The 229,397-nt window shown below is 72.7% G+C and carries 187 protein-coding genes, 4 tRNA genes, 1 other RNA gene and 4 pseudogenes (1 of these 196 running past the window's edge); 90 read left to right on the forward strand and 106 right to left on the reverse strand.

Annotated features, from left to right (window positions below; all coding sequences use genetic code 11):
• Positions 1–91: 91 nt before the first annotated feature.
• The 3 genes from ACZ5GP_RS02875 to ACZ5GP_RS02885 are packed head-to-tail and all read right to left on the reverse strand — an operon-like array spanning position 92 to position 3,137.
• Positions 92–952 (reverse strand): carbohydrate ABC transporter permease, encoded by an 861-nt coding sequence (locus ACZ5GP_RS02875; RefSeq protein WP_468749080.1) that lies wholly within the window; start codon positions 950–952, stop codon positions 92–94.
• Positions 949–1,887: a carbohydrate ABC transporter permease gene (locus ACZ5GP_RS02880; protein ID WP_468749081.1), complete on the reverse strand. Its 939-nt coding sequence runs from the start codon at positions 1,885–1,887 to the stop codon at positions 949–951. The genes ACZ5GP_RS02875 and ACZ5GP_RS02880 overlap by 4 nt, the downstream gene beginning before the upstream one ends.
• Positions 1,884–3,137: an ABC transporter substrate-binding protein gene (locus ACZ5GP_RS02885; protein WP_468749082.1), complete on the reverse strand. Its 1,254-nt coding sequence runs from the start codon at positions 3,135–3,137 to the stop codon at positions 1,884–1,886. The genes ACZ5GP_RS02880 and ACZ5GP_RS02885 overlap by 4 nt, the downstream gene beginning before the upstream one ends.
• Positions 3,138–3,324: 187 nt before the next feature.
• On the opposite strand from ACZ5GP_RS02885, the gene ACZ5GP_RS02890 reads away from it, so the two are divergent.
• Together ACZ5GP_RS02890 and ACZ5GP_RS02895 are read left to right on the forward strand one after the other, a co-directional pair.
• Entirely contained in the window at positions 3,325–3,888 is a 564-nt protein-coding gene (locus ACZ5GP_RS02890; RefSeq protein WP_468749083.1) for a hypothetical protein, read from the forward strand.
• 68 nt (positions 3,889–3,956) lie between these two features.
• Complete coding sequence (locus ACZ5GP_RS02895; protein WP_468749084.1) at positions 3,957–4,421, forward strand: group III truncated hemoglobin; 465 nt, start codon at positions 3,957–3,959, stop codon at positions 4,419–4,421.
• 69 nt (positions 4,422–4,490) lie between these two features.
• On the opposite strand, the gene ACZ5GP_RS02900 is transcribed toward ACZ5GP_RS02895, so the two are convergent.
• The 6 genes from ACZ5GP_RS02900 to ACZ5GP_RS02925 form a co-directional block, all read right to left on the reverse strand.
• Positions 4,491–4,718: a hypothetical protein gene (locus tag ACZ5GP_RS02900; protein ID WP_468749085.1), complete on the reverse strand. Its 228-nt coding sequence runs from the start codon at positions 4,716–4,718 to the stop codon at positions 4,491–4,493.
• A gap of 237 nt (positions 4,719–4,955) precedes the next feature.
• The gene (locus tag ACZ5GP_RS02905; protein ID WP_468749086.1) at positions 4,956–5,735 is read right to left on the reverse strand and encodes an SDR family NAD(P)-dependent oxidoreductase; all 780 of its coding nucleotides are present in this window, start codon (positions 5,733–5,735) and stop codon (positions 4,956–4,958) included.
• An 82-nt stretch (positions 5,736–5,817) separates the two neighbouring features.
• A complete protein-coding gene (locus tag ACZ5GP_RS02910; RefSeq protein ID WP_468749087.1) occupies positions 5,818–6,402 on the reverse strand; it encodes a TetR/AcrR family transcriptional regulator in 585 nt (194 codons plus the stop codon).
• Positions 6,403–6,471: 69 nt separating this feature from the next.
• Positions 6,472–6,810 carry a nitrite reductase small subunit NirD gene (nirD, locus tag ACZ5GP_RS02915; RefSeq protein WP_468749088.1) on the reverse strand — a complete coding sequence of 113 codons (339 nt, stop codon included), beginning with the start codon at positions 6,808–6,810 and terminating at the stop codon, positions 6,472–6,474.
• Positions 6,807–9,374 carry a nitrite reductase large subunit NirB gene (gene nirB, locus ACZ5GP_RS02920; RefSeq protein ID WP_468749089.1) on the reverse strand — a complete coding sequence of 856 codons (2,568 nt, stop codon included), beginning with the start codon at positions 9,372–9,374 and terminating at the stop codon, positions 6,807–6,809. Before nirB ends, nirD begins: the two co-directional genes overlap by 4 nt.
• Before the next feature lies 1 nt (position 9,375).
• Positions 9,376–10,638: an NAD(P)/FAD-dependent oxidoreductase gene (locus ACZ5GP_RS02925; RefSeq protein ID WP_468749090.1), complete on the reverse strand. Its 1,263-nt coding sequence runs from the start codon at positions 10,636–10,638 to the stop codon at positions 9,376–9,378.
• 205 nt (positions 10,639–10,843) lie between these two features.
• Here ACZ5GP_RS02925 and ACZ5GP_RS02930 point away from each other — a divergent pair, with 205 nt between their 5' ends.
• The gene (locus tag ACZ5GP_RS02930) at positions 10,844–11,626 is read left to right on the forward strand and encodes a sulfite exporter TauE/SafE family protein (RefSeq protein WP_468749091.1); all 783 of its coding nucleotides are present in this window, start codon (positions 10,844–10,846) and stop codon (positions 11,624–11,626) included.
• A gap of 85 nt (positions 11,627–11,711) precedes the next feature.
• On the opposite strand, the gene ACZ5GP_RS02935 is transcribed toward ACZ5GP_RS02930, so the two are convergent.
• From ACZ5GP_RS02935 to ACZ5GP_RS02945, 3 genes are all read right to left on the reverse strand, one after another.
• On the reverse strand, positions 11,712–12,362 hold the full coding sequence (locus ACZ5GP_RS02935) for a class F sortase (protein WP_468749092.1): 651 nt from the start codon (positions 12,360–12,362) through the stop codon (positions 11,712–11,714).
• A gap of 118 nt (positions 12,363–12,480) precedes the next feature.
• Complete coding sequence (locus tag ACZ5GP_RS02940) at positions 12,481–13,032, reverse strand: hypothetical protein (protein WP_468749093.1); 552 nt, start codon at positions 13,030–13,032, stop codon at positions 12,481–12,483.
• Positions 13,033–13,337: 305 nt separating this feature from the next.
• On the reverse strand, positions 13,338–14,135 hold the full coding sequence (locus ACZ5GP_RS02945) for an aminotransferase class IV (protein WP_468749094.1): 798 nt from the start codon (positions 14,133–14,135) through the stop codon (positions 13,338–13,340).
• A gap of 206 nt (positions 14,136–14,341) precedes the next feature.
• On the opposite strand from ACZ5GP_RS02945, the gene ACZ5GP_RS02950 reads away from it, so the two are divergent.
• From ACZ5GP_RS02950 to ACZ5GP_RS02960, 3 genes are all read left to right on the forward strand, one after another.
• A complete protein-coding gene (locus tag ACZ5GP_RS02950; RefSeq protein WP_468749095.1) occupies positions 14,342–15,016 on the forward strand; it encodes an NADPH-dependent FMN reductase in 675 nt (224 codons plus the stop codon).
• Positions 15,017–15,114: 98 nt separating this feature from the next.
• On the forward strand, positions 15,115–15,453 hold the full coding sequence (cutA, locus tag ACZ5GP_RS02955) for a divalent-cation tolerance protein CutA (protein ID WP_468749096.1): 339 nt from the start codon (positions 15,115–15,117) through the stop codon (positions 15,451–15,453).
• Positions 15,426–15,914: a gamma-glutamylcyclotransferase family protein gene (locus ACZ5GP_RS02960; RefSeq protein ID WP_468749097.1), complete on the forward strand. Its 489-nt coding sequence runs from the start codon at positions 15,426–15,428 to the stop codon at positions 15,912–15,914. Before cutA ends, ACZ5GP_RS02960 begins: the two co-directional genes overlap by 28 nt.
• A 120-nt stretch (positions 15,915–16,034) precedes the next feature.
• Here the strand turns inward: ACZ5GP_RS02960 and ACZ5GP_RS02965 are convergent, their stop codons facing one another.
• The gene (locus ACZ5GP_RS02965) at positions 16,035–18,296 is read right to left on the reverse strand and encodes a molybdopterin oxidoreductase family protein (protein WP_468749098.1); all 2,262 of its coding nucleotides are present in this window, start codon (positions 18,294–18,296) and stop codon (positions 16,035–16,037) included.
• A gap of 243 nt (positions 18,297–18,539) precedes the next feature.
• On the reverse strand, positions 18,540–19,370 hold the full coding sequence (locus tag ACZ5GP_RS02970) for a SanA/YdcF family protein (protein ID WP_468749665.1): 831 nt from the start codon (positions 19,368–19,370) through the stop codon (positions 18,540–18,542).
• Between the two features lie 495 nt (positions 19,371–19,865).
• Between ACZ5GP_RS02970 and ACZ5GP_RS02975 the strand changes: the two genes are divergently transcribed.
• From ACZ5GP_RS02975 to ACZ5GP_RS02995, 5 genes are all read left to right on the forward strand, one after another.
• Positions 19,866–20,687: a sirohydrochlorin chelatase gene (locus tag ACZ5GP_RS02975; RefSeq protein ID WP_468749099.1), complete on the forward strand. Its 822-nt coding sequence runs from the start codon at positions 19,866–19,868 to the stop codon at positions 20,685–20,687.
• A 68-nt stretch (positions 20,688–20,755) separates the two neighbouring features.
• Positions 20,756–22,096, forward strand: a complete 1,341-nt coding sequence (locus tag ACZ5GP_RS02980; RefSeq protein ID WP_468749100.1) for a deoxyguanosinetriphosphate triphosphohydrolase — start codon at positions 20,756–20,758, stop codon at positions 22,094–22,096.
• 166 nt (positions 22,097–22,262) lie between these two features.
• Positions 22,263–23,525 (forward strand): NAD(P)/FAD-dependent oxidoreductase, encoded by a 1,263-nt coding sequence (locus tag ACZ5GP_RS02985; protein ID WP_468749101.1) that lies wholly within the window; start codon positions 22,263–22,265, stop codon positions 23,523–23,525.
• Between the two features lie 55 nt (positions 23,526–23,580).
• Entirely contained in the window at positions 23,581–25,479 is a 1,899-nt protein-coding gene (gene dnaG, locus ACZ5GP_RS02990) for a DNA primase (RefSeq protein ID WP_468749102.1), read from the forward strand.
• 119 nt (positions 25,480–25,598) lie between these two features.
• Positions 25,599–26,987: an RNA polymerase sigma factor gene (locus ACZ5GP_RS02995; protein WP_468749103.1), complete on the forward strand. Its 1,389-nt coding sequence runs from the start codon at positions 25,599–25,601 to the stop codon at positions 26,985–26,987.
• Between the two features lie 107 nt (positions 26,988–27,094).
• Here the strand turns inward: ACZ5GP_RS02995 and ACZ5GP_RS03000 are convergent, their stop codons facing one another.
• The 4 genes from ACZ5GP_RS03000 to ACZ5GP_RS03015 form a co-directional block, all read right to left on the reverse strand.
• Positions 27,095–29,068 (reverse strand): ABC transporter ATP-binding protein, encoded by a 1,974-nt coding sequence (locus tag ACZ5GP_RS03000; protein WP_468749104.1) that lies wholly within the window; start codon positions 29,066–29,068, stop codon positions 27,095–27,097.
• Entirely contained in the window at positions 29,068–30,801 is a 1,734-nt protein-coding gene (locus ACZ5GP_RS03005; protein ID WP_468749105.1) for an ABC transporter ATP-binding protein, read from the reverse strand. The genes ACZ5GP_RS03000 and ACZ5GP_RS03005 overlap by 1 nt, the downstream gene beginning before the upstream one ends.
• A 162-nt stretch (positions 30,802–30,963) precedes the next feature.
• Complete coding sequence (locus ACZ5GP_RS03010; protein ID WP_468749106.1) at positions 30,964–32,391, reverse strand: xylulokinase; 1,428 nt, start codon at positions 32,389–32,391, stop codon at positions 30,964–30,966.
• Between the two features lie 75 nt (positions 32,392–32,466).
• Positions 32,467–32,769: a YtxH domain-containing protein gene (locus ACZ5GP_RS03015; protein ID WP_468749107.1), complete on the reverse strand. Its 303-nt coding sequence runs from the start codon at positions 32,767–32,769 to the stop codon at positions 32,467–32,469.
• Between the two features lie 184 nt (positions 32,770–32,953).
• Between ACZ5GP_RS03015 and ACZ5GP_RS03020 the strand changes: the two genes are divergently transcribed.
• The 3 genes from ACZ5GP_RS03020 to ACZ5GP_RS03030 all read left to right on the forward strand — a co-directional run bounded on the left by ACZ5GP_RS03020 (position 32,954) and on the right by ACZ5GP_RS03030 (position 33,367).
• Positions 32,954–33,026: transfer RNA gene (locus tag ACZ5GP_RS03020), tRNA-Asn, on the forward strand.
• Between the two features lie 5 nt (positions 33,027–33,031).
• A tRNA-Asn gene (locus ACZ5GP_RS03025) sits at positions 33,032–33,104 on the forward strand.
• A 186-nt stretch (positions 33,105–33,290) separates the two neighbouring features.
• Positions 33,291–33,367: transfer RNA gene (locus ACZ5GP_RS03030), tRNA-Ile, on the forward strand.
• Positions 33,368–34,288: 921 nt separating this feature from the next.
• Here ACZ5GP_RS03030 and ACZ5GP_RS03035 read toward each other — a convergent pair.
• The 3 genes and pseudogenes from ACZ5GP_RS03035 to ACZ5GP_RS03045 all read right to left on the reverse strand — a co-directional run bounded on the left by ACZ5GP_RS03035 (position 34,289) and on the right by ACZ5GP_RS03045 (position 36,635).
• Entirely contained in the window at positions 34,289–34,480 is a 192-nt protein-coding gene (locus ACZ5GP_RS03035) for a hypothetical protein (protein WP_468749108.1), read from the reverse strand.
• 547 nt (positions 34,481–35,027) lie between these two features.
• A pseudogene (locus ACZ5GP_RS03040) lies at positions 35,028–35,228 on the reverse strand (helix-turn-helix transcriptional regulator); the annotation flags it as partial.
• A 282-nt stretch (positions 35,229–35,510) separates the two neighbouring features.
• Entirely contained in the window at positions 35,511–36,635 is a 1,125-nt protein-coding gene (locus ACZ5GP_RS03045; protein ID WP_468749109.1) for a YihY/virulence factor BrkB family protein, read from the reverse strand.
• A 201-nt stretch (positions 36,636–36,836) separates the two neighbouring features.
• Here ACZ5GP_RS03045 and ACZ5GP_RS03050 point away from each other — a divergent pair, with 201 nt between their 5' ends.
• The 3 genes from ACZ5GP_RS03050 (at position 36,837) to ACZ5GP_RS03060 (ending at position 40,331) form a co-directional block, all read left to right on the forward strand.
• On the forward strand, positions 36,837–37,235 hold the full coding sequence (locus tag ACZ5GP_RS03050; RefSeq protein WP_358584360.1) for a TOBE domain-containing protein: 399 nt from the start codon (positions 36,837–36,839) through the stop codon (positions 37,233–37,235).
• Between the two features lie 16 nt (positions 37,236–37,251).
• Positions 37,252–38,055 carry a molybdate ABC transporter substrate-binding protein gene (gene modA / locus ACZ5GP_RS03055; protein WP_468749110.1) on the forward strand — a complete coding sequence of 268 codons (804 nt, stop codon included), beginning with the start codon at positions 37,252–37,254 and terminating at the stop codon, positions 38,053–38,055.
• A 245-nt stretch (positions 38,056–38,300) separates the two neighbouring features.
• Entirely contained in the window at positions 38,301–40,331 is a 2,031-nt protein-coding gene (locus ACZ5GP_RS03060) for an ABC transporter permease (protein ID WP_468749111.1), read from the forward strand.
• Between the two features lie 17 nt (positions 40,332–40,348).
• Here the strand turns inward: ACZ5GP_RS03060 and ACZ5GP_RS03065 are convergent, their stop codons facing one another.
• On the reverse strand, positions 40,349–42,172 hold the full coding sequence (locus ACZ5GP_RS03065; protein WP_468749666.1) for a GAF domain-containing sensor histidine kinase: 1,824 nt from the start codon (positions 42,170–42,172) through the stop codon (positions 40,349–40,351).
• A gap of 19 nt (positions 42,173–42,191) precedes the next feature.
• Positions 42,192–43,229 carry a rod shape-determining protein gene (locus tag ACZ5GP_RS03070; protein WP_468749112.1) on the reverse strand — a complete coding sequence of 346 codons (1,038 nt, stop codon included), beginning with the start codon at positions 43,227–43,229 and terminating at the stop codon, positions 42,192–42,194.
• Positions 43,230–43,822: 593 nt separating this feature from the next.
• Between ACZ5GP_RS03070 and ACZ5GP_RS03075 the strand changes: the two genes are divergently transcribed.
• Positions 43,823–47,626, forward strand: a complete 3,804-nt coding sequence (locus tag ACZ5GP_RS03075) for a S8 family serine peptidase (RefSeq protein ID WP_468749113.1) — start codon at positions 43,823–43,825, stop codon at positions 47,624–47,626.
• A gap of 140 nt (positions 47,627–47,766) precedes the next feature.
• On the opposite strand, the gene ACZ5GP_RS03080 is transcribed toward ACZ5GP_RS03075, so the two are convergent.
• Complete coding sequence (locus tag ACZ5GP_RS03080; protein ID WP_468749114.1) at positions 47,767–49,242, reverse strand: acyl-CoA synthetase; 1,476 nt, start codon at positions 49,240–49,242, stop codon at positions 47,767–47,769.
• A gap of 132 nt (positions 49,243–49,374) precedes the next feature.
• Between ACZ5GP_RS03080 and ACZ5GP_RS03085 the strand changes: the two genes are divergently transcribed.
• A complete protein-coding gene (locus ACZ5GP_RS03085) occupies positions 49,375–50,232 on the forward strand; it encodes a hypothetical protein (RefSeq protein WP_468749115.1) in 858 nt (285 codons plus the stop codon).
• Between the two features lie 57 nt (positions 50,233–50,289).
• Here ACZ5GP_RS03085 and ACZ5GP_RS03090 read toward each other — a convergent pair whose 3' ends face one another.
• The 3 genes from ACZ5GP_RS03090 to ACZ5GP_RS03100 form a co-directional block, all read right to left on the reverse strand.
• Positions 50,290–51,372 (reverse strand): YeiH family protein, encoded by a 1,083-nt coding sequence (locus ACZ5GP_RS03090; RefSeq protein ID WP_468749116.1) that lies wholly within the window; start codon positions 51,370–51,372, stop codon positions 50,290–50,292.
• Positions 51,372–51,941 carry a cysteine dioxygenase family protein gene (locus ACZ5GP_RS03095; RefSeq protein WP_468749117.1) on the reverse strand — a complete coding sequence of 190 codons (570 nt, stop codon included), beginning with the start codon at positions 51,939–51,941 and terminating at the stop codon, positions 51,372–51,374. The genes ACZ5GP_RS03090 and ACZ5GP_RS03095 overlap by 1 nt, the downstream gene beginning before the upstream one ends.
• 101 nt (positions 51,942–52,042) lie before the next feature.
• A complete protein-coding gene (locus ACZ5GP_RS03100; protein ID WP_468749118.1) occupies positions 52,043–52,948 on the reverse strand; it encodes a LysR family transcriptional regulator in 906 nt (301 codons plus the stop codon).
• A gap of 186 nt (positions 52,949–53,134) precedes the next feature.
• On the opposite strand from ACZ5GP_RS03100, the gene ACZ5GP_RS03105 reads away from it, so the two are divergent.
• Positions 53,135–54,013, forward strand: coding sequence for an ATP-grasp domain-containing protein (locus tag ACZ5GP_RS03105; RefSeq protein ID WP_468749119.1), 879 nt, complete (start codon positions 53,135–53,137; stop codon positions 54,011–54,013).
• Here the strand turns inward: ACZ5GP_RS03105 and ACZ5GP_RS03110 are convergent.
• From ACZ5GP_RS03110 to pgfA, 10 genes are all read right to left on the reverse strand, one after another.
• The gene (locus ACZ5GP_RS03110; protein ID WP_468749120.1) at positions 53,997–54,605 is read right to left on the reverse strand and encodes a hypothetical protein; all 609 of its coding nucleotides are present in this window, start codon (positions 54,603–54,605) and stop codon (positions 53,997–53,999) included. The two genes, ACZ5GP_RS03105 and ACZ5GP_RS03110, sit on opposite strands and share 17 nt — an antisense overlap.
• Positions 54,586–55,389, reverse strand: coding sequence for an FkbM family methyltransferase (locus ACZ5GP_RS03115; protein WP_468749121.1), 804 nt, complete (start codon positions 55,387–55,389; stop codon positions 54,586–54,588). The genes ACZ5GP_RS03110 and ACZ5GP_RS03115 overlap by 20 nt, the downstream gene beginning before the upstream one ends.
• Positions 55,390–55,492: 103 nt before the next feature.
• Positions 55,493–55,720 (reverse strand): Trm112 family protein, encoded by a 228-nt coding sequence (locus ACZ5GP_RS03120; protein ID WP_358588483.1) that lies wholly within the window; start codon positions 55,718–55,720, stop codon positions 55,493–55,495.
• On the reverse strand, positions 55,717–56,625 hold the full coding sequence (locus ACZ5GP_RS03125) for a hypothetical protein (RefSeq protein WP_468749667.1): 909 nt from the start codon (positions 56,623–56,625) through the stop codon (positions 55,717–55,719). Before ACZ5GP_RS03125 ends, ACZ5GP_RS03120 begins: the two co-directional genes overlap by 4 nt.
• Before the next feature lie 17 nt (positions 56,626–56,642).
• Positions 56,643–57,380, reverse strand: coding sequence for a class I SAM-dependent methyltransferase (locus ACZ5GP_RS03130; protein ID WP_468749122.1), 738 nt, complete (start codon positions 57,378–57,380; stop codon positions 56,643–56,645).
• Positions 57,377–58,834, reverse strand: coding sequence for a condensation protein (locus ACZ5GP_RS03135; RefSeq protein WP_468749123.1), 1,458 nt, complete (start codon positions 58,832–58,834; stop codon positions 57,377–57,379). Before ACZ5GP_RS03135 ends, ACZ5GP_RS03130 begins: the two co-directional genes overlap by 4 nt.
• Positions 58,831–63,246, reverse strand: a complete 4,416-nt coding sequence (locus ACZ5GP_RS03140) for an alpha-(1->3)-arabinofuranosyltransferase (protein ID WP_468749668.1) — start codon at positions 63,244–63,246, stop codon at positions 58,831–58,833. The genes ACZ5GP_RS03135 and ACZ5GP_RS03140 overlap by 4 nt, the downstream gene beginning before the upstream one ends.
• Complete coding sequence (locus ACZ5GP_RS03145; protein ID WP_361080876.1) at positions 63,243–63,971, reverse strand: class I SAM-dependent methyltransferase; 729 nt, start codon at positions 63,969–63,971, stop codon at positions 63,243–63,245. The genes ACZ5GP_RS03140 and ACZ5GP_RS03145 overlap by 4 nt, the downstream gene beginning before the upstream one ends.
• Positions 63,972–65,177: a glycosyltransferase family 4 protein gene (locus ACZ5GP_RS03150; protein ID WP_468749124.1), complete on the reverse strand. Its 1,206-nt coding sequence runs from the start codon at positions 65,175–65,177 to the stop codon at positions 63,972–63,974.
• Between the two features lie 198 nt (positions 65,178–65,375).
• On the reverse strand, positions 65,376–66,410 hold the full coding sequence (pgfA, locus tag ACZ5GP_RS03155) for a cell envelope lipid trafficking protein PgfA (RefSeq protein WP_468749125.1): 1,035 nt from the start codon (positions 66,408–66,410) through the stop codon (positions 65,376–65,378).
• 211 nt (positions 66,411–66,621) lie between these two features.
• On the opposite strand from pgfA, the gene ACZ5GP_RS03160 reads away from it, so the two are divergent.
• Together ACZ5GP_RS03160 and ACZ5GP_RS03165 are read left to right on the forward strand one after the other, a co-directional pair.
• The gene (locus tag ACZ5GP_RS03160; RefSeq protein ID WP_358590719.1) at positions 66,622–66,774 is read left to right on the forward strand and encodes a hypothetical protein; all 153 of its coding nucleotides are present in this window, start codon (positions 66,622–66,624) and stop codon (positions 66,772–66,774) included.
• A 12-nt stretch (positions 66,775–66,786) separates the two neighbouring features.
• The gene (locus tag ACZ5GP_RS03165) at positions 66,787–68,094 is read left to right on the forward strand and encodes a PucR-like N-terminal domain-containing protein (RefSeq protein ID WP_468749669.1); all 1,308 of its coding nucleotides are present in this window, start codon (positions 66,787–66,789) and stop codon (positions 68,092–68,094) included.
• 40 nt (positions 68,095–68,134) lie between these two features.
• Here the strand turns inward: ACZ5GP_RS03165 and ACZ5GP_RS03170 are convergent, their stop codons facing one another.
• The 3 genes from ACZ5GP_RS03170 to ACZ5GP_RS03180 form a co-directional block, all read right to left on the reverse strand.
• The gene (locus tag ACZ5GP_RS03170) at positions 68,135–69,001 is read right to left on the reverse strand and encodes a YwqG family protein (RefSeq protein WP_468749126.1); all 867 of its coding nucleotides are present in this window, start codon (positions 68,999–69,001) and stop codon (positions 68,135–68,137) included.
• A 79-nt stretch (positions 69,002–69,080) separates the two neighbouring features.
• A complete protein-coding gene (locus tag ACZ5GP_RS03175) occupies positions 69,081–69,650 on the reverse strand; it encodes a DUF4232 domain-containing protein (protein WP_468749127.1) in 570 nt (189 codons plus the stop codon).
• Between the two features lie 267 nt (positions 69,651–69,917).
• Positions 69,918–70,385, reverse strand: a complete 468-nt coding sequence (locus tag ACZ5GP_RS03180) for a MarR family winged helix-turn-helix transcriptional regulator (protein ID WP_468749128.1) — start codon at positions 70,383–70,385, stop codon at positions 69,918–69,920.
• 118 nt (positions 70,386–70,503) lie between these two features.
• On the opposite strand from ACZ5GP_RS03180, the gene ACZ5GP_RS03185 reads away from it, so the two are divergent.
• Positions 70,504–71,535, forward strand: a complete 1,032-nt coding sequence (locus ACZ5GP_RS03185; protein ID WP_468749129.1) for an NADP-dependent oxidoreductase — start codon at positions 70,504–70,506, stop codon at positions 71,533–71,535.
• A gap of 102 nt (positions 71,536–71,637) precedes the next feature.
• Positions 71,638–72,066, forward strand: a complete 429-nt coding sequence (locus ACZ5GP_RS03190; protein ID WP_358581829.1) for an organic hydroperoxide resistance protein — start codon at positions 71,638–71,640, stop codon at positions 72,064–72,066.
• A 71-nt stretch (positions 72,067–72,137) separates the two neighbouring features.
• On the opposite strand, the gene ACZ5GP_RS03195 is transcribed toward ACZ5GP_RS03190, so the two are convergent.
• Positions 72,138–74,702, reverse strand: coding sequence for a M14 family zinc carboxypeptidase (locus ACZ5GP_RS03195; RefSeq protein ID WP_468749130.1), 2,565 nt, complete (start codon positions 74,700–74,702; stop codon positions 72,138–72,140).
• 124 nt (positions 74,703–74,826) lie between these two features.
• Between ACZ5GP_RS03195 and ACZ5GP_RS03200 the strand changes: the two genes are divergently transcribed.
• Positions 74,827–75,684: an EI24 domain-containing protein gene (locus ACZ5GP_RS03200; protein ID WP_468749131.1), complete on the forward strand. Its 858-nt coding sequence runs from the start codon at positions 74,827–74,829 to the stop codon at positions 75,682–75,684.
• Here ACZ5GP_RS03200 and ACZ5GP_RS03205 read toward each other — a convergent pair.
• Complete coding sequence (locus ACZ5GP_RS03205) at positions 75,642–76,877, reverse strand: pyroglutamyl-peptidase I (RefSeq protein ID WP_468749670.1); 1,236 nt, start codon at positions 76,875–76,877, stop codon at positions 75,642–75,644. The genes ACZ5GP_RS03200 and ACZ5GP_RS03205 overlap by 43 nt on opposite strands.
• A gap of 271 nt (positions 76,878–77,148) precedes the next feature.
• Positions 77,149–78,384 (reverse strand): MFS transporter, encoded by a 1,236-nt coding sequence (locus ACZ5GP_RS03210; protein WP_468749132.1) that lies wholly within the window; start codon positions 78,382–78,384, stop codon positions 77,149–77,151.
• A 130-nt stretch (positions 78,385–78,514) separates the two neighbouring features.
• Between ACZ5GP_RS03210 and ACZ5GP_RS03215 the strand changes: the two genes are divergently transcribed.
• Together ACZ5GP_RS03215 and ACZ5GP_RS03220 are read left to right on the forward strand one after the other, a co-directional pair.
• Positions 78,515–79,486: a LysR family transcriptional regulator gene (locus tag ACZ5GP_RS03215; protein WP_468749133.1), complete on the forward strand. Its 972-nt coding sequence runs from the start codon at positions 78,515–78,517 to the stop codon at positions 79,484–79,486.
• Between the two features lie 117 nt (positions 79,487–79,603).
• The gene (locus tag ACZ5GP_RS03220) at positions 79,604–82,072 is read left to right on the forward strand and encodes a beta-glucosidase (protein ID WP_468749134.1); all 2,469 of its coding nucleotides are present in this window, start codon (positions 79,604–79,606) and stop codon (positions 82,070–82,072) included.
• Positions 82,073–82,088: 16 nt separating this feature from the next.
• On the opposite strand, the gene ACZ5GP_RS03225 is transcribed toward ACZ5GP_RS03220, so the two are convergent.
• Together ACZ5GP_RS03225 and ACZ5GP_RS03230 are read right to left on the reverse strand one after the other, a co-directional pair.
• On the reverse strand, positions 82,089–83,114 hold the full coding sequence (locus ACZ5GP_RS03225; RefSeq protein WP_468749135.1) for an aldose epimerase family protein: 1,026 nt from the start codon (positions 83,112–83,114) through the stop codon (positions 82,089–82,091).
• 8 nt (positions 83,115–83,122) lie between these two features.
• Positions 83,123–84,028 (reverse strand): SGNH/GDSL hydrolase family protein, encoded by a 906-nt coding sequence (locus ACZ5GP_RS03230; RefSeq protein WP_468749136.1) that lies wholly within the window; start codon positions 84,026–84,028, stop codon positions 83,123–83,125.
• A gap of 342 nt (positions 84,029–84,370) precedes the next feature.
• On the opposite strand from ACZ5GP_RS03230, the gene ACZ5GP_RS03235 reads away from it, so the two are divergent.
• Positions 84,371–84,865 carry a DUF3145 domain-containing protein gene (locus ACZ5GP_RS03235; protein ID WP_468749137.1) on the forward strand — a complete coding sequence of 165 codons (495 nt, stop codon included), beginning with the start codon at positions 84,371–84,373 and terminating at the stop codon, positions 84,863–84,865.
• Between the two features lie 72 nt (positions 84,866–84,937).
• Here ACZ5GP_RS03235 and fabF read toward each other — a convergent pair whose 3' ends face one another.
• The 5 genes from fabF to ACZ5GP_RS03260 all read right to left on the reverse strand — a co-directional run bounded on the left by fabF (position 84,938) and on the right by ACZ5GP_RS03260 (position 89,913).
• On the reverse strand, positions 84,938–86,200 hold the full coding sequence (gene fabF, locus ACZ5GP_RS03240; RefSeq protein ID WP_468749138.1) for a beta-ketoacyl-ACP synthase II: 1,263 nt from the start codon (positions 86,198–86,200) through the stop codon (positions 84,938–84,940).
• Positions 86,201–86,270: 70 nt separating this feature from the next.
• Positions 86,271–86,519 carry an acyl carrier protein gene (locus ACZ5GP_RS03245; protein WP_030777934.1) on the reverse strand — a complete coding sequence of 83 codons (249 nt, stop codon included), beginning with the start codon at positions 86,517–86,519 and terminating at the stop codon, positions 86,271–86,273.
• Positions 86,520–86,616: 97 nt separating this feature from the next.
• Positions 86,617–87,618, reverse strand: coding sequence for a beta-ketoacyl-ACP synthase 3 (locus ACZ5GP_RS03250; protein WP_468749139.1), 1,002 nt, complete (start codon positions 87,616–87,618; stop codon positions 86,617–86,619).
• A gap of 28 nt (positions 87,619–87,646) precedes the next feature.
• Entirely contained in the window at positions 87,647–88,558 is a 912-nt protein-coding gene (locus ACZ5GP_RS03255) for an ACP S-malonyltransferase (protein ID WP_468749140.1), read from the reverse strand.
• An 89-nt stretch (positions 88,559–88,647) separates the two neighbouring features.
• A complete protein-coding gene (locus tag ACZ5GP_RS03260) occupies positions 88,648–89,913 on the reverse strand; it encodes a PucR family transcriptional regulator (RefSeq protein ID WP_361080854.1) in 1,266 nt (421 codons plus the stop codon).
• A 59-nt stretch (positions 89,914–89,972) separates the two neighbouring features.
• Between ACZ5GP_RS03260 and ACZ5GP_RS03265 the strand changes: the two genes are divergently transcribed.
• Positions 89,973–90,647 (forward strand): pirin family protein, encoded by a 675-nt coding sequence (locus ACZ5GP_RS03265; RefSeq protein ID WP_468749141.1) that lies wholly within the window; start codon positions 89,973–89,975, stop codon positions 90,645–90,647.
• Between the two features lie 88 nt (positions 90,648–90,735).
• Here the strand turns inward: ACZ5GP_RS03265 and ACZ5GP_RS03270 are convergent, their stop codons facing one another.
• Positions 90,736–91,551: a serine hydrolase domain-containing protein gene (locus tag ACZ5GP_RS03270; protein WP_468749142.1), complete on the reverse strand. Its 816-nt coding sequence runs from the start codon at positions 91,549–91,551 to the stop codon at positions 90,736–90,738.
• Positions 91,552–91,705: 154 nt separating this feature from the next.
• On the opposite strand from ACZ5GP_RS03270, the gene ACZ5GP_RS03275 reads away from it, so the two are divergent.
• The gene (locus tag ACZ5GP_RS03275) at positions 91,706–92,170 is read left to right on the forward strand and encodes a MerR family transcriptional regulator (protein ID WP_468749143.1); all 465 of its coding nucleotides are present in this window, start codon (positions 91,706–91,708) and stop codon (positions 92,168–92,170) included.
• Between the two features lie 81 nt (positions 92,171–92,251).
• Positions 92,252–93,253, forward strand: a complete 1,002-nt coding sequence (locus tag ACZ5GP_RS03280) for an aldo/keto reductase (RefSeq protein ID WP_468749671.1) — start codon at positions 92,252–92,254, stop codon at positions 93,251–93,253.
• A gap of 69 nt (positions 93,254–93,322) precedes the next feature.
• Here the strand turns inward: ACZ5GP_RS03280 and ACZ5GP_RS03285 are convergent, their stop codons facing one another.
• Both ACZ5GP_RS03285 and ACZ5GP_RS03290 read right to left on the reverse strand, forming a co-directional pair.
• Positions 93,323–94,204: a DUF4429 domain-containing protein gene (locus ACZ5GP_RS03285; protein WP_468749144.1), complete on the reverse strand. Its 882-nt coding sequence runs from the start codon at positions 94,202–94,204 to the stop codon at positions 93,323–93,325.
• 75 nt (positions 94,205–94,279) lie between these two features.
• Positions 94,280–95,491 carry an alpha/beta hydrolase gene (locus ACZ5GP_RS03290; RefSeq protein WP_468749145.1) on the reverse strand — a complete coding sequence of 404 codons (1,212 nt, stop codon included), beginning with the start codon at positions 95,489–95,491 and terminating at the stop codon, positions 94,280–94,282.
• Positions 95,492–95,806: 315 nt separating this feature from the next.
• Between ACZ5GP_RS03290 and ACZ5GP_RS03295 the strand changes: the two genes are divergently transcribed.
• Positions 95,807–96,220, forward strand: a complete 414-nt coding sequence (locus tag ACZ5GP_RS03295; RefSeq protein WP_468749146.1) for a peptidase inhibitor family I36 protein — start codon at positions 95,807–95,809, stop codon at positions 96,218–96,220.
• Positions 96,221–96,553: 333 nt separating this feature from the next.
• On the opposite strand, the gene ACZ5GP_RS03300 is transcribed toward ACZ5GP_RS03295, so the two are convergent.
• Positions 96,554–97,348, reverse strand: coding sequence for a potassium channel family protein (locus ACZ5GP_RS03300; protein WP_468749672.1), 795 nt, complete (start codon positions 97,346–97,348; stop codon positions 96,554–96,556).
• A 255-nt stretch (positions 97,349–97,603) separates the two neighbouring features.
• A complete protein-coding gene (aceE, locus tag ACZ5GP_RS03305) occupies positions 97,604–100,336 on the reverse strand; it encodes a pyruvate dehydrogenase (acetyl-transferring), homodimeric type (RefSeq protein ID WP_468749147.1) in 2,733 nt (910 codons plus the stop codon).
• Positions 100,337–100,703: 367 nt separating this feature from the next.
• On the opposite strand from aceE, the gene ACZ5GP_RS03310 reads away from it, so the two are divergent.
• The 6 genes from ACZ5GP_RS03310 to ACZ5GP_RS03335 all read left to right on the forward strand — a co-directional run bounded on the left by ACZ5GP_RS03310 (position 100,704) and on the right by ACZ5GP_RS03335 (position 105,285).
• Complete coding sequence (locus tag ACZ5GP_RS03310) at positions 100,704–101,135, forward strand: DUF3052 domain-containing protein (protein ID WP_468749148.1); 432 nt, start codon at positions 100,704–100,706, stop codon at positions 101,133–101,135.
• Positions 101,136–101,317: 182 nt separating this feature from the next.
• Positions 101,318–101,785 (forward strand): peroxiredoxin, encoded by a 468-nt coding sequence (locus ACZ5GP_RS03315; RefSeq protein ID WP_468749149.1) that lies wholly within the window; start codon positions 101,318–101,320, stop codon positions 101,783–101,785.
• Positions 101,786–101,901: 116 nt separating this feature from the next.
• On the forward strand, positions 101,902–102,477 hold the full coding sequence (locus ACZ5GP_RS03320) for a TerD family protein (protein WP_468749150.1): 576 nt from the start codon (positions 101,902–101,904) through the stop codon (positions 102,475–102,477).
• Between the two features lie 125 nt (positions 102,478–102,602).
• A complete protein-coding gene (locus ACZ5GP_RS03325) occupies positions 102,603–103,178 on the forward strand; it encodes a TerD family protein (RefSeq protein WP_468749151.1) in 576 nt (191 codons plus the stop codon).
• 63 nt (positions 103,179–103,241) lie between these two features.
• Entirely contained in the window at positions 103,242–104,387 is a 1,146-nt protein-coding gene (locus tag ACZ5GP_RS03330; RefSeq protein ID WP_468749152.1) for a DUF475 domain-containing protein, read from the forward strand.
• Between the two features lie 157 nt (positions 104,388–104,544).
• Positions 104,545–105,285 (forward strand): TerD family protein, encoded by a 741-nt coding sequence (locus ACZ5GP_RS03335; protein ID WP_468749153.1) that lies wholly within the window; start codon positions 104,545–104,547, stop codon positions 105,283–105,285.
• A 42-nt stretch (positions 105,286–105,327) separates the two neighbouring features.
• Here the strand turns inward: ACZ5GP_RS03335 and ACZ5GP_RS03340 are convergent, their stop codons facing one another.
• Complete coding sequence (locus tag ACZ5GP_RS03340; protein ID WP_468749154.1) at positions 105,328–106,248, reverse strand: TerD family protein; 921 nt, start codon at positions 106,246–106,248, stop codon at positions 105,328–105,330.
• Positions 106,249–106,504: 256 nt separating this feature from the next.
• On the opposite strand from ACZ5GP_RS03340, the gene ACZ5GP_RS03345 reads away from it, so the two are divergent.
• Genes ACZ5GP_RS03345 through ACZ5GP_RS03360 form a run of 4 tightly spaced genes read left to right on the forward strand, consistent with a single transcriptional unit; the run spans position 106,505 to position 111,200 of the window.
• Positions 106,505–107,668 carry an HpcH/HpaI aldolase/citrate lyase family protein gene (locus ACZ5GP_RS03345; protein ID WP_468749155.1) on the forward strand — a complete coding sequence of 388 codons (1,164 nt, stop codon included), beginning with the start codon at positions 106,505–106,507 and terminating at the stop codon, positions 107,666–107,668.
• A gap of 14 nt (positions 107,669–107,682) precedes the next feature.
• A complete protein-coding gene (locus tag ACZ5GP_RS03350) occupies positions 107,683–110,163 on the forward strand; it encodes a phosphoribosyltransferase (protein WP_468749156.1) in 2,481 nt (826 codons plus the stop codon).
• Complete coding sequence (locus ACZ5GP_RS03355; protein WP_468749157.1) at positions 110,160–110,969, forward strand: HAD family hydrolase; 810 nt, start codon at positions 110,160–110,162, stop codon at positions 110,967–110,969. The genes ACZ5GP_RS03350 and ACZ5GP_RS03355 overlap by 4 nt, the downstream gene beginning before the upstream one ends.
• Before the next feature lie 9 nt (positions 110,970–110,978).
• Positions 110,979–111,200: an FmdB family zinc ribbon protein gene (locus ACZ5GP_RS03360; RefSeq protein WP_468749158.1), complete on the forward strand. Its 222-nt coding sequence runs from the start codon at positions 110,979–110,981 to the stop codon at positions 111,198–111,200.
• A gap of 143 nt (positions 111,201–111,343) precedes the next feature.
• Here the strand turns inward: ACZ5GP_RS03360 and ACZ5GP_RS03365 are convergent, their stop codons facing one another.
• Positions 111,344–112,834 (reverse strand): hypothetical protein, encoded by a 1,491-nt coding sequence (locus tag ACZ5GP_RS03365; RefSeq protein ID WP_468749159.1) that lies wholly within the window; start codon positions 112,832–112,834, stop codon positions 111,344–111,346.
• Between the two features lie 172 nt (positions 112,835–113,006).
• Between ACZ5GP_RS03365 and ACZ5GP_RS03370 the strand changes: the two genes are divergently transcribed.
• Positions 113,007–113,078, forward strand: a tRNA-Val gene (locus ACZ5GP_RS03370).
• 136 nt (positions 113,079–113,214) lie between these two features.
• On the opposite strand, the gene ACZ5GP_RS03375 is transcribed toward ACZ5GP_RS03370, so the two are convergent.
• The 3 genes from ACZ5GP_RS03375 to ACZ5GP_RS03385 all read right to left on the reverse strand — a co-directional run bounded on the left by ACZ5GP_RS03375 (position 113,215) and on the right by ACZ5GP_RS03385 (position 116,453).
• Positions 113,215–114,438, reverse strand: a complete 1,224-nt coding sequence (locus tag ACZ5GP_RS03375; protein WP_468749160.1) for an HTTM domain-containing protein — start codon at positions 114,436–114,438, stop codon at positions 113,215–113,217.
• Complete coding sequence (locus ACZ5GP_RS03380) at positions 114,425–115,192, reverse strand: DUF5819 family protein (RefSeq protein ID WP_468749161.1); 768 nt, start codon at positions 115,190–115,192, stop codon at positions 114,425–114,427. The genes ACZ5GP_RS03375 and ACZ5GP_RS03380 overlap by 14 nt, the downstream gene beginning before the upstream one ends.
• Positions 115,193–115,337: 145 nt before the next feature.
• The gene (locus tag ACZ5GP_RS03385; protein ID WP_468749162.1) at positions 115,338–116,453 is read right to left on the reverse strand and encodes an ice-binding family protein; all 1,116 of its coding nucleotides are present in this window, start codon (positions 116,451–116,453) and stop codon (positions 115,338–115,340) included.
• Positions 116,454–116,967: 514 nt separating this feature from the next.
• On the opposite strand from ACZ5GP_RS03385, the gene ACZ5GP_RS03390 reads away from it, so the two are divergent.
• Positions 116,968–117,333, forward strand: coding sequence for a cupin domain-containing protein (locus ACZ5GP_RS03390; protein ID WP_468749163.1), 366 nt, complete (start codon positions 116,968–116,970; stop codon positions 117,331–117,333).
• A gap of 152 nt (positions 117,334–117,485) precedes the next feature.
• Positions 117,486–117,887: a hypothetical protein gene (locus ACZ5GP_RS03395; RefSeq protein ID WP_468749164.1), complete on the forward strand. Its 402-nt coding sequence runs from the start codon at positions 117,486–117,488 to the stop codon at positions 117,885–117,887.
• A gap of 9 nt (positions 117,888–117,896) precedes the next feature.
• On the opposite strand, the gene ACZ5GP_RS03400 is transcribed toward ACZ5GP_RS03395, so the two are convergent.
• Both ACZ5GP_RS03400 and ACZ5GP_RS03405 read right to left on the reverse strand, forming a co-directional pair.
• Positions 117,897–118,190 carry a hypothetical protein gene (locus ACZ5GP_RS03400; RefSeq protein WP_468749165.1) on the reverse strand — a complete coding sequence of 98 codons (294 nt, stop codon included), beginning with the start codon at positions 118,188–118,190 and terminating at the stop codon, positions 117,897–117,899.
• Positions 118,191–118,264: 74 nt separating this feature from the next.
• Positions 118,265–118,627, reverse strand: coding sequence for a hypothetical protein (locus ACZ5GP_RS03405; protein ID WP_468749166.1), 363 nt, complete (start codon positions 118,625–118,627; stop codon positions 118,265–118,267).
• 114 nt (positions 118,628–118,741) lie between these two features.
• Between ACZ5GP_RS03405 and ACZ5GP_RS03410 the strand changes: the two genes are divergently transcribed.
• Complete coding sequence (locus tag ACZ5GP_RS03410; protein ID WP_468749167.1) at positions 118,742–118,963, forward strand: DUF2277 domain-containing protein; 222 nt, start codon at positions 118,742–118,744, stop codon at positions 118,961–118,963.
• A 590-nt stretch (positions 118,964–119,553) separates the two neighbouring features.
• On the opposite strand, the gene ACZ5GP_RS03415 is transcribed toward ACZ5GP_RS03410, so the two are convergent.
• Positions 119,554–120,168 (reverse strand): DedA family protein, encoded by a 615-nt coding sequence (locus ACZ5GP_RS03415; protein ID WP_468749168.1) that lies wholly within the window; start codon positions 120,166–120,168, stop codon positions 119,554–119,556.
• Positions 120,169–120,439: 271 nt separating this feature from the next.
• Between ACZ5GP_RS03415 and ACZ5GP_RS03420 the strand changes: the two genes are divergently transcribed.
• Entirely contained in the window at positions 120,440–120,991 is a 552-nt protein-coding gene (locus ACZ5GP_RS03420) for a superoxide dismutase family protein (protein ID WP_468749169.1), read from the forward strand.
• A 66-nt stretch (positions 120,992–121,057) separates the two neighbouring features.
• On the opposite strand, the gene ACZ5GP_RS03425 is transcribed toward ACZ5GP_RS03420, so the two are convergent.
• From ACZ5GP_RS03425 to ACZ5GP_RS03440, 4 genes are all read right to left on the reverse strand, one after another.
• On the reverse strand, positions 121,058–121,510 hold the full coding sequence (locus ACZ5GP_RS03425; protein WP_468749170.1) for a DoxX family protein: 453 nt from the start codon (positions 121,508–121,510) through the stop codon (positions 121,058–121,060).
• A gap of 50 nt (positions 121,511–121,560) precedes the next feature.
• Complete coding sequence (locus ACZ5GP_RS03430; RefSeq protein ID WP_468749171.1) at positions 121,561–123,561, reverse strand: FAD/NAD(P)-binding protein; 2,001 nt, start codon at positions 123,559–123,561, stop codon at positions 121,561–121,563.
• Between the two features lie 166 nt (positions 123,562–123,727).
• On the reverse strand, positions 123,728–125,395 hold the full coding sequence (locus ACZ5GP_RS03435) for an alkaline phosphatase D family protein (RefSeq protein ID WP_468749172.1): 1,668 nt from the start codon (positions 125,393–125,395) through the stop codon (positions 123,728–123,730).
• An 89-nt stretch (positions 125,396–125,484) separates the two neighbouring features.
• A complete protein-coding gene (locus ACZ5GP_RS03440) occupies positions 125,485–126,135 on the reverse strand; it encodes an HNH endonuclease family protein (protein WP_468749173.1) in 651 nt (216 codons plus the stop codon).
• A 496-nt stretch (positions 126,136–126,631) separates the two neighbouring features.
• Between ACZ5GP_RS03440 and ACZ5GP_RS03445 the strand changes: the two genes are divergently transcribed.
• The 3 genes from ACZ5GP_RS03445 to ACZ5GP_RS03455 all read left to right on the forward strand — a co-directional run bounded on the left by ACZ5GP_RS03445 (position 126,632) and on the right by ACZ5GP_RS03455 (position 129,085).
• A complete protein-coding gene (locus ACZ5GP_RS03445) occupies positions 126,632–127,210 on the forward strand; it encodes a TMEM165/GDT1 family protein (protein WP_468749174.1) in 579 nt (192 codons plus the stop codon).
• Between the two features lie 200 nt (positions 127,211–127,410).
• Complete coding sequence (locus ACZ5GP_RS03450) at positions 127,411–128,085, forward strand: HAD-IA family hydrolase (protein WP_468749175.1); 675 nt, start codon at positions 127,411–127,413, stop codon at positions 128,083–128,085.
• A 301-nt stretch (positions 128,086–128,386) separates the two neighbouring features.
• Positions 128,387–129,085, forward strand: coding sequence for a tectonin domain-containing protein (locus ACZ5GP_RS03455; protein ID WP_468749176.1), 699 nt, complete (start codon positions 128,387–128,389; stop codon positions 129,083–129,085).
• Between the two features lie 102 nt (positions 129,086–129,187).
• Here ACZ5GP_RS03455 and ACZ5GP_RS03460 read toward each other — a convergent pair whose 3' ends face one another.
• Both ACZ5GP_RS03460 and ACZ5GP_RS03465 read right to left on the reverse strand, forming a co-directional pair.
• Complete coding sequence (locus ACZ5GP_RS03460; RefSeq protein WP_468749177.1) at positions 129,188–130,543, reverse strand: APC family permease; 1,356 nt, start codon at positions 130,541–130,543, stop codon at positions 129,188–129,190.
• 41 nt (positions 130,544–130,584) lie between these two features.
• Positions 130,585–130,860 (reverse strand): peptidoglycan-binding domain-containing protein, encoded by a 276-nt coding sequence (locus ACZ5GP_RS03465; protein WP_468749178.1) that lies wholly within the window; start codon positions 130,858–130,860, stop codon positions 130,585–130,587.
• On the opposite strand from ACZ5GP_RS03465, the gene ACZ5GP_RS03470 reads away from it, so the two are divergent.
• Together ACZ5GP_RS03470 and ACZ5GP_RS03475 are read left to right on the forward strand one after the other, a co-directional pair.
• Complete coding sequence (locus tag ACZ5GP_RS03470; protein WP_468749179.1) at positions 130,850–131,278, forward strand: hypothetical protein; 429 nt, start codon at positions 130,850–130,852, stop codon at positions 131,276–131,278. The genes ACZ5GP_RS03465 and ACZ5GP_RS03470 overlap by 11 nt on opposite strands.
• A gap of 395 nt (positions 131,279–131,673) precedes the next feature.
• Positions 131,674–133,743: an MFS transporter gene (locus ACZ5GP_RS03475; RefSeq protein ID WP_468749180.1), complete on the forward strand. Its 2,070-nt coding sequence runs from the start codon at positions 131,674–131,676 to the stop codon at positions 133,741–133,743.
• Here ACZ5GP_RS03475 and ACZ5GP_RS03480 read toward each other — a convergent pair.
• The 4 genes from ACZ5GP_RS03480 to ACZ5GP_RS03495 form a co-directional block, all read right to left on the reverse strand.
• A complete protein-coding gene (locus ACZ5GP_RS03480; RefSeq protein ID WP_468749181.1) occupies positions 133,670–134,257 on the reverse strand; it encodes a GNAT family N-acetyltransferase in 588 nt (195 codons plus the stop codon). The two genes, ACZ5GP_RS03475 and ACZ5GP_RS03480, sit on opposite strands and share 74 nt — an antisense overlap.
• A gap of 75 nt (positions 134,258–134,332) precedes the next feature.
• The gene (locus ACZ5GP_RS03485) at positions 134,333–134,659 is read right to left on the reverse strand and encodes an antibiotic biosynthesis monooxygenase family protein (protein WP_030777828.1); all 327 of its coding nucleotides are present in this window, start codon (positions 134,657–134,659) and stop codon (positions 134,333–134,335) included.
• 31 nt (positions 134,660–134,690) lie between these two features.
• Positions 134,691–135,083, reverse strand: coding sequence for a hypothetical protein (locus ACZ5GP_RS03490; protein ID WP_468749182.1), 393 nt, complete (start codon positions 135,081–135,083; stop codon positions 134,691–134,693).
• Positions 135,076–135,714, reverse strand: coding sequence for a hypothetical protein (locus ACZ5GP_RS03495; protein WP_468749183.1), 639 nt, complete (start codon positions 135,712–135,714; stop codon positions 135,076–135,078). The genes ACZ5GP_RS03490 and ACZ5GP_RS03495 overlap by 8 nt, the downstream gene beginning before the upstream one ends.
• A 244-nt stretch (positions 135,715–135,958) precedes the next feature.
• On the opposite strand from ACZ5GP_RS03495, the gene ACZ5GP_RS03500 reads away from it, so the two are divergent.
• On the forward strand, positions 135,959–136,351 hold the full coding sequence (locus ACZ5GP_RS03500) for an FHA domain-containing protein (protein WP_468749184.1): 393 nt from the start codon (positions 135,959–135,961) through the stop codon (positions 136,349–136,351).
• Positions 136,352–136,396: 45 nt separating this feature from the next.
• Here ACZ5GP_RS03500 and ACZ5GP_RS03505 read toward each other — a convergent pair whose 3' ends face one another.
• Positions 136,397–137,083 carry an O-methyltransferase gene (locus ACZ5GP_RS03505; RefSeq protein ID WP_468749185.1) on the reverse strand — a complete coding sequence of 229 codons (687 nt, stop codon included), beginning with the start codon at positions 137,081–137,083 and terminating at the stop codon, positions 136,397–136,399.
• A 169-nt stretch (positions 137,084–137,252) separates the two neighbouring features.
• Positions 137,253–138,647, reverse strand: a complete 1,395-nt coding sequence (gene proP / locus ACZ5GP_RS03510) for a glycine betaine/L-proline transporter ProP (RefSeq protein WP_468749186.1) — start codon at positions 138,645–138,647, stop codon at positions 137,253–137,255.
• Between the two features lie 414 nt (positions 138,648–139,061).
• Between proP and ACZ5GP_RS03515 the strand changes: the two genes are divergently transcribed.
• Positions 139,062–141,119, forward strand: coding sequence for a bifunctional glycosyltransferase 87/phosphatase PAP2 family protein (locus ACZ5GP_RS03515; protein WP_468749187.1), 2,058 nt, complete (start codon positions 139,062–139,064; stop codon positions 141,117–141,119).
• On the opposite strand, the gene ACZ5GP_RS03520 is transcribed toward ACZ5GP_RS03515, so the two are convergent.
• Positions 141,073–142,695: a hypothetical protein gene (locus ACZ5GP_RS03520; RefSeq protein ID WP_468749188.1), complete on the reverse strand. Its 1,623-nt coding sequence runs from the start codon at positions 142,693–142,695 to the stop codon at positions 141,073–141,075. The two genes, ACZ5GP_RS03515 and ACZ5GP_RS03520, sit on opposite strands and share 47 nt — an antisense overlap.
• A 99-nt stretch (positions 142,696–142,794) precedes the next feature.
• Entirely contained in the window at positions 142,795–144,039 is a 1,245-nt protein-coding gene (locus ACZ5GP_RS03525) for a cytochrome P450 (protein WP_468749189.1), read from the reverse strand.
• Between the two features lie 252 nt (positions 144,040–144,291).
• On the opposite strand from ACZ5GP_RS03525, the gene ACZ5GP_RS03530 reads away from it, so the two are divergent.
• Positions 144,292–145,461: a steroid 3-ketoacyl-CoA thiolase gene (locus ACZ5GP_RS03530; protein WP_468749190.1), complete on the forward strand. Its 1,170-nt coding sequence runs from the start codon at positions 144,292–144,294 to the stop codon at positions 145,459–145,461.
• Between the two features lie 152 nt (positions 145,462–145,613).
• Here ACZ5GP_RS03530 and ACZ5GP_RS03535 read toward each other — a convergent pair whose 3' ends face one another.
• From ACZ5GP_RS03535 to ACZ5GP_RS03560, 6 genes are all read right to left on the reverse strand, one after another.
• On the reverse strand, positions 145,614–146,069 hold the full coding sequence (locus ACZ5GP_RS03535; protein WP_468749191.1) for an aggregation-promoting factor C-terminal-like domain-containing protein: 456 nt from the start codon (positions 146,067–146,069) through the stop codon (positions 145,614–145,616).
• Between the two features lie 337 nt (positions 146,070–146,406).
• On the reverse strand, positions 146,407–147,213 hold the full coding sequence (locus tag ACZ5GP_RS03540) for an ECF transporter S component (RefSeq protein ID WP_468749673.1): 807 nt from the start codon (positions 147,211–147,213) through the stop codon (positions 146,407–146,409).
• A 74-nt stretch (positions 147,214–147,287) separates the two neighbouring features.
• Positions 147,288–148,967: an ABC transporter ATP-binding protein gene (locus ACZ5GP_RS03545; protein ID WP_468749192.1), complete on the reverse strand. Its 1,680-nt coding sequence runs from the start codon at positions 148,965–148,967 to the stop codon at positions 147,288–147,290.
• On the reverse strand, positions 148,964–150,247 hold the full coding sequence (locus ACZ5GP_RS03550; protein WP_468749193.1) for an energy-coupling factor transporter transmembrane component T: 1,284 nt from the start codon (positions 150,245–150,247) through the stop codon (positions 148,964–148,966). The genes ACZ5GP_RS03545 and ACZ5GP_RS03550 overlap by 4 nt, the downstream gene beginning before the upstream one ends.
• 43 nt (positions 150,248–150,290) lie before the next feature.
• The gene (locus ACZ5GP_RS03555; protein WP_468749194.1) at positions 150,291–150,995 is read right to left on the reverse strand and encodes an SCO2322 family protein; all 705 of its coding nucleotides are present in this window, start codon (positions 150,993–150,995) and stop codon (positions 150,291–150,293) included.
• Positions 150,992–152,221, reverse strand: coding sequence for a prenyltransferase/squalene oxidase repeat-containing protein (locus tag ACZ5GP_RS03560; protein ID WP_468749195.1), 1,230 nt, complete (start codon positions 152,219–152,221; stop codon positions 150,992–150,994). Before ACZ5GP_RS03560 ends, ACZ5GP_RS03555 begins: the two co-directional genes overlap by 4 nt.
• A 385-nt stretch (positions 152,222–152,606) precedes the next feature.
• On the opposite strand from ACZ5GP_RS03560, the gene ACZ5GP_RS03565 reads away from it, so the two are divergent.
• The 3 genes from ACZ5GP_RS03565 to ACZ5GP_RS03575 are packed head-to-tail and all read left to right on the forward strand — an operon-like array spanning position 152,607 to position 155,367.
• A complete protein-coding gene (locus tag ACZ5GP_RS03565; protein ID WP_468749196.1) occupies positions 152,607–152,876 on the forward strand; it encodes a hypothetical protein in 270 nt (89 codons plus the stop codon).
• A complete protein-coding gene (locus tag ACZ5GP_RS03570; protein ID WP_468749197.1) occupies positions 152,873–153,634 on the forward strand; it encodes an RNA polymerase sigma factor in 762 nt (253 codons plus the stop codon). Before ACZ5GP_RS03565 ends, ACZ5GP_RS03570 begins: the two co-directional genes overlap by 4 nt.
• Entirely contained in the window at positions 153,631–155,367 is a 1,737-nt protein-coding gene (locus ACZ5GP_RS03575) for a M48 family metalloprotease (RefSeq protein WP_468749198.1), read from the forward strand. Before ACZ5GP_RS03570 ends, ACZ5GP_RS03575 begins: the two co-directional genes overlap by 4 nt.
• Here the strand turns inward: ACZ5GP_RS03575 and ACZ5GP_RS03580 are convergent.
• Positions 155,342–156,418 (reverse strand): MBL fold metallo-hydrolase, encoded by a 1,077-nt coding sequence (locus ACZ5GP_RS03580; RefSeq protein ID WP_468749199.1) that lies wholly within the window; start codon positions 156,416–156,418, stop codon positions 155,342–155,344. The genes ACZ5GP_RS03575 and ACZ5GP_RS03580 overlap by 26 nt on opposite strands.
• A 189-nt stretch (positions 156,419–156,607) precedes the next feature.
• On the opposite strand from ACZ5GP_RS03580, the gene ACZ5GP_RS03585 reads away from it, so the two are divergent.
• Both ACZ5GP_RS03585 and ACZ5GP_RS03590 read left to right on the forward strand, forming a co-directional pair.
• Positions 156,608–158,074, forward strand: a complete 1,467-nt coding sequence (locus tag ACZ5GP_RS03585) for an aldehyde dehydrogenase (protein WP_468749200.1) — start codon at positions 156,608–156,610, stop codon at positions 158,072–158,074.
• On the forward strand, positions 158,071–158,307 hold the full coding sequence (locus tag ACZ5GP_RS03590; RefSeq protein WP_468749201.1) for a ferredoxin: 237 nt from the start codon (positions 158,071–158,073) through the stop codon (positions 158,305–158,307). Before ACZ5GP_RS03585 ends, ACZ5GP_RS03590 begins: the two co-directional genes overlap by 4 nt.
• Positions 158,308–158,356: 49 nt before the next feature.
• Here ACZ5GP_RS03590 and ACZ5GP_RS03595 read toward each other — a convergent pair whose 3' ends face one another.
• Positions 158,357–158,977, reverse strand: a complete 621-nt coding sequence (locus ACZ5GP_RS03595) for a TetR family transcriptional regulator (protein ID WP_468749202.1) — start codon at positions 158,975–158,977, stop codon at positions 158,357–158,359.
• Between the two features lie 244 nt (positions 158,978–159,221).
• On the opposite strand from ACZ5GP_RS03595, the gene ACZ5GP_RS03600 reads away from it, so the two are divergent.
• The 3 genes from ACZ5GP_RS03600 to ACZ5GP_RS03610 are packed head-to-tail and all read left to right on the forward strand — an operon-like array spanning position 159,222 to position 162,408.
• Positions 159,222–160,586, forward strand: coding sequence for a glycosyltransferase family 4 protein (locus ACZ5GP_RS03600; protein ID WP_468749203.1), 1,365 nt, complete (start codon positions 159,222–159,224; stop codon positions 160,584–160,586).
• Positions 160,586–161,338 (forward strand): class I SAM-dependent methyltransferase, encoded by a 753-nt coding sequence (locus ACZ5GP_RS03605; protein WP_468749204.1) that lies wholly within the window; start codon positions 160,586–160,588, stop codon positions 161,336–161,338. The genes ACZ5GP_RS03600 and ACZ5GP_RS03605 overlap by 1 nt, the downstream gene beginning before the upstream one ends.
• Positions 161,335–162,408 (forward strand): prenyltransferase, encoded by a 1,074-nt coding sequence (locus ACZ5GP_RS03610; RefSeq protein WP_468749205.1) that lies wholly within the window; start codon positions 161,335–161,337, stop codon positions 162,406–162,408. The genes ACZ5GP_RS03605 and ACZ5GP_RS03610 overlap by 4 nt, the downstream gene beginning before the upstream one ends.
• A 19-nt stretch (positions 162,409–162,427) precedes the next feature.
• Here the strand turns inward: ACZ5GP_RS03610 and ACZ5GP_RS03615 are convergent, their stop codons facing one another.
• On the reverse strand, positions 162,428–162,721 hold the full coding sequence (locus ACZ5GP_RS03615; protein ID WP_358579962.1) for a hypothetical protein: 294 nt from the start codon (positions 162,719–162,721) through the stop codon (positions 162,428–162,430).
• A gap of 117 nt (positions 162,722–162,838) precedes the next feature.
• On the opposite strand from ACZ5GP_RS03615, the gene ACZ5GP_RS03620 reads away from it, so the two are divergent.
• Positions 162,839–163,387 carry a hypothetical protein gene (locus ACZ5GP_RS03620; protein WP_468749206.1) on the forward strand — a complete coding sequence of 183 codons (549 nt, stop codon included), beginning with the start codon at positions 162,839–162,841 and terminating at the stop codon, positions 163,385–163,387.
• A 7-nt stretch (positions 163,388–163,394) separates the two neighbouring features.
• Here ACZ5GP_RS03620 and ACZ5GP_RS03625 read toward each other — a convergent pair whose 3' ends face one another.
• From ACZ5GP_RS03625 to ACZ5GP_RS03645, 5 genes are all read right to left on the reverse strand, one after another.
• Entirely contained in the window at positions 163,395–164,405 is a 1,011-nt protein-coding gene (locus ACZ5GP_RS03625) for an LLM class F420-dependent oxidoreductase (RefSeq protein ID WP_468749207.1), read from the reverse strand.
• 115 nt (positions 164,406–164,520) lie between these two features.
• Positions 164,521–165,375 carry a hypothetical protein gene (locus ACZ5GP_RS03630; RefSeq protein ID WP_468749208.1) on the reverse strand — a complete coding sequence of 285 codons (855 nt, stop codon included), beginning with the start codon at positions 165,373–165,375 and terminating at the stop codon, positions 164,521–164,523.
• 182 nt (positions 165,376–165,557) lie between these two features.
• A complete protein-coding gene (locus tag ACZ5GP_RS03635; RefSeq protein WP_468749209.1) occupies positions 165,558–166,565 on the reverse strand; it encodes an N-acetylmuramoyl-L-alanine amidase in 1,008 nt (335 codons plus the stop codon).
• A gap of 22 nt (positions 166,566–166,587) precedes the next feature.
• A complete protein-coding gene (locus ACZ5GP_RS03640) occupies positions 166,588–167,244 on the reverse strand; it encodes a class I SAM-dependent methyltransferase (RefSeq protein WP_468749210.1) in 657 nt (218 codons plus the stop codon).
• A gap of 94 nt (positions 167,245–167,338) precedes the next feature.
• Positions 167,339–169,093 (reverse strand): MFS transporter, encoded by a 1,755-nt coding sequence (locus tag ACZ5GP_RS03645; RefSeq protein ID WP_468749211.1) that lies wholly within the window; start codon positions 169,091–169,093, stop codon positions 167,339–167,341.
• Positions 169,094–169,360: 267 nt separating this feature from the next.
• On the opposite strand from ACZ5GP_RS03645, the gene ACZ5GP_RS03650 reads away from it, so the two are divergent.
• Both ACZ5GP_RS03650 and ACZ5GP_RS03655 read left to right on the forward strand, forming a co-directional pair.
• Positions 169,361–170,545: a lipid-transfer protein gene (locus ACZ5GP_RS03650; RefSeq protein ID WP_468749212.1), complete on the forward strand. Its 1,185-nt coding sequence runs from the start codon at positions 169,361–169,363 to the stop codon at positions 170,543–170,545.
• A 123-nt stretch (positions 170,546–170,668) separates the two neighbouring features.
• Entirely contained in the window at positions 170,669–172,117 is a 1,449-nt protein-coding gene (locus ACZ5GP_RS03655; protein ID WP_468749213.1) for an MFS transporter, read from the forward strand.
• 13 nt (positions 172,118–172,130) lie between these two features.
• Here ACZ5GP_RS03655 and ACZ5GP_RS03660 read toward each other — a convergent pair whose 3' ends face one another.
• Entirely contained in the window at positions 172,131–172,763 is a 633-nt protein-coding gene (locus tag ACZ5GP_RS03660; protein WP_468749674.1) for a response regulator, read from the reverse strand.
• 186 nt (positions 172,764–172,949) lie between these two features.
• Here ACZ5GP_RS03660 and ACZ5GP_RS03665 point away from each other — a divergent pair, with 186 nt between their 5' ends.
• Entirely contained in the window at positions 172,950–173,168 is a 219-nt protein-coding gene (locus tag ACZ5GP_RS03665) for a hypothetical protein (protein ID WP_468749214.1), read from the forward strand.
• Here ACZ5GP_RS03665 and ACZ5GP_RS03670 read toward each other — a convergent pair.
• The gene (locus ACZ5GP_RS03670) at positions 173,135–174,412 is read right to left on the reverse strand and encodes a sensor histidine kinase (protein ID WP_468749215.1); all 1,278 of its coding nucleotides are present in this window, start codon (positions 174,410–174,412) and stop codon (positions 173,135–173,137) included. The genes ACZ5GP_RS03665 and ACZ5GP_RS03670 overlap by 34 nt on opposite strands.
• Before the next feature lie 283 nt (positions 174,413–174,695).
• Here ACZ5GP_RS03670 and ACZ5GP_RS03675 point away from each other — a divergent pair, with 283 nt between their 5' ends.
• The 3 genes from ACZ5GP_RS03675 (at position 174,696) to ACZ5GP_RS03685 (ending at position 177,729) form a co-directional block, all read left to right on the forward strand.
• Positions 174,696–175,550: a MaoC/PaaZ C-terminal domain-containing protein gene (locus ACZ5GP_RS03675; protein WP_468749216.1), complete on the forward strand. Its 855-nt coding sequence runs from the start codon at positions 174,696–174,698 to the stop codon at positions 175,548–175,550.
• A gap of 75 nt (positions 175,551–175,625) precedes the next feature.
• Complete coding sequence (locus ACZ5GP_RS03680) at positions 175,626–176,702, forward strand: Zn-dependent alcohol dehydrogenase (protein WP_468749217.1); 1,077 nt, start codon at positions 175,626–175,628, stop codon at positions 176,700–176,702.
• Positions 176,703–176,787: 85 nt separating this feature from the next.
• The gene (locus tag ACZ5GP_RS03685; protein ID WP_468749218.1) at positions 176,788–177,729 is read left to right on the forward strand and encodes a 3-oxoacyl-ACP reductase; all 942 of its coding nucleotides are present in this window, start codon (positions 176,788–176,790) and stop codon (positions 177,727–177,729) included.
• 117 nt (positions 177,730–177,846) lie between these two features.
• Here ACZ5GP_RS03685 and ACZ5GP_RS03690 read toward each other — a convergent pair whose 3' ends face one another.
• Positions 177,847–178,035 carry a hypothetical protein gene (locus ACZ5GP_RS03690; protein WP_468749219.1) on the reverse strand — a complete coding sequence of 63 codons (189 nt, stop codon included), beginning with the start codon at positions 178,033–178,035 and terminating at the stop codon, positions 177,847–177,849.
• 34 nt (positions 178,036–178,069) lie between these two features.
• Positions 178,070–179,128: a hypothetical protein gene (locus ACZ5GP_RS03695; RefSeq protein WP_468749220.1), complete on the reverse strand. Its 1,059-nt coding sequence runs from the start codon at positions 179,126–179,128 to the stop codon at positions 178,070–178,072.
• Between the two features lie 205 nt (positions 179,129–179,333).
• On the opposite strand from ACZ5GP_RS03695, the gene ACZ5GP_RS03700 reads away from it, so the two are divergent.
• From ACZ5GP_RS03700 to ACZ5GP_RS03710, 3 genes are read left to right on the forward strand one after another with little or no spacing between them, the layout of a single operon-like run.
• On the forward strand, positions 179,334–180,197 hold the full coding sequence (locus ACZ5GP_RS03700) for a Nif3-like dinuclear metal center hexameric protein (RefSeq protein WP_468749221.1): 864 nt from the start codon (positions 179,334–179,336) through the stop codon (positions 180,195–180,197).
• On the forward strand, positions 180,194–180,937 hold the full coding sequence (locus tag ACZ5GP_RS03705; RefSeq protein WP_468749675.1) for a zinc ribbon domain-containing protein: 744 nt from the start codon (positions 180,194–180,196) through the stop codon (positions 180,935–180,937). The genes ACZ5GP_RS03700 and ACZ5GP_RS03705 overlap by 4 nt, the downstream gene beginning before the upstream one ends.
• A 12-nt stretch (positions 180,938–180,949) precedes the next feature.
• Positions 180,950–182,572 (forward strand): bifunctional RNase H/acid phosphatase, encoded by a 1,623-nt coding sequence (locus ACZ5GP_RS03710; protein WP_468749222.1) that lies wholly within the window; start codon positions 180,950–180,952, stop codon positions 182,570–182,572.
• Positions 182,573–182,577: 5 nt separating this feature from the next.
• Here the strand turns inward: ACZ5GP_RS03710 and eda are convergent, their stop codons facing one another.
• Entirely contained in the window at positions 182,578–183,216 is a 639-nt protein-coding gene (gene eda / locus ACZ5GP_RS03715; RefSeq protein WP_468749223.1) for a bifunctional 4-hydroxy-2-oxoglutarate aldolase/2-dehydro-3-deoxy-phosphogluconate aldolase, read from the reverse strand.
• 103 nt (positions 183,217–183,319) lie between these two features.
• Positions 183,320–184,120, reverse strand: a complete 801-nt coding sequence (yaaA, locus tag ACZ5GP_RS03720) for a peroxide stress protein YaaA (protein WP_468749224.1) — start codon at positions 184,118–184,120, stop codon at positions 183,320–183,322.
• Positions 184,121–184,349: 229 nt separating this feature from the next.
• Here yaaA and ACZ5GP_RS03725 point away from each other — a divergent pair, with 229 nt between their 5' ends.
• The 4 genes and pseudogenes from ACZ5GP_RS03725 to rnpB all read left to right on the forward strand — a co-directional run bounded on the left by ACZ5GP_RS03725 (position 184,350) and on the right by rnpB (position 188,172).
• On the forward strand, positions 184,350–185,792 hold the full coding sequence (locus ACZ5GP_RS03725; RefSeq protein ID WP_468749225.1) for an RNB domain-containing ribonuclease: 1,443 nt from the start codon (positions 184,350–184,352) through the stop codon (positions 185,790–185,792).
• Between the two features lie 185 nt (positions 185,793–185,977).
• On the forward strand, positions 185,978–186,871 hold the full coding sequence (locus tag ACZ5GP_RS03730) for an AraC family transcriptional regulator (protein WP_468749226.1): 894 nt from the start codon (positions 185,978–185,980) through the stop codon (positions 186,869–186,871).
• A pseudogene (locus tag ACZ5GP_RS03735) lies at positions 186,868–187,650 on the forward strand (DMT family transporter); the annotation flags it as partial. The gene ACZ5GP_RS03730 and the pseudogene ACZ5GP_RS03735, both read left to right, overlap by 4 nt.
• A gap of 118 nt (positions 187,651–187,768) precedes the next feature.
• Positions 187,769–188,172: RNase P RNA component class A (gene rnpB / locus ACZ5GP_RS03740), an RNA gene on the forward strand.
• Between the two features lie 84 nt (positions 188,173–188,256).
• Here rnpB and tgmC read toward each other — a convergent pair.
• The gene (gene tgmC, locus ACZ5GP_RS03745; RefSeq protein ID WP_468749227.1) at positions 188,257–189,246 is read right to left on the reverse strand and encodes an ATP-grasp peptide maturase system methyltransferase; all 990 of its coding nucleotides are present in this window, start codon (positions 189,244–189,246) and stop codon (positions 188,257–188,259) included.
• A gap of 348 nt (positions 189,247–189,594) precedes the next feature.
• Between tgmC and ACZ5GP_RS03750 the strand changes: the two genes are divergently transcribed.
• Positions 189,595–189,951, forward strand: a complete 357-nt coding sequence (locus tag ACZ5GP_RS03750) for a hypothetical protein (RefSeq protein ID WP_358579888.1) — start codon at positions 189,595–189,597, stop codon at positions 189,949–189,951.
• A 7-nt stretch (positions 189,952–189,958) separates the two neighbouring features.
• Here ACZ5GP_RS03750 and ACZ5GP_RS03755 read toward each other — a convergent pair whose 3' ends face one another.
• Positions 189,959–191,704 (reverse strand): stealth conserved region 3 domain-containing protein, encoded by a 1,746-nt coding sequence (locus ACZ5GP_RS03755; protein WP_468749228.1) that lies wholly within the window; start codon positions 191,702–191,704, stop codon positions 189,959–189,961.
• Positions 191,705–191,800: 96 nt separating this feature from the next.
• Complete coding sequence (locus tag ACZ5GP_RS03760; protein ID WP_468749229.1) at positions 191,801–192,697, reverse strand: alpha/beta fold hydrolase; 897 nt, start codon at positions 192,695–192,697, stop codon at positions 191,801–191,803.
• 403 nt (positions 192,698–193,100) lie between these two features.
• Here ACZ5GP_RS03760 and ACZ5GP_RS03765 point away from each other — a divergent pair, with 403 nt between their 5' ends.
• The 4 genes from ACZ5GP_RS03765 to ACZ5GP_RS03780 all read left to right on the forward strand — a co-directional run bounded on the left by ACZ5GP_RS03765 (position 193,101) and on the right by ACZ5GP_RS03780 (position 206,029).
• Positions 193,101–194,675: an FG-GAP repeat protein gene (locus ACZ5GP_RS03765; RefSeq protein WP_468749230.1), complete on the forward strand. Its 1,575-nt coding sequence runs from the start codon at positions 193,101–193,103 to the stop codon at positions 194,673–194,675.
• Between the two features lie 32 nt (positions 194,676–194,707).
• A complete protein-coding gene (locus ACZ5GP_RS03770) occupies positions 194,708–198,343 on the forward strand; it encodes a LamG-like jellyroll fold domain-containing protein (RefSeq protein ID WP_468749231.1) in 3,636 nt (1,211 codons plus the stop codon).
• Between the two features lie 224 nt (positions 198,344–198,567).
• Positions 198,568–205,401, forward strand: a complete 6,834-nt coding sequence (locus ACZ5GP_RS03775; protein WP_468749232.1) for a polymorphic toxin-type HINT domain-containing protein — start codon at positions 198,568–198,570, stop codon at positions 205,399–205,401.
• Positions 205,402–205,543: 142 nt separating this feature from the next.
• On the forward strand, positions 205,544–206,029 hold the full coding sequence (locus ACZ5GP_RS03780; RefSeq protein ID WP_468749233.1) for a DUF4265 domain-containing protein: 486 nt from the start codon (positions 205,544–205,546) through the stop codon (positions 206,027–206,029).
• 161 nt (positions 206,030–206,190) lie between these two features.
• On the opposite strand, the gene ACZ5GP_RS03785 is transcribed toward ACZ5GP_RS03780, so the two are convergent.
• Entirely contained in the window at positions 206,191–206,436 is a 246-nt protein-coding gene (locus tag ACZ5GP_RS03785; protein ID WP_468749234.1) for a response regulator transcription factor, read from the reverse strand.
• Between the two features lie 305 nt (positions 206,437–206,741).
• On the opposite strand from ACZ5GP_RS03785, the gene ACZ5GP_RS03790 reads away from it, so the two are divergent.
• The 4 genes from ACZ5GP_RS03790 to ACZ5GP_RS03805 all read left to right on the forward strand — a co-directional run bounded on the left by ACZ5GP_RS03790 (position 206,742) and on the right by ACZ5GP_RS03805 (position 219,898).
• Positions 206,742–208,007, forward strand: coding sequence for an MFS transporter (locus ACZ5GP_RS03790; RefSeq protein ID WP_468749235.1), 1,266 nt, complete (start codon positions 206,742–206,744; stop codon positions 208,005–208,007).
• Positions 208,004–211,393 carry a type I polyketide synthase gene (locus ACZ5GP_RS03795; RefSeq protein ID WP_468749236.1) on the forward strand — a complete coding sequence of 1,130 codons (3,390 nt, stop codon included), beginning with the start codon at positions 208,004–208,006 and terminating at the stop codon, positions 211,391–211,393. The genes ACZ5GP_RS03790 and ACZ5GP_RS03795 overlap by 4 nt, the downstream gene beginning before the upstream one ends.
• Positions 211,390–218,805 (forward strand): MupA/Atu3671 family FMN-dependent luciferase-like monooxygenase, encoded by a 7,416-nt coding sequence (locus ACZ5GP_RS03800; protein WP_468749237.1) that lies wholly within the window; start codon positions 211,390–211,392, stop codon positions 218,803–218,805. Before ACZ5GP_RS03795 ends, ACZ5GP_RS03800 begins: the two co-directional genes overlap by 4 nt.
• A gap of 148 nt (positions 218,806–218,953) precedes the next feature.
• A complete protein-coding gene (locus tag ACZ5GP_RS03805; protein WP_468749238.1) occupies positions 218,954–219,898 on the forward strand; it encodes an aminoglycoside phosphotransferase family protein in 945 nt (314 codons plus the stop codon).
• 9 nt (positions 219,899–219,907) lie between these two features.
• Here the strand turns inward: ACZ5GP_RS03805 and ACZ5GP_RS03810 are convergent, their stop codons facing one another.
• Positions 219,908–220,450, reverse strand: coding sequence for an MOSC domain-containing protein (locus ACZ5GP_RS03810; protein WP_468749239.1), 543 nt, complete (start codon positions 220,448–220,450; stop codon positions 219,908–219,910).
• Positions 220,451–220,586: 136 nt separating this feature from the next.
• Positions 220,587–221,129: a DoxX family protein gene (locus ACZ5GP_RS03815; RefSeq protein WP_468749240.1), complete on the reverse strand. Its 543-nt coding sequence runs from the start codon at positions 221,127–221,129 to the stop codon at positions 220,587–220,589.
• A 170-nt stretch (positions 221,130–221,299) separates the two neighbouring features.
• Between ACZ5GP_RS03815 and ACZ5GP_RS03820 the strand changes: the two genes are divergently transcribed.
• Positions 221,300–221,626 (forward strand): nuclear transport factor 2 family protein, encoded by a 327-nt coding sequence (locus ACZ5GP_RS03820; RefSeq protein WP_468749241.1) that lies wholly within the window; start codon positions 221,300–221,302, stop codon positions 221,624–221,626.
• Positions 221,627–221,669: 43 nt separating this feature from the next.
• Here ACZ5GP_RS03820 and ACZ5GP_RS03825 read toward each other — a convergent pair whose 3' ends face one another.
• Both ACZ5GP_RS03825 and ACZ5GP_RS03830 read right to left on the reverse strand, forming a co-directional pair.
• Positions 221,670–222,140 (reverse strand): lamin tail domain-containing protein, encoded by a 471-nt coding sequence (locus ACZ5GP_RS03825; RefSeq protein ID WP_468749242.1) that lies wholly within the window; start codon positions 222,138–222,140, stop codon positions 221,670–221,672.
• Positions 222,141–222,257: 117 nt separating this feature from the next.
• Positions 222,258–223,196 carry an SDR family oxidoreductase gene (locus ACZ5GP_RS03830; protein ID WP_468749243.1) on the reverse strand — a complete coding sequence of 313 codons (939 nt, stop codon included), beginning with the start codon at positions 223,194–223,196 and terminating at the stop codon, positions 222,258–222,260.
• 133 nt (positions 223,197–223,329) lie between these two features.
• Between ACZ5GP_RS03830 and ACZ5GP_RS03835 the strand changes: the two genes are divergently transcribed.
• Positions 223,330–224,964: an alkaline phosphatase D family protein gene (locus ACZ5GP_RS03835; RefSeq protein WP_468749244.1), complete on the forward strand. Its 1,635-nt coding sequence runs from the start codon at positions 223,330–223,332 to the stop codon at positions 224,962–224,964.
• A 1,079-nt stretch (positions 224,965–226,043) separates the two neighbouring features.
• Here ACZ5GP_RS03835 and ACZ5GP_RS03840 read toward each other — a convergent pair.
• Positions 226,044–227,126: pseudogene (locus ACZ5GP_RS03840) on the reverse strand (glycosyltransferase family 4 protein); the annotation flags it as partial.
• Positions 227,127–227,585: 459 nt separating this feature from the next.
• Between ACZ5GP_RS03840 and ACZ5GP_RS03845 the strand changes: the two are divergent.
• Complete coding sequence (locus ACZ5GP_RS03845; protein WP_468749245.1) at positions 227,586–228,875, forward strand: multidrug effflux MFS transporter; 1,290 nt, start codon at positions 227,586–227,588, stop codon at positions 228,873–228,875.
• Positions 228,839–229,397 (forward strand): annotated as a pseudogene (locus tag ACZ5GP_RS03850) (serine hydrolase domain-containing protein) (it continues 564 nt past the right edge of the window). Before ACZ5GP_RS03845 ends, ACZ5GP_RS03850 begins: the two are co-directional and overlap by 37 nt.

The following is a 229,397-nucleotide window of genomic DNA, read 5'->3' on the forward strand; positions in this document are numbered from 1 at the left end:
CGTCGGTGAGTTCATGTCGTCGCACCATACGAAACCACTTCCCACCCGAGCAAAAGATCCACCCAGCACACCAAGAGCCATCAGAAACGGCCTAGTCGTCGATCCCCGACCGCTCCACCCCCGCCACGATCCACCGCTGGAAGAACAGGAAGACCACCAGCAGCGGCACGATCGAGACCGCCGCCGCGACGAACAGCTCGTGCAGGCGGATGACCTGGGACGTGGTGAAGGTGGCCAGGGCCACCTGGACCGTCCACGCCTCGCGGTCCTGGCCGATCACCAGCGGCCACAGGAAGGAGTTCCACGCGCCGATGAACACGATGGTGCCGACGGCCGCGAAGGCGGGCCGGGAGTTGGGGACGACCACGCGCCAGTACGTACGCCAGTACCCGAGGCCGTCTACCCGGGCCGCGTCCTCCAGCTCCCTCGGGAAGCCGAGGAAGTACTGGCGGAAGACGAAGCACGCGAAGGCCGAGAAGAGCGTCGGGACGATCAGGCCGCGCAGGGTCGACACCCAGCCGAGCGACGACACGAGCACGAAGCTCGGCACGAAGGTGATGGCCGCTGGGACCATCATCGTGCCGAGGATCGCGTAGAAGACGCGGTCGGCGTGCCGGTAGGGGATGCGGGCCAGGCCGTACCCGGCGAGCGAGGCGAGGACCAGGGTGGCGAGGGTGGTCACGACCGCGATCAGCGCCGAGTTGAGCAGGGCGCGCGCCATCGGCACCGTCGGGTCCGCGAACAGCTCCGACAGGTTCGACCAGTGCAGGGTCGCGGGGAAGAACGTCCAGTCGGGGGAGGTGATGTCGTCCTCGGCGGCGAGGCCGTTGCGCACGAGGAGGTAGAAGGGGATCAGGAACAGCAGGGCGAGCGCGATCAGCGTCACCAGCCGCAGCGCGCGGCCCGCCCGGACCAGGGCGTCGTCCGTGGGCCGTTTCACGGGAGCGGTCACCGTCGTCGGTCCTCCTTCCCGCTCAGGCCGAACCAGCGCGCCTGGCCGACCGTCACCACCGCGATGATCAACGCGAGGATCACCGCGCCCGCGCTGCCGAGCCCGAGGTTCTGCCCCTGCCCGAGCGCCGTGTAGTAGAGGTAGACGAGCGGCGGACGGGCGTAGGGCGGGTAGCCGCGGGAGTCCGAGAGCAGGTTGTAGAACTCGTCGAAGGCCTGGAAGGCGTTGATCACCAGGAGCAGCGTCACCGCCACGGAGGTGGCGCGCAGCTGCGGGAGCGTGATGTGGCGAAGGACCTGCCAGCCGGGCCGCGCCCCGTCCACCGCCGCCGCCTCGTAGAGGGCGGGCGGGATCCGCTGGAGGCCCGCCAGGAAGAGGATCATGTAGAAGCCCGCCTGGAGCCAGAGCCGCACGGTGACGATGACCAGCCAGTACCAGGGTGGCTCGGTGGTCGACAGCCAGGCGACCTGCTCGGCGCCGAACCAGCCGAGGACGGTGTTGGCGAGCCCGAACCGCACCCCGTTGAAGATCGACAGCTTCCAGATCAGCGCCGCCACGACATAACTGCACGCGGCGGGCAGGAAGAACACCGACCGGAAGAACGCCTGCGCCCGGCGCGTGCGGTGCACCATCAGGGCCAGGGCGAGCGACAGGACGAACGTCGTCGGCACGATGAACGCCGAGAAGAGCGCGAAGGTGGCGAGACTGTCGGTGAAGGCGTCGTTCCGCAGCATCGACGCGTAGTTGTCGAGGCCGACGAAGTCCGTGGGCGAGACGGTGTTGTGGGCGTCGAAGAAGCTGAGGTAGACGCTCCAGGCGAGCGGTACGTACGTGAACAGGACCAGGCCGAGGGCGAAGGGGCCGACGAACACCCAGAACCAGAGCGTGCGGTTCTGGGTGCCCAGCGGCCGGCGTGCCGGTGCCGCGCCCCTCATGACTTCTTCTTCACCCGGGCCAGCTCCGCCCGCACCTCGCGCACCACGGACCTCAGCTCGCTCTCCGGGTTCGCGCCGGACTTGATGACCCGGCTCAGCGCGTCCTGGTAGGCGGTGCGGCTCGCGGGCGTCCACAGCAGCGGCTCGGCGTAGCCGTACTCGGTGGCGTGGCGCACGGCGTCCGCCGCCGGGCCCTCCGTCAGCTTGTCGGCCTTCTTCGCCAGGGAGAGCCGGGCCGGGATGTGGAAGCCGTAGGAGAGCGCGAAGTCCTCCTGATAGCGCGTCCCGTCGATCCACAGCCACTTGAGGAAGTCCTTCGCCTCCTTCTTGTGGCCGCTGCGGGCGCTCACCGCCGCGCCGTACGCCCCGACCGGCAGCGCGGGCCTCCCGTGCGGTCCGTCGGCGGGCAGCGGGAGGACGCCGAAGTCGTCGCCCAGCTTCTCGCGCACGGCGGGCAGCGCCCACAGGCCGCACCACTGCATGGCGGTCAGCTCCTGCGTGAACGCCGAGGGGTCGGACCAGTCGGCGGGCGCGCCGAGGAGCAGCGACTTGTCGGCGTACAGCTGGCGCAGTCCGCCGAGGACGCGCGCGGCGGCCGGGTCGTCGAAGCCGACCTCGCCGTCCTCGGTGACGGAGGAAAGGCCCGCCGCGTAGAGCGGGGTCATGCCGAGGGCGCCCGCCCCGCCGTCGTTGCCGAGGAAGAGGCCCTTCACCTTCTTGGTGGTCAGTGCCTTCGCCGCGTCGACCAGCTCGTCCATGCTCCGGGGCGCTCGCACGCCCGCGTCGGCCAGCAGGCTCTTGCGGTAGTAGAGCAGGTGCGTGTCGAGGACCTGGGGGATCGCCCAGATCTTCCCGTCGTACGTCTTCGGGGCGAGCGCCACCGGGTTGAAGTCGTCCCGCACGCCGTCGAAGAGGTCCGTGAGGTCGACGACCTGGCCGCCCTGGATCTGGTCCAGGGAGGGGCCGTTGACCTCGAAGACGTCGGGGCCGGAGTCGGTGAGCAGGGCGGCGGCCGTCTGCTCGTCGTAGTTGCCGGGCCGCCACTGCACGCGCACGTCCGCCTTGCCGTACGCGGCGGCGTACCGCTTCACGGCCTGTTCGGTGCCCGGCTCGCCGTACTGGTGGTACCACTGCGCGAGGCGCGGCCCCTTGCCGCCCGAACCTCCCTCGCGCCCGGTGTTGGACCCGCACGCGGTGAGCAGTCCGAGCGCCGCGCCGGTCCCGAGCAGCGCCCTGCGGCTGATGGTCATCCTGATCGTCCCCCTGCGTGCTGTCGTGGCTCCTGTACGTGTCGGGCCCAACGATCAACCATGCGCGGGGATTACGACAGAGGTGTTGCGGCCGAGTGTCAGCGTTCCGTCAAGGCGGGCCGGGCGGGTGTATGCGCCGCGTCAAGGCGGTCGCCACGGGCCGCGCCGCCGTTCTACGGTGTCGCACATGGGGCAGGACAGGACAACGCGGGACACGGCGCCGCGAAGCGGCGCAACCAGCCGGGCGGCGCCGGACATCGCGACCGACCGGACCCGGCCGGCGCACGTGCGCACCGCCGCCCTCTGCGCGTCGGCGCTCTTCGTGCTCCTGGTCCTCCTCGACCTCCTCGACGGCACGCCCGGCATGGCCGGAACCACCCTGTGGGCGGGCCTGTCCGCCCTGCTGTACGCGGTGCTGCACCCCGTGCGGGTGACGGCGGGCCCCGGCTGGCTCGCCGTACGGGGGCTGTGGCGCGGCGGGCACGTCTGCACCGGACTGCTGACCGCCGTGCGCTACAGCGAGGGCGTCGCCGCGCGGCTGGTCCTGTGCGACTCGCTCGGCAACCGCGTCGAACTGGACCCGCGCGTCCTGGTCGACAACCCGCTGCTGCTGCACCGCCTGGAAGTCGGCGCCCGCCACGCGCGCGAGGCGGGGCTGCTCAGGACGGGCTGCGCCGAACTGCGGCGGCTCGCGGCACGCGTCGACGCGGCGGCGGCGCGGGGCGTGTTCGAGGCCTCGGACCTGCGGTAGCCGCAGGCGCCCGCGCCCGGTGACCTTCGCCCCTGGGGAACCCCGGAGGGAGAGGGGACACTGGGGGCATGGACCGCGACACCCGAGCGGGCGGTGAGGACATCACCACCCGCGCCGACCTCGACGTGCTGCTCCGCCGCTTCTACGCGGCCGCGTTCGCCGACCCGCTGATCGGCCCGTTCTTCGCCGAGATCGCCGGGACCGACCTCGACGCCCATCTGCCGCACATCACCGACTTCTGGGAGCGCGCGCTCTGGCGCACTGCCGACTACCGGCGCGACGCCTTCGCGCCGCACGCCGCACTGCACGCCGTACGCCCCCTGACCGCCGAGCACGCCGGGCGCTGGGTGCAGCTCTGGCACGCCACGGTCGACGGGCTGCACCACGGCCCGCACGCGGACCGCGCCAAGGCCCACGGGGAGCGGATCGCGCTCGCCCTGCTGCGGCGCCTGGCCGGCCAGGAGGCGCCCACCGTCGGCGAGGGCCCGGGCTTCGTCCCCCTGGCGGCGGTGCGACTGCGCGGGGCGGCGTAGGACCATACGTCCGGGCCTGGTCCGGCTGGAGGGCGTGGCCTTGAAGCCCCGTTCGAACGCAGACGGCTGTCAGGGACTGATGACCAGGCCCACCGTCGCCAAGGCGCCGGCCACGAAGGGCGCGAGCGCCATCCGCCGTATATGGCGCACCTGGCGCTCAAGGCGCTTGCACTCCCTGCGGACCGCGACCTGTGTGCCCAGGTGTGCGCGCTTCGTGTTCCGCGGGTCGAAGACGACGGCGACACCGTCCACGCCTTCACGGCCACCGACGGCGTGACCCGCCGCATCCACGGCCATGACAAGAAGGGGAGGGCCGTCCGGATCGCCTACCACCCCCGCGACCCGGCCCAGGCCACTGTCTGCCCTCCGAGGCGTGACAGGGTGCTGGAACTCTTCGTTCCGCTGGTCGCCGCCGTCATCACGGGGTTCGTGGACTACGGGACGTACCGGCTCGCCCTCCCCGCCTTCACGGGCTGACCCTCGGCGGGGCGTCTCGCCCACCTGTCCCAGGTCTTCCCAGGTGACCAGGCACTGCTAGGCGGCCGCGCCCCCGTCGACGAGCAGGTCCGCGCCGACCACGGAACCCGACTCGTCCGACGCCAGGTACAGCACGGCGGCGGCGACCTCCTCGGTGGTGGAGACCCGGCCGAGCGGGGTCTGCTCCTTCATGCGCGCCGCCCGGTCGGCCTCCCTCTCACCGGGGCGCAACGACATGGAGGTGTCGGCGGCGCCGGGGCTGACGGTGTTGATGCGGACCCCGTCCCGGATGTGCTCGGTGGCCGCCGCGCGGCTCAGCGCGGAGACGGCCGCCTTGGTCGCGCCGTAGGCTGCGGTGCCGGGGGCGCTGGTGTGGGCGCCCAGGGTCGAGCCGATGTTGACGATCGTGCCGCCCCCGGCCTGTCCGCGCATCTGCCGGACCTCGGCCTGGAGGGCGAGCAGGACACCCGTGACGTTGATGTCGAGCATCGTGCGCCAGTCCTCCTCGGGCAGTTCGGCGACCGGCTGCCCGGCGCGCAGGACGCCCGCGTTGTTGACGGCCACGTCCAAGGAGCCGAAGCGGTCCACGGCCGCGGCGACCAGGGCGGCGAGGTCGGCCGAGCGGGAGACGTCGGCGGTGACGGCGAGCGCCGTGCCGCCGGCGGCCTCGATGAGGGCCACGGTCTCCTTCAGGGGCACCTCGGTGCGCCCGGCCACCACCACGTTCGCCCCCTCGGCGGCGAAGGCGCGGGCGATGGCACGGCCGAGGCCGGAGCCGGCCCCGGTGACGAGGGCGGTGCGGCCGGTGAAACGGGTGCGGGCGGCGAGGGCCGTCATGACAGTCTCTTTTCTTGACCGATCGGTCTATTATCGGGGCAGCAAAGAACAGCGGAAGACGAGCGGTGGACAAAGGGGCGGGTCAGTCGAGCAGGGCCAGCGCCTGCTCCACCGCGTCCCGCACCCGCGCCGGGTCCGCGGACGCCTTGCCGACGACGCGCAGACCCTGCATCAGGACGAGCAGCAGGCGGGCGAGCGCCAGCGGATCGCGGTCCGCCGGCAGCTCCCCCTGGGCCTGGGCGCGTACGAGCGCGGAGTGCAGCAGGGTCTCGAGGTGCTCCCAGCTGCGCTCCACGCGGCGCAGGGCCGCCTCGTCGTGCGGGCCCAGTTCGGCCGCGGTGTTGGTGACGAAGCAGCCGCTGTGGCGGTCCTCCTCGGAGGCGGCCTCGCCGCCGAAGCGGCGTACGACCTCGCGCACCGCGGGCAGCGCCGGGCCCGGCCGGGACAGCGTGGCCAGCAGGCGCGGGTTCTGGATCTCGGCGTACCGCTCCAGGGCCTTCAGGTACAACGCGTGCTTGTTGCCGAAGGTCGCGTAGATGCTGGCGCGCCCGATGCCGAGCGCCTCGACGAGATCCGCCATCGACGTCGCCTCGTAGCCGCGCCGCCAGAACAGCTCCAGGGCCGACTGCAACGCGGCGTCCGGATCGAATTCCTTGGTCCTGGCCACGCCGGTGACCCTACGTTTTTCTGGAACGGTCGGTCAAGTACTTTGCGCGGCACGCGAGACCGGGTGAGGTCAGGCGATGCGCACGGGGTGCACGGCCACCGCCACCTCGTCGTCGTCCAGGCACCGCCCCGTCTCCAGGTCGAACCGCTGCTTCAGGAGCGGCGAGGCGACGAACGGCCGCCCGCCCTGCGAGCCGAGCAGCCCCCGGGAGAGCACCGCGGCGCCCGTGAACGGGTCGCGGTTGTCGATCGCGTACGCCCGGCCCTCGCGGTCGAGGAAGAGCGCGGCCTGACGGCCGTCGGGCAACAGGGCGGCGAGGCCCCGCCCCGGCGTCAGCCGGGCGCGCTCGCAGACCTCGAACCAGTCGTCGGACAGGCGCAGTTGGACACGGGTGGGCGTGGTGCTCATCGGGAGGCTCCTTCCAGGGGCCGGGGGCTGATGGCGAGCAGGGGCAGGTCCGGCTTGATCTGGTCGCGCTCCGGGACGAAGCCGACCGTCGGGTCCGGCACGCCCGGCGCGTTCACGAAGGACACGAAGCGCGCCAGGCGCTCCGGGTCGTCCAGGGTCTCGGCCCACTCGTCGCGGTAGTGCGTGACGTGGTCGGCCATCAGCGTCTCCAGCTCGGCGCAGATGCCCAGCGAGTCGTGGACGACCACGTCCCGCACGTGGTCCAGGCCGCCGTCGATCCGCTCCAGCCAGGCGGCGGTGCGCTCCAGACGGTCGGCGGTGCGGATGTAGAACATCAGGAACCGGTCGATGAGTTGGACCAGGCCGGCGTCGTCCAGGTCCTGCGCGAGCAGATCGGCGTGGCGCGGGGTGGCGCCGCCGTTGCCGCCGACGTACAGGTTCCAGCCGCTCGCGGTGGCGATCACGCCGAAGTCCTTCGACTGGGCCTCGGCGCACTCGCGGGCGCAGCCGGACACCGCCGACTTGAGCTTGTGCGGGGCGCGCAGCCCGCGGTAGCGCAGCTCCAGGTCGATGGCCATGCGCACGGAGTCCTGCACGCCGTAGCGGCACCAGGTCTGCCCGACGCAGGACTTCACCGTGCGCAGCGCCTTGCCATACGCGTGCCCGGACTCGAAACCGGCGTCCACCAGCCGGGTCCAGATCATCGGCAGCTGCTCGACGCGCGCCCCGAACAGGTCGATGCGCTGACCGCCGGTGATCTTCGTGTAGAGGCCGAAGTCCCTTGCCACCTCGCCGATGACGATGAGCTTGTCCGGGGTGATCTCGCCGCCGGGGATGCGGGGCACCACCGAATAGGAGCCGTTCTTCTGGAGGTTGGCGAGGAAGTGGTCGTTGGTGTCCTGCAGCGCGGCCTGTTCGCCGTCCAGGACATAGCCCTCGGCGCCGATCGTCGGGGCCAGCGAGGCGATGATGGAGCCGACCGTCGGCTTGCACACCTCGCAGCCCTCGCCGCCGCGCGCCGCCTGTCGGCCGTGCCCGTCGAGCAGCGCCCGGAAGGACGTGATCCGCAGGGCGCGCACGATCTCGTACAGCTCCTGGCGGGTCTGGGTGAAGCAGCCGCACAGCCCCTGGTCGCCGGATTGGGGCAGCAGCTGCCCGATCACCTTGACGCAACTGCCGCAGCCCGTACCGGCCTTGGTGCACTTCTTGACCTCGGGCAGCGTGGCGCAGGCCTGGATGGCGTCCTTGGTGACGTTGTGGCAGCTGCAGATCACCGCCGAGCCGGGCAGCGACTCCGGGCCGAGCGCGACGGGGGCACCCGCTCCCTCGGGCAGCACCAGCTGCTCGGGCGGCAGCGGCGGCACGCTCCCGGTGAGGGGGCGCAGCAGGCCGTACGCCTCCGCGTCACCCACCAGGATGCCGCCGAGCAGCTCACCGCCCGGGCCCATCACCAGCTTCTTGTACGTGCCCGAACGCGAGTCGGAGTAGACGACGTCGAGGCAGCCCTCCGCCGTGCCGTGCGCGTCGCCGAAGGAGGCGACGTCCACGCCGAGGAGCTTCAGCTTGGTCGACAGGTCGGCGCCGGTGAAGCTGGCCTCCCGGTCGGCGGCGATGGCGGCGGCGGCCGTCTGCGCCATCTCGTAGCCGGGCGCGACCAGGCCGTACACGCGGCCGTCCACGGCCTGCGCGCACTCGCCGATCGCGTACACGTCCGGGTCGCTGGTGCGGCACTGCGCGTCGACGGTGATGCCGCCGCGCTCGCCGACGCTCAGGCCGTGTTCGCGGGCGAGCTGGTCGCGCGGGCGGACACCGGCGGAGAACACCACCAGGTCGGTGGCGAGTTCGCTGCCGTCGGACAGCTTCATGGCGCGCACCGCGCCGTCCTCGCCCGTCACGATCTCCTGCGTACCGGTGCCCGTGTGCACGCTCAGCCCCAGGCCGGTGATGGTGCGCAGCAGGGCCGCGCCGCCGCCCTCGTCGACCTGTACGGGCATCAGGCGCGGCGCGAACTCCACGACGTGCGTGGCGAGACCGAGGCCGCGCAGCGCGCCCGCCGCCTCCAGGCCCAGCAGGCCACCGCCCACCACCGCGCCGGTCGTCGCGTGCTTCTTCGCGTACTCCTCGATCGCCAGGAGGTCCTCGATGGTGCGGTACACGAAGCAGCCCGTCGCGTCCTTGCCCGGCACGGGCGGCACGAAGGGGTACGAACCGGTGGCGAGGACCAGCGTGTCGTACGGGAAGACGCGCCCGGAGCGGGCCGTGACCGTCCGCGCCGCGCGGTCGAAGCGCTCGGCGGGCTCGTCGACGTACAGCTCGATGTCGTGCAGGTCGAGGAACTCCCGGTCCGTGAGGGAGAGTTCGTCGGGCGTGCGGCCCGAGAAGTACGAGGTCAGCTGCACCCGGTCGTAGGCGGGGCGCGGCTCCTCGCACAGCACCACGATCCGGTGGCTCGCCGCCAGACCGCGCTCGACGGCGGCCTCCAGGAAGCGCTGGCCGACCATGCCGTGGCCGACGAGCACGATGGTGGGGCGGTGCGGGGTCTGTGCGGGGTTCGGCTTCGGCATGTCAGCGGCCTCCGATGGGGGTCTGCCCTGCTCGAACGGAGTCGAGAGCTTGGGGATGGGTGAGCAGGTGGAGCAGGGGGCTGTCGTCGTCGGGCAGTGGTTCGTCCGCCTCCCAGGCGCGGGCCAGCGCGCCCACCGAGGCGAGATCGCCGACCAGGACACCGCCGACCAGGCGGTCGCCGCGGACGACGACCTTGCGGTAGGTGCCGCGGGTGGCGTCGGCGAGCTGGATGACGTCGTCGTCGGGGAGCGCCTCGGGGTCACCGAACGCGGCGAGGTCCAGGGGGCCCGGACCGGACAGGGTGAGGCGGGTGAGCATGCGGCTGCCGGCGTAGGGCGCGCGGGGCTTGCCGAGCAGGCTGTCGGCCAGCGCGTCGGCCTGTTCCAGGGACGGGGTCGCCAGGCCGTAGACCCGCCCGGCGTGCTCCGCGCAGTCCCCGACGGCCCTGATGTGCGGATCGGACGTACGCAGCCGGTCGTCCACGACGACGCCCTTGCGTACGTCGAGTCCGGCGGCCAGCGCCAGACCGGTGCGGGGGCGCACCCCGCAGGCGAGCACGGTCAGCTCGGCCTCCAGCGCGTAACCGTCGGCCAGCTCCACCTGGCGCACGGCGCCGTCGGTGACGCCGACCCCGCGCACCCGGCACTCCGTGTGCACCTCGACACCCAGGGCGCTCAGGTGCGCCCGCACGAGCTCGGAGGAGGCCGGGTCGAGCTGGCGCTCCATGAGCCGCTCGGCCTGCTGCGTCAGGACGACCTGGGCGCCCCGCCGGGCCAGGGCGCGGGCCGCCGAGACGCCGAGGAGGCCACCGCCGATGACCACGACCCGGGCGCCGGGCGTCACCGCGGCGGACAGGGCGAGGCAGTCGTCCATCGTCCGGAAGGCGTGCACACCGCGCGGCAGCTCCCGCGCGCCGGGCGCGAACAGGCCGCGCAGCGGCGGCAGGACCGGGTTGGAGCCGGTCGCGAGGACCAGGGTGCCGTACGGGACGACCGTGCCGTCCTCGCAGTGCACCAGGCGCTCCGCGCGGTCGACGCGGACCGCGCGGGTGCGCAGCACGGTGCCCGTGGGGGTTGGCAGGGTGATCACGTCCGCGCCGTACCGGCCCGCGAGGACCTCCGCCAGCAGGACGCGGTTGTACGGGGCGTGGTCCTCCTCGCCGATGAGTACGGTGTCGGTGGCCCGGGGGCCCTCGGCGCCGAGACGCTGCGCTACGCGGGTGCCGGCCAGGCCCGCGCCGATCACCACTGCCGTGGATGTCATGTTCCGCAGCCTGCGGGGTGGGTGTTTCCCGGTCGGGGCCGGGTTGTTTCCCTCGGGGAACGGTGCGCTCAGCGGGGGGCCGCGGTCGGTGTGAGGGGCACTGGGCCGCCGCTGCGCGGCGGATGCTTTGCCCACCCACCTGCCCGTCTCGCGGCGTCTGGCCCTTGCCGTAGGGGGGCGCCGTGGGGGTTATAAGGTCGCGATCATGCCTGACATATCCCTCGCCATGGTCGTCGTGCTGTGTCTCGCCGCGCTCGCGGCCGGCTGGATCGATGCCGTGGTCGGGGGCGGGGGACTGTTGCTGCTGCCCGCCCTGCTGCTCGGTCTGCCGGGCGGCACCTCCGCCCCGCACGCCCTCGGCACCAACAAGGCCGTGGCGATCGTCGGCACGGCGGGCGCGGCGGTGACGTATGCGCGCAAGGCACCCGTCGACGTGCGCACCGCCGTGCGGATCGGCCTCGCCGCGCTCGCCGGGTCGATGTGCGGCGCCTTCTTCGCGGCCGGGATGAGCACCGACGTACTGAAGCCCGTGATCATGGTGGTGCTCGTCGGCGTCGGCACCTTCGTGATCCTGCGGCCCGCCTTCGGCACCGCGCCCGCCACCGGGCCCGCCTCGCCGCGCCGGATCCTCGCCGCGATCGGCCTCGCCGGCCTCGGCATCGGCTTCTACGACGGCTTCATCGGCCCGGGCACCGGCACCTTCCTCGTGCTCGCCCTGACCGCCGTGCTCCACCTGGACCTGGTCACCGCCTCGGCCACCGCCAAGATCGTCAACTGCTGCACCAACGCGGGCGCCCTCGCGATGTTCGCCTGGCAGGGCGTGGTCCTGTGGCAACTGGCCGCGCTGATGGCCGTCTTCAACCTCGTGGGCGGCATGCTGGGCGCGCACACCGCGCTGAAGAAGGGCAGCGGATTCGTCCGGGTCGTGCTGCTGACCACCGTCTTCGGACTCGTCGTCAAGATGGCGTACGAGCAGTGGGTGGCCTGAGGCGTCGAATGGCCCGAGGCGTCGGGAGGCCCGAGGCATCGGATGGCCCGAGGCGCGGGCGGCGCCCCCCCCGCGACGACCGGGCTCAGCGCACCGCCGTCAGGTGGGCGAAGACCACCACGTTGCCCTGGTAACCGGTCTGCTTCGAGTACTTCCCGCCGCAGGTGATCACCCGCAGTTCCGGCCGGGGCGCCGGACCGTACACCTTCTCGTCGGGGAAGTCCTTGGCGTCGTACACCTCGTTCGCGTGAACCGTGAAGACGGCGACGCTGCCGTCCCTGCGCTCGACCTCGATCGTGCGGCCCTTGGCCAACGCGCCCAGCTGGTAGAAGACGGCCGGGCCCTCCTTGTTGTCGACGTGGCCCGCCACGATCGCGGTGCCGCGCTCACCCGGCGTGGTGCCCGCCTCGTACCAGCCCGCGAGGTTCTCGCGCTCGGGCGGCGGCACGTCGAGGCTGCCCTGGGGGGTGAGTTTGAGCCCCATCAGGGGCGCGTCGACGCCGATCGCGGGGATCCGCACGCGGTCCGGCGGGGACGGTGCCAGCGGCGCGGTGCCCGCATCGGGGCGCGGGTCGGGGCGCGGGGCCCGCGGGCTCTGCGCGGCCTGCGCCGCCTGCGCGGTGGAGGGCTGCGGGGGTGGATGCGCGGCGGTTCCGCTGCTCAGCAGCCAGGCGCCGGAGCACAGCGCCACGAGGCTGACGGTCGCTATGACGGCGTTGCCGGTCTTCTCGCGCATACGGCGTCCCCCTCGGGGTCGGTGGGGCCGGACCCTCGTCCCCCTCCCGGCCCACGAGGGGACACGGGCCGGGAGGGGGCGGGGGCGGCGGTACCGGTCGGACAGCGGAGGGTGTCCGTCAGATCCTGTCGCCTCTCGCCCGGCGATGCAGGAGCCAGGTACCGCCCGCGGCGGCGACGGCCAGGGCCGCCACTCCCGCCGCGGTCTGTGCGGGGTCGGGACCGAGCGCGCCGCCGACCCCCGTCTTCACGTGTCCCTTGGGGTGCGGCTGCGGCCGTTCCCCGGCGGCCGCGGTGGAGGTGATGGTCACCACCAGATCGCCCGCGACCTGCTTGTCCTTCGTCGCCCGGCCACCGGCGCCGGAACACTTCGCGACGATCTCGTAGGTACCGGGCTGCGCGGACGGCGGCACCTCGAACCGCCCGGCCGTCTCACCGGGGCCCTTGCCGGGCGCCAGGCTGAACGTGCCCGCCCCGACCGCGCTCGCGTCGCCCGTCGCGGTCCCTCCCGGGCCGCAGGCGGTGGTGTGCACGGTGACGGCGGTGCCGGGGGTGACGGTGGACGGCTGGATCTCCAGGCCGCCGGCCGGCGCGGCGGCGGCGGGAGCGGCCAGGGCGCCCGCCACCGCTACGGCGAGCGCGGTACCGGACAGCAGGCGGGTGTTGCGCATGGTGCTGGTTCCTCCGAGGCCTTCGCGGAACACGGCCCGCGGCACCCCCAAGTGCCGCTGCGTCGGTCGAGCCCCGCTCTACCGAGGTAAGTGGCACCGCGCGACCCACGCCTCCTGAGACCCCGTCGAAAAGCCGCCGAACGAGCGGCTCCACCCCGAAAGGAACCGGCGTTCCAGCAGGTCACCGCCTTTTCACCCGCCGGTCTCCGAAGAGCGGGCGGGGCGGCTGTGAATGGGTGACCAGGGGCGGCCGGGGAGCGGAAGGGGCGCCCCGGCCGTGGAGGGGCATCGGGCTGGCGGCGGCGTCAGATGGTGTCCCAGGGGATCTGTTCGTAGGCGTCCGTGACCGTCGTCATCAGCTGCTCGTCGATGGCGTACGACACGTCGTCGATCCGCCGCACCGGACAGACCCCCCAGGAGTTGGTGACGAAGGCCGCCGAGTACGACGGCAGGTCCGCGAGGGTGACGGGGGCGTGCCGGGTGGGCAGGCCAGCGGCGGGCAGGCACGCCTCTAGAAGCTGCATCGTGACGCCAACCAGATGCGGCGCGTCCGGCCACAGGATCCCGGTGCCGTCGAAGAACGCGATGTTCGTGACGGCGCCCTCGCTGATCTGCCCGCCGTCCCCGGTGAGCAGCGCGTCGTCGAAGCCGGCGGCCCGCGCCAGCTCACCGTGCCGGGCCTGCCCGAAGCCGCCCAGATGCTTGATGTGGGCGAACGGCCGCTGATACGCCACGGACATCAGGGACTGCGCGCGCGCCGCCTGGCCCGCGGGCAGCTCGACGGGCGGCCGCACGGTGACCATGAGGGACGGCTCCCCGTCGGGCGCGTGGACGTAGACACGTACGGAGGCGTCGTCGATGTCGTCCCGCAGGATGTGCCGGACCACGCCGCGCACCCGCTCCCCGTCCAGCTCCCGCCCGAACAGCTCGCGCGTGGCCGCGTCGAGCCGGGCCAGGTGCAGCCCGATGCCGCGCACCTTGCCGCCCCTGACCTGCATCGCCGTGAAGTGCCCGGTGGTGACGAGGGCCGGCCACAGCAGGCTCCCCGCGGTGGCCGGCTGTCCGTCGATCTCGATGCGCTGCACCAGCGCCGGATGTGTCATGCGACCACGCTACGAGACGGCCGCGGGAGCCCCGGCGCCCCGTCCCCTGCCCCGCGCGGGCAGGCGCTCAACTCCGGTTCAGGGAGGGGAGGCGATCCCCTCGGCCCGCGCTCACCCGGCTCGCCCCACGGTGTGCTCGCAACGCGCTCGGATTGGTCGGCAGAGCCGCTTGACCTCAACCATGGTTGAGCTACGAGGCTTCACCCATGACCGACACCACGTCTTCCTTTCCCGCCCCTGCCGCTGCCGTCGTCTCCTCCGCCGCGACCTCCCTCGCCTCGGCCTTCGGTGGCGGAGGCGACGACGCGCCGCTGCGGGTCGCCGTCATCGTGGGCAGCAACCGCGAGGGCCGCTTTGGGCCGATCATCGCCGAGTGGCTCCTGGCTCACGTCCGCGAGCGCCCCGATCTCACCGTCGACGTCGTCGACCTGGCCGAGGTGGACCTGCCGACGTCCCTCTCCTTCGCCCCTTCCGCCGCCGTCTCCGCCGAACTCGCCAAGGTCACCCCGAAGTTGGCCGCCGCCGACGCGTTCATCGTCCTCACCCCCGAGTACAACCACTCCTACCCGGCGTCCCTGAAGAGCGTCATCGACTGGCACAAGGGCGAGTGGCAGGCCAAGCCCGTCGCCTTCGTCTCGTACGGCGGGCTCTCCGGCGGTCTGCGCGCCGTCGAGCACCTGCGCCCGGTCTTCGCCGAGCTGCACACCGTGACCATCCGCGACACCGTCTCCTTCCACGACGCGGGCGCCCTCTTCGACGACGCGGGCCGCCACCGCGACCCGGCGGCCGCCGACGCCGCGGCGAAGACCATGCTCGACCAGGTGGCGTGGTGGGGCTGGGCGCTGCGCGAAGCCAAGGCGACACGCCCGTACGGGAGTTGATGGGGCGCGGGCCCCGGGCGCGGCGGTGGGCGATCCGCAGGGGCGACGCCGAGGGCGCCCCGTCCGCTCCCGCCCGCCCCGCTGTGCACAATCGGCGTATGGACGACGACCAGACAACGCCGACCGTACTGACCGTGCTGACCACCACGGACGCGGAGGACAAGGCGCGTGACCTCGCGCGCGAGGCGGTGCGGGCGCGGCTCGCGGCCTGCGCGCAGATCACCGGCCCCGTCACCTCCGTGTACCGGTGGGAGGGCGCCATCGAGACCGCCCAGGAATGGCAGGTGCTCCTGAAGACGACTGCCGCGCGCTACGCCGCCCTGGAGGCGTGGCTCACCGAGGCCCACGACTACGACACCCCCGAGATCATCGCGACACCGGTGACCCGGGGAAGTGCGGCCTATCTGGAATGGGTGGAGCGGGAGACCACCGGGTGACCGAGCGGCCCGCGCCCCGGCTGCCGTTCTTCGTGTACGGCACGCTGCGCCCGGGGGAGCGGAACCACGCCGTCCACCTCCGGGGCAACGTGGACGCGCAAGAGCCCGCCCTGCTCCCGGGCGCGGTCCTGTACGAGGGCCCCGGCTATCCGTACGCGGTGGAAGACCCGGAAGCCGGGCCCGTCCACGGCGAGTTGGTGACGGCCGCGCCCCACGCCCACGACCGGCTGCTCGCCGCCCTCGACCTCCTGGAGGAGTACGCGCCGGGCGACCCCCGCAACCTCTACGACCGCGTCAGGCGCGAGGTCACCCGCACCGCGGGCGGGGCCCCGGTACGGGCCTGGGTCTATGTGGCGGCGCCCCGCGTCACGGCACACCTGCGGGCGTCGGGCGCGGTGATCGAGGGAGGCGACTGGACGGCGTTCCGCCTCGGCTGGACGGCGTTCCGCCTCGGCCGCTGAGCCCGTTCGGTCACTTGCGCCCCACGGGGCGAAAGCCGCAGCTCAACCCCCGGCGTACTCGATCCGGCGCACTCCATCACTCCCTGGTACGTGGGACGCACCTGCTGATCCGCGCTCCTCCTACGGGCCCGGGCGCACGCCGTCCCGGGCCCCGCCCCCGCCCTCGCCGACCCCGGCCCCCTCCACCGGTTCGAGCCGTACGGCGCAGACCTTGAACTCCGGCATCCGCGACACGGGATCCAGCGCCGGATTCGTCAGTGAATTGGCCCGCCCCTCGCCCGGCCAGTGGAACGGCATGAACACCGTGTCCGAGCGGATGGACGACGTGACCCGTGCCGGGGCGACCGCCCGGCCCCGCCGTGACACCACGGCGACTGCCGCACCGTCGGCCACCCCGAGCCGCGCCGCGAGCCGCGGATGCAGCTCCACGAACGGCCCCGGCGCGGCGGCGTTCAGCTCGTCGACCCGCCGCGTCTGCGCCCCCGACTGATACTGCGCGAGCACCCGCCCGGTCGTGAGCAGCACGGGGTACTCGGCGTCCGGCTCCTCCGCGGCGGCCCGGTGCGCCACCGGCACGAACCGCGCCCGCCCGTCCTCCGTGGCGAACCGGTCCAGGAACAGCCGCGGCGACCCCGGGTGCACGAGCCCGGCCCTTGCCTCGCCCCCGTCACCGCTTCCGGCCGCGTCACCACCTTCGGCCGCGTCACCACCTTCGGCAAGGCCCTCCGGAGCGGGGCACGGCCAGAAGACGCCCTCGCCCTCGCCCTCCCCCAACCGCTCGTACGAGATCCCCGAGTAATCCGCGGGCCCGCCCGCGCTGGCCCGCCGAAGCTCCTCGAAGACCTCCTCCGGGTCGGTGGGGAAGCCCTTCCCGTGGCCGAGCCGCGCCGCGAGCCCGTGCAGCACCTCCAGGTCGCTGCGGACCCCGGCCGGCGCGGACACCGCCCGGCGGCGCAACAGCACCCGCCCCTCCAGATTCGTCACCGTCCCCGTCTCCTCGGCCCACTGCGTCACCGGCAGCACCACGTCCGCCAGTTCCGCGGTCTCGGACAACACCACGTCCGCCACCGCGAGGAAGTCCAGCGACCGCAGCCGCTCCTCCACATGCGCGGCCCGCGGCGCCGAGACGACCGGATTGGAACCCATCAGGAGCAGCGTCCGCACGTCCCCGCCGAGCGCGTCGAGCAGCTCGTACGCCGACCTGCCGGGGCCCGGCAGCGCATCGGGGTCCACCCCCCAGACCGCCGCCACATGCGCCCGCGCCGCCGGGTCCGTCAGCTTGCGGTAGCCGGGCAACTGGTCCGCCTTCTGCCCGTGTTCGCGCCCGCCCTGTCCGTTGCCCTGACCGGTCAGGCAGCCGTACCCGGACAGCGGCCGCCCGGCCCGCCCCGTCGCGAGGCACAGATTGATCCACGCCCCGACCGTGTCCGTCCCCTTGGACTGCTGCTCGGGCCCGCGCGCGGTCAGCACCATCGAGGTCCGCGCGTCGCAGAACATCCGCACCGTCTCGCGCAACTGGGGAACCGGCACGCCGGTGATCCGCTCGACGTGCTCCGGCCAGTGCGCCATGGCCGCCGCCCGCGCCTCCTGCCAGCCGCTCGTCCGCTCCTCGATGAACTCCTCGTCCGTCCGGCCCTCCGCCACGACCAGGTGCAGCAGACCCAGCGCCAGGGCGAGGTCCGTGCCGGGGCGCGGCGCCAGATGCAGGTCGGCCTGCTCGGCGGTCCGCGTGCGGCGGGGGTCCACGACGATCAGCGTGCCGCCGTTCTCCCGCAGCTCGGTGAGGTAGCGCAGGGCGGGCGGCATCGTCTCGGCGAGGTTCGACCCGACGAGGATCACGCAGCCGGTGCGCGGAATGTCCTCCAGCGGGAACGGCAGCCCCCGGTCGAGCCCGAAGGCCCGCTGCCCGGCCGCCGCCGCCGACGACATGCAGAACCGGCCGTTGTAGTCGATCTGCGACGTGCCGAGCACCACCCGAGCGAACTTGCCCAGCAGGTACGCCTTCTCGTTCGTCAGCCCGCCGCCGCCGAACACCCCGCACGCGTCCGCGCCGTGCTCCGTGCGCACACGGGTCAGCTCCCCGGCGATCCGGTCGAGGGCGTCCTCCCAGGTGGCCGGCGCGAGCTTGCCCGTGGCCCGGGAGCGGACGAGGGGCTCGGTCAGGCGCACCCGGGAGGAGAGCAGTGCGGGCGCCGTGCGGCCCTTGCCGCACAGGGCGCCCCTGTTCACGGGGAACGCCGCGCGCTCCACGACCTCCACGCCACCCCCCGGGCCCGCCGTCAGGCCCATGCCGCACTGCAACGCGCAGTACGGGCAGTGGGTCGCCGTCACGGCCCTGGCCGCGGGGGTCGCCGGTGTCGCGGGTGTCGCCGTGGAGTGCATGCCGCCCAGCGTCCGCCGTCCTTGTTACGCGGCCCGACGTGCTCGTGTTTCGCACGCGGTAAGCCGACCTCAGCCAGGGACGCACCCGGCTGTGAGGTCGGGCGCGAAGGCCCTCGCGGTGCGCACGCAGCCGGGTGGCACGCGGGGGTACGGGCAGCCCCGACATCCTTCTTGTAAGGGAGGCGCTCCGCGCAAGAGAGGCGCTCCGCGTGAGAGAGACGCTCTGAGGGCGGTCCCGCCCGGTCAGCGCGTCGAGGCCAACGCCCGTGCCACGCCCGGCTCCCGCTCGCCGAGGAACCGGGGGTCGGGACGGAGCGCCGCGTCCAGCGCCGCCTTGCCCGCCGCGAGGACCTCCCGCGCGCCCCCGTAGTACCAGGTCGAGTCGTGCACCGCGTCCACCCCGACCCCGTACGACGAGACGCCCGCCGCGTCGCACAGCGCGACCGCCCTGCGTATGTGGAAGCCCTGGCTGATCAGCACCGCCCGGTCCACGCCGAAGATCTGCTTCGCGCGGACGCAGCTGTCCCAGGTGTCGAACCCCGCGTAGTCGCTCACGATCCGCCGGTCCGGCACGCCGTGCTTCTTCAGATAGGCACGCATCGCGTCCGGCTCGTCGTACTCCTCGCGGCTGTTGTCGCCCGTGACGAGCACGACCTCTATCCGTCCCTTCCGGTACAGCTCGGCCGCCGCGTCCAGGCGGTGCGCGAGATACGGCGAGGGCTCGCCCTTCCACAGCCCGGCGCCGAAGACCACCGCGACCGGCGCGCGCGGCGCGTCCGCGACCGTGCCGATCTCATCGTCCGTCGTGACGAACAGCCAGGTCGCGGGCAGCAGCGCGAGCACGCACAGTGCCACCACTCCTCGCACGGCCCGCCGCTGTCCCTTCGGCGTACGCGGAACCCGCAGCCATTGCGGCCGCCGAAGCCGCTCGCGTTGCCGAAGCTGCTCGGGTCGCCGAAGCCGCTCCGACCGCCGCAGCCATGCCGGGACCCGGCCCCGCAGCCCCACCCGTCCCGCCCTGCCCATGCCGTCCATACGCGTCCCGCCCCCGTGCCACACCGGATCTCCCCTGATCCGATCACTGCCACAACCGTAAGCGACCGCGCCGACGACGAGCAGGTCCCGCACCCCGGAGCCGACCCCGAAAACACCCCGACCCAGCCCCGAGACCTGGCCCCGAGACCCCGCTCCCTGGACCCCGCCCGGGACCGACGCATGACCGGGCCCCGAGACCTCGGCCCCGAGCCAGCGCTTGACCGCGTCCCGGGACCAGCGCCTGACCGCACCCCGGAGCCGACCCCGAAATCACCCCGAACCGGCCCCGGGACCCCGCCGCGAGGCCCCGCCCCGGGGTCAGCGCCTGACCCCGCCCCGAGACCCGGCCCCGGGACCAGCGCCTGCCCCCACCCCAAGGCCCCGCCCCCGCCCCAAGGCCCCGCCCCCGCCCCAAGGCCCCGCCCCCGCCCCGAGATCACCCTGACCGCGCCCCACCCCCCTCGGTGAGCCCGCCGCAAACAGCCGTCACGGCCACGCAACGCCCCCGCAATCTGCTCCGGACATCCTCGGTCCATGACGCCGTCGCACCCTCGCCCTCCCGGCCTCGCCCCGCCCCACGGCAGGCGCCGCCCCGCCCCGCTCCCGACGCTCGTCCTCGTCGGCCACGGCAGTCGCGACCCCCGCGCCCTCGCCACCGTCACGGCCCTCGCCGAACGGGTCCGCGAGCAGCGGCCCGGCCTCGCCGTGCGGCTCGGGCACATCGAGCTGAACGAGCCGCTGCTCACCGACACCCTCGCCGCCCAGCGCGGCGGCGAGGCCGTGCTCGTACCGCTGCTCCTGAGCCGTGGCCAGCACGTCAAGCGCGACATCCCGGCGGCCGCCGCCGACGCACCCCACCTCCGCACCCGGGTGGCCGCGCCGCTCGGCCCGCACCCGCTGCTCGCCGAGGCCCTGCACTCCCGCCTCGTCCAGGCGGGCTGGCCCGCCCGGCCGCTGAGCGCCACAGAGCGCCGTCGGCACGCCGTGGTCCTCGCCGCCGCCGGGTCACGCGACCCGGACTCGGCCGCCGACACCGCAACCGCCGCCGCCCTGCTCGCCGACCGCCTGGGCGTCCCCGTGGTCCCCGCCTACGCGGCGCCCACCGCGGCCTGCCCCCGGACCGTCTCCGCGGCGCTGGCGGCCCTGGCCGCCGAGGGCCGCACCCGGACCGCCGTCGCCGCGTACTTCACCGCCCCGGGCCGCTTCGCCACCCAGAGCGCGGCCGCCGCCCCGTGGGTCACCGCCGCCCCCATCGGCGCCCACCCGGCGCTCGCCCGCCTCGTCCTGCACCGTTACGACCAGGCCCGCGCCGCCGCCCCCTCGGTGGCCGGACCGCGCCGCCTGACCGCGGCCTGACGAGGGGCCAGGTCCGGTTGGCCGGAGGCCAGGTCCCCTTTGTCAGTGCTTGCGTCTACTGTCGGTGCATGGAAGGCACAGCACCGAACGGCACAGCATCGAACGGCACAGCACCGCACGCGCGCCACGAGGCCTACGACACCTACGACGAAGCCGCCGTCGAGCGGTGGGCCGCCGAGCCCGACAAGAGGCCGGGGCGCACGGCCTTCCAGCGCGACCGCGCGCGCGTGCTGCACTCCGCCGCGCTGCGCCGGCTCGCAGGCAAGACGCAGGTCGTCACGCCCGGCACGCGGAGCCAGGCCTGGGACGCCAGCGCCCGCACCCGGCTGACGCACTCCCTGGAGTGCGCCCAGGTGGGCCGCGAGCTGGGCGCCGCCCTCGGCTGCGACCCCGACCTGGTCGAGACCGCCTGCCTCTCGCACGACCTGGGCCACCCGCCCTTCGGCCACAACGGCGAGCAGGCGCTGAACGAGGTGGCGGCGGACTGCGGCGGCTTCGAGGGAAACGCCCAGTCGCTGCGCCTGCTCACCCGCATCGAGCCCAAGCGCTTCGTCCCCTCCGACGCCACCGGCGACCTGGTCAGCGTAGGACTCAACCTCACCCGCGCCGCCCTGGACGCCGCCACCAAGTACCCCTGGCCGCGCGGCGGGCACCCCACCGACCCGCAGTCCTCGAAGTTCGGGGTCTACGAGGACGACCGGCCGGCCTTCGACTGGGTCCGCAAGGAGGCCCCGGGCCGGCGCGTCTGCTTCGAGGCCCAGGTGATGGACTGGTCGGACGACGTCGCGTACTCCGTCCACGACTTCGAGGACGGCCTGCACGCCGGGCACATCGACCCGAACGTGCTGCACGCCGAGCCCGAGCGGCAGGACATCTACGCCGTGGCCCTCGGGCGCTACGTGCCGAAGGACACCGACCCCGAAGAGCTGGACCAGGCCCTGGACCGCCTCCTCGACCAGGAGTGGTGGCCGCACGGGTACGACGGATCGGCCATAGCGCAGGCCCGGTTGAAGGACGCCACCAGCCAGCTCATCGGCCGCTTCTGCCTGGCCGCGGAGAGCGCCACGCGCGTGCGGTTCGGCCCGGGCCCCCTCACGCGGTACGCCGCCGAACTCGTCGTGCCCCGCGAGGCCCGCCACGAGTGCGCGGTGCTCAAGGCCGTCGCCGACCGCTACGTGATGCAGCGCCCCGCACAGGAGCGGCTCCGCGCGGACCAGCGCGTCGTGGTGGCCGAGCTGGCCCAGGCGCTCACCACCCGCGCGCCCGACGGGCTCGACCCGCAGTTCCGCGCCCTGTACGACGCGGCGCCCGACGACCGGGCCGCCCAGCGCGTCGTGGTCGATCAGATCGCGTCACTCACGGACGCGGCGGCCCGCGCCCTGCACACGCGATTGACGGCGAGACACTAGGGAAAACGGGCAAGTGACCATGGAGTGACCACGGGGCGTGACGAAAAGTGGCCTCTTGGGGCCACGCCCCCTTCCCCCATCACGCTCCGTGCGGGACGCTCGCTGTGGCGGCAAGGCCGTGTTCTTCCGGGGGACACCCCCGGTACCCCCGGCAAGGAGGCATCAAGTGGTCGACGCGCATCAGACGTTCGTCATTGTGGGAGGAGGTCTGGCCGGCGCCAAGGCGGCCGAGACCCTCCGTTCGGAGGGCTTCACCGGCCGGGTGATCCTCGTCGGCGACGAGCGTGACCACCCCTACGAGCGCCCGCCCCTGTCCAAGGGCTACCTCCTGGGCAAGGAGGAGCGCGACAGCGTCTTCGTCCACGAACCGGGGTGGTACGCGCAGGCGGACGTGGAGCTGCACCTCGGCCAGCCCGTCGTCGCCATCGACCGCGAGGCCAAGAGCGTGCGCCTGGGCGACGGCACGGCCGTCCACTACGACAAGCTGCTGCTCGCCACCGGCGCCGAGCCCCGCCGCCTCGACATCCCCGGCACGGACCTCGCGGGCGTCCACCACCTGCGCCGCCTGGCCCACGCCGACCGCCTGCGGCAGGTCCTGACGGCCCTCGGCAGGGACAACGGACACCTGGTGATCGCCGGAGCGGGCTGGATCGGCCTGGAGATCGCGGCCGCCGCCAGGGAGTACGGCGCGGAGGTCACCGTCGTCGAGCGCGAGCCGACGCCGCTGCACGCCGTCCTCGGCCCCGAGTTCGGGCAGGTCTTCACCGACCTGCACGCCGAGCACGGGGTGCGCTTCCACTTCGGCGCCTCCCTCACCGAGATCGTCGGCCAGGACGGCATGGTCCTCGCCGTCCACACCGACGACGGCGAGGAGCACCCGGCGCACGACGTGCTGGCGGCGATCGGCGCGGCCCCGCGCACCGCGCTCGCCGAGGCCGCGGGCCTGGACCTCGCGGAGCACGCGCACGGCGGCGGCATCGCGGTCGACGCCTCCTTGCGCACCTGTGACCCGGACATCTACGCGGCGGGCGACGTGGCCGTCCCGCACCACCCCCTCTTCGACACCAGGCTGCGCGTCGAACACTGGGCGAACGCCCTGAACGGCGGCCCGGCCGCGGCCCGCGCCATGCTCGGCCAGGACGTCCGCCACGACCGCGTGCCCTACTTCTTCTCCGACCAGTACGACGTGGGCCTGGAGTACTCGGGCTGGGCGCCCCCGGGCACGTACGACCAGGTGGTGGCGCGCGGCGATGTGGGCAAGCGGGAGTTCATCGCGTTCTGGCTGAGCGAGGGCCGCGTCCTTGCCGGGATGAACGTGAATGTGTGGGACGTCACGGAGACCGTGCAGCAGCTGATCCGCACCGGCGCCCGGCCCGACATCGACCGCCTCGCGGACCCGTCCGTCCCCCTGGAGTCGCTGCTGACGTGAGCGCCCGGGCGACGGTCCGGCCGGGAGTGCCACGGGCGAGCCGTAGTATTCGTACGTGGCAGGCAGGATCAATGACGAGGACGTGAAGGCGGTTCGGGACGCGGTCCCGATCGACGCCGTGGTCTCCGACTACCTCCAGCTGCGCAGCGCCGGGGGCGGGAACCTCAAGGGCCTGTGCCCCTTCCACGACGAGAAGTCCCCGTCCTTCCAGGTCAGCCCGAGCAAGGGTCTCTTCCACTGCTTCGGCTGCCAGGAAGGCGGCGACACGATCGCCTTCGTGATGAAGATCGACCACCTCACGTTCTCCGAGACGGTCGAGCGCCTCGCCGCCAAGGCGGGCATCACGCTGCGCTACGAGGAGGGCGGGTACAACCCCAGCCACCAGCGCGGTGAGCGCATCCGCCTGGTCGAGGCCCACAAGATCGCCGCCCAGTTCTATGTGGACCAGCTGGAGAGCCCCGAGGCCGAGATCGGCCGCAAGTTCCTCGCCGAGCGCGGCTTCGACCAGGCCGCCGCCGCGCACTTCGGCGTGGGCTACAGCCCCGCCGGCTGGGACCACCTCACCCGCTTCCTGCGCGGCAAGGGCTTCACCGACAAGGAGCTGACCCTCTCCGGCCTCTCCCAGGAGGGCCGCCGCGGCCCCATCGACCGCTTCCGCGGCCGCCTGATGTGGCCCATCCGCGACATCGGCGGCGAGGTCGTCGGCTTCGGCGCCCGCAAGCTGCGCGACGACGACAACGGCCCGAAGTACCTCAACACCCCCGAGACCCCGATCTACAAGAAGGGCCAGGTGCTCTACGGCGTCGACCTGGCCAAGAAAGAGATCGCCAAGACCTCCCACGCCGTCGTCGTGGAGGGGTACACGGACGTCATGGCCTGCCACCTCGCCGGTGTCACCACCGCCATCGCGACCTGCGGCACGGCCTTCGGCGGCGACCACATCAAGATCCTGCGCCGCCTCCTGATGGACAACGGCTCGGCGCGGGTGATCTTCACCTTCGACGGCGACGCGGCGGGCCAGAAGGCCGCCCTGCGCGCCTTCGAGGACGACCAGAAGTTCGCCGCCGAGACGTACATCGCCATCGCCCCCGACGGCATGGACCCCTGCGAGCTGCGGCTGGCCAAGGGCGACGAGGCGGTCGCCGACCTCGTCCGGCCCCGCACGCCGCTCTTCGAGTTCGCGCTGCGCCAGATCGTCTCGCGGTACGACCTGGAGACCCCCGCCGGCCGGGCCGCCGCCCTGGACGAGGCGGCCCCCGTCGTGGCCCGCATCAAGAACAGCGGCGCGCAGCACGAGGTGGCCGTCCAGCTCGCCGGCATGCTCGGCATCCTGGACACGCAGTTCGTGGTCAAGCGCGTCGCGCAGCTGGCCCGTTGGGCCCGCGACCGGGGCGGCAGGGGCCCCGCGCAGCCGCAGAGCAGGCCCCAGCAGACGTACGCGCAAGGGCCGGCCCCCTCCGGCGGTCCCGCGCTGACCCTGCGCAGCCCCGCCCACCGCACCGAGCGCGAGCTGCTCAAACTGGCTCTCCAGTACCCCCAGTTGGTCTCCCCGGCCTTCGACGCGTACGGGATGGACGAGTTCACCGCCCCGCCCTACGCCGCCGTGCGCCAGTGCATCGAGGAGGCGGGCGGCGCCGAGGCGGGTATCGCCGAGCCGCAGGCCTACCTCGCGCGCGTGCTCGACGCGGCGCCCGACGACACGGTGCGCCGCATGGTCACCGAGCTGGCCGTCGAGGCGATCCTGCGCAAGACCGTCGACGAGGTGTACGCGGGCATGCAGCTCGTCCAGGTCCGGCTGCGCGCCGTCGACCGCCGCATCCGCGACGTCCAGGGCAGCCTCGCCCGGCTGGGCGCGGGCGGTGACCCTCAGCAACTGATCGCGGTGCAGAACGAGTTGTGGGTCCTCCAGCAGTACGGCCAGGCGTTGCGCGACCGCGGAGCCGACGCGCTCTAGAGGCGTGGCCTTGAGGCCAAGGGTTACCCGTCGGGTCACCACGCGGTCACGGAACGGACGCAAAAAGTCACCGCACGCCCCTCGTGGCGGCCGTGTGTCGTACCCCACACTGGGTTCCGGTGCCTGAGTCCTCGGAGCGCGGCCGGCCCGCAGACAGCGGGCCCGACACCCCCGCCGTTCCACTCATCGTGTCCGGGACGGACAGCGGCGAGGCCGTGGTCCCTCTCCCGTTGCCGCACGCCTCAGCAGCGATCACCCTGGAGGTCGCCCCCGTGCAGACCCAGACCCTCACCCAGACCGACACCGCCGCGCGTACGCCGGCGGACGCGGACGTCCTGGAGGCGGTCCCGCAGCAGGGCCGCGCCCCCCGGCACCCGGAGTCGACAGCGACCGGGCAGGAGGCGGCCCCCGAGGCCGCGGAGGTCGTGGACACCACCGAGGCTCCCGAAGTCACCGACGTCACCGACGTCACCGACGTCACCGACGTCACCGAAGTCCCCGACGTCGTCGAAAGCGCCGAAGCCGCCGAGCCGCCGCCGGCCCTCGAACCGGAGACCCTCGACCTGCCCGCGCCCCGCGGCCGCCCCGACACCGGCGGCCCGTCCTCCGACCTGTTCCGCCAGTACCTGCGCGAGATCGGCCGGATTCCCCTGCTCACCGCGGCGGAGGAGGTGGAGCTGGCCCGCGGCGTGGAGGCAGGCCTGTTCGCCGAGGAGAAGCTGGGCAGCACCCCCGACCTGGACTCCCAGCTCGCCCTGGACCTCGACAAGCTGGTGGTCAGGGGCCGGATGGCCAAGCGCCGGCTGATCGAGGCGAACCTGCGCCTGGTCGTCTCCGTCGCCAAGCGCTACGTGGGCCGCGGGCTCACCATGCTCGACCTCGTCCAGGAGGGGAACCTCGGCCTGATCAGGGCGGTCGAGAAGTTCGACTACGCCCGGGGCTACAAGTTCTCCACGTACGCGACCTGGTGGATCCGGCAGGCCATGTCCCGGGCCCTCGCCGACCAGGCCCGCACCATCCGCGTGCCCGTGCACGTCGTGGAGCTGATCAACCGCGTCGTGCGCGTCCAGCGCCGCATGCTCCAGGAGCGCGGGTACGAGCCCACGCCCGAGGAAGTGGCCGCCCAGCTCGACCTGCTCCCCGAGCGGGTCAGCGAGGTGCTGCGGCTCGCGCAGGAGCCGGTCTCGCTGCACGCCCCGGTCGGCGAGGAGGACGACGTCGCGCTCGGCGACCTCATCGAGGACGGCGACGCGGCCTCGCCCGTGGAGTCCGCCGCGTTCCTGCTGCTGCGCGAGCACCTGGAAGCGGTGCTCTCCACGCTCGGCGAGCGCGAACGCAAGGTCGTCCAGCTGCGCTACGGCCTGGCGGACGGCCGCCCGCGCACGCTGGAGGAGATAGGCCGCATCTTCGGGGTGACCCGCGAACGCATCCGCCAGATCGAATCCAAGACCCTCAACAAGCTGAGGGACCACGCCTTCGCCGACCAGCTGCGGGGCTACCTCGACTGAAGCGCCCCGAAGGGGCGCGGGGAACTGCGCGCTCAGCCACACGAGACCGGCACCCGCAGAACCCCGACACCCCGACACCCCGACACCCCGACACCCCGACAGCGCCCTTAGTCGACCTCGGCGACGGCCTCCGCGAACTGCGCCGCGTACAACCGCGCGTACGCCCCGTCCGCCGCCAGCAACGCGTCGTGCGTCCCCTGCTCCACGATCGCCCCGTCCTCCATGACCAGAATCGTGTCGGCGTCGCGAATCGTGGAGAGCCGGTGCGCGATCACGAAGGAAGTGCGCCCGTGCGCGAGGCGGGCCATCGCCTTCTGGATGAGCACCTCGGTCCGGGTGTCCACCGAGCTCGTCGCCTCGTCGAGCACCAGGATCACCGGGTCGGACAGGAACGCCCGCGCGATGGTGATGAGCTGCTTCTCGCCCGCGCTCACCCCCGTGCCGTCGTCGTCGATCACCGTGTCGTACCCGTCGGGGAGCGTGCGCACGAAGCGGTCCGCGTGGGCGGCGCGCGCCGCCTCCTCGACCTCCTCGCGCGTGACGCCCACCCGTCTCCCGCCGCCGCCCTTGTCCGAGGCGCTGCGCGCCGCCCCTGTTGATTCGGCGCCGTACGCGATGTTCTCCGCGATGGTCCCGCCGAACAGCCAGGTGTCCTGGAGGACCATGCCGATCCCGGTCCGCAGCTCGTCCCGCGACATCTTGGCGATGTCCACCCCGTCCAGGGTAATGCGCCCGCCTGTCACCTCGTAGAACCGCATGAGCAGGTTCACCAGCGTCGTCTTGCCCGCGCCGGTCGGCCCCACGATGGCGACCGTGTGCCCCGGGTCCACGACCAGGGACAGGTCCTCGATGAGCGGCTTGTCCTTGGCGTAGCGGAAGGAGACGTGCTCCATCGCGACGCGCCCGCGCAGCCTCTCGGGCCGCTCGCCGGGCACGGGGTCGGCGCCCTGCTCCTCGGCGTCGAGGATCTCGAAGATCCGCTCGGCGGAGGCGACGCCCGACTGCACGAGGTTCGCCATGGAGGCGACCTGGGTGAGCGGCATCGAGAACTGCCGCGAGTACTGGATGAAGGCCTGCACGTCACCGATGGTCAGCGAGCCGGAGGCGACACGGAGGCCGCCGACGACGGCCACGAGCACGTAGTTGAGGTTGGAGATGAAGAACATCAGCGGTTGCATGACGCCGCTGTTGAACTGCGCCTTGAACCCGGCCTCGTACAGCCGCTCGTTCTGCTCGGCGAACGCCTTCGCCGACTCCTCCTGCCGGCCGAACACCTTCACCAGGGCGTGCCCGGTGTACATCTCCTCGATGTGCGCGTTCAGTTGGCCGGTGGTCTTCCACTGCTGCACGAACTGCGGCTGCGACCGCTTGCCGACCTTCTTCGCCACGAGGAACGACAGCGGCACGGTGACCAGCGCCACCAGCGCCAGCAGCGGTGACACCCAGAGCATCATCACCAGCACGCCGACGATCGTCAGGGCCGAGTTGATGAGCTGGCCCATGGTCTGCTGGAGCGTCTGGTTGATGTTGTCCAGGTCGTTGGTGGCGCGGCTGAGCACCTCGCCGCGCTGCCGCTTGTCGAAGTACGACAGCGGCAGCCGCGACAGCTTCTCCTGTACGTCGCCCCGCATCCGGAAGACGGTCCTGTTGATGGCGCGGTTCGAGAGCCGGGTGGACACCGCCATCAGCAGGCCCGCCGCGAGGAACGTGCCGAGCGCGAGCAGCAGGACCTCGCCCATCGCGCCGAAGTCGATGCCCTCGCCGGGCGTGAAGTCGACGCCGGTCAGCATGTCGGCCATGCCGCCGTCGCCCTTGTCGCGCATGCGCTCGATGACCTGTTCCTTCGTCAGGTCGCCGGGCAGGTCACGGCCGACGATGCCCGCGAAGAGCAGGTCGGTCGCCTTGCCGAGGATCTTCGGGCCGAGGACGGAGAGCGCGACGCTCAGGATCCCGGCCGCGATCATCCCGTACATCGTGGAGCGCTCCGGCTTGAACTGCGCGAGCAGCCGCTTGCCGGAACCCTTGAAGTCCATCGACCGGGAGTCGGGGCCCATCATGGGGCCACCCAGGCCAGGGGGCATTACGCGGCCTCCGCTTCCGTCAGCTGGGAGAGCACGATCTCCCGGTAGGTCTCATTGCTCTCCATCAGCTCGCCGTGGCTGCCGGTGCCCACGACCCGGCCCTCGTCCAGGACCACGATGCGGTCGGCGTCGCGGATGGTGGAGACGCGCTGGGCGACGATGACGACGGTCGCCCCGGCGGTCTCACGGGACAGGGCGCGGCGCAGGGCCGCGTCGGTGGCGTAGTCGAGCGCGGAGAACGAGTCGTCGAAGAGGTAGATCTCCGGGCGCTGCACGAGGCTGCGCGCGATGGACAGGCGCTGGCGCTGGCCACCGGAGACGTTGGTGCCGCCCTGCGAGATGGGCGCGTCGAGCCCCTCGTCCAGGCCCGCGACGAACTCCTTGGCCTGGGCGACCTCAAGGGCGTGCCACAGCTCCTCGTCCGTCGCGTCGGGGTTGCCGTACCGCAGGTTGGTGGCGACCGTGCCGGCGAAGAGGTACGGCTTCTGTGGGACGAGGCTCACCGTCTTGGCCAGCAGCGCGGGCTCGACGGTGCTCACGTCCACGCCGCCGACCAGGACCTGCCCCTCCGTCGTGTCGATCAGTCGCGGTACGAGGCTCAGCAGCGTCGATTTGCCGCTGCCGGTCGACCCGATCACGGCGGTCGTCTCGCCGGGCCGGGCGATCAGGTCGATGCCCTTGAGGACGGGCTCCTCGGCGCCGGGGTAGCGGAATCCCGCACCCCGGATCTCCAGGTGTCCGTGGCTGCGCAGCGCGCGGACCGGGTCGGCCGGCGGCACCACGCTGCTGTCGGTGTCCAGGACCTCCTCGATGCGCTCGGCGCAGACCTCCGCGCGCGGCACCATCATGAACATGAAGGTGGCCATCATCACGGACATGACGATCTGCATCAGATAGGCGAGGAACGCGGTGAGCGCGCCGATCTCCATGCCGCCGTCGTCGATGCGGTGCGCGCCGAACCACACCACCGCGACGGAGGAGATGTTCACGACGGTCATCACGATCGGGAACATCAGCGCGAGCAGCTTGCCGCTGCCGAGCGAGACGGCGGTCAGATCGGCGTTGGCCTTGCGGAAGCGCTCCTTCTCGTACGTGTCACGGACGAAGGCACGGATGACGCGGTTGCCGGTGATCTGCTCGCGCAGCACCCGGTTCACCGTGTCGAGCCGTACCTGCATGCTGCGGAACAGCGGCCGCAGCCGCCGCACGATCAGGCTCACGCTGACGGCGAGGACGGGCACGACGGCGACCAGGACACCGGAGAGCGGCACGTCCAGGCCGAGCGCCATCACGATGCCGCCGACGCACATGATGGGCGCGGTCACCATCAGCGTGAACGACATCAGGGCCAGCGTCTGGACCTGCTGGACGTCGTTGGTGGTGCGCGTGATGAGGGAGGGCGCGCCGAACTGCCCGAGTTCGCGCGCGGAGAAGGACTGCACGCGGTCGAAGACGGCGGCCCGGACGTCGCGCCCGAGGGCGGAGGCGGTGCGCGCGCCGTAGAAGACGGCACCGATGTTGCAGGCCATCTGCACGACGGTGACGGCGATCATGATGCCGCCGTAGGTGAGGATGTGGCCGGTGTCCCCCCGGACGACGCCCTCGTCGATGATGTCGGCGTTCAGGGTGGGCAGATAGAGCGAGGCGCAGGTCTGCAGGAACTGCAGGAGCACCAGCAGGGCGATGGGTTTCTTGTACGGACGCAGATACGTCCGCAGGAGTCTTATGAGCACGCTCGGTCTCTCGAGGAGTCGGGTGTCGGCAGGCGAGGTCGTCCCCTATCCTGCGACACCCGACCCCCCGGGCGGCAACCGATTAACCCATGACCGGGTCAAAAATCTTCCCCAGTACAGAACTAGCCTCGCTCAAGAAAACCGGAAGCACTCACTCCACCCTCAGGAGAACGCCCCGGGGTGCGTCTGCTCCCGCACCGTCGCGTACTGCTGCCGCACCGCCTGGCCCACCGCCAGCTCCTCACCGGGTTCGAAGACCTGCGCGGCGGCCCCCTGCCAGTACGGCAGTTGACCGGTCAGCGCCCACGCGGCCTGGCGCGCGGCGCCGATCGCGGCGTAGTCGGCGGGCTGCGGCACGACGACCTGCGTACCGAAGAGCATGGGGGCCGCCGCCTGCACGGCGGGCAGCTCGGCGGCGGCGCCCAGCAGGAACACCCGCCGCACCTCGACCCCGCGCGCCCGCAGCACGTCGAGCGCGTCCCCGAGCCCGCACAACATGCCCTCGAACGCGGCCCGCGCCAGATGCTCGGGCTTCATCGACTCGCGCCGCAGCCCGGTCAGCGTGCCCGCGGCATGCGGCAGATTGGGCGTCTTCTCGCCCTCCAGATACGGCAGGAGTACGAGGCCGTGGGCGCCCGGCGTCGACTTCACGGCGAGCGCGGACAGCTCCTCCAGGTCCGTGACGCCCAGCATCTCGGCGGTGCCGCGCAGCACCCGTACGGCGTTCATCGTGTGGACCACCGGAAGGTGCATGCCCGTGGCGTCGGCGAGCGACGTGATCATTCCGCCCGCGTCGACCAGCGCCTCGTGGTGCACCGCCATCACCGAACCCGACGCCCCGAGGGAGACCACGGCGTCGCCCTGCTGCACGCCGAGCCCGAAGGCGGCCGCCATCGTCTCGCCGGTCCCGGCGGAGATCAGCAGCCCCTCGGGGGTGGTCCCAGCCGGCTCGGCGGGCCCGATCACCTCGGGCAGCACCGCCTGGTGCCCGAGGGCCAGTTCGACCAGGTCCGGGCGGTACGCGCCGGTCGCCGCCGACCAGTAGCCGGTGCCGGAGGCCCCGCCGCGGTCGGTCGTGCGCCGGGCGGGACGGCCCAGGAGCTGCCACACGAGCCAGTCGGGGGCCTGCATGAGAGCGGTGACGTGCCGTGCCGCCTCCGGTTCGGTCCTGGCCAGCCAGCGCAGCTTCGTCACGGGCTGCGCGGACTGCGGCACGCACCCCACGGCCTGCGCCCAGGCCTCGCGGCCGCCGAGGGCGTCGATCAGGTCGACGGCGGCGACCTGCGCCCGCCGGTCGTTGCCGACGAGCGCGGGCCGCACGGTGTTGCCGTGGTTGTCGAGCGGCACCAGCGCGTTCTGCTGGGCGGACACGCCGATCGCCTGTACGCCGTCGAGCAGCCCGCCGCTCGCGGCTTCGCCGAGGGAGAGCAGCCAGGCCTGTGGATCCACGTCGGCCGGGCGGCCGCCCCCCTCGGCACTCTCCACCGGATGCGGGGCGTACCCCTGCTTGAGCACGGCGCCCGTGTCCGCGTCACAGACCACGATGCGCGTGAAATCGGGCGAACTGTCCAACCCTGCGACTATCCCCATGCCGGGAATTCTGCCGCACCGCCGGACCGGTCCGTACCTGTGTTCGCCGTCCGTGATCGCGGGGGCCCGCCGCCGCTAGGTGGTGCTGGTGCCCCAGTCGTCCTGCCCGGAGCCCTGGCCGCGCTCGCGCAGCGACCGCACCCGCTCGGAGACCGAGTCGGGCATCCGGTCGCCCATCTTCTCGGAGACGGTGTGGAAGGCCTTGCCCGCCACCTCGCGTCCCTGCTGTCCCGCCGACTCGACGGTGTTGCGCACGGCCGGGTTCTGCGCGATCTCCCTGGCCGACTTCTTCAACTTCTCGTAACGCTCGCGTCCGGCCCGGGTCCCGAGCACGTACCCGAGAGCCAGTCCTGCCACGAATGTGAGCCGGTACCGCATGGCTGTCACCCTTCCCTTGCGTCCGCGTCGCGCGTCTGTCGCTCGCCTGTCACTCGTATCCCGAATCAGCTGAGGGACACCGATTGGCGGAGCACCCCCCTGCTTGCGCTAATGTATGTGTCGCAGCGAGCGCCCGCCGCCCGGAGAGTTCCCAGGTGGATGCGTTCGATGCAAAACGAGACGATCCCCTGTAGCTCAATTGGCAGAGCAGCCGGCTGTTAACCGGCAGGTTACTGGTTCGAGTCCAGTCGGGGGAGCTCGGTCTCCTGTAGCTCAATTGGCAGAGCAGCCGGCTGTTAACCGGCAGGTTACTGGTTCGAGTCCAGTCGGGAGAGCTGTACGGAAGGACCCCGGAGACCACCTCCGGGGTCCTTTTTCGTACCGTTTGCCCCCCTGGTGGAACCGCGCGGGCGGCCCCGCTGTCCTCATGGTCGAGCGAAGCCGACCATCCGAAGCAGGAGATCGTATGAGCGGCTATGCTGCGGCAGACGGCGCGCACAAATGTGCGCGACGCGCCGTTAGGGGCGGTAGCTCAGCCGGTTAGAGCAGCGGACTCATAATCCGTCGGCCGTGGGTTCGAGTCCCACCCGCCCCACCAAGGCGCCGTTGCGCAGGAACGATTCGACCTGCGTCAACTGTGCGCCAGAGCGGGGCGCGTGCTGGGTAGTGACACACCGGTGATCGCCGGCTCGCTCCCTGCTCGCCCGAAAGCCCGAGGACCAAGAGAAGGCCCCGACCGGGCAGGTACCTGGTCGGGGCCTTCTCGTTGCGGGCAGCTGTCCTGGGAGACCTCAGAACAGCCGCCCCTTCCCTTGCCGGGTTCCCCTGTCGGGCCGTCGGTGCTGCTGCCATCCGCGCGGAGCGCCTCCGGCAGGAGCTGAACCCAGGACGACACCTGGATCGCGTCCGGTCCGAGCCGGTGGACGGTCCAGCGCGTCGAAGCGGGCCAGGACGCCACCCTCTCGCTCCGCATTGCCCATGCGCTCGGTGTCCCGCTGCGCGGTCTCGTGTGACGGCCAGCACCGTCTACGGGGTCTTGCGGCGGAGGACGCGGAGTGCGGTTGCCCGTCCTGTCAGCAGCGCCGGGCTTTCCTCCTGCCGCCGGTACCGGCAAGGGCAGGGTCCCTTTGGGATGGGGTAGAGGAGCCCGTTGTCGAGGCCGAGGGAGGTGCCCTCGGCGCAGGGGTGCGGGGCGGCCATGTCGGTGGTGATGAGCTGGTGCAGGCAGGGGCCGCACGGGACGGGGACCGGGGAGGGCACCGCAGGGCCATCTTGTGAGGAGTGGTGGTTCGGCATGAGGCCTTCCTGGGGTGCGGTGCGTACGGAGATCGAGCGGCCCGCCGCACGGGGTCTTGGTGGGCGGGCCGCCCCTTCCCACCGCCCGCCCTTCCGGCGGGGCGGGCGGCGGGGGTCGATCGCGGGATGCGGGTCACGAAGGCGGGCAGCCGCGGGCACTCGATGTGCAGCCAGATCGCGGTGATGGGTGTGTCGCAGCGCCAGCAGTACCGGACGCCCTCGCTCATCCCGGGCCTCCGTTGACCCGCTGCTCGCTGGGTGGCTTTCGGGTGGCTTCCAGGGTTCGGTGCAGCCTGTGGCCCTTGGAGCAGATGCGGTCCATGGCCTTGCACGTGGGACAGTCGTAGGTGTGCAGGACGACCGCTTGGCGGATCTCCACCGGGCCCAGCTCCGGGATCCTGGCCCGCGGGGTCACTGCTCTGTCTCCTGGGTGATGCTGAGCGCGAAGCCGATCAGGGCCTCGACGGTTTCGGGCTCGCACAGGTCGCCCGCGAACCGAGGCGGCACCACCCATTCCTGTCCCCAGGCATGGGGCGATGGCCTGGTGTGCCCACGCGCGCCCGGCGCGGGGCCGTGTGAGGGCGTAGTACATGCCGCCCATGGCTCGGTTGTCGTGGATGACGGGGCCGTTGAGGGCGCGGCCGAGCAAGACGGTGATCTGTTGCGGGTCGGTTGTGCACATCGCCGTGAGCACGAGGCGCTCGGGGATGCGGACCGCCTCGAAGCGCCGGTCGAGCGGAAGCAGCGCCACGCCGGTATCGGCCCATTCGCGCCCGGCCTGCTCGGGAGCCTGCTGGGAGTGTGCCAACCAGTCCGAGAGGGCGTTCATCGTTTGCGTATCCGCGTATCCACTATCCGGGCCCTGCCGTCGTCAGCGTCGATCAGGTCTGATGACGACGGTAGGAGGGGTGCGTCCCCACTGATGACCGGGGTCCGGTCACCTCATTTCAGGCGGACAAGAGGAGGCGAGGGTGGCCGGGGCCGATGAAGAGGTCTACGTGCCTGTCGGGATGCCCTGTCAGCTCGGCGAGGTCCCTTACTCGGAGTGCCTCGGCGATGCGCATCACCATGTCGAGACCCGGCGAGTGCTGCCGGCCGTTCTCGATCTTCCGCAGCGTGTGGGGTGAGACTCCGATGAAGTCGGCGAGCTGAGCGCGCGTCATCCCGCGCCGCTCGCGGAGAATTTGCACCCGTTGGCCGAAGCGCAATGGGTCGGCGTACGGGTCCGGGGTCGCATCAGATGGCACCGTCTCGCCCCTCTCTGAACAGCTCGGCACCGTCAGGGTATGGGCGGGGCCAGTTTCGTGTGAGGGCTGTGGTCGGTGAACGATTCGCCCGGGCACGAGGCCACCCCCCTTCCACCCGGAGGTGGAAGGGGGCCTGGGGCCACGGGGGCGTCCCGGAGGGAGTAGGTGCCCGGGGTTCGGGCGAGGGGTGGGGCGGGGTCAGGCGGTGGGGTTCGGGTCCGTGCCGTTGGGGTGGGGCCATTTGCGGGTGTCGCGGGGTTCCACGTAGGGCTCCTCCTCCGCGGGCATGCCGCCGGCGATCGCGCGCTGGCGGGCCAGTTCCGCGTCGAATTCCAGGCCGAGCAGGATGGCCAGGTTCGACAGCCACAGCCAGACCAGGAAGATCACGACACCCGCCAGCGTGCCGTACGTCTTGTTGTACGAGGCGAAGCCCGCGACGTACAGCGCGAAGCAGGCGGAGGCCACCAGCCACAGGAGCACCGCGACGACACTGCCGGGGCTCAGCCAGCGGAAACCGGGGCCGTGGACGTTCGGGGCGCGCCAGAAGAGCAGGGCGATCATCAGGATGACGATGATCAGCAGCACCGGCCACTTCGCGATGGACCAAGCGGTGAGCGCCGCGTCGCCCAGGCCGATGGCGTCACCCGCGCGCCGGGCGATCGGGCCGGTGAAGACCACGATCAGCGCGCTGGCGGCCAGCAGGATCATGAGGGCCAGGGTCAGGCCGATCCGCAGCGGCGTCAGCTTCCACACCGGGCGGCCCTCGGGCAGGTCGTACACGGCGTTGGAGGCGCGGATGAACGCGCCCACGTAACCGGACGCCGACCACACCGCCAGCAGCAGGCCCGCGATCGCCATCACACCGCTGGTGCTGCCGCTGCCCTGCAGCTGGCGTACGGCATCGCTCAGCAGGTCGCGGACCGGGCCCGGCGCTAGCTTCTCCAGGTTGTCCAGGACCGAGTCGGTGGCCTTCTTCCCGATCACGCCCAGCACCGAGACCAGGACGAGCAGCGCGGGGAAGAGCGACAGCACGCCGTAGTACGTCAGCGCGGCGGCCCGGTCGGGCAGGTCGTCGTCCATGAACTCTTTGCCGGTGCGCCGCGCCACCGCCCACCAGGAGCGGGCGGGCAGCTCGGTGGGTTCGTCGGGGGCCGCCTCCTCGACCGCCGGTCCCGGGCCGGCCGCCGGCTCCGGTTCGCCTTCGTGCGGCTGGTCGTGGGTGCGGGCGCGGTCGTCACCGCCCTGGTCGCGTCCCTGCTCGCGCCCCGGGTCGCGCCCTTGGTCGCGCTCCTGCTTGTTCTCGTGTTTGTCGAAGAGTGCCATGTGGTGGTGAGTTGGCCGACTCGGCCGACGTATGCCTGTTCACGGCGAGAAGGTTGTGTTCGGGGCCCCAAACGTTCCGGTTAGATCTCGGTAGACGTCCCGGAAGGGTCTCGGTGGTTCCTCCATGGTTCCTCGCACCTGCCGTGGATGATCCGCAGAAATGGTTACAGATGCCAGGCGTTTGGCCTTATCTTGGCGCACATGCAGTCCTACACGATCGGGCAGGCCGCGCGTCTGCTCGGGGTCAGCGCCGACACCGCCCGCCGCTGGGCCGACGCCGGGCGGGTCGCCACGCACCGCGACGAGGGCGGGCGGCGGCTCGTCGACGGCCGGGATCTCGCCGCGTTCTGCGTCGAGGTCGCCCAGAGCGCCGGCACCGGCGACGACGACATCCCGTACACCTCCGCCCGTAACGCCTTTCCCGGCATCGTCACCGCCGTGAAGCTCGGTGACGTGGCCGCCCAGGTGGAGATCCAGGCGGGCCCGCACCGCCTGGTCTCGCTGCTGACCCGCGAGGCGGTGGAGGAACTCGGCCTGGAGGTCGGGATGCAGGCCACCGCCCGGGTGAAGTCCACGAGCGTGCACATCGACCGCGTCTGAGCCAGGAGCGACCCCCATGTTTCCCGTGTCCCCGAAGTTCCGCGTCCCCGGCGCCCGCCGGGTCACCGGTGCGGTCCTCATCGCCGCGCTGCTCGTCCCGCTCGCGGCGTGCGGCAGCGACGGTGGCGAGAGCGGGAAGGACGGCGGCGGGAAGAACGTACGGCTGACCGTCCTCGCCGCCTCCTCCCTCACCGACGTCTTCGCCACGGCGAAGAAGGAGTACGAGAAGGACCACCCCGGCACGCGCCTGACCATCTCCGCGGCCGGCTCCCAGGAACTGGCCGCGCAGGTCCGGCAGGGGGCGCCCGCCGATGTGCTGGTCACCGCCGACACCAGGACCATGGACGGCCTCAAGGGCGAGACCGGCACCCCCACCGTGATCGCCAGGAACCGGCTCGTGATCGCCACCCGCGACGGCAACCCCGACCGGATCAAGGGGCTCAAGGACCTCGCGGACAACAGGCTGAAGGTCGTCCTCGCCGATGACACCGTGCCGGTCGGGCGCTACAGCAAGCAGATCCTCGACCGGCAGCACGTCACGGTGGAGCCCGTCTCCAAGGAGGCCAACGTCCGGTCCGTGCTCAGCAAGGTCGAGCTGGGCGAGGCCGACGCCGGCCTCGTCTACCGGACGGACGCCGCGACCGCGCCCGACAAGGTCGACGCCGTCGACATCCCCGACGCGCAGAACGCCGTGGCCTCCTACCCGGCCGCGACCCTCAAGGGCTCCGGGAACGGGGAGGCCGCGGCCGCGTTCGTGAAGTGGCTCAGCACCGCCGAGGCGCAGCGGATCCTGCGGGACGCGGGCTTCCAGAAGCCGTAGCGCGCGCACGCGGGACCGGCTTGTCTGCCGGGTTCGCTCGCATGCCGGCGTGGCTGCCGACACCTGCCCGGCGCGTCGACTTCCGGGCGCCCGCCGCCTCGACTTCCGGGCGCCCGCCGCCTCCCCGCCACGGGCGCCCGGTCGTACCCTCCCGTCCTGCCGCGTACGTCCGCATGCCGCGCCCCTCGCGATCGGGGTTCGTGTCAACGTCGTACGTCTCACCCCCACCGAGCCCAGGACCGCCCATGAGCCGACCCCGTCTTCGTCTCCGCGCCCCCGCCCCGGGCCGCACCCGGGCGCCCCTCGCCCTCGCGCTGCCCGCGCTCCTGGCGATCGCGTTCCTGCTCATGCCGCTGATCGGCATCCTCGCCCGCACCGAGTGGGGCGAGCTGGGCGCTCATCTGTCCGCGCCCGGGGTCACCCAGGCACTGAAGCTGTCGATGCTCGTGTCCTTCTGGGCGCTCGGGCTCTCCCTGCTGCTCGGGGTGCCGCTGGCCTGGCTGCTCGCCCGCGTGGACTTCCCCGGGAAGGCCTTCGTACGGTCCCTGGTGCTGCTGCCGATGGTGCTGCCGCCGACCGTCGGCGGTGTCGCGCTCCTGCTCGGCTTCGGGCGGCGCGGGCTGCTCGGGCCCTGGCTGGAGAGCACCTTCGGCATCGTGCTGCCCTTCCACACCTCGGGCGCGGTCGTCGCGGCGACGTTCGTGTCGATGCCGTTCCTCGTCATCAGCCTGGAAGGCGCCCTCGGCGGACTGCGGCCCGGCTTCGAGGAGACGGCGGCGTCGCTCGGGGCCTCCCCCCTACGGGTGTTCCGCACCGTCACGCTGCCGATGGTCGCCCCCGGGCTCGTCGCGGGCGCCGCGCTGACCTGGGCGCGGGCGCTGGGGGAGTTCGGCGCGACCATCACCTTCGCGGGCAACCTCCCCGGCACCACACAGACCCTGCCGCTCCAGGTCTATCTGCTGCTCCAGGAGTCCCCGCAGGCCGCGACCTCCCTCTCCCTGCTGCTGCTCGCCATCGCCATGACCGTGCTGGTGGGGCTGCGGGGGCGGTGGTCGGCCGGGGCGGGCGTGCGGGTGCGGGCGCCGGGGGCGGACAGGGGCGTGGCCCCGGAGGTTCGGGAGGCTTCGGGGGCCGCGGAGGTCCCGGGGGCCCCTGAGGTCGCGGCGGGTGGAGCGCCCGGCAAGGTGCCCGCCCCGAAGGAGGACCCGGAGAAGAACCCGGAGACGAACCCGCCGGAGAAATGGGCCCTGCACGCCGCCGTCACCGGCTCCGACGAACTGACCCTCGACGCCGAACCCGGCACCACCATCGCCGTCGTCGGACCCAACGGCGCGGGCAAGACGACCCTCCTGCGCGCCCTCCTCGGCCTGACCCCGCGTGCCCACGCCCGGCTGCGGCTCGGGGAGCACGACGTCACCGCCCTGCCGCCGCACCGGCGCAAGGTCGCCTGGGTGCCCCAGGACGGCGCGCTCTTCCCGCATCTGAGCGCCCTCGGCAACACCGCGTACGGGCTGCGCGCCCAGGGCGTGCGGCGGGCGGCGGCCCGGGGCGAGGCGCGGGTCTGGCTCGACCGGCTCGGCGTCGGTCACCTCGCGCACCGCAGACCCGGCCAGCTGTCCGGCGGCCAGGCCCAGCGGGTCGCGCTCGCGCGGGCACTCGCGGCCCGGCCCCGACTGCTGCTCCTCGACGAGCCCCTCGCCGCCCTCGACCAGACCACCCGCGCGCACGTCCGCCACCTGTTGCGGCGCCACCTCGACGGGTTCGGCGGCGTGTGCCTCGTCGTCACGCACGACCCCGTGGAGGCCGTGTCGCTGGCCGACCGCATCCTCGTACTCGATGACGGCCGTACGTTGCAGGACGCGCCGCCCGCCGAGGTCACCCGGCATCCGCGTTCGCCCTGGGTGGCGCGGATGCTCGGCCGCAACGCCTGGCCGGGCACGGGGGCGGCGGACGGCACGCTCGTCCTGGCGGGGCGAGGGCGCCTGGTCGTCGCCGATCCGCCGGCGGCGGGCGCGCGGGCCCTGGCGGTCATCGCCCCGGAGGCGGTGTCCGTGCACCGTGAGCGGCCCGGGGGAAGCCCGCGGAACGTGTGGCGGGGGACGGTGCGCGAGGTCACCGCCGCCGGGAGCAGGCTGCGCGTCCTCGTCGCCTCGGACGAGGCGCCCGACCTGGTCGCGGAGATCACTCCGCAGGCGGCGGCGGAACTGGGCCTGGCGGACGGGGCGCGGGTGTGGACGAGCGTGAAGGCCACGGAGGTGTCGGTGGTGGCGCTGTGAACGGGGGCGCGGGACGGTCACAGGGCCTGGAGCGGTGACTGCCAGGTCACCGTCGTGCCCGACTCCGCGCCCACGCCGTCCGTGGCTCCGTCGTCGTACACCGTCAGGCGTACGCCCTCGCGGCCGTCGGGCAGCGTCGCCCGCGCGTCGACGGCCACATCGACCCGGGTGACGCCGGTGCGGCGCGAGGTGGCGGCCAGGGCGCGGCGCAGGGCGGCCAGGAGATGGCTCGCCGCCGGGTCCGTGATCCGGGTGTCGACGGCGCCCCCGAAGTGCACCGACGGCTGGATGCCGAGGACCGCCGCGGCGCCCGCCGTCTCGCGCAGGACCTTGCCGCGGAAGGTCGTCGGGGCGTCGGCGGGCGGCTGCTGGAGGGCGAAGATGGCCGTGCGGACCTCCTGGATGGTGGACTCCAGCTCGTCCACGGCGTGGCCGAGCGTGGACTCCACCTGCGGGGAGTGCGCCTTGCGACGGGTCGACTCCAGCATCATGCCGGTCGCGAAGAGCCGTTGGACGACGAGGTCATGAAGGTCGCGGGCGATGCGGTCGCGGTCCTCGAAGACCGCGAGGCGCTGCCGGCTCTGCTGGGCGTCGGCGAGCACCAGCGCCAGTGCCGCCTGCGAGGCGAACTGGGTGGCGAGCAGCCGCTCGGCCGCGGTGTAGGCGGGCGCGCCGCGCCTGCGGGGCAGCGCGAGCGTTCCGATGAGCCGCCCGCCGGCCTGGAGCGGCAGCATCATGCTGGGCCCGAAACGGGCGCGTACGTGCGTCGTCATCCGGGGGTCGGTCGCGGAGTCCTCGATGAACACCGGTTCGCCGCCGAGCAGTTGCGTCAGGACGGCGCTGCCGGGCTCGATGGTGGTGCCGATGAGGTCGTCGCCGTCGCCGTCGCCCTCGCTGTCGCCGTCGGCCACCGGGTCCGGAGCGGGGGTGGCGTCGGGTGGCGTGTGCGGCGTGGGGTCGGCGGGCGTTCTGACGCCGGTGCCCGGCACGGGGGTTGCGGTCCCATCGGGGTCGGGGTCGGGGTCGGTGGTCGGGGGCGGGTCGGGTGGCCCCGCGGGGGAGGGGGTCGGGGCTTCCGCCGTCTCGTTCGCCGAGCGGGAGCCCGTCTGTCCGGGCGCCCCCGATGGGGATTTCCGGTGAGGGGACGTCAGGGCTGTGGCTGACCCGGGGGACTCCGGGGGGTACCCCTCCGTGGGGGCGGGGCGGCCCGGGGGCGGGCCGTCCGTGGAGGCGGCGACGATGCGCATGCCGCCCGACTCCGTGGGCTGGAGGATCACGCCCGCCGCCGCGCCCGCGAGGATCCTCGCCCGGTCCGCGACCGTCATCAGCGCGTCCGCCGCCGCCTCGCCCGTGAGCAGCGCCGTGGTGACGGCCGCGGCGCCCTCGATCCACCGCTCGCGCTGGCGGGCCGCCTCGAACAGGCGGGCGTTGCCGATCGCGATGCCCGCCTGGCTCGCCAACACCCTCAGGAGCTGCCGGTCCTCTTCGGTGAACGGGCCCGCCGCCTTGCCCGCGAGCAGGAGGTCGCCGAACGCCTCGTCGTGGACGTGGATCGGGACGCGTACGACGTCATCACCGTTGTCGCTGTCGTCGGTCCCGTCGCCCTTGACCTCGCCCTTGACCTCGTACTTGCCTTTGCCTTCGCCCGAGACGAACAGCTCGGCCGGGCCCTCCTGGGAGGGGGCGGTCATGCCGAGCGAGCCGTACGCCGCGCCCGTCAGCCGTCTCGCGCTGTCCACGATGTGCTGGAGCGTGGCGCGCAGGTCGAGGTCCGCGCCGACGCCGAGGACCGCGTCGAGCAGCGGCATCGACGGCAGCGGCGCGTCCACTCCGTGGGGCATCTCTCTCACGGACAGTGGGTCAGCCGGACAGTGGGTCCAGGACCAGCGGCTGGATCTTGCCCTCCAGCATCGCACCGAGGCCGAGCACGGCGCACACGTCGGGCCGTTCCGCGATCTGTACGGGCATTCCGGTCGCGTCCCGCAGCATCTGGTCGAGGCCCGGCAGCCGCGCGCTGCCGCCGACCATCATGATCCCGCGGTCCGCGAGGTCGGCCACCAGGTCCGGCGGACAGTCGCGCAGCACCTTGCCGATCCCGTCGAGCACGGCCGTGAGCGGGGTGTGGATCGCGTCGCGGACGGCGGCGGTGTCGACATGGACCGAGCGGGCCAGACCCGTCGCGACGTCCCTGCCGTGGATCTCGGTGGACTCCGGGCCGTGCGGGGTGAGGCCGTTGCCGCTCAGGGCGAGCTGGAGGGGACGTACGGACTGCGAGGGGAGCATCAGTTCGTGCTGGTGGCGCAGGTGCTGGACGATGGCGTGGTCGATGGCCTCGCCGCCCACGGGAATGCGTTCGGCCGTCACGATCGAGCCCATGGACAGGACCGCCACCTGGGTCGTGGCGGCGCCGCAGACCAGGATCATCGTCGCCTCGGGGCGCTCCACGGGGAGTCCGCAGCCGACGGCCGCCGCGATGAGGGTGTCGACCAGTTCGACCCGGCGGGCGCCGAGTCCGACCATCGTCTCCACCGCCGCGCGCTGGGCCAGCGGGTCCGCGTCGTGCGGGGTGCAGGCCGCGGCGCGCAGCCTCGGCTTGCGGCGCAGGGTGCGGCGCAGCTTCTCGCCGAGCAGGTGGCGCAGCATGCGCTGGGCCATCTCGATGTCGACGACGGTGCCGCCGGAGACCGGGCGGACCACGCGGATGTAGCCGGGGGTACGTCCCGTCATCTGCTCGGCGAAGTGGCCGACCGCGATGAGCGCGCCCGTACGGGTGTTCACTGCGGCGGCGCTCGGCTCGTCCACGACGAGGCCCGCGCCCTTCACGAAGACGCGGGTGCGTGCGGCGCCCAGATCGACGGCGACGTGGCAGCGGCGCAGCTGCTCCAGACTGACGGTCATGGCGGGGCCTCCCGAGAGCGCGGACCGTACGGACCGGCGGTCGGCGGTCCTGTTTCGCATCGTGCGGGGGGTTCGGGGGGTGCGCCTGTTGGGGTGGGCCGGGTGGGGCGGGGCCGGACGAGTGCTTTTTTCTGGCGGGGGCGCCTGGGGGGCTTTCGTGCGGGTGGTGGGGGTTGGTCGCGCAGTTCCTCGCGCCCTTGGGGTGGTGGCTCGTGGGGCTTTCGTGCGGGTGGGTGGGGGTTGGTCGCGCAGTTCCTCGCGCCCTTGGGGTGGTGGCTCGTGGGGCTTTCGTGCGGGTGGGTGGGGGGTGGTCGCGCAGTTCCTCGCGCCCCTGGGGGGTGTGCTCGTGGAGTTCCCGTGCGGGTGGGTGGGGGTTGGGCGCGCAGTTTCTCGCGCCTCTGGGGGGTTCTCGCGTCCATGAGAGGGCTTTCGGGGGGAGGGGGCTCAGGTCTTGCGGGGGGCGTGGTTTCGGGGGCGCAGGGGTGGCGGGTTTCCGCCAGGGTGGGTGGCTGCCTTGTGGGGGGTGGGCGCTGGCACTCTCTCAGTCTCGGGTCGCGGTCCCGCCCGGGGGCGGCGTAGAGAGGCGGCGGTCGATGGTCATGGGTGCCGTGTGGCTGCGAGTCGGGCTTGTGTCCGTCCTGCTTCCCGTCGGGCAGGGCGTCACCGCCGTCGGCGACGACCCCGCAGCCGCAACAGCGGCCGCCGCCCACCGCGCCCCCCGTTCCGTCGACACCGTCACCCTCGTCACCGGGGACAAGGTCACCGTCACCCGGTTACCCGGCGGGCGGCGGACCGTCGGTGTCGAGCGGCCCGCCGGGGCGGGTGGTGCCGTGCGGAGCCGGATCGCGGGCGGCCACCTCACCGTCGTACCGGACGAGGCGCGACCGTATCTGCGCTCCGGGGTGCTGGACGAGCGGTTGTTCGACGTGACGGAGTTGATCCGGCAGGGGGCCGCCGGGCGCGGCGGGACATCGGCGTCGGCGGCGCCGCTCATCGTGACGTACCGGAAGACCGTGTGGGGCGCCGGCGTCCGCCTGCCTCGCGGGGTGGAGAAGGTGCGGTCCCTGCCGAGCGTGGCGGGCGTCGCCGTGCGCGTCGAGGAGCCCGGTGCCCTGTGGCGGTCCGTGCGCGACAAGGCGTCCGGCGTCGACAAGGTGTGGCTCGACGGCCGGGTCCGGGCGGACATGGCGCGGAGCAACGAGCAGATCGGCACGCCCGCGGCCTGGGCGGCCGGGCTCACCGGCAAGGGCGTGCGGGTCGCCGTCCTCGACACCGGCGTGGACGACGGACATCCCGATATGGAGGGCCGGGTCGCCGTGAGCGAGAGCTTCGTCCCCGGCGAAGAGGTCGCCGACCGCAGCGGACACGGTACGCACGTGGCCTCCACCCTCGGCGGCAGCGGCGCCGCGTCGGAGGGGCACAAGGAGAGGGGCGTCGCGCCCGGCGTCTCGCTGGCCGTCGGCAAGGTGCTCGACGACGAGGGCTACGGCAGCGAGTCGCAGATCATCGCGGGCATGGAGTGGGCCGCCGAGGACGTCGGCGCCGAGGTGGTGTCCATGAGCCTCGGTTCACAGGAGCCGAGCGACGGCACGGACCCGATGGCCACCGCCCTGAACACACTCTCCGAACGGACCGGCGCCCTCTTCGTCGTCGCGGCGGGCAACGCCGGCGCGCCCTCCTCCATCGGCTCGCCCGGCGCCGCCGACTCCGCGCTGACCGTCGGCGCGGTCGACTCCGCTGACCGCGCCGCCCCTTTCACCGGCCGGGGCCCCCGCTTCGGCGACCACGCGCTCAAGCCCGACCTGTCGGCACCCGGCGTCGACATCCTCGCGGCCCGCTCCCGGCTCACCGGCGGGGAGGGCCCGTACACCGAGATGAGCGGTACGTCGATGGCGACACCGCACGTCGCGGGCGTGGCCGCCCTGCTCGCCGAGCAGCACCCCGACTGGACGGGCGACCGGCTCAAGGACGCCCTGATGTCCACCTCCGAACGCCTCGACGCGTCGGTGTACGAGGTGGGCGCGGGGCGGGTCGCCGTGCCCGGCGCGATCGGCGCGCGGGTCACCGCGAGCGGCAGCGTCGACCTCGGCTTCCACGCCTGGCCGTACGACACCGGCGAACCGGTCAGGAAGACGCTCACCTATCGCAACTCCGGCGACGTAGCAGTGGAGTTGAGTCTGACTGTACGAGGCGCCGCCGACGGGTCCGTCGGGCTCGCCGACACCACCCTCACCGTCCCGCCGCACGGCACCGCCTCCACCACCGTCACCGGCGACGGCACGAGGGCGCCCGTCGGGAACACCAGCGGCGCCGTGGTGGCGAGCGCCGCCGGGCGGGAGGTCGCGCACACCGCGTTCGGCCTGGTCAAGGAGGAGGAGCGGTACACCCTCACCGTCCACGTCAAGGACCGGGACGGCGCACCGGCCCCCGCGGACGTCCTGGTGCAGCGGCTCGCCGAGGGGGCCGAACCCGTTCCGGCGGCCGTGGGCGCGTCCGGGACCTTGCAGCTGCGCCTGAAGCCGGGGACGTACGCCTTGACCTCGTTCCTCGACGTGCGCGGCGCCGGGGGAGCGGACTCGCTCGGGCTCGGCTTCCTCGCCGATCCGCAGATCCGTCTCGACCGGGACCGCCATGTCACGCTCGACGGAAGGCGGTTGCGGGAGATCCGGGCCGAGGTCGGCCGGCGCACCGAGACCCGGCAGCTGCTGATGGAGTACGACAGGAAGGCCGGCGGGGCCGCGCTCCAGGGCGCCGTCCAGGTCCCCGTGAAGTACGACAGCGTCTTCGCCGCCCCCACCGAAGAGGTCACCGAGGGCACCTTCGAGTACCGCACGGTCTGGCGGCTCGGCGCGCCGCTGGTGCGGGTCAAGGGCCTGAGCGAGGCCGTCGCGCAACCCGGCGGGACCCTCGCCGAGGGGCGGCACAGGTGGGCGCTGGTGGACGCGGGCGACGGCACCCCGGACGCGTACGCGGGCAAGGACGTGCGGGGCAAGGCCGTCGTCGTGCGCCGCTCGGGCGAGGTCACCCCGGCCCGGCTGGGGCAGGCCGCGCAGGACGCCGGGGCCGCGGCGCTGTTCGTGACCGACCGTCAACCGGGCCGCCTCAACGCCTGGTTCGGTACGGACGACAACGCCGACCGGCCCTTGCAGATCGCCGCCGTCGACGCCGCCGACGGTGCCCGCCTCATCGCCGCGGCGAAGGCGGGCGCGAAGGTCGAGAGCACCGGGACGGCCGCCACGCCCTACCTCTACGACCTCTCCGCGGGGCATGAGAAGGCCGTTCCGGAGGATCTCCGCTATCGGCCGAGGAAGAGTGAACTGGCATTCCTGGACGCGAGGTTCCATGCCGTGCGGCCCGCGAAAGGCGGCGAGTTCCGTTACTCGCTCACCGACACCTTCCCGATCGGCATCGGCTTCCAGGAGAAGATCGACTTGCCGGCGACACGCACGGAGTACGTCTCGGCGGGCGCGGGGCAGCTGTGGCACGAGGCCGTCTCCGTAGGGCCGGGCGCCCTGGAGGAGCGCGGCGGTCTCGTGACCTACGAAGGGGGCACGCGGGCCGGCCTGAACTGGTTCAAGCCGGTGCTGCACCCCTGGCTCGGCACTGGCCTCGGCTGGGGCCAGACGCGCCGCGGCGACGGCCTGGAGTTCAACGTGCCCGGCTGGGGCGACTCGGGGCCCGACCACACCGGCTTCGGCGACGTGTGGAACGAACCGACGATGACGCAGGTCAGCGAGGTCCTCGTGGACGGCGTCAGCGTCGGTCGGCGCGAGGGCCCCGGCGTGTACGTCGACGGCGCCGACCCCGCCGAGCGCACGTACACGGTCGTCACCGACACGACCCTCGATCCGGCGCGGTGGCGGCTCGCCACGAAGGGCCACACGGAGTGGACCTTCCGCTCCCGGCGGACTCCGGAGGACCGCAGGACCCTCCTGCCGCTGCTCAACCTCGGCTTCGACGTCGACACCTCCCTCGCGGGCGAGGTGCCGGGCGGGCGCACGATCCCGGTGCGGATCTTCGCCGAGTACGTCAAGGGGGCGGCGGACATGGGGACCATCGGCGCCGGCGCGCTGTCCGTGTCGTACGACGAGGGGAAGTCGTGGCGGGGCGTCGCACTGGACCGGGAGGGCGGGAAGGCCCGGAAGGCCTCCTGGCAGGGGAGGTTGCAGGTGCCGCGCGGTGCCGGTTCCGTCTCCCTGCGGGCGTCGGCGAGCGATGACCTGGGCGGAAAGGTCTCCCAGGAGATCGTGCGGGCGGTGGGGGTGGGACCGCCCGGCGACACTTCGAGGGGGCAGCCTCGCGGGGTTCGGGAGGGGGCGGCACGCGAGCTTCCGCCGGGGCTACCTCGCGGGGTTCCGGCGGGGCCGGTTCTCAGCCTTCCAGGGCCCGCTTCGTGATGCTGCCCAGGTCAGTGCGGGGCGGTGAGGGGTGGGGCCGCCCTGTGACATTCCGGCGGGTCCGCCACGCGAGGTTCCGGCGGGGCGACCCCGCGAGGTTCCGCCGGGACAACCCCCCGAGGTTCCGGCGAGGCCGGATCTCAGCTCCGCAGCGCCCGTTTCATGATCTTGCCCATGTCGTTGCGCGGCAGCGCCTCCAGGTAGCGCACCACCCGCGGCCGCTTGTGCGGGGCGAGCCGGTCGGCGACATGGCCGGCCAACTCCTCGGCCGACGGCGGGGCCCCCGGGTCGGTGGGGACGATCCACGCCACGATCCGCTCGCCCAGGTCGGGGTCCGGCTCCCCGGTGACCGCGGCCTCCCGCACCCCCGCGTGTTCCAGGAGCGCGTTCTCGATCTCGCCCGCGCCGATCTTGTAACCGCCGCTCTTGATGAGGTCGGTGGCCTTGCGGCCGACGATCCGCACATAGCCGTCGGGGTCCCGCACCGCCATGTCGCCGGTGCGGAACCAGCCGCCCGGCGCGAAGGCGGCGGCGGTCGCGTCGGGGCGGTTCAGGTACGCGGTGAACAGGTTCGGGCCGCGCACCTGGATCTCGCCCACCGCCTCGGGATCGCCCACCGGGATCTCCTCGCCCGCCTCGTCGACCAGCCGCAGGTCGACGCCCGGCAGCGGCACCCCGACCGCACCCGCGCGCGGCTCGCCGTCCACGCGGACGCTGGTGTTCATGAGGGTCTCCGTCATGCCGTACCGCTCGATGACGCGGCGCCCGGTGGCGGCCGCGATGCGCTCGTGGTCGTGCACCGGCAGCGCGGCCGAGCCCGACACCAGGAGCCGCGCCCCGGCCAGCGCCTTGGCCAACTCCGGTTCCCCGGGGAGGGCTTCGGCGATCCGGTGGTACATCGTCGGCACCCCGAACAGCATGGTCGCCCCGGACCCCAGCTCGCGCGCCACGCCCTCGGTGCTGAACCGTCCGAGGTGGCGCACCGAGCCGCCGCGCCGCAGCGGGCCCAGCGTGCCGAGGATCAGGCCGTGCACGTGGAACAGCGGCAGGCCGTGCACCAGGACGTCGTCGGCGGTCCACCCCCAGGCGTCCGCCAGGGCGTCCAGCGTGGTGGCGATCGCCCGGCGCGGCAGGACGGCGCCCTTGGGCGGGCCGGTGGTGCCCGAGGTGTAGACGATCAGGGCGGCGGCCTCGGGGTCGTCCGGCTCGGCCGACGAGCCCGTGCCCTGTCCGTCCGGGCCGGCGTCCGGGGCTACGTCGACTTCGAGCCGCGGCACCTCGGCCAGCGCCGGGGGCAGTTCCGTGCCGGGTGCGGTCAGGATCAGCGACGGGGCGCTGTCCGCCACGATGTGCGCCAGCTCGCCGCCCCCCGACTTGGGGTTGAGCGGCACGGCGGGTACTCCGGCGAGCAGGGCGGCGACCACGCCCACGGCGGTCTCCAGGGAGGGCGTGGCCCAGACGGCGACGCGGCCCGCCCCGCTCAGGCGTACCGCCAACGCCTGTGCCACGGCGGAGAGTTCGCCGTGACTGAGCGCGCGGTCGCCGAAGCGCAGTGCTTCCCCGGCCGCGGAGGTACGTCCGTGCGGGGTGGCCAGGGTCGGGAAGAGGGGGTCCACGTCTTGTACTCCTCTGGGGCTGCTCGACCGGTGCGGGCACGTGCAGTCTCACACAGGGTGCCGCCGGTCCTCCTTCGGCGACCGGGCCGGGCCCCTCGCGGCGCGCGGGCGGAGGTGTCGTAGCGTGTCGGCATGTCCACGCCGCCTCAGCCCGGGGGTTTCCACCCCGCCCCGCCCTCGTACGGGCAGCCGCCGCAACCGCCCTACGGTCAGCTGGGCTTCCCTCCCCAGGCGCACCCCTACGGGCAGCCGGGCTTCCCTCCCCAGGCGCACCCCTACGGGCAGCAGGCGTACCCCGGGGGCCCCGGCCCCGCCCCGTGGGGCGCCGCGCCGCCGCCGCTGCCGCCTCGGCGCAGGACCGGCAGGATCGTCGGCATCGCCGCCGGCGCCGTCGGGGCGCTCGTGGTGATCGCCGGGGCCGTGGCGCTCGTCGGCGGCGGCGGTGGCGGGTTCCCGGAGGCGAAGTACCGCATGACGGTGCCGTCCGAACTGGGCGACGGCACCTACAAGCTGGCGCAGGACCTCTCGGACACCACCGGCCGGGCGATCGTCGAGGAGAACCGGAGCAGGGCCAACGTCCGGGACCCGAAGGCGGTGGTCGCCCAGTACGCGGGCCAGGGCGAGCGGAAGGGCGCCGTCATGGTCGTCTCCGGCATGTACGGGCGGTTCAAGGACCCCGCCGAGGCGCGGGACGACATGATGGACGGTGCCACCGAGGGGCAGGGCGCCCGCGTCGCGGTGCCCGCGCGGGACGTCACCCCCTCGGGGTCGGACGTCACGGTGCGCTGCCAGGTGCTCACCCAGGACCAGGGTGCGGGCGTTGGGCGGAGCAACGTACCGATGTGCGCCTGGGGGGACGACAACACGGCCGCGGGCGTCGGCCTGATCACCGAGGAGAACGCCGTCCAGGAACCGGAGGCCGTCGACCTGGAGGAGCTGGCCCGCACGACCCTGCGCATCCGCGAGGAGATGCGCGAGCCCATCCGATGACCCCGTGACCTGACCCGTGACGTGACTCGGGACGTAGGCCGACCGGACCGGTGGTGCTCAGTACGTCAGGAGCACGCCCACGTACGAGATGCCGGCGATCACGGTCCACGCCGCGAGGCCCAGCGCCGCGACGCGACCGCCCGTGCGGGTCAGGGACGGCAGGTCCACCGCGCTGCCGAGGCCGAACAGGGCGCCCGCCAGCAGGAGTTCCTGCGCCAGCTGCGCGGCGTCGAGGACGCCGCCCGGCAGCAGGCCGGTCGTGCGCAGGACGACCATGGCGAGGAAGCCGACGACGAACAGCGGCACGAGCGGCGGCCGCTTGGCGCCGGCGGCGCCCGCGGCCCCGCCCGCGGTGCCGGACCGCGACCGTGACCGCGCCCGCACCGACAGGGCGACGGCCGCGACGAGCGGTGCGAGCAGCGCGACCCGCATCAGCTTCACCAGGACCGCGTCCCCGAGCGCCCCGGGACCGGCCGTCTGCGCGGTCGCCACGACCTGCCCCACGTCGTGCACGCTCGCCCCGACCCAGCGCCCGAACTCCGCGTCGGTCAGCCCCAACGGATGCTGGAGCAGCGGCAGTACGGCGATGGCGAGCGTCCCGCACAGCGTCACCAGGGCCACCGAGGTGGCCGTGTCCCGCTCGTCGCTCCCGGACGCCTCGCTGACCGCGCCGATCGCGGACGCGCCGCAGATCGAGTAGCCGGTGGCGATGAGCAGCGGCTGATCGCCGCGCAGGCCCATGCGGCGGCCGAGCCACCAGGTGCCGAGGAAGGTGACGGCGACCACGCCGAACACCATCACGACCGAGGCCCAGCCGAGCCTGAGCACGTCGTCCAGACCGAGTTTCAGGCCGAGCAGTACGACGCCGACCCGCATCAGCCGCTTGGCCGCGAACGTCAGACCGGCCTTGCCGGGACCGCGTACGAAGTGCCGTGCGACGCCCGGCAGATGGGCCGCCGCGATGCCGAGGACCACGGCCGCGGTGAGCATCGGAACGCCGGGCACGAGCCGGTGCGTGCCCCAGGCGACGGCCACGCCGGTCGCGGCGAGCGCCAGCCCGGGAAGCCTCCCGGGCCGGTGCGCGGCCGGGGAAGGGGCGTGTGTCGTACGGGATGTGGGGCGTTCGCCGAGGAGTGCCATCACCGGTCGGCCGGAAGCTCGTACACCCTGCGGACGCTGCTGCCCAGGCGGGCTATGTCGGCGCCGTAGACGTGCAGGGAGATCGCGCGGGTGCCGCAGGCGTTCCACACCCGGTGGATGTCGCCGGGGGGCGCGAACCCGCAGACCGAGCCCCGCGGGTTGACGACGTCCTCCGTGGCGACGAGGCGGCCGCTCCCGCCGGGCTCGGCGGCGGGCACGAGGCGGTAGCGCCGCTCGTGCTCCTCGCCCTCGTGGACGCCGGTGACGCACCACGACACGTGGTCGTGCACGGAGGTCCGCTGGCCCGGCAGCCAGACCAGGGCCACGATCGAGAAGCTGCCGTCGCCCTCGGCGTGCAGGACGTGCTGGCGGTAGCGGTCGGGATCGCCCTCGCACTGCTCTGCGGTGAGCAGGTCGGCGGTGCCGAGGTGGGGGGCCAGCCGCTCGCCGACCAGGTACGCGGTCAGGTCGGGGGGCAGGCCCCGCCCGACGGCCTCGCGGACGTCGGCGACAAGGGCGGCGAGGCGCTCTGTGGTCCGGGCGGCCCGGTACGTGGTCGGAGTGGTCATACCGGCAGCGTCGCGCCGCGCGAACCATCACGTCCAACGACAGTTGTTTGGCATCCCTGCAACTTCCGCTTATGGAAGCGGACCTCCAGGGGGCGTCGCGCTCAGCAGCCGACGCGGTTGGCTGCCACGGTCGTCAGCTCGTCCAGGACGAGGGCGGTCGCCGGGATGCGCAGATGGTCCTTGAGGACGTACGCGGAGACCTTGCGCCGCGAGGCCGGGTCCAGGGCGCGGCCCGTCACCTTGCGGTGGCACAGGAAGTTCAGGACGAGGCCCGGCATCATCGCGATGCCGAGGCCTTCGGCGACCAGGCTCTGCACGACCAGATTGTCGTCGGTGGTGAAGGCGATGTCCGGCGCGAAGCCCTGCTCGGCGCACTCGTGCAGGAAGTTGGCCCGGCAGCGCGGGCACCCGGCTATCCAGCGCTCCTCGGCCAGCTCGGCGAGCTTGACCGAACGCCGGCGCGCCATCGCGTGCCCGGTGGGCAGCAGCACGGTCAGCTGGTCCTCCATCAGCGGGATCTCCGCCAGCTCCTCGGGCACCTCCTCGTGCAGGCCGGGGTAGGTGAAGGCGAGGGTGATGTCGCACTCGCCGCGCACCACGCGCCGCAGCGACTCCGGGGGCTCGTCCTCCAGGAGCTCCACGCGCACCCCGGGATGCCCGGCGGCCAGGCGGGCCAGGGCCTCGGGGATGAGCGTGGCGTTGGCGCTGGGGAAGGCGCAGACCCGTACGCGCCCGGACCGCAGCCGGGTGATCGCGTTCATCTGCCGCTGGGCGGCGGAGATGTCCTCCAGGATGATCCCCGCGTGCCGCGACAGGGCCTCCCCGGCCTCCGTCAGCCGCATGCGCCGACCGACGCGGGTGAACAGCGGCGTCCCGACGGACCGCTCCAGCGCCTTCATCTGCTGGGTGATCGCGGGCTGCGTATAGCCGAGGGAACGGGCGGCCGCCGAATACGAACCGGCCCGGACCACCTCGTGGAACGTCCTGATGTGCCGTGAATCGAACACCGTCGAATCATAAGCAGATTTTGGGAGGGTCGAACATGGGCGAGGGCGGCGCCTGTACGCACCCGGCCCGCTTGCACGGTCGGCCCGCAGGGCCCCCGCACGGTCGGGCCCGGGGGGCCTCTGTACGGTCGGCCCGCAGGGGCCGCGAACCGGCCCGCAGTCGCGCAAGCAGAGGAGCCCCCGCCCGTGCCCAGCCCCCGGATAGCCCTGGTGACCTGCCGCCCGCAGCCGGCCCACGACCGCGACCTGCCGCACCTGGCGCGCTCCCTCGGCGAGGCAGGGGTGGACGTCCACGTGGTCGGGTGGGACGACCCCGACGCCGACTGGGCCGCGTTCGACCTCGCGGTGATCCGCTCCACCTGGGACTACAGCCGGCGCGCGGCGGAGTACGTGGCGTGGGCCGAACGGTGCGCGCGGCTCACCCGGCTGGCCAACCCCGCGCACGTCGTGCGGTGGAACACCGACAAGCGCTACCTCGGCGACCTGGCCGCGACGGGCGTCCCCACCGTGCCGACGTACTACCGCGCGCCCGGCGAGCGCGTCGACCTCCCCGCCCACGACGGCGAGTTCGTCGTGAAGCCGGCCTCCGGGGCCGGGGCGCGGAACGCCGCCCGCTACCGCGCCGAGGAGCGCGCGGACGCCCTCGCCCACATCGGACACCTGCACGCGGAGGGGTTCACCGCCATGGTGCAGCCCTACATGGGGCGCATCGACGTCACCGGCGAACGCGCCCTGGTCTTCTTCGCCGGCCAGTTCCTGCACGCCGTCCAGAAGGGCGCGGTGCTCACCCCCGGCACGGCCTACGACGCCGACAAGACGCCGCACCCCGACCTGCGCCCCTGGCAGCCGACCGACGCCGAACTGGACGTCGCCGAGCGGGCGTTGGCGGCGGTGCCGGGATCGCCCGAGCTGCTCTACGCCCGCGTCGACCTCGTGGACGGACCCGAGGGCGCCCCGGTCCTCATGGAGCTGGAGCTGGTCGAGCCCAACCTCTTCCTCGCCGTGCACCCGCACTCCCGCTCCCTGGCCCTCGTCACGGAGCAGATCATCAAGGCGGCGGCATGACCTCGTGAGCCACCCGCTGGAGCAGCCCCCAGGTGAACTCCGCCACGCAGCGGCGCGGTGCACCGCCCGCGTCCGGCGCGGTGAAGGCCAGCCCCCACCGGGTGGGCGCCGTGCCTTCCATGGGCCGCGCGGGAGCGAAGGCGCGGGCCGCCTCGTCGACCGTGCACGACCACGGGGCGAGGTCGTCCGCGGTCCGCAGCTCGGGCCCCGGCGCCCCGGGGGCGCGCACCAGCCACTCGTTCCACACCGCCCCGCCGGGCGCCCGCAGCACCTCGAAGCGCAGGTCGGGCCAGAGCGGCACCGGCCACCGCAGCGCCTCGCACTCCAGGTCGCCGATCCGGCGGCGGGCGGTGGACTCCGGGGCGCCGAGGACCGAGCGGTAGCGCGCCGCGGCGCCCCGGGAGCGCGGGCCCCGGGACATCGCCTGCCAGCGCCGGTTGGCCTCGCGCATCTCGGCGACGGAGACGCCCAGCGCATGGCGGGCGCCCTCCACCAGGTCCGGGTTGTGGTCGGCCATGCGGCGCAGCAGGACCAGCTGGAAGTCCAGTGGGGTGAAGGGCGCGGAGGACGGGCTAGCGGGCATGCGCCCCATCGTCGCGCACCGCGCGCGCTCCCGGGCGGCGGCCGTCCGGCAGGAACAGCACGGAGTTGACGTAGCGGGGGCGCCGGGGCGTGAGCACCCGGCGCAGCAGGCCCTGCGAGACGACGTACGAGGTGGCGCGCTGGTGGGCCTCCAGGTCGAAGGAGGCCAGCGGCAGCCAGGTGTCGTCCGGCAGGACCCAGCCCCGGTAGCCGTGCCGTCGCGTGAGGAGGTCCACGATCGGGGCGATCGGCTGGATGCGGCACTCCAGCTCGATGAAGAGCGCGGGCCGGTCGCGGGCGATCAGCTCCTCGGCGCCGCGCAGCACCGGCAGTTCGTTGCCGTCCACGTCGATCTTGACGAAGTCGACGTCCCGCAGGCCGAGGCCGTCCAGCGTCAGGCACGGCACGTCGACGGCGGTGGCGTGGATGTCGCGGCGGATCAGCGACGACACGCCCCGCTCGCCATGGTCCCCGTGCGGCAGCCAGAGCCGTGCCGTGCCGGGCCGGTCACTGGCCGCGGCCTGCACCACGCGGACGTTGCCGGGCGTGCTGGAGTCGAGCAGCCGGGCCAGGTGGGGCACCGGCTCGACGGTGACCACGCGGCGGGCGCGCGAGGCCAGCCGGCGCGACCAGGGTCCGTACCAGCCGCCGACGTCCACGGCGGTGCCGCAGCCGGTGGGGCACAGGTCGCCGAGGCGGGCCAGTTCCAGCTCGAAGCGCGGGTAGACGAGCCGGGCCAGCGAGGCGATGAGCCGGTCGGGGACGTAGGGCGCGAGGCGCGCGGCGAGCGTCACGGACGGCTCCTCGGCACGGGGCCGCTCACCGATGCCGGTAAGTGGGCCACCACCGGTACACCCACCGCCACCGGGGTATCCGCCACCACCGGTACACCCCCCGTCACAGGGATATCCGCTTGAGCAGCTGCTCGTGCTCGTCCTCGGGGACCTGCTCGCCGGAGGAGGGCAGCAGCTGCGGGATGCCGTCGACCACGGGGTAGCGGCGGCGCAGGCGCGGGTTGTAGAGCGCCTCCTCCGGTACGAGGGGTTCCGCCGGGGCGAGCAGATGCAGCGGGCCCTTGTCGAGCGGACAGGCGAGGATCTTCAGCAGTGGGTCGTCGGCGTTCATCCGCCAGTCAACTCCTTGGTCGGGGGCGAGGCTTGGGGAGGAGGCCCGTCGTGCTTGGGCATGACGAGGAGCACGGACACGGCGAGCACCGTGCCCGCGATGCGCAGGGTCAGGCGCACCGGCTCGTGCGGCAGCGCCTCACCGAACGCCAGCGTGCCGAGCACCGCGGTGAACAGGGCGGTCACCGTGGTGCACACCGGGACGATCAGCGAGGCCCGGCAGCGCTGGAGTGCCGCCTGCGACATGACCAGACCGAACGCGCCGGTGAACAGCAGCAGGTACGGGTACGGCGAGCGCAGCAGGTCCACGAGCGCGCCGCCGATGTCCCGCGTCGTCAGATGGCTGGAGACACCCTTGATGGCCAGCGAGCTGACGCCGTACAGCAGACCGACCGCGACGCCGTACTCGACGCCCGCCGACGGCATGCGGTGCCGGTGCTTGGCCCGGCGCTCCGCCGCCCCGTACAGCCACAGGCCCGCGGCGAGCGAGGGCAGGCAGACGGTCAGGACCAGCGGCACGGGCGCGCCGCGGCTCACCGTGTCGTCGCCCTCGTTCAGGGAGAGCACGACCATCAGCAGCGCGAGGAGGATCGCGGCGACCGCGTACCGCTCCCGCCCCGAGGTCCGCTCGCCGAGCAGCACCGAGGACAGGAGCAGCAACAGGACGAGGCCGGAGACGAAGATGCCCTGCGCGGCGGCGATCGGCAGCGTGCGGTACACCGCGAGCTGGGCGCCGAAGCCCGCGGCGAGGGCGAGCGAGCCGCCGATCCACAAGGGGCTGCCGAGGACCTGCCGCAGCAGCCGGGCCGGGTTGCGGACGCTGACCGACGGCATCGTGGTCAGCGCCCGCTTCTCCAGGACGAACCCGGTGCTGTAGAGCAGGTTGGCGAGCAGCGCCGCGGCCACACCCCACCACATCGGGCTCAGGTCCTTCGGGCGTGCAGCAGCAGGATGGAGGAGGCGCTGGGCACGGCGCACGCGAGCCGGTCCAGGGCGCGCAGTGGCCGCGGCACGCCGTGGAAGGGCGCGCCGGACAGGCGTACGACCTCGAAACCGCTCGCCGCGACGAACTCCCGCAGCGCGCGGGCCGTGTAGAGCCGCAGGTGGCCCACGACCTCCTTGCCCGGGCGGCCGTGGATGCCGCGCAGGCTCACCTCGGAGAAGACCGGCTGCACCCCGGCGAGGAGCAGCCCGCGGTTGTACCAGGCGGCGAGGTTGGGGGTGGACAGCATGAGGTGCCCGCCCGGCCTGAGGACGCGTCGCAGCTCGTCCAGCGCGCTGTCGGGGTCCACCAGGTGCTCGATGACCTCGCTGAACAGGACGGCGTCGGCCGCTCCGGTCGCGAACGGCAGCCCGCCGTCGGTGAGTTCCCCGCGCACCACGTACGGCAGCCGGGCGTGCGCGCGCCTGAGGGCGTCCTGGGACCAGTCCACGCCGATCACGCGGTGGCCGGCCAGCAGCGGCGCCGCGGTCGCGGCGGCGGTGCCGTCGCCGCAGCCGATGTCCAGGACGGTGGCGGTGCGGGTCGTGGCGGGGCCCAGCGCGTCGGCGAGGATGCGGGCCTGGCGCAGGCTGCGGGCGTCGCCCGAGGCGACCGGCACGGCGGGGTCCTCGTAGAAGTCGCGCAGGCCGGCGCGGCGCCCGCTGGTCGTGGCGGTCACTTCGGCCCTCCGCTCTCGTCGGGCGGCGCGGGGTCGGGCCCGCCGCTCCGGGCGTGCTCGGTGTGCGCCGGCTGCTCCGTGTGCTCGGTGGCGTGCAGATAGTGCTCGAACAGGTCCCGCAGGTGCGCGCCGTCGCCGGGGCCGAGCAGCGTCTTCGACCAGCGCAGGGCGACGTGCAGCCGTCCCGCCGTGGACGCCGTGGTCACGGTGAGGCCGCGCGGCAGGCGCGCCGGCGCGGAGAACCACACGGCGTGCGCGCGCCCCGCGTCACCGAAGTCCAGGGGATACGGCACACGCCCGATGTTGCTCAAAAGCGTGGTCGATGTCCAGGGCGCGGCCGCCCGGCGCAGCCCCCGCGTGACGGCCGCCCGGAGGGTGACCGGCAGTACCGGCGCCGTCAACAGACGTGCCCCGTGGCCCAGTTGCGGCCGGGGCAGCGCCTTGAGGGCGCGGGTGCGGTCGGAGGTGCGGCGCAGCAGGTCGCGTATGGCGTCGGGGGTCCACTCCCGGTGGGCCAACTCCGCTGCGCTGAACGGCACTTCCACCAGGCGGGTGCCGTTGCCGATCGGCATGCTCGCGTCGCGGGGCCGGTCGTCCACCGGCATCGTGATGCGCAGCGGGCGGGGCCGGGCGCCGTGCTCCCGGTTCCAGTGGGAGATCATCAGCGCCGTCGCCACCATGAGCTGGTCGTTCACGGTGAACGGGGAGCCCTTCGGGCGGCGCGGCACGGGCAGCTCGTCGACCAGCAGGCCGTTGCCGGGGGAGGGCTCGGGCGTGCCCCGCAGCACCCTGGCCGGCGGTGCCCAGCCGGAGGGCGTGTCCGGCGGCGGCTGGGCGGCGGTCCCCGGGCGCTCCGGTGCGCGGGTGGGCGGGGGCGCCACCGGTGTGGGGGAGGAGCCCTCGCCCGCGTAGATCTCGGCGGCCGTCGCGAGGACCCGCATGCAGGCGGGGCCGTCCAGCGCGGTGTGGTTGACGGTCAGGAACAGCACCGAGCCTGGCCCCGCCGCCGTGTCCGGACCCGGCTCCGGCCGGGAGGCCAGGCCCGCTTCGGCCGCCACGACCTCCAGGCGGATGGGCGGGGAGGCCGCGAGGGAGGGCGCCTTGGCCAGCGCCCGCTCGCGGGCCCGCTTGAGGGCGTCCGGCTCCGGGGCCGGGAAGGTCACCACCTCGGTGTCCGGCTCGGCGGTGAGCTCCCACTCGTAGCGGCGGCGGTACCAGGGGCCCCGCGCCTCCCGCATCAGGATGCGGGGGTGGCGGCGCAGGGCCTCGGCGAACGCCGCCTTCAGCCGGGCCGGGTCGGGGGTGCCCGGCAGGTGCACCTCGATGTGCACGGTCTCCGGCTCCTCCTCCTGGAGGCAGTGCCGGGAGACCTCGTCGACGACGGGGAACGGCACGCGCGCGGGCGGCCGGCCGGGGCCGTCCGCCCGCCGTGCCGGGTGTTCCAGTGCGGTCATCGCTGCGTGCCTTCTCCTGATTCCGGGGTGGGCGGGCGCCCGAGCCGCGGGAAGCGGACCGTCGCGTCGTCCTGCGGCGCGGACGCGGGCCCGGCCGGCTCGGGTCCACGGGCCGAGACCGTGGGGCCCGACCCGGGGTGCGCCGGCGCCGGTGGGGCCGGCGGCGCCTTCGGGGTGTGCGTGCCGCCGTGCTCGCGGTGCGGCAGCGGGGGCCCGGCGGGGTGCGCGGGCCGCCCCGGGGCGGGTCCGCCGCCCGGTCCGTACACCAGCGTGTCGGCGTCGTCGGACGGCGTGTGCCGCTCCCGTACGGTCACCAGCGCCGCGAACAGCGCGATGAGGGCGAGGAGTTGGGCCACCGGGCCGAACGCCCCCGCGTCGGCGTCGGCGGGCTCGCCGGCCCCGGTCGCCGCCGCGACGCCCGCGCCCGCCATCGCCAGGAACGCGAGGGGGACGAGCAGCGTGTGCCGCCACCAGGCCAGCAGGGCCAGCGCCGGGACGAGCAGGGCGAACGGCCCCGCGATCACCGCGGCCACCAGCGTCAGCGCCACCGTGCCGAGGATCGGGCCCGGGGCGGGCGGCGCGGGCGCCACGGCGTCCGTGTTGGGCTCGCGGCGCCGCACCAGGACAAGACCGGCCAGGGCCAGCACGCCGACACCGGCCAGGATCAGCCCGATCTCGTAGACCCGCGAGGGCTCGTAGGTGAGCTTGACCGTGCCGCCCTCGCCCTTGGGCACGAGCCAGCCCTGCTGCCAGCCGTCGAGGCGCAGCGGGGTCAGCTCCTTGCCGTCGAGGGTGGCCTTCCAGCCGTCGTTCACGTTCTCGTACGTCGTCAGGTACGAGGCCGCTCCCGCGCCGACGCTCACCTCGCGGCGGTCGCCCAGCCAGTCCTTGATCTTCAGCTCGCGGGCCGTCTCGTCCACCGTGCCGGGCGTCCCCCGGGTGAGGGAGGCGTCCATGACGGTCAGCGGGCCCGCGTCACCGGTCTCGACGCTGTGCGCGCCGGCGTCGAGCCGGACCGCCGTGTCCTTCTTGCCCCGCTGGCACAGGCTGATCTCCACCGGGCGGCGCTCGGTGAGGTCACGGACCTTGCCCTGGGCGGCGGTCTCGAACAGCTCGCCGTCGACCGACACCATCGGGCCCTGGCCGCAGGGCAGCGAGAAGCGCTGCGAGGCCTTGGGCCGCGGGGTGCGGTACTGGTCGAGCGCGGGGACGTAGACCTCGGTGAGGCCCACCGGCAGCTGGAGGTTGTCGTCGGCCACCGGGTTGTGGACCGTCAGCGGAGCGGTCTCCGTGATGGTGATGTCCATCCGGTCCGTGGTGATCGGCGTGAACCGGGCGTTGCCGTTCTCGTCGACCCCCGCGGTCGCCGCGCCGTCCGGCGAGCTGATCTCGATCTTCTGCGGACGGGTGGACAGGCCGCCCGCGGCGGGCAGCACGATCTCGCCCACCGGCTGCTTGCCCGGCCACCTGAGGTGGATCACCGGGCGCTTGGTGTTGCCCGCGATCCACGCCGTGGTCAGGTCGCCGTCGGTGAGGTTGCGCGGCGTCAGGCCTTCGCCGAGCCTCGCCGTCGAGTCGGCCGTCGCGATGATCTGCTGCCGCTGCTCGGGGGCCACCTTGTAGAGCAGTTCGTCGAGTTCGGTGCCGGGCACGGCCACCGCGCTCGCCTTCATCTCGTACTCGCCGCCGCCCGTGGTGGTGAAGCGGCGGTGCAGCCCCGACTCGGCGTTGACCGGCGACAGGGCGTTCGGGTCGGACGAGCGGTGCAGCGCGTACGTGGTCGCCTCGGCGCCCGTGACCTTCTGGGCGTCGGCGGGCAGCTGGAGGAGCTTGGTGACGCGCACCTGCGGCAGGCTGATCTCCGAGAAGCCGGCGCCGGTCAGCCCGGGGCGCGCCTCCTCGGTGTCCACGATCGTGATCTTGATCCAGCTCGTGGTGCCCGGGCGGGCCTTGACGCGCTGCGCCGTGCCGTCGGGCCTGAGCGAGCTGGTGACGGAGCCCCGCTCCGTCTCCACGCGTACCCGGGTGGGCGCCGCCCGCACGCCGTCCTGCGGCAGCGGGGTGAGGCGGAACGCGGCCGGGACGGTGATCTTCGCGTTGAACTCGGCCTTGATCCACTCGCCGTCGGGCGAACCGGAGCCGCCCTCGGCCCAGGCCGTGGCCGGGTTGCCGTCGAAGGCGTTCACCGGGTCGTACTGCGGCAGGTGGAAGAGCCAGTTGCCGTAGGAGGAGGCGGTCACCGACCTGGCGCCGCGCAGCTCCGCCGTCGTCTGGTGCTCGACGCCGTCCGTCGGCAGGATCTGGTGCGGCTTCCTGCCGGGGTCCTGGGCGGCGTCGGGCGCGTTCCGCTCGTCGCGGGTGTAGGTGTACGACGTGTTGGAGTTGACCAGGCCGAAGCGGGTGTCGGCGCGGCGCAGTCCGTCACCGACGGCCAGCAGGCCCGGCGTACCCACGCCCGGGTGGTTGTCGCCGGTCAGCACGGTCGGCCGGTCCCGCATCGACGGGTCGGCGGAGAGCGGGAGCAGCGACTCGGGGCCGCCGCTGACGACCGCCGTGTTGGAGACGGGCTTCAGGCCGGCCTGCCCGGGACGCCGGGCGCTGTCGCCGGGGGCGTAGATCTCCACGGCGCGCTGGCGCGGGTAGAGGCCCTCCACCTGGAGGGGCGTGTCGGCCGGGATGGTGCCGCCGGTGGTCTGCGGGCCGAAGCCGGTGACGCGGCTGAAGCCGGACTCCTCCAGGGTGCGCTTGACCGTCGACGTCGGGACATGGCCGACCTGGTCGGGGTCGAGGTCGTTGCGCACGACGACGTAGTAGAGCCCGGCCCGGGTCAGGTAGTCGCTCAGGCCCGGCACCTTGCCGCCCGTCATCAGCGCCTGCTCGACCGCGTCCATCGCGCGGCGGTTGCCCGCCGTGCCGAACGGCACGTAGTCGCGCTGCGCCCACCGCGAGTCGGCGAGCACGTCCAGGGGCTGGTCGATGGGCGAGCCCCAGGTGTAGATGCCGTGCGCGGTCGCCGGGACGACGAGGGCACGGGAGTCGGGGGAGTACTTCTCCAGCCAGTCGGCCGTCGTCTGCCAGTACGTGGGCAGCTTCTGGAACGAACCCGGCTGCAGGATCGAGCCGTTGAGGTAGGGCCAGGCCAGCCCCGGCAGCACCAGGACCGCGGCGGCCAGCGTGGCGTACCGCCGGCCCCGCACCGGCCGGGCCCCGCGCGCCTGCGCGGCCACCCCCACCAGGTGCGTCAGGCCGAGGGCGAGGGCGAGCGCGAGGCCCGTCTGGAACTTGTAGATGTTGCGGAAGGGGACGAGCCCGCCGTTGAGCCAGGACTGGACGCTCTCGTGGAAGGGCGCGCCGAGGGCGCCGCCGTACCCGGCCAGCGTGATCAGGGCGACGGACAGGACGGTCAGGACCAGCCAGCGCCGCTCGGGCAGGTCGCGGCGGGCGAGCCCGGCCAGGCCGAGGGCCGCGGCGAGCGCCGAGCAGACGACGCTCACGACGGCCGTCGCCACCGTCCAGCCGGCCGGCAGCCAGGCCTCGCCGAAGTTCAGGTAGGCGACCCAGTTGCCGGCGCCGCGCAGCGTCTCGGTGGCCGACATGGTGCCGGTCGTGGTCGCGGAGTTCTCCACGTACGGCAGGAAGTTCTCGCCGTAGATGCCGAGCATGAGGAGCGGCACGATCCACCAGGCGGTGGCCAGGATGACGCCCGGCACCCACCAGGTGATCAGCTTCCGCTTGCGCGGCCCGCCCGGGCGCGACAGGAGGTAGAGGGCCACCGGGAGCAGGGAGGCGAGGGTCGCCGCCGCGTTCACCCCGCCCATGCAGGGGATGATCAGCGCCGAGCGGCAGGCGGCGAGGCGGGCGCTGATCCGCTCATTCGTCAGCGGCAGCAGCACCCACGGCAGGACCGCACCGGGCAGGGCGGCCGCCGACGTGGAGCCGACGACTATGGTGAACGTCGGCCACAGCGCGTACACCACCGCGCCGAGCAGCCGGCTGTGACGGCTGCCGATGCCCAGCCGCTCGGCCAGCCGCAGCGCGCCCCAGAAGGCCGCGCTCACGATCAGCGAGAGCCACAGCCGCTCGGCCAGCCAGACGGGGAGCTGGACGAGATCGGCCAGGCCGTAGAACGGCAGCATCGGGAACGCGTAGCCGACGTACTGGTCCTGGATGCCGCCGAAGCCGCCCCGGTCGTGCCAGAGCTGGCCGAGGTCGGAGAGGAACTGCCAGGGGTCGACGGTGACACCGAGCTTGGTGTCGAACGTCATCCGCCCGGGTCTCACCGCGAGGAACGCCACGAACGCCACGGCCCAGAACCCCAGCAGCCAGCGCCGCGAGCGCGGCCCCCGCGAGGGTTCAGGGGCAGCGGTCGTGGGCCGTACGGCGGCCGGGGGTGGGGCCTGGACCGTGGTCATGGACACCGCCTGAGAATGAGGAGGAGGTTCCAGGTGGCGATCTCGCGCACACCCGGCACCTTTGTGATCGCCCCGGCCAGGAACGGCCAGTAGCGCGAGCGCGCGGACACCACGGCCACGTCGGAGCGGCCCCGCACCTGGCGCAGGGTCGCTCCGACGTGATGGGCGAAGAGGTTCTCGCCCAGGGTGTGCTTCGCGGCTTTTCCGGTACGTCTTTCATAGCGGGCGCGGGCCCGCTCGGCGCCCAGGTAGTGCCAGGGCGCCCACTCGTGCCCGCCCCAGGGGGAGAGCCAGTTGGTGAACGAGACATAGATGAGCCCGCCGGGCCTGGTGACCCGGACCATCTCGCTGAGGAACGTCTGCGGGTCGTCGACGTGCTCCAGGACGTTCGAGGAGAACGTGACGTCGGCGACGGCGTCCGCCAGCGGCAGCAGATAGCCGTCGGCGAGCACCGAGCCCTCCGGGGGCTTGGTGCCGGACGCCTTCATCTCGGCGAGATCGGGCTCGAAGAGGTAGGACTGCGCGCCGCGCCGCCGGAACTCCTCGGTGAAGTAGCCGCCGCCGCCGCCGATGTCGACGACGACGCGGTCCTTCACCTTCACATGCGCCTCGACCTGGTCGGCGGCGTCCTTCGCGAGGAGGGTGTAGCAGCGCTCCGGGTCCTGCTGCTCACGCAGGAATGCACGGAACAGGGTGGCGGAACGGCGCAGGGACGGGTCTTTCACTCAGGTCCCCTGTGCGGTCGGCGGCCCGGCGGGCGCGGGTATGAGGGGCCCGGCGGGCGCGTGATGGGCGGCGACCGCCTCGGCCGCCACCGCCTGGAACTGGCGGACGGTGTTGCCCCAGCGGAACTGCGCGGCCCGCTCGCCGGCGGCCTTGCCCAGCGCCCTGCGCCGCTCGGTGCTGAGCGCCAGCGTGCACCAGGCGGCGGCGAAGGAACTCTCGCCGCGGGCGAGGAGGCCGGTGACGCCGTCCGCTATGGAGTCGCGGACCCCGGGGACGTCGAAGCCGACCGAGGGCGTCGAACGGGTCGCCGCCTCGGTGATGACCAGGCCCCAGCCCTCCACGGCCGAGGGATGCAGCAGCATCCAGGCCTCGCAGAGCAGCCGGTGCTTCTCGGCCTCGGAGACATGGCCGCGGAACTCCACGCCGGGACCGGCGAGCTGTTCCAGACGGGCCCGCTCGGGGCCGTCGCCGACGATCACGAGCCGGCCGCCGGTGACGGGCCTGACCCGCTCCCACAGCCGCAGGAGCAGATCGATCCGCTTGTACTCCACTAGGCGGCCCATGGCGAGGAACAAGGGCTCGTCGGAGCGGGCGTGCAGCGGGCCCGGCTCCTCCACGCCGTTGTGCACGACGCGGATGCGCTCGCGCTCCACGCCGATGGCCCGCAGCGCCGTGGCCGTCGACGGCGAGACGGCCACGAGCAGGTTGCCGCGCTGCGCGCCCGACAGGGCCCAGTGCTCCAGTCGCCGCCCGAGCCGGGCGGCCGGGGCGAGGGCGCCCTGGAAGCGCATCCCCCACAGATCGGTGTGGACGTGGTTGACCAGGCACAGGGTCGGTCCGCGGTGCCACAGCGGCGCCAGGTACGGCATGCCGTTGCAGACCTCCACCAGCAGGTCGCAGTCGCCGATCTGGCGGGTGAACGCGGACCGCGCCCGCAGGAAGTGACCGAGGTCGCCACCCGCGGAGACCACGCGGTAGTCGCGGTGGGCCGCGGGCCCGCCGCACAGCAGCGTGACCTGGTGGCCCAGCTTGCTGAGCCCGTCGGCCAGCCGGTCGACGAGGAGTTCGGAGCCCCCCGCGGCCGGGTTGCCGAGGTCGCGGTGGGCGAGGAAGACGATCCGGCGCGGCTGTGGGGGAGGCGCCGGGAGCCGCTGCGCGTGCCGCGGGGCGGCTGCGCGCAGCGAGGACGGTACGTGCTGGGGCATGCGTGCTCCAACTCGTCTCAGGGTGCGGAACTGTGGGGGGCCGGGCGGGCGAAACGGTCCTGCTGTGGGGCTTGCGGAGATACTGCCGAGGTGGTGCGGGGACTGTGCTGGGGTGGGGGTGGTTAGTTTTCGCCGCCCCTTACCGCGGGTCTACTCACCGGAGTGACAATTTCCGGCCTTTTCCGGGCTGACGCCTCATCACATCGTGCTGGGTTGCAGGGCGGTCTTGGACGTACCAGGATGCGGACTCCCCGGCTCCGCTGAACCGTCGTGCCCGCCGGGGCCGTCCGCGCCGTCGTCCCGGCGCCCTCGTACGACCCAGAGACCGCCCACGAGCGCGAGCACCGCCCCGAGTACCCCGGCGAGCACCGGAAGAGTCTCGCCGAGCAGCTTCAGTCGGCCGCTGTCGTCCTTGGCGAGCTTGACCTGGGCTTTCTGCGTGTCCGGCGTGAAAGCGATGCGCTCGCTGTCCAGCAGCACCGTCGCGTCCTTGTGCGAGCCGGGCGCGCGCAGCGTCTTGCGGGGCCCGACCGCGGCGTAGATGATCCGGCCGGTGCGCTTGTCCGCGACCAGCTCGATGCCGTGGTTGGCGTAGTACTCCTCCGCCATGACCTGGCTCTTCTTCGGCTGCCCGACCATCCGTCCCGGCACCTGCCGGGTACCGGTCCTGGTGGCTTCGACCGACCCCGTGAAGCGCAGGCCCTCGTACCCCTGGACCTTCTTCGTGCCCCGGTAGGTGAGCGGCACGGTCGCCCCGAGGGTGTTGTCCCACCAGCGGTAGGAGCGCTTCTCCACGTCGAAGGGGAACTTCAGGTACGCCTCGCCCTCGAAGTACGGCTTCTCGCCGCAGCAGTGCACGGGCCGGTTCGTCCTGCGATCGGTGACCCAGCGCTCGACGGTCCACTGGAGCGAGTCGTGCGGGTCGGCCGCGGGCAGCGACTTGTCCGGATCGACGGACGTGGACACGTCCCAGACGGCCCGGCCGCTCTTCTCGCTGTCGGCGACGTCGCCGCGGACCTGCCGGGTGATCGTGAGGTTCTTGTCGTGGACCGTCTTGATCTTCTCGGTGTCGAAGTAGCTTCCTTTTCCTTTGAAAACCGTGATCGTGTCGATATCGGTCGGGGTCCGTTTCGCGCGCGGCTCGACATACCAGGCCAGCAGGGGGGCCAGGACCAGAAGAAACGCGCCAAGACCGAGGATGACCAGGGAAAATGGCGAGGTGGTGCGGCGCATGGGGGCACTCCTGGGCTAAGGGCGGGAGAAGTGTTACCGAGCCGTACGTATGGGCGGGGAACCGTAGGCGCACCCTTGACTGGGTGTCAATGGATGCAGACACTGGGCACGCGCCGGACGGGGCCGGCGGGGACTGTACGACCAGGACTGTGTGACCAGGCCTGGATGATCCGGGGTGGGGACGACCTCCGAACGAGAGGCTGGCCCTCGCATGCACCGACTGCTCGCCGCATCACTCACCGTCGCCGCCGCGGCGCTCCTCGCCGTGGGCGCGGCCCTCGGCGTCGTCGCGCTCCTCGACGCCACGCCGGACCAGCCGAACACGCCGCTGGTCCACTACGACGCGCCACCGCGGAGCCAGTGAGCGACCGTGGCCGTGACCGACATCCAGCCGCCGCCCGAGGCCGCCCCCACGGGGAGCCACGGCCCCGCGCAGGCGCGCTCCGCCTGGCGGGACGTGCCGCCCCGCCAGGTGCGGCGGTTCGCCGCGCTCGCCCTGGAGGAGGTGCCCGCGCTCGCCCAGGACATCCTGCGCGAGATCCGCGCCGAGTTCCCCGGGCTGCCCGTCGTCCTCAACGACGCCGGTGAGCCCATGGCCCTGGTGGGCATCCGCCGCGCTCTGGAAGGCTTCGTCCAGCAGCTGGCGTCCCAGGAAGGGCGGCCCCGCTACCACCTGGAGGTCTTCCAGGAATTCGGCCGCGGCGAGGGCCTGCACGGCCGCAGCCTCGACTCCCTCCAGGCGATCTACCGCCTCGGCGTACGCCTCGCCTGGCGCCGCCTCGCCGAAATCGGCCAGCAGATCGAGATCCCGCCCCCGGCCATGTACGAACTGGCCGAGTCGGGCTTCGAGTACCTCGACGGACTGGTCGACCAGTCCGTACGCGGCTACGCCGAGGCCGCCGCCCGGGAAGCGGGCGAGCGGCTGCGGCTCCAGCGCAAGCTGATGGAGCTGCTGCTGTCGGAGCGGCGCGCCGAGACCACCGGCGGCGCGGTGTCCGGCCCCTCGGCGACCCCGGGCGCCCCCTTCGGCAACGCCCTCGGGGAGCGGGCCGCCCGCGTCGGCTGGCAGCTGCCCGAGCGGGTCGCGGTGGGTGTCCTGCTGCGCCCGGCGCCGGAAGCCGTGGCGCCCGCCGTCGGCGCGGGCGTCCTGCTCGACATGGAGGCGGAGCAGCCGCGCATGGTCGTGCCCGACCCGGACGCCGCCGGGCGTCCCGAGCTGCTGCGGCGCGCCATGACGGGCTGGTCGGGAGCGATCGGCCCGCCCGTGCCGCTCGCCGACGCCGCGAAGTCGCTGCGCTGGGCGGAGGCGGCGGTGCGGCTCATGGAGCGCGGTCTGCTGCCCGGCGGTGAGGTGCTGCACTGCACCGAGCACACCGAGGCGCTGGTGCTGCTCCAGCCCGAGGAGCTGATCGAGGACCTGGCCCGGCGCTGCCTGGCCCCCCTGGAGCACTGCGGCCCCGCCCACGGCCGCCGCCTCGCCGAGACCCTGCTGGCCTGGCTGGAGACCCGCGGCGGCGCCCCCGAGGTGGCGGCCCGCCTCGGCGTCCACCCCCAGACGGTCCGCTACCGCCTGCGCCAGATAAGGGAGCTGTGGGGCGACGAGGTCGACGACCCGGACCGCCGCTTCGAACTGGAACTGGTGCTGCGCGCACGGCGGTTGAGGGGACTCCTGGGCCGGAGCTAGGTCCGGCGCCAGGAGGGGGCCCGGTGGTGCCCGAGGGCGGTCAGCAGCACTGCCAGGTGAACAGCGCCCGGTCGAACCGCAGTTCCGCCAGGTCGGAGGGGCGTATGAGCCAGTACAGGCAGCCGTCGTCGCCCCACATCATGTCCGCCGTCTCGTCCGAGTCGAACTGGGCGAGCAGCACCCACTCGTCCATCTCGGCGGGGAGCCGGGGATCGTGCCAGTCCACCCCGGGGCCCAGCGCCGCCCGGGCGACCTCCGCCTCGACGGGCCCCTGCACGGACTGCGGGGTGCCGCCGAGCCGGTGGCCCGCATCGGCGTCGTACTCCCACAGGGCCTCGACGAACTCCTCGGCGCACACCGGGTGTTCGTAGTCCCGGAAAGGTGCCGCGCCCGGCGCGAAGACCCGCTGGACCAGCGGATGGGTCGGCTCCGCCACCGTCGGCTCCACCCGCGCGGCCAGCGGCACGTGGGGGTAGGCGTCCAGCTCGTCCGGCGTGTCCCGGCGGGCGGTCGGGACACCCGCCGGGACGTACACGACCCGGGCGCCCGCCCTGCTCGGGACGTCGGCCACGTCCACCACCGCCTCCCCGTCGTCCAGTTGGCCGTCGAAGTAGAAGAAGGCGAGCGTGCCCGTCGAGGGGAACGGCACGTCGAGCGCCGCCGTGGGCAGCGCGGCGCAGTCCACCGAGGCGACGAACGACAGCGGACCGTACCCCTCCCACTCCGGCCACTCCACGTCGTCCGGCAGCCGGGGCTCCCCGCCCAACTGCCCCACCACCGCCTCGTCCCCGCCCGCCGGGGCGAGCCGGATGCCGGGCCGCAGCAGCCCGAGCCACCGCTCGGCCACGTCGGAGGGAAGGTGCTCGTGCGCGAGGGCGTGCAACTCGCCCGCGGAGTTCGGCGTCATGCCCCCGATCATGCCTCCCACCACTGACAACGCGGCCACGCCGGCCTGTTCGGGGCACGGGGGTGAGGCGGCGCGCGGATCAGCCGCCGAACGGAACGGCGTCGGCCGGGTCGGCGTGCCAGTTGGTGCTCAGCGGCCTGTCGATCAGGGTCGGGCCGGGCAGCCGGACGGAGGTGGCGCTCCCCTCGTCCCCGGCGACGGCGATGATCATCCGGTCGAACTCCGCGCCGTGGTCGTGGTCGGTCGACTTCGGGTTGATGCCGGCGTACGCGGCGGTGGACCCGGAGAGCCTGATGCTGTCGGTGACGGCCTGCTCGACGGGGGCGACCTGCCGGTCGGGGTGGGAGCCGAAGGCGGCGGAGGGGATGGTGCCCTCCAGGTGGCAGGTGATGCCGGGCCGCGCCTTGGCGGTCACGAGGAGGTAGCCGCCGGCCTGCGTCCTCTCGCTGACCTTGAAGGTCAGGTCGTTGGTCCCGCAGATCTGCTCGACGGGGGCCGTGCTCTGGCCGACGGCGAGAGCGGTCCCGGCGGTGGTGGCGGCGAGGGCCGCGGCGGCCACCGCCGTGAGGGCGAGACGGGCGGAGCGTGAGGAACGGGCGGAACGTGCGGGGCGGGCGGAACCGGAACGGGCGGCGAGAGGCGAACGCATCGAGAACTCCATGGGTGCGGTGACGGTCTGGGTGAGCGGCCTCGAACGGCCGGCCGGGTGTTGACGTCCGGCGAGCCGCTGGGCCGATCCACACCCTGGCCTGCGAGCCGTCCCGCCCGCCACCACCACCCGCCGATACGGGACGCCGGAACACCTAAACGGCCCCTGACCTGCGCGGACACCAGCCCCCTGGAACGCCTGCCTGGGACGCCGGACACGCACCCGGCCCAGCCCTCCGCTCCCGAGAGAGCCCGACGCCCGCCGCCCCTACGCCTCGCCCAGCATCCTCCGCAGCAGCCCCCGCAGGGCGAGCCGCTCCTCGCGGGAGAGTTCCGCCAGCGGCTCGCGCGCGAAGTTCAGGGAGTCACGCAGACCGCGGGCCACCTCCTCGCCCTCGGCCGTGGGCGCCGCCAGCTTCACGCGCCGGTCGGCCGGGTCGGGCCGCCGCTCGACCAGGCCCCGTGCCTCCAGACGGTCGACGATGCCCGTGATGTTCGACGGCTCGCACTTCAGTTTCTGCGCGATGCGGCGCATGGGCATAGGTTCGATGAAGAGCAGCCCGAGGACGCGTGCCTGCGCGCCGGTCAGCGCGTGCTCGGCCGCGGCCTCCTCGTACTCCTCGTGGTAGCGCGCCACCACCGTGCCGATCAGCTCGACGACTTCCCGCGTCAACGGGTCGACGCGGGGCGAGGGGGTACGCGAGCTGCTCGTGGCCATGATGACCAGGTTACCCATTTACTTGACATCATGAAATATCCAAGAGCATGGTTGTTTCACAACGTGAAGCATTTTTCGGGCGCGAGACACTTCCGCCCCCGCCCACCCTCACGTACGCAACAGGAGGACGCCCCCCATGACCGTCACCCCCGAGCAGCTCCCCTCCGTCAGCCGTGAATGGCACCTCGTGCGCCGCCCCGACGGCTGGCCGGTCCCCGAGGACTTCGCGCTGCGCGAGGCCCCCGTCCTGGCCCCGGCCGAGGGCCGCGTACTGGTCCGCAACCTGCACTTCTCGGTGGACCCGTACATGCGGGGCCGGATGAACGACGTGAAGTCGTACGTCCCGCCGTTCCAGCTCGACCACCCCATGGAGGGCGGCGCGGTCGGCGAGGTCATCGCCTCCGACGCCGAGGGCTTCGCGGTGGGCGACCACGTCCTGCACTTCGCCGGCTGGCGCGAGTACGCCTCCGTGCCCGCCCAGCACGCCACCAAGGTCGACGCCCAGGCCGCGCCGCTCTCCGCCTACCTCGGCGTGCTCGGCATGACGGGCCTGACCGCCTACGCGGGTCTGCTCGAAGTGGCCTCCTTCAAGGAGGGCGACGCCGTGTTCGTCTCCGGCGCCGCCGGTGCCGTCGGCAGCCAGGTCGGCCAGATCGCCAAGCTGAAGGGCGCCTCGCGCGTCATCGGCTCGGCGGGCTCGGACGAGAAGGTGAAGCTGCTGGTCGAGGAGTACGGCTTCGACGCCGCCTTCAACTACAAGGACGACAAGCCGGTCGCCGAGCAGCTCAAGGAGGCCGCCCCCGACGGCATCGACGTCTACTTCGACAACGTCGGCGGCGAGCACCTGGAAGCCGCGATCAGCCGTCTGAACGTGCACGGCCGCGTCACCATCTGCGGCATGATCGCCGGCTACAACGACAAGGAGCCGACCCCGGCCCCGCGCAACCTCGCCCTGGTCATCGGCAAGCGCCTGCGCCTGACCGGCATGCTCGTGCAGGACCACAGCGCGCTCCAGCCCCAGTTCGTCCGCGAGGTCGGCGCCTGGGTCCGCTCCGGTGAGCTGAAGTACCGCGAGACGGTCGTCGAGGGCGTCGAGAACGGCGTGGACGCCTTCCTCGGCATGCTGCGCGGCGAGAACACCGGAAAGATGATCGTCTCCCTCGTCTGAGGCGACCACCCCTTTCCTGGTTTCCGGCATCCGATAACCTGATTCCACTTGGCCGCGGTTGTGGGCGCGCACCGCGGCCCGTCTCAGGAGGAGCCGGCACCTATGTCCATCCAGAAGATCGACGTCAAGTACACCGCGGTCGCCACCGCCGAGAACGGCCGCGACGGCCGCGTGGCCAGCGACGACGGCAAGCTCGACGTCGTCGTGAACCCGCCCAAGGAGATGGGCGGCAGCGGCGCGGGCACCAACCCCGAGCAGCTGTTCGCCGCCGGCTACAGCGCCTGCTTCCAGGGCGCCCTCGGTGTGGTCGCCCGCAAGGAGAACGCCGACATCTCCGGCTCGACCGTGACCGCCGAGGTCGGCATAGGCCAGAACGAGTCCGGCGGCTTCGGCCTGGAGGTGGCGATCACCGCCTCCATCCCGAACGTCGACGCGGACACCGCGCGGTCCCTGGTCGAGAAGGCGCACCAGGTGTGCCCCTACTCGAACGCCACGCGCGGCAACATCAAGGTCGAGCTGGCGGTCGCCTGACCACCCGCTCGCACGGCACAGGGCCGCACCCCGAACCCGGGGTGCGGCCCTGTGCCGTCTGGGGGCGCCGACTACCGGCCGACGCTCAGCAACGCCCGCCCCACCTGCGGGAACACCCCTTTCGGGTGGGCGCGGAAGAGCGGCTCGGTGCCGAACAGGACCACCTCGGCGCCCCGCGCCGACCCGCTGACCACCGCGGCGCGCCCCGCGGCGGCCGCCGGGCCCCCGCCGCCTTCCGCCAGGGCCCGCCAGTGCCCCGAGACCAGCGGGTTCCCCGTCCCGTACCGCTGCTCCACGCGCACCCCGGAGCCGAGGCCGGTGAACCACATCGGCGAGTAGACGAAGCTGTGGTCCGGGGCGCCACCGGTGAGCGTGCCGCCCCTGTTGACCACGCGCACCACACCGTTGGCATCGCCGTTGCCCTCCACGGGCCGCACGGCGAGCAGCTTCGCGCCGGTGTTCAGCGCGGCGCCCGCCGCGCCCCGGCCGACGAGACCGCCGCCCCGGGCGAGGAACCGGTCCAGGCCGGCCTTCGCCGCCGCGTTCAGCCTGTCGTGATCGAGCCCGGCCGACACGAAGAGCGCGTCCGCCCGCTTCCAGTCGAAGCCCGCGTTGAGCACGGCGGTCGACACGGGCACCACGTCGAAGTCCATCTCCCGCAGCGCGAACAGCTCACCGGGTGTGACGGCCGCCGCGACCCGCGTCCGGTGCAGCGCCGCGCCGCCCTTCGCCTTCGTGGCGTCGAACGCGACGTCGTACTTCTTCGCCGCCGCCCTCGCCGCACCGCGCGCGAAGGCCGGCACGAGCGCCGCGCCCGAACGGTCCCGGCGCACCACGATACCCTCGGCGAGCAGGTGGTTGACGGCGGCGATCTCCCGCGGGTCGTCCAGCCGCAGCCGCAGGTCGCCGCGCGGCGCCACGTACCCGACCCGCGAGGCGGCCCGCACCGCGCGCGCCCGCACGCCGTCCAGGTCGCCGCCCTCGACGGCGTCGACGCTCGCGCCCCACAGCCGCCCGAGGCTCCACCCCGAGATGTCGTACATGGTCGCCACCTTGGCGCTGATGTCCCGCCCGTCGGCCAGCATCACATTGGCCAGGCCGCGCTTGGGCTGGTGCATGTCGACGACGTACGACCCCTTCGCGTACGTCCGCCCGCCGAGCCGGAAGGCGTGGCTCGCGCGCTCGACACGTACGTCGTTGGCGAGCAGGTGGTCCACCAGCCGCACCGCCGCCGGCGCCGAACGCCCGCGCGCCGCAATGACGTACGCGCGAGGGAAGTCGGTGGTGTAGACATCCTCCGGGCCGATCCCGGGCACGCCCGGCACGGTCCGCGCCGACACCGGCACCTGCCGCGCGCCCGTCGCGCCCCGGCGGAACACCTCGATCTGGTCGGCGATCAGCGCGGCGCGGTGGCGGTCGGCGTAGCCGATGCTCGCGCGCATGGCCGCCCCCGCGATGTCCACGTTGACGCCGGCCCTGCGCCGCAGCTCCGCGACCGGCTGGTTGTCGTACTCGGCGTTGTTCACCTGCATCGGGAACTCGATGGTGTGCGCGGCGACCGCGCCGTGGAAGGGCATGTACTGCGGGGTGAAGACGGGCGGCCAGTCGTCCCAGCCCTCCTCCTGGTCGCGGAAGGGGATGACGGCGGGCCGCACCCCGTCCTTCGCCTCCGTGTAGCCGAGGCCGTTGACCGCGGCCTCCATGCCGAGCGCGTTGGCGTAGGAGTTCTTGAGGAACAGGTCGTACTCGTAGTTCTCGCCGTGCGGGGGAGTGGTCGGCTCGATCAGCGTGCCGTTCACATAGCCGTGCAGGTCGATCATCACGGCGGGCTGCTTGGCGACGGCGATCTCGCGGATCGCGCGGGCCTCGGGCTGGGAGGCGGTGATGAAGTCGCGGTTGAGGTCGAAGCCGCCCGCGTTCGCGCGCGTTCCGGCGATACGGCCGTCGGGGTTGGCGGTGATGTTGAAGTAGAGGCGGTTGTGCGCGAGCAGGGACCGGCTGTGGCCGTCCTTCGCCTTCGCCAGCTCCTCGATGAGCTTCAGGGCGGCGTCGGTGCCCTCCCACTCGTTGCCGTGGATGTTGTTGTTGATGAAGACGGGCGTCTTGTACCCGGTCTTGATCGCCTTGTCTTTCGCCGCGGCCGCGGGCGCGTTCTCGATGCGCGCGCGCATCCGCTCCTGGCGGGCCGTCTCGCGCGCGGACTCGGGGGCGGTCACCGTCACCAGGTAGAGCGGGTGGCCGCCCGCCGAGCGGCCCGCGATCTCCACGCTGACGCGGTCGCCGATCCGCTGGAGCTCGTTCAGCCGCGGGGCGATGCCGTGATACGGCACGAGCCCCAGTTTTATCGACTTGTCGGCAGGATTCACCGGAGGCCGGGCCAGTCTGCGCTCCCGGGGATAACCGCGGCCCCTGTCCCCGCCGAGCCCGGCGCCGCCCGCGTCGGCCGGCGCCCGCTCCGCCGCGCCCTTCGGGGCCGTGGCCGCCCGGCCGTCGCCGAGCGGGGAACCCTCCCGGGTGACCGGGCGCGGCGTCGGATCGGCGGTCGCGCTGCCCGGGGCGAGCGCGGTGAGGACCAGCGCACCGGCCGTGACGGCGGTGGTCAGCAGAACGGGGCTGAATGGCCGGGATATGCCCATACGTACCTCCGGGAGATCGATAGAGGGAGGTCTACCGGTTGAACTCCCCCGCAACAAGAGGGCGTTCGCCGCACACCGGGATCACCCGGCGGAGCGTCCCCGGCCTGCGGCTAAGGTGTGCCGCATGCGCGATCTGGGTGTGGGCTTCGGCTACTTGATGAAGGGGCAGCGCTGGGTCGCCCAGCACGGCAAGCAGTACGGATGGGGACTGCTGCCCGGCCTCCTCACGTTCGTCCTCTATGGGGCGGCGCTCGTCGCCCTCGCCGTGTGGGGGCAGGACGCCGTCGGCTGGGCCACGCCCTTCGCCGACGACTGGTCCACGCCGTGGCAGGGCCTCTTCCGCGGCTTCCTGACGGTCCTGCTCTTCGCCCTCGCGCTGCTGCTGTCCGTCCTCACCTTCACCGCGGTGACGCTCCTGATCGGGCAGCCCTTCTACGAGTCGCTGTCCGAGAAGGTCGACATCGCCGAGTCGGGCCACGCCCCCGCATCGGGGCTCCCGCTCTGGCGCGACCTGTGGATCTCGGGACGGGACAGCCTGCGCATCGTCGTGCGCGCCGCGCTCTGGGGCGTCCTGGTCTTCGCGCTCGGCTTCGTCCCGGTCGCCGGCCAGACCGTCGTACCGGTGATCGGCTTCTGCGTCACCGGCTTCTTCCTGACCGAGGAGCTGACGGCCGTCGCGCTCCAGCGCCGCGGCGTCGAACTGCGCGACCGGCTGGCCCTGTTGCGCTCCCGCAAGGGACTCGCCTGGGGCTTCGGGACGCCGCTCGCCGTCGCCTTCCTGGTGCCGTTCGTCGCGGTGTTCCTGATGCCGGGCGCGGTCGCCGGCGCGACGCTGATGGCACGGGACCTGATGGGCGAGAACGGCGCGGACGGCGACGACGGCGACTCCCGAGGCCGGCAGGGCGACTTCCGAGGCCGGCAGGGCGACTCCGGAGGCCGTCAGGAGGACGAGGCGGCGGCCCGCAGGATTCCCCGCACCTGATCGATGATGTCGAGCCGGTTGCGCACGAACTGCGGATCGGTGACAGTGCCCGTCGCCGGGTCGGTGTTGCCCGCGCCGAACTGGAGGACGGGCGTGTGCACATGGCCGCCGGGCAGCCGCTCGCGCAGCCCGAGCCGGTCGCGCAGCAGCGTCACCCGGTAGGCGATCTCGTTGGAGAGGTAGTCCCCGCCGCCGCCCGCACGGGCCGTCGACCCCTCGGTGGGCCCGTCGGGCCGGACCACGGGAGCGCCGCCGCCCGCCGGGATCTCGGTCACCGACGTGTTGTCGTACACGGGGAAACGGCCCGTCCCGGCCTCCACGATCTTCTTGTACGGGAGGGTCGTCGTCGTCCACTGGGGCTGCGAGGCCGGGTCGGCCACCGGCACGGTCTCCGTCCGGGAGACGTTCTCGTTGTCCGGGAACCCGCCGCGCCAGGCCCCGTTGGTCCGCTCGACGTCGAAGCGGCCGACCCGCCCCTGGCTGATGGTGGTGAAGAGGTCCACGTGCGGGAGGTACGGACGCAGCGCCCGCTCCACGGCCCCCTCGGAGAAGTCCCGCCAGCGCACGGGGAAGGTCACCGCCTCGACGCGGACGGGCCCGTCGGCGGTGCGGATCGTCGTGCCGTCCAGCGCCAGGGCGGTGGCGCCGGACGGATTGCTGATGCGGACATCGCGGTCGAGCGTGAACGGGTCGAAGCCGGTGACGAGAATCCGCTTCACCTGGCGCCCCTTGCCGCCGCGCTTGTCGCCGCCGTCCCCTGGGCCGGGGAAGCGGACGCCGTCCTGCCCCCGGGACGTCCGCTCCAGGGCCGATATGAGACGGGCCCGCCGCTGCTCGCCCAGGGCGAACCGGCCCGGCTCCCACTGCCGCAGCTCCCGCGTCATCGCGAGCCGCGCCCAGTACAGCGGCCGGTCGTCGTCGCGGCTCAGGTCCCCGCCGGCCGGGCCGCGCCCCTGCGCCCGGTCGACGGCGCGCCGCCACAGCGCCCTGCCGTCCCGTACGACGATCCGGTGGGCCTGGTCATAAGAGCGGGCCTTGCCCAGGGCCCGCGCCAACTCCGGGGCGAGGGAGTCGAATCCGCCGCGCCGCAGGATCTCCTGCGGGACGGCACGCTCCAGGCGCCGCTCCTCGACGGTGGCGGCGCCGCCACCGTCGTCCGCGGAGGCCGGCCCCGGGGCGGTGAGACCGGCCAGCAGGGCGGCGACACCGAGGGCGCCGAGCCGGGCGAGGGTACGGGGGCGAGAGGGGGTACGGGGTCGAGAGAGCACGCGAGTCCTTCCGTGACCGATGGGGTGGCGGAAGTATCGCGGGACGGACGGGGCGAACGCCATGGCGCGTGCCACGCGGGCCGACGGATCGGCGGCGGACGGCGGCGCTTTCGGGCCCGCCGGCGGATGAGTTGCCGCGGAGTGCCCCGCCCCGCCCTGCCCCGGATCGCCCGGCAGCCGCCGAGGCCCCGGTCCGTCAGCCGACGGACGCCGCGGCCGACCGCAGCTCCCGTACGGGCAGCAGCAGCGGGGTGGCGAGCAGGAGGACCCCGGAGACGGTGATCGCGGCGAGCGGGCCGGTGAGCGTGGCGAGGGCGCCCCAGAGCACCACCAGGGCGGCTTGCACGAGTCTGCTGACGGCACTCCACGTACTGAGGACGCGGGCGGCCAGGTCCGGGGGAGTCCGGCGCAGGCGTTCCGCCGCGTGGAGGGGGTTGAAGACACCCATGCAGGTGATCAGCAGGCCCTCGACGGCGATCACCGTGAGGAGTCCGGGGACGCCGGGGCCGACGAACGCGAGCCCGAGCGGGAAGAGCGAACGCAGGCGGCCGGAGACGATCAGCACCCGGTGGCGGCCGTAGCGGGCCGCGAGGCGCGCGGAGAGGCGGGCGCCCGCGAACCCGCCGAGCGCGGGCACGCCGAAGGCGAGGCCGTACTGCCAGGCCGGGAGGTGGTAGCGGCCCAGGAGCAGGACGGCGAGGAGCGGGGCGGTGGCCATGATCAGCCCCCCGACCAGCGTGGAGTTCAGGAACAGGCGGCTGAGCACCCGGTCCCGGAGAACGCACCGCAGCCCGGCGAGCAGAGCGCCACGGCGCGTTCTGCCGCGCGCCCCGGCGTCCTCCTCGTGGGCCACCGCGACGTCGTCCCCGCGGATGCGCAGGACGCCGAGCGCGGACAGGAGGTGGCTGACGGCGTCGGCCGTGACCGTGACGACCGGGCCGAGCAGCCCTACGAGCGCGCCGCCGAGGGGCGGTCCCGCCGCGGTCGCCAGCCAGTTCGTGCCCTCGAACCTCCCGGCCGCCACCAGCAGGCGCTCACCGGGGACGAGATGCTTCAGATACGCGCCGGACGCGGCACCGAAGGCGATGTTCGCGGTGCCGCAGACGACCGCGACCCCCAGCAACTGCCCGTAGGCGAGCAACCCGAGGACGTACGAGAGAGGCACGCTCGCCAGCGCGGCGAACCGGACCAGGTCCATCACGATCATCACCGGCCGCTTGGGCCGGTGCTCGATCCACGGCCCGAGCGAGAACGCGACGAGCGCCGCGACGGCCGGGCCCACCGCCTCCAGAAGCGAGACGGCGAAGGCCGACACGTGCAGGACCCGGACCGCGATGAGCGGGAAGGCGCCGAAGGCGAGCCACGTCCCGTAGGTGCTGACGGCGTAGGCCGACCACAGCCGGTCGACATCGCGCCCCAAACGCACAGGCACAGGGATCCGCCCCTCCTCGCCGACAACCGATGTTCGTGCACCGGCATCCCATCGCCCGGACCAGCTCCAGATCAAACAACCGGCCCCGCGCCGGCCACAACCATCGGTTGGGCACGCATAGGCTGGGCCCATGGATACCGAGGCGGTGCGCTCCTTCGTCCGCGCGGCCGAGCTGGGCCGGCTCCAGCACGCGGCCGACGAGCTGGGCGTCACCCAGCAAGCCGTGTCGAAGCGGATCGCGGCCCTGGAACGCCGGCTCGGCGTCCGCCTGTTCACGCGGACCGCCCGGGGCGTCGAGCCGACCCTCGACGGCCAGGCCTTCCTCCCGCACGCCCGGAGCATCGTCGCGGCCGCCGACCGGGCCGTCACCGCGCTCGGACCGGGCTCCCGCGCCCTGCGGATCGACGTGCTCGGACTGCGATCCGCGCAGGCCGTCGTCCTGCACGACTACTGGCGCTCGCACCCCGGGACCGACCTCGACGTGGTGACGCTCAGGGTCGACGACCCGCGCGAGGCCGTCGCCGCCGTCCGGGCGGGGGACATCGACGCCTCCTTCCGCTCGGTCACCGACCCGGCGACGTTGCCGCACGACGTGCGGATGATCCACGCGTTCGACTCCCCGCTGGAACTCCTCGTCGGCCCGAGGCACCCGCTCGCCTCCGCGCGCACCCTGACGCCCTCCCGGCTGCGCGGACACCGGATCTGGGTGCCCGGCATCGCACCGCGCAGCGAATGGGCGGACTTCTACGACCAGCTCGCCACCGGCTTCGACCTCCGCGTGGACGCGGCGGGCCCGAACTTCGGCAACGAAGTGCTCCTCGACGTCCTCGCCGACTCCCCGGACGTCGCCACCCTCGTCGGCTCGCGCGACCGGTACATCTGGCCGACCGGCCACGACCTGCGCCGCATCCCGATCGTCGGCCCGACGCTCGCGTACCCGCTCTCGCTCATCTGCCCCCGGGCCGACCCCCACCCGGGACTGCGGGCGGTCCTCCGCCACTTCGCGGACCTGACCCCGCCGCCCGAACCGGTCTGGCGCCCCACCTGGGCCATGACATCCCGCCCGCCCGAAGGGCCCCGGGCCTCACCCGGCGGGCGGTAGCACCCGCCGAAGGACCGCCACGGGCCGTTCCCCACCCCTCGGCCTCGCGCCGCCCCGCGGGCAGGATGGGACCAACCGGCACGGACGGCCGGGACGGCTCACCGAGGAGGCACCGCCATGGCGGCATCCAGGCGCACGGCACCCGGGCCCGGCCGGGCCACGGACGCGGACCGGGCGCGGGAGGCGGCCGTCGAGGCCGCGCTCGGCAGGCTCGACCTGGACGCCAGGACCCGGCTGCTGGGCGGCCGCGACATGTGGACCCTGCACTCCCTTCCGCAGATCGGCCTGAAGTCCCTCGTGATGTCCGACGGCCCGATCGGCGTGCGCGGCGTCCGCTGGACCGCCGACGACCCGTCGATCGCGCTGCCCTCCCCGACCGCCCTCGCCGCCACCTGGGACCCGGACCTCGCCCACCGCGCCGGCGCGCTCCTCGCGCAGGAGGCCCGCCGCAAGGGCGTGCACGTCCTGCTCGCGCCCACCGTCAACCTGCACCGCTCCCCGCTCGGCGGCCGCCACTTCGAGGCGTACAGCGAGGACCCGTTCCTGACGGGCGTGATCGGCACCGGCTACGTCCGGGGCGTGCAGAGCGGCGGTGTCGGCACGACCGTGAAGCACTTCGTCGCCAACGACGCCGAGACCGAGCGCTTCACCGTGGACAACAGGATCGGCGGGCGCGCCCTGCGCGAGCTGTACCTCGCCCCCTTCGAGGCGATCGTCACGGGCGCCCGCCCCTGGGGCGTCATGACCGCCTACAACCAGGTCAACGGCGTGCCGATGACCGAGCACCACCACCTCGTGGCCGACGTGCTGCGCGGCGAGTGGGGCTTCGACGGCTGCAACGTCTCCGACTGGACGGCCGCCCGCTCCACCGCCGGTGCCCTCGCGGGCGGCCTGGACGTTGCCATGCCGGGACCGCGCACGGTGTACGGCGAGCCGCTCGCCGCCGCCGTCCGCGCCGGCGAGGTCGCACAGGAGGCGGTCGCCGAGGCCGCCCGCAACGTCCTGCGCCTCGCCGCCCGCGTCGGCGCCCTCGAAGGTGCCGAGCCGGTCGTCACCGAACCGCCCGCCGAGATCGACGGCCGGGCGCTGGCCCGCGAGATCGCCCGCCGCTCCTTCGTCCTCGTCCGCAACGAACACGGCGTGCTTCCGCTCGCGCCGACCGGCCGACTCGCCCTCATCGGCGCCGCGGCCCGCGACGCCCGCGTCCTCGGCGGCGGCTCCGCCACCGTCTTCCCGGCGCGTGTCGTCTCCCCGCTCGACGGCCTGACCGAGGCCCTGCCCGAGGGCGCCCTGACGTACGCGGTCGGGGCCGACCCCAGCGACGAACTCGCGCCCGCCGACAAGGGGTTCACGCTGCGTGCCGTCTGCCGTGACGCGCAGGGCGAGGTGCTCGGGACGGGCAGCCTCCCCTCCGGCCAGGTCCAGTGGATCGGCGACGACCTGCCCGACGGCGTCACCCACGAGGCCATGGCGAGCGTGGAGGTCGTCGGCACGTTCACGCCGCGCGAGAGCGGCGAGCACTCCTTCGGCACGCGCGGCCTCGGCGCCTTCACGCTCACCGTCGGCGGCCGGGTCCTCTACGACGGCGTGCAGGGGATGGGCTCCGGGTCCGACCCGTTCGCGGCGTTCTTCGGCTCCCCGGTCGAGCGCGGCACCGCGGTGCTCACGGAGGGCGAGCCCGTCGAGGTCTCCCTGCTCCACCGGCCGGACAAGGGGCTCGCGACCCCGCTACCCAGCGTCATGTTCTCCTTCGTCCACCTCGGCCCGCGGCGCGCCGCCGACGAACTGATGTCCGAGGCCGTCGAGGCGGCGCGGCACGCCGAGACCGCCGTTGTGGTCGTCGCGACCACCGAGCGCGTCGAGTCCGAGGGCTTCGACCGCCGGGACCTGAGGCTGCCGGGCCGCCAGGACGACCTGGTCCGCGCGGTCGCCGCCGCCAACCCGAACACGGTCGTCGTCGTCAACTCCGGCTCCCCGGTGGAGCTTCCCTGGCGCGCGGAGGTCGCCGCGGTGCTGCTGACCTGGTTCCCCGGCCAGGAGGGCGGCGCCGCCCTCGCCGACGTCCTGCTCGGCGCCGAGGAACCGACGGGCCGGCTCCCCACCACCTGGGGCGACCTCGCCGCCGCCCCCGTCACCCGGGTCGCCCCGACCGACGGCGAACTCCCTTACGACGAGGGCGTCTTCATCGGCTACCGAGCCTGGGACAAGGCCGCCGCCACCCCGTCGTACCCCTTCGGCCACGGCCTCGGCTACACCGACTGGACGTACGAGTCGCTCACCGTGGACGCCACGACGGCCACCGTCCACGTCCGCAACCGCGGGCAGCGCGCGGGCCGCGAGGTCGTCCAGGTCTATCTGGCTCCCACCGAGCCCGATCCCGCCCGCCCGGCCCGTCGGCTCGCGGGCTTCGCGGTCGTCGAGGCGGCGCCGGGCGAGAGCGTCGAGGCGCGCGTGGAACTCCCGCGCCGCGCCTTCGAGATCTGGGACGAGAAGAACAACACCTGGGCCCACCAGGGCGGTTCCTACCGGGTGGAGGCGGGCCGCTCTCTCACGGACCGGCGCCTGTGCGCGCCCCTGACGGCATGAGGGGCGGCGCCCGACGTCACTCGGCGGCGAACCCGTAGACCGTCACCGACCGGTACACCTCACCCGGCCGCAGCACCGCGGAGGGAAAGCGCGGCCGGTTCGGGGAGTCGGGGAAGCGCTGGGTCTCCAGCGCGATCCCGCCCCCCGGCGGAAACGGCAGGTCCGCCGGGAAGTGGTCGGCCGTGTAGAGCTGGAGGCCCGGCTCGGTCGTCGCCACGGTCAGGGTCCGGCCGGAGACGGGGTCGCGCAGCGCGGCCACTGGGACCGGCCCGGCCGTGACGCCCTTGTCGAGCACGTAGTTGCGGTCGTGACCGGCCCCGGCCGCTCGCGCCGCACGGAAGTCGCACCGCGTCCCCGCCACGTCCTCGTACGCGCCCGTGGGAATGCCGGTGCCGTCCGCGGGCGTCGTCCGGGACGCGGCGATCCGCACCGTGTGCTCCAGGGCGGTGCCGGAGTGCGCGCCCGCCAGGTTCCAGTACGTGTGGTTGGTGAGGTTCACGACGGTCGGGGCATCGGTCGTCGCCTCGTACGCGATGCGCAGCGCGCCCGCCGCGTCCAGCGTGTACGTCACGGAGACCGCGAGCCGCCCGGGAAAGCCCTCCTCGCCGTCCGGACTCACCCGCGACAGCCGCACCCCGTGCTCCACCGCCTCGGCGTCCCACACCCGCTTGTCGAAGCCGCGCTCACCGCCGTGCAGGCTGTTCGGCCCGTTGTTGCGCGCGAGCCGGTACGTACGGCCGTCGAGCGGGAAGGCGCCGCCCGCGATCCGGTTCGCGTACCGCCCCACCAGCGCCCCGAAGTAGGGCCCCGGGTGCCTCAGATAGCCGTCCAGGTCCGCGAATCCCAGTGCCACCGGCACCGGCCGCCCCGTCCGGCCCGCAACCTCCACCGACTGCACGATGCCGCCGTACGTCAGGACACGCGCCCGCACACCGCCCCTCTCCAGGGTCCAGCGGTGGACGGGTGTGCCGTCGGGAAGCGTCCCGAAGAGTTCGCCGCGCATGATCGCCGACTCTACGCCGGGCCGCTGCCCGCTATCCATGGCACCCGCTACTTCACGGGCTTCCTGGAGGTCACCTGACGGTAGGCCAGCTCGGCGAGGCGCGCCTGGCCGTTCTTGCTGGGGTGGAACCAGTCCCAGTGGCTCAACTGGTCGCCGTCGAAGCGGTAGTCGAAGACGGCCCCGCCGTCGTACCGGCACCTGCGGTCCTCGTCGCACACCTCTTCGAGCACCTCGTTGTACGCCACCACCCGGTCCTGCACCCGCTCCCGCCGCTCGGACGCCGCGGCGCCCAGGTCGTCCGGGTCGGCCAGCATCGCGGAGCAGATCCCGAGCTTCCACACCTGCTTGCCCAGGGCGTTGGTGCGCCCCTGCGACCAGAGCCGCTTCAGGTCCGGCACGGACGCCACGTACACCTGCGCCTTCGGCAGCGAGCGGCGCAGGGTGCGCATCGCCTCCTCGAAGTCGGCGCGGAACTCGCCGACCGGCGTCATGGAGCCGACCGAGGGGCGGCAGGCGTCATTGGCGCCCACCATCACCGTCACCAGCTCAGGCCGCTCGGTGACGGCCTGCTGGACCTGGCCGGTCAGATCCGCCACGCGGGCGCCGGTCTTGGCGTGATTCCAACTGTGCGAGGCGGCCCGTTTCTTTCCCAGCAGCCGCGTCGCGAGGCTCTTGACCTCGACGTCCGTGCCGGTCGCCCAGGACGCCTCGGGGCAGTCGGAGAGCACCGAGCAGGCGTCGAAGCCGCGCGTGATGGAGTCGCCGACCGCGGCGAGCGAGCGGGGCGTGGTGTCCCAGGCGGGCGTGGGCCTGGGGGAGGGCTTGCGGTGCGCGGACGGGCCGGGCGCCGGGGAGTTGCCGCCCTGGGCGTCGCACGCGCCGAGCGCGGTGCCGAGCAGGGCCGCCGCCGTGAGGGCGACGACGGTACGCGAACGGTGCCTGCGGTTCCGCATCCCCTGGTCCCCTCTGTCGTACAACGTGACGCCATGCGCGTGCCCGGGGTTGCGCCCCGCCGGGTGAAAGGTCGGACTTTTCTGGCCCCGGGACCGACGGTACGTCACACTCCTTGCCCCGCCGCACGGTAGCCTCGCCCCGTAGCCGCCCGGCCACCGCTGTCACGGCGGCGACAGGCGGGAGATCCACCCGGTGACGCCCCGCTGCTGTGGTTCCGCTAAATTACATCACGTCACATCTGTCCCCTTTTCCCAGGTTTCTCTAGCATTTGGGGAAAATTGCTCGGCACGGGCGCGAGGCCGCCGGGGGAAGGCGAACCTCGACCCACACTGGAGGTCCCGGTGACGACACGTGGAGTTCTGTACGTGCACTCCGCCCCGCGCGCGCTGTGCCCACACGTCGAGTGGGCCGTCGCGGGCGTGCTCGGCGCGCGTGTGAGCCTCGACTGGATCAGGCAGCCCGCCGCGCCGGGCACCTGGAGATCCGAATTCTCCTGGCAGGGCTCGGCGGGCACCGCCTCCAAGCTCGCCTCCGCGCTGCGCGGCTGGTCCCTGCTGCGCTTCGAGGTCACGGCCGAACCGTGCCAGAACGCCGAGGGCGAGCGGTACAGCGCCACGCCCGCCCTCGGCATCTTCCACGCCGTCACCGGCCTGCACGGCGACATCCTGATCCCCGAGGACCGGCTGCGCGCCGCCCTGGCCCGCTCGCAGCGCGGCGAGAGCGACCTGGAGGCCGAACTGGCCAAGCTCCTCGGCAAGCCCTGGGACGACGAACTGGAACCCTTCCGGTACGCCGGCGAGGGCGCGCCGGTGCGGTGGCTGCACCAAGTCGTCTGACATCCGTGCCGGGTAACCCGAAAGGGCCCCCACCATGCGGTGGAGGCCCTTTCGGGTGACATCGGATCCGGGTCAGACGGTCCTGAACGCCAGGACGACGTTGTGGCCGCCGAAGCCGAACGAGTCGTTCAGCGCCGCGATGCGGCCCTCGGGCAGCGGGCGGGCCTCGTCGCGGATGATGTCCGCGTCGACCTCCGGGTCGAGGTTCTCGATGTTGATCGTCGGCGGGGCGATGCGGTGCTTGAGCGCGAGGACCGTGGCCACGGTCTCCACGCCGCCCGCGCCACCGAGCAGGTGACCCGTCATCGACTTGGTGCTGGCGATCGCCATGTGGTCGACGTCGTCGCCGAAGGCCTTGCGCAGCGCCTTGATCTCGGCGACGTCGCCCTGCGGGGTCGAGGTGGCGTGCGCGTTCACGTGCACGATCTCGGCCGGCTTGAGGTCCGTCGTGTCGATCAGGTTCTGCAGCGCCGCGGCGATGCCGTTGCCGGACGGCTCGGGCTGCGTGATGTGGTGCGCGTCGGCCGAGATGCCCTGGCCGACGGCCTCCGCGTAGATCTTGGCGCCGCGGGCCCTCGCGTGCTCCTCGGACTCCAGGACGACCACACCGGCGCCCTCGCCGAGCACGAAGCCGTTGCGGTCCGCGTCGTAGGGGCGCGAGGCGCCCTGCGGGTCGTCGTTGTTCTTGGACATCGCCATCATGTTGCCGAAGGCCACGATGGGCAGCGGGTGGATCGCCGCCTCCGTGCCGCCCGCGACGACGACGTCGGCCCGGCCGGTACGGATCATCTCGACCGCGTAGCCGATGGCCTCCGCACCCGAGGCACAGGCCGACACCGGGGTGTGGACGCCCGCCTGGGCGCCCAGCTCGATGCCTACGTTGGCCGCCGGGGAGTTGGGCATCAGCATCGGCACGGTGTGCGGGGAGACGCGGCGTACGCCCTTCTCCCTGAGCACGTCGTACTGGTCCAGGAGGGTGGTCACGCCGCCGATGCCGGAGGCGATCACCGCGCCGAGACGGTCCGGGTCCACCGAGGAGTCCTCGCCCGCCTTGGCGGTGTAGCCGGCGTCCGCCCAGGCCTCCTTGGCCGCGATCAGCGCGAACTGCGCCGACCGGTCCAGCTTGCGCGCCTGCGGGCGCGGGATGACCTCGCCGGGCTCCACGGCGATCTGGCCGGCGATGCGGACCGGCAGCTCGACCGCCCAGTCCTGTTCCAGCAGACTGACGCCGGAGCGGCCCGCGAGCAGGCCCTCCCACGTCGAGGCCGCGTCGCCACCCAGCGGTGTGGTTGCGCCGACACCGGTGACGACCACGGTGCGATTGGTCGAGTTCACAGGAATTTTCTCCACGGTGTTGAGGGGATCAACGGCGCCACCGCCGGGTGGCGACTGAGCACGGGCTCGGTCAGTTCTGGTGCTCGAGGATGTACTTGGTCGCGTCGCCGACCGTCTTGAGGTTCTTGACGTCGTCGTCCGGGATCTTGACGTCGAAACGCTCTTCGGCGGCGACGACGACCTCGACCATGGACAGCGAGTCGACGTCCAGGTCGTCGGTGAAGGACTTGTCCAGCTGGACGTCCTCGACCGGGATGCCGGCGATCTCGTTCACGATCTCCGCGAGACCGGCGACGATCTCTTCCTGAGTGGCGGCCATGTTGGCGCTCCTTCGTATGTATTCAGAGGGTGTGGCGCCCGCCGCGGCAGCGGCAGGTTGGTCGGACCGTCCGGACCTCGCGATCCGGACGTGATGCCTAGGGGAGGGTAACGACCGTGGCGGCGTACACGAGACCCGCCCCGAAGCCGATGACGAGCGCGGTGTCGCCGCTCTTGGCCTCGCCGGTCGCCAGGAGCCGCTCCATGGCGAGCGGGATCGAGGCGGCCGAGGTGTTACCCGTGGTGCGCACGTCACGGGCGACCGTGACGTGTTCGGGCAGCTTCAGAGTCTTCACCATCGAGTCGATGATCCGCTCGTTGGCCTGGTGCGGAATGAAGACATCCAGGTCGTTCGCGCTGATTCCGGCCGCGTCCAGCGCCTGCTGGGCGACCTTCGCCATCTCGAACACGGCCCAGCGGAACACCGCCTGGCCCTCCTGCGTGATGGCCGGGAACTTGTCGGGCGCGCCGTTGCGGTACGCCTCCCAGGACTCGGTCTGCTTGATGGTCTCGGACTTGTCGCCCTCCGAGCCCCACACCGTCGGACCGATCCTCGGCTCCTTGGAGGGGCCGACGATCACGGCGCCGGCACCGTCACCGAACAGGAACGCCGTGGCGCGGTCGGTCAGATCGGTCAGATCGCTCAGCCGCTCCACGCCGATGACCAGGACGTACTCGGCCGAACCATCGGTGACCATACCCCTGGCCAGCGTCAGGCCGTAGCCGAAGCCGGCGCAGCCCGCGGAGATGTCGAACGCGGCGGGCCTGCCCGCGCCGATCTTGTCCGCGATCTCGGTCGCGATGGCCGGGGTCTGCTTGAAGTGCGAGACGGTCGAGACGATCACACCGCCGATCTGCTCGGGCGTGATCCCCGCGTCGGCGATCGCCTTGCCGGCCGCCTCGATCGACATCGCGGCCACGGTCTCCTCGTCGGAGGCCCAGTGGCGGGTGGCGATGCCCGAACGGGAACGGATCCACTCGTCGGACGAGTCGATCGTCTCCAGGATCACCTCGTTCGGCACGACACGGGTGGGCCGGTAGCCGCCGACACCCATGATCCGCGCGTACGGTGCGCCCTGGCTGGGCTTGATCTTCGACATGCGCAACGGCTCCTTGTCTGTCGTCGGCTCAGGAATGCTCGGCGACGAGCGCGCGGGCCGCTTCGAGGTCTTCGGGGGTCTTCACCGCGAGCGTCTGGACGCCCTTCAGCGCACGCTTGGCCAGGCCGGTCAGGGTGCCGCCGGGGCACACCTCGATCAACGCGGTGACGCCCAGCTCGCGGAAGGTCTCCATGCACAGGTCCCAGCGGACCGGGTTGGCCACCTGGCCGACCAGGCGCTCGATCACCTCGGCGCCGGTGGTGACCGCCCGGCCGTCGCGGTTCGAGACGTAGGTGATCTTCGGGTCGGCGGGGGCGAGACCCTGGACGGCCTCCTCCAGGCGGGACACCGCCGGGGCCATGTGGTGCGTGTGGAAGGCGCCCGCGACCTTGAGGACGACGACCTTGCGCACGCCCTCGGGCTTGTCGGCCTCCAGGGCGGCGAGCTGCTCCTTGGTGCCGGCGGCCACGATCTGGCCCGCGCCGTTCACGTTCGCCGGGGTCAGGCCCAGCTTCTCCAGGTGCGGGACGGTGACCTCGGGGTCGCCGCCGAGCAGCGCCGCCATGCCGGTCTCCGTGACGGCCGCGGCCTCCGCCATGGCGAGCCCGCGCTTGCGCACCAGGCGCAGAGCATCGTCGTCGGAGAGCACACCCGCGTACGCGGCGGCCGTGATCTCACCGACGCTGTGTCCGGCGACCGCGCCCGGCGCGATGTCACCGAGTGCCGCGGCGGACAGCAGTCCGGCGGCCACCAGCAGCGGCTGCGCCACGGCGGTGTCGCGGATCGCGTCCGCGTCGGCCTGCGTGCCGTAGTGGGCGAGGTCGAGCCCGATGGCGTCCGACCAGGCGGCGAGGCGGTCCGCGGCGCCGGGGAGGTCGAGCCAGGGGGTCAGGAAGCCGGGCGTCTGAGCGCCTTGGCCGGGAGCGACGAGTACGAGCACTCTCACACTCTCTCTTGTCGACGGCCTGAGCCGCCCGTGGGGACAGGGACGAAGAACGGGTGGGGGAATTGTAGGGGCTCCACAAAATCCTACGACTGAGGATCCCCGTCGGCCAGACGCCCCAGGATGAGCGCGATGCGCAGTGTGAACGCGGAGCGCACGTCGGAGGGCGACCATCCGGTGACGTCAGTCACACGTCGGAGCCGGTAGCGCACGGTGTTGGGGTGAACGAACAGCATCCGCGCGGCGCCTTCCAGGCTGCTCGCCTGCTCCAGATAGACGCTGAGTGTTTCCAGGAGCGCGGAGCCCGCCTCCTCCAGCGGTCTGTAGATCTCCTCCACCAGCTGTTCGCGGGCCGAGGGATCCCCGGCCATCGCGCGCTCCGGCAGCAGATCGTCCGCGAGGACGGGCCGCGGGGCGTCCTGCCAGGCGATGCTCGCCTTGAGCCCGGCGGCCGCCGCCTGCGCGGAACGCGTCGCGGCGAGCAGGTCCGGCACGATCGGCCCGGCCACCACGGGGCCGGCGGCATACGGCCCGATCAGTGCCTTCGCGACCGCCAGCGGATTGTCGCTGCCGCCCGCGATCACGACCAGGCGAGCCCCGAGGACGCCCGTCAGGACCTGCAACTTCGCGTGCCGGGCGGCGCGTCGGATGGCCTCCACGGTCAGCTCGCTGTCGCCGTCCGGGGCGGTGCCGAGGAGCACGCACACGTGCTCGGGGGAGTTCCAGCCGAGCGCGGCGGCGCGGGAGACGGCACCCTCGTCGGCCTCGCCGGAGAGCACCGCGTTCACGACGAGCGATTCGAGCCGGGCGTCCCAGGCACCGCGTGCCTCCGCGGCCTGCGCGTACACCTGGGCGGTGGCGAAGGCGATCTCACGGGCGTAGACGAGGAGCGCCTCACGGAGCACGGACTCGTCGCCCGGGGCCGCCACCTCGTCGATCGCGGACTCCATCACCTCGATCGTCGTACGCACCATCTCCACGGTCTGGCGCAGGGTGATCGCCCTGGTCAGCTCGCGGGGGGCGGTCCCGAAGACGTCGGTGGAGATGGCCTGCGGGGCGTCCGGCTGCCGGAACCACTCGGTGAACGCGGCGATGCCGGCCTGCGCGACCAGGCCGATCCAGGAGCGGTTCTCCGGCGGCATGGCCCGGTACCAGGACAGCGTCTCGTCCATGCGCGCGATCGCCTGCGCCGCGAGGCTCCCCGACGACTTCTCCAGGCGCTTGAGGGTCGCGGTGTGCGCGTGCGGGGTGCGGCGGTCCCGGCCGGGCCCGGCTCCCGGATCCGAGGGGGACCCGGGGGCGGACCCCGGCGGGGACTCCTGGCGGTCTTCGTTCGCTGAGGGTTCGGGCACGGGGACAAGACTGCCTTATCGGGGCGGGGACATGCGGTGCCGGGGCTAACGTGGGGTCCGTGATAGACCTGCGGCGCTCCGGCGACCGGTACCGCGGCGGGGAGGCGGAGGCCGGTATCGAGTCCTTCCACGCCTTCTCCTTCGGGCCCCACTACGACCCCGACAACCTCCGTTTCGGCGCGATCCTGGCCTGCAACGAAGAACGCCTCGCGCCCGGCGCGGGCTTCGACGAACACCCCCACAGCCACACCGAGATCGTGACCTGGGTCGTGGCGGGCGAGCTGACCCACCGCGACTCGACGGGCCGGGAGTCACTCGTGCGCCCCGGCGACCTCCAGCACCTCTCCGCGGGGGGCGGCGTGCGCCACGTGGAGCGCAACGACGGCGACACCCCCCTCGTCTTCGTCCAGATGTGGCTGGCCCCGCTCTCCCCGGGCGGCGACCCGTCCTACGCGGTCGTCCACGGGATCGCCGACTCCACCCCGTACGAGATCCCCGGCGCCGGCGCCCTGCTCCACATCCGCCGCCTGGCCCCGGACGAACGCACCGCCCTGCCGGACGCCCCCTTCACCTACGTCCACGTCGTCCGCGGTGAAATACGGCTGGGCGAGCACCACTTGGGGCAGGGGGACTCGGCGCGGGCCACGGACGAGAGCGCCCTGGAGGCGATAGCCGGGGCGAGCACCCCGGCGGAGCTGCTGGTGTGGGAGATGACGGGGGCCGAGCGGGGCTGACGGGCAACGGGGGCACGCCTGCCTTCGCCGGGCGGGGTCCTTGCCTGGCGGGGTCCTTGCCGTGCGGGGCGCTTGCCGTGCGGCCGCGTCAGAGTTCGGCGAGCACCGCGTCGGTGAACGCGGGCCAGACCTCGACGGCCCAGGGACCGAAGGGCCGATCGGTCAGCGCGACACAGGCCGCCCCCGCGTCCGGGTCGATCCACAAGAACGTCCCCGCCTGCCCGAAGTGCCCGAAGGTCCGAGGCGAAGACGTACTGCCCGTCCAGTGCGGCGCCTTGGCGTCCCGGATCTCGAACCCGAGGCCCCAGTCATTGGGATTCTGGTGCCCGTAGCCCGGCAGCACACCCTTCAGCCCCGGATACGTCACCGTCATCGCCGCCGCCACCGTCCGCGCGTCCAGCAGCCGAGGCGCCTGCACCTCCGCGGCGAACCTGACGAGGTCGTCGACGCTCGACACCGCGTCCTTGGCCGGCGAGCCGCCGCCCTCCAGCGCCGTGGCGCTCATCCCGAGCGGCTCCAGCACCGCCTGCCGCAGGTACTCCGCGAACGGGATGTCCGTCGCCTTGGCGATGTGATCCCCGAGGACCTCGAACCCCGCGTTGGAGTACAGCCGCCGCGTCCCCGGCGCCGACGTCACCCGGTGCTCGTCGAAGGCGAGTCCACTGGTGTGCGCGAGCAGATGCCGCACCGTCGACCCCTCGGGCCCGGCGGGCTCGTCCAGCTCGACCGCGCCCTCCTCGTACGCGACCAGCGCCGCGTACGCCGCGAGCGGCTTGGTCACCGAGGCGAGTGCGAAGCGCCGGTCCGTCGGCCCGTGCGCCCCGGCGATCGTCCCGTCCGCGCGGACGACAGCGGCGGCAGCGGTGGGGACCGGCCAGTTCTCGATCATCGCCAAGCTCTGCATGCCGCCGAGCCTAATTCCTCCCGGGGACTCCGGGGGCGCCGGGGGCGCCTGGTGGAGGTCGGGCTCCCGGGCCCGCTCGTCAGGTGAGATGTTCCCGGGAATTCCTCCTGACCCACTTGCTTGGAGCGCACTCCAAGGTCATAGCGTGAGGGACATGACGGTGATGGAGACCACGCCCGCGCCGGCCCACCCGGCCGACCCCTGCGCCCCGGCGCCCGCCGGGCCGCGCCGCCCGGACGGGCAGGACCACTACACGATCAGCGAAGTCGCCGCCTTCACCGGCCTCACCGCCTACACCCTGCGCTGGTACGAGCGGATCGGCCTGATGCCCCACATCGACCGCTCCCACACGGGCCAGCGCCGCTACCGCAACCGCGACCTGGACTGGCTCGCCTTCGTCGGCAAACTCCGCCTGACCGGCATGCCCGTCGCGGGCATGGTCCGCTACGCCGAACTGGTGCGGGAAGGCGAGCACACCTTCTCCGAGCGCCAGGACCTCCTGGAGCGGACCCGACACGACGTCCGCGCCCGCATCGCGGAGCTGCAGGACACGCTCGCGGTCCTCGACCACAAGATCAATACGTACGCTGGCGCCCGCACGGCGCCGGAGAGGCTCTGAACTGCGATGACCGCTGACAAGACGACGCCTGACAAGACGACGCCCGGCAAGACGACGACGCCCGACGCCAATGCTCACGGCATGGCCACGAGCCGCCTCGGCACCGACGGCCCCGAGGTCGGTGTCCAGGGCCTCGGCTGCATGGGCATGAGCTTCGCGTACGGCCCCACCGACACCGACGAGGCCCGGGCGACCCTGGAGCGCGCCCTCGAACTGGGCGTCACCCTCTACGACACCGCCGACGTCTACGGCATGGGGGAGAACGAGAAGTTCCTCGCCCCCTTCCTCAAGGCGCACCGCGACGAGATCGTCATCGCCACCAAGTTCGCCCTGGCCATCGACCCGAACGAGCCGACGAAGCGGCGCATCGACAACTCCCCCTCCTACATCCGCTCCAGCGTCGACGCCAGCCTCGGCCGCCTCGGCACGGACGTCATCGACCTCTACTACATGCACCGCCGGGACCCGAGTGTCCCCATCGAGGAGACGGTCGGCGCGATGGCCGAACTCGTCGCCGCGGGCAAGGTCAAGCACCTCGGCCTGAGCGAGGTCACCGGCGACGAGCTGCGTGCCGCCCACGCCGTCCACCCCATCGCCGCCGTCCAGTCCGAATGGTCGCTCTTCAGCCGCGACATCGAGCGAGGCGTGGTCCCCGCGGCCGCCGGGCTCGGCGTGGCCCTCGTGCCCTACTCGCCGCTCGGCCGCGGCTTCCTCACCGGCGCGTTCGTCCACGCCGACAAGGAGCTCGGCGAGGACGACTTCCGCCGCCAGCAGCCCCGCTTCACCGGAGCCAACGCCGCCGCCAACGCGGCCCTGCTGGCCCCCGTCCGCACGGTCGCCGACGCCCACGGCGCGAGCCTCGGCCAGATCGCCCTGGCCTGGGTGCAGCAGCGGTCCGCGGTCCACGGCCTGTCCGTCGTCCCGATCCCGGGCACCCGCAAGCGCACCCGCGTCGAGGAGAACACCGCGGCCACCCGCATCACCCTCACCGAGGACGAACTCGCCCTGCTCGACCCCATCGCCGCGGAGGTCGCGGGCGACCGGTACGCCGACATGACCTTCACCTCGGCGGGCCGGGAGTAACCGGGCCGCACGACGGGCCGGGAGCGACCGGGCCGCACCGCCCCCGCATCGCGCCGGCGCGCCGGCCGCTCACAGCTCCGCCAGCAGCTCGGCCTTCTTCAGCGTGAACTCGTCGTCCGTGAGGAGGCCCGCCTGGTGCAGCTCGCCCAGGTGCCGGATGCGGTCCGCGATGTCGGCCGGGTCGCGGCGGACGACCGTGGCGGCGGCCACGCTCGCGCCGACACCGTCGCTCGGCGCGAGCGGCCCCGACGCCCGTACGGCGGCGAGGACCGACGCGGCGAACGGCAGCGACTCGTGGACCGGGCCGTAGCCGAGACCGAAGACGACGGCCGCCGGGTCCTGGTCGGCCTGCGCGGGCTGCGCGACAGGGCTCTCCCTGCGCAGCAGCCTCAGATGGCCTTCGAAGACCTCCGGTGAACGCCACTCGATGCCGCACAGGTCCGTCACGGAGAAGGTCTGGTCCCCGGCCTTCCACTTCGCCGACGAGGCACCCGTCCAGAACCACCGGAAGGACACCTGCTTGCCGTCGAAGGACGCCTTGCCGTCGTACGCCTTGAACTGCAGCGGAGCCTCGGGCGCGGCCACCAGGTAGCGATCGCAGGGCCCGCGGTCGGGCGCCGGGAGCCGCGCCCGCAGCTCGTCCGCGTAGTACTCGGCGAGCGTCTCCCGCTCGGCCGGCAGCACCAGGCGATACGGGTCGCAGCCGTCCTTGAGCTGCCCCGCCGCCGCCTCCATCAGCGGATCGGCGCCCGGTCTCGGCACGGCATGCAGGACGACGGTCCCGCGTTTGCCCGCGGAGAGTGTCACCGCTGCGATCGCCTCAAGCGGGATACGCCGCTCACCGAGTGCTTGGTAGAGCTTCGGTGTGCGGATCCCCCGTTCGAAGCGGATGAGCACGGAGTCGGACTCGAACTCCCAGGCGGCGTGAAATCCGGCCAGAACATCACCCATGCGGCTCATCGTAGGCGGCACGCGTGCCTCCGTCCCTCCTGCGGCGGGCCGCTGTTTCGACGATTTCTACGCGCGTCAGGCCGCTGCCGCGCCAAAAAGGCCTTTCCGGCAGGCCCCGTCCCCGCTCGCGCACCGCACTTCGCGGTAGGCGCCGGTGCCGATCTCGGCGAAATTGCGCAGGCTCTGCGTGCCGGGCTCGAAGTAACCGGTGTGCCCGGCCGCGCCCGCCGCGGACAGCACCCGCGCGCCGAAGCCGCCGGACACCGGGTCCGCGCCATGGCCGAGCCCGCCGACCTCCATGTGCGGCACATCCCGAATCCAGTCGTCGCTGTCCCTCGCGGCCCAGACATGGGCCTTGGTGCCCAGCTGCGACGCCGTCTCGGCGCGCATGCCGGGGCTGCCCGCGACCGTGATGTCGGTGACCCGGTCGGGCAGGGTCCGCGCGGCCACCCCGCACACCACCGAGCCGTAGCTGTGGCAGTACAGCGCCACGGGGGAGCGTCCGGGCAGCGCCCGCACCAGGGAGTCGAGGCGTGCCGCCCCGCTCTCGGCGCGCATGGCCGTGGCCGCGTCCACGCCGATGCCCACGGGCGCGGTGTAGTCGGCCCAGGCGATCACGGCGGTACGCGCGCGCGGGTCCACGGCGCGCTCTTCGCGGTAGAGCGCCTTCGCCATGCCCACCGGAGCCGAGTACTTGCGGAACGTCCGCTCGAACGTCAGCACGGTGGTGTCGACGCCGGGCACCACGACGGAGACCCGGCGCGCCTTGTCGAGATCCCCGAAGACCTCGGCCATGCGCCCGGAACCCATGGGATCGAAGGCGAGGACGTGCCGGCCGGGACGCATCATGACCCCGAACCGCTTCATCCTGCGCTCGGCCTCCTGCTGCCCCAAGGGCGAGAGGCGCTTGTCGCGCATGCGCTCCCGCTCGACCTTGCGGGCCTGCGCCAGGGCGATGCGGTTCGCGCGGTAGCGCAGCTCCACGGGCGCGCCGTTCATGTTGCCGACGGCGAGGGGATAGCGGCCGGCGAGCCGGTCGCGCTGCTGCTCGTCGAGCGAGGCGAAGAAGTGGCCGAGCCGGGCGGCGGGACCGTCGGGGTCGGGCAGCGCGTGTCCGCCTATGCTGCCGCGCTCCCATGCGGAGCGCGCGGCTTCCAGGGGCGAGGACTCGCCCTTGTGGTCGCGTACGGCGGTCCAGCCCGTGGTCGCCAGCATGACGAACACGACGGCCAGCGCGAGCAGAGTGCGCCAGGCGTTGAGTTGAGGGGATGAGTCGAAGGAAGTCACTGCGGAACAGCCTAGGAGAACCCCCAGGCATACCGTGCATCGCGTGAGGCAGATCACGGTTTCGAGTGGGTAATCGGGGTAAAAGCGGGCGCGTTTGAGTGGTGTCGTCACGCTCCGTGTGCGACGTGCGGGTGGGAAGCGTGAGCCGGGGGTGTGGTGCAGGGGGAACCCTTAAGGGGCATTCTGGGGGGCTTTCGCCTATCCGGGTGACGCACATTCGTACCCCTTCCGACGGCGCGGTCGGTCGGTCCACAGTTCTGACGTGAGGTCCGCACGACGCGGACAACTGATCCACACCACACGGGGGTTGAACACATGCGTACGACCACGCCCAGGACCATGCCCACGACCGTCACGACCGTCACGGCCGCCGCACTCACCGCACTCGCCGGGCTCACCGCGCTGATCCTCTCTCCCGCACACCTCGCGGCCGCCGCGCCGCCGACGCTCGGCAGGTGCGACCCCGGCGCGGTGTGTTTCTGGGAGAAGACGGGATTCAAGGGCGTGCGGCACGCCTACGAATTGACCGACATCGACATCGAGAGCTGCATCGCGCTGCCGGAGGGGGGCAGCGCGCAGGCCGTCTCCAACCGCACCGGCCGCCCCGTCACCGCGTACCAGTCCGCCAAATGCGCGGAGACCGGTGAATTCAGCACCTACCCGGGCAGCGGCACCTGGGCGCCCGAATCCCCCTACCGCGTACGGGCCTTCAAGGTCTGGGAAAGCTGAGTGGGGGTACTCGCGGTGTCGGGCCCGAATCGGCCGCATCAAAGGCGATGACGGCGGCCTTCGGGCTTCGGACACAGCACGCGCGAGAACCCTCGCTCACGCGGCCGCACGTGGTCGCGGGGCGGGCCGGACCGCGCGACGCTCGCAAGGGTCGGAGCCATCCGCGCGCTCGCCGGGTTCTCCGGACCGGGGATCGCCCTCGGCCCGCCGGCGATCGCCGGCGGCTGGCTCTCCCTGAGGCGCAACCGGGCCGCCGCCCCGCCCTGAGGTGCAACCGTGCCGTGCCGTCCCGCCCTGAGACGCAGCTGGGCCGGCGTGCCGCCCCGCCGCAGGTCAGGCCGTCCCTCGCCCGCCGAGCGCCTCGGCCTCCCGGGCAGCGGCATCCCGGGTGGCGGCCTCCCCGGCAGCGGCCTCGCGGGCGACGGCCTCCCCGACGGCGCCCTCCCCGGTCACCGGACGAGGCGCCGAGCCCGCCCCCGTCAGAGCCGTCACCTGCGTACGCAGGGCCCGCACCTCGGCCGTCAACGCCTCGATGGCGGCCGTCTGGCGCCGCTCCTCCACATCGTCCTTCTCGAAGCGGGCGATGAACCACGCCGCGATGTTGGCGGTGACCACACCGAGCAGCGCGATGCCCGACAGCATCAACCCGACCGCGAGCACCCGGCCGAGGCCCGTCGTCGGAGCGTGATCGCCGTAACCGACCGTCGTCATGGTGGTGAAGGACCACCACACCGCATCACCCAGTGTCTTGATGTTCCCGTTCGGTGAGTCCCGCTCCACGGAGAGCACCGCGAGGGAACCGAACATCAGCAGGCCGACCACCGAGCCCACCACATACGTCGTCAATCTGATCTGCGACGCCATGCGGGCACGCCGGCCGACGAGCATCAGCGTGGAGACGAGCCGCAGCAGCCGCAGCGGCTGGATCATCGGAAGGATCACGGCACACAGGTCGAGCCAGTGCGTGCGGATGAACTGTCCGCGGTGATCGGTGAGGAGGAGGCGCACGAGATAGTCGAAGGCGAACGAACCCCAGACGACCCACTCCACGACCGTGCAGGCCCGCGACACGGCCGGATTCGCGTCGGGCACGACGATCGGCACGGCGTACGCGACGGCGAACGCCACAGCGAGCCCGAGGAGCGGCCCCTGGGTGAGCTGCTCCCAGCGGTCCTTCGCCCAGCGGCTCTGCTCCCAGCGCCCCGCCTTCCCGCGCCCCGGGCGATCCGATCTCCCGTGCTGCCGCTCCCGGCGGCGGTCCCGAAATGTGCGCTCACCGCGCACCTGCGGCGGTCGTTCCTTCATGGGCGCATCGTAGGAAACGCCGAAGGGCGACGGGGCCCATGGCCCGTCGCCCTCCGCAAAGGCGTCCCGCGAGAGCGGCTACGCGTCGCCGCCGGCCGCGCCGGGGTCGGCGGCCGTGACGTCCAGCAGTTGGTAGCGGTCGATCGCCTGCTTCAGGACGGAGCGGTCGACCTTGCCCTCGCGGGCCAGCTCGGTCAGTACCGCGACCACGATCGACTGCGCGTCGATGTGGAAGTGGCGGCGGGCGGCGCCCCGGGTGTCGGCGAAGCCGAAGCCGTCCGCGCCCAGCGACTGGTACGTGCCGGGCACCCAGCGGGAGATCTGGTCGGGCACGCTCCGCATCCAGTCGGAGACGGCCACGAACGGACCCTGGGCACCGGAGAGCTTCTGCGTCACGTACGGGACGCGCTGCTCCTCCTCGGGGTGCAGGAGGTTGTGGCGCTCCACGTCCACGGCCTCGCGGCGCAGCTCGTTCCAGGAGGTCGCCGACCAGACGTCCGCCTTGACGTTCCACTCCGAGGCGAGGATCTGCTGGGCCTCGACCGCCCACGGGACGGCGACACCGGACGCGAGGATCTGGGCCGGGATGGCGCCCTGCTCGCCGGACTGGAAGCGGTAGATGCCCTTGAGGATGCCGTCGACATCGACGTCCGCCGGCTCGGCCGGGTGCTGGATCGGCTCGTTGTAGACGGTGAGGTAGTAGAAGACGTCCTCGCTCTCGGGGCCGTACATCCGGCGCAGGCCGTCCTTGACGATGTGCGCGATCTCGTAACCGAAGGCCGGGTCGTAGGCGACGCAGCCCGGGTTGGTCGAGGCGAGCAGCTGCGAGTGGCCGTCGGCGTGCTGCAGGCCCTCGCCGGTCAGCGTCGTGCGGCCGGCGGTCGCGCCGAGGACGAAACCGCGCGCCAACTGGTCGGCCATCTGCCAGAACTGGTCGCCGGTGCGCTGGAAACCGAACATCGAGTAGAAGACGTAGACCGGGATGAGGGGTTCGCCGTGGGTGGCGTACGCCGAGCCGGCGGCGATCAGCGAGGCGGTGCAGCCCGCCTCGGAGATGCCGTCGTGCAGCATCTGGCCGGTGGGCGACTCCTTGTAGGCGAGGAGCAGCTCGCGGTCGACGGCCTCGTACTGCTGGCCGAGCGGGTTGTAGATCTTCGCGCTCGGGAAGAACGCGTCCATGCCGAAGGTGCGGTACTCGTCAGGGGCGATCAGCACGAAGCGCTTGCCGATCTCCTTGTCCCGCATGAGGTCCTTCAGGATGCGGACGAACGCCATGGTGGTGGCGATCGACTGCTGACCCGAGCCCTTCTTCGCGGTCGCGTACGTCTTGTCCTCGGGGAGCTGGAGGGGCTTGGCGCGCACGACGCGGGTCGGCACGTAGCCGCCCAGGCTGTTGCGGCGGTCGTGCATGTACTGGATCTCTTCGGAGTCACGGCCGGGGTGGTAGTACGGCGGGGCGCCGTCCTCCAGCTGCTTGTCCGTGATCGGGATGTGCAGACGGTCGCGGAAGCCCTTGAGGTCGTCGACCGTCAGCTTCTTCATCTGGTGCGTGGCGTTGCGGCCCTCGAAGTTCGGGCCGAGGGTCCAGCCCTTGACCGTCTGGGCGAGGATCACCGTCGGCTGGCCCTTGTGGGCCTTGGCCGCCGCGTAGGCCGCGTAGACCTTCTTGTGGTCGTGACCGCCGCGGCCCAGGTGCAGGATCTGCTCGTCGGTCATGTTCTCGACCATGGCGCGCAGGCGGTGGTCGTCGCCGAAGAAGTGCTCGCGGATGTAGGCGCCGGTCTCGGTCGCGTACGTCTGGAACTGGCCGTCGGGGGTGGTGTTCAGCTTGTTGACCAGGATGCCGTCCCGGTCCTGGGCGAGCAGCGGGTCCCAGCTGCGGTCCCAGACGAGCTTGATGACGTTCCAGCCGGCGCCGCGGAACTGGGACTCCAGCTCCTGAATGATCTTGCCGTTGCCGCGCACCGGGCCGTCGAGGCGCTGGAGGTTGCAGTTGACGACGAAGGTGAGGTTGTCCAGGCCCTCGCGGGCGGCGATGGAGAGCTGGCCGAGCGACTCGGGCTCGTCCATCTCGCCGTCACCCAGGTAGGCCCAGACGTGCGACTTGGAGGTGTCGGCGATGCCGCGCGCCTCCATGTAGCGGTTCATCCGCGCCTGGTAGATCGCGCCGAGCGGGCCGAGGCCCATGGAGACGGTCGGGAACTCCCAGAAGTCCGGCATCAGCCGGGGATGCGGATATGAGGACAGGCCGTACGGCGCCTTGGACTTCTCCTGGCGGAACGCGTCGAGCTGCTGCTCGGAGAGCCTGTCCAGGAGGAAGGCGCGGGCGTAGATGCCGGGGGAGGCGTGCCCCTGGAAGAAGATCTGGTCGCCGCCGTCGCCCTCGTCCTTGCCGCGGAAGAAGTGGTTGAAGCCCACGTCGTAGAGCGAGGCGGAGGAGGCGAAGGTGGCGATGTGGCCACCGACCCCGATGCCGGGGCGCTGGGCGCGCGAGACCATCACCGCGGCGTTCCAGCGGGTCGCGTTCAGGACCTTGCGTTCGATCTCCTCGTTGCCGGGGAAGAACGGCTCGTCCTTGGTGGCGATCGTGTTGACGTAATCCGTACTGCGCATTTCGGGGACGGCCACGCGCTTCTCGCGCGCGCGCTCGATCAGCCTGAGCATCAGGTAGCGGGCCCGCTCGCGGCCGCGTTCGTCGACCGCGGCGTCGAGGGAGTCCAGCCACTCCTGGGTCTCCTCGGGATCGAAGTCCGGGACCTGACTCGGCAGGCCGCCAATGATGATCGGGTTGCGATCGGATCCGGAAGCCACGCTGTTCCTTCGCTGTTGGGGCTCTCGCCTGGGTTCTGCCTGGCCGTACACCGCTCCCCATCGTGTACCCGGCTGACGCGGACGTCATCTCTACCAATGGGTAACCGAGGCGATCACCCAGTGTCCCTGGGGTAGGCTCGACCAAATCGCAACGATACGCCCATCCTGCCTAGCCGCTTCGCAGAGCCGTTCGGTCCCGTACGGATGAGGCGGCAGTTGCGGCGACACGGCGGGGAACGTCACCGTTTCGGCGGTCTCGGCGGCCGGGTACTTGCGCGATCCGCCCCGCCCGTGTGGACTACGGCCAATGCCCCGCGCCCGCGCGTGGCTGACAGGCATTCTCAGAAACATGATCAGGAGGCAATCCGTGAGCGCGACCGCGGACCACGCGGAGACGAACCTTGCCGTAAGGCTTGGTTTCCAGCCCGACCAGGTGGTCCAGGAGATCGGCTACGACGACGACGTCGATCAGGAGCTCCGCGAGCTCATCGAAGAGACCATTGGCTCCGAGCTCGTCGACGAGGACTACGACGACGTGGCCGATGCCGTGGTGCTCTGGTTCCGTGAGGACGACGGGGACCTGACCGATGCGCTGGTGGATGCCATCGCCTACATGGAGGAAGGCGGCTCGATCCTGCTGCTCACTCCGAAGACCGGTCGTGACGGGTACGTCGAGCCGAGCGAGATCGGCGAGGCGGCCACCACCGCGGGCCTCTCCCAGACCAAGAGCATCAACGCCGGCAAGGACTGGAACGGCAGCCGGCTGGTCACCCCCAAGGGCGCCGCCAAGAAGCGCTAGCCACCCGCGCGCCGAGCCGCGACCCAGAAGAGACATACCGTGAGGCCCTCGCCGACGACCATCCGTCGGCGAGGGCCTCACGCGTGTGTGAACGGGCCCGGAAGGGGCACGGATCGGCGCACGTAGGGTGGTGTCACCCGAACGGCCCCATCCGAGGGGCCCCGTCGAAGGGATGCGTACCCATGGCGCTCGCTGGAATCGCCACCGGCACCAAGGCCCCGGAGTTCGAGCTGAAGGACAACCACGGCCGGTCCGTGAAGCTGTCCGACTTCCGCGGCGAGAAGAACGTGGTGCTGCTCTTCTACCCGTTCGCGTTCACCGGCGTGTGCACGGGCGAGCTGTGCGCGCTCCGCGACGAGCTGCCGAAGTTCGTCAACGACGACACCCAGCTGCTCGCCGTCTCCGCCGACTCCATCCACACCCTGCGCGTCTTCGCCGAGCAGGAGGGCCTGGAGTACCCGCTGATCTCCGATTTCTGGCCGCACGGCGAGGTCTCGCGGGCGTACGGCGTCTTCGACGAGGACAAGGGCTGTGCGGTGCGCGGCACCTTCATCATCGACAAGGAAGGCGTCGTGCGCTGGAGCGTCGTCAACGACCTGCCCGACGCGCGTGACCTGAACGAGTACCTCCAGGCGCTCGACACCCTGTGACTCTTCGGCCGCAGAGCCCGGGGTCGCCGGGAACCGGTCACTAGGATCCACTCGTTGATCCGATGGCAACGCAACGCTTGGGGCTCCCCGCCCCTGGACACCAATTGGGAGGACTTGTGGGAGTCAGCCTCAGCAAGGGCGGCAACGTATCGCTGAGCAAGGAGGCGCCCGGCCTGACCGCGGTTCTGGTCGGCCTCGGCTGGGATGTGCGTACCACCACCGGTACGGACTTCGACCTGGACGCCAGCGCGATCCTGACGAACGCGGAGGGCAAGGTCAGCAGTGACCAGAACTTCGTGTTCTTCAACAACCTGAAGAGCCCCGACGGCTCCGTCGAGCACACCGGTGACAACACCACCGGTGAGGGCGAGGGCGACGACGAGGTGATCAAGGTCGACCTCTCGGCGGTCCCCGCCGACGTCGACAAGATCGTCTTCCCGGTCTCCATCTATGACGCGGAGACGCGCCAGCAGTCGTTCGGCCAGGTCCGCAACGCGTTCATCCGCGTCGTGAACCAGGCGGGCGGCGCGGAGATCGCGCGGTACGACCTCTCCGAGGACGCCTCGACGGAGACCGCCATGGTCTTCGGCGAGCTGTACCGCCACGGCGCCGAGTGGAAGTTCCGCGCGGTCGGCCAGGGCTACGCCTCGGGCCTGCGCGGCATCGCGCAGGACTTCGGCGTCAACGTCTGAGCCGAACAGCCCCTCCGCCGTCCCGTCCGGCGCCGCACATCGAAGGTGCGGCGCCGGACGCGCTCATCACCCCGTGCCCCCGTCACCGCGGGGACACCGCCGTCATCCCGGGGAGGACCACGAACATGGGCGTCACACTCGCCAAGGGAGGCAATGTCTCCCTCTCCAAGGCCGCGCCGAACCTCACCCAGGTCCTCGTCGGCCTCGGCTGGGACGCGCGCTCGACCACCGGCGCCCCCTTCGACCTCGACGCCAGCGCGCTGCTGTGCGGCGCGGGCAAGGTCCTCGGCGACGACTGGTTCGTCTTCTACAACAACCTGAAGAGCCCCGACGGCTCCGTCGAGCACACCGGCGACAACCTCACCGGTGAGGGCGATGGCGACGACGAGTCGCTCCTGGTCGACCTCGCGCAGGTGCCGACCCACTGCGACCGGATCGTCATCGTGGTCTCGATCCATGACGCGGACACGCGCGGGCAGGCCTTCGGCCAGGTCAGCAACGCGTTCATCCGGGTGGTGAACCAGGCGGACGGGCAGGAGCTGGCGCGCTACGACCTCAGTGAGGACGCCTCCACGGAGACCGCCATGATCTTCGGGGAGGTCTACCGCCACGGCGGCGAGTGGAAGTTCCGCGCCGTCGGGCAGGGGTACGCGTCGGGCCTGCGAGGTATCGCTCTAGACTTCGGGGTCAACGTTTCGTAAAGCCGGGACCGGCGCGGGGGAGACCGCTGAACGGGAGCCCGTACACACACGATTGGGTAACCAGTGATTCTGAAAACCTTCGGCTGGTCGTTCGCGGTGACCGCGCTCGGCCTTGTCGCCGCGGTGCTCTACGGGGGGTGGACCGGATTCGGCGTCGTCGCGATCCTGTCCATCCTCGAGATCTCGCTGTCCTTCGACAACGCGGTGGTCAATGCCGGAATCCTGAAGAAGATGAGCGCCTTCTGGCAGCGGATCTTCCTCACCGTCGGTGTCCTGATCGCGGTCTTCGGCATGCGGCTGGTCTTCCCCGTCGTCATCGTGGCCATCAGTGCCAAGATCGGTCCGATCGAGGCGGTCCGTCTCGCGCTCAACGACAAGGACCGGTACCAGCAGCTGGTCACCGACGCCCACCCGTCGATCGCCGCCTTCGGTGGCATGTTCCTGTTGATGATCTTCCTCGACTTCATCTTCGAGGACCGTGACATCAAGTGGCTGGGCTGGATCGAGCGCCCGCTCGCCAAGCTCGGCAAGGTCGACATGCTGTCGGTCTGCATCGCGCTCGTCGTGCTCCTGATCAGCTCGATGACCGTCGCCACCCACGCCCACCAGCACGGCGGCATCCACGTGGACAAGGCGCAGACCGTCCTGATCTCCGGTATCGCCGGCCTCATCACCTACCTCGTGGTGGGCGGCCTCTCCAGCTACTTCGAGAACAAGCTGGAGGAGGACGAGGAGCGCGAGCACGAGGCCGAGGAAGAGGCCAAGCGGAGCGGCAAGAAGGTTCCCGCCGTCGTGATGGCGGGCAAGGCCGCGTTCTTCATGTTCCTCTACTTGGAGGTCCTGGACGCGTCCTTCTCCTTCGACGGTGTCATCGGCGCCTTCGCGATCACCAACGACATCGTCCTGATGGCGCTCGGCCTCGGCATCGGCGCCATGTACGTCCGGTCGCTCACGGTCTACCTGGTCCGCCAGGGCACCCTCGACGACTACGTCTACCTGGAGCACGGCGCGCACTACGCGATCGGCGCCCTCGCCGTCCTCCTCCTGGTCACCATCCAGTACGAGATCCACGAGGTCATCACCGGTTCCGTCGGCGTCCTCCTGATCGCCTGGTCCTTCTTCTCCTCCGTGCGGCGCAACAAGCGGCTCGCGGCGGCCGAGGGACAGGGCAGCTCCGGAGAGAAGAGCGAGGTCCCGTCCGGGGTCTGACACTGACCGATTCCCTCACCGGGGCGGCCGATTCCGTACCGCGGAGTGTGACGGCGGCCCCGGTGAGGAACGCTCTGTGCGGGGCGGCCGTCGAGGAGGAGTCCTCAGGGCCGCCCCGTCGCCGTACGTATGGGGCACGAGGACACTTGGGGGCGGCATGTCCTTCTGGGACGGTCTGTGGCGAGGACGATCGATGGACTTCGATTCGGGCGGCGCCGCGACCAATTCCATCGAACTGACCAAGCGCAACCCGACGGTCTCGCTCAGCAAACAGGGCGCGGCCACCGGCAATCTGCGCGTCAACCTCTCCTGGCAGATGCGCACGTCCGACTTCATGGGCAAGCAGCGCCGCCGCGGCAGCCTGCTGCGGCACCCGCTCAAGCTGTTCCAGCCCGACGTGGTCCAGGCGCACACCCAGGGCGTGGTCAACGTGGACCTCGACATCGGCTGCCTGTACGAGCTGATGGACGGCACCAAGGGGGTCGTGCAGCCGCTGGGAGGCTTCTTCGGCAGCCTCAACGCGCCGCCGTACGTGAAGCTGAGCGGCGACGACCGGTTCGGCTCGCCCTCCGGCGAGACGATCTACGTCAATCTCGACCACCGCGAGTCCATCAAGCGGCTGCTGGTCTTCGCGTACATCTACGACCAGACGCCCGCCTTCGACCGCACGCACGCCAAGGTCACGCTCTATCCCAGCAACGGGCCGAGGATCGAGATCGACCTGGACGAGCGCCAGCCGCAGGCCCGCTCGTGCGCCGTGGTGTCCGTCGAGAACGTCAAGGGCGAGCTGGTCGTGCGGCGCGAGGTGAAGTTCGTCTACGGCTTCCAGGCCGAGCTGGACCGGCTCTACGGCTGGGGACTCCAGTGGGGCCGGGGCTACAAGACCAAGGTCGGCTGAGCCCGCGCGCCCCTGGGCGTCCGGGCCGGTCCTCACCCGACCTCAGCGGGGCAGGAACTGCGGCCCCTGAGGAGGCAGCCGGAAGTTCGGGTCGGGCAGGGGGGCCACCGGCTGCGGATAGCCGTACGAGGGAGCCGGCGCCGGTGGCGGTGCGCCGAGCGGCGCGGGATGCGTGGGAGCCGCCGGAGGGTAGCCGTACGCGGGCTGGGGCGCCGGGTACCGGGGCGGCTCGGGGGAGTGATCGTAGGAGGGCTGCGGGCCGGGGTGGGCCGCGGCCGGCCGGGGCAGCGGCTGCGCGACGGAGGGCGGCGGCTGGACCAGGGACGGCTGCGGCTGCGGCGCGCTCTGCTGGGGCGGCAGCGGGAAGTACGCCGCGGGCGCGGCGGGCACGGCCGCGGTGGGCGCCGTCGCGCCGGAGTCCGTGTCGTCCACGGAGATCCCGAAGTCGGAGGCGAGTCCCTCCAGGCCGTTGGAGTAGCCCTCGCCGAGCGCCCGGAACTTCCAGCCCTCGCCGCGGCGGTACAGCTCTCCGCAGATCAGCGCGGTCTCCTCGCCGGTCTGCGGGGTGATGTCGAAGTAGGCGAGCGGCTCGCCCTCGGCGACCGTGGCGTCGTACAGCAGGATGCGCAGCGACGGTACGTGCTCGAAGGCGACGCCCTCCGCGGACGCGGCCAGCAGGACGCGGCTCACGCCGGCCTCCATGCCGGCCAGATCCGCCTGGATCGTGTCGGTCACGCCCTCGGCGGCCCGCTTCTTGCCGAGCCGCCAGACCTTGCCGCCGGGGTGGCGCGGCTGGTTGTAGAAGACGAAGTCCTCGTCCGAGCGCACCCTGCCGTCGCCGCCGAGGAGCAGCGCCGACGCGTCGACGTCGGGCACGCCCACCCCGGGGGCCCAGCGCAGCACGGCGCGGACCGCCGAGGCCTCCAGAGGGACGTTGGACCCCTTCAACATCGCGTGCGTCATGCGGTCATCCTGCCTTCCCCCGCACGGGCGGGACAACGCGGGGGCTCTCCCGGTCCCGACCGCGTCGGCAGGCCCCTGACCTGCGGGTGGTGCGAGCGTGCGACGGTTGTGCGGTGAGGGTGTGCGACATGGCCGGGTTACCTGAAGTTCATGCCCGGAGGGAACCCCCGGCACCCGTCCCTACGTACTATTACCGGCCACATCACAACGGTCCATGCCGACGAAACAGGCGATAACGGCGGAACAAGGGAATCTCATGCGTCATTTCGGGCACATCGCCCCAGAGGTGCGACAGCGCGTCTTCCACCGGGAACCGTGTGCCTTCACCGCGGACTCCCCGCCCCACCTGCTCGCATCCGCGCTCGGCGCCACGCTCTACAGCCCGGCCACCCGCCCCCGCCTCGCCGACGACGTCCTGAAGCAGGCCGGCCGCGGGGTGACCTCCATGGTGATCTGCCTGGAGGACTCCATCGACGACTCCGAGGTGGCCGACGCCGAGGAGAACCTCGTCCGGCACTTCACCGACCTGGCGGAACGGGGCCAGGAGCCCCCGCTGCTGTTCATCCGGGTCCGGGCCGCCGAGCAGATCCCCGACCTGACCCGAAGGCTCGGGCCGAGCCTTCGGTTGTTGTCCGGATTCGTCCTGCCGAAGTTCACCGAAGAGCGAGGGGTTCCGTTCCTGGAGGCCATCGCCGCCGCCGAGACGGACGGCAGGCGCCGGCTCTTCGCCATGCCGGTCCTGGAGTCGCCCGAACTGCTGCACCTGGAGAGCCGCGCCGAGACCCTCGCCGGGATCGCCCGCACCGTCGACAAGTACCGCGACCGGGTGCTCGCGCTGCGCCTCGGCGTCACCGACTTCTGCTCGGCGTACGGACTGCGCAGACCGCCGGACATGACCGCCTACGACGTACAGATCGTGGCCTCCGTCATCGCGGACGTGGTGAACGTCCTCGGCAGGGCCGACGGCACCGGATTCACCGTGACCGGGCCCGTGTGGGAGTACTTCCGCGTCCAGGAGCGCATGTTCAAGCCGCAGCTGCGCCGCAGCCCCTTCCTGGCGGGCCGCGCCGAGGAGCTGCGGCAGGCCCTGATCGAGCACGACATGGACGGCCTGCTGCGCGAGATCGAGCTGGACCGCGCCAACGGCCTGCTCGGCAAGACCTGCATCCACCCCTCGCACGTGCTGCCCGTGCACGCCCTGTCCGTCGTCAGCCACGAGGAGTTCAGCGACGCCGAGGACATCCTGCGCCCGGAGCGCGGTGGCGGCGGCGTCCTGCGCTCCTCGTACACGAACAAGATGAACGAGGTGAAGCCGCACCGCGCCTGGGCCGAGCGGACTCTGCGGCGGGCCGAGGTCTTCGGCGTCGCCAGGGAGGACATCGGCTTCGTGGAGCTGCTCACCGCCGGGTTGCCCGGCTGATGAACGTGAGGAACATGACGTACGTGAGACAAGACGCGGTGTGGTCGGGGACCTGGGTCGCCGAACGGCTCGGGGTCGGGCTCGACGGCGACCAGACGCTGCCCGGCCTGCTCGGCCTCGCGCTGCGCCGCAACCCCAAGCGGGCACACCTCCTGGTGTCCAACGTGCTCGGCAAGCACGTCCCGCAGCACCCCTCGGTCGTGTACGCGGCCGGGCACGACCTCGGGGCCCGGGTGCGGGCCCTGCTCGGCGACGACGAGGCCGGGCGGGCCGTCGTCCTCGGCTACGCGGAGACCGCGACCGGCCTCGGCCACGCCGTCGCCGACGGGGTCGCCCTCGCGCCCTACCTGCACTCCACCCGGCGCCCCGTCGAGGGCGTCGCACGCGCGGGCGGCTTCGAGGAGGCCCACTCGCACGCCACCTCGCACCTGCTCCTGCCCGAGGACCCCCGCCTGCTCGCCGGGGACGGCCCGCTGGTCCTCGTCGACGACGAGTTCTCCACCGGCAACACGGTCCTGAACACCATCCGTGACCTGCACGGGAGCTTCCCGCGCGAGCGGTACGTGATCGTGGCGCTGGTCGACATGCGCTCGCCGGACGACCAGGGCCGCCTCGCCGCCTTCGCCCGGGAGATCGGCGCCCGCGTCGACCTGATCGCGCTGGCGTCCGGGACGGTGCGGCTGCCCGACGACGTCCTGGAGAAGGGGCGGCGCCTGGTCGCCGAGCACGAGACGGACCCCGCCCCGCCGCCCCCGCGCGCAAAGCGCGGCACGGTCTCCCGCGTCGAGCTGGGCTGGCCCGCCGGAGTACCCGACGGCGGGCGGCACGGCTTCACGCCCGCGCACCGGGAGCGGCTGCGCGCGGCGCTGCCCGACATGGCCGAGCGGATCGCGCGGGCCCTGCCGGACGGCGCGCGCCGCGGCCGCGTACTCGTCCTCGGTTTCGAGGAGCTGATGTACGCGCCGCTCGCGCTCGGCGTGGAGCTGGAGCGGCAGGTGGGGGCGGAGGTGCGGTACTCCACCACGACCCGCTCGCCCGTCCTCGCCGTGGACGACCCCGGTTACGCGATACGCACCCGCCTGGTCTTCCCCGCGCACGACGCGCCCGCCGACGGGGCCGGACCCCGGTTCGCCTACAACGTCGCGGGCGGCGGCTTCGACGCGGTCGTCGCAGTGGTGGACTCCGTCGCCGACACCCCGCAACTGCACGCCGCCGACGGCCTGCTGGCGCAGCTCTCCGCGCACGCCGGACAGGTGCTGCTGGCCGTCGTCCCCTCGTACGTCCCCTCCCGCGTCCCCACGACGCGGGGTGCGGACGTCCCCGAAAGGTCCCCCATGCTCCCCGAGCCGCTCCGTGGCCCCGCCTTCTCCTCGTACGCGCCCGACGACGTCGGCTGGCTGCTCCAGGACCTCTCGGGCGTGACGCTCGAAGCGCCCACCGAGGAGCGCGAGGAGGCGATCCAGAGCGGCGGCGCGCACTACGCCGAGTCGCTGCCGGTCGAATACCAGCCCAGCGAGCGCTACCAGGACCTGTTCCGTGCCGCGCTCGACACCTCCGCCGCCCGCATCGCCCAGGCCGTCGGCACCGTCACCGACATCGTCCTCGCCGAGCGGCCGCCGCGCCCCGTCCTCGTGTCGCTGGCCCGCGCGGGCACGCCCGTCGGCGTCCTGATGCGCCGCTGGGCCGCCCACCGGCACGGAATCGACCTGCCGCACTACGCCGTCTCCATCGTGCGCGGCCGGGGCATCGACGCCAACGCGCTGCGCTGGCTCGCCGCCCATCACGACCCCGCCGACATCGTCTTCGTCGACGGCTGGACCGGCAAGGGCGCGATCACCCGTGAACTCGCCGACGCGGTCCGGGAGTTCGAGGAGAACGGCGGCCCGGTGGGCTTCCGCCCGGAGATCGCGGTGCTGGCCGACCCCGGTTCGTGTGTGCGCACCTACGGCACCCGCGAGGACTTCCTCATCCCCTCCGCCTGCCTCAACTCCACGGTGTCCGGCCTGATCTCACGCACCGTGCTGCGTGCGGACCTGGTCGGCCCGGACGACTTCCACGGCGCGAAGTTCTACCGCGAACTGGCGGACGCCGATGTGTCCGGACACTTCGTCGACACGGTCGCCGCTCACTTCGACGCGGTCGCCGACACGGTGGACGCCCAGGTCAAGGACGCGCTGTCCGCCGACAGGGCACCGACCTGGGAGGGCTGGGCCGCCGTGGAGCGCATCAGCGAGGAGTACGGCATCCACGACGTGAACCTCGTCAAGCCGGGCGTCGGCGAGACGACCCGGGTGCTGCTGCGCCGCGTCCCCTGGAAGATCCTGGCCCGCACCGGAGCGGGGGCGGACCTCGACCACATCCGGCTGCTCGCCGAGCAGCGGGGCGTACCCGTCGAGGAGGTCGGTGAACTCCCGTACAGCTGCGTGGGGTTGATCCATCCCAAGTACACGCGCGGCGCGACCGGCGCGGACGGCAGGGCGGTGGCTTCGCAGTGACCCGACTCGTCGCCAGCGACCTCGACCGCACCCTCATCTACTCCGCCGCCGCCCTCGGCCTGACCATGCCCGACGCCGAGGCGCCGCGCCTGCTCTGCGTCGAGGTGTACGAGGGCAGGCCGCTCTCCTACCTCACCGAGACCGCCGCCGGCCTCCTCGACGAACTGGGCCGCAGCACGGCCTTCGTGCCGACCACGACCCGCACCCGCGAACAGTACGGCCGCATCCATCTCCCGGGCCCGCCCCCGCGCTTCGCGATCTGCGCCAACGGCGGGCACATCCTGGTCGACGGCGCCCCTGACCCCGAGTGGCGTACGCGGGTGGCGCGCCGCCTGGCCGACGAGTGCGCCTCGCTCGACGAGGTCCGCGCACACCTCGTGCGCACCGCCGACCCCGCCTGGCTGCTGAAGGAACGCGTCGCCGAGGACCTCTTCGCGTACCTCGTCGTAGAGCGCTCACTGTTGCCCGAGGGCTGGGTCAAGGAGCTGGGGGAGTGGGCCCTGGCCCGCGGCTGGACCGTCTCGCTCCAGGGCCGCAAGATCTACGCGGTGCCGCAGCCGCTCACCAAGAGCGCGGCGGTCCGGGAGGTAGCGCGGCGGATCGGCGCGGACGAGATCCTCACCGCGGGCGACTCGCTGCTCGACACCGACCTGCTGCTCGCCGGCGACCGCTCCTGGCGGCCCGGCCACGGCGAACTGGCCGACACCGGTTTCGTCGCGCCGGGCCTGACGGTGCTGCCGCAGCGCGGGATCGCGGCGGGGGAGGAGATCCTGCGGGCATTCCTCCGGGCGGGGAAGCCCCGCTAGCCTGTGCGCATGCCTCGATACGAGTACCGGTGCCGGTCCTGCGGCGACACGTTCGAACTGAGCCGTCCGATGGCGGAGTCCGCCGATCCCGCGGTGTGCCCCGACGGGCATGAGGACACGGTGAAGCTGTTGTCGACCGTGGCCGTCGGAGGGTCCTCCTCGGCCTCCGCGTCCGCGCCTCGCGGGGGCGGCGGGGGCGGGGGCTGCTGCGGTGGGGGCTGCTGCGGCTGAGGGGCCTGAGCGCCGGCTGCGTCTGTCAGAGGGGCGGCGGGCGGCGCCGATGTGCCCGGTCGCGCCGTCCCCGCGCCCCTGAGGGCCCGTGGCGGTGCCCCCGTGGGGGCCGCGAGGGTGCCCTTGTGCGGGGTGCGTGTCCCTCAGGCGCCGTGGCCGCGCTCCTCGCGGATCTGCGCGACCACGCGGGCCACCGCCGCGCGGACCGCCTCCGTCTCGGTCAGGAAGTGCCAGTAATCGGGGTGACGGCCCTCCAGGGACGCCACCGCGCGGTCGAGGCGGGCCACCGAGTCGTCCAGTGGGCGGGCGTGGCGCGGCTCGGGGGTCTGGCGGCCCGCCATGGCCAGACGCTGGGCGTCGCGGATCGCGAACCGGGTCCGCTCGATCTCCTGCTGGGGGTCCTTCGCCACGGCGTTGAGCCGCTGGAGCCGGTCACCGGCGGCGGAGACCGCCTCGTCCGTGGAGTTCAGCAGGGCCCGGACCGTGGAGAGCAGTGCCGTGGCGTCCGGCCAGCGCTGCTCCTCGCGGGCCTGACGCGCCTCCGTCAGCTTCGCCTCCGCCTGGCGCACGCTCTGCGCCGCCTGCTCGGGCACGTGCTGGAGGTCCTGCCAGCAGGCCAGCGTGAACCGCCGGCGCAGCTCGCTGAGGATCGGCTCGACCTGGCCGCTGCGGGTGGTCAGCGCCTGCGCGCGGGTACGCAGGGACACCAGCCGCCGGTCGATCTCGGCGGCGCGCTCGGGCAGCCGCTCGGCCTCGGCGCGCACGGCCTCGGCGTCGCGCAGCACGCGGTCGGCGCGCTGGAGGGTCTCCGGTACGCCGTGCCGGCCCGCGCCCTGGTTGAGCTTGGTCAGCTCGGGGCCGAGGGCGGCGAGACGGGCGGCCAGGTCGTCGGCCTTCAGGCCCGCGGCCCGTACCGCGTCCAGGGCGTTGCTCGCGGCGAGCAGTGTCTGGCGGGCCCGTTCGACGGCGGGGGCGAGGCGGGCCAGTTGGGTCTCCGCCTTGTCCAGCAGCGGGCCGAGCCCCTGCTGGAAGCGGTCCAGGTCGGCGCGGACCTGGGTCAGCTCGTCCTTGGCCCGCGTCAGCTCGGTCCTGGCCCGGGACGCCACCGAGGCCTCCAGATCGTCCCGGTCGAGGTCGTGGGCGTCCACCGCGCTGATGTACCGACCGCTGGCCTCGTCGATGCGCCGCCCGATCGCCGCGAAGTCGGAGACGGCGCGCTGAGCTGCTGGTGAGGAGTCGACCGCGGTGATCGTCTCGATGGAGATCCGCAGATCGCGCTGGGCGGTGTCCAGTTCGTAGAAGGCGGCGGCCGCGGCGTCCTTCGCGGCCTGCGCCTCGGCCCGCTCGCTCTCGCCGCGGCCGCCGAACCACCGGCGCGTACCGCCGCCCGCGAACGCGGCCGGGGCGACGGCGGCGAGCAGCGGCAGGGGCAGCAGGGCGAGGGCGAGCACGTCACGCAGGACTCCGCGGGCGCCGCCGCGCGGGGTACGGGGGCGTGCGCTCCCGCCGGCCGCGCCCTCCCTGGATCCGCTCCCGCCGGGCCCGCCCTCCCTCGGCCCGCTCCCGCCGGGCGCGCTCCCGCTCTCGGTCCCCGATCCGTCCGGTGTGTACGGCTGCCAAGGTGTCGCCGTCACTATCCCTCTCCCGTGCTGTTCCGCCCTGCCCCGGTGTCACATTCTCCCACCGGTGAGGGACGAACACACGGGCCGATCAGTTCGCGGCGCGCGCGGTGGGCCCGCCGTCTCCGCCGCGGGCGGACGGTTTGCGGGGCACCGCCTTCAGCAAGGTAGGCTGTCCACTCGTCCCGGGCGCGTAGCTCAGGGGTAGAGCGCCTCCCTTACAAGGAGGATGTCGGCGGTTCGAAACCGTCCGCGCCCACCGGGTGGTACGTGAGCAGGCGGAGCCTGTTACCGGCCCCTCGACCGTGATCGGTCGGGGGGCCTTTTCGCGCCCTGCCCGGTCCGGATGCCGGGCGGCATCGCAACGGGCGTCAGGTGACCCGCGATCACGGGCTTCAGCCCTTCGCCGTCGTGGACGTTGCGGACCGGGACGCCGACGACGCGGGTGAGGGTGTTCGCGTCCGACAGGACGGGCATTGAGGAGCCCGGTTCGGCTGCGCCGGTACGAGGTCGGCTTCCGGCCCGGATGCCGGGACCCGGCCGCCGGCGCCGGCGCGCCGGAGTGCACGCCGGCAGACCAGTCCTGAGAAGCGGTAGAAGCGGTCCGGCAGGAAGACCGCGTCCGCGACGATCATCGCAGCGGAGAAGAGCGGCAGGCCCATGAGCACCGCGATGCCGGTGTGCATGGTCAGCAACATGACCAGGACCGGGTACTTGAGCCTGCCGAAGAGGACGAAGGGGAAAGCCACCTGCAACAAGACCGTGAGGTAGCAGGCGGCCGCGATCAGCATCCGGTGGTCGTCGGCCAGGTGCGAGAGCGCGGGCCAGGGCTGGAACAGATCGAGGTTCAGGGCGTAGTGCAGGGCGGTCCCATCGCCCCAGGTACCGCCCTGCACCTTGTACAGGCCCGCCGATCCGTAGAGGAAGCACACCTGGGCGGCGATGACGAACATGCCACAGTTGTGCAGGACCGTGACCACGCCCAGTCGGGCGTCGCGGAGATGGGGCGGGCGCTCGCCCCCGGCCGTCAGGGAGAAGGGTGTCCTTGGCCCCACGGCTGAGCGCCGCCGGGCCCGGCGGGCGTCGAGGGACCAGCGTCGGCCGCAGGCGGTGAACACGAGGTAGACGGCCATGAGGAGGATGAGATTGTCTCCCCCGTCCGTCATGAAGATCGCCCTGGCGTGGAAGGACGCCACGACGACGGCGAACAGTGCGGACACCGCCCTGGTCCGCCAACCGAGCGTGAACAACACGGACGTGAGCACGGCCGTCGCGTAACAGAACTCGAAATACACGTGGTTGTCGGACAGGGTGAGGAAGCTCGCCCATCCCGTCTGTTCGAACAATTGCCTCGCCAGTGTGGGGGCCCACGGCGAATCCGGCCCCCAGATCTCGTCGCGGTGCGGAAATTCACGTAGCAGGAAGACGAGGTAGAGCAGGCCGTAGCCGATGCGCAGTACTGCCGCCGCGTACAGGGAGTGCGGCCGCTCGATCAGCAGGGCGCAGTACGCGGCGATGCGGTCGAGCACGCGCTGCGTCGTGGCGGGGATGCCGGCTCGCTCGGTGTCGCGCTTCACCGGCATGGGTGGCGTGGTCGGGGTCGGCTCAGCGGGTGCCATGCGGGGCCACCTTCCACCAGGGCAGGTAACGGGTGTCCACGGGCGTGGGCGTGGCATGGTCCGAACGACTGCCTCCGGACCGGCCGGGGGCAGCGACGGGCAGCGTCACCACCCGCAGTTGAAGGGAGTCGAAGGTGCCGCCGCGCCGGTCGGCGATGCGATCCGCCGCGATGTTGCGGAGGTACTGCTGGATCATCACAGCCCGCTCCGATCGCGGCTGGTCGCTGCCTCCCAGCGTTTCGAGGTACGAGCTCCAGGCGCGGCGCAGCATGTTCTGCGTCGTATGGCTCGGAAAGGGATTGTGCTCGATCGCAGAATTGTCCACGCCACTCAAATCGAGCCAGCGGCTCACCCGCACGGTGCCGTCCGGAGTGGTCCGCGCAGTCCGTGCCGAGATCTGCCTGTTGACCCTTTCCGGATCCGGGGCGAAGAGTCGCCAGTTCTGCTCGAACAACGGATAGACCCACGCGTTGATCTGCTTGGTGTACCGCTGCGAGATGGCATTCGCCGGCGCCACGTGGAGAAAGACGAGGATCACATGAATGATTGTCACCGCAAGGCACAGGACCACGGTGGCCTGCGTGGCCGCCCGAAGCGAGCGACACGGTCGCCCCGCCCCACCATGACCGGCGTCGAGAATACCGCTGCGTCCACTTTCCGCCGAGCCGGCGCCGGAGGGCTCCGGTCTTCTTGTTTCCGCGTGCTCGGCACAGCTCGGCAAGGTGCTACCCGACCGTCCCATCTCGCTGCTCATTTCCGCTTCTTCCGTTGTCGCACGGGGCGTGCGGGGGGAGTCGCTTGACCACCCACCCGCACGCCCCGCCTCTTACCCACCCACAGGCAACCGGCCGGCCCGACGCGCTCGACGCGAAGGGTTACGGGCCCACGTGACCGCCGGGTCAGCCGTGGCTGCCGCCGGACTTGCCGTACCCGTGCCCATGGCCGTGGCCAGGCTTGTCGTGCCCGTACCCATGGCCGTGCTCATGTCCGTGGCCAGGCTTGTCGTGCCCGTGCCCGTGCTCATGGCCAGGCTTGCCCGGTGGCTTGTGGCCGCCTCCGCCTGTCGCGCCGCCGGTCGTCGTGCCTGTAGTGCCACCCGTGGTGCCCGCGATGAGGCCGCCCGTCGTCACCCCACCAAGCACTCCGCCGAGCACTCCGCCGGTGGCGCCGCCCGTCGTGACGCCGGCGATCACACCGCCGGTGCCGCCCGTGGTACCGCCGTTGGAGGTACCCCCGCTGGCGGTACCCCCGTTCGTTCCTCCGGTCGTGCCCGCGATCAGGCCGCCCGTGGCGGTCCCGCCGGTCGTGCCCGCGATGACGCCACCGGTCGTCCCGCCCGTGGTGCGCCCGGTGCAGGCAGGTCGCGTGATCGTGTTGGTGTCCAGCGTCACGGACCCGTTACGGGCCAGCGCCCGGCCCTCGATGTCCGCCCCCGTGGTGGCGCTGATCGACGTCATCGCCATGAGGGTGCCGACGAAGTCGGAATCGGTTCCGAGGGTGGCCGAGCTGCCGATCTGCCAGAACACATTGCACGGCGAGGCGCCGTTGATGAGGCTGACGCTGCTGGCCGAGGCCGTCGTCAGGCCCGAACCGACCCGGAACACCCAGACGGCATCGGGGTTGTTCTCGCCGTCCAGGGTGAGCGTGCCCGTGAGGCCGAGAGTGGACGACGCCGTGTAGACGCCCGGGGCGAGCGTCAGACCGCCGGCGTCCGGAGGGAGATCGGCGTCCGAGGACTGCCCGGCCGCATTGTTGTAGGCGGCGACCAGGTCGCTCTTGGCTCCTGCGGCCACGGCGTCCGCGGAATGGAACGTCCCGTTCACCACTCCCGGCGGGAAACCGGAGATGGCGGTCCCCGGGTGCACTCCGACGTCGCCGGTGATGACCGAGGGTCCGGTGTTGGTGACCGACTCCCCGGCCAGAACCGCGAAGCTGTCAGCGGTCCCCAGGGGCACCGGCAGGGCGATCGCGTTTGCCCGCGTCGGCGTCACGGCCACGACAGCGGCGGCGATCACCGCAGCGAGCAGCGCTGCCAGCCAGGCCGATGTTCGGGGCCAGTGAGGTGCGGCAGATGTATTCAGTCTCATCGAGAAGCCAGCTCCTGAGGGGATGGTGGCGCGCGAATGCCGGATATCCGGAAATCGCCATTTCTGTCGCCTGGCATATTACGCGGGCAACTTCCTCGGATGGAGATCTCGCAGGGTGATTCTGGGCAGGGCTCACCAAATACATCATGTAATATATGAAGAAATGGAAAATGGGCTGCCAGTTCAATGCTGCCTTTCTGGATGCGGCTTGGTGAGGGAATGCGGCCATCGCGCGTCCGCGCACCGGCCGATCGTGACCGTGAGAAAAAAGACCCGGTGATCTCGGTGATCTAGCGGGCTTGACCGGTGGCAGAGCCCCGCACCTGAATTGGTGGGGCTCTGTCGTGTGCGCTACTGCGCTGCGTCCCCCAAGTGGCGCCCCCCGTTTGACAGGCGGACGATGGAGTGAAAGGGCACGGCCCGAGTGGAGGAGGAGATCGTCATGATGGAGGTCAAGACGGTCGAGAAGCCGGACGAGCGGCGCGATTTTCCCCGGGGGCATCTGGAGGCCGTCCATCTCACGGGGCTGGACTTCGCCGTGGGCACCTTCGAGCCCGGCTGGCGCTGGTCGGAGTCCGTGGCCCCGCTCGCGGGCACCGAGAGCTGCCAGATCCACCACAACGGCTACGTCGTCGAGGGGCGGATGCATCTGCGCATGGACGACGGGGCCGAGAGCGAGGTCGGACCCGGGGACGTCTTCGTGTGCTCGCCCGGCCACGACGCCTGGGTCGTCGGCGACGAACCGGTCGTCCTGTACGACTTCGCCGGCGGCATGGCACAGAACTACGCGCGAGCGGCGGAGGGCTGACTCACGGTCCTCGACCGTGAATCGTTGGGGGCGTCATGTCAGCTCGGAAACCTCCACCCCGGCCCCCGGAGTGGGGGCAGCCACCCGGTCGATCGCCCTGGGGTGAGCAGCCCCCGCCGGCGAAGCGGCGGCGCGGGCGGACGCTCTTGTACGTGATTCTCGGCGCCGTCGTCCTGGTGGTCGCCCTGTCGGCCCTCGCGGCCCTGATGGGCGGCGGGGACACGGGCCCGACGAAACCGCCGCCGGGGCACGAGAAGACCGCGCCCAGCGTCTCGGGCCCCCGGGCCGATGTGCGGATCACCAAGTGCGCCGTCCTGGAGGGCGTGCGGTGGCCGACCGCCGAGGTGCGCATCACCAACCACAGTTCCAAGACCTCGAACTATTGGGTGGACATCGAGTTCGTCGATGCGCGGGGCGAACGCGTCTCCGACAGCTTCACTGCTACGAACAATCTGGCCCCGGGCCGGGTGGCCAATGAGACGGTTACCGGCTCGCGGGAGGCGTCCGGCCAGGTGACCTGCCGGGTCACCGACGTGACGCGGTACGCCTCCTAGCGGGATACCTCAGCGGCCGGACCTCGGGTGTGTTCTGCGGTATCTGCGGTCCCACCGCTCCTGGCGTTCCTTGCGGAGGCGGAAGGCCCGGTAAGTCTTGGGTTGGCCGGCTCTTCCTGCGACGCCACCGGTACCGCCGCCGTCTGCGGTCCCCGAGCTGTTCTCCCGGGGCGAGCCGCCTCCCTCGTGGTACCGCACCAGGTAGAAGACCAGTGCCGCCGCGGCCAGCCAGAACAGGGGCTGGTCGAAGCCGAAGCCGAGGCCGATGAGGGCCAGGATCGCGATGACGACGAGTACGTTCATTGCTGCACCTCCGCGGCTCGCGTGAGCCGGCAAGGGGCTGATGGGGGCGAGTCAACGCCCGCCCTCCCGCGCTGTCAATGGCTTGCGGGTCCAGGCTCGTCCGGAGTCTCGTGGGCGTGCTTGAGGTCGGCCCGCGCCGCGACCGTGTCGGGGCCGGACAGTTGTCGCCAGTAGCGGTGGCAGGTCACGAAGATCGCCAACTCCCGCTCCCGCGCCCGCAGTTTCTCCACCTCGGCCTGTTCCTCCAGCGTCCAGCCGGGGGAGGCGGACCGCTCCACGCTGCGCCAGCCGCCGGTGTCGCTGAAGCCGTCGAGGGGCTCGACCGACCAGGGGAGCCGTTTGAGCAGCGCGAGAAGCTCCGAGCGGACCTGGTGCAGTTCCTCCTGGCCGGCGAGGAGGTCACTCGGGAAGTCACGGGCGGAAGGGGATGCGGACACGAAGGGAATGGTACTCCTGTTCGAATTTGCTGGGCGAGTGACACCCGGGGTCGCTGCGGAGAAGCCCCGTCCGGGCGGATGGAGGCCGGGAAAGCGCGGTGGCAAGCTGGAGGCATGTGCCGAAGCATCAAGACGCTCCGCCCGCCCGCCATCCCCGAGGACGCCACCGAGGAGGAGATCCGGGCCGCCGCGCTCCAGTACGTGCGCAAGGTGTCCGGGTTCCGCGCCCCGGCCGCGCACAACCGCGAGGTCTTCGACCGGGCCGTCGAGGCCGTCGCCGAGGCGACCGCGCGGCTGCTGGACGGCCTGGAGGTGCGCGGGGCCCGCGCCTCGTAGAGCGGAGGCGGCCGCCCAGGTGCCCGCACCTCGTGAGCGGGGGTCAGCCGGCCGTCCCCGGCGCGGATGCCTCGTGGGGGGTGGGCAGTTGGCCGTCGCCCAGCCCCCACGCGCTCGCAACTGGGGTCAGCCTGCCGTGGTCCGGCCCGCGCGCTCCGTAAGTGGAGGCCGGCTGTCCGCAGCCCGGGGCCCGCACCTCGTGAGCGGGGGGGGGGGGCAGCCGGTCGTCGTCCGGGGCTCGCACCTCGTGAGTGGGGGGCAGTCGGTCGTTGTCGGGGGCTCGCACCTCGTGAGTGGGGGGCAGCCGGTCGTTGGCCGGGGCTCGCACCTCCTGAGAGGGGGCCAGCCTGCCGCCGCCCGGCCCGCGCGCTCCGTAAGTGGAGGCCGGCTGTCCCCAGCCCGGGGCCCGCACCTCGCGAGGGGCGCAGTCGGTCGTCGTCCGGGCCCCACACCTCGTGGAGCGGGGGCAAGCCCACCCTCGCCCAGGCCCGCGCCTTGTGAGCGGGGGCAAGCCCACCCTCGCCCAGGCCCGCGCCTTGTGAGCGAGGGCAAGCCCGCCCTCGCCCGGGCCCGCGTCTCGCGAGAAGGGGTCAGCCGGTCGTCGCCCGGGGGCGGCGTACGAGGAAGGCCGCCGCCGCGCCCGCCGCGAAGAGCGCCAGCAGTGAGACGCCCGTCGCCAGCCAGGTCGCGCCGAGCCACTGGCCGCCGAAGTAGCCGAGCGCCACGCTGTAGCCGGCCCAGGCCAGCCCCGCGAGCGCGGACCAGGGCAGGAACTCGCGCAGCCTGCGATGGGCCGCGCCCGCGCCGAGCGAGACGATCGAGCGGCCCGCCGGGGCGAAGCGCGCGATGACGACCAGCGCGCCGCCGCCCCGCGAGAGCGCCGCGCCGAGACGTTCCTGCGCGGTGGTCAGCCGACGGGAGCGGGCGATGGCGCGGTCGAGGCGCTCGCCGCCGCGCCAGGCGAGGCGGAAGGCGGCCATGTCGCCGAGCACCGAGGCGGTGGCGGCGCTGAGCGTCAGCAGCAGGATGTCCGGGACGTTGTGCGGCACACGACCCGTGCCCGCGGCGGCCGCGGCGGTGGCCGACATGATGACGAGGACGCCGCTCGGCAGGACCGGCACGAACACGTCGAACAGGACGGACAGGGCCACGACCGCGTAGATCCATGGGCTGCCGGTCAGCGCCCCCACACTCTCGACAAGCACCACAACTCCCCGTGACTCCCCGATCGGCAGCGCGTTGCCGCTGTGTCCCGGGGAAACGGCAGGGGCGGCCTGATGACAGCTGTACAGCGTACGCCGCACACCGTGCCGTAGATCCACTGGGGGTTCGGGTGTCCGCCGCGTCACGTTCACCCGGCTGCCCTTCCGGCGGGGCGCGCGGCCCCGGAATCCCGTACGAACGAGGCAGGACGAAGGCGGCCGCGCGGACCCGCCGACGGCAGGCGCGAACGACGGGCGCGAACGACAGGAGCTGGTGAGGGTGGCAGGGACACTGGCCGGCGCCGTGGCGGCGGCGGTACTGGCCGCGGGCGGCATCGGCGGCGGCGGAGCCACATCCCACGAGGTGCGGGCGGAGGGGCGGTTCGCGCCGCCCACGGCGTTCATCCCCTCCCCCGCGGTCACCTACGACATGCGGCTGGTGCCCGCCGCGTCCTGGATCCAGGTGCGCCAGCACGGCGACGAGCGCGGTACGACCGTCACGGCGCGGGTCAGGGGGCTGAAGCCGGGACACGCGTACGGCGTCCATGTGCACCGCAAGCCGTGCGGCGCGCGCCCGGAGGCCTCCGGCGGCCACTACCAGCACCGCGTGGACCCCGTACAGCCGTCGAAGGACCCCGCCTATCTCAACCCGCGCAACGAGGTGTGGCTGGATTTCACCGCCAAGGCGGACGGCACCGGTTCGGCACGCGCGCACCACCGCTGGGGCTTCCGGCCGGGCGAGGCGGCCTCCGTGGTCCTGCACCGCGAGCAGGGCGGCGCGGGCGATCGCCTGGCCTGCTTCACGGTGCCGTTCGAGCCGCGCTAGCACCCTCTCGTACGTAGGGACGGACGTGTACAGGCGTACGAGAGGGTGCTAGCGGCCGGGAAAGGCTCAGGCCGCGACGGGCGCCCGCTCCGAGGGCTTGTCGTCCTCGCGGGCGCCGCGCGCGGCGAGGAGCCGGTCCAGGCCGAGCGCGCCGGAGCCGGTGAAGACGAGGAGCAGCATCGCCCAGCAGAAGATCGCCGAGGCCTCGCCGCCGTTCTCCATGGGCCACAGGGCCTCCGGCTGGTGGACCTTGAAGTAGGCGTAGGCCATCGAGCCGGACGAGATGAACGCCGCGGCGCGGGTGCCGAGGCCGAGTAGGACCAGGCCGCCGCCGACGAGCTGGATCACGGCGGCGTACCAGCCGGGCCAGGTGCCGGCGTCGACGGTGCTGCCGTCGCCGCCCGCGCCGCCGAGGACGCCGAAGAGGGAGGCGGCGCCGTGGCAGGCGAAGAGCAGGCCGATCACGATGCGGAACAGCCCGATGGCGTAGGGCTGGGCTCTGTTGAGGTGTTCGGTCATGGCAGGGGGACTCCTTCGGTTGGGGACGGGAACCGAGCGGAGGCCCAAGATTAGGGGTACCTAATTAGTGCTTGCAAGTTCAACATTTGGTCAGCCTGGGATTCCGCTTCGGGGGCTGGCTGCGTTTGCCCGCCTTCGGGAAGGACCGCGCCGGCGTCCTCGGCGGCGGCGCGCAGCGCGGCCCGGGCCACCGCGTCCGCGTCCGACAGCGTGACCGAGTCGACCCCGGGCCGGGCGCCGGCCGCCGTCACCCAGTGCACCCCTTCCGTGGGCACGCCGAACGCGAACCGCCGCGTATGGACCCGGCCCTGACGGTCGATCAGGTGGTAGGGGCGCGGTGTCACGTCCAGGCCCCCGGTCTCGTAGCCGTCGACCACATGGGGGCGGCACCGGCCCGCTTCGAGGAGGTCGCGCAGCAGCTCGTCGGCGGTGCGGCGCACGTCCGGCTCGGGCAGCCGGGCCTCGATCAGTGTGGTGACGCGCACATCGGAACCCGGCACGTCCGGGGAGTACGCGAGGAACGCCCCGCCGTCGGGCCGCACGGCCAGGCGCGGGCCGAGCACGTCCAGGACGCCCGCCTCGACGAGCGCCGCCATCTCCTCGATGCGGCGGCGCGGCGGGCCGATGGAGAGGAAGGCGTTGAGCGGCGTGTACCAGCGGTCGAGGTGTGCGCGGCGGGAGGCGCCGGACAGGCCGCCGTGGTCGACGATCCTGCGGAGTTCGTTGCGCAGGTCGCGCAGGACGTCGAGCGCCGCCTTCACCGGGCCCGCGACATTGCCGAGCGCGGCCTGCGCGGCGTCCTCGCGCAGATGGGCGAGGAGCCAGCTCCGGTGCTCCTGAGGGGTGACGAAGGGCCGGTCGGGGTGCGGCCGGGAGAGCCGGTCCCAGGACCAGCGGTCGGCCTCGGCGATGCCCGCCGCGTCCAGCAGCGCGGCCTCCTGGGGGCTCCGGTGGGCGGTGGCGAGAAACCTCCCCCGGAACTCCTCGGGGTCGTCGCCGCGCGCGGCGACGAGCGCCGCGTAGTGGACCGTCTCCACCTCCTTGGCGACCAGGGGCCATATCTCGTCCAGGAAGTCGGGGGCGTCGCCGCTGTCCGCGCGCTTGCGGAAGCCGGCTATGACGTCGTCCGTGAGGACGGCCGGCTCGTGGCGCCCGTAGGGGCCCTTCGCGTTGTCCCCGCGGGCCTGGTACGGAACGCCGCGCCGCGAGCCCGCGTACAGCCGCGGCTCCTGACCGGAGGGTTCGTAGCGCAGGGCGCCGTCGGGGGTGCGGGTGTAACGGCCGCCACGACCGCCGGTCAACAGCGCCATGTGGTCGAAGAAGTTGAGGCCGAGGCCGCGCAGCAGGACGGGCTCGCCGGGGGCGATCGCCGTCAGGTCGAGGTCGGCGGGATTGGCGGGCGGGAAGTGGCGCAGGCCGTGCGCGGCGGCGTGCCCGGCCAGGCGCTCCTCCTCGCGGTCGGCGCGGGTGGGCAGGTGACCTTGGGCGAGGACGACGACCGAAAGGCCGGTCAGCTCAAGGCCGTTGTCCAGTACGAGGCGCTGCGTGCCGTCGGAGGCGGTCTCGTCGAGGCGCACGGCGCGCGCCGCGTGGACCTGTACGCGGACCGGCCCCGGGGCGTTCTTCACCGTCTCGGCGAAGACCCACTCCAGGTAGCGGCCGTAGCAGGCGCGGCTCGGGTAGTCGTCGGGGCCGAGCCCCGGGACGCGGCCGGCCGCCGCCCACTCGTACAGGCTCGGCCCCGGCCGGATCGGGCCCGAGCAGTCCACGCTCTCGTCGGTGAAGAGGGTCACCTGGGAGGCGACGGTGTTCATCAGGAGCGTCTCGGGCTGCGCCGTCCGCCAGACCTGCCCGGCGCCCGGCGGCGCGGGGTCCACGACGTGCACCGTCAGCCGCGTGCCGGGGGCGAGGAGTTCGCCCGCCGACGCGCAGAGCCGTTCGAGCACGCTGGTGCCGCGGGGGCCCGCGCCGACCAGGGCGAGGGCGACGGTCGCCTTCGGTGCGGGCGGACGTGGCGCGGACGGGCGCGGCACGGGCAGAGATGCGGACAAAGGCGTGACTCCCGGTGCATAGAGAACGCTTGGTGGACGCTGGAAGCGGACGGTCCGCCTCATCATGCCGCCGTGACCCCGGATGCCGAACCCCGCCCGGAGGATCCGTCGGATGGTGTGGGGTGTGTCACGTGGGGCGCGAGGGGCTCGCCGGACGGTGCCGGGGCTAGGACAGGCGTCGTTCCTCCGTCGTCTCCAGGCGGGCCTCGGCGCCCCGGGCCCGTCGGGCCTGCTCCAGGCGCAGGAGGCAGGTGCGGCCGCGCAGGGTCAGGGTCATGAGCTGGTTGCCGAACCAGGGGCCGCCCGTGCGCCGCCAGTCGATGCCCGCCTGGGTGACGTCGGCGTGCCGCGCGAAACGCCGGCCCAGCGCCCGGCCGACGCGGCTCCAGCCGAAGCGGAAGCCGAGCTTGACCGAGGTGGGGACGGAGTTGTGGACGGGGGAGCAGGTCAGCTGCAGGACATGGGCGTCGGGGCCGGTGCCCTTGGGCCAGGCGGGCTCGGCGACATAGGCGTGGTGGACGTCCCCGGAGAGCACCAGCACCGTCGCGGGCGCGCCCTCGCCCGTGCCCGCCTCGGCGACCAGCGCGGTCAGCGCCTCGAAGGACGCCGGGAAGGCCGACCAGTGCTCCAGGTCCGCGCGCCTGCGCAGGTTCTCGCCGAACCGGGCCCAGCGGGCGCCCCGCTTGCCCTGGCACAGCGCCGCGCTCCAGCCCTCGGCGTCGTGGATGAGGTGCGGCAGCAGCCAGGGCAGGGACGAGCCGATGAGGAGGTGGTCGAAGCCGCCCGCGTCCTCCACCGCCTGCTCGCGCAGCCAGCGCGCCTCGCCCGGGTCCACCATGGCGCGCTCGCCCTCCCGCAGCACCCGGGCCGCGCGCGTGTCGACCATCAACAGCCGTACGCGCCCGAAGTCCCGCCGGTAACTCCAGCGCGTCGAGGTCGGATCCTCGTCGGCGGCCGCGGCGAAGGCGCGCAGCGCGTCCGTGCCGTCGGGTGTGGCGCGGACGGCGGCGTAGATGTCGTCGCTCTCCAGTTCCGCCGGCCGCAGGTTGCCGAGGTGCTGATAGACCCAGTACGACATCAGGCCGCTCAGGATGCGCTCGCGCCACCAGGGGGTGGCCCGCATGTCGGCCACCCAGGCCGCACTGGTGTTCCAATCATCGATCACGTCGTGGTCGTCGAAGATCATGCAACTCGGCACGGTGGACAGCAGCCAGCGCACCTCCGGGTCGAGCCAGGACTCGTAGTAGAGGTGGGTGTACTCCTCGTAGTCGGCGACCTGGGCGCCCGGCGGCTCGGAGAGGTCCCTGCGCGCGGCGAGTCGGCGCCGGGTCGCCTTGGAGGTCTCGTCGGCGTACACCTGATCGCCGATGAGCAGCAGGACGTCGGGGCGGACGGCGGCCGGGTCGGCGGCGATGCGGGTGGCGAGGGTGTCCAGCGCGTCGGGCCCCACGGGGTCGCTCCCGCCGGACGGCGGCGCGGCCCAGCGGCACGAGCCGAAGGTGACCCGCAGCTCGCCGGCGCCGTCCTCGGCGAGGGTGCGGATGGTGCTGGCGGGGAAGCGGGAGTCGGGCAGGGGCCAGACGACGTCCGTGCCGCCCCCGGAGCCCTCGGTGCCGCCCAGCCGCACCTCGTACGCCGTCTCGGTGCCCGGTGTCAGCCCGGTGACCGGGATCAGGGCGTAGTGGTGCCCCGCGACCTGGAAAGTGCGCGCCGAGCCGCGCGAGCCGTCCGCGCATCGCACCTCGGCGGCGCAGGGCCCGTCGGTCTCGACCCAGACGGTCGCCGAGGCGCCGTCGACATGTCTCAGCAGTGGACCGAGCCGCAGCCGTGCCACAGGTGATCACCCTCCTCCGTCGTCCCCGTACGGTACGGAACGACGGAGGCCGGCGGGGCGATTCCGGGGTGTCCGGCCCGGCCGAGGGCTCAGCAGCCGCTCAGGATCGAGGTCAGGGCGCTCTTCTCGGCGGGGTCCACCGTGAGCTTGTAGTGCTGCTTCACGTCGACCCACATCCGGGCGTAGAAGCAGTGGTAGGAGGCCGTGGGCGGCATCCATTCGGCGGGGTCCTGGTCGCCCTTGGCCTGGTTGACGTTGTCGGTGACCGCGATCAGCTGCGGCTGGGAGAGGTCGTTGGCGAAGCCCTGGCGCTGCGCGGTGGTCCAGCCGCTCGCGCCGGACCGCCAGGCCTCGGAGAGCGGCACGACGTGGTCGATGTCGACGTCGGACGCGGCGGTCCAGGTGCCGCCGTCGTAGGGGGACTTCCAGGTGCCGGAGACCGCCGCGCAGGCGGCGTCCTGCTGGACGTTCGTGCCGTCGCGCTTGAGGACGACCTCGCGGGTGTTGCAGGTGCCGGACTGGGTGCTCCAGTGCGGGAACTTGTCCCGGCTGTAGCCGTCGGAGGAACCTTCCGCCTTGACGGTCAGCTCACCGAGGTAGGTGCGGGCGGTGGCGGCGCTCACCGGCTCCGGGGGAGCGGCCTGGGCGGGGGTGCCGGTGGTGAGGACGGCCGCGCAGGCCAGCAGGGCGGTGGCGCCGAGGGCGGCCGTGCGGTGTCGACGCGCGTAGACAGCGGACATGTGAACTCCCTTGACATGGGGGGGCGTTGACCGGTGGGGCGGCCAGGCTCGCGGGGCGGGGTGGCCGGGGGGTGTGTGTCTGATGACAGGGTCGCGTCAATCAGGTGGAAAGTTCAATGGTTCTGGCGCACCGTCATGCGCATTGCGTGGGGCGGGAGTTGCGTTCGAGTGATCCAGGTCACTCCGTGTCGCTCCGGCGCGGGCCGAAAGGCCCTGGCCGCGCACCGTGCGCCGTCCCGTACGATGGACGGCGCAGAAGGGGAGTAGCTCTTCGCCGGACCGTCGACATACTGCTCAGCTCGTCTGAGCCGGCGCCCGGAGGCAGGCCCCTCGGGGCCGGCCAGCGAGACCTTCGGCAAGCAGTGCGGGCATGCGCGAACCGCGTGTGTCCGGACGCGCGCACCCGTGCGCGTCCGTGTGCGCTGCCGTGCCGAGGTGTCGTACGCGAAGCGGTGGAACACTCTCGGTGGGGCGGCCCCGACCGATTGAGGAACCCTTGATCAGCATCAGCGTGACGGCGCTCGTCTTCGGCGTCGTCTTCCTTGCCGAGCTGCCGGACAAGACGGCCCTGGCCGGCCTCGTCCTCGGCACCCGCTACCGCGCCTCGTACGTCTTCGCCGGGGTCGCGGCCGCCTTCACCGTCCATGTGGTGCTCGCCGTCGCGGCGGGCAGCGTGCTGACCCTGCTGCCGCAGCAGCTGGTCCACGCGCTGACCGGCGTCCTCTTCCTCGGCGGCGCCGCGATGCTGCTGCTGAAGGGCGCCGGCGAGGAGGAAGAGGTCAGGCAGCCCGAGGACCAGAGCTTCTGGAAGGTCGCCGGGGCGGGCTTCATGCTCATCCTGGTCGCCGAGTTCGGCGATCTGACGCAGATCATGACCGCGAACATGGCCGCCCGCTACGACGACCCGCTCTCCGTGGGCCTCGGCGCGGTGCTCGCGCTGTGGGCGGTCGCCGGACTCGGCATCGTCGGCGGAAAGGCGCTGATGAAGCGGGTTCCGCTGGCGCTCATCACGAAGATCGCGGCGCTGCTGATGCTGGGCCTCGGCGTGTGGAGCCTCTACGAGGCGCTTGCGTGACGTCGGTCCGTTTTGCCGACCTTGGCCCATCTGACCTGCGGCGTTGGCTTTTGGCGCGCTTGTTTTGTACCGTGCAGGAACAAAGTGGCTCCGCCCGTACTCCCTGACCGGCGGGCGGGGCCGCCTTGATCTTCCCGTCGCGGGTCCGTCCCGTGGCGGCTCTTCCCGCGGGATCTTCCTCTGCGCTCTGGAGTACGTCGATGACGGCCACGACCGCCGACACTGCACTGACCGTCCGGGCCGTCCTCCTCGACATGGACGGCACCCTCGTCAACTCGGACGCCGTCGTCGAGCGCTGCTGGCGGCGCTGGGCCGACCGGCACGGGCTCGACTTCGGCGAGGTCATCGAGGTCGTCCACGGACGGCAGGGGTACGCCTCCATGGCGCTGCTGCTGCCGGATCGGCCCATGGCCGACAACCACGCGGAGAACCGCGAGATGCTCGCCGCGGAGACCGCCGACATGGAGGGCGTCGTGCCGGTGCCCGGCGCGCCCGCGTTCATGGCCTCGCTGGCCCGGCTGCGCCTGCCGCACGCGCTCGTGACCTCCGCCGACGTGCCGCTGTCCACCGGCCGGATGGCCGCGGCGGGGCTGGCGCTGCCGGAGGTGCGGGTGACCGCGGAGAGCGTGGGCGCGAGCAAGCCGGACCCCGAGGGGTTCCTCAAGGGGGCGGCGGCGCTCGGGGTCGACCCGGCGGACTGCGTGGTCTTCGAGGACTCGCGGGCGGGCATCCTCGCGGGCCGGGCGGCCGGCATGCGCGTGGTGGGCGTCGGCCCACGGGCGGCCTCGCTGGAACCGACCGTCCATGTGGCGGACCTGACGCGGGTGCGGATCGCGGCCGCGGGAGACGGGGAATTCCGGCTGACGTTCGGGTGACGTGGGTGCGGGGGCAGGTGGCGCGGGTCCGCACGGGCGCCGGGCGCGGTGAGCGGACGCGCGACGGCGTGGCTTTCCCGCCGTCAACCTGACGCCAGGGAGTAACCCACACGGGCGACGATCATTCGCGTCGCCCGATGGCCCGGCGCGGCACCGGCGGCCCAGTCGGGACGGGCGGCCGTCTTCGTAAACGTGCCCTTACGGACAATGAGCCCACTGCCGTATCAAATCCGTTCAGCAGAAGAACCGTTCCGTTGTGGAAGCGTCCCTGACATCACTTCCCAGCGAGAGGAGTCGGCGCATGGCCGACTGGAAGCAGATCAGCGGGGCCTTGGTGCGGATCGCGGTGGGATCCAGGACCAACGTCTGGGGTGTCAACGCGGCGGGGAACATCTACCGCTACACGAACAACGACGCCAGCCCGTGGGCGCAGGTGCCCGGTGGGCTCACCGACATCGGCGCGGGGGCGGACGGCACGGTCTGGGGCGTCAACTCCGCGGGCAACATCTACCGCTACACCGGCGACCAGGAGTCCGGCCACTGGAAGCAGATCAGCGGCGGCCTGGCGCGGATCACGGTGGGGTCCAGGACCAACGTCTGGGGTGTCAACGCGGCGGGGAACATCTACCGCTACACGAACAACGACGCGAATCCCTGGGCGCAGGTGCCGGGTGCGCTCACCGACATCGGCGCGGGGGCGGACGGCACGGTCTGGGGCGTCAACTCGGCGGGCAACATCTACCGCTACACCGGCGACCAGGAATCGGGCCACTGGAAGCAGATCAGCGGCGGCCTGAAGGGGATCGCGGCCGGCTCCCGCACCACGGTGTGGGGAGTGAACGCGGGCGGGAACATCTACCGCTTCGCGAACAACGACGCCAGCCCGTGGGCGCAGGTGCCCGGTGCGCTCACCGACATCGGCGCGGGCGCGGACGGCACGGTCTGGGGCGTCAACTCGGCGGGCAACATCTACCGCTACACCGGCGATCTGCCCGCCTGACCCCCTCCCGCCGCTGCACAGAGCACCTGGTGGAGGGCGTGGCTCAGCGCTGTGCCACGCCCCCCGCCGGGTGACCGGCCGCGCCCCGCTCCGGGCGGCGCCTCAGCGGCCGCCGCGTCGGAGGCGGGCCGCCGCGAAGGCGCCGCACACCGCGCCGACCGCGAGCACGATCAGGCCCCGGAACCACACCTCGCGCTCCACCTGGGTGGCCAGCACCACGCAGGAGACCGCGCCGAGGAACGGCACCGCGGTCGGCGCCCTGAAGTGGTCCCCGGCAGGCCGCTCCCCGGCACTCCCGGCACTCCCGGCGCGCCGGCGCAGTACCAGGGCCGAGGTGTTGACCAGGAAGAAGACCACCAGGAGCAGCAGGACCAGCGTCGAGGCCAGCGTGGCCACGTCACCGGTCAGGGCGAGCAGCAGGGACAGCGCCGTCGTGGCGGCGATCGACGCCCACGGCGTGCGCCGGCCCGGCAGCACCTTCGTCAGGAACCCCGGCAGCAGGCCGTCCCGCGCCATGCCGAACGCGAGACGCGACGACATGATGCCGGTGAGCAGCGCGCCGTTGGCGACCGCGACCAGCGCGATGGCGCTGAACAGCGACGTGGGGACACCGCCGGCCTCCCGGACCACTTCCAGCAGCGGCCCGCTGGACTCCGCCAGCGTCCGGGTCGGCACGGCCGCCGCGGCCGCCGCCCCCACCAGCGCGTACACCGCGCCCGCCGTGATCAGGGCGCCGAACAGCGCCCTCGGATACGAACGCCGCGGGTCCCGCGTCTCCTCGGCCACGTTGACGGACGTCTCGAACCCCACGAACGAGTAGTACGCGAGCACCGCACCGCTCAGCACCGCCGCCGCCGGCCCGTGGCTGTCGGTGCCCAGCTCCGTCAGCCTGCCCGGGTCCCCGTCACCGCGCAGCACGATCCACAGGCCGAGCCCGATGACGATGAGCAGCCCGCTCACCTCGACGACCGTGGCGACGGCGTTGGCCCGCGTCGACTCCCGGATGCCCCGGGCGTTCAGCAGCGCCAGCGCGGCGAGGAAGACCACGACGACCAGGGCGACCGGGAAGGAGACGAACTCCGTCAGGTAGTCCCCGGCGAAACCACGGGCCAGCGCGGCCACCGAGACGATGCCGGCGGCGAGCATGCAGAACCCGGCGAGGAACCCCGCGAAGGGCCCGTAGGCGAGCGTCGTGTAGTGGGAGGCGCCGCCCGCGCGGGGGTATTTCGTCACGAGTTCGGCGTACGAGGCGGCCGTCAGCAGCGCCAGGCACAGCGCGACGACCAGCGGCACCCATACGGCGCCGCCGGAGTCGGCCGCGACCTGGCCGACGAGGACGTACACGCCCGCGCCGAGGACGTCGCCGAGGATGAAGAAGTACAGGAGCGGGGTGGTCAGGGCCTTCTTGAGCGCCGTCGGGGCGGGAGCCGCCTGCGGCGTGGAGCGGGGATCTTTCACGCAGAGCCGTATACCCGCTGCGGCGCCCTCGACCGCGGGACTTACGGCTCCCGTGTCTCCGACTCCAGGCTGCGCCGCGTCCGGGGGCCGTACTCGCCCGGGCGGTCGGCGACCAGGCCGCGGGCCCATTGGTAGCGCAGCACGGCGGCGGTGACGGCCCGGGTGTACGCGCCGTCCGGCTCCCCCGCGTACAGGCTCAGCTGGGCCAGACGGGCCTGCAGCTCCCGGACGCCGGGGCCCCTGTCCCCCTCCCGCAGGGTCGTCCCGGTGGCCGGACCGCCGGACCCCGTGGCGTCCACGGAGCCCGTGGCGCGCACGGTCGAGGGCGGTGCGGAGGGAGGCGGCGCGGGCGGCGGCGACGACTGTCTCGGCGGTCCCGAGCGGGTGGGCGAGGCGGACGGTCGCGGCGCGGTCGGCGGGACGGCGGAGGGCGCGTGGGTGCGGGGCGGCGACGCGGGGCGCCGCGCGGCGGGCGGGGTGGACCCCGTCGGGTCGGCGCGGGCAGGCGCCGGGGCGTCGGGCAGCGCGTGGTTCCGGGTCGGCCGGTCGGCGGCCGACGAGAAGAGCCCGGTCGCGAAGACGGCGGCGGCGGTGACGGCCGCCACCGCGCAGGCCCCGCCGACCAGGACGTACGCCCGCCCCCGTCCGGCCCCCGACCCCTCGGCTCCGGCGTCCTCGCTCGCCGCGCCCGTACCGGGGGCAGCGGACCCCGTCCCGTCCCCGGCGCCCCGGTGAGCGGACGGAAGGCCCACGGCGGCGGTCGGCAGGGCGGGGGCGCCCGGCGGGGGCGGGGCGGGCAGGGACACGTAGGGGCGGATGCGCAGCGGATCGAAATCCTCCGCTGCCGCCGCCCACGCGGCCCGCTCCCGCCGGACGTCCTCCCCCGCACGCCCCGCACAGCCACACACCGAAGTCCCGCCCGGCCCCCGCCCGGCCCCGCACCCGGGGCACCGTTGTCCGTCCTGTCCGGTCATCGTCGTCCCCCAGTCCTCGCGTGCCCCGTCCGCCCCGAGGAGTCCAGCGAAGTACGCGGGGCCCGGCTTCAACAGGCCATAACCGGTCACACGGACCACGATGGAGGGGGAGCGCCCTCAGCCCCGGGCCGACCCAGGAACTCCCAGGAGGTGCCCATGACGCAGGACGTCAGCGCCCGCCCGGCCGGGCCGGGCCCCGACCCCGCGCACGGACCGGGAGTGAACGGGCATCCGCAGGGCGGCGTGCTGGTCTCCATCGGCGCGCTGCTGCTCGGCATGCTGCTCGCCGCCCTCGACCAGACCATCGTCTCGACCGCCCTGCCGACCATCGTCAGCGAGCTGGGCGGCATGGACCACCTGTCCTGGGTCGTCACCGCGTACATGCTGGCCGCGACGGCCGCGACCCCGCTCTGGGGCAAGTTGGGCGACCAGTACGGCCGCAAGAGGCTCTTCCTCGCCGCGATCATGATCTTCCTGGTCGGTTCGGCGCTGTGCGGCATGGCGCAGAACATGCCCCAGCTCATCGGGTTCCGGGCCCTCCAGGGCCTCGGCGGCGGCGGGCTCATGGTGCTGTCCATGGCGATCGTCGGAGACCTCGTGCCGCCCCGCGAACGCGGCAAGTACCAGGGACTGTTCGGCGCGGTCTTCGGCGCGACCAGCGTGCTCGGACCGCTGCTCGGCGGCCTGTTCACCGAGCACCTGAGCTGGCGCTGGGTCTTCTACGTCAACCTGCCGATCGGCGTGGTCGCGCTCCTCGTCATCGCCACCACACTCCACATCCCGAAGCGCGACACCAGGCACACCATCGACTACCTCGGCACGTTCCTCATCGCGTCCGTCGCCACCTGCCTGGTCCTCGTCGCCTCCCTCGGCGGCACCACGTGGGCGTGGGGATCGCCGCGGATCATCGGCCTGGCGGTACTCGGCGCGGTCCTCGCCGCGGCCTTCGTGGCCGTGGAGCGCAAGGCCGCGGAGCCGGTGCTCCCGCTGCGGCTGTTCCGCGTGCGCACCTTCACGCTCTCCGCCGTCATCAGCTTCGTCGTGGGCTTCGCGATGTTCGGCGCGATGACCTACCTGCCGACGTTCCTCCAGGTCGTCCAGGGCGTCTCACCGACCATGTCGGGCGTGCACATGCTGCCGATGGTGGCCGGCATGCTCCTGTCCACCACCGCCTCCGGCCAGATCGTCAGCCGCACGGGCCGCTGGAAGGTCTTCCCCGTCGTCGGCACCGCTGTCACCACGGTCGGCCTGCTCCTGCTGCACCGGCTCGACGAGCACAGCTCCACCGGCGAGATGAGCGCGTACTTCTTCGTCTTCGGCCTAGGCCTCGGCCTGGTCATGCAGGTCCTCGTGCTCATCGTGCAGAACGCCGTCGGTTACGAGGACCTGGGCGTCGCCACCTCCGGCGCGACCTTCTTCCGCTCGATCGGCGCCTCCTTCGGCGTCGCGATCTTCGGCACGATCTTCACCAACCGCCTCGGCGACAAGCTGACCGACGCCCTCGCCGGACAGCAGCTGCCGCCCGGCGTCGGCGTGAGCACCCTGGAGGCCGACCCGCGCGGCATCGCACGCCTCCCCGCCGAACTGCGGCCGAGCGCCCTGCACGCGTACGCCTCGTCGATCACGGACGTCTTCCTGTACGCGGCGCCGGTCGCGCTGGCCGCCTTCGTCCTCGCCTGGTTCCTGCGCGAGGACAAGCTGCGGGGCTCGGTCACCGCGCCCGACACGACGCAGACGCTCGCGAGCAACCCCGTCGAGCGCTCGTCGTACGACGAGGTGGCGCGCGCCCTGTCGGTGCTCGGGACGCGGGAGGGCCGCCGGGAGATCTACGAGCGGATCACCGCCCGCGCGGGCTACGACCTGCTGCCCGCCGCCGGCTGGCTGCTCCTGCGCATCGCCCGGCACGGCACCGTCGAACCCGCCGTGCTCGCCGAGCGCACCACCGTCCCGCTGAGCGTCATCACGGCCGCCGCCCGCCAGGTGGAGGAGCGGCGCCTCGCCGAACGGCGGGGCCTGGAGATGCGGCTGACCGACCAGGGCCGCGAGGTCGCCGCACACCTGGCCAAGGCCCGCGAGGAGTCCCTGTCCGAGCTGCTCGGCGACTGGTGGGACCCGCGCCGCCCGACCGATCTGGTCCAGCTGGTCGAGCAGCTCAGCGCGGAGCTGTGCGGCTCGGAGTCGGAGCGCCCGCACGACGGGACCACGCACCGCCTGCGGGCGGTGTAGGGAGCAGGTCCTTGCCGTACCAGTGCTCGGCGTACGGCCGTTCCTCGTAGGGCCCGGTCTCCTCGTACCCGTGCCGCGCGTACAGCGCGCGGGCCTCCACCAGGTCGGTGCGGGTGTCCAGGACGATCCGCCGGGCGCCGAGGGCGCGGGCCGCGTCCTCGGCGGCGGCCAGCAGCACCGGGGCGCCGCCCCTGCCCCGCGCCTGCGCACGCAGGAAGACCCGCTTCAGCTCGGCGATCCCCGCGTCCAGGAGCCGTACGCCCGCCGTGCCGACGGCCTCGCCGCCGTACCGCGCGACCAGCAGCACCCCGCCCGGCGGCGCCAGATCGGCCCCCGTCTCGGCGGCGATCCCGCGCTCCAGCTCCCGGGGGTCGGTGCGGCGCCCGTCGTGGCGCAGGTACCAGCGGTCGCTGACCTCCGTGTAGTACGCGCGCCAGAGCGCGGCGGCCACGGGCGAGTCGTACGCCTCGGGGGTGACGGTCCAGGAGGCGGGGTGGGCCGGGGATGCGGTCATGGGGGTCATTCTCGGGGCACAAGAGCGGCGCCCCGCAAGCGAATTGCTCACGGGGCGCCGTCGTGCCGTACGGGGTCAGCTCTTGGGCGCGGCCTGCTGGACGACCTCGAAGGACCACACCGTGGACCCGGAGGCGGCGGGCTTCGGACGCTCGCCGCCACCCTCGCCGCCGCCCTGGTGCGCGGCCTTCATGGGGCCCTCCATCCACGCCTGGAAGGAGGCCTCGTCGCGCCAGCGGGTGTAGACGAGGTACTGGTCGGTGCCCTCGATGGGGCGCAGCAGTTCGAACCACTCGAAGCCGTCGGAGTTCTCCACCGCGCCCGCGCGGGACGCGAAGCGCTTCTCCAGGACCTCGCGCTGTTCCTCGGGGACGGTGAGGGCGTTGATCTTCACGATGCTCATGCGGCCATCCTGCCGTACGGTGCCGGGGAGGTCAGAGCCGCAGCAGGCGCTCGGCCGTCTCGCGGTAGTCGCGCAGGGCCAGGCGCAGCTGCTCGGTGTCGGTGGCCGAGGCCTCGGGGGCGGGGGCGTGGGCGCCGGTGCCCTCGGTGGCCAGGGCGCCGCCCGGGGCCATCCCGGCGGCCGGGGGCGTGCCGTCGGCCGTGTCCGCCGTGGACCGGGCGGGGGTGGTCTGCCAGGCGGAGCGCAGGACGCGGCGGCGTTCCGCGAGGGTGTCCGAGAGGCGGGCGATGGCCTCCTCAAGGACGTGGTCGACCTCCTCGACGGCGCCGCGCGGGCCGTCGACGAAGCCGTTGACGGCGTTCTGCAGACGCAGGGTCAGCTTGTCGCGTTCCTCGGCCGGGAACAGTGTCGTCGTGTCAGCCATGCTGGACTCCCCTTCGGGTGATGCCGCTGGAGTGCTTGTCGGCCGTGTGCTTGCCGGAGTGGGCGCCGGAGTGCTCGGTGCGGTCCGCGACCAGGGCGTCGAAGAGCGCCCGCGCCTCGACCATGGCCTCGCGCAGCTGCTCGGTGTCGGCACCGCCCTCCGCGGTGTCCGTGCCGAGCGCTGCGCGGTGCACCTTGCGGTAGCCGTGGACGTGGGTGGCGTGGTGCACGGAGAGGGCGTCCACCTGGTCCTCGTAGTGGCCGGCGTCGGGGAAGCCCCGGGCCCCGGCCAGTTCGGCGATGAGCCGGTCCGCCTCGGCGACGGCCTCGCGCGGGGAGTCGACGAACCGCTCCTGGGCGAGGTTCCAGCGGGCGGAGTACTGCTCGCGCGCCGCGGGCTCCAACGGCCGTACCTGGAGGGAGCCGTGCCGCTTCACCCGCTCGCCCAGGTCGCGCTCGGCCGCTTTGGTGTCACCGTCGTGCCGGGCGACCGCGCGGTCGTACTCGGGTCCGAAACGCCGCTTGAGGCTCTGCCCGCCGCCCGCGTTGCGTTTGCGGTTCAGCAGGACGAGCGCGGCGGCGGCGATGACGACGACCACCGCGATCAGGATGATGATCATGACTGTGGACATGTATGGGTGCCTTCCCGGGGGGTGGGCCTTGCGATGCGGGGCCGCACGCCGTCCCCGCACCTGTCCTCGGAGCGGGTTGCCCGTAAGCGCGCCGTCAAACGGGGCTTGACCGACCCGGCCCGCCGGGGCTTGGCCCTCCGTCGTCCCGCAAGCCCGTGCGCCCGCCCCGGGAGCGCCCTAAAATGCCGCAGCGCGCGTGGAGCGACGGCGCTCGCGCCGCCCCGAGTCGAAGGAGCGTACATACGTGCTGGAGCTGACGATGGCCTCGGTTTCCGGGGCGGACGCGGGCGCGACCGCGGGCATGCTCATGGCCGAGGCGCCGAGCGAGCCGGGCGCGGTGCTGCGGGTGGGGCGCGACGCGAGCGTGTGCCGGCTGGTGACACCGGACGACTGGCTGTTCGTCTCCCGTACGCACCTGGAGTTCCGCTGCGGACCCGACGGGGCCTGGTCGGTGACCTGGCTGCGCGGCTCGCACCCCGACCCCGCCTCCGAGGTGCGGGTGGTGGCCGGGGGCGCGGCGCGGCCCCTCGCGTACGGAGGGGCGGCGCCGCTTCCCCGGGGCGGCTCGGGCGAGGTGCTCGTCCAGGAGAGGTCCGGGCCGCGGAGTGTCAACGTCGGCTTCTACCACGAGGGTTGAGCCGGTCCCGGCAGCAGGCCTCTCCCGGCGGAGGGCGGAGCGGGGTCAGTCCAGTACGCGGGCCAGCGCGAAGCCGTCGTATCCCTTGGCGCCCACGGTCTGCACCGCCGTCGCGCTCAGCTTCGGGTGCCGTGCCATGAGGTCGAGCGCGGCGCGGGTGCCGCGCACGGCCGGGTCCGGGTCGTCGGCATCGGTGACGGCGCCGCCGCGTACGACGTTGTCGAGGACGATGAGGCTGCCGGGGCGGGTGAGTTCGAGCGACCACTCCACGTAGTGCGGGTTGTTGGCCTTGTCGGCGTCGATGAAGACGAAGTCGAAGGGCGCGGGGTGCTCGGCGTGCGCGGCGCCGAGCGCGGCGAGCGAGTCCAGGGCGGGGCCGACGCGGACCTCGGTGACCTTGTCGAGCCCGGCGCGGGCGAGGTTGGCGCGGGCCACCTCCGCGTGCTCGGGCTTGTACTCCAGGGTGATCAGGCGGCCGTCGGCGGGCAGGGCGCGGGCCAGCCAGATGGTGCTGTAGCCGCCGAGGGTGCCGATCTCCAGGATGCGGCGGGCGCCCTGCGTCCGCGCCAGGAGCTGGAGCAGCTTGCCCTGGTTCGGGGTCACGTTGATCTGCGGCAGGCCCGCGGTGTCGCTGTCGCGGAGGGCGGCGGTGAGGGCCTCGTCGGGCGGGGCGAGGAGGTCGGAGAAGTAGGCGTCGACGGAGGTCCAGGGCGGCGGGGGCTGGGGGCTCATGAGGGCGTACGTTCCCATCGGCCCCGCCGGTTAGTCCCGCGGCAGGGGCCTCACATGATCGGTGCCGGTGCCGCCCGTACTCGGCCCGGCTGCCGGGGCTCCGCCCCGGACCCCGTTCCGCAAACGCCGGAGGGGCTGGAATGTACCCGCCGGAAGGCCTGGATCTGGTTCAGCGTTCTACCGCCGGCGGGGAGCCCGGCAGGGGCTTGCCCGCTGATTCGGTCAGGTACCAGACGGCGATCCCGCCGATGACGGCCGCCGCCATCATGTAGTACGCGGGCATCATCACGTCGCCCGTCGCTCCGATCAGTGCCGTCACCACCAGCGGCGTCGTGCCGCCGAAGACCGAGACGGAGATGTTGAAGCCGATGGAGAGCGAGCCGTAGCGGACCTTGGTGGGGAAGAGGGCCGGGAGGGTCGCGGGCATCGAGGCCGTGAAGCAGACCAGGAGCAGGCCGAGGGCGCCGAGGCCGAGGCCGATCGCCCACAGCGAGCCCTCGCGGATCAGCAGCAGCGCGGGGACGGAGAGCAGGAGGAAGCCCGCGCAGCCCGTGGCGATGACCGGGCGGCGGCCCACCCGGTCGGTCAGCGCGCCGACGAACGGCTGGGCGCACATCATCAGCGCCATGACGCCGAGGATGACGAGCAGCCCGTGCGTCTCGTCGTACTTCAGCTCGCTGGTCAGATAGCTCGGCATGTAGGAGAGCAGCATGTAGTCCGTGACGTTGAAGACCAGGACCAGGCCCATGCACAGCAGCAGCGCCTTCCACTGGCCCGTCACCATGTCGCGCAGCCGGACCTTCGCGCGGGCCTGCTCGTCCTGGTGGGCCTTCTCCAGCTCCGCGGCGAACGCCGGCGTCTCCTCGAGGCGCATCCGCAGGTAGAGGCCGATCAGGCCCATCGGGCCCGCGATCAGGAACGGGATGCGCCAGCCCCAGGCCAGCAGGTCCTGCGACGAGATCAGCGCCGTCATCAGGGTGACCAGGCCGGCACCGCCGATGTAGCCGGCGAGCGTGCCGAACTCCAGCCAGCTGCCGAGGAAGCCGCGCTTCTTGTCGGGGGAGTACTCCGCGATGAACGTGGAGGCACCCGCGTACTCGCCGCCCGTGGAGAAGCCCTGCACCAGCCGGGCCAGCAGGAGCAGCACCGGCGCCCAGACGCCGATGGTCGCGTAGGAGGGGATCAGGCCGATCGCGAACGTGCCCGCCGCCATCATGATCATGGTGAGGGCGAGGACCTTCTGGCGGCCCACCCGGTCGCCCAGCGGGCCGAAGACCATGCCGCCGAGCGGCCGGATCAAGAAGGCCGCGGCGAACGCGCCGAAGGTGGAGAGCAGCTGGGCCGTGGGGTTGCCCGAGGGGAAGAAGACCTTGCCCAGCGTCACGGCGATGTAGCTGTAGACGCCGAAGTCGAACCACTCCATCGCGTTGCCGAGGGCGGCCGCCTTCACCGCGCGCCTGACCATCGCGGGGTCGGTGACGGTGACGCCGCCGGCGGCGGGCCGGGGGATGGTCCCCGGTGCGGACTCGGGCTTCCGGAGTGCGACGGGAGTGGCGCTCGGCAAGGGTTCGCTCGCCCGCTTTCGGTCGACGACAAGGACGGGGCCGCCCGCGCATACCCGGGGCGACCCGAAAAGCGACCATAGGTGCATCAGCCATCATTACGGACGGCTGCCGGGCGACCGCAGAGGGCGAGGAAAGGCCTGTTACGCAGGTCAAACGCCGTTTCTCCCGGGAGCGGGCGGGCGCCGATCTTGTGATCTATGTCGCTGCCCGGCCCGGAACCACGCCGCCGGAACCGCGCCGGAAGGCGGTTGGGAATGACCGATAAATGCCGATAGAAAGCGGTGTGGCCGTCAGGTGAACGGGGCGGGCCACACGCGTCCCACAAGAGGGGACGCGGCTCTCCACGGACGGGGTCGCGGGCATGACGGATCGGACCGCAGGCGGGACGGACGGGGCGGGAGGGCCGACGGCGCGTGGCGAACGTTGAGCACAGCGGACCTGGAAACGCGGTGCGTACGGGGTCGGCCGGCGGACCCGGGGCGCGGATCGGCGCGCTCCGCGCGGCCCTGTGGCTGATGGCCGCCGTCCTCGCGATCCGCCAAGTGGCCGATGTCCTGCGCACCCCGAGGGGTGAACGTCTCATCGACCTGGAGACCTGGCTCGGACCGGACGGCGTCCTGCACGTCGAAGGCTCCCTGTACGACGCGGACCGGTTCACCGGCACCCCCTTCGCCGGGCTCGTCCTCAAACCGCTCGCCCGCTCGGGGGAGCAGGCACTCGGCTGGGCCTGGACCTTCGGCACGCTCGGACTCGTCGTCGTCCTCGGTCTGGTCGCCGCCCGCGCGCTGCCGCAGCCCGTCTCCCGGCGCACCTCGCTGCTCGCCGCCCCCGTGGCCATCAGCCTGCTGATCCTCTCCCTCCCCGTGCGCAACACCCTCTATCTCGGCCAGACGAGCATCCTCCCGGTCCTGCTGGTGCTGCTCGGCCTCTTCGCCGTGCGCGGCGAGCGGACCGGCGGGGCCCTGATCGGCGCCGGCGCGGCGCTGCAGCCCACGATGCTGCTCTTCGCCGCGCTGCTGTGGTGCACCGGCCGCAAGAAGGCCGCGGCCGCCACCGGCCTCACCTTCGCCGCCTGCACGGCGCTCGCGTGGGCGGTGATGCCACGGGACTCATGGGCGTACTGGGTCCATCACCTCGCGGGAGCGGGCCTCGGCGCGAGCCCGGACGCGGGCACCAACCAGTCGCTGCACGGCATGCTGCTGCGCTTCGGCCTCCAAGGCCCCCTGGAGACAGGGCTCTTCCTGACCCTGGGCGCGGTCGTCGCCTTCCTCGGGCTGCGCCGCGCCGTGCGCTGCGCCAAGGACGGGCAGCTGCTCCTGGCCGTCGCCATCACCGGCTGCGTGGTCGTCGCCGCGTCCCCGACCACCTGGCGCCACCAGCTGCTGTGGGTGCTCTTCGCGGTGGTCGGCCGCGTCGGCAGCCGCCGCTCCGACCGGTACGTGTGGCCCGTGACCGTCGTGCTCGTCTCGACGCTGCCCGCCACGATGATGCTGCCGAACCTGCCGGTCACCGAACCGGTCCGCGACAACGTCGTGCTGCTCACGGCGCTCGCCGCCGCCACCGCCGTACCGTTCCTGTCCCGCACGCACCCGCGCTACCGGGACCCGATCCCCACCGAGTGCGCCGAGCCGGTGCCGGCCCGCTGGAGCCGGGTGCCGCTGGTGCCGTTCTGGCGGCGCGTGGTGACCCGCCCGAACCTGCTCCTGGAACTGCTCCTGATCCGCGTCGGCTACTCCGCGTACCAGCAGGTCAGACTCGCCGCTACCGGGGGCACCATCTCCGGCGGCCGGGCCACCGCCGAGCACCACGGCGAACAGGTCCACGCCATCGAGCGGTTCCTGTTCCTCGACGTCGAGCGCTGGTTCAACCACCTCACCGCCCGCACCGGGTGGATGGAGGACTTCTTCGACTTCTACTACACGTCGTTCCACTTCGTGGTGCCGCTCGCCGTCCTCGCCGTGCTGTACGCGCGCCGCCCCGCCGCGTACCGCTGGGCGCGCTCGGCGCTGGGCTTCGCGACGGTCCTCGCGCTCATCGGCTTCTGGGCCTACCCGCTCGCCCCGCCGCGCCTGATGCCGGACCTCGGCTTCATCGACACCGTGCACGGCGTCCAGGACTTCACCAAACCCAACTACGGCACGCTGACCGACCTCACCAACCAGTACGCGGCGATGCCCTCGCTGCACTTCGGCTGGTCCCTGTGGTGCGGCCTGGTCGTCGCGGTCCTCGCGCCCGGGTGGTGGCTGAAGGCGCTCGGCCTGCTGCACCCCTTCCTCACGATCTGCGCGATCGTGGGCACCGGCAACCACTGGGTGCTCGACGCGGTGGGCGGCGCGGCCGTGGTCGGCGCGGGCTTCGGCCTCACCCACCTCCTCTCGGGCCCCCGGGTGAGCCTGCCCCCGGCGGCCTCCGGGGCGGCCCCGGTCAGCGGCACGAGGAGGGACTCGGCGAAGGACCGTAGCCCGAAGTGATCCGGTAGGTGCCCGGCGCGGGCACCGAGAGCCGGGTGAACTCACCCTGCCGCCGCAGGCAGGCGCCCTGCGCCCGCAGCCACGGCGAGTACACGAGCCGCACCGTCACCGAACCGCGCTCGGGGACCCGCACGACGACGTCCGAGCCCGTGGTGCGGACCACGGAAGCGGGCTCGGACACCAGCGGCACCGGCTCCTTCACCCGGAAGATCCGCCAGTGCCCGTCCCCCCACACCGGCTTCAGCCACGCGGGCCCGCTCGCCACCAACGCCGCCTCCTGTTCGGCGAACCCGTCCGGCTTGCCCGCGGGCAGCACCACATAGCCGACGGCCCACCGGTCGAGCCACGCGCGGTAGGTGGCGGCCGAGAACGTCCCGTCGTAGAAGAGCCGGCCGCGCCGGATGTCCAGCTGGCGGTTCCAGCCGCGCGCCATGTTCACGTAGGGGGCGAGGGCGGTGGCCTCGCGGTGGTTGCGGGCGGGGACCACCTCCACGCGCGTCCGGTCGGCGCCCAGGCGCTCCAGCGCCCGCACGACGCCCTGGGTGTCGGCCGCCCAGCCGGGCACCTTCGTGGACACCACCAGATCGTCGTACGTCTTCTGGACCACCCAGCCCGAGCAGAGCACCAGCGCCACGGCCAGCGCGCCCCGCCGCAGCCGGTCGCGCCCCGGCACGAGCAGGGCCGCCAGCAGCACGGCGGGACCGACCAGCTCCGCGAGACGCTCCACGTTCGTGCCGATGGGCGAGGCGATGAGGTACGCGAGCACGGTCCCGGCCGCGTACACGCCCGCGCCCCGGCGCAGCACCCGCCACTCGCGGGGGGCCGCGAGGACCAGGGCCAAGCTGAACAGCACGGGCGGGAAGATCCGGTCGAAGGGCATCAGCTGTTCGCCGTCGAACGGGAAGAGCAGGGTGGTGACCGCGACGACCACGACGGGCGGCACGGCGAGCGCCGCGGCGCGCCCGACGTCGCGTACGAGCAGATAGCCGGCTCCCGCGACCAGCAGGAACAGGCCCGCCACGGGTGAGCCCATGGTGGCGAGCGCCGCGCAGACCGCGGCGAGGACCGCGCGCCGCTCCCGCACGAGCGCCAGGCAGGCCGCGAAGGCGAAGGCGGTGCCGAGGGCGAAGGTGGTGCGCCCCGAGGCGACGTTGCACCACACGCCGAGCGAGGCGAGGACCGCGGGCCACAGGGGTTTGTGGACGCCGGTGCGTTCGATGAGCGCGGCGACCAGCCACGCGCCGGCGATCCCCGAGAGCACCGTCACGGTCCGCACGCCGACGGCGGCCATCAGATAGGGCGAGATCAGGCTGTAGTTGGCGGTGTGCATGCCGCCGTACCAGAAGAGGTTGTACGCGCTCGCGCCGTGCTCGGAGGCGAACCGCGCCCACGCCTCCTGGGCGGCGAGGTCACCGCCGCCCGTGGCCAGGAACGCCGCCCACACCGCGTACAGGGGAAGGGTGGGGGCGGTGGCGAGCAGCGGGACCCGGTGCCGCCGCAGGAAGGTCCGGAAGGCTGACTTCCGCTCGGTGGACCTGCTGCCGGGCGGGACGGTCGAGAAGTCGGCGAAGACCACGGCCACCGTTTCCGTTCGAAGTCCTGGAGAGGCAAGGTTCACCTCTCAGGACGCGGCACGCAACGGAAACGTTGGTCCCGTCGGGCGAAACGGCGGGGATCAGCCGGTGGTGACCCGAAGTTCCTTGACCCCGTTCAGCCAGGCCGAGCGCAGCCGGCGCGGGGCGGCGGCCAGCCGCAGGCCGGGCATGGCGTCGGCGATCGCGTCGAAGATGAGGTTGATCTCCAGGACCGCGAGCGACTTGCCGAGGCAGTAGTGCGGGCCGCCCCCGCCGAAACCGAGGTGCGGGTTGGGGTCGCGGGTGATGTCGAACGCGCCGGGGTCCGCGAAGACGTCGGGGTCGTGGTTGGCGGAGGAGTAGAAGAGGCCGACGCGGTCGCCGCGCCTGATCGCGGCCCCGCCCAGCTCGGTGTCCTCGGTCGCGGTGCGCTGGAAGGCGACGACCGGCGTGGCCCAGCGCACGATCTCCTCCGCGGTGGTCGCGGGGCGTTCGCGGGTGAACAGCTCCCACTGGTCCGGGTGGGTGAGGAAGGCGTGCATGCCGTGGGTGATGGCGTTGCGGGTGGTCTCGTTGCCGGCCACCGCGAGCAGGATCACGAAGAAGCCGAACTCGTCGCCGGAGAGGTTCCCCTCGTCCTCCGCCGCCACCAACTGGCTGACGATGTCCTTGGCCGGGCACTCCTTGCGGGCCGCGGCGAGGTTCATCGCGTAGGAGACGATCTCCATCGCCGCCTCGGCGCCGATCTCCTCGGTGATGGCGTACTCGGGGTCGTCGTATCCCGCCATCTTGTTGGACCAGTCGAAGATCTTGGAGCGGTCCTCCTGGGGCACGCCGATCAGCTCGGCGATGGCCTGGAGCGGGAGTTCGACGGCGACGTTCGTCACGAAGTCGAAGGCGCCGTCGGGACCGGCGTTCTCCAGGGCCGTGGCGACGATGGAGGTGGCGCGCCGGCGCAGGGTGTCCTCCAGCGAGCGGATGGCGCGGGGCGTGAAGCCGCGTTGCACGATCTGCCGGACCCGGGTGTGCTCGGGCGGGTCCATGTTGAGCATGATCAGCTTCTGGACGTCGATCTGGTCGCGGCTGATCGACTCGTTGAAGCGGATGACCGCGGTGTTCAGGGTCGAGGAGTACAACTCCGGATGGGTGGACACGTACTTGACGTCCTCGTGCCGCGTGACGGCCCAGTAGCCGGCGTCGTCGAACCCGGAGACGCGCGGGCGCTGGGCGATCCAGCGCACCGGTTCGGTCTGGCGCAGCCGGGCGAACTCCGGGAGGGGTACGCGCTCTTGCAGCAGATCGGGGTCGGTGAAGTCGAACCCGTCGGGCAGCGCTGGACAGGGCATCGGCAACTCCCGGCATGGTTTGGGACTGACAGGCCATCAGGAGGCTTGCGCGGCAAGGTAATAACGGGTTCTACAAGTGGCAAGGCCCATGACGCGGCCGATTGTGCGCGCCCGCCGCGCAAGGTGGGTGCACGACCCTTGCGGGGCCGGGGTCCGGATCAGCAGACTGCTGGAGAGAACTAGAACGCGTACTAGTTCCTCCCGCGAGGCGCCGGGACGGCTCGCGGGACATGGACGGAGAGGACCAGCCCCATGGCCGCGGAACCTGTCATCGTCGAAGCCGTACGCACCCCCATCGGCAAGCGCGCGGGCGCGCTCGCCAACCTCCACCCCGCCTATCTGCTCGGGGAGACCTATCGCGAACTCCTCGGGCGCACCGGCATCCACGCCGACTGCGTCGAGCAGATCGTCGGCGGCACGGTGACGCACGCCGGGGAGCAGTCCATGAACCCCGCGCGCACGGCCTGGCTCACCATGGGGCTTCCGTACGAGACGGCGGCGACGACGGTGGACTGCCAGTGCGGCTCCTCGCAGCAGGCGAGCCACCTGGTGGCCAACATGGTCGCCGCCGGGGTCATCGACGTCGGGATCAGCTGCGGGGTCGAGGCCATGTCGCGGGTGCCGCTCGGCTCCGGCTCCAAGCACGGTCCGGGCAAGCCGTTCCCCGACGAGTGGAACGTCGACCTGCCCAACCAGTTCGAGGCCGCCGAGCGCATCGCCCGCAAGCGCGGCCTCACCCGCGAGGACGTGGACCGTCTCGGCCTGCTCTCGCAGGAGCGGGCGGCCGCCGCCTGGGCCGAGGAGCGCTTCAAGCGCGAGACGTTCGCCGTCCAGGTGCCCACCACGGAGGAGGAGCAGGCCGCCGGGCAGGGCATGTGGCGTCTCGTCGACCGCGACGAGGGGCTGCGCGACACGACGATGGAGGCGCTCGCAGGCCTCAAGCCGATCATGCCGACCGCCGTGCACACGGCCGGCAACTCCTCGCAGATCTCCGACGGCGCGGCGGCCCTCATGTGGGCGTCCAAGCGGATGGCCCGCGCCCTGAAGCTCAGGACGCGGGCCCGGATCGTCGCCCAGGCGCTGGTCGGCGCCGACCCGCACCTCCACCTGGACGGGCCGATCGACGCGACGCGCGCGGTGCTCGGCAAGGCGGGGATGTCCCTGAAGGACATCGACCTCGTGGAGATCAACGAGGCGTTCGCGTCCGTGGTGCTCAGCTGGGCGCAGGTCTTCGAACAGGACCTGGAGAAGGTCAACGTGAACGGCGGCGCCATCGCGCTGGGCCACCCCGTGGGGGCGACGGGAGCGCGGCTCATCACGACGGCCCTGCACGAACTGGAGCGCCGCGACAAGGAGTTCGCCCTGATCACCATGTGCGCGGGCGGCGCACTGGCCACGGCGACCATCATCCAGCGCCTGTAGAACCCCGAGAAACCGCAAACGCCGGACGGGCTGGACGTATCCAGCCTGCCCGGCGTGAAGATCCAGCCCGTCCGGCGTTTGAGGACGAACCCGGCGAAGCCGGTGACCGACGGCACGTCTGAGGAACGCAGCTGGAGGCGCCCCCGCCAGACTCAGTACCAGCCGTTGGACTGCCAGTGGCTCCACGCGCCGACGGGGCTGCCGTAGCGGTCGTTCATGTAGTTCAGACCCCACTTGATCTGGGTCTCGGGGTTGGTCTTCCAGTCCGCGCCCGCCGAGGCCATCTTCGAGGCGGGCAGCGCCTGGACCAGGCCGTAGGCGCCGGAGGAGGAGTTCGTCGCGTTGATGTCCCAGCCGCTCTCGTGCGAGACGATCTTGTCGAACGCGGCGAACTGCGCGGGGTCCGAGATCATCTTCTTGGCGATGGCCTTGGCGGACGTCGGGGCGGCGGCGGGAGCGGCGGCCGGGGCGGCGGCCTTCGCGGTGGTCGGGGTGGCTGCCTGGGCCGGTGCCGCGGCGAAGACCATGCCGGTGGCGGCGGCGGCGACGATGCCGCCGGTGAGGGCCTTCTTCGGGGAAGCGATGCGGCGGATGAGCGAGGCGGACACAGAGGACCTTCCGGTGGGGGACGGGAGCGTCGCGCCGCACGCCGTGAAACGTGGGGGACATGCGGAGGCGCCGCGTCCCCGGGGGGTCGTCGGCGCCGTGCGACTCCTCCAGAGAAACAGGCCCGGGAGGCCGCCGCAATGACCCCTGTTACTAGTGGACGTCGCATCCCGGCCGAATGTCCCCTGTGTGACGTGGCTCTCAATCCGCAGGTCAGGCCCCTTATTGATGCGTGTACATCAAGAGACGCCGCCTACTGGGCGACATAGTGGAGGACCAAAGTCCTGTGGGCCGCCTCACGGGTTTGCGGCGCGGATGTCACGGAGAGCAGAAGAACCCTCACGACTTCGGGGCCTCGAATGTGACCGGCGCCTCGAAAGCCGCCCGCCGGGTGGCCCGGCGCAACGCCCGCAGGATCGCCGGCCCCAGCGCGAGGCCGAGCAGAACCGTGACGAAGGCCCGCGACAGGTCCCAGCCGAGCGAGGTCGCCAGGCAGTACGCGACGAAATGGCCGAGGTTCTCCCCGAGGGGAGCCCTCGGGTCGTAGGAGACACCGGTGGACATCCCCCCGAGCAGGGTCCAGCCCTGGAGGTTCATCGCCGTGCCGTAGAAGAGGGCCGAGACGGCCCCGTAGGCCGCGAGCATCCACAGCTCGCCGCGCCCCCGCAGCGTGTGCGCCCCGGGCAGCAGCCCCGCGCCCATGCACACCCAGCCCATCGACAGCATCTGGAACGGCATCCACGGCCCGACGCCCCCGGTGAGCAGCGCCGACGCGAACATCGACACCGCCCCGAGCACGAACCCGAAGCCGGGCCCGAGCACCCGGCCGCTCAACACCATCAGGAAGAACATCGGCTCGATGCCCGCCGTGCCCGCGCCCAGCGGCCGCAGCGCGGCACCCGCGGCGGCCAGCACCCCGAGCATGGCGATGGCCTTCGCGTCCAGGCCGACGTCCGCGATGGTCGCCACGACCACGGCGAGCAGCAGCGGCAGCAGCGCCGCGAACAGCCACGGGGCGTCCTGCGCGTGTTCGGTGAACCCCGACTCGGCGCCCGCGAGCAGCGGCCACCCGATGGCGGCCACACCCACCGCGCTGACCAGCACCAGCGCGGCGACGGACCGGGGACCGAGCCGGATGGGCCGCACCTGAGGGGCACCACCGCGCCGCCCCTCGCGGCCGGTGCTGTCCGCCCTCCGCCGCCCCGCGCGCCCCGTGCCGCTCACGACGCGTCCTCCGTCGCCGCGAGGGCCCGGCGCACCTGCGCCACCGTCAGCCACTCGCGCGGCGCGAGGATCTTCGTGACCTGCGGCGCGAAGGCCGGCGACGCCACCACCACCTGGGGGGTGGGGCCGTCCGCGACGACCTCGCCGTCCGCGAGGATCACCACGCGATGGGCGATCTCGGCGGCCAGCTCGACGTCGTGCGTGGCCAGTACGATCGCGTGCCCCTCGGTCGCGAGGTTCCGCAGGATCGTGACCAGGCGGGCCTTGGCCGCGTAGTCCAGGCCGCGGGTCGGCTCGTCCAGCAGGAGAAGGGGAGGGCGCGCGGTCAGCACGACCGCCAGGGCGAGCGCCAGCCGCTGGCCCTCGGAGAGGTCCCGGGGGTGCGTGTCGTCCGCGATGCCGGGCAGCAGCTCGCTCACCAGGGCCCGGCACGTGCCGGGGTCCGCGTCCGCGTCCCGGTCGGCGGCGGCGCACTCCCCGGCCACGGTGTCGGCGTACAGCAGGTCGCGCGGCTCCTGCGGGACCAGGCCCACGTGCCGGATCAGCTGCCGCGGTGCGGTGCGGTGGGGGACGTGCCCGCCGACGCGGACGGCACCCGAAGTGGGTTCCAGGAGGCCGACCAGGGTGGACAGCAGGGTGGACTTGCCGGCGCCGTTGCGGCCCATGAGCGCGACGGTCTCGCCCGGCAGGACGGTCAGGTCGACGCGGCGCAGCGCCTCGACGCGCCCGCGCCGCACGGCCAGCCGCTCGACGGCCGCCGCGGGCTCCTCGCCGGACGTACGTTCCCTGCGCAGCCGGGGCCAGCGGCTCGCCGGCCGCTCCTCGGGCCGCCCGGCCGCCGTCTCCTGGCGGGGCTGCGACCCGGCGAGCCGCTCCCGCAGCGCGCCCGCCGCGCGCCGCGCGTCCCGCACGGTCAGCGGCAGCGGCGACCAGCCCGCGAGGCGGCCGAGCGCGACCACCGGCGGATGGACGGGGGAGCGGGCCATCAGCGTGGCCGGGTCGCCGAGCACCGGTGGCTCGCCCGGCGCCGCGAGCAGCAGCACCTGGTCCGCGTACTGCACGACCCGCTCAAGGCGGTGCTCGGCCATCAGGACGGTCGTGCCGAGGTCGTGGACGAGCCGCTGGAGCACGGCGAGCACCTCCTCGGCGGCGGCCGGGTCGAGCGCGGAGGTCGGCTCGTCCAGGACGAGGACGCGGGGGTGCGGGGTGAGGACCGAGCCGATGGCGACCCGCTGGCGCTGCCCTCCGGAGAGCGTGGCGATGGGCCGGTCGCGCAGCTCGGCGAGGCCGAGCAGGTCCAGGGTCTCCTCGACGCGCCTGCGCATCACGTCGGGGGCGAGGCCCAGCGACTCCATGCCGTAGGCCAGCTCGTCCTCGACCGTGTCCGTCACGAAGTGCGCGAGCGGGTCCTGGCCCACCGTTCCGACGACGTCGGCGAGTTCGCGGGGCTTGTGCGTACGGGTGTCACGGCCCGCCACGGTGACCCGGCCGCGCAGTGTGCCGCCGGTGAAGTGCGGCACGAGGCCGCTGACCGTGCCGAGCAGCGTCGACTTGCCGACGCCGGACGGGCCGACGAGCAGCACCAGTTCGCCCTCGGGGACGGTGAGGTCGACGCCCTGGACGGTGGGCCCCGCGCCGCCCTCGTACGTCACGGAGACCTCCTCGAAGCGGATCACGGCGTCTCCTCCACGGATTTCACGGACTTCTCGGGCTGCACGGGGTTCTCGGACTTCACGGGCTGCACGGACTTCCCGGTGTCCACGGACTCGACGGCCTCGACGGCCTCGACGGCCTCGGCGGACTTGCCGCGACGCGGCTTCGTGGACGTCCCGCGCGGCTCGGCGGGGACGGGCGCCACGAACGCGGGCAGCAGCCCGATCAGCGCCGCCGCCGCGGGCCACAGCGGCAGCGTCGGCGCGACCAGCGGTACGACACCGGGGTGCAGGGCGGCGTCGCAGGACGCGGCCCAGATCGTCAGGCCCGCGACGGCGAGGCCCGACCCGGCGACCAGCCAGGCCCGCACGCCCCACGAGTCGGGCCGGTAGCGGGTGCGCACGGCGCGGCGTCCGCCGAGCCGCAGCCCCACGAGCGCGGCCGACAGCCCCGCGCCGAGGGCGGGCAGACCGTAGGAGATGCCCCGCGCGGTCAGCAGCCCGTACACGCCGACGCACACGCCCATCAGGCCGCCCAGCGTCAGCACGGCGGTGACCGCCCGCACCCGGACCGGCACGGGGGCGCTGCGCCCGAAGCCGCGCGCGTCCATCGCGGCCGCCAGTGCGACGGACCGCTCCAGCGCCCCCTCCAGTACCGGCAGGCCCACCTGGAGCAGCCCGCGCATCCCCTTGTCCGACCGCCCGCGCAGCCGCCGCGCGGCCCGCAACCGCTGCACGTCCGCGATGAGGTTCGGCGCGAAGGTCATCGCCACGACGACGGCGACCCCCACCTCGTACAGCGCGCCCGGCAGCGACTTCAGCAGCCGGGACGGGCTCGCGAGGGCGTTCGCGGCGCCGACGCAGATCAGCAGACCGGCCAGCTTGACCCCGTCGTAGAGCGCGAAGACCATGCCCTCCGCGGTGACCCGGCCGCCGATCCGCACGCCCTTGGCCCACTCGGGCAGCGGCACCTCGGGCAGTGTCACGAGGGTGTGCGTGCCCGGGATCGGGGAGCCGAGCACCAGGGCGAAGACCAGCCGGATGGCGATGACGAGCAGACCCAGCTTCACGAACGCGCCGTAGGACCTCGCCCACGGCGCGGACGTCCGCCGCGCCGCCACGACATGGCCCGCGACGCCGATCAGCAGCCCGATGAGCAGCGGGTTCGTGGTGCGGGACGCCGCGGTGCCGAGGCCGAGCGCCCACACCCACCAGGCGCCCGGGTGCAGGGCGTTGCCCCGGTGCGCCAGGGGCGCCGGGCGGCGCCGGAGGCGGCCGGGCGCGCCGCTGCCGTGCTGCGTCATCGTGCTGTCCGTCTCCGTGTCCGCGTCCGTGTTCGGGGCCGCGTCAGCCGCGACGGCGCCGGGCCTGCCAGAACGCGGCACCGCCGACCAGCGCGACCGCGACCGCTCCCGCGATCAGGCCGACGGAGGGGCCGCGCTCACCCTCGACCCTGCCCCCGGCGTCCGCGCCCTTCCCGTCCTTGCCGGGGCGGGTCCGCGCCGAGCCGTCGCCGGAGACCTGCTCGCCGCAGCCCGACTTCGGGTAGCCCGCGATGGCGCACAGCAGCGCCTTGCTGTCGTAGCGCAGCGGCTCGGCGACCGAGGCGAGGGCGTCCGCCGTGGTGGCGTCCTTCGCGACCCGCGCGCAGGCCTCGCGCGGGGCGGGCGGCGCCTCGCCCTCGGGCGCGTCCTCGGGCAGGCCGAAGTCGATGACCAGCGCGACCCGCTTGCGGCCGTCCTCGGCGGGGGTGCCGGCGCAGATGTCCCGGAAGTTCGCGGAGCCGCGCGGCCGCGCGGAGTCCTTCGAGTCGTCGGAGACCGAGAAACGGAACCCCTGCACGTCACCGTCCTCGGGCCGGTCGGTGCCGGGCCCCTGACTCGCGTACGTCCAGGTGTCGCCGGCGCGCTCCCAGAACGACCAGTAGCGGTACCCGGCGGCCTGCGCGGGCGCGGCCGCGATCAGACAGAGCAGCGCGGCGACGAGCGCGCCGAGGGCCGCGCGCCCGCGCCGGGCGCGGCCCGCCGCCGGCCGCGTCCGGCGGCGCGTCACAGCTGCTGCTTCTTGCGGTTGGCGCTGTAGAGGAAGCCGATGCCGATGCCGGCGACCATGCCGACGCCGACGATCCACCAGATGTTGACGCCCTCGTTCTTCTTCTCGTCCCGGTCCGCGTCCGCGGTGGAGGAGGAGTCGGAGGCGGTCGCGGGCGGCGGCCCCTGGGCGCCGAGCTGCTTCACGAGGTCGGCGCCGCCGAAGTCGCGCGGGTCCATGCCCGCCGCGTGGGCGGCGAAGATCAGCTGGGCGTAGGCGGCGGGGCCCGACTCCTTCGCCCACTTCGCGGAGTTCCCGGCGAGCCAGCGGGCGGACTTCTCCGCCTGCTCGCGCTGCCCCGCGGCGGCGAGGGCGACCACGGAGTCGGCGGTGTTGCCGACGTCCGGCACGTCGCCGGCGCCGGTGAGGTGGTCGTCCTCGGCCTTGAGCGTCTTCAGGAGATAGCCCGCGCCGTTGCTCGCGGCCTGCGAGGCGGTGTCCGGCTTCGCGCACTTGGGCGCGGAGTCGTCCGCCTTGGGGGCGGGGGCCACGACGAGGCCCTTGCCGAGGCTGCCGAGCACGCCGGCGGCGGTGGCGCCCGCGTTCGGGGAGAGCTTCTTGGTCTTGGCGTCGGCGAGGCCGAAGGCGCCGCCGTCCTTGCCGCAGTCCATGGCCAGCTTCGGCAGCGCGTCGTAGGCGGACCTGCCCTTCTGGGACTTCAACCGCGCGGGGTTCTCGCCGGCGGCGACGAGCGCGCCGACCACCAGGCCGGTGGAGTCGGCGTCGGAGGGCAGGCCCGGGTTGTAGCCCCAGCCGCCGTCCTGGTTCTGCACGGACTTGAGCCAGTCGACACTCCTGTCGACCGTCTTGGCCAGGGCCTTGTCGTCGTCGCCGAGCGCGGCGAGCGCCTGCGCGGCGGCGGCCGTGGAGTTGCTGTCGACCGGCGTCTTGGAGTCGCACGGCTCGCTCGCGTCGGCGCGGTAGGCCGCGAAGCCACCGCTCGCGCACTGCTGCCCGGTCAGCCAGTGCACGGCCTTGGCCGCGGGCTTCACGCCGACGGTGTCCTGGGCGAGCAGGGCGTACGACTGCCGGAAGACGCCGTCGAACTTCGGGTCGGACGTGCCGTACAGGCCCGAGGGGAGGGCGGCGGGCGACGGCGAGGTGTCATCCGCGAAGGCGGCCGGTGCGGCGGCCGGGCCGAACACGGCGACGGCGGCCAGGACCGCTGCGCTGCGGCGAACGTTCATGATGCGGCGGGTTGCCTCTCCCTGCGGGGAGCGGGGCGGCACGGCCCGTGCGAGCACGGGTTCCGGGCGGCTCCGGCTCCGTGTACCTCGACGGTGCCGCTCATCGGGGGCCCCGATGAAGCGAGCCGGTCACGGTTCCGCGCCGGGCAATCCGGCTCACCGACCGAGCGGCCGGTACACGGCGGACGTGAGGACGACCCGCTCACTCTACCGGCCCGTACCGGTGGCCGGGATTCCGCGGCGGGACGCCGAAGGAGGGGGAGCGGAGGGGAGGAGGAGGGGCGGCAGGGGGAGCGTGAGGAAAAGAAGAAATGCGCGGGGGGCGCTAAACACATCGGCCGCCGCGGGGTGCTCAAGGGTGTCGTCACCGATTCCAGGAGGCAAGATGCCGACCTTCGTACGGGACCCCGCCGTCCTCACCGCGGCCCTGAGCGCCGTCGCCGCGCTGGGGAACCTGCTCCGGGCCTGGCTGGAGGGCCCGGGGGGCCGCCGCCGCGCCGTCACCCGCGCCCTGCGTGTCCAGGGCCGCGCAACCGCCTGGGAGTACACCTCGTCCCCCACAGACACAGGCGACCGGATGGACCGGGTGAACGACACGGACCGAGCGAGCGACACGGACCGGACGGGCCACGCGACGACGGGAGAGCAGCGGTGAGCCACGGCGACCTCACCCACGACAGCCGTGCGGACCACGAGGACTTCGACACGTTCTACCGCCGCACCTACCCCCGCACCCTCGCGCGGGCGCTCATGGAGTGGCGCGACCTGGGGGAGGCGGAGGATGCGGTACAGGACGCGTACGTCGCACTGCTGCGCCACTGGGACAAGGTGCGCACCTACAACAGCCCCGAAGCGTGGGTGTATCTGGTGATGAGGCGACGGCAGCACAGGGCGTTCAAGCGGTGGTCGCGGCGGCGCGAGCTGGAGATCGCCCCGCCGCCCACCGCCCGCGTCGAGGACACCGCGGAGGTCAGGGCGGTCCTGGACGCCATGCCGGGACTGCCCCCGCGGCAGCGCGAGGTCATGGTGCTGTACTGCCTGGAGGGCATGGGGCAGAAGGAGATCGCCGAGGCGCTGGGCATCAGCCGGGGCACTGTCGCCGCGAGCCTGCACCAGGCCCGCCGCCGGCTGGCGCGCGCGCTCGACCTCGACCTCGCCCCCGTCGGCGAGGGCGGCGGCGACGCGCTGCTGCCCGCGCCCGTGTGCGCGGTGGGCCCGGCGGCCCGGGAAGCGCGCACGCCGTCCGCGCAGGGCGACCCGGTCGCCGACGCCGTGCGGCACGCCGAGGAGTGGCTCGCCGCCGCCTGCGCGGCACGGACGAATCCCGTACGGACGAATTCCCGGCTCACGGAGGTGTATCGGCGCGCGGCGGCGGACAATGGCGCCAACGGGCATGAGGGAGGCGGTAGTTGATCCGTAACCGATGGTCCCGCGGGCTCGCCGCGGGACTTGTCCTGACCCTTCTGGCACTGCTCTACCTGCTGGCCGCCGTCGTCGTGGTCGGGTCGATCGCCGTCCTCGCGCTGGCCGCTGTCCTGCTGATCACGATGTCGCCGCTGTTCGTGATCGGCAAGGCCGCCGTCCTGCCCGTCGCGAAGGCCGTGTTCGGCGCCGTGCGCGGCGGCGTCGGGCGCGGTGAGCCCGGCGCCCGGCGCGTGTCCGGGCTCGACGCGCCGGACCTGTGGAGGTTCGTCGAGGAACTCGCCCACCGGGCGGGCACGCCCGCCCCCACCCACCTGTGGCTCACCGCGGGCGCCAACGCGAAGGTACGGCTGACGGGCCTGACCCGCCGTCGCCGCAGGCGCTCCCTCTACGTCGGCGTGCCGCTGCTCCTCACCCTGGACGCCGACGAACTGCGTGCCGTCCTCGCCCACGAACTGGGGCACTACGCACGCCGCGACCCGTGGTTCTCTGCCCTGGTCTACCGGGGCGCCGCCAAGCTGCGGGACATCGACGCGGGGCTCAGCCGCCCCGCGCTCCCGATGACCGATGTCCGGCTCGCCAACACGCTGTTGCAGGGGTACGCGTACGTGCTGCGCGGCCTCTTCGGCGGCTTCGCGTGCCTCTACGCGAGCGTCACCTCGCCCGTCCTGCGCCGCCAGGAGTACGCGGCGGACGCCTTCGCCGCCCAGGTGGTGCCGCCCGCCGTGGTCGCCCGCGCGCTGCGGTCGGCGGAGGCGGTCCACCTCGACTGGGGCACCTTCCGGGGCGGCGTCCTCACCCTGCTCCACCACCGCGAACGGATGCCCGACGACCCCTTCGCGGCCTTTCTCACCGTGCGCCGGGATCCGGAGCTGCGCACCCTCGTGGCGGCCCACGCGCCGCACCCGCCCCGGCAGCGGCGCCACGCCGGCACCCACCCGACGATGCCCGCGCGTCTGACGGCCCTCAGAGGGGCGCGCGGGCCCCAGGAGGACGCCGCCGGCGCCTGGGCCGAGGACCCCGGCCTGGCGGCGGTCCTGGCCAAGGCGCTCCCCGCCGAGGTGGGGGCGCGGATGTTCGGCTGTGACTGCGCGGGTGACGTCCTGTCCGTCGGGGACTGGCTGGGGGAGGTGCGGCGCCTGGAAGCGGTACGGGCCGAGGAGCGGTTGCACCGCCTGTACGACCTGTACTGGCGCGCGGGCGCCTACCGGGTCCCCGAGCGCCCGACCCTGCGGGGCATGCGGACGCTGCTGTACAGGGAGGCGGGCACCGACCGGGCCGCCCGGCTGCGCGCGGCCGAGCGCCGGGGCGGACTGACGCACGCGCAGTGGAAGGGGCTGCTCGACCTGGCCGTGGCGCGGGAGCGGGCGGGCGCGGGCGACCTCGACCGCCGGCTCGCACCGCTGTCGGCGCCCCACCGGTGTGTCGCGGCGAGCGTCCGCACCCCGGCCACGCGCACGCTGCGGTTGACGCGCGCGATGGCGGTGTCCGTCGTCCTGACGGTGGCCGCGGCGGTGCCGGACTACGGCTCGGGGGACGACCCGGCGCCGTCGTACCGGACGCCCCTGCCCTCGCGGACGGACCACGGCGGATACGAGCCGCCGGATTACGCGGTGCCCGACCACCTGCCCGACCACGACTACCGGCAGGACCTGCCGTCCGCGACCCCCCTGCCGAGCCGCGTCCCCCCGCTGGAGCTCAGCGTCCCACCGCGACGTACGTGACCGGGTCGCTCCCGGCCACCACCTCCGCGCGCCCGAGCTTCACCAGGCGCCGCACATGGGCCTCGGCCTCCGAGACCGCGATGGTGCGTGAGCCGGGCGGGATCTCGGCCCAGGGGCGGTTCCACTCCATGCGCTCGGCGAGCCGCCAGGGGGTGCGGGGCTCGGCGAGCAGCCCGAGCAGCCCGGTCAGGCGTTCCTCGTGGTGGGCGATCAGCTCGCGGACGCGGGCGCCGGCGCCGGTGAACGCGTGCTGGTGCGCGGGCAGCACCTCGGCCGGGCCGAGGCGGGCGACGCGCTCCAAGGAGTCGAGGTAGTCGCCCAGGGGATCGGTGGCGGTGGCGGTGGCGGTGGCGGTGTCGTCGTCCGGGTCCTCGTACAGGCCGATGTGCGGGGTGATGCCGGGCAGCAGGTGGTCGCCGGAGAAGAGCCGGCCGTTGCCCGCCAGTCCGGCGGGGTGGGCCTCCTCCAGGTGCAGGCAGACGTGCCCGGGGGTGTGGCCGGGCGTCCAGACGGCGCGCAGCCGGCGCCCCGGCAGGCCGAGCAGCTCGCCGGGGGCGATGCCGAGGTCGGGCAGCGCGGGCCGCAGGCCGGGCAGCCCGCGGGGGCGGTCCGCGTCGCGCGCGCGGAGCAGCGGGGCGACGTGCTCGGCGGGGGCGCCGGCGGCGGCGAGCTTCGCGGCCAGGTAGCCGTACCAGCGCTTCGGCGGGTTGGCGCGGGTGCGGCGCACCACGGCCGCGTCCGCCTCGTGCATCGCGAGCCACGCCCCGGACGCCTCGCGCACCCGTGCGGACAGGCCGTGGTGGTCGGGGTGGTGGTGCGTGAGGACCACGCCGTGCACCTCCTCGACCGAGGTCCCGCAGGCGGCGAGCCCGGCGGTGAGCGCGGCCCAGGACGTCGGGTCGTCCCAGCCGGTGTCGACGAGGACGGGGCCGGCGTCGGTGTCCAAAAGGTGGACGAGGGTGCAGCCGAGGGGGTTGTCGGGGATCGGGACCTTCAGGCTCCAGACGCCCCCGCCGTGCTCGATCACCGGTGGTTCGCTCACCTGGGCCATGGGCGCCTCGTCTCCCGCCGACGCCACTCGTCGGCCGACGCCCCCACTATAACTAGAACCCGTTCCAATGGCCCCCGAAGTCGACCTGCTCAAAAGCGAGTTGACCGTCCGGCGCGTGGACTCCGCCAAGTGGAACTGGTATCAGTTCTGACACCAGGTCAGAAAACGGCCCGCAGGAGGCAGTCAGCCATGACGGAGCTCGTGGAACACGGACAGCTTTTGATCGGCGGGAAGTTGGTGGACCCGCTCGGGCGGGACGTCATCGACGTCGTCTCCCCGCACACCGGCGAGGTGTTCGCCCGCGTGCCGCACGCGGCCACCGCCGACGTGGACCGCGCCGTCGCATGCGCCCGCAAGGCGTTCGACGAGGGGCCCTGGCCGCGGCTGACCGTGGACGAGCGGATCGAGGTCGTCACCAGGATCAAGGACGGCTTCGCGGTGCGCCACGAGGAGATCGCCCGCGTCATCAGCTCCGAGAACGGCACGCCGTACACCTCCGGCGTGATGGTGCAGGCCCTCGCCGCGATGATGGTGTGGGACGCGGCGATCACTGTCGCCCGCGACTTCCCGTACGAGGAGCCCCGCGACGGGGTCCTCGGGAAGCTGCTCGTGCGCCGCGAGCCGATGGGCGTCGTCGCGGCCGTCGTGCCCTGGAACGTCCCGCAGTTCACCGCCGCCGCCAAGCTCGCCCCCGCGCTGCTCGCGGGCTGCCCGGTGGTCCTGAAGACCTCGCCCGAGGCGCCGCTGGACGCCTACATCCTCGCGGAGATCGCCGCCGAGGCGGGCCTGCCGGAGGGTGTGCTCTCGATCCTGTGCGCCGACCGTGAGGTCAGCGAGTACCTCGTCGGGCACCCGGGCGTCGACAAGGTGTCCTTCACCGGGTCCGTCGCCGCGGGCAAGCGTGTCATGGAGGTCGCCGCCCGCAACCTCACCCGCGTCACCCTGGAGCTGGGCGGCAAGTCCGCCGCGGTGATCCTGCCCGACGCCGACGCGGCGAGCGCGGTCGCCGGCATCGTGCCGTTCGCCTGGATGATCAACGGCCAGGCGTGCGTGGCCCAGACCCGCGTCCTCGTGCCGCGCACCCGCTACGACGAGTTCGCCGACGCCTTCGCCGCCGCCGCGTCCGCGCTCAAGGTCGGCGACCCCCTCGACCCCGCCACCGAACTCGGCCCGCTGGTCACCGAACGCCAGCAGCGCCGCTCCCTGGACTACATCCGCATCGGCCAGGAGGAGGGCGCCAAGATCCTCGCGGGCGGCGGCCGTCCCCCCGGGTTCGACCGCGGCTGGTACGTGGAGCCGACCCTCTTCGGCGGCGTCGACAACTCCATGCGCGTCGCCCGCGAGGAGATCTTCGGGCCCGTCGTCTGCCTGCTGCCGTACGGCGACGAGGACGAGGCGGTGCGGATCGCCGACGACTCCGAGTACGGCCTCAGCGGCAGCGTCTGGACAGCCGATGTCGAACGCGGCATCGACGTCGCCCGCCGGGTGCGCACCGGCACGTACTCCGTGAACACCTTCAGCCTCGACATGCTCGGACCCTTCGGCGGCTACAAGAACTCGGGCCTGGGCCGGGAGTTCGGGCCCGAGGGGTACGGCGAGTACTTCGAGCACAAGATGATCCACCTGCCCGCCGGCCACGAGGGGAGCGGTGCGTGAGGGGCGACCGCTGGCGCGTCGAGGTCGACAGGTCGCTCTGCATCGGCTCGGGCATGTGCGTGGCCACCGCGCCCGGCGGCTTCACGCTGGACACCGCCCGGCAGTCCCGCCCCGCCGCCCCCGAGGGCGACGCCGACGAGCGGGTCCTTGAGGCCGCCGAGGGCTGCCCCGTGGAGGCGATCACCATCACCCTGGCCGACACCGGGGAGGTGGTCTTCCCGCCGGAGGACTGACGGCCCCGCCGGAGGTCCGAGGCGCCCCGCCGCCGGGCCGCCGCGGGGCTCACGTACCGGGTTCGGCCGTCAGGTCGATGAGACGGCAGACGGTCTCGATGTCGATCTTCACCTGGGCGATCGAGGCCCGCCCCGAGAGCCAGGTGATCAGCGCCGAGTGCCAGGTGTGCTCGATGACCCGCACCGCCGACAGCTGCCGGGCGCTCGGCGGCTCGGTCAGGCCCATGGCCTCCAGGATGATCGCCGTCGTCAGCCGCGAGACCGTGTCGACCTCGGGGCTCACCGAGCGGTCGGCGAAGGTCAGGGCCCGCACCATCGCGTCCGCCAGGTGCGGCTCGCGCTGGAGGGCGCGGAAGGCGCGCATCAGCGTCTCCGCGACCCGCTCCGCGGGCGTCTGCCCGGTCGGCGGGCGTTTGCGGATCGTCGTGTGCATGTGCTGGAGCTGGTCCTGCATGGTGGCGACCAGCAGATGCACCTTGGAGGGGAAGTAGCGGTAGAGCGTGCCGAGGGCCACGCCCGCGGCCTCGGCCACCTCGCGCATCTGCACCGCGTCGAAACCGCCCCGGCTGGCCAGTTGGGCGCTGGCGTGCAGGATGCGGCGCCGGCGCGCCTCCTGACGCTCGGTGAGGGGCGGCGTCGCAGGGCTCGTCGCCTTGGCTTCCGCTGTCATGTGGGCCCCTCCGAAACGCCTCGCGAGATCGCACAGCATGGCAGGGAGCTTGTCGTGGCGCGAATCACCTGATCCGGGCCGTCCACCTCGCCTACCTGCCGGTAGATTCAAAGCTCGTTCAGCGATCATCCACCGATCACCCGGCGATCCGCCAGAGATCACCCGGGGATCGAGTCTGAAACTTGTTCTAGATTAGCGTCCCGGCGTAACCTCGCGGACAACTGCACGGAGAAGGGGGCCGAGAGTGACCGCTGAGGCCATGGAGGCGGGCCCCCGCAAGGGCACCGACGCCGACGGCGACCGCCCGTTGCGCATCGCCCTCCTCACGTACAAGGGGAACCCGTTCTGCGGGGGCCAGGGCGTGTACGTACGTCATCTCTCGCGCGAGCTGGCACGGCTCGGCCACAGCGTCGAAGTCATCGGCGCGCAGCCCTACCCCGTCCTCGACGAGGGTCAGGGACTCGAAGGCCTCCGGCTCACCGAGCTGCCGAGCCTCGACCTGTACCGCTCGCCGGACCCCTTCCGCACCCCGGGCCGCGACGAGTACCGCGACTGGATCGACGCCCTCGAAGTGGCGACCATGTGGACCGGCGGCTTCCCGGAGCCCGTCACCTTCAGCCTGCGGGCCCGGCGCCATCTGCGCGCCCGGCGCGGCGAGTTCGACGTCGTGCACGACAACCAGACCCTCGGCTACGGCCTCCTCGGCGACCTCGGCGCGCCCCTGGTCACCACCATCCACCACCCCATCACGGTCGACCGGCAACTGGAGCTGGACGCCGCCCCCGACCTCGGGCGCCGGCTCTCCGTGCGCCGCTGGTACGCCTTCACGCGCATGCAGAAGCGCGTCGCGCGCCGTCTGCCGTCGGTCCTCACCGTCTCCGGCACCTCCCGCCAGGAGATCATCGACCACCTCGGGGTCCGCGAGGACCGCATCGACGTCGTCCACATCGGCGCCGACACCGGCCTCTTCTCACCGGACCCGGCCGTGCCGGAGGTGCCGGGCAGGATCGTCACGACCTCCAGCGCCGACGTCCCGCTCAAGGGCCTGGTCCACCTCGTGGAGGCGCTCGCCGAGGTGCGCGGCGAGCACCCCGGCGCCCACCTCGTCGTCGTCGGCAAGCGCGCCGAGGGCGGGCCCGTCGCCCGCGCCATCGAACGCCACGGCCTCGCGGGGAGCATCGAGTTCGTCAAGGGCATCACCGACGCCGAACTGGTCGACCTCGTCCGCTCCGCGCAGGTCGCCTGCGTCCCCTCGCTCTACGAGGGGTTCTCCCTGCCCGCGGCGGAGGCGATGGCCACCGGCACACCGCTCCTCGCGACCACCGGCGGCGCCATCCCGGAGGTCGCGGGCCCCGACGGCGAGACCTGCCTCGCCGTGCCGCCCGGCGACGCGGGAGCGCTGGCGCTCGGCCTGAAGCGGCTGCTCGGCGACCCCGAACTGCGCACCCGCCTCGGCCGCGCGGGCCGCGAGCGGGTGCTGCGGAAGTTCACCTGGGCGCAGGCCGCCAAGGGCACCGCCGAACGCTACCGCGAGGCCATGAGCCGCTCCGCCGCCACGAACCCCGGCCGCGCCGCGGCCACCCCGACGCACTCCGGGAGCCATCGCTGATGCTGACCGTCGACTTCACCCGCTTCCCGCTCGCCGCGGGCGACCGCGTCCTGGACCTGGGCTGCGGCGCGGGCCGGCACGCCTTCGAGTGCTACCGGCGCGGCGCCCAGGTGGTGGCCCTCGACCAGAACGCCGAGGAGATCCGCGAGGTCGCCAAGTGGTTCGCCGCGATGAAGGAGGCGGGCGAGGCCCCGGCGGGCGCCACGGCCACCGCCATGGAGGGCGACGCACTCAACCTGCCGTTCCCCGACGAGTCGTTCGACGTCGTGATCATCTCCGAGGTCATGGAGCACATCCCCGACGACAAGGGCGTCCTCGCCGAGATGGTGCGGGTCCTCAAGCCGGGCGGCCGCATCGCCGTGACGGTCCCGCGCTACGGCCCCGAGAAGGTCTGCTGGGCGCTCTCCGACGCCTACCACGAGGTCGAGGGCGGCCACATCCGCATCTACAAGGCCGACGAGCTCCTCGCCAGGATGCGGGAGGCGGGCCTCAAGCCGTACGGCACCCACCACGCCCACGCGCTGCACGCCCCGTACTGGTGGCTCAAGTGCGCGTTCGGCGTCGACAACGACAAGGCGCTGCCCGTGCGGGCGTACCACAAGCTGCTCGTGTGGGACATCATGAAGAAGCCCCTCGCCACGCGCGTCGCCGAACAGCTGCTCAACCCCGTCGTCGGCAAGAGCTTCGTGGCCTACGCCACCAAACCGCACCTGCCGCGGGCGGCGGCCGACGCCGCGGTGGCCGCCAAGTGACGAGCCCCGAGCGCACCGAACACCTCGTCCTGCCCGGCGTCCTGACGGCCGATCAGGCGGCGGCGACGGTCCGCGGCATCCTCGCCGGCCAGCGCGCGGACGGCGCCATCCCGTGGTTCCGCGGGCACCACCTCGACCCCTGGGACCACACCGAGGCCGCCATGGCCCTGGACGCGGCGGGCGAACACGCGGCCGCCGAGCGGGCCTACGACTGGCTGGCCCGCCACCAGAACCCCGACGGCTCCTGGTACGCGGCCTACGCCGACGGGGACCCGCACGACATCACCGACCGCAGCCGCGAGACCAACTTCTGCGCCTATATCGCGGTCGGCGTCTGGCACCACTACCTCGCCACCGGCGACGAGGCGTTCCTGGACCGCATGTGGCCCTCCGTGGTCGCCGCCGTCGAGTTCGTCCTGGCCCTCCAGCAGCCCGGCGGGCAGATCGGCTGGAAGCGGGAGCCCGACGGCACGCCCGTCACCGACGCGCTGCTCACCGGCTCCTCCTCGATGCACCAGGCCCTGCGCTGCGCCCTCGCCGTCGCCGACCAGCGCGGAGAGCCGCAGCCCGACTGGGAGCTGGCCGCCGGGGCCCTCGCCCACGCCGTACGACGCCACCCCGAGCGCTTCCTCGACAAGGACCGCTACTCCATGGACTGGTACTACCCGGTCCTCGGCGGCGCCCTGACCGGCGAGGAGGCCAAGGCCCGCATCGAGCAGGGCTGGGACCGCTTCGTGGTGCCCGGCCTCGGCGTGCGCTGCGTCGATCCGAACCCCTGGGTCACCGGCGGCGAGAGCGCCGAACTCGCCCTCGCCCTGTGGGTGGTGGGCGAATCCGACCGCGCCCTGGAGATCCTCCAGTCCGTCCAGCACCTGCGCGACGACGCGAGCGGCCTGTACTGGACGGGCTATGTCTTCGACGACAAGGCCGTCTGGCCCGAGGAGCTGACCACCTGGACGGCGGGCTCCCTGCTGCTGGCCGTGGCGGCGCTCGGCGGCGACGAGGCGACCTGCGCGGTCTTCTCCGGCGAGCGCCTGCCACGCGGACTCGACCCGGGGTGCTGCGGCTGACGCCCGCGCGGCCCCGGGCTCAGTACCGGCGCAGGCGCCCCGCGACGGCGTGGCCGACCAGCAGGTAGACCACCGCCGCGAGGCCGTAGCCCGCGACGACCCTGGCCCAGGTCTCGTCGAAGGTGAACAGATCGTGCGACCAGCCGGCGAGCCAGCGGGCCACGTCGTGGACGACCTGGACGAGGTCGTTGGCGCGGTTCGCGTCCAGCAGGTACATCAGGATCCACAGGCCGAGGATGCCGGCCATGACGTCGGCGACGAGCGCGATGACCCGTGCCGCTGTGCTGCCGTGGGAGTGCCGCGTGGGAGACATGGGCTCCGCATACCCGGACGGGCTCTGTTCGAACCCGTTCGGGTCCGCCCCGCTGGCGGCGCCCCGCGCCGGGGGTGAGGCTGCGGTGAGGACCGCTCACCCCTGGAGGCCGCTGCCGTGCCCAGCCCCGTATCCGTCCGCCGTGCCGGAGTCTCCCTCACCCTGTGCTGCACGCTGCTCGTCGGCGCGACGGCCTGCGGCAGCGACGACAAGGACGCCGAGGCCGCCGCCCCCTCGGCCAGTAGCAGCGCCGAGAAGCAGAAGTTCGCCAAGACGCGGTTCGTCGCCAACGCGGGCCTCGCGGCCGGGGCGACCTACCAGTGGATCGTGAAGCCGTTTCGCGCGGGCAAATTCAAGAAGGGCGCCGACGGCCGGCGGATCGCCCTGGTCAAGGCGGGCCTCGCGGGCGCGTTCACGTACAACAGGCTGAAGGCGGCGACGAAGAACGCGCAGGGCGACCCGGCCCTCTCCAAGGCCGTGGCACCGCTCACCGCCGGCATCGACGCGCTGAAGGACCTGCCGTCCAAGCTCCGCAAGGGCGAGTCCACGGACTCGATCGTCAACTCCTTCGACGGCGTCATCAACTCCGTGAAGGACGCCGGCAAGGGCGCGGGCGCGGAGGTCAAGGACAAGGTGCCCTCGACGGGAGAGCTGAGCAAGGGCTAGGCCGCGACTACGAGTTGAGGTCGGCCAGCACGCGCAGGGTGTGCGGGTCCGGGGCGAGGACCAGCAGGTCGGTGACCGGGCCCGCCCGCCACAGCCGAAGGCGTTCCGCGATCCGTTCGCGGGGGCCGACCAGCGAGATCTCGTCCGCGAAGGCGTCCGGTACGGCCAGCACGGCTTCCTCCCTGCGCCCCGCCAGGAACAGCTCCTGGACGCGCCGGGCCTCCTGGGCGTACCCCATCCGCGCCATCAGGTCGGCGTGGAAGTTGCGGGCCGCGTGCCCCATGCCGCCGATGTAGAAGCCGAGCATGGCCTTGACGGGAAGCAGGCCCTCGGCGACGTCGTCGCACACCTTGGCCCGCGCCATCGGGGCGATCGTGAAGCCCTCCCGCAGCTCGGTCAGCGAGGCCTCGTACACGTCGGTGCGCGTCGGCGACCAGTACAGCGGCAGCCAGCCGTCCGCGATCCGCGTCGTCTGCGCGATGTTCTTGGGCCCCTCGGCGCCGAGCAGCACGGGCAGGTCGGCCCGCAGCGGATGGGTGATCGGCTTGAGCGCCTTGCCGAGGCCGGTGCCGTCCGCCCCCCGGTAGGGGTGGGCGTGGAACCGCCCGACCAGCTCCACCGGGCCCTGTCGGCGCAGCACTTGGCGGACCACCTCGACGTACTCCCGCGTCGCGGTCAGCGGCGACCTCGGGAACGGCCGCCCGTACCAGCCCTCCACCACCTGCGGCCCGGAAAGACCGAGCCCGAGCAGCATCCGGCCCCCGGACAGATGGTCGAGCGTGAGGGCGTGCATGGCCGTGGCGACCGGGGAGCGCGCCGCCATCTGGGCGACGGCCGTGCCCAGCCGGATGCGAGTGGTCCGGGCGGCGATCCAGGTCAGCGGGGTGAAGGCGTCCGAGCCCCAGGCCTCGGCGGTCCACACCGAGTCGTAGCCGAGCCGTTCGGCCTCCTGGGCGAGGGCCAGGTGCCCGGGGTCGGGGCCGCGCCCCCAGTAGCCGAGTGCGAGCCCGAGCCGCATACGCCCTCCCGGTCACCGTCCGTACCTGACGGAGTGTCAGTCCACTGCGAAGGGGCGACTGTACGACAACGGCCCCCCGCCCGGAAGGGCGAGGGGCCGCGAGGCGCCGAGGGGGTCAGCCGCGCTGGATCCCCGTGGTGTCCTGAAGGACGCCGCGACGGCCGTCCTGCGTCTGGGCCACCAGGCCGGGACCGCGCTGCTCCACGGCCAAGTACCAGGTGCCGGGCGCCAGTTCGGCGATCGGCGTGGACGAGCCGTCCTCCGCGTACAGCGGACGCGGCACCGGCACGGCGAACCAGAACGGCGAGAAGTCGCCGGCAGCCTGCGCCTGCGCGGGCGGCGGGGTCTGCCCGGCCTGCGGCTGCGGCTGACCGCCGAAGGACTGGCCCTGCGGCTGGCCGGGCTGCCCGTAGGGGGCACCCGCCTGCGGCTGGCCCGCGCCCGGGTAGCCGTAGCCGCCCTGCGGCTGACCGCCGTAGGGGCCGGGGGCGGCCGGTCGCGGGGCACCCATGAGGGGGGCCTTCAGGGCCGGGACGACCAGCGTCGCGATCGCGCCGGCGGCGAGGACGAGAGCGGCGATCAGGCCGAGGATGAGGCCGACGCCGGCGTCGGGGGAGTTGCTGCGGCCCCCGAGGAGGTCGAAGTAGAAGCCGTAGGACTGGTCGGTGTCGAAGATCGCGCCGAGCGAGCTCCAGGCGGCGGCGATGGTGAAGGCCACACCGAGCTGGCCGAGGTCCAGGCCCACGACCTTGCGCTGCTGCGGCAGCGCGCGGCCCAGGACGATGAGCACCGCGCCGATGATGCCGAGCAGGTACACGCTCATCAGCAGGTTGCCGTTGTCCCAGGCGTTGGGCAGCTTGTCGCTGTCGCCGCCGTCGGCGTCAAGGGTGTCGAGGAACGAGGCAATGAAGAGCAACACCGCTGCTCCGATCACCACGCCGTCGCCTCGAGTGAGGGAGCGGAAATTCACTTCAGGTCCTTCGTCAGTCGTCTCGTCAGTGGAGGCGTCGCTGTCGCCGTAGTCGCGTTCGTGCCGCGGTGCGCGAAGCGCGGGGGTGGCCCCTCATCGTAGGGAGGACAATATCGTCCGTACACAGGGGGTGTCTGCTCGGGATAAAGACGTGCACGTATTGGTACGCGGACGTTCACGAGCTACTTGCGCAGGAATCCGTCGATTCCCTCGGAAATGCCCTGCGCCGCCTTCTGCCGCCACTCGCCGCTCTTCAAAAGGGCCGCGTCCTTCGGGTCCCGCATGTTGCCGCACTCGATGAACACCTTGGGCACGGTCGACAGGTTGAGGCCCCCGAGGTCGCTGCGGACGTCGAGGCCGGTGCCGCCGCCGACGTAGTTGGAGGGGGCGCTGCCGGTCGCGGCGACGAACTTCCCCGCGATGCGCTCGCCCAACTCCTTGGAGGGGGCGACGATCGCGGAGGTGTCGGCCGCGCCGCCCTTCACCTTCGCGGGCAGGATCACGTGGAATCCGCGGTTGCCCACGCCCGAGCCGTCGGCGTGCAGGGAGATCACCGCGTCCGCGCGGGCCTCGTTGCCGATCCGGGCGCGCTCGTCGACGCAGGGGCCCCAGGGGCGGTCGCCGTCCTGGGTGAACGTGACGGTGGCGCCCTGCTCTTGGAGCAGGGTCCGCAGGCGGCGGGCCACGTCCAGGGTGAACTTCGCCTCGGTGTAGCCGTCGTTCGTGGACGTGCCCGTGGTGTCGCACTCCTTGCGGTTCGTGCCGATGTCGACCTGGCGGTTGATCTCGGCGGTGTGCCGGAAGTTGCCCTCGTTGTGGCCGGGGTCGACGACGACGACCTTTCCCTTGAGGGGGCCGTTGGGGGCCGGGGCGTGCGTGGACGGCTTCGTGGTCGAATCGTTGCCGTCGCCCTTGCCGTCCTTGTCCTTTTCCTTCCCCTTGCCGGATTTCGACGGGGAGGGGGAGTCGCCGCCGTGGGGCAGGGACCCGTCGGCGGAGGCGGTGGCGGAGGCGCTCGGGGACGCCGGCAGCGCTCGCGCGGGGCCGCCGCCCTCACCGCCGGTCGCCTGATAGACCAGCCATCCGGCCAGGCAGGTGGGCACCAGCGCGGCCACCGCCACGGTCAGCGGGTGGCCGAGGCGGCGCCTGGGCGGCTGGGACGGATCGAATTCCGGACCTACGTACGACACGAGGGCGAGCCTAGCCGCGCGGTCACATCCCCGCTCCCGTTCGCCGCAGCACGCGCAGCGAGTCCGTGGCCGAGACCTCCGTGAACGCGCCGGACGCCAGAGCCCTCAGATAGACCCGGTAGGGGGCCTGGCCGGTCATGATGTCGACGGGGTCGGGGAACACGTCGTGGATGGCGAGCAGGCCGCCCTCGGCGAGGTGCGGCGCCCAGCCCTCGTAGTCCGCGGTGGCGTGTTCGTCGGTGTGGCCGCCGTCGATGAAGACCAGGCCGAGCGCCCCGCCCCACACCTTCGCCACCTGCGGCGAGCGGCCGACGACGGCGATCACGTGCTCCTCCAGGCCCGCCCGGTGCAGCGTGCGCCGGAAGGCGGGCAGCGTGTCCATCAGGCCGACCTCGGGATCGACCGTTCGGGGGTCGTGGTACTCCCAGCCCGGCTGCTGCTCCTCGCTGCCGCGGTGGTGGTCCACGGTGATCGCGCTCACCCCGGCCCGCCGGGCCGCGTCGGCGAGCAGGATCGTGGAGCGCCCGCAGTACGTGCCGACCTCCAGGAGCGGCAGTCCGAGCGCGCCGGCCCGGACGGCGGCCGCGTACAGCGCGAGCCCCTCGCCGCGCGGCATGAAGCCCTTGGCGGCCTCGAACGCGGCGAGGATCTCCGGCGTGGGCTCGGGCTCGGCGGCCATGGGGTTCCTCCAGGTCGTACGCGGGTCTGGCCGCCCATGATGCACGGCGCCCCCGCCATACGGGTGACGGGGGTGCGTGCGTACGCCACTCGGGTCAGGCGGGCAGCGCGTCGGCGCCGGTGCCGGCCTCGGCGGAGCCGGACAGGGCCAGGTCGACCCGCACCGGCTGCTCGCCCCCGTCGTGGGCGGCCGCCGAGGCGCGCGGCGCGTGGCCGGCGGCGGTGGCCGCGAGGACGTAGGAGCCGTCGGCGGGGACGGCCAGGGCGTAGTTGCCCTCCGCGTCGGTGAGGGCGGCGCCCGCCTGCTTGCCGCGGCGGTCGATCAGCGTCACCTTCGCGCGGGCCAGCGGGGCGCCGTCCGCGGTGTGCACCCGGCCCCGGAAGCCCGTGAGGGCCTCGGTCGCGCGCTCCAGGTTGGCGTCCTCCTCGCTGCTGGCGCGCAGCTGCGTGGTGGCGGGGCGGCGCGCGGAGGGCAGCAGCAGGGCGAAGAGCAGGCCGATGACGACCGCGCCCGTCGCGATCAGGAAGGAGACGCGGAAGCCGTGCATGGTGGGCACGGCGACGCCGCCGACGTGGTCCGCGGTGTTGGCGAGGACCATGCCGATCACGGCGGAGGACACCGAGGTGCCGATCGAGCGCATCAGGGTGTTGAGGCCGTTGGCCGCACCCGTCTCGGACGGGTCGACGGAGCCGATGATGAGCGCGGGCAGCGAGGAGTAGGCGAGGCCGATGCCCGCGCCGAGGACCACCGCGATGACGATGGTCTGCCAGGCGGCGCTCATCAGGCCGAGGCCCGCGCCGTAGCCGACCGCGATGATCAGCATGCCGAGGATGAGGGTCGTCTTCGGGCCGTACTTCGCCGAGAGGCGGGCGTAGACCGGCGCGGTGAACATCATCGTCAGGCCGAGCGGCATCACGCACAGACCCGCGACGACCATCGACTGCCCGAGGCCGTAGCCGGTGGCGGCGGGCAGCTGGAGCAGCTGCGGCAGGACGAGCGAGACGGCGTAGAAGGCGACGCCGACCATGATCGAGGCGAGGTTGGTGAAGAGCACCGAGCGGCGGGCGGTGGTGCGCAGGTCCACCAGCGGCGCCGTGACGCGCAGCTCCATCACGCCCCACAGGAGCAGGACGACGGCCGCGGCGGCGAACAGGCCGAGCGTGGTGCCCGAGGTCCAGCCCCAGTCGCTGCCCTTGGTGATGGGCAGCAGGAAGAGCACGAGCCCCGCCGAGAGGCCGATCGCGCCGAGCACGTCGAAGGTGCCCTCGGCCCGCATCGGGCTCTCCGGCACGAAGACGACGGTCAGCAGCATCGCGAGGACGCCGAGGCCCGCGGCGCCGAAGAACAGGGCGTGCCAGTCGGCGTGCTGCGCGGTGAGCGCGGCGAGCGGCAGCGCGAGACCGCCGCCGACGCCGATGGAGGAGCTCATCAGGGCCATCGCGGAGCCGAGCTTCTCGCGGGGCAGCTGGTCGCGCATCAGGCCGATGCCGAGCGGGATGGCGCCCATGGCGAAGCCCTGGAGCGCGCGGCCGACGATCATCACGAGCAGATCGTCGGTGAAACCGCAGACCAGCGAGCCGACGACCATCACGGCGAGGCTGGCGAGCAGCATCCTGCGCTTGCCGTAGAGGTCGCCGAGGCGCCCCATGATCGGGGTGGCGACGGCGCCCGCGAGGAGCGTGGACGTCATGACCCAGGTGGCGTTCGAGGGGGCGGTGTCCAGCAGGGCCGGCAGGTCCTTGATCACCGGCACGAGCAGGGTCTGCATCACCGCGACGACGATGCCGGAGAAGGCGAGTACGGGGACGACTCCGCGTATGCCGCGTGGGTGGGTCGTCGTCATCGACATTGCGTGGGGCCTCCGAGGCGGAAGTCGGACCCGGCGGGGGTCGGTCGGGCAGGAGATACGTGTAGCTCGAACTTGTCTCCCCGGGCGACTATTCCGATGACTGTCGTACGAGGGGAACTCTTGACCTCCTGTTGACCGGCCCCTCACCCGGGTGCTCCGGCAGGCCTTGGATCCCCGGACGCTCCGGATCGGCGGCGCGTCCGACCTTCCGCCGGAATGGAACGTGTTCTACTCTGTCGCGCTCCCGTGACCGAAGGAGAGCGCTTCGTGAAGAGCTATGTCGTCGGCGTCGGAATGACCCGGTTCGAGAAGCCCGGGACGCGCGAGTGGCAGTACTGGGACATGGCGAAGGAAGCCGGCACCAAGGCCCTTCAGGACGCCGGCATCGCCTACGACGCCATCGGGCAGGCCTGCGTCGGCCACTGCTTCCAGCCCTCGACCGCCGGGCAGCGCGCCGTCTACGAACTGGGTCTGACCGGCATCCCCGTCTACAACGTGAACAACAACTGCGCCACCGGGTCCACCGCGCTGATGACGGCCCGGCAGTTCGTCGAGGGCGGTCTGGAGGACTGCGTGCTGGCGCTCGGCTTCGAGAAGATGGCGCGCGGCTCGCTCGGGGGCGGCGGCGAGGGCGACTTCAAGACGTCCCCGGTCGCCCGCCACTACGGGATCATGGCCGCCCGGCACGGCTTCGACACGACCCCGCCCACCGCGCAGATCTTCGGCGACGCCGCCCGCGAGCACATGGAGAGGTACGGCACGACCGAGGCGCAGCTGGCCGCGGTCGGCGCCAAGAACCACCGGCACTCGGCGAACAACCCGTACGCCCAGTTCCAGGACGTGTACACCGTGGACGAGGTCCTCGCGGCCAAGACCGTCCACCGGCCGCTCACCCGGCTCCAGTGCTCCCCGACCTCGGACGGCGCGGCCGCCGCGGTCGTCGCCTCCGAACGGTTCGTGGAGCGCCGCGGCCTGGCGGAGCGGGCCGTGGAGATCACGGCCCAGGCGATGACCACCGACACCGGGGAGTCCTTCGCCTCCGGCTCCTGCGTCGACGTGGTCGGGCAGCCGATGTCGCGGGAGGCGGCGCGGCTGGCCCACGAGCGGGCGGGGCTCGGCATCGAGGACGTGGACGTCATCGAGCTGCACGACTGCTTCTCCGTCAACGAACTCCTGACGTACGAGGCGCTCGGCATGTGCGCGCCCGGCGAGTCGGGCGAGCTGGTGGAGAGCGGCGCGACGACGTACGGCGGACGCTGGGTCGTGAACCCCTCCGGCGGCCTGATCTCCAAGGGCCACCCGCTCGGCGCGACGGGCATCGCGCAGATCGCGGAGCTGACGTGGCAGCTGCGCGGCGAGGCCGGGGCCCGGCAGGTCACCGGCGCCCGGGTGGGCCTCGCGCACAACATCGGCCTCGGCGGCGCGGCGGTGGTGACGCTGCTGCGGCGGTAGGCGGACGGGAATCGTCGGACGGGCCCAGGGGCGTGGGGCCCTCAAGACCTAGGGCCTTGGACCCGGACGCATGCAGCCAATATCCGATGCCGTCCGCTCGCGGCGCTTGAGAGGATGGCTGTCATGGTCCAGACGCCCTCCACCGCTTACACCACCGCATCCGCCCCCGCCCCGCCCAAAAGGCCCGTGCCGGTGTGGGCGGTCCTGCTCACCGCCTGTGCCGGCCAGTTCCTGGTCGTCCTCGACGTGTCGGTGGTCAACACCGCGCTGCCCTCGATGCGGGCCGACCTCGGCATGAGCGCCATCGGACTCCAGTGGGTCGTCAACGCCTACTCCATCGCCTTCGCGGGCTTCATGCTGCTCGGCGGGCGGGCCGGCGACCTCTTCGGACGCAAGCGGATGTTCCTCCTCGGCCTCGGCCTGTTCACCGCCGCCTCGCTCGGCGGCGGCCTCGCGCAGGCCGACTGGCAGCTCCTCGTGGCGCGGGCCGTGCAGGGACTGGGCGCCGCGGTCCTCGCGCCCTCGACGCTGACGATCCTGACCTCCGCGGTGCCCGAGGGCCCGGCCCGGATACGGGCGATCGGCGTCTGGTCCGCGGTCGGCGCGGGCGGCGGCGCGGCCGGCGGCCTGGTCGGCGGGGTCCTGACCGACCTGCTCTCCTGGCGCTGGGTGCTCCTGATCAACGTACCGATCGGCGCGCTGGTGATCGTCGCGGGCCTGGCCTGGCTCACCGAGAGCAGGGCGGGACAGGCCCGCCGCCTCGACGTGCCGGGCGCGGTGCTCGTCACCGCCGGGCTCGCCACCCTCGCGTACGGCATCGTGCAGACCGAGGAGAAGGGCTGGACGGCGGCCGCGACGCTGGTGCCGCTCGCGGCCGGGCTCGCGCTGCTCGGCGCCTTCCTCGTGGTGGAGGCGCGCACCAAGGTGCCGCTGATGCCGCTGAAGCTGTTCCGGGTGCGCTCGGTGTCGGCGGCGAACGCCGCGATGTTCGTGTGCGGCGCCGGAATGTTCGCCATGTGGATGTTCATGACGCTCTACGCCCAGAACGTCCTCGGCTACTCCCCGCTGACGGCCGGCCTCGCCCTCATCCCGTCCTCCCTCACCATCGTCCTCGGCTCGATGCTGGCGCCGCGCGTGATGCCGGTGCTCGGCGCGAAGAACGTCTCCGTGCTCGGCATCGTGGTGGCCGCCGCCGGCTTCGGCTGGCAGTCGACGATGACCGTCGACGGGTCGTACGTCACCTCGATCATGCTGCCCGGCATCGTGATGATGTTCGGCGCGGGCCTCGCCACGACCCCGCTCGCCTCGCTGGCCACCTCCGGGGCGGCGCCGGGCGACGCCGGACTCGTCTCGGGCCTGGTCAACACCTCCCGCACGATGGGCGGCGCGCTCGGCCTCGCGGTGCTCTCCACGGTGGCCGCCGCCCAGATGGACGGCTCGACCTCGCGCCAGGCCCTGACGGACGGCTACGCCATGGCGTTCCGCACGAGCGGGTTCATCCTGCTGGCGGGCGTGGTGGTCCTGCTGCTGTGGATGCCGGGGACGAAGCGGGCGGCCCAGGCCTCCGAGTAGCGCCTGCGCCGGTCTAGAGCCAGCCGCGCTGCCGGGCCTCCCGTACCGCCTCCATGCGGTTGCGGGTGCCCGTCTTGCCGATGGCCGCGGAGAGGTAGTTCCGCACGGTCGACTCCGACAGGCACAGCTCGCCCGCGATGTCGGCGACCGTGGCGCCGTCCACCGACGCCTTGAGCACGTCCGTCTCCCGGCCGGTCAGCGGGCTGGGGCCGGCGCTCAGCGCGGCCGCGGCGAGCCCCGGGTCGACGACGGTCTCGCCCCGCAGCGCCCGGCGGATCGCCTCGGCCAGGTCCTCGACGGGACCGTCCTTGACGAGGAAGCCGACGGCGCCCGCCTCCATGGCGCGGCGCAGATACCCGGGCCTGCCGAACGTGGTGAGGATCAGGACCCGGCAGTCGGGGCACTCCTCGCGCAGGTCGGCGGCGGCGTCCAGGCCGCTGCGGCCCGGCAGCTCGATGTCCAGCAGCGCCACGTCGGGACGGGTGGTCAGGGCCGCGTCCACGATGAGGTCGCCCGCGCCGACCTGGGCGACGACCTCGATGTCCTCCTCCATGCCGAGCAGCAGCGCGAGCGCGCCGCGCATCATGCCCTGGTCCTCGGCGAGCAGGACTCTCACGGATTTCGCCGGGCGGTGGTCCCGGGGCATCTCTGTCACGGGAAGAGGATAGGGCGGACGGCGAGGCGGGCGGGTGACGGCAGACCGGCCGCGCCGGGGTCACTCGGGTGAGACGCGCGGGGCGATCGGGTGACCTCCCGTGTGCCCGAGGCCGGCGGGCGGCGCCGACCGCCAGGGTGCTGGGTGACCTTTCCCTTGCTTCCCACTGGAGGAATCATGCGTTCACGGACCGCACTCGCCGCCCTGGCACTGGCCGCCACCTCCCTGCTCGGCGGCGCGGCCACCGCGGTCGCCGACGCCGGCCCCGGCTACCCGCAGGAGAGGCAGGACCGGCCCAAGTACGTCGTCAGCGCCGTCAACTCCCTGGGCGAGAGCGACCTGCCGCCCTGCTACCGGGACCTCTACGCCACCCCGTCCGCCACGATCTGTTTCTGACGGACGGTTCCGGTGGCCGGATCCGGCTCGGTGACCGGCAGCACGGCCGTCACCCGGAAGCCTGATCCGGCCACCGGGCCCGAGGTGAGGGAGCCGCCCGCCGCCGCGAGCCGTTCGGCCAGGCCCTTCAGCCCACTGCCGGGCGGCCCCGCTGCCTCGCCGCGCCCGTCGTCGGCGATCACCAGGCGGGCCTGCCCGGCGCCGCCGAAGACCTCGATCTCGCAGCGGGTGGCCCCGGCGTGCCGTACGACGTTGGTGGCGCACTCGCGCACCACCCAGCCGAGCAGTGCCGCCGTCGGCGGGGCGAGCGGCGGCCCCGACTGGCGGACGGCCGCCTCGACGCCGGCGGCCTCCAGGAGGTCGCGGGCACGGTCGAGTTCGGTGGCGAGGCTGCCCTCGCGGTAGCCGGTGACGGCCTCGCGGATCTCGGTGAGCGCCTGCCGTCCGACGGACTCGATGTCGGTGACCTGGCCGAGCGCCGCGTCCAGGTCGCGGGGGGCCAGGCGCCGGGTGGCCTCCGCCTTGACGACGATCACCGAGAGCGTGTGCCCGAGCAGGTCGTGCAGGTCGCGGGAGAAGCGCAGGCGTTCCTTCTCGACGGCGGCGCGGGCCAGCTCCTCGCGGGCGGCGCGCAGGTCCTTGACGGTCTCCGACAGGGCGAGGATCGCCGCCGTCACCATCACGGACAAGAACGTGCCGTACGCGATGCCGGTCGCCTCCCAGCCTTCGCGCACCCCGCCGACGACCGCCGCGGCGACGCTCAGGCCGAAGGCCGCCGGGGCGAGCTGCCGGCCCCGCAGCACCGAGCCGGTGGCCAGGCCCAGCAGGGGGAAGAACATCAGCCAGCTCCCGCCGTAGCCGAGGGCGAGGCCCAGGGTGATCGCGGTGAGCCCGGCGAGCAGCCACCGCGTCCGCCGGGCCTGCCGCGCCTCCTTGACGAAGGCCCGGAAGACGACGGTGACGTACAGGGAGTTGAAGGCGAGCAGGCCGAGGGCGCCGATCCAGGGGTTCGGTGTCCTGCCCTGGAGGAGGTTGGAGAAGGAGCCCATGCCCATCAGGAGCCAGGGCAGCATCGCGAAGCCGTTGGGCGGGCCCAGCTCCTCGGGCCCGGCGCGGCCGCACTTCTTCCGGGCGCGGGCATGGGCGCGGAAGCGGGCGAGCCGGCTCCCCGCGCCGGCCTCCCGGCCGAAGAACCGCGGGGTGCGGGCCGGCCGGCCGGGCGTGTCCTGGGATGTCGTTCTCATGGTGACGACGGTACGGAGCGGGGCGCGGCGGCGGCAGGTGCGGTTGTCCCGACTCGGCCGGTACGCCTGTGCCGGCCCGGCCGGGACAAAAGTCACCGATACCCGACGGACCTGACGTGCTGTCAGCGGCCTTCCCAACTCCCCGCGCCTCGGCTATACATGGGACGCCGGACTGGAACGCGTTCTAGAACGGCCCGGTTGCGGCCTCGGTGCGGTCGACGGTGCGGACGGCCGCACCGAGGTCTTCCGCCGTCGGCCCAGGAGCCCAAGGAGTCGCCACCCCATGCCCATTGACGCCGCGAAGGCCGTGGCCGCCGAACCCCGGACGACCGAGATCGCCTGGGACCACAAGGACGTCCAGCTCTACCACCTGGGTCTGGGCGCGGGCCTGCCCGCCACCGATCCCGCCGAACTGCGCTACACCCTGGAGTCCCGGCTGCACGTCCTGCCCAGCTTCGCCACCGTCGCGGGCGCCGGCATGGGCGTGGTCGGCGGGCTGTCCGCGCCCGGCATCGAGGTGGACCTGGCCGCGGTGCTGCACGGCGGCCAGGCCCTCACCCTGCACCGCCCCCTTCCCGTCCGGGGCGAGGCGCTCTCCACGTCCCGGGTCGCCGCGGTGTACGACAAGGGCAAGGCCGCGGTCCTCGTCCTGCGCACCGAGGCCGCCGACGCCGAGGGCCCGCTGTGGACGAGCGACGCGCAGATCTACGTACGCGGCGAAGGCGGCTTCGGCGGCGACCGCGGCCCCGCCGATCGCCCGCCCGCCCCGCAGGGCGAGCCCGACCTGGTGGTCGAGCGGCCCGTCCGCGAGGACCAGGCGCTGCTCTACCGCCTCTCCGGCGACTGGAACCCGCTGCACGCCGACCCCGAGTTCGCGAGGCTCGCCGGATTCGACAGGCCGATCCTGCACGGCCTGTGCACCTACGGCATGACGCTCAAGGCCGTCGTCGACACCCTGCTCGGCGGCGACGTGTCCCGGGTGCGCGGGTACAGCACGCGCTTCACCGGGATCGTCTTCCCCGGCGAGACCCTGCGGATCCGCGTGTGGCGGGGCGAGGGCCGCGTGGCGGCGGCGGTCACGTCGGTCGAGCGGGACGACGCGCCGGTCCTCGCCGACACCGTCGTCGAGTACGCCTGACCCCCTGTCAGGCCACCGGCTTCACCAGCCGTACCGGCTTCACCGAGTCTTCTTCGTACGAGAGGAGGCCGCGCCATGCGCGCAGCCGTACTGCACGAGATAGGCCAGGACAAGCTGGAGGTCCTCGACGACGTCGAGGCGCTGGGCTTCGGCCCCGGCAAGGTACGCATCCGGGTCCGGGCCACCGGCCTGTGCCACTCCGACGTCTCCGCGATGAGCGGCGTGCTGCCGCAGCCCGCGCCCTTCGTCCCCGGCCACGAGGGCGCCGGCGAGATCATCGAGGTGGGCGACGGCGTGCGGGGCCTCGCGCCGGGGGACCGGGCGCTGATCTGCTGGCTGCCCGCGTGCGGCGCCTGCCCCGCATGCAGGCGCGGCGAGACCCATCTGTGCCTCGCCGGTTTCCTGAACGCGGGCACCCCCAACTTCAGGCGCCCCGGGGGAGACGTCTTCGGCTTCGCGGGCACCGGCACGTTCACCGAGGAGGTCGTGGTGGCCGCCGGGTGCGCCGTGCCGATCCCCGACGACGTGCCCTTCGACATCGCGGCCCTCATCGGCTGCGGGGTGACGACGGGGCTCGGCGCGGCCATCAACACCGCCGACGTGGCGGCCGGTTCGTCGGTCGCCGTCATCGGCTGCGGCGGCGTCGGCGTCTCCGCGATCCAGGGCGCCCGACTCAAGGGCGCGGCCCAGATCGTCGCGGTCGACCCGGTCGCCTCGCGCCGCGAGGCCGCTCTCGGGTTCGGCGCGACGGAGGCCGTCGCCCCCGAGGAGCTGACGGACGCCAAGCAGCGGATCACCGGCGGTGAGGGCTTCGACTACGTCTTCGAGGTCGTCGGCAGGTCCGCCACGGCCCGCACGGCGTACGAGGCGACGCGGCGCGGCGGCACGCTGTGCGTCGTCGGCGCCGGGGCCATGGACGACCACCTGCGGCTCAACATGTTCGAGCTGTTCTTCGACGAGAAGCGGATCCTGCCCTCCCTGTACGGCGGGGGCGACGTCCTGCGGTCGTACGAGCGGGCCATCGCGCTGTGGCGGGCGGGCCGCATCGACCTGGAGCACATGATCACGCACCGCGTGCGGCTCGGCGAGATCAACGAGGCCCTGGAGCAGATGCGCACCGGGACCGCCCTGCGCACGTGCATCGAGATCTGAGAGGCCGTACGAGATCTGGGAGGCGTACGAGGTCTGAGGGGCCGCAAGGGATCTGAGGGGCCATACGGGATCTGGGAGGACAAGGATGTCACTGCCACTTGAGGGCCTGGCCGCGATCGTCACCGGCGCGGGGCGCGGGCTGGGGCGCGCCGAGGCCCTGGAACTGGCCCGGCTCGGCGCGAGCGTCGTCGTGAACGACTTCGGGCGGCCGGGCCGCGACGGCTCCGGCGAGGCGTCGGCGGCGCCCGCCGAGGAGGTCGCCGAGCAGATCCGGGCCGTGGGCGGGCACGCCGTCGCCCACACCGGCGACGTCGCCGACCACGGACAGGCGCACGCCCTGGTGGAGTCGGCGATCGAGGCGTACGGGAAGCTGGACATCCTCGTCAACAACGCGGGCATCCTGCGGGACCGGATGATCTTCTCGATGAGCGAGGACGAGTGGGACTCGGTCGTCCGTGTCCACCTCAAGGGCCACTTCAACACCACCCGCTTCGCGTCCGCCCACTGGCGCGAGCGCTCCAAGGCGGCGGGCGGGCCGGTGTACGGGCGGATCGTCAACACCTCCTCGGAGGCCTTCCTCGCCGGATCGGCGGGCCAGCCCAACTACGCGGCGGCCAAGGGCGGCATCGTCGGTCTGACGACGTCGACCGCGCTGGCGCTCGCCAAGTACGGCGTGACGGCCAACGCGATCTGCCCCCGAGCGCGGACCCGCATGACCGAGGACGTCTTCCGGGGCTTCCAGGAGCCGTCCGACGGCCGCCTCGACCCGCTCTCCCCCGAACATGTCCCGCCCCTGGTGGGCTACCTCGCCTCACCCGCCGCCGCCAGGGTCAACGGCCAGCTGCTCGTCGTGCACGGCGGCATGGTCGCGATCGTCGAACGCCCCAAGGTGGCGGCGAAGTTCGACGCGGCGAAGGAGGCGTTCACGTACGACGAGCTGGACGAGCTGCTCACGCCGTACTACGCGGACCGCCCGCCGAACGAGACATTCGCGGCCGCCGAGGTCCTCGGGCTCAAAAGGAGCTGAACAAAAGGGCGAGGGAAGGGGGGCGGCGACGGGAAAGTCCCGCCCCCGCGCCGCTCGTGGCGGCAGGGGAGCGGGACTTCTGCGCGAGGCGCCGCGGGTCACGGCGCGACGCGTCGCTCAGGAATCCGCAGGCTGCCTGCGGTGGCGGCCCCGCGGCGCCGTGGCCTCGTCGTGCTCGGCCACCGGACCCCGGTGCCTACCCGCGCCGGAGTGGGCGCCGGTCTGCGAGGCGGCGTGCGCCCCTTGCCACCGCTCGGTGTCCCACTGCGTCTCCGTACCGGTCTCGGTCGACATCTCGTTACTCACCCCGTAAGAAGATCCTTCGTACAACCGAGCGAGTCTAACCGGCCGCCACCCGGCCGGTCAGGGGTGCCTGCTGCAACGGGACGGGCCGGGTCGGGGTGGGCGGTGCCGGCTCGATCCGCGTCGCTCCGGGAGGGGCCTGCGCGGGCGCGGGGAGCCGCGCGACACCGCAGGGCACCGCATGCGTCGCAAAGGGAAGGTGCAGCTCGCCGTCCTTCGTCCACCGCCCCGAACCGGCCAACCAGCCCTCGGGGGCGCGCAGTTGACGAAGGCGCCGTTCGGCGGGCCGCCAGACGCCGAGCCAGGTGCCGGCCGCGCCGTCGATCCGCAGCGCCACCGCGCAGCCCTCGGGCAGGAGCGTCTGCCCCGGCTGGATCGCGAACGGCGTCACCGCGCAGTCCGCCAGTCGCAGCGATTCCGGGAAGCGCACCGGCAGGGCGCTGCCCAGCACGCCCCAGCCCAGTCGGTCGTGGCCCGGCGCGTTCGAGCGGATGAGGAGCAGGCCGCTGTCGGCGTCGGCGAGCAGCAGCCGGTCGTCGCTCTCCTCGGTGATCTGGAGCAGCGGCGAGACCTCGCCGCCGCGCTCCAGATCGACCGCCACCGTCTTGACGTTGCCGCCGTACTCCCGGTCCAGGGCGAGCAGGCGCCCCGGGCGGTCCAGCCAGACGCCGCCCGAGCAGCGCCCCGGCACCTCGGCGACATGCTCGGGCCCGAACGAGCCGCCCGCCACCAGCCAGACGTCCGTCGAGCGGGCGCCGACCGCGAGGGCGTAGGCGCGGGTCCCGCAGGGGGCGGGCGGCAGCAGCCGCAGGGTGCCCTGGCACTCCACGGAGCCGAGCGGCACCTCGCCGGTCTCCGGGCCCGTCGGGTAGAGCAGCGCGAAGGCGTGCCGTCCGTCCACCAGCCGGTGGATGAGGACGCGGCCGTCGGACATCGGCAGCACTTCGGTGCCGGGCTCCTCGGGCTGGTGGCCGGCCAGCGGCACCACGTAGGGCTCGGGGGAGTCGAGCGTCCAGCGCTCGGGGAACCACGATTCGCCCCGCCTGGCGAGCCGCGCCGCGTAGGAACCGTCCACCGTGATCGTTGCCGCTGTCATCGTTTCGGTGCCACCTCCGGACCTGAAGCTAGTTTCGTCCGCACTGGCGTGGCATGGGTGGCCGTCCGCTTCACACGGAAGGGTGGAGATGTCCCGGTTCGCCTGAGAAGCGGGGGGTGGCTGTGCACTCCACCCCTGCGTGGGTGTCCGGGCACGGTCCGTCACGGGAGACCTGCCGGTCACGGCGGGAAGGTAGCCTTTCCCCGTGCCCCGTCTGTCTGAAGTCATCGCCTCCCTCGACGCCCTGTGGCCCGCCGATCTGGCCGAGAGCTGGGACGCGGTCGGCACGGTCTGCGGAGACCCCGACGCGGAGGTCTCCCGGGTCCTCTTCGCCGTCGACCCGGTCCAGGAGATCGCCGACGAGGCGGTGCGCCTCGGCGCCCAGCTCCTGGTCACCCACCACCCGCTCTACCTGCGCGGCACGACGACGGTCGCGGCGTCCACCTTCAAGGGCCGCGTCGTCCACGACCTCATCAAGCACGACATCGCCCTGCACGTCGCGCACACCAACGCCGACCGCGCCGACCCCGGCGTCTCCGACGCGCTCGCGGGCGCCCTCGACCTGCGGGTCGTACGCCCCCTCGTGCCGGACCCCGCCGACCGGCAGGGCCGCCGCGGACTCGGCAGGATCTGCGAGCTCGACCACCCGCTGACCCTCGCCGAACTCGCCGAGCACGCGGCCAAGCGGCTGCCCGCCACCGCGCAGGGCATCCGCGTCGCGGGCGACCCGGACACCCCGATCAGGACCATCGCGGTCAGCGGCGGCTCCGGCGACAGCCTCTTCGACGACGTACGCGCCGCGGGAGTGGACGCCTTCCTCACCGCCGACCTGCGCCACCACCCGGCGTCCGAGGCCCGCGAGCGCACGCCGCTCGCGCTGCTCGACGCCGCCCACTGGGCCACCGAGTGGCCCTGGTGCGAGCTGGCCGCAGCCCAGCTCGACGAGATCTCCGACCGGAACGGATGGGGACTTCGCGTCCACGTCTCGCACACGGTCACCGACCCCTGGACCGCCCACGCGGCGTCCACCCCCTCGCACACCTCTCAATCCACAGGAGCCCCCAACTGAACGCCGCGCCCGCCGACCAGATCCGCCTTCTCGACCTCCAGACCCTGGACACGCGTCTCCAGCAGCTCGCGCACAAGAAGAGGTCGCTGCCCGAGCACGACGAGATCGACTCGCTGACCAAGGACCTGACGCAGCTGCGCGACCTGCTCGTCGCCGCGACGACCGAGGAGAGCGACTGCGCCCGCGAGCAGACCAAGGCGGAGCAGGACGTCGACCAGGTCCGCCAGCGCGCCAACCGCGACCAGCAGCGCCTGGACTCCGGCGCGGTCACCTCCCCCAAGGACCTGGAGAACCTCCAGAAGGAGATCGTCTCCCTCGCCAAGCGCCAGGGTGACCTGGAGGACGTCGTCCTGGAGGTCATGGAGCGCCGCGAGTCCGCGCAGGAGCGGGTCGCCGAGCTGACCGGACGGGTCTCCTCCGTCCAGTCGAAGATCGACGACGCGACGGGCCGCAGGGACGCCGCGTTCGAGGAGCTGGACGGCGAGGCCGCGACGGTCACCAAGGAGCGCGAGGTCGTGGCGGGTTCGATCCCGGCCGACCTGCTCAAGCTCTACGACAAGCTCCGCGGGCAGCAGGGCGGCGTCGGCGCGGCCAAGCTCTACCAGCGGCGCTGCGAGGGCTGCCGCCTGGAGCTCAACATCACCGAGGTCAACGAAGTGAAGGCGGCCTCCCCGGACACCGTCCTGCGCTGCGAGAACTGCCGCCGCATCCTGATCCGTACGTCCGAGTCCGGCCTGTAGGGACCGCCGGCCGTGCGCGAGTTCATCGTCGAGGCCGACGGCGGCTCCCGGGGCAACCCGGGGCCCGCCGGCTACGGCTCCGTGGTCATCGACGCGGCCACGGGGGAGACCCTGATGGAGGCCGCGGAGTACATCGGCGTCGCGACGAACAACGTCGCGGAGTACAAGGGCCTGGTGGCCGGCCTGAAGGCGGCCCACCGGCTGGATCCGGCGGCCTCGGTGCGGGTCCGCATGGACTCCAAGCTCGTCGTCGAGCAGATGTCGGGCCGCTGGAAGATCAAGCACCCCGCCATGAAGCCGCTCGCCGCCGAGGCCGCGCGGGTCTTCCCGCCGTCCCAGGTGACGTACGAGTGGATCCCGCGCGAGCGCAACAAGCACGCGGACCGGCTCGCGAACGAGGCGATGGACGCGGGCAAGCGGGGCGAGCGGTGGTCGCCGTCGACGTCCACGGCGGACCTCGACGCCGGCGCCGCGCGGACGGCAGCCGCGGCGCCCGGGCCGTCGGGCCCCCCGGGGGACGCGGCAGCGGGCGCGGCCAAGGCGCGGGCGGCCCTCGCGGAGGCGTGGGGGGCGGGCACGTCCGGCCCCGAGGCCTTGGCCTCGCTCGTCTCCCGTATGGACGGGGCGCAGGCTCCGCCCGTCTCCCGTATGGACGGGACGCAGGCTCCGCCCGTTGCGACGGTCGCGGCCGACGTAAGGGCCGCGACCAGCGGGGCCGAGGGGCCTGACGGGCCTGATCGGCCTGATGGGGCCAGCGTGACCGACGTGGCTGACGCGAACGATGCGACTGACGTGACCGACGCGGCTGACGTGACCGGCGTGACCGACGTGACCGATGCGGCTGGCGCGACCGACGTGACTGGCGCGACCCGCGCGACCGATGCGGCCGACGTGACCGCTGCGGCTGACGCGGCCGGGGGGACCCCTGCTGGCGCCGGGGAGAGGGCCGATCGGCGGGCGGCGAGCAGTGCCGCGCGGACACCGCCCGTCGGCTGGGCGGCCCCCGCCGACCTCGGGGCGCCCGCCACCTTCGTACTGCTGCGGCACGGCGAGACCGCGCTCACGCCCCAGAAGCGGTTCTCCGGCAGCGGCGGCTCCGACCCGTCCCTGTCGGACGTGGGGCGCGAGCAGGCGCGCCGCGCCGCGGCCGCCTTCGCCGCGCGCGGCACCATCCAGGCCGTCGTCTCCTCGCCCCTCAGACGCTGCCAGGAGACCGCCCACACCGTTGCCGCCCGCCTCGGACTCGACGTCCGTATCGAGGAGGGCCTGCGCGAGACGGACTTCGGTGCGTGGGAGGGGCTGACCTTCGGCGAGGTGCGCGAGCGGGACCCCGAGCAGCTGACCGCCTGGCTGGCCTCACCGGAGGCGGCGCCGCCGGGCGGCGAGTCGTTCGCGGCGGTCGCCCACCGGGTCGCGGCCGCACGCGACCGGCTGACCAAGGCGTACGCGGGCCGCACCGTCCTGCTCGTCACCCACGTCACGCCCATCAAGACGCTGGTGCGCCTCGCGCTCGGCGCCCCGCCGGAGTCCCTCTTCCGCATGGAACTCGCGGCGGCCTCGGTGTCCGCGGTGGCGTACTACGCCGACGGCAACGCCTCGCTGCGCCTCCTGAACGACACCTCGCACCTGCGCTAGCCCTCTCACGGCCGGGCTCGGCGCAGGGCGGCGGCCTCGCGCGCCAGGGACGTGACGCGGGCCCAGTCCCGCGCGGCGACGGCGTCGGCGGGGAGCATCCAACTGCCGCCCACGCAGCCGACGTTGCCCAGCGCGAGGTACGAGGGCGCGGTGCCCGCCGTGATGCCGCCGGTCGGGCAGAAGCGGGCCTGGGGGAGCGGGCCGCCGAGGGACTTCAGATAGGCGGTGCCGCCGGCCGCCGCCGCGGGGAAGAACTTCATCTCCGTGACGCCGCGTTCGAGCAGCGCCACGACCTCCGAGGTCGTGGAGACCCCGGGCAGGAACGGCACCGCCGACCCCCGCATGGCCTCCAGCAGCGTGTCCGTCCAGCCCGGACTGACGAGGAAGCGGGCACCGGCCGCCGTGGCGTCGGCCACGTTCCGCGCGCCGATCACGGTCCCGGCGCCGACGACCGCGTCCGGCACCTCGGCGGCGATGGCCCGGATCGCGTCGAGCGCGACGGGCGTCCGCAGCGTCACCTCGATCGCGGGCAGCCCGCCGGCCACCAGGGCCCGTGCCATCGGCACGGCGTCATCGAGATCGTCGACGACGACCACGGGCACGACGGGAGCGAGATCGAGGACAGAGGGCTTCGCAAACGGCATGCCGGAATCCTGCCCCGGGTTCCACAACATGCGCAAAGCCCGTTGCGCATGCTGCAACACGCCCGACGCCCGACGCCCGACGCCGGGCGTCCGGGGGCCGGCCTCAGTGGATGTCCCGCACCACCACATCCAACGCCCAGGGCTTCCCCGCCCTCGCCGGCGCCTGTGCCTCCACCACGTGCCCCAGCTCCCGCAGCACCTCGACCAGTTCCGCCGGGTCCTTCGGCTGCGCGCCGGTCGCCAGCAGGGACCGTACGATCCGGCCCTTCGTGGCCTTGTTGAAGTGGGAGACCACGGACCGCTTCTCCACCCCGTCGACCAGCTGCGCGTGCAGCACCCGCACGGTCGCGGTCCGCCCGGCCACCTCGCCCTTCGGCTTCCACGCCGCCGCGTACGCCGACGACCGCAGGTCCAGTACGAGCCCGTCGCCCGCCGCCTCGGGCATGACGTCGGCCATCGGCGCACGCCAGTACGCGCCGAGGGCGCCGAGGCCCGGCAGTTTCACGCCCATCGAGCAGCGGTAGGAGGGGATCTTGTCGCTGACGCCGACGGCACCCCACAGCCCCGAGAAGACGAGCAGGGAACGGGCGGCGCGGCGCTTGGCGGCGGCGTCCAGAGAGGCGAGGTCCAGCGCGTCGTACAGCACGCCGGTGTAGATCTCCCCGGCGGGACGCGCCCCCGCCGTGCGCAGCCCGGCGTTCTTGGCGACCTCGCCCCGCAGCCCCTCGCTCAGCCCGAGCACGTCCCGCGCCTTCTCCTCGTCGGCGGCGCACAGCTCGACCAGCTCGTCGAACACCGCCCGACGCGCCTCCGCGAGCCCCGGCAACGACAGGGCCTCGAACTTGAGCGGGGCGCCCCGCCCCGAAGAGGCCTTGCCTTCGGACGGCGGCAGCAGGACGAGCACGATCGGACTCCTTGAGCGGTACGAGGGTGACGGGGGACGCGTAAAAGGTTACGGGGGCACGAGCGCCTGCCGGGTCCGCGCGGGCGGGGGGCCTCGCCGGGGCCGCGTGAGCCGGAGCGCCTGGCAGGTCCCGGCCACCCCCACACAAGCCGGGATGCCCGCCCCGCCCACGTGAACCGGACCGCCCGCACGGGGTGCCGAGCCGTCCGTGGCGCCCTACGCTCGGGGCATGCCCCGCCGCCAGCTCCATGTGACCGGCGCAGCGGAGGCTCCGTTGCGGGCCGCGCTGCGCGAACTGCGTACGGCACTCGACGTGCCCGACGCCTTCCCGGCCGACGTCCTCGCCGAGGCGGAACAGGCCGCCGCCGCACCCCGGCTCCCGGACCGCGACGCCACGGACATCCCCCTGTTCACCATCGACCCGCCCGCCTCCGTCGACCTGGACCAGGCCATGCACCTCGCGCGGCGCGGGAGCGGCGGCTTCCGGGTGCGGTACGCGATCGCCGACGTCGCCGCCTACGTCACACCCGGCGGCCCGACCGACGCCGAGGCGCACCGCCGCGTCACGACGCTCTACTTCCCCGACGAGAAGGTCCCGTTGCACCCCGCGGCCCTCAGCGAGGGCGCTGCCAGCCTGCTGCCCGGCCAGACCTGCCCGGCCGTCCTGTGGACGATCGACCTCGACGCGGACGGCCGCGCCACCCACACCGACGTACGCCGTGCCCTCGTACGCAGCCGGGCGAAACTGGACTACGCGGGCGTGCAGCGGGCCATCGACGACGGCACCGCGGAGGAGCCGCTCGCCCTGCTGCGGGACATCGGGACCCTGCGCGAGCGCCTGGAGGTCGAGCGCGGCGGCATCTCCCTCAACGTGCCCGAACAGGAGATCGTCGAGCGCGCCGGAGCGTACGAACTCGCCTACCGCGCCCCGCTGCCCGCCGACGGCTGGAACGCCCAGATCTCCCTGCTCACCGGCATGGCCGCCGCCCAGCTGATGATCGACTCCGGTACGGGCATCCTGCGCACCCTGCCCACTGCCCCCGACGGCGCCGTCGGGCGTCTGCGCCGCACCGCCAAGGCCCTGCGCATCGACTGGCCGCACCACGTCCCCTACGCGGAACTCGTCCGCTCCCTCGACCCCCGGCACCCCCACCACGCCGCGTTCCTCCAGGAGTGCACGACGCTGCTGCGCGGCGCGGGCTACACCGCGTTCCGCGGCGGCGCACTCCCCGAGCACACCCTGCACGCCGCCGTCGCCGCCCCCTATACGCACTGCACGGCCCCGCTGCGCCGCCTGGTGGACCGCTACGCCTCCGAGCTGTGCCTCGCGGCCTGCGCGGACGCGGGGGTCCCGCAGTGGGTGCTCGCCGCCCTGGACGAGCTGCCCAAGGAGATGGCGGACGGCGCCCGCCGCGGCAACACCGTGGAGCGCGAGTGCGTGGACATCGTGGAGGCCGCCCTGCTCAAGGACCGGGTGGGGGAGGTCTTCGACGCGGTGGTGGTGGACGTCAAGGAGCACCAGCCGGCCGTCGGCACCGTGCAGCTGACCGATCCGGCGATCGTGGCCCGCGTCGAGGGCGGCCCCACGGAACTCCCCCTGGGCGAGCAGCTGCGCGTACGGCTCACCCAGGCCGACCCGGCGACGTCGAAGGTACGGTTCACCCCGGCCTGACGCGGAAGGGGACCGCCGCGATCCGCGAGACGGCGTTCACGGATGTCCCGGAGGTCCCGGCCCGGGGGTGCCGACCCCGGCGGGTGCGGCATGGAAGCAGGGCGCGCGGGCGTTGTCGCCCGTAAGGAGGTCGAGGTCCCGCGGGCGTCGGCCCGCGCGGAGCGGCACGGGGGAGCGGGCGGCACATGAACGAGCGGACGACGACGGCACGGGCGGGCCGCCCACGCGAACAGGCGCAGTGGGCCAGAGCGCCCCTCGGACCGGGCGGCGAGAGCCTCGACCTGCTGACCGCGCGCTTCGACCGGCACCGCTACGCCCCGCACTACCACGCGGAGTTCACCGTCGGCGTCTGCGTCGGCGGAACCGAGATCATCGACTACCGGGGCGGACAGCTGCACGTCGGACCCGGCACCATCGTCGTCCTCGCCCCCGGCGAGGTGCACACCGGCGGCCCCGGCGCGAGCGGCGGCTACGCGTACCGGGCCATGTACCCCGCCCCGTCCCTCCTCACCGAGGGCACCGCGACCACCCCGCACTTCCCCGAGCCGGTCATGGACGACCCCGAACTGGCGGCGGCCCTGCGCGCCGCGCACACCGAACTGGGCGGCCACGGCGACCCGTTGGAGGCCGAATCCCGGCTCTCCTGGCTGCTCACCGCCCTCGCCCGCAGACACGGCGCCGCGCGCCCCCGCGCCGACCGCGTCCCGGGCGCCGACCACCTCACCCGCGCCGTCCGCGACCGCCTCGCCGACGAACTCCTCGCCCCGCCCACCCTCGCGGAACTCGCCGCCCCGCTCGGCCTGTCCCGCTACCAACTCCTGCGCGCCTTCCGTACGTCGACGGGGATGCCGCCCTACGCCTGGCTCGCCCAGCACCGCGTGACACTGGCCCGCGCGCACCTGGAGGCGGGACTGCGCCCGGCGGAGGCGGCCGCCCTGGTGGGCTTCGCCGACCAGGCACATCTGACGCGCTGGTTCCGCAGGGTGCTCGGGGTGACCCCGGCGGCGTACCGCGACAGCGTCGGACCGCAACAGCGTTCAAGACGGGGAGCGCCGACGCGGCCGAGACTGCCCGCATGACGGCACGCGGCTGGTTCCTCTTCTCGCTCATGGGAGTCCTCTGGGGCATCCCGTACTTCATGATCAAAGTTGCGGTGGACAGCGACCTGTCCCCGTCCTTCGTGGTCTTCGCCCGCTGTGCGCTGGGCGCCGCGCTCCTGCTGCCCTTCGCCGTACGACAGGGCGGGCTGCTCCGCGTACTGAGGACGCACTGGCGCCCCATGCTGGCCTTCGCCTGCGTGGAGATCCTCGGCCCGTGGTGGACCCTGACCGACGCCGAACGCCGCATCTCCAGCTCCACGGCGGGGCTGCTCATCGCCGCCGTGCCGATCATCGGCGCCCTGCTGGCCCGCTTCTTCGGCGACACGGAGCGCCTCGGCCCGCGCCGCCTGACCGGCCTGGGCCTCGGCCTCGCGGGCGTCGCGGTGCTGACCGTGCCGCACCTCAGGGGCGGTGACGCGTGGTCCCTGACCGAGGTCATGCTCACCGCGCTGGGTTACGCGGTGGCCCCGCTCATCGCGGCCCGCCACCTCCGCGAGGTCCCCACCCTCCAGCTGATCGCGCCCTGCCTGGTCCTGGCGGCCCTGGTCTACGCCCCCGCGGCGGCGGCCACCTGGCCGGGGACGTTGCCCGACGCCCCGACGCTGGCGTCCCTGGCGGGCCTCGGCGTGATCTGCACGGCGCTGGCGTTCGTCGTCTTCCTCGAACTGATCCGGGAGGCGGGCCCGACCCGGGCGGTCGTCTTCACGTACGTCAATCCGGCGGTGGCGGTGGCGGCCGGCGTCACCTTCCTGTCCGAGCCGCTGACGGCGGACGTCGTGGCGGCCTTCACGCTGATCCTGGCGGGCTCCTTCCTGGCGACGGCGGCCACGGCGCCCACCTCGGGGACACGGCGGGTAACATGGTCGGCACGGCAGACGAGCCGGGCGGACGGCCGCGTGAAGACCCCTTCGGGGGACCTTCCCGAGGAACGTCCGGGCTCCACAGGGCAAGGTGATGGCTAACGGCCACCCGGGGTGACCCGCGGGACAGTGCCACAGAAAACAGACCGCCCGGCGCCTCGGTGCCGGGTAAGGGTGAAACGGTGGTGTAAGAGACCACCAGTGCCCAGGGCGACCTGGGCAGCTAGGTAAACCCCACCTGGAGCAAGGTCAAAAGGAGACGCCCCGGCGTCTCTGCGCGGACGATTGAGGGCTGCCCGCCCGAGTCCGCGGGTAGACCGCACGAGGCCGGCAGTAATGCCGGCCCTAGATGGATGGCCGTCGCCGCGACGTCCGCGAGGACCCGCGGCACAGAACCCGGCGTACAGCCCGACTCGTCTGCCGCCCCAGGCTTCTGCCCTGCGATATCGCAGGGCAGTGGCCTTTTCTCGTTGCGGCTCGTCGTCCATGCCTGGAGCGTGGGGGTCAGATGACCCGGTGCTCCCAGCGCAAGGAAGGGGCCCGGTCGATCCAGTACCGGTGGGACGCCGGCGTCACGCGGAGCCGTACGGAGTCGATCTCCGGCCCCCCGGCGTCCTGCCAGGCGACGAGAGAACGTTCCACGTCGTCCCACAGTGCCACCGGGCCGCCTTGACGGACGATCCAGCTCTCGCTGTCGACGAGGAACTCGGCGAATGACTCCCTTTCTGGATCGAACAGATACAGCAAGGGTGAGCCGTCACCGTTCGTCGCGCGGACGAACTGAGCCCCGGGCGCGGCCAACTGAGAGAGAAAGGCGGGCATCCACTCCTCCAGGACGAGAGGGGACACTCGAACGTGCCGCTCGCTGTCCGCGTACGCGGTCCGGGCGGAGAGGTCGCCCGCCATGGGGGCGACTGCCTGGGCCCGTGCCTGCATGAAGGAGGAGCGCCCCACGATCGCGCCCTCGGCGGTGCCGTCGTCGCCGACGGTGAGTTTCGCCAGGCCCGTTCCCCACGGCCACGAGCCGATCGTGCCGAGGATGATGCCTCCGGCCCTCGTCTGCCGGATCCAGGCGTAGGGGACGCGGCGGACCGCGCAGGTGGCGATGACGCGGTCGTACGGTGCTCGATACGGGTGGCCGAGGAGCCCGTCGCCCGTCACCGTCCACGTCGAGAAGCCGACGGCTTCGAGTGCGGCATCTGCGCGTGCCGCCACCTGTGCGTCGACCTCGATCGTGGTGACGTTGTCCTCGCCGAGGTAGTGGCACATCAGGGCTGCGGAGTAGCCGGTGCCTGTGCCGATCTCCAGCCCCCGGTGGCCCGTCGCAAGGTCCAGGGCCTCGATCATTCCCACGACGGTGGCCGGGTCGGTCGAGGAGGACGTGGGTACGCCCACGACGGGCTCGCCTGCCTGGTCGGCGGTGAGGTGGCCGTCGAGTTGGGTGGTGAGCGTGTCGACGCTGTACGCGATCTTCAGCCACTCCTCCGAAGCCATGTTCAGGCACTTCGAGGACCCGAAGCCCGGATATGTTGCCGACTGGTCCGATCTGCCGGTCTGGCAGCGGGAGACGGACGCGGACATCTTCGAGCGCATCGAAGAGACCGTCTGAATCTCAGGAGCGACGATGTCCCCGTCCGGGCCGATCCAGTACCGGCGGGAGCCGCACGGGGCCGATCTCTGCGGCGGCCGTCTCCGCGCGGGCAAGTGTGACCGAACCGGGCCCCAACGCCGTCTCGCGAAGCGCCGTTTGCGCGTACCTGGACGTCTTCAGTCTCCAGGCGCATGGGAGAGTTGCGTCGGCTTTTGGCCATCTGCCATGGGACAACGAGCGAAGGAACACAGTTGAAGAAGCACCTGACGATGCCCCTGGCCGCCGGCGCTCTGGCCGTGGCCATGGTGGGTCTCTCCGCCGGGGGAGCCCAGGCCGCGACGTACGAGTACCCCGGTGCCAAGGTCTCCTGGGCCGCCAAGGGCGAAGTCCTCAAGGTCAAGGACACCAAGAGCGACCACCGGTACATCTACGCCATGGGCCAGTACGTGGGCACCAACAAGAACCTCACGCCCTTCTGCAGCACCAAGGGCCGAAGCAGCAAGACGTGTGACTACTCGGTCAAGGAAGGCAAGAAGATCAACTTCTGGATCATGTCGGTCAAGGGCAGCGACATGAGGAAGATCGGCGAGTTCACCGTGACCGCCTGAGCGGGACCTACGCCCGCTCCCACCGGCTGGCGAAGGGGAAGCAGGTGTCGAGGAACGCGCCCAGCTCCGCCGTGACCCGTTCCTGGTCGGCCGCCGGAGTGTTGACGTCGTTGAGGCACAGGAAGTCGTACTTGTGCCCGGGGCCGAACTCCGCGAGGGCCTTCCGTACGTCCGTCTTCCCGATGTCGATGTAACGCTGCCGGTACTTGCCGGGCACGGCCCGCCCGGTGAGATACGCGTGGTGGTGGTGCAGGGCGGTGGTCATCGCGATGTCCTCGACGGAGCGGAAGCGGCTGCGGCTCGTGCGCGTCACCTCCTCCGCGTACGTCTCCTCCAACTCCGCCATCACGGACCGGAGCTGCGGCTGTGGGGCGTGTTTGAACTTGCTCACCGTGAGGCGGCTGTGGGCGTCGAGGAGGAGTCTTCGTACGTTCTTCCCCGCGGAGTTGGGTGCCGGTTCATCCGGGTGCGGGGTGCCCAGGCCGAGTTGGAAGGAGGAGAAGGGGAGCTTGGCGATGCCGTTGCCGTGGAAGAAGTGCCCCGCGGTGACCGGGCGGACGCAGAAGAAGTCGTCGTTCAGATAGAGGTAGTGCTCGGAGAGGCCCGGTATGTGGTGGAGCTGGGTCTCGATGGCGTGCGAGTTGAAGACGGGGAGCACGTCCGGGTCGGTGAAGATCTCCTTGTGGTCCACGATCCGGATGCCCGGCGCGTTCGTGTCGAGCCACGCCGGCGTCTGCCCGTCGGTCACGACGTAGATGTTCCGGACGAACGGCGCGTACATCTCGGCCGAGCGCAAGGAGTACTTGAGTTCGTCGCGGCTGGTGTAGCGGGAGGCGCCGGTCTCGCGCGCGTGGATGAGGGCCGTCCGCCCGCCGCCCCGGTAGCGCTCGCGGCGGGCCCTCAACGCCGCGTCCTCACCGTCCACCCAGGTGTAGACGAGGTCGACGGGGAAGTCCACGGTGTCCACGCGGGGATGGGAGAAGGCCTCGTAGGTCGGGTAGTCGCGGTCCCCGATGGTGCGGCGGGCGGGCACCCGGGCCTGGCGCGGAAGCGTGTCGGTCACGGAGTTCGGACGAGGGGCGACGAGCGCGTCGCCGAGTACGGCGGGCGGCGCCTGGGTGCGCAGGGCGTCGAGGTGTGCGGCGGCCCGTTCGTCGTCGAGCAGTCGGCCTCCGTCCTGCCAGAACTCGACGTCGCACCCGTAGGTCAGGTCGGCGAGCACCTGGCCGGACGGGCCGAGCAGAATCTCCCCGAAGCGGATGACGTCCTGCCGCTTCAGGGCGGTGGGCAGTGAGCCGTCCGCGTACAGCACGGCGTCGGCCGGCAGGGGGGCGCCGCCGGGCTTCAGGGCGTACAGGGCGGTCGCCCCGTACATCGCACGCAGTGCGTCCAGCAACTTCTTGCGGTCCGCGAGGTTGATCGCGACGACGTGGCGGGTGTGCGAGCGGCCAGGTGCCAGGAAGTAGTCGACGCCCGTACGCTCCAGGGCGCCGACCACGAGGTCGAGGTTGTGGGCGGACGCCCCGGCGGCCGTGAAGCGGTCGACGGTGCGGCCGTAGTACGTGCGCTCCTCGAAGCGGATCTCCTGGACGTCGGGATGCGACCGCAGAAGCACGCGCCGTCGCGCCGCGATCTTCTCCTGCCGCTCGCTTTCCGCGTCCGCGGCTTGATCGATGGTGTTCTGCCGTGCTCGTTCCGCGCGGACCCGGGCGGGCAGCAGGCGTGCGGTGAGTCTCTTCGTGCGTAACGGCATGGGGGTTCGTTCCTACCTGGTCGGCCCCGGGGCGGGGCCACGGGATCCGTCGTCGTGGTCAGTTGTCGTGTTCGTGTTGCGGCGACGGGCTTCCCGTCAGGTGCGGGCCTTGATCCACGCGAGGATCTTCTCCGGCATGCCCGCGGTGTCCAGGAGCCCGCCGCCGTGCGCGGTGCTGCCCGCGACCGTCTCGACAGTCACCCTGTCCGCCGGCATGTCGTGATCGGCTTCCTCGGCCGCTTCGAGGTCCAGGGAGTGCTGGACGGGGACGAAGTCGCCCTCCGAGTGGATGAGGTACATGGAGGCGTCGTCCGCGCCGGAGGCACGGTTCTTGACGACCATGTCCTTCCATGTGTCCCAGCAGCTCGCGTGCAGCGCGGTGTCGGTGTCGGCCGGGTCGGGGAAGCAGCGGGCAAGGATCGCGGCATTGTCCCGGACCTTGCGTTCCTTGGCCGTACTGTCGTCGCGGTTGCCGTCGTTCCAGGCGCGGTAGGGCGAGGCCACGGGGGAGAGCGCGACGACCCCCTTGATCCGGTCCCCGCCCGCGCCGTACGTCGCGAGGGAGGTCGCTATCTGACCACCCGCGGAGGAGCCGAGGACCACGATGCGCTCCGGATCGAGGTCGAACTTCGCCGCGTTCGACCGGATCCATTCAATGGCCGAAAGGGCGTCATTGCGCTGTGCGGGCCAGGCGGCATCGAAATTCAGCCGGTAGTCGACCGAGAAGACAGCCATGCCTTTGTCGGCGAAGTACCGGGACCAGGTCGTCCAGCCGGAATCCTCGTACCAGTACCCGCCATGGAGGATGACGATTCCCGGCCGCTTGGAGTCGGCGGCATTCCAGAAAGCGTCCAGTTTCTGCCTGGCGTGCGAGCCGTATGAGTAGGTCGACTCGTTGCGTCCGGCGGCGGCCGCGCTGACCGGTGTCCCCACATTCAGGAAGCCGACGGCGAGAACCGCGCAGGCCGTCAGGCACGCCAAGATCCGCTGCACGAAAACTTCTCTCCCTCTGGTGCCACCGGCATCCGGACATGCGTCTGATGTGCCGATTTGTTCACCTAGTGGCGCAGTCTTTTCGTGGAGCGGTGTGTCGGCTCCCCGAACGATCCGCGTGTTCGAGGTGAAGAAATTATGAAGGGCCTGTTGACACCTCGTCAAGCAAGCACCTCTCTGTATGTCCGACTTGCCTGGAACTTCAGGAGAAGGCGTCAATCAGCTTCCGTGGGGAGCTTGGATCTATTTCTCTGCCATAAAACGGGCATGGTCTTGACATGCGGGCTGTCGCGGCAATTACCTTTGCGCCCGCCGAGTTGATGCGCGATTAAGAATTGTAAGTTTCACGCCGCAATCATCGACGAGGCGGAAAACGGCATACGGAGGGGTGGGGGGATGACTCATGCGTAGGCGCATGAGCGGGGCCGGGTTGGTGGCGATGGCGGCAGCCGTCTTCGTGGTGGCCGGGGGACCGGTTCCACAGGGGCAGCAGGCCGTGGCAGCCGCCGCATGCACCGGGGGAACCGCGACGGATTTCAACGGCGACGGCATCACGGACACGGTGGTGGCCGATCCGCAGGCGACCGTGGCCGAGTCGGTGCGGGCCGGCCTGGTACGCGTGGTGCTCGGCGGCGGCAAGGGCGTTTCCGAGATCTCACAGGCGACCAGCGGGATGAACGCGGTCCCTGAGCGCGGTGACCAGTTCGGAGCCGCACGCGCGGCCTATGACGCCGACGGGGACGGCTGCACCGACCTCGTGATCAGCGCGCCCTACGAGGACGTGACGAAGGACGGCGCGGACCTCCACGACGCGGGTGCGGTCTACGTCGTGCACGGCACCCCCGCCGGCATCGGCGCCGGTTCGGCGATCGAGAGCTATACGCAGACCCAGTTCGATGCGAGCACCGTGACGGAGGAGTACGACCGCTTCGGGTTCGCCCTGCAGTCGGGCACCACCTCGGCCGGCGCCCCCTACCTGGTCATCGGGGCGCCGGGGGAGAACGTCACCGCCGAAGGCAAGGAATTCGCCGACGCCGGTTGCGTCCACTACATGCAGGGCGCCGTCAAGACGACCGTCAACGAGGACGACCCGGGTGTCCCGGGCATCGTCGAGGCCCACGACCGCTTCGGCTACTCGCTGACCGGCACGAACCGGTACTTCGCGGTGGGCGCGCCGGGCGAGACCATCGGCACCGACACCCCGTTCGCCGGGGCGGTGACGGTGTTCAACCACACCCTCACCGGTGGCATACCCACCCCCCTGGCCGGTCTCGACCAGGGAGCGGCGAACGAGGGCCTCGACGGAACGGCGGAGGCGAACGACCAGTTCGGCGCGTCGATCGACATGACGAACTTTCGCCCCGCCGACCAGACGTACAACTCCGACGCCCTCCTGGCGATCGGCACCCCGGGCGAGGCCGTCGGCTCGGTGACCAACTCGGGCGCCCTGACCGTGGTCCGGATCAAGCCGTCCGGCGCCTACACCCAGATCGCGGCGGTCGACGCCTCGAGCGACGGGGTCGAAGGCCTGCCCACCGAGGGTGACTTCTTCGGTCAGCGCGTGGCCCTCGCCAACACCGACACCTCGGTGGTGAGCAGCGACGCCACCATCCGGCTCGCGGTCGGTGTCCCGGGTCGTGACGTCAAGGGAGTCGCGGACGCCGGAGCCGTGCACATCCTGCGCCCCCTCGACACGTCGATCGGCGCGAACGACAAGGTCATCACGCGGGCCCCGAGCGGGAGTGTCCTGCCCGGCACGGCGACGTCCCGCGACTACACCGGCATCAGCCTGACTTCGGGCGGCGTCAACCTCTACGTCGGCGTGCCCTACAGCAAGGAGTCGGGGACGCCCAGGGGTGTCCTCTACGTCATCCCGTGGACGGACATCACCGGTTCCACCACCGAGGGGACCACCACCCTGAAGCCGGGCGCGGGCGGGATACCCGACGCCGGGACGTCCTTCGGCGTGGTCGGGTGACCGGCGACATGGCCAGAAGGAAGCGGACCATCATGAGGAGAAGTACCACCGGGGCCCGCCCCCGGTTCCGGGCTCTCGCCGTCACCGTCACCGCGACCGCGCTCCTGACCGGCGGCCTGGGCGCGACGCCCCCGGGCCTCGCGGGAGCCCCCCGGCCGGCGGCCGCCGCGGAGAAGGACGCGCCGAAGGTCAAGAGCGCGTCCGACGCGCAGGCCGAGGCGGCGAAGTCCGGCGAGAAGGTGGAGGTGGCGGCCCTCAGGAACGAACGCAGCACCACCGTCGCCAACCCGGACGGCACCTTCACCACCACCCAGTACGTCCAGCCGATCCGCACCCGCAAGGACGGCGGGTGGACGGAGATCGACACCACGCTCGTCGAGCAGCCCGACGGCACGTACGCCCCCAAGGCCGCGCTGTCGGCCATGACCTTCTCCGGCGGCGGTGACACCACGTTCGCCGAGATCGACAAGGACGGCCGCTCGCTCGCCCTGGGCTGGCCGCACAAGCTGCCACGGCCGCAGGTCACCGGATCCACCGCCACGTACGGCGAGGTACTGGAGGGAGTGGACCTCAAGGTCACCGCCTCCGCCGAGGGTTTTTCCCACGTCCTCGTGGTCAAGAACGCGAAGGCCGCCGCCCATCCAGACCTGGCACACCTCCAACTGGACCTGGACACCGACTCCGTCACGCTCAAGGAGACAGCGGACGGCGGACTGGAGGCCGAGGCGGACGGCGGTGGCGGCACGGTCTTCGAGGCCCCGCAGCCGATGATGTGGGACTCCGGCCACGCGGCCGACGCACCGCGGACCGGCCGCTCCGCGCGGAAGGGCATGAGCGGGCCGGACGGCGTGGACGTCCCGCCACAGGGTGCGCGGATTTCCGATGTGGCGGTGGACACGGACGCCGATTCGGTGACGCTGGAGCCCGACGCCGGACTCCTCAAGGGCGAGGACACGGTCTACCCCGTGTACATCGACCCGGTCTTCAAGACGGCCCACCGGACCGGCTGGACCATGGTGTCCTCCCACTACTCCTCCTCGGAGTTCTGGAAGTTCGACGACGACGAGGGCGTCGGACGCTGCCCGGCCGATGTCTCCTACCGCTGCACCAGCGGCAGTGACGTCAAGCGGCAGTTCTTCGCCCTGCCCACGGGGGTCTTCGAGGACAAGGACATCGTGTCCGCGAGTTTCGCGGTGACGATGGTCCACACGTACAGCGAGGCCGGAAAGGCGGTGCAGCTCGGACGCGTCAACTCGGGTGGCGCGAGCGCCATCAGCTCCAAGACCAACTGGGACAACCAGCCCTCGCTGAAGGACGCCATCACCACCAAGTCGCCGACGAATCCCGCCGGCGCGTGCACCTCCACGAACCAGAACGTCCGCTTCGACGTGCGCGGCACCGTGCAGAAGGCCGCCGGCAGCGGCTGGGACACGACGACCTTCCGCCTCAAGGCGGAGGATGAGGGGAGCTACGCGTACTGGAAGCGCTTCTGCGGCAACGCGCAGCTGGAGGTGACCTACAACCGGCCGCCGCTGCAGCCGGCCATGGACGACCTGAAGATGACCCCGGGCGGCTCGTGCGAGTACGGCAGCGCCGAGGAGCACTACGTCTCCGACGCGCCCAGGCTGAAGGCGTTCCTCAAGGACTACGACCACGGTGACATCGGCAGCAACTCCGAGACCCTGCGCGCCCAGTTCCACGTGTTCTGGACGACCGGCGGCAAGACGTACGACCACTACTCCACCACGGCGGCGCAGAACACGGTGGACGCGTCGAAGAGCGGTCAGACGGGCGGAGCGTCGTTCTCGTACACGGTCGGGACCAACCTGGATTCGGACCCCGACGACGCGAGCTACACCATCCCGCAGAACGTGACCGTCGGCTGGGCGGTACGCGGCCACGACGGAAGGTCGTGGGGGCCCTGGAGCCTGGCGGGCAACGGCACCCGCTGCGAGTTCATCTACGACGCCACAGCTCCCAAGGCCCCGGCGATCACATCGATGAGGTATCCGGACGACGACGCCTGGCACGCGGGCGTCGGTGACTACGGCACCTTCATCATCGACTCGCCGTCGCCGGACGTCGCGCAGTACAAGTACCGTTTCACCGGTGGTAGTTGGACGACCGCCAACGCCATCGGCCCCGGCGGCCCGGTCATCGTGCGCTGGATGCCGCCGGACGAGGGCCCCATGTCCCTGGAGGCCAAGGCGGTCGACGGCGCGGGCAACGCGCAGAAGACACCGACCTCACATGTCTTCCTCGTCAGCGACGGGCGCGCCCCCGCCGCGGGCTGGACCCTCGGCGACGCCAAGGGGGCCACGACGGCGGCAGGCATGAGCGGGGCCCCTGCGGCGGCCGCGGGCGCGGGCGTCACGTTCGGCGCGGAGGGCCCGCTGGGCCCGACGGACACCGCCGCCTCGCTCGACGGCTCGGAGAAGGCCTACCTCGACGCGGGCAAGCCCGCGGTCGACACGAGCGGGACGTTCTCCGTGAGCGCCTGGGTGAACCTGCCCGAGCGGCCGAAGGACGACGTGAGCGTGGTCAGCCAGGACGGGACGTCCGCGCCGGGATTCGATCTCGGCTATGACGTGGACACCCGGTCGTGGACCTTCCGCACCCCGATGAACGACATGGAGAACATGGGGTCGTGGAAGGTGTCCGGGGCCAGGGCCGTACCCGGCAGCTGGACCCACCTCATCGGTGTCTACGACGACGAACTCGGCACCCTGAGCCTCTTCGTCAACGGAGACCTGGTCGAGGAGGACGTCCAGAGGCGGCGCACGAAGTGGAACGCGACCGGCGGTGTGCAGATCGGGCGCAAGCTCACCCTGGACGGCTACACCTCCCACCTCAAGGGCAGCGTCGCCGACGTCAAGATCTACGACCGGGTGGTGCCGGAGGCCGAGGGCGAGGCGCTGGGCGGCATCTCGGCACGCCAGCTCGCCTACTGGCAGGTCGACGGAGAAAGCAGCGGCGTGTCCCCCGAAGAGACGGGAGGCACCGGTCTGAAGCTGGGCGGTGGCGCCGCGATCTACGTGCCGGACGAAACCTGCGACGTGGAGGCGGATCCCACCTGCAAGGCGCCCGCCGAACCGCTCTGGGGCGACGGACACCTCCAGCTGAACGGCACCGGCGGCCACGCGGCACGCGCGGCCGGGCTGCTCGCCAAGGAGGACAGCTTCACCCTGACGGCACGCGCGCGACTGGCGACCGCCGGCCCGACGAAGGACCAGACGGTCATGTCACTGGCCGGTGCCCGGGGGAGCGCGCTGACGGTGAAGTACCAGGCGGCGGAGAAACGCTGGGCGCTCGTCGTGACGGACAAGGACGCCACCGGCGCGAAGGAGTCGATCGTCAGGGCCCAGGGCTTCGCCCCGAGCAGTGAGGGCGACGGCGACCATCTGACCCTGGTCTACTCGGCGGTCTTCGGCGACGCGCTGCTCTACGTCGACGGCACGCTCGCCGCACAGGTGCCCTGGGACAACACCTGGGACTTCACCACGGCGTCCCTGCAGATCGGCAGAGTCCTGACGGGTTCCACGCCGTCCGCCTTCTTCGACGGTGCCGTCGACGAACTGCGGGTGTTCCGGGGGGCCCTGGACGCGAGCGCCGTGCCCACCGTGGCGCTGCTGCCGGCCGGGGCGAGCATCGAGGAGACCGTCACATGAGGGCCTGACGGCATGAACGGCAAGGGGGGCGCTCCGCAGCGCAGGTCGTGGGGACACGGCGGCGGAGCGCCCCCCGGGGGCGACACGGCGGGGGAGTGCCCCCCGGGGGCCCGCCTCCTCACCCTGTCGCCCCGCCCCTGTTCAGCGCCCTCACCTCGTTCCCCACCCCTCCGCACTGCCCTCTTCCGTCGTCACGACGGTCCAACTCTTTCTTCGGAGCTGCCATGCGCTCGCCTTTCCGGTCACGGTGGCGAATACCGGCCGCCAGGACCACGGCCCTGGGGCTCGGTGTCGCCCTGGCCGTCGGCCTGCTGCCGCAATACGCCCCTGATGCCACCGCCAGAGACGGCGGACTGACCCGTCCCGCCACCCAGAAGAACCTCGACGACCCCGTCGACGGCAAGAACATCAGGGCCAGGACGTACGGCAAGGCGGACCCGGCGGCGCGTGCCGCGGTGAAGTCCGCCGACGCCACCCGCTGGCCCAAGGCCGCCGCCGCCGAGGTCGACCTGCCCGGGAACGAGCGGGGCGCACGCGCCAAGGGGCTGCCCCTCGAGGTGGCCACCACCGGAAAGGCCGGCCCGGCCTCGGTACGCGTGGCGGTCCTGAACCGCGACAAGGCCAGGGCCGCCGGTGTGCGGGCCCCGCTGATGACGGTGGCCCGGACCGACGGGGCCAGGACGTCCGCGCCGGTCGAGGTCGCTCTGGACTACGCCGACTTCGCCGGCGCCTACGGGGGCGGCTATGGATCCCGGCTGCGCCTGGTCCAGTACCCGTCCTGCGTACTGACAACCCCGCACAAGAAGGCCTGCGTCACGCCGCAGCCGCTCAAGGGCGGCAACGACACGGCGAAGCAGACCCTGAGCGCGACCCTTCCGGCCGCGGCCGACAAGGGTGCGGCGGTCACCGTGTTCGCCGCGGTGTCCGGCTCCTCCGGCGACCAGGGCGACTTCGCCGCCACCCCGTTGCAGGCGTCGTCGCAGTGGAGCGTCTCGAACTCCTCGGGCGTCTTCAACTGGTCGTATCCGATCTCGGCCCCACCGGTGCCGGGCACCCTGTCCCCCGCCGTCTCCCTCGGCTACAACTCGCAGTCGATCGACGGGCAGACCGCCACCACCAACAACCAGGGCTCGTGGATCGGCCAGGGCTTCTCCTACGAGCCGGGCTACATCGAACGCCGCTACAAGCCATGTGCCGACGACGGACACAGCGACACCTACGGCGACCAGTGCTGGGGCGGATACAACGCCACGATCTCCCTCGCGGGCGGCGCCTCCGGAGAACTGATCCAGGACGACAAGACCGGCAAGTGGCGCGTCAGCTCCGACGACTTCAGCAAGGTCGAGAGACTCACCGGCACCACGAACGGTGACAACAACGGCGAGCACTGGAAGGTCACCGACGACGACGGCACCCAGTACTTCTTCGGTCTGAACCGGCTGCCGGGATACGCCACCGGCGACGAGTCGACCAACTCCGCGTGGACCGTCCCGGTCTACGGCGACGACTCCGGAGAGCCCTGCTACGACGCGAACTTCGCGGACGCCCACTGCGCACAGGCCTGGCGCTGGAACCTCGACCACGTCATCGACCCGCACGGCAACGCCATGTCGTACTTCTACGGCAAGGAGACCAACTACTACACGCAGGGCCTGAAGACCGGGGAGAACGGCAAGTCCTACACCCGCGGCGGCTACCTCAAGCGAGTCGACTACGGCCAGCGCGCCGACAAGGCGTACGCCACCGAGCCCTCGGCGCGCATCGTGTTCACCACCGGTGAGCGGTGCATCGGGGACCTGACCGACTGCTCCTCCGGCGCGCTGACCGACGCCACGGCCGCCGACTGGCCGGACGTGCCGTGGGACAGCAACTGCAAGGCCGACACGAAGTGCACCGGCCAGAACTCACCGACGTTCTGGACCCGCAAACAGCTGAAGAAGATCACCACCCAGATCCGCACAGGAGCCACCACCTTCGCGGACGTGGACTCCTGGACGCTGAACCACGACTTCACCGACAACGGCGACGGTTCCAAGTCGCTGTGGCTGAAGTCGATCGACCACACGGGCCGGGTGGGCACGGACGAGACCGTTCCCTCGGTGAAGCTGTACGGCAAGCAGCTGGCCAACCGGGTCGACGTGCCCAACGACAACATCCAGCCGTTCATCCGCTTCCGCATGTCGGCGGTGGAGAGCGAATCCGGGGGCGTGCTGTCGGTCAACTACGCCGGCACCCAGTGCACCCCCTCGGACCACCCCACTCCCGGGAAGTCCACCGTCCGCTGCTACCCCGTCAAGTGGAACCCGCCGGGCATCAAGGACCCCGTCACCGAGTGGTTCCACAAATACGTCGTCTCGTCCGTCGTCGAGACCGACCTGGTCGGCAACGGCCCGGACCAGATCACCGCCTACTCCTACCTCGGCGACGCGGGCTGGCGTAAGGCGAAGGCCGACGGTTTCACCAAGTCCGATTACCTGACCTGGAGCGACTGGCGGGGCTACGGCAAGGTCCGGGTCACGACCTCCGACGGCACGGAGAACGCCTCCAACACCAAGTCCGAGCACGTCTTCTTCCAGGGCCTGGACGGGGACAGCGATCCCGACGGCGGTACGAGATCGTCCACGGTGAAGGACTCCACCGGGACCAGCTACACCGACTCCGACTGGAAGTCGGGCTTCGAGCTGGAGACGACGACGTACAACGGCGACAAGGTCGTCTCGAAGTCGATCAACACACCCTGGACCAAGGTCACCGCCACCCGCACCAAGGACTGGGGCACCCGCGAGGCGCGGTTCATCCGTCCCGAGCGCACGGACACCTACGAGGCCCTGGCGTCCGGCGGCTGGCGTCAGACGGCGTCCGTCACCAGCTACGACGACGACACCGGTCGTCTCACCAAGGCCAACGACCTCGGTGTGGTGGGCGTCTCCGACAACCAGTGCAGCCGCACCGAGTACGCCGACAACGTGGACAAGCACATGTACGCCTACGTCTCCCGCGTGGAGACGGTGAGCGTCGACTGCGCCACCACGCCGGACCGCTCCAAGCACGTGCTCGCCGACGACCAGACGCTGTACGACGACACCACCACTCTCGGTGCGGCGCCCAGCCTGGGCAACGCGACCACGGTCAAGCGGATCACCTCGCACAACGGCACCGCCGGCACGTACCAGACGGTCTCCACGACCAAGTACGACCCGTTCGGACGTCCGGTGAAGGTCACCGACGCGGCCGGGACGCCGAAGACCATCGACTACACCGACACGAACGGCCTCGCGACCGCCAAGACCGAGACCAATGTGCTGGGCTGGACCAACAAGACGGAGTACGCCCCGCAGTGGGGGTCGCCGGTCGCACAGATCGACGTGAACGGCAAGCGCACCGAGCTGGCCTACGACGGCCTGGGCCGGCTGACCTCCGTATGGCTCCCCGACCGCCTCAAGGCGGACTCCTTCTCCCCGTCGATCAAGTACTCGTACGGCATCCGCACCACCGGCGCGAACTACATCCGCACCCAGCGGATCGAGAACGGCGGCACCACCTACGGCAGCGAGTACGCGCTGTTCGACGGCATGCTGCGCCCCCGCCAGGTGCAGACGGACGGACAGGACGGCGGCCGCCTCGTCGCGGACACCTATTACGACGGCTCCGGCCGCACGGTGAAGACGAACGAGACGTACTGGACGACCGGCGCGCCCAGTTCCACGCTCTTCGCACCGCGCAACGACGACATCGACGCGCAGACGGTGACGGAGTTCGACGGCAACAGCCGCCCCACGGCGACGATCTTCAAGGTCGCCGGCGCGGAGAAGCACCGCACCACGTACACCTATGGCGGAGACCGGGTCCACGTGGATCCGCCGGCCGGCCAGACCGCGACCACCACCATCACGGACGCCGACGACCGCACGGTCGAGCTGCGCCAGTACAAGGGCGACAAGCCGCTGCCCTCGGGCACATCGGCGGACTACCTCTCCACCACCTACGGCTACACGCCCGACGGGAAGCTGTCGAAGGTGGCGGACAACGACGGCAACACCTGGACGTACGGGTACGACCAGCGTCGCCGCAAGGTCGAGGCCGTCGACCCTGACACCGGACGGTCCACGTTCGGCTACGACGAACTCGACCGCCAGACGTCGGTGACCGACTCCCGCGAGAACACCACCACGACCGTCTATGACCAACTGGGGCGCACCAAGTCGACCTGGCAGGGCGCCGCGGACACGGGTACGAAGCTGTCCGTCTCCACCTACGACACGGTCGCCAAGGGCGCCCTGTACGGCACCTACACCTACAAGGGCGGGGCGGTCCACTCGTCGGTGACCTATCCGGTCCTCGACGAGAAGAACGACTACAAGCCCACCTCGGCGAAGTACTACCTGTCGAAGACGGCCGAGCCCGAGCTGGGCGGCACCTACGAGTTCCAGACCCAGTACAACGGCGACGGAACCGTGGGAGGCCAGAACTTCCCCGCGGCGGGCGGACTCGCGGGCGAAGCCGTCTCGTACCAGTACGACGCGCTGCAGCGCCCGACGGCGCTCAAGACCTCGCTGGGCGGCGGGACGTACGTCCCTCAGGTGAAGTACTCGCCCACGAACCAACTGGAGCAGCTGGAGCTGTCGACCGGTGGGGCGGCGGACAAGAAGACCTGGCTGAACTACTACTACGAGCAGGGCACCAAGCGGGTCAACAGGACGATCGCCAGGGTCGAGGACGCCGCCGCGGAGGCCTATGACGCGAGGTACACCTACGACGCGGGCGGCAACGTCCTGTCCATCGTCGACAACCCGACGGGCGGGGCCCGCGACACCCAGTGCTTCCGCCACGACAGCCTGCGCCGGACGACCGACGACTGGACGTCGTCCCAGGCGCCGGACGGCGCCCTCGGCACCGGCAAGGCGGACGCGGCCTGCGCGGCGGACCCGTCCGCGAGCACGGTGGGCGGCATCGCGCCCTTCTGGCACAGCTACGAGTACGACGCCACGGGCAACCGCACCGCCCAGACCGACCACGGCATCGACGGCACCGCCACAGCGACGAAGAAGTACACGTACGGGGAGAACGGCGAGGGCCCGCACCAGCTCACGTCGGTCACCACGGACACGGCGTCGACCGGCACGAAGCCCGCGGTCACCTCGCTGGACACCTACACCTACGATGCCGCCGGCAACACCGAGACCCGCGTTCTCAACGGCGACAGGCAGAGCCTGACCTGGGACCAGCAGAACAAGCTGACGAAGGTCGCCAACGCGGACGGCAGTTCGTCCTCCTACGTGTACGACGCCGCGGGCAGCCGCGTGCTGCGCAAGTCGCCGACCGAGACGACCTTCTACCTGCCCGGTATGGAGCTGCACCTCGACGCCTCCACCAAGGCGGTCAAGGCGACCCGGTACTACGCGCTCGGCGGTCAGACGGTGGCGGTGCGCGACTCCGACGGTGTCACGTTCCTGGCCGCCGACCACCACGGCACCGCCCAGATCGCGGTCGACGCGAAGACGGGCACGACACAGCGGCGCCGTCTCGACCCCTTCGGGGCGGGCCGTGACGCCGACTCGGGGGATCCCTCCAAGTGGGTGGACGACAAGGGCTTCGTCGGCGGTACGAACGACGACACCTCGGGCCTGGTCACCCTGGGCGCACGTGAATACGACGCATCGACCGGCCGGTTCATCTCGGCCGACCCCGTCATCGACTACACCGACCCCCAACAGATCAACGGCTACGCCTACAGCTACAACAACCCGGTCAGCTTCTCGGACCCCGACGGCCTGAAGCCCGACGACTGCATGTACGCGGGCGTGCAGTGCAGCATGAAGAGCAACGGTGGCTGGAAGGTCAAGGCCACCAAGACCTATTACAAGTACTACGGCGTCAAGGCTCCCGATGAGTCACCGGCCGTCTTCAGGGCCCGCCAGCAGCGGGCGAAGGCGGACGCCGCGAAGCAGCGGACGATCGCCATCGCCAAGGAACTCGGCAAGATCCTGGCGGACGAGCTCGGCATCACCGACGCGCTGGACTGCTTCACCACGGGCGCGCTCGGCGCGTGCGGTGCCACGGCGGCCAACATCGTCACGTCCCTCATCGGCGGTGGCCCCGCCGCGAAGCTGGTCGCCAAGTACTGGAACCGGCTGGACAAGGCGTACGCGCTCGGCAAACGGATCGTGAACCTCAGCAAACAGCTGTGGGGAACGTTCAAGGACTGGCGCAAGAGCAACAAGGCGGCGCAGGCCGCGGAGGCGTGCAACAGCTTCACGCCCAGGACCAGGGTTCTGATGGCCAAGGGCAAGACCAAGGCCATCGAGGACGTCGACATCGGCGACAAGGTCCTGGCGACCGACCCCAGGACCGGTAAGACCAAGGTCGAGACGGTCACGGCGGAGATCAAGGGCAAGGGCCTCAAGCACCTCGTCCGCATCACGATCGACGTGGACGGCAAGAAGGGCACCAAGACCGCCTCGATCACGGCCACGGACGGGCACCCGTTCTGGGTCCCGGAGCTGGGCGAATGGATCGACGCGACGGCTCTGAAGGCCGGCGAGACGCTGCGCACCAGCGCGGACACGCGCGTCCAGGTGACGGAGCTCAAGCGCTGGACGACCCTCAGTGGCACAGTCCATAACCTCACGGTTGGGGAGTTTCACACCTATTATGTCCTGGCGGGCAAGATGCCTGTCCTGGTCCACAACAGCAATTCTCCAATCGCGTGTGGTCAGAATGGTGAACCGATTTACGATATTCCCTCTGGTTCAAGTGGTGGAGCTGGGGCCGGAAAGAGAATACCGGCGAGTCTGCTTAAGGATTACGATGTCGGCAAGAATGCGAATCCTGGGACGATCGCTCCACTGTGTTCCTATTGCCGTACGAATAAAGCCACATCGATCGATCATGTTGAGCCCAGGATAGGTGGAGGTGACCTGACCGATGCAAACACCACGCCGGCTTGTGGGTTCTGTAATAGCTCGAAGAGAGATCGCGTCGCTCCATTGAACCCTCCGCCCAACTACACAGGTTCTTGGCCGCCGCCGTGGTGGCCTTCGAGAATGACCCCACCATAGGACGCTGAATCTAGGTGGCTCGCGGCGGTCGCATTGAATGAACTGTCGCGGGCCACTCCTCTGGCGGGGCGGGGCTTGCGCGGCCACTTAGACTAAGCAGGACTGCGGTCACCATCGTCCCGAATCCGACCTGGAGCGTCACATGAAATTCATCGTCCATGAGAACCCGGCGCGTCGGTGTGACAGTGACTACATCGCAAGGGCCGACCTTGCGCCATTCGGTCTGGAAGGGGAGGTGGAACAGCTCTGGCTCAAGCGGCTGGAGGGTGGTGCGTTTGAACTGTGCTGCATCCCTTTCCGGGTTTATGGAATTTCTTTGGGTGATGTTGTCTCTCTCTCGCCGGATGGGGCCTCGGTTGCCCGACTGATCCAGGCGTCGGGGCGGAAGGTTTTGAGGGCCTTTTTGCTGGTGACCCCGGACGTCCGAAGTGTGGCGCGAGAGATCGAAATGGAGATCTCCCGCCTCGGCCTACTGAGGGAATGGAGTGGCGACAGGCACGTAGCGGTCGACATTCCCATGGGGTTCGACGTCGCCGGCTTGATTTCCCTCCTTGAACGAGAAGAAGCCGCATCCCGGGCTGTTTGGGAGTGGGCTGATGCCATCTCGTTCACATCCGATCAGGCGTGAATTTGAGGCACGCCTCACTCGACGGGCGGCTCGCACCGGAGAGTGGGCCGCGTAGCCGCCGATCCTCGGTGAAAGTCGCGTACATGGCAACGTAGACCGAGGTCATTTGCGTCAATGCGCCCGAAATCGAGTAGACGGGGGCGGGCCCGCCAAGCCCCCCTTCAGGATGTCGAGCGCGCCCCCGTCTGCGTCGCGTTCTCCGTCATGCTCAAGCGGATCAGATGCGCCACCGTCGGCGCCGTCCGCTTGGTGCGGATGCGGCGCAAGTACGTGCTGACCGTGTGCACGCTGATGCCCAGGCGCCTGGCGACCTGCTTGTGGGAGAGGCCCTCCGCTATGTGCGCCAGCACCTGACGCTCCCTGTGGGACAGCGCCGGTGCGCTCTGCGGGCGGGTGGTTGCTGGCATCTTCCCTCCCGGAGGGACGGGCGACTTCTGCGGGGCTGCGGCCGCTTCTGCCGCTACGGGGCGCGGCCGCTTCTGCACGGCTGTGACCGCCACTTGATCTAACCACGGTCGTGCGGAAACAGAAAGGAATCCCCCGCCCGCGCCGGACGCCTCACCGAGGCTCGCGGTACCGAGCGCCTCAGGACCTGTCAAGTCACCAACTCGGGTGACTTTAGGCGTGCTTCGGGGCGGGTGAGTGTGAAGCCGCAGCACGAGGCGGCGCAGAAGCACCACAGGGCCAGTACAGAGGCGGACCAGGGGGAACGTTGAGGCACTTTCGCCTGCTCGTCGTGGGGAACGGCGTCTCGGCGTACGGCAGTTACCTGAACATGGTCGCCCTGAACGTCTTCATCTACGAGGTGACCGACAGCGCTCTGGCCGCCGGGCTCTTCATGGCCGTGCGCCTGATGACCAGCGTCGTATCCGGCTTTGTGAGCGGACGGCTGGTCTCGGCGTACGACCGCAAGAGGTTGATGGTCGGCGCCGATCTCACGCAGTGCCTGGCCATGGTAGCGCTGCTGATCGCTCCTGAGGCAGGGCGGGCGGGGCTTTTGTACGTCCTCGCCGTCGTCACCGGGTTCTGCTCCACCCTCTCGGGCGTCGCCCTGCGCAGCAGCATCCCGGAGATCGTCGGCGGTGAGCTGCGCGTACGCGCCAACTCCCTGCTCGCCACCGGGCGTTCCCTCGCCATGATCGCCGGGTTCGCCTCCGCCGGACTCATCGTCGCCCAGCTCGGCTATACCGCCGCCATCTCCCTCGACGCCGCCTCCTTCGCCGTCTCGGCCTGCGTACTCCTCGCCCTGCCGATCCGTACCAAGGCGGCCCGGGCCTCGGAGAGCGGGGAGGACAAAGCCGGACGTGAGCAGCCGCGGCGGGCCGGCTCCCTGGTGCTGCTGCGCGCCGCGCCCGTCCTCGCCGTGATGATCGCCGTCCGGGCCGCCGACGGCCTCGGCTCCTCGTCCCACAACGTCGCCCTGCCCGTCTACTCCAGCGCCCTCGACCCGTCCCACCCCGCCACGTTCGTCAGCCAGTTCTGGGCCACCTGGGCCATCGGCAACATCGTCATGCAGCAGCTCTGCGGGCGCCTGTGGACGGGACGCGACGGGCGGCAGGGGCCGGGCGAGCGGGCCTTCGCCATCGGGGCCTGCGTGATGTCGGCCGCGTTCATCGTCGTCTTCGCCGGGCTGCCCACCGTCGTCGCCGTCGCCGCCGCCCTGGTCGCCGGCATGGCCGACGGGCTCACCGAGATCGCCTACGTCAGCCGGCTCCAGGCGGCCCCCGACGAGCAGCGCGGCCGGCTCTTCGGCCTTTCCGCCTCCGTCGAGAACACCGGCTTCGGGCTCGGCATGCTCGTCAGCGGCGCGCTCCTGGACCACTTCCGCCCGCTCCAGGTCGTGGGTCTGCTGCACGGCCTCGCGATCGCGCTGTGCCTCGCGATGTTCGTCGTCCTCGTGCGGTACGGCCGCGAGCGTGCCACCGCGCCCGCCCCGTCGCCGCGCGATGTGCCCTCCGTCGAGAGTGAGGCCCGATGAGTGCCGCCACCGCCCGCGATGCCGTGGCCGTCGTCGGGATGTCCTTCCGGCTGCCCGGCGCGGACACCCCGGAGGAGTACTGGCGCACCATCCACGACGGCGTCGACCGCGTGCGCCGCTTCACCGAGGCCGAGCTGGCCGCCGCCGGGGTGAGCGAGGAGCAGTACCGCGCCGACGACTTCGTCGGGGCGAGCGGCGCCCTGGAGGGCATTGCGGGCTTCGACCCGGGCTTCTTCGGGATGAGCGCCAACGAAGCCCGCATCACCGACCCGCAGCAGCGACTGTTCCTGGAGTGCGTGCACCACGCCCTGGAGGACGCCGGATACGCGGGCGGGCAAGGCGCCGGCGGCAGCGACATCGGCGTCTACGCCAGCACCGGTTACCACCTCTACTCCCTCCAGACCTACCTCCAGAACAACGTCCTGCCGGCCGGTGTGGCCGACTGGGTCGCCGGACTCCAGGTCACCGTCGGCAACTTCACCGACTTCACCGCCAACCGCGTCTCCCACCGCCTCGGCCTGACCGGCCCCGCCCTCAACATCCAGACCGCGTGCTCCAGTTCGCTGGTCGCCGTGACCACCGCCGCGCAGGCCGTCGCCCACGGCGAGTGCGACCTCGCGGTGGCGGGCGCCACCGCGATCCACGTGCCGCAGGTCCTCGGCTACCAGTACGTCAAGGGGTCCATCCTCTCCAAGAGCGGCCGGCTGCGGCCCTTCGACGCCGACGCGGACGGCACCGTCGGCGGCACGGGTGTCGCGGCCCTCGTCCTCAAGCGGCTCGACCGGGCCCTCGCGGACGGCGACCACGTCCACGGCGTCATCCGGGGCTGGGGCGTCAACAACGACGGCGCCGACAAGCGGGCGTTCAGCGCCCCCAGCGCCGACGGCCAGCGGGGCGCCATCCGGCGCGCCCTGGACCGGGCGGGTGTCGACGCGGGCAGCATCGGCTACCTGGAGACCCACGGCACCGGCACGTTCAAGGGCGACCCGATCGAGTTCGAGGGCGCCACCGCCGCGTTCCGCGCCGACACCGACCGCACCGGTTACTGCGCGCTCGGCTCCGTCAAGGCCAACATCGGCCACCTCGACGTCTGTTCGGGCCTGGCGAGCCTCATCAAGGCGCTGCTCGTGCTGCGGCACGGCGTCATCCCGCCGATGGCCAACTTCCGCCGCCCCAACCCGGCCCTGGACCTCGCTGCCAGCCCGTTCTACCTTCCCGAATCCGCCCGCCCCTGGCCGAGGGGCGAGGAGCCGCGCAGGGCCGGCGTCAGCTCCTTCGGCGTCGGCGGCACCAACGCCCACGTCGTCCTCGAAGAGGCCCCCGAGCCCGCGCCGCGCCCCGCCGACGCCCCGCCGCCCCCCGGCATCCTCGTCGTCGCGGGCCACACCGAGGCCGCCCTCGCCGACAACGTGTCCGCCCTCCGCGACCACCTGCGCGCCCACCCCGGCACGGACCCCGCAGACCTCGTCACGACGCTGGCGCTCGGCCGCGCCCACCGCAGACACCGCCTCGCGCTGCGGGGCGACACCGTCGCCGCCTTCACCGCCGGCCTCGACACCTGGCTCGCGGACCCGACACGGGACGCGCCAGGGGCGGACGGAGCCGGTACCGGCGGGGCCGACACCGGGTTCCTCTTCACGGGGCAGGGCAGCCTGCACCGGGGCGCGGCCCGCGACCTGTACGAGCGTTTTCCCGTCGTACGCGAGGTCCTGGACGCCTGCGAGCGGCAGTACGCGGCGCTCACCGGCGGTGACAGCCTTCTCGCCCCGCTGCTCGCGGCGGAGGGGGAAGACGGGGCCGAGCCGCTGTGGCCCACCGACGTGGCGCAGCCCGCGCTCTACGCCCTCCAGTGCGCGCTCGTACGCCTGTGGGGCGCGTCCGGGATCACGCCGAGCGTGGTCGCCGGGCACAGCGTGGGGGAGTACGCGGCGCTGTACGCGGCCGGCGCCCTCTCCGTCGAGGACGGGCTGCGCCTGACCGCGGGGCGCGGTGGGCTGATGCACCGCCTGTGCGCACCCGGCGCGATGGTCGCGGTACCCCTCGCCGAGGACGCGGCACGGGAGCTGGCCGCCGAGGTGCCCGGCGTGGAACTCGCCGTCGGCAACGGCGCGCACAGCCAGGTCCTCGCGGGCCCGGCCGCCGCCGTGGAGCGCCTCACCGCCCTGCTCGCCGGGCGGGGCATCCCGGCGCGCGAGCTGCCGGTGCGGCACGCGTTCCACACCGCGCTGATGGACCCCGTGCTGGAGGGGCTGCGCGAGCTGTGTGCCGGGGTGGAGTTCCGCCCGTGCGCGGTGCCGTTCGTGAGCAGCCTCGACGGGCGCACCCGGGCGCCCGGCTGGCTCCCGGACGCCGACTACCTCGTACGACAGGCGCGCGAGCCGGTGCGCTTCGCCGACGCGCTGCGCGAAGTCGGCGCCGCGCACCCCGGCGTCGGCACGCTGCTGGAGGCCGGCCCGCACGGCACGCTCAGCGGGCTCGCGCGGCGCGAACTGCCGGACCGGGCGGCGTATCCGACGCTGCGGCGCGGCGCCGGGCTCGCACCGCTCTGGGACGCGGCGGCGGGCCTGTACCGGCGCGGGGCGCCGGTCGACTGGCGGGTTTTCATGGGCGGGGCGGGCCGCAGGATCCCCCTGCCCGGCTACCGATTCCAGCACAAGGACTACTGGACAGGGCCGGAGAACCACCTTCCCCGGCCCGCACAACCGGCAAGGGATGGGGCCGAAGTGGCACAGGACGAGGCAGCGGTCGAGCGTGTGCTCCAGCACATCATCAAGGTCACCGCGAAACACCTCAGCTACGACACCAGCGAGATAGCGGAGGACGCCTCCTTCTTCGACCTCGGTGCCGACTCGCTGCAGATGATCGGTGTGCTGCGGGAGTTGGAGGAGGAGCACCGGGTCAAGGTCTCGATGCGGGAGCTGTTCGAGGAGGCCGGCACGTCCAAGGGCCTCGCTCTGATCATCGTGCGGAAGATGGGGGGCGGGGCGTCGTCCGCCCCGAGCGCGCCGTCGGCCCCGGAGGTGACGCCCGCCCCGGAGGTGATACCGGCCCCGAGCGCGCCACCGGCCCCGCCCGCCCCCGCTCCGTACACCCCCGCCTCACCGGCACCCACGCCCGCCGCGTACGCCCCCGTGCCGCCCGCGCCCGCCGCGTACGTGCCTGCTCCGCCCGCGCCCACCGCATACGCCCCCGCGCCGACCGCGTCCACCGCGTACCCGCCCGAGCCGGTCCCGGCGGTCGCCCCCGCCCCCGGCGCCGAGTACGCCACCCGCCGCGAGGTGGAGGACCTCGTACGCCAGGTCCACCAGCTCTCGCAGATGCAGCTCCAGCTGATGGGGCAGCTCTCCCAGTTGCTGGCCGCCCAGACCGCCCAGGCGAACCGATGAGCGCGGGCCAGGGCTCCGTCTCCGCGGCTGTCGACCAGGACCTCGCCGCGATGGCCGAGCTGTCGCGGCGCATCACCGAGCAGCTGGGAGCCGGGAGTGCCGCCGAGGCGGAACGCCCCGCCCAGCACGGTCCCCGCCTGGAGGTGTCCCGCGCCTCCGGCATGGTCCGCGGCGGCTCCCCCGCGTCGCAGCGCGCCCACTTGGACGACCTGGTGCGGCGCTACACCGCCAAGACGCCCACCTCCAAGCGCATCGCCCAGCGCTACCGCAGGGTGCTCGCCGACAGCCGGGCCGCGGTCGGCTTCCGCAGCAGTACGAAGGAGATGCTGTACCCCATCGCGGGCCGGCGGGCGCACGGCTCCCGGCTGGAGGACATCGACGGCAACCACTACGTCGACATCACCATGGGCTTCGGCGTGCTGCTCTTCGGCCACGAGCCCGCCTTCGTCTCCGAGGCGGTCCGCGAGCACCTCTCGCGCGGCATCCAGCTCGGCCCCCGCAACGTCGAGACCGGCGAGGCGGCCGAGCTGCTCGCCGAGCTGACCGGCATGGAGCGCGTCGCCTTCGCCAACTCCGGCACGGAGGCGAACTCCGCCGCCATCCGCCTCGCCCGCGCCGCGACCGGCCGCTCCAAGATCATCACCTTCGAGGGCGCCTACCACGGCCACAACGACAACGTCCTCGGCCGCTCCCCGCACACCGGCGGCGAGGGCCTGACCACCGTCCCGATGTCCGCGGGCATCCCGCAGAACGCCGTCGCCGACCTGCTCGTGCTGCCCTACGGCAGCGAGGAGAGCCTCGCCGTCATCGAACGGCAGGCGGGCGAGATCGCGGCGGTCGTCGTCGAGCCGGTGCAGAGCCGCCACCCCTCGCTGCGGCCCGCCGCCTTCGTGCGCCGGCTGCGGGAGCTGACCGCGCGCCACGGCATCGTGCTGCTCTTCGACGAGATGCTGACCGGCTTCCGCCCCGCGCCGCGCGGCGCGCAGGAGCTGTACGGCGTCACCCCCGACCTCGCCACCTACGGCAAACTGCTCGGCGGCGGCTTCCCCATCGGCGCCATCGCGGGGCGGGCCGACATCATGGACGGCATCGACGGCGGGTACTGGAGCTACGGTGACGACAGCTACCCCGCGGCCGACACGACGTTCTTCGGCGGTACGTACATCCAGCACCCCGTGTCGATGGTCGCCACGCGTGCCGTGCTGGCCCACCTGAAGGAGCACAGTCCGCGGCTCCAGGAGCGGCTGAACGCCCGCACCGACCACCTGGCCGACTCGCTCAACGCCTTCTTCGAGGCGGAGGAGTTCGCGCTGAGCCTGAGCCATTTCGGCTCCATGTTCCGGTTCGAGCACCGGGCGGACATGGAGCTGCTCTACCACCACCTCATGCTGCGCGGCGTCCACGTGTGGGAGTGGCGCAACTTCTTCCTCTCGACCGAACACAGCGACGACGACGTCGAGTTCATCGTGGACGCGGTCAAGGGCTCCCTGCGGGAACTGCGGGACGCGGGCTTCTTCCGTACGAAGGCGCGGGTGACGCCGGCCGCCACGATCCCGGAGCGGAAGCGGCCGGCGGAAGCGGCGCCCCGGACGGAGACAGCACCCGCGCCCCGGACGGAGACAGCACCCGCGCCTCGGGCGGCGACAGCACCCGCGCCTCGGGCGGCGACGGCGACGGCCCCCGGCCCCCGGTCCGAGGCGGCGTCCAGGCCGCAGGCCATGGCCTGGAACGGCGCCGCGGCCGCCGCCGTGCCCCGGGCCGAGGCGAAGGAACGTACGCCCGCCCGCCCGCTCGACTTCGGCGTCTACTTCTTCGGCGACTACCCGCAGGACGAGAACAGCCCCCGCCACGGCAAGTACGACCACCTCCTGGAGACCGCCCGCTTCGCCGACCGCAACGGCTTCCACTCCCTGTGGATCCCCGAACGGCACTTCCACTCCTTCGGCGGCCTCTTCCCCAACCCCGCGGTGCTCGCCGCCGCCCTCGCCCGCGAGACCGACCGCGTCCGCATCAACGCCGGCTCCGTCGTCCTGCCGATCCACGACCCGATCCGCGTGGCCGAGGAGTGGTCGATGGTCGACAACCTCTCCGGGGGCCGGATCGGCATCGGCTGTGCCAGCGGCTGGCACGCCAACGACTTCGTCTTCTTCCCCGAGCGCTTCGGCACCCACAAGGAGAAGATGTACGAACAGGTGGCCCAGGTGCGTCAGTTGTGGCGCGGCGACACGGTGCGCCGTACCACCGGCGACGGGGAGGGCGACCTGCGCCTGTTCCCGCGCCCCGTCCAGGACGCCCCGCCCATGTACACGGCCGTCGTCGGCAACCCCGCCTCGTACGTATTGGCCGCCCGCCATGACCTCGGCATCGTCACCAACCTCATGACGCAGGGCATCGACCGGCTCCGCGAGAACGTCGCCCTCTACCGCCGTACGCGCGCCGAACACGGCCTGGACCCCGACGCGGGGCGCGTCGCCGTACTCCTGCACACCTACCTCGCCGAGGACCACGCGGCGGCCCGCGCCGAGGCCCGCGAACCGCTGTCGCGGTACATGCGGGCGTCGCTCTCGCTGTTCGGCGGGGTCGCCAACAGCCTGGGCCACCAGGTCGACATGTCGGCGATGTCGGAGGACGACCTGGACGTCCTGTTCCGCCGCGCCTACGACCGCTACTGCGACCAGCGCGCCCTCATCGGCAGTCCCGAGAGCGTGCGGCCCGTCGTGGACGAGGTGCGTGCCGCGGGCGCCGACGAGGTCGTCGCCCTGGTCGACTTCGGCGTGCGGCCCACCTCCCTGCGGGCCGGCCTGGTCCACCTCGACGCCCTGCGCCGCTCCTGCGCCACGACCACCCCCGTATCGGTGGCGACCGCCCCCGTGCCGGTGTCCGACCCCGGGGCGCCCTTGTCCCCCGGCCAGCAGCGGATCTGGTTCCTGGAGCGCATGCTCCCCGGCCGCACCGCGTACAACGAGGTCAAGGCCATCGAGCTGGCGGGCCCGCTGGACGCGGGCGCGCTGCGGTCGGCCCTGCGCGCCCTGGTCGCCCGGCACGAGCAGCTTCGTACGGTCTTCCGCGAAGTGGCCGGGGAGGCACGGCAGTTCGCGCAGGCACCCGGCGAGGTGGACTTCGCCGTCGTCGACGGCACGGCGGGCGGCGGTGACGCGGTCGCCGGCACCCTCAAGGCGGAGAGCGAGCGCCGCTTCGACCTGGCGAGCGGGCCCCTGTTCGTCACCCGCCTGGTCCGGCTGGGCGCCGAGCGGCACGTCCTCGTGCTGTCCCTGCACCACATCGTGATGGACGCGGCGTCGGCCGCCGTCCTCGCCCGCGACGTGTCCGCCCTCTACCGCGCGGAACTCGCGGGTGCCCCGGCGGCCGAGCTGCCCGCCCTCCCGCACCCCTACGCCGAGCACGCCCGCCGGCAGCTCGACTCCCTCGGCGGTCCGAAGGCGGCGGAGGACCTCGCGTACTGGAAGAAGGCGCTCGACGGCGACCTGCCGGTCCTGGCCCTGCCCACCGACCGGCCGAGGCCGCGCGTGATGACATCGAACGGCCGCGCCCTGTTCCGGACGCTCGACACCGGACTCTCCGACGCCGTACGGAAGTTCAGCCGTGAGCGGCGCAGCACCCTCTTCATGACGCTGCTCGCCGGGTACGCGGCCGCGCTGGGCCGGGTGACCGGGCAGGACGACCTCGTCATCGGCACCCCCATGTCCGACCGCACCCCCGAGTACGAGGACGTCGTCGGCTTCTTCGTGAACACCCTGGCGCTGCGCGTGGACCTCTCGGGCGACCCGGACTTCGGCACGCTCCTGGACCGGGTGCGGGCGGTGGCCCTGGACGCCTACGACCACGCCGAGGTGCCCTTCGAGGCGGTCGTCCGGGAGCTGACCCCCGCGCGGGCGCTGGACAGGACCCCCGTCTTCCAGACGCTCGCCGAGTTCGAGACCGGCGACCCGTTCCACTTCGACCTGCCCGGGGTGCGGGCCACCCCGCTCGACTCGGGGCCCGACAAGGCGCTGACCGACCTCAGCGTCTACTTCACCGACCAGCCCGACGGCATCCGCTGTCACCTGGAGTACAACACCGACCTGTTCGACGAAGCGACCGTCGACGCCCTCTTCGGGACGTTCCGTGCCGTCCTCGCCGACGCGGTGGGCGCCCGCACCGGCGCCGTGCCCGACGCGTGGCGGCACGGGCCCGTCCGCGGGCGGACCCGCAGCACCGTGCACGCCCTGACGTCGCGGTGGGCCGAGGCGGCCCCCGGCCGCACGGCGGTGATCAGCGGCGACCAGACGCTGACCTACCGCGAGTTGGACGAGCGGGCCGGCCGGGTCGCGGCCGTCCTGCGCGGGGCGGGCGGCACCGGGGCGCCGGTCGCGCTGTGGCTGTCCCGCGGCGCGGACCTGATCGTCGCCATGCTCGCCGCCCTCAAGTCCGGCCACGGCTATGTGCCGTTGGACCCCGGCCAGGGCAGGGCCCGGGCCGAGACGATCCTCGGCGAGAGCGGCGCGCGCGTCCTCGTCGTGAGCGGCGGGGGGCGTACGGACGAGCGGCCGACACCGCCGCACGGGACCACCGTGGTGGACATCGACGCCCTGCCGTCGGTCTCCGCGCCGACCGGCGCCACCCCGTCGGACGCCGAGCCGGGCCCCGACTCGCTCTGCCTCGCCATCTACACCTCGGGGAGCACCGGCACCCCCAAGGGGGTCGCCGTCCCGCACCGCGCCGTCGTGGACCTGTGCCAGTGGCACCACGAGCGCTTCGGTTTCACGGCCGACGACCGCAGCGCGGCCGTCTGCGGTCAGAGCTTCGACGCCGCCGTACTGGAGATCTGGGCCGCGCTGACCGCGGGCGCCACGGTCGTCGTCGCCGACGACACGGTCCGCAAGGACCCCGCCGCCCTCGCCCGCTGGTACACCGACCACGACATCACCTTCTCCATCCTGCCGACCGCGCTCGGCGAGGCCGTCCTCGCGCTGCCGGACGACCGCCAGCCCCCGCTGCGGCACCTGCTGATCGGTGGCGACGTACTGCGCACCCGGCCGCGCCCCGGCGCTCCGTACGAGACGGTGAACGTCTACGGCCCCACCGAGGTGACCGTGCTCTGCACGAGCCAGACGGTGGAGCCCACCGGCGCCCCGGGCGCCTCGCCCGTCGGTGCGGTCGACGCCCCGATCCCGATCGGCCGTCCCGTGGACAACGTCATGCTGCGCGTAGTGGACGCGCACGGCCGCGAGGTGCCCGCCGGGGAGGTGGGGGAGCTGTACGTCGGCGGACCCGGGGTGGCCACCGGCTACCTGGGCCGGCCCGAGCTGACGGCGGAGCGCTTCGTCCGCGACCCATTGGGCGCCACCGCGCCGATGTACCGCACGGGCGACCTCGTACGGTGGGACGCGACCGGGGCCCTGGAGTTCCGGGGCCGGTCCGACGACCAGGTGAAGATACGGGGGTTCCGCGTCGAGCCCGAAGAGGTCACGCGGGCCCTCGACGCCTCGCCCGAGGTCGCCGAGGCGGTCGTCCTGGCCCACCGCGACCGGCGGGGCGACGCCCGCCTCGCCGCCTATGTCGTCCCCGCGACGCCCCCGGTGGGGACGGCACCGTCTCAGGAGGTCGCCGACCGTCTGGCGCGGGAACTGGCCGCGCGGCTGCCCGACCACCTCGTGCCGCGCGCGTGGGCCGTCCTGCCCGCGCTCCCGCTGTCCGGCAACGGCAAGCTGGACCGCGCCGCGCTGCCCGAGCCCGCCCTGACCGCCTCGCCCACCGGCCCCGCCGCCCCGCCCACCCCCGCGCGCACCGCCCGGCGGGACGTCTGGGCACGCCTGCGGGAGCTGTGGGCCGAGGAGTTCGGGACCGACGCGGGGGCCATCGGCCCCGACGCCTCGTTCTTCGAGCTGGGCGGCCACTCCATCACGGCCATCCGCCTGGTCAACGCCGTGCGCGAGGAGTTCGGCGTGGAGTACCCCGTCGCCCGCTTCTACGAGGAGCCGTCGCTGCGGGCCATGGCGGCGTACCTCACCGGCGAGACGGGCGAGACCGAGCCGGGGGCGGCAGGCAAGGCAGGCGGGCCCGGGGAGTTGCACGGAGTCGTCGAGGACCCGGACGACGTGGTCGCCACCGCCCCCGTCACCGCCCAGCAAAGCGCCTTCATCACCCGGCACCTGACCCACCCCCGCCCGCAGATCTACAACGTGGCGATGCGCCTCACCCTCACCGGCGAGCTGGACGTCCCGGCGCTGCGGAGCGCCCTGACCCGACTCGTCGCCCGGCACGAGGGGTTGCGCACCCGGCTCGTGGAGGACGAGGGCACGGGGGAGTGGCGGCAGGAGGTGCTGCGCCCCCGCCCGGTCGAGCTGCCGGAGGACGACCTGGTCGCCCGGCTCGGCTCGGCGCGGGACGCGGCGGCGGAGGCGGAGCGCCTGGCCGCCGACACGGCCGCGGTGCCGTTCGACATACGCGCCGAACTCGCGCCGGTGTTCCGGCTCGCCCGCGTCGGCCGCGACCGCTGGACGCTGCTCTTCGTCCTGCACCACGCGACCTGCGACGGCTGGTCGGTCAGCGTCCTGCTGCGCGAACTGGCCGCGCTGTACCGGGCGGAGGTCACCGGTGAGCCGCTCGGCCTCCTTGAGAGCGTGCCGCAGCCCGGTGCATACGCGCGCTGGCAGCGCGAGCAGGGCCTGACGCGGGACAAGGGCCGCCTGGTCGACTACTGGGCCCGGCAGTTGAAGGGCGCCCCCTTCGCCCTGCCGCTGTCCCTGGACCGGCCCCGGCCCGCGGAGCTGAGCGGCGCCGGCGACGTGGTGCTGTTCACCGTGGACCGGGAGACCCGGGCGGGCGTGGAAGCGCTGGCGCGTCGGCACCGCACGACGCCCTTCGTGGTGACGGCGGCGGCCCTGGCCCGCCTGGTCGAGCAGGTGGCGGGCGAGCCGGACGTCGTCCTCGGCATCTCCCACGCCAACCGCGAGCGGCGGGAGTTCGAGGCCCTCGCCGCCTGCACGGTGTCGTCCTTCACGCTGCGGATCCGGGGTCACGAGGCCGCGACGTTCGGCGCGCTGGTGGACCAGGTGGCGCGCGGCGTGGTCGGGGCCCTCGACCACGCGGCGCCGATCCGGACGCTGGCGGCGGACCTCGGGGAGGCGCTGGGCACCGAGGTCCCCGAGCGGCTGTCGCTCGGCTTCCAGTACCAGAGTTCGCTGGAGACGGACATCGAACTGCCGGGCCTGACCACCGCGGTGGAGGACCTCGCGGTGCCGGGCGCGCGCTCGGAGTTCAACTTCGGCCTGATCCCCACGGGCGACGTCCTCTCCGGCTATCTGGAGTTCTCGACCGACCTGTGGGACCGCGCCACGGTCGAGGCGTGGACCACCGCGTACGTCGAGCTGCTGGCCCGGAGCGTCGCCGAGACGGAAGGCGGGAGCTGAGCGGGCCCACGGCGGGGCGCGGCCCCGATGGGGTCGCGCCCCCGCCCCGCCCCGTCGTGCCCCGCCGCCGCCCTGTCGCGTCACGCGGGCCCGCCGGCGGAGGAAACTCGTTCGCGGCGCCGCTGCGGCGAGCACTACGGTGCCCCCCATGCTGCCCGAGGTGTACACGGACGAGGAGTGGGACCGCGTCGTCCCCGACGAGGCGATCATGCGGCCCGGGGTGCAGGAGCTGTGCGCGCGGCTCGGGTTCGCCGGGGCGCCGCTGACCCGCTACCCGGAGGGGTCCCAGCCCGTCTACGCGGTCGGCGACCGGCACGTGGTGAAGCTCTTCCCCGGCCTGGACGCCCAGGACGCCGTGACCGAGGCCCGCGTGCTCGGCCACGTCCAGGGCAGGCTTCCCGTCGCCACCCCCCGGGTGCACGACTTCGGCGACTTCGAGAACGGCTGGCGCTACGTCCTGATGTCCCGCCTGCCGGGCAGGGGCCTCGCCGCCGCCTGGCCCGAGATCCCGCGCGCCGACCGGGAGCGGGTCGTCACCGACGCGGCGGAGGCCCTCGCGGCGCTGCACGCCCTGGACCCCGAGCCGCTCGCGGACGTGCTCGGGCCCGATGACTGGGACGCCTTCCTCGCCGGGCAGCGGGCGGGCGCGGTGGACCGGCAGAGCGCCTTCGCGCTGCCCGCGCACTGGCTGGAGCAGATACCCGGCTTCCTCGACTCCGTGCCCCTGCCCGTGCCGGCCAGCGGCGCGGGAGCCCGACGGGCCCTGCTGCACACGGAGTTCATGCGCCAGCACCTGATCGTCGACCCGGCCGACGGCTGGCGCCTCACCGGTCTCCTCGACTTCGAACCCGCCATGATCGGCGACCCGGCGTACGACTTCGTGGGTGTCGGGCTCTTCGTCACACGGGCCGAGCCGGGGCTGCTGCCGCGCTTCATGAAGGCGTACGGAACGACGTACGACCCGCGTCAGATCCTCGCGTACACCCTGCTCCACGTGTACAGCAACCTGCCCTGGTACCTGCGGGAGCTGCCCGCCCCGCCCGAGCCCACGCTGGATGCCCTCGCCGACACCTGGTTCGGACAGCGGCCGTAGGGCGGGGCCTCAGACCGTCTTCAGCCGGCGGTGGGGTCCTTCGGGCAGGACGACCTCGATGGCGTCGCCGGGGCGGATCTCGCCGCCCCGGCGGACCACGCTCATGACCCCGGACCGGTGGGCGACGGTGCCGTTCTCGTCGCGTCCGACGACCTTCTTCATGAGGCCGGCCCGGAAGCCGTCGATCTGGCGGCACGGGTTGCGCAGCCCCGTGATCTCCACGACGGCGGACGCGCCGATGCGCAGCAGCGCGCCCGTGGGCAGCCCGAGCAGGTCGACGCCGCGCGTGGTGATGTTCTCGCCCAGCTCCCCCGGCGCCACGGCGAAGCCGTCCGCCACCAGCTCGTCCAGGAGTTCCTCGTGGATGAGGTGGACCTGGCGCAGATTCGGCTGGTCCGGGTCCCGCCGCATCCGGAACCGGTGCTTGACCTTCTCCCCGGCGTGCACGTCCCCCTCGACCCCGAGCCCGGCGAGCAGCGTGATGCTCCCGCGGTTCGGCTTGCTGAAGGAGTACGTGGGGTTGCTGCTGACCGCCGTGACCCTCGCGCCCATCGTGCGCGGCCCCCTCTTTCCCGTCCGTGCTGTCCGCGCCCCCGGCCGCCCCGGCCGGCCGCGCGCCGTACCCGCGTGACCTTAACGCGGGCGGCGCGTCGTCGGACGCGTACGCCCGTTCGGCCGGACCCGGCGGCTACGCCTGCGGGGCGGTGTCCTCGCTCTGTTCGCGGACCTTCTTGTTCCTGGCGCCCAGCGTCGCGAGTACCCCCACCGCCGTCCCGGCGAGCGCGGCCGGCACCATCCAGGCGCGGTTGAGGGAGTGGCCGAGCGCGTGGTCGAGGGAGTAGCGGCCGGGGCCCGTGACGGCGAGGGCCGCGGAGACCAGGCCGAGGAACGCCGGGTACTCGTAGCCGCCGCCCTGGCTGAAGAAACCGTGCGGGGTGTGCACGGCGGCGGCGCCCGCCATCGCGCCCGCCGCGGCGGAGCCGGCCGCCGGGGTCGCGAGGCCGAGGGCGAGCAGCGTGCCGCCGCCCGCCTCGGCGAGGCCCGCGACCGTGGCGTTCGCCTTGCCGGGCGCGTAGCCGATGGACTCCATCCACGCCCCCGTGCCCTCCAGGCCGCCGCCGCCGAACCAGCCGAACAGCTTCTGGGCGCCGTGCGCGGCGAGCACCCCTCCGGTGCCCACGCGCAGCAGCAGCAACCCGAGGTCGCGTCGGTCCAGGCAAGAACAGGTCATCGGGGCTCCCGGGTCGGTGGGGCGGCAAGCCGGTGAGGTGGTGAGGTGGGCCTGCCTTTCCTCCACCGTCCGACGGACCGGCGCCGGACACCCGGCCCGCGCGGCCGTACGGGTGAGCCGTCCGCCCGCTCCCGGTGGCGCGGCCGGCGGCCCGATGTGACGGTGGGCCCATGAGCATTCAGGTAAACCGGCTCGGCGACCCCGCGGTCCGGGCCTTCGTCACCGCGGTGAACGCCCACGACAAGGCCGCCTTCGAGGCACTGCTGACCCCGGACGCGACGATGTCCGACGACGGCTCGGACCGGGACCTCGCCGAGTGGGCCGACCGGGAGATCTTCTCCTCCAACGGCCACATGGACGTCGAGTCGGAGTCGGCCGGCGGCCGCACGCTGCTCGTCGGCTACCGCAACGACACCTGGGGCGAGATGCGCACCAAGTGGTACTTCACCGTCGAGGACGACGGCCGGATCTCCCGTTTCGAGACGGGCCAGGCCTGACCCGCGGCGCACCGCGGGCCCGCCCCACTTCCCTCGGCGGAGGTCAGTGACAGTTCTTCGTGCCGTCGTCGGCGCGCGTCCAGGAGCAGGAGTCCTGGAGCGAGCCGCTCGGCTTGACGAGGCGGGCCTTGTCGCTGGTGTTGTTCCAGACGTAGCTGCCCCGGCCCCAGTAGCGCACGCCGGAGGCGTCGGAGCCCTTGCCGGTGCGCACCTTGACGGTCTTGCCGGCGCCGATCCGGTAACTGCCGAAGGTGTAGGTGTAGCCGGTGTCGTCCTTGAGCCGGTAGCCCTTGAGCTGGATCGCGGACGAGCTGCTGTTGTGGATGTTCACCCACTCCGCGTTGAGCGAGGAGTTCGAACGGGTGTCGCTGCCCGGGCTGTCGTACTGGATGTAGCCGAGGTGCAGCCCGCCCTGGTGGCGCGCGGTCACCGCCGAGGCGGGCGACGCGGCGAGCAGGGACACCGACAGGGCGGTGGCGGCGAGGACCGCGGGGGCCATGGTGCGTATGCGCAAGGAGTGCTCCAGGTGTGAAGTTCTCGTGGAGAGGAGCTGAGCATACGGGGCCCACCCGCCGGGGCTGACTCGGTACTTCCTATTCCACTTGTGCAGATGTGCCGGGCGCGGGCGGGCTCAACCCCGGCCCACGTACGGCATGGTGGTGGCGAGGACCGTCGCGAACTGCACGTTCGCCTCCAGCGGCAGCTCCGCCATGTGCCGCACCGTGCGCGCCACGTCCGCCACGTCCATCACGGGCTCGCTCGCCAGCCGGCCGTCGGCCTGGGGGACCCCGGACTGCATGCGCGCGGTCATGTCGGTGGCGGCGTTGCCGATGTCGATCTGCCCGACGGCGATCCGGTACGGCCGCCCGTCCAGGGACAGTGACTTCGTCAGACCGGTCAGCGCGTGCTTCGTCGCGGTGTACGCCACCGAGTGCGGCCGCGGCGCGTGCGCCGAGATGGACCCGTTGTTGATGATCCGTCCGCCCTGCGGGAGCTGCTCCTTCATCTGCCGGAAGGCCGCCTGGGCGCACAGGAACGCGCCGTTGAGGTTGGTGTCGACGACGTGGCGCCAGGCGTCGTAGGGGAGTTCCTCGACCGGGACGCCGCCGGGGCCGAACGTCCCGGCGTTGTTGAAGAGCAGGTCCAGGCGGCCGAAGCGCTCGCGTACGCCCGTGAAGAGCGCCGCCACGTCCTCGGGCCGCGACACGTCGGTCCGTACGCACAAGGTGGCGCCGTCCTTCGCGACGGCGAGGGCGGCCGTCTCCTCCAGGGCCTCCACGCGGCGGCCCGCGAGCGCCACCGACCACCCCGCCGCGAGCAGTTCGACGGCGACGGCGCGGCCGATCCCGGACCCGGCGCCGGTCACCACGGCGACCTTCGGGGTCCTGTGCGGGGCGCTCTCCACGAGGCTTTCCACGAGGCTCTCCGCGGCGCTCTCCACGACGCTCTCGGCGGCGGCGACCACGGCCGGGTCCCCGACGCCTTCCGCGGTGGTCTCCACAGTGCCGTCCCCGGTGGTCTCCACGGGAATGCCCGGCGCGGTCGATGAGGCAGTTCGCTCGGCGTTCATGGCCCCGCAGCGTACGGGAGGCCCGGCCACGGGGACATCACCCGCCCGCCATACGGCTGTTGTGTACGCGACAGTCACAGGTCGTCCCCCGCCAGTTACATGCCCCTGACAGCAATCGTCAGGGGAGGGCCACATGTCACTCGCAGCCCAGCAGTACTCGCCCGAACTCCGGGCCGCGGCACGTCACGTGGGGCGCCGCCGCTTCCTCACCGTGACCGGCGCCGCCGCCGCGCTCGCCTTCACCACCAACCTGCCCGTCGCGGGTGTCGCCGGCGCCGCCGAGCTGGACGCCCGCCGCATCGGCAAGGACCCCTTCACCCTCGGCGTCGCCTCGGGCGACCCGCTGCCCTCCTCGGTGCTGCTGTGGACCCGGCTCGCCCCCGCCCCCCACGAGCCCGGCGGCGGCCTGCCGGCCGAACGCGTCGCCGTCCACTGGGAACTGGCCCACGACGCCCGCTTCCGGCGCGTCGCCAGACGGGGCGTCGCCACCGCCCACCCCGAGTTCGACCACACCGTGCACGTCGAGGTCGACCACCTCGAAGCGGGCCGCGGCTACTACTTCCGCTTCAAGGCGGGCCGCTGGACCAGCGGGACGGGCCGCACCCGCACCGCCCCCGCGCCGGGCAGCGCCACGAGCACCCTCACCCTCGCGGCCGTCTCCTGCCAGGCCTACCACGACGGCTACTTCACCGCGTACAAGCACCTGGCGCAGGACGACGTCGACGTCGTCTTCCACCTCGGCGACTACCTCTACGAGTACGCGGTCGACGCCAGGGGCGGCGCCCGCGCCTACACCGACCGCACGCTGCCCGCGCACTTCAACAAGGAGACGCTGACCCTGGAGGACTACCGCCTGCGGTACGCCCTCTACAAGTCCGACCCCGACCTGCGGGCCGCGCACGCCGCACACCCCTTCGTCGTCACCTGGGACGACCACGAGACGGAGAACAACTACGCGGACGACATCGACGAGAACGGCAACCCCCCGGCCGAGTTCCTGCTGCGCCGCGCCGCCGCCTACCGCGCCTACTGGGAGAACCTGCCGCTGCGCCTCCCGCAGCGGCCCAAGGGCCCCGACGCGCGCCTCTACCGCCGCCTGACCTGGGGCCGCCTCGCCCAGTTCGACATCCTCGACACCCGGCAGTACCGCTCCGACCAGGCGTACGGCGACAAGGCCCACGCCCCCGGGCCCGAGACGGACGACCCGAGGCGCACCATCACCGGCGCCGCCCAGGAGCGCTGGCTCCTCGACGGCTGGCGCCGCTCGCGCGCCCTGTGGAACGTCGTCCCGCAGCAGGTCACCTTCTCCCAGCGCAAACTGGACCTCACCGACCGGGCCAAGCTCTCCATGGACGCCTGGGACGGCTACCGCGCCTCCCGAAAGCGCGTCCTCGCGGGCGCCAGGGCGGCCGGCCTGGAGAACCTCATGGTCCTCACCGGCGACGTGCACGTCGGCTACGCCTTCGACATCAAGGCCGACTTCGACGACCCGTCCTCCAGGACCGTCGGCACGGAGATCGTCACGACGTCCATCTCCAGCGGCAAGGACGGCGCGGACAAGCCGGCCAACTGGGACACGTACACCAAGGCGAACCCGCACCTGAAGTTCTACAACGGGCGCCGCGGCTACGTGACGGTCGGCCTCGGCCGCGACGAGGCGCGGGCGGACTTCAAGACGGTCTCGGCGGTCACGACGCCCGGTGCCTCCCTCAAGACGGCGGCGTCCTTCGTGACCGAAGCGGGCGCCCCGGGGCTGCGGCCCGCGTAGTCGCCCTGCCCGGCGGGACGCTGTCCGGTGGGGCTCTGGTCGGCCTGGTCCGGGGCCGCCCTGAGCGTCAGGGCCAGGTCGTGGTGCGCGGTGAAGCAGGGGCGTACCAGGACGGGCGTGCCGGGCTCGCCCCGGAGCGCCTCGGCGGCCGCGTACACATCGCTGCGCCTGCGGTCGACGACGTCCCCGAGGACGCGCCCCACCCGCACGGGCTCGGCCCCGGGCGCCGGGCGCAGCGACAGCTCCCACGTCTCGGGCGCGCCGTCGCCCGCCGCCAGGGCCAGGGCGTAGGGCAGGCGGAAGCGGAAGCGGTGCGCGCCGGACGTCGTCACCTCGGTCTCGAAGGCGGCGGCGGGATCCCGGCGCGGCACGGCGAGCAGGCGGGGGCGCTGCCCCGGTGCGAACGCGGCGCCGTGCAGCGCGCCCTCCACCGTGCACGACGTGCGGTCGGTGGTCAGCGTGCGGGCCTCGGCGTGGGCGGGGCGGTGCCAGGTGCGCAGGGAGAGGTTGTTCTTGACGGTCGGATAGGGGATCCACCAGCGGAACGGCGCGTCCGGTAGGGCCGCCAGGTCCACCAGCGCGCGTTGGTCGACGCTCGTGGCGGCGACACGGCGGCGGGCCCCGTCGTCCGACCGGATGACGTGGAAGTCCCAGCGGCCCTCGGCGAGCGCGTGGGCGCCGCGTTCCAGGACGGCCGTCCACGGCGCCTCGTCCGTCCCGGGCGGCCGCAGCGGCACGGTGAGCAGATCCTCGCCCCGGCCCTCGGACCCCCGGAGCGTGGCCGTCAGCGTGAACGCGCCGCCCCGCATCCCCGCCTGGTCCAGACGTACGACGAGGTCGCCCGCGGCGTCCACGGCGCACGCCGCCCGCGGGCGCAGCGGGGCGAGGCCGCCGGCGCGTCCCCGCGCCGCCCGGCGCACGGTCCGCGCCGTCTGCGCCAGCGTCCGGCGGGCGGCCGTCCCGGCGTGGGCGACGCCGGCCGCCAGTCGGCGGTCGAGCGGGACCGGCGCGGGCGGTGCGGAGGCCCGCAGTCCGGCGATCAGCTCCTCGTAGCGCCGGGCGATGTGCTCCGGCGCGTACCGCTCGGCGTTGCGCCGGGCGGCGGTGCCCATGGCGCGCCGCAGGTCCGCGTCCTCGATCAGCGTGATCAGGGCACGGGCGAAGGCCTTGCTGTCGCCCGGCGGGACGAGCAGCCCGTCCTCGCCGTCCCGGATGATCTCCCCGGGCCCGTGCGGGCAGTCGGTGGCGACCACGGGAGTGCCGCACTGCATGGCCTCCACGATGGTCATGCCGAACGACTCCTCGCGCGAGGAGACGGCGGCGATCGCGCCCTTGGCCCACTCGGTGGCGAGGCAGGGGTTGGCGCCCATCAGGAAGACGTGGTCGTTCAGGCCGCGTTCGTCGATGCGGGCGCGCAGCGCGGCCTGCTGGGGGCCCCGGCCGTAGATCCGCAGCCGCCACCCCGGATGCGCGGCGGCCACGGTGGCGAAGGCGTCCACGAGGAGGCCGTACCGCTTCACCGGGATCAGGCGCCCACCGGCGACGACGAGGCGTGAGCCGCCGTCCGAGGGCGCCGTGGCGGGCGGCGGCGAGGAGTTGGGGAGGTGCGCGATCGGGGTGCCCGTGGCCGCGAGGTGCCGGCGGTGGGTGACGGCGTCCGCCTCGGTGACGGTGGTGTGCGCGTCCAGCGCGGCGATGGCGGCGTCCTGGGCGGCGCGGATGCCGGGCTCGTGGGTGCCGTAGACCCGGTGCTCCTGGCCGATCCGCAGGTAGTGGCGGCGGCCGAACTCGGCCAGGTAGATCACCAGACCCGGCCGCGTGGCCACCACCACGTCGGCGTCGGTACGGGCGAGGAACCACGCCACCCGCCGGTCGGTGAGCCGGTCGAAGCCGGCCCCGCGCGCCTCCACCGCAGGGACCAGCGCGCTCGGCCCGCTCACCGGTCCGGGGCCCGGGCCGCCCCGGCGGGAGTGCGGACGCCTGTCGATGAGCGGCCGCAGCCGGACCTTTCCGCTGAGCGGGAAGCTGGGCCTGTCGTGCGTCCGCCAGACGCTGACGATCTCCACGTCATGGCGTTCGGCGAGGGCACCGGCGGAATTGAAAGTGGCGCGGACGGTGCCACCCATTCCGTATGCGTTCTGCAGCAGAAAGGAGATTTTCATCGGGCCTTGTCCGGATCGGCAAGTGGTCAGGGGGGTGCCACACTTCCACCTCACGGGTGCTCCTGAGGTGAGCACACGCTCCGGGGTACGAGGGGTACCCCGTCCGGTGAACGGCTGGTCGTGGAGTTGACTTCGGGCGTCAGGGAAAAGGGGGCGCCGGTGCGCAGTAATGCCCGGGAAAATTGCTCATCCGCCGCCCGGCATGAACGTGATAATGCTCGAAAAGGGCAGCCTTGTACGCTTCTTCGACGGCTCCGGGATTCGCTGGAGGCAGGGAATTCGCCCACCCTCCGTATCCCTTCGGCCCAGGTGTTCTAGAGGGCGGCCGCGCGCGCAGGACGGCCGACCGGAAAGAGCGGGCGGCGCCCCACGAGATCGCGCCCGGGGCGAAATGCGGTGCCGGGCACGCACCCGGAGCTGCGACCATGGACAGCGATCCGATCAACCGGGAGGGGCGCGATGCCTGAGTGCGGGCAGACAACGGAAGAGCACCGGATACCCGGGGCGGCGGAGCCCGGAAGGCTCGCCGCCCTCCGTCGCACCGGCGCCCTGGTCACCCTCGTCCTCGGCGGCCTCACCGCCGTACCGCCGCTTTCCATGGACATGTACCTGCCGGCCCTGCCGGAGGTCACCGACGCCCTGCACGCCCCCGCCGCGACCGTGCAGCTGACCCTGACCGCCTGCCTGCTGGGCATGGCCCTCGGCCAGCTCGTCGTCGGCCCGATGAGCGACAAGTGGGGCCGCCGCCGTCCCCTCCTGGTCGGCCTGCTCGTCTACATCGCCGCCACCGCGATCTGCGCCTTCGCGCCCACCGTCGAACTCCTCATCGGCTTCCGCCTCCTCCAGGGCCTCGCGGGCGCCGCCGGCATCGTCATCGCCCGCGCCGTCGTCCGCGACCTCTACGACGGCGTGGAGATGGCCCGGTTCTTCTCCACTCTGATGCTGATCTCCGGCGTCGCCCCGGTCGTCGCGCCCCTCATCGGCGGCCAGGTCCTGCGCGTCACCGACTGGCGCGGCGTCTTCGTCGTCCTCACGGGCGTCGGCACCGCGCTGACACTCCTGGTGTGGCGGCGCCTGCCCGAGACCCTCGACCCCGACAAGCGGCACAGCGGCGGCACCGTCGAGGCGCTGCGCACCATGCGCTCGCTCCTCGCCGACCGCGTCTTCACCGGCTACATGGTCGCGGGCGGCTTCGCGTTCGCCGCGCTCTTCGCGTACATCTCCGCCTCGCCCTTCGTGATCCAGGAGATCTACGGCGCCTCCCCGCAGACCTTCAGCCTCCTGTTCGGCGTCAACTCCGTCGGACTGATCGCCGCCGGCCAGCTCAACGGCAAGGTCCTCGTCGGCCGCGTCAGCCTGAACAAGGTCCTCGCCGTCGGCCTGGCCTCCCTCACCGTCGCCGCGACCGCGCTGCTGCTCATGACCACCGGCGTCTTCGGCGACGTCGGGCTGTTCCCCGTCGCGGCCGGGCTCTTCGTCCTGATGTCGACGATGGGCCTCGCCATGCCCAACACCCAGTCGCTCGCCCTCACCCGCACCCCGCACGCCGCCGGCTCCGCCTCCGCGCTCCTCGGCACCACCTCCTTCCTCATCGGCGCCGTCGCCTCGCCGCTCGTCGGCATCGCGGGCGAGGACACGGCCGTCCCCATGGCCGTCGTCCAACTGGTCTGCGCGCTGGCGGCCATCGCCTGCTTCGTGGGACTGTGCCGCCCCTGGCAGCACGCGACCACGCAGGAGGCGGACCACTGAGCGCACCCCGGCTCCTGCGCACCGGCACCCCCGACAGCGCGGGCCTCGACCCCGACGAGATCGGCCGCCTCCTCGCCGAGGTGCGCGAGCTGCCGCGCGGGCCCCGGCCCTGGTGCGCGGGGGCCGTGGTGCTCGCCGGCAGGGGCCCGGTGATCGCGGCCGAGGAGGCGGCGGGCCGGGCGGTGCGTTACTCCGCGTACGACCCGGTGACCGACACGGGCGTCGAGCTGCCGCCCGAGCGGCAGGTGCCGATGCGCGCCGACACGCCCTTCGACCTGGCCTCGCTCACCAAGCTCTTCACCACGGTCGCCGCCGTGCAGCAGCTGGAGCGCGGCACGCTGGGCATCGACGCGCGGGTCGGGGCGTACCTCCCCGAGTTCCGGGCCGCCGCCGCACACGGCATCACGGTGCGCCGGCTCCTCACCCACACCTCCGGACTGCGGCCCGAACTCCCGCTCTACGACTGTCCGGACGACGCCGCCCGGCGCGTACGTCTACTCCGACCTGAACATGCTGCTGCTC

The sequence above is a fragment of the Streptomyces sp. NPDC031466 genome, from assembly GCF_055581265.1.

Bases quoted from the DNA above. Each gene is read 5' to 3' on its own strand.
- ACZ5GP_RS02880 (WP_468749081.1), bottom strand. From the start codon at position 1,887: ATGAGGGGCGCGGCACCGGCACGCCGGCCGCTGGGCACCCAGAACCGC.
- ACZ5GP_RS02885 (WP_468749082.1), bottom strand. From the start codon at position 3,137: ATGACCATCAGCCGCAGGGCGCTGCTCGGGACCGGCGCGGCGCTCGGA.
- ACZ5GP_RS02890 (WP_468749083.1), top strand. From the start codon at position 3,325: ATGGGGCAGGACAGGACAACGCGGGACACGGCGCCGCGAAGCGGCGCA.
- ACZ5GP_RS02895 (WP_468749084.1), top strand. From the start codon at position 3,957: ATGGACCGCGACACCCGAGCGGGCGGTGAGGACATCACCACCCGCGCC.
- ACZ5GP_RS02900 (WP_468749085.1), bottom strand. From the start codon at position 4,718: ATGGCCGTGGATGCGGCGGGTCACGCCGTCGGTGGCCGTGAAGGCGTG.
- ACZ5GP_RS02905 (WP_468749086.1), bottom strand. From the start codon at position 5,735: ATGACGGCCCTCGCCGCCCGCACCCGTTTCACCGGCCGCACCGCCCTC.
- nirD (WP_468749088.1), bottom strand. From the start codon at position 6,810: ATGAGCACCACGCCCACCCGTGTCCAACTGCGCCTGTCCGACGACTGG.
- nirB (WP_468749089.1), bottom strand. From the start codon at position 9,374: ATGCCGAAGCCGAACCCCGCACAGACCCCGCACCGCCCCACCATCGTG.
- ACZ5GP_RS02925 (WP_468749090.1), bottom strand. From the start codon at position 10,638: ATGACATCCACGGCAGTGGTGATCGGCGCGGGCCTGGCCGGCACCCGC.
- ACZ5GP_RS02930 (WP_468749091.1), top strand. From the start codon at position 10,844: ATGCCTGACATATCCCTCGCCATGGTCGTCGTGCTGTGTCTCGCCGCG.
- ACZ5GP_RS02935 (WP_468749092.1), bottom strand. From the start codon at position 12,362: ATGCGCGAGAAGACCGGCAACGCCGTCATAGCGACCGTCAGCCTCGTG.
- ACZ5GP_RS02940 (WP_468749093.1), bottom strand. From the start codon at position 13,032: ATGCGCAACACCCGCCTGCTGTCCGGTACCGCGCTCGCCGTAGCGGTG.
- ACZ5GP_RS02945 (WP_468749094.1), bottom strand. From the start codon at position 14,135: ATGACACATCCGGCGCTGGTGCAGCGCATCGAGATCGACGGACAGCCG.
- ACZ5GP_RS02950 (WP_468749095.1), top strand. From the start codon at position 14,342: ATGACCGACACCACGTCTTCCTTTCCCGCCCCTGCCGCTGCCGTCGTC.
- cutA (WP_468749096.1), top strand. From the start codon at position 15,115: ATGGACGACGACCAGACAACGCCGACCGTACTGACCGTGCTGACCACC.
- ACZ5GP_RS02960 (WP_468749097.1), top strand. From the start codon at position 15,426: ATGGGTGGAGCGGGAGACCACCGGGTGACCGAGCGGCCCGCGCCCCGG.
- ACZ5GP_RS02965 (WP_468749098.1), bottom strand. From the start codon at position 18,296: ATGCACTCCACGGCGACACCCGCGACACCGGCGACCCCCGCGGCCAGG.
- ACZ5GP_RS02975 (WP_468749099.1), top strand. From the start codon at position 19,866: ATGACGCCGTCGCACCCTCGCCCTCCCGGCCTCGCCCCGCCCCACGGC.
- ACZ5GP_RS02980 (WP_468749100.1), top strand. From the start codon at position 20,756: ATGGAAGGCACAGCACCGAACGGCACAGCATCGAACGGCACAGCACCG.
- ACZ5GP_RS03000 (WP_468749104.1), bottom strand. From the start codon at position 29,068: ATGCCCCCTGGCCTGGGTGGCCCCATGATGGGCCCCGACTCCCGGTCG.
- ACZ5GP_RS03010 (WP_468749106.1), bottom strand. From the start codon at position 32,391: ATGGGGATAGTCGCAGGGTTGGACAGTTCGCCCGATTTCACGCGCATC.
- ACZ5GP_RS03015 (WP_468749107.1), bottom strand. From the start codon at position 32,769: ATGCGGTACCGGCTCACATTCGTGGCAGGACTGGCTCTCGGGTACGTG.
- ACZ5GP_RS03045 (WP_468749109.1), bottom strand. From the start codon at position 36,635: ATGGCACTCTTCGACAAACACGAGAACAAGCAGGAGCGCGACCAAGGG.
- ACZ5GP_RS03050 (WP_358584360.1), top strand. From the start codon at position 36,837: ATGCAGTCCTACACGATCGGGCAGGCCGCGCGTCTGCTCGGGGTCAGC.
- modA (WP_468749110.1), top strand. From the start codon at position 37,252: ATGTTTCCCGTGTCCCCGAAGTTCCGCGTCCCCGGCGCCCGCCGGGTC.
- ACZ5GP_RS03060 (WP_468749111.1), top strand. From the start codon at position 38,301: ATGAGCCGACCCCGTCTTCGTCTCCGCGCCCCCGCCCCGGGCCGCACC.
- ACZ5GP_RS03065 (WP_468749666.1), bottom strand. From the start codon at position 42,172: ATGCCCCACGGAGTGGACGCGCCGCTGCCGTCGATGCCGCTGCTCGAC.
- ACZ5GP_RS03070 (WP_468749112.1), bottom strand. From the start codon at position 43,229: ATGACCGTCAGTCTGGAGCAGCTGCGCCGCTGCCACGTCGCCGTCGAT.
- ACZ5GP_RS03075 (WP_468749113.1), top strand. From the start codon at position 43,823: ATGGTCATGGGTGCCGTGTGGCTGCGAGTCGGGCTTGTGTCCGTCCTG.
- ACZ5GP_RS03085 (WP_468749115.1), top strand. From the start codon at position 49,375: ATGTCCACGCCGCCTCAGCCCGGGGGTTTCCACCCCGCCCCGCCCTCG.
- ACZ5GP_RS03090 (WP_468749116.1), bottom strand. From the start codon at position 51,372: ATGGCACTCCTCGGCGAACGCCCCACATCCCGTACGACACACGCCCCT.
- ACZ5GP_RS03095 (WP_468749117.1), bottom strand. From the start codon at position 51,941: ATGACCACTCCGACCACGTACCGGGCCGCCCGGACCACAGAGCGCCTC.
- ACZ5GP_RS03110 (WP_468749120.1), bottom strand. From the start codon at position 54,605: ATGGGGCGCATGCCCGCTAGCCCGTCCTCCGCGCCCTTCACCCCACTG.
- ACZ5GP_RS03120 (WP_358588483.1), bottom strand. From the start codon at position 55,720: ATGAACGCCGACGACCCACTGCTGAAGATCCTCGCCTGTCCGCTCGAC.
- ACZ5GP_RS03135 (WP_468749123.1), bottom strand. From the start codon at position 58,834: ATGACCGCACTGGAACACCCGGCACGGCGGGCGGACGGCCCCGGCCGG.
- ACZ5GP_RS03140 (WP_468749668.1), bottom strand. From the start codon at position 63,246: ATGACCACGGTCCAGGCCCCACCCCCGGCCGCCGTACGGCCCACGACC.
- ACZ5GP_RS03150 (WP_468749124.1), bottom strand. From the start codon at position 65,177: ATGCCCCAGCACGTACCGTCCTCGCTGCGCGCAGCCGCCCCGCGGCAC.
- pgfA (WP_468749125.1), bottom strand. From the start codon at position 66,410: ATGCGCCGCACCACCTCGCCATTTTCCCTGGTCATCCTCGGTCTTGGC.
- ACZ5GP_RS03160 (WP_358590719.1), top strand. From the start codon at position 66,622: ATGCACCGACTGCTCGCCGCATCACTCACCGTCGCCGCCGCGGCGCTC.
- ACZ5GP_RS03170 (WP_468749126.1), bottom strand. From the start codon at position 69,001: ATGACGCCGAACTCCGCGGGCGAGTTGCACGCCCTCGCGCACGAGCAC.
- ACZ5GP_RS03175 (WP_468749127.1), bottom strand. From the start codon at position 69,650: ATGCGTTCGCCTCTCGCCGCCCGTTCCGGTTCCGCCCGCCCCGCACGT.
- ACZ5GP_RS03180 (WP_468749128.1), bottom strand. From the start codon at position 70,385: ATGGGTAACCTGGTCATCATGGCCACGAGCAGCTCGCGTACCCCCTCG.
- ACZ5GP_RS03185 (WP_468749129.1), top strand. From the start codon at position 70,504: ATGACCGTCACCCCCGAGCAGCTCCCCTCCGTCAGCCGTGAATGGCAC.
- ACZ5GP_RS03190 (WP_358581829.1), top strand. From the start codon at position 71,638: ATGTCCATCCAGAAGATCGACGTCAAGTACACCGCGGTCGCCACCGCC.
- ACZ5GP_RS03195 (WP_468749130.1), bottom strand. From the start codon at position 74,702: ATGGGCATATCCCGGCCATTCAGCCCCGTTCTGCTGACCACCGCCGTC.
- ACZ5GP_RS03200 (WP_468749131.1), top strand. From the start codon at position 74,827: ATGCGCGATCTGGGTGTGGGCTTCGGCTACTTGATGAAGGGGCAGCGC.
- ACZ5GP_RS03215 (WP_468749133.1), top strand. From the start codon at position 78,515: ATGGATACCGAGGCGGTGCGCTCCTTCGTCCGCGCGGCCGAGCTGGGC.
- ACZ5GP_RS03220 (WP_468749134.1), top strand. From the start codon at position 79,604: ATGGCGGCATCCAGGCGCACGGCACCCGGGCCCGGCCGGGCCACGGAC.
- ACZ5GP_RS03225 (WP_468749135.1), bottom strand. From the start codon at position 83,114: ATGGATAGCGGGCAGCGGCCCGGCGTAGAGTCGGCGATCATGCGCGGC.
- ACZ5GP_RS03230 (WP_468749136.1), bottom strand. From the start codon at position 84,028: ATGCGGAACCGCAGGCACCGTTCGCGTACCGTCGTCGCCCTCACGGCG.
- ACZ5GP_RS03245 (WP_030777934.1), bottom strand. From the start codon at position 86,519: ATGGCCGCCACTCAGGAAGAGATCGTCGCCGGTCTCGCGGAGATCGTG.
- ACZ5GP_RS03250 (WP_468749139.1), bottom strand. From the start codon at position 87,618: ATGTCGAAGATCAAGCCCAGCCAGGGCGCACCGTACGCGCGGATCATG.
- ACZ5GP_RS03270 (WP_468749142.1), bottom strand. From the start codon at position 91,551: ATGCAGAGCTTGGCGATGATCGAGAACTGGCCGGTCCCCACCGCTGCC.
- ACZ5GP_RS03275 (WP_468749143.1), top strand. From the start codon at position 91,706: ATGACGGTGATGGAGACCACGCCCGCGCCGGCCCACCCGGCCGACCCC.
- ACZ5GP_RS03280 (WP_468749671.1), top strand. From the start codon at position 92,252: ATGGCCACGAGCCGCCTCGGCACCGACGGCCCCGAGGTCGGTGTCCAG.
- ACZ5GP_RS03285 (WP_468749144.1), bottom strand. From the start codon at position 94,204: ATGGGTGATGTTCTGGCCGGATTTCACGCCGCCTGGGAGTTCGAGTCC.
- ACZ5GP_RS03295 (WP_468749146.1), top strand. From the start codon at position 95,807: ATGCGTACGACCACGCCCAGGACCATGCCCACGACCGTCACGACCGTC.
- ACZ5GP_RS03315 (WP_468749149.1), top strand. From the start codon at position 101,318: ATGGCGCTCGCTGGAATCGCCACCGGCACCAAGGCCCCGGAGTTCGAG.
- ACZ5GP_RS03325 (WP_468749151.1), top strand. From the start codon at position 102,603: ATGGGCGTCACACTCGCCAAGGGAGGCAATGTCTCCCTCTCCAAGGCC.
- ACZ5GP_RS03335 (WP_468749153.1), top strand. From the start codon at position 104,545: ATGTCCTTCTGGGACGGTCTGTGGCGAGGACGATCGATGGACTTCGAT.
- ACZ5GP_RS03340 (WP_468749154.1), bottom strand. From the start codon at position 106,248: ATGACGCACGCGATGTTGAAGGGGTCCAACGTCCCTCTGGAGGCCTCG.
- ACZ5GP_RS03345 (WP_468749155.1), top strand. From the start codon at position 106,505: ATGCGTCATTTCGGGCACATCGCCCCAGAGGTGCGACAGCGCGTCTTC.
- ACZ5GP_RS03350 (WP_468749156.1), top strand. From the start codon at position 107,683: ATGACGTACGTGAGACAAGACGCGGTGTGGTCGGGGACCTGGGTCGCC.
- ACZ5GP_RS03360 (WP_468749158.1), top strand. From the start codon at position 110,979: ATGCCTCGATACGAGTACCGGTGCCGGTCCTGCGGCGACACGTTCGAA.
- ACZ5GP_RS03375 (WP_468749160.1), bottom strand. From the start codon at position 114,438: ATGGCACCCGCTGAGCCGACCCCGACCACGCCACCCATGCCGGTGAAG.
- ACZ5GP_RS03380 (WP_468749161.1), bottom strand. From the start codon at position 115,192: ATGAGCAGCGAGATGGGACGGTCGGGTAGCACCTTGCCGAGCTGTGCC.
- ACZ5GP_RS03390 (WP_468749163.1), top strand. From the start codon at position 116,968: ATGATGGAGGTCAAGACGGTCGAGAAGCCGGACGAGCGGCGCGATTTT.
- ACZ5GP_RS03400 (WP_468749165.1), bottom strand. From the start codon at position 118,190: ATGAACGTACTCGTCGTCATCGCGATCCTGGCCCTCATCGGCCTCGGC.
- ACZ5GP_RS03410 (WP_468749167.1), top strand. From the start codon at position 118,742: ATGTGCCGAAGCATCAAGACGCTCCGCCCGCCCGCCATCCCCGAGGAC.
- ACZ5GP_RS03425 (WP_468749170.1), bottom strand. From the start codon at position 121,510: ATGACCGAACACCTCAACAGAGCCCAGCCCTACGCCATCGGGCTGTTC.
- ACZ5GP_RS03440 (WP_468749173.1), bottom strand. From the start codon at position 126,135: ATGTCCGCTGTCTACGCGCGTCGACACCGCACGGCCGCCCTCGGCGCC.
- ACZ5GP_RS03450 (WP_468749175.1), top strand. From the start codon at position 127,411: ATGACGGCCACGACCGCCGACACTGCACTGACCGTCCGGGCCGTCCTC.
- ACZ5GP_RS03455 (WP_468749176.1), top strand. From the start codon at position 128,387: ATGGCCGACTGGAAGCAGATCAGCGGGGCCTTGGTGCGGATCGCGGTG.
- ACZ5GP_RS03475 (WP_468749180.1), top strand. From the start codon at position 131,674: ATGACGCAGGACGTCAGCGCCCGCCCGGCCGGGCCGGGCCCCGACCCC.
- ACZ5GP_RS03480 (WP_468749181.1), bottom strand. From the start codon at position 134,257: ATGACCGCATCCCCGGCCCACCCCGCCTCCTGGACCGTCACCCCCGAG.
- ACZ5GP_RS03485 (WP_030777828.1), bottom strand. From the start codon at position 134,659: ATGAGCATCGTGAAGATCAACGCCCTCACCGTCCCCGAGGAACAGCGC.
- ACZ5GP_RS03490 (WP_468749182.1), bottom strand. From the start codon at position 135,083: ATGGCTGACACGACGACACTGTTCCCGGCCGAGGAACGCGACAAGCTG.
- ACZ5GP_RS03495 (WP_468749183.1), bottom strand. From the start codon at position 135,714: ATGTCCACAGTCATGATCATCATCCTGATCGCGGTGGTCGTCGTCATC.
- ACZ5GP_RS03505 (WP_468749185.1), bottom strand. From the start codon at position 137,083: ATGAGCCCCCAGCCCCCGCCGCCCTGGACCTCCGTCGACGCCTACTTC.
- ACZ5GP_RS03525 (WP_468749189.1), bottom strand. From the start codon at position 144,039: ATGCCCTGTCCAGCGCTGCCCGACGGGTTCGACTTCACCGACCCCGAT.
- ACZ5GP_RS03530 (WP_468749190.1), top strand. From the start codon at position 144,292: ATGGCCGCGGAACCTGTCATCGTCGAAGCCGTACGCACCCCCATCGGC.
- ACZ5GP_RS03550 (WP_468749193.1), bottom strand. From the start codon at position 150,247: ATGACGCAGCACGGCAGCGGCGCGCCCGGCCGCCTCCGGCGCCGCCCG.
- ACZ5GP_RS03560 (WP_468749195.1), bottom strand. From the start codon at position 152,221: ATGAACGTTCGCCGCAGCGCAGCGGTCCTGGCCGCCGTCGCCGTGTTC.
- ACZ5GP_RS03565 (WP_468749196.1), top strand. From the start codon at position 152,607: ATGCCGACCTTCGTACGGGACCCCGCCGTCCTCACCGCGGCCCTGAGC.
- ACZ5GP_RS03580 (WP_468749199.1), bottom strand. From the start codon at position 156,418: ATGGCCCAGGTGAGCGAACCACCGGTGATCGAGCACGGCGGGGGCGTC.
- ACZ5GP_RS03585 (WP_468749200.1), top strand. From the start codon at position 156,608: ATGACGGAGCTCGTGGAACACGGACAGCTTTTGATCGGCGGGAAGTTG.
- ACZ5GP_RS03595 (WP_468749202.1), bottom strand. From the start codon at position 158,977: ATGACAGCGGAAGCCAAGGCGACGAGCCCTGCGACGCCGCCCCTCACC.
- ACZ5GP_RS03605 (WP_468749204.1), top strand. From the start codon at position 160,586: ATGCTGACCGTCGACTTCACCCGCTTCCCGCTCGCCGCGGGCGACCGC.
- ACZ5GP_RS03615 (WP_358579962.1), bottom strand. From the start codon at position 162,721: ATGTCTCCCACGCGGCACTCCCACGGCAGCACAGCGGCACGGGTCATC.
- ACZ5GP_RS03625 (WP_468749207.1), bottom strand. From the start codon at position 164,405: ATGCGGCTCGGGCTCGCACTCGGCTACTGGGGGCGCGGCCCCGACCCC.
- ACZ5GP_RS03640 (WP_468749210.1), bottom strand. From the start codon at position 167,244: ATGGCCGCCGAGCCCGAGCCCACGCCGGAGATCCTCGCCGCGTTCGAG.
- ACZ5GP_RS03645 (WP_468749211.1), bottom strand. From the start codon at position 169,093: ATGTCGATGACGACGACCCACCCACGCGGCATACGCGGAGTCGTCCCC.
- ACZ5GP_RS03655 (WP_468749213.1), top strand. From the start codon at position 170,669: ATGGTCCAGACGCCCTCCACCGCTTACACCACCGCATCCGCCCCCGCC.
- ACZ5GP_RS03660 (WP_468749674.1), bottom strand. From the start codon at position 172,763: ATGCCCCGGGACCACCGCCCGGCGAAATCCGTGAGAGTCCTGCTCGCC.
- ACZ5GP_RS03665 (WP_468749214.1), top strand. From the start codon at position 172,950: ATGCGTTCACGGACCGCACTCGCCGCCCTGGCACTGGCCGCCACCTCC.
- ACZ5GP_RS03670 (WP_468749215.1), bottom strand. From the start codon at position 174,412: ATGAGAACGACATCCCAGGACACGCCCGGCCGGCCGGCCCGCACCCCG.
- ACZ5GP_RS03675 (WP_468749216.1), top strand. From the start codon at position 174,696: ATGCCCATTGACGCCGCGAAGGCCGTGGCCGCCGAACCCCGGACGACC.
- ACZ5GP_RS03680 (WP_468749217.1), top strand. From the start codon at position 175,626: ATGCGCGCAGCCGTACTGCACGAGATAGGCCAGGACAAGCTGGAGGTC.
- ACZ5GP_RS03685 (WP_468749218.1), top strand. From the start codon at position 176,788: ATGTCACTGCCACTTGAGGGCCTGGCCGCGATCGTCACCGGCGCGGGG.
- ACZ5GP_RS03695 (WP_468749220.1), bottom strand. From the start codon at position 179,128: ATGACAGCGGCAACGATCACGGTGGACGGTTCCTACGCGGCGCGGCTC.
- eda (WP_468749223.1), bottom strand. From the start codon at position 183,216: ATGCCGTTTGCGAAGCCCTCTGTCCTCGATCTCGCTCCCGTCGTGCCC.
- ACZ5GP_RS03725 (WP_468749225.1), top strand. From the start codon at position 184,350: ATGCCCCGCCGCCAGCTCCATGTGACCGGCGCAGCGGAGGCTCCGTTG.
- ACZ5GP_RS03730 (WP_468749226.1), top strand. From the start codon at position 185,978: ATGAACGAGCGGACGACGACGGCACGGGCGGGCCGCCCACGCGAACAG.
- tgmC (WP_468749227.1), bottom strand. From the start codon at position 189,246: ATGGCTTCGGAGGAGTGGCTGAAGATCGCGTACAGCGTCGACACGCTC.
- ACZ5GP_RS03755 (WP_468749228.1), bottom strand. From the start codon at position 191,704: ATGCCGTTACGCACGAAGAGACTCACCGCACGCCTGCTGCCCGCCCGG.
- ACZ5GP_RS03765 (WP_468749230.1), top strand. From the start codon at position 193,101: ATGCGTAGGCGCATGAGCGGGGCCGGGTTGGTGGCGATGGCGGCAGCC.
- ACZ5GP_RS03770 (WP_468749231.1), top strand. From the start codon at position 194,708: ATGAGGAGAAGTACCACCGGGGCCCGCCCCCGGTTCCGGGCTCTCGCC.
- ACZ5GP_RS03775 (WP_468749232.1), top strand. From the start codon at position 198,568: ATGCGCTCGCCTTTCCGGTCACGGTGGCGAATACCGGCCGCCAGGACC.
- ACZ5GP_RS03780 (WP_468749233.1), top strand. From the start codon at position 205,544: ATGAAATTCATCGTCCATGAGAACCCGGCGCGTCGGTGTGACAGTGAC.
- ACZ5GP_RS03785 (WP_468749234.1), bottom strand. From the start codon at position 206,436: ATGCCAGCAACCACCCGCCCGCAGAGCGCACCGGCGCTGTCCCACAGG.
- ACZ5GP_RS03795 (WP_468749236.1), top strand. From the start codon at position 208,004: ATGAGTGCCGCCACCGCCCGCGATGCCGTGGCCGTCGTCGGGATGTCC.
- ACZ5GP_RS03800 (WP_468749237.1), top strand. From the start codon at position 211,390: ATGAGCGCGGGCCAGGGCTCCGTCTCCGCGGCTGTCGACCAGGACCTC.
- ACZ5GP_RS03805 (WP_468749238.1), top strand. From the start codon at position 218,954: ATGCTGCCCGAGGTGTACACGGACGAGGAGTGGGACCGCGTCGTCCCC.
- ACZ5GP_RS03810 (WP_468749239.1), bottom strand. From the start codon at position 220,450: ATGGGCGCGAGGGTCACGGCGGTCAGCAGCAACCCCACGTACTCCTTC.
- ACZ5GP_RS03815 (WP_468749240.1), bottom strand. From the start codon at position 221,129: ATGACCTGTTCTTGCCTGGACCGACGCGACCTCGGGTTGCTGCTGCTG.
- ACZ5GP_RS03820 (WP_468749241.1), top strand. From the start codon at position 221,300: ATGAGCATTCAGGTAAACCGGCTCGGCGACCCCGCGGTCCGGGCCTTC.
- ACZ5GP_RS03830 (WP_468749243.1), bottom strand. From the start codon at position 223,196: ATGAACGCCGAGCGAACTGCCTCATCGACCGCGCCGGGCATTCCCGTG.
- ACZ5GP_RS03835 (WP_468749244.1), top strand. From the start codon at position 223,330: ATGTCACTCGCAGCCCAGCAGTACTCGCCCGAACTCCGGGCCGCGGCA.
- ACZ5GP_RS03845 (WP_468749245.1), top strand. From the start codon at position 227,586: ATGCCTGAGTGCGGGCAGACAACGGAAGAGCACCGGATACCCGGGGCG.